The 229,158-nt window shown below is 71.3% G+C and carries 208 protein-coding genes, 3 tRNA genes, 2 pseudogenes and 1 riboswitch (2 of these 214 cut by a window edge); of the genes and pseudogenes, 114 read left to right on the top strand and 99 right to left on the bottom strand.

The genetic code is table 11. The annotated features are described in order from the left end of the window. A protein-coding gene (locus KZ829_RS07115) for a DUF6493 family protein (protein WP_220143044.1) crosses the window boundary here: on the bottom strand, positions 1-733 show its 5' end (the start). The gene continues 1,952 nt to the left of window position 1, outside the view; only the first 733 of its 2,685 coding nucleotides appear in the window; its start codon is at positions 731-733; its stop codon lies beyond the left edge, outside the window. A gap of 9 nt (positions 734-742) precedes the next feature. Continuing rightward, a complete protein-coding gene (locus KZ829_RS07120) occupies positions 743-3,331 on the bottom strand; it encodes a DUF7825 domain-containing protein (protein ID WP_220143045.1) in 2,589 nt (862 codons plus the stop codon). 64 nt (positions 3,332-3,395) lie between these two features. Between KZ829_RS07120 and KZ829_RS07125 the strand changes: the two genes are divergently transcribed. Further along, the gene (locus KZ829_RS07125; RefSeq protein WP_220143298.1) at positions 3,396-4,268 is read left to right on the top strand and encodes an amidohydrolase family protein; all 873 of its coding nucleotides are present in this window, start codon (positions 3,396-3,398) and stop codon (positions 4,266-4,268) included. Between the two features lie 1,409 nt (positions 4,269-5,677). On the opposite strand, the gene KZ829_RS07130 is transcribed toward KZ829_RS07125, so the two are convergent. From KZ829_RS07130 to KZ829_RS44425, 3 genes are all read right to left on the bottom strand, one after another. Beyond that, positions 5,678-6,745 (bottom strand): hypothetical protein, encoded by a 1,068-nt coding sequence (locus KZ829_RS07130; protein WP_220143046.1) that lies wholly within the window; start codon positions 6,743-6,745, stop codon positions 5,678-5,680. 181 nt (positions 6,746-6,926) lie between these two features. Beyond that, positions 6,927-8,693 (bottom strand): siderophore-interacting protein, encoded by a 1,767-nt coding sequence (locus KZ829_RS07135; protein ID WP_220143047.1) that lies wholly within the window; start codon positions 8,691-8,693, stop codon positions 6,927-6,929. 24 nt (positions 8,694-8,717) lie between these two features. Then, positions 8,718-9,137: a hypothetical protein gene (locus KZ829_RS44425; protein ID WP_308285369.1), complete on the bottom strand. Its 420-nt coding sequence runs from the start codon at positions 9,135-9,137 to the stop codon at positions 8,718-8,720. On the opposite strand from KZ829_RS44425, the gene KZ829_RS07140 reads away from it, so the two are divergent. Continuing rightward, entirely contained in the window at positions 9,136-9,918 is a 783-nt protein-coding gene (locus KZ829_RS07140) for a hypothetical protein (RefSeq protein WP_308285370.1), read from the top strand. The two genes, KZ829_RS44425 and KZ829_RS07140, sit on opposite strands and share 2 nt — an antisense overlap. Here KZ829_RS07140 and KZ829_RS07145 read toward each other — a convergent pair. Continuing rightward, positions 9,911-10,759 (bottom strand): amidohydrolase family protein, encoded by an 849-nt coding sequence (locus KZ829_RS07145; protein WP_220143048.1) that lies wholly within the window; start codon positions 10,757-10,759, stop codon positions 9,911-9,913. The two genes, KZ829_RS07140 and KZ829_RS07145, sit on opposite strands and share 8 nt — an antisense overlap. Positions 10,760-10,808: 49 nt before the next feature. Between KZ829_RS07145 and KZ829_RS07150 the strand changes: the two genes are divergently transcribed. Beyond that, positions 10,809-11,768 (top strand): ABC transporter substrate-binding protein, encoded by a 960-nt coding sequence (locus KZ829_RS07150; protein WP_220143049.1) that lies wholly within the window; start codon positions 10,809-10,811, stop codon positions 11,766-11,768. Positions 11,769-11,783: 15 nt separating this feature from the next. Here KZ829_RS07150 and KZ829_RS07155 read toward each other — a convergent pair whose 3' ends face one another. Then, entirely contained in the window at positions 11,784-12,386 is a 603-nt protein-coding gene (locus KZ829_RS07155; protein ID WP_372453842.1) for a M23 family metallopeptidase, read from the bottom strand. Between the two features lie 148 nt (positions 12,387-12,534). Between KZ829_RS07155 and KZ829_RS07160 the strand changes: the two genes are divergently transcribed. The 5 genes from KZ829_RS07160 (at position 12,535) to KZ829_RS07180 (ending at position 17,683) form a co-directional block, all read left to right on the top strand. Beyond that, on the top strand, positions 12,535-13,539 hold the full coding sequence (locus KZ829_RS07160) for an ABC transporter ATP-binding protein (RefSeq protein ID WP_220143050.1): 1,005 nt from the start codon (positions 12,535-12,537) through the stop codon (positions 13,537-13,539). A gap of 8 nt (positions 13,540-13,547) precedes the next feature. After that, positions 13,548-14,174, top strand: coding sequence for an ABC transporter permease (locus tag KZ829_RS07165; protein ID WP_246635218.1), 627 nt, complete (start codon positions 13,548-13,550; stop codon positions 14,172-14,174). Continuing rightward, positions 14,171-14,830 (top strand): ABC transporter permease, encoded by a 660-nt coding sequence (locus tag KZ829_RS07170; protein ID WP_220143052.1) that lies wholly within the window; start codon positions 14,171-14,173, stop codon positions 14,828-14,830. Before KZ829_RS07165 ends, KZ829_RS07170 begins: the two co-directional genes overlap by 4 nt. Beyond that, on the top strand, positions 14,831-15,736 hold the full coding sequence (locus KZ829_RS07175) for an ABC transporter substrate-binding protein (RefSeq protein ID WP_220143053.1): 906 nt from the start codon (positions 14,831-14,833) through the stop codon (positions 15,734-15,736). A gap of 174 nt (positions 15,737-15,910) precedes the next feature. Next, on the top strand, positions 15,911-17,683 hold the full coding sequence (locus tag KZ829_RS07180; protein WP_308285371.1) for a carbohydrate-binding module family 20 domain-containing protein: 1,773 nt from the start codon (positions 15,911-15,913) through the stop codon (positions 17,681-17,683). A 33-nt stretch (positions 17,684-17,716) separates the two neighbouring features. On the opposite strand, the gene KZ829_RS07185 is transcribed toward KZ829_RS07180, so the two are convergent. The 9 genes from KZ829_RS07185 to KZ829_RS07225 form a co-directional block, all read right to left on the bottom strand. Further along, a complete protein-coding gene (locus KZ829_RS07185) occupies positions 17,717-18,325 on the bottom strand; it encodes a suppressor of fused domain protein (protein ID WP_220143054.1) in 609 nt (202 codons plus the stop codon). A gap of 94 nt (positions 18,326-18,419) precedes the next feature. Then, positions 18,420-19,100, bottom strand: a complete 681-nt coding sequence (locus tag KZ829_RS07190) for a class F sortase (protein ID WP_220143055.1) — start codon at positions 19,098-19,100, stop codon at positions 18,420-18,422. Next, entirely contained in the window at positions 19,097-19,891 is a 795-nt protein-coding gene (locus KZ829_RS07195; protein WP_220143056.1) for a GVDTG sorting domain-containing protein, read from the bottom strand. The genes KZ829_RS07190 and KZ829_RS07195 overlap by 4 nt, the downstream gene beginning before the upstream one ends. Further along, positions 19,888-21,309, bottom strand: coding sequence for a serine/threonine-protein kinase (locus KZ829_RS07200; protein WP_220143057.1), 1,422 nt, complete (start codon positions 21,307-21,309; stop codon positions 19,888-19,890). Before KZ829_RS07200 ends, KZ829_RS07195 begins: the two co-directional genes overlap by 4 nt. A gap of 64 nt (positions 21,310-21,373) precedes the next feature. Continuing rightward, positions 21,374-22,108 carry an anti-sigma factor gene (locus KZ829_RS07205; RefSeq protein ID WP_220143058.1) on the bottom strand — a complete coding sequence of 245 codons (735 nt, stop codon included), beginning with the start codon at positions 22,106-22,108 and terminating at the stop codon, positions 21,374-21,376. Beyond that, positions 22,105-22,719 carry a sigma-70 family RNA polymerase sigma factor gene (locus tag KZ829_RS07210; RefSeq protein ID WP_220143059.1) on the bottom strand — a complete coding sequence of 205 codons (615 nt, stop codon included), beginning with the start codon at positions 22,717-22,719 and terminating at the stop codon, positions 22,105-22,107. The genes KZ829_RS07205 and KZ829_RS07210 overlap by 4 nt, the downstream gene beginning before the upstream one ends. A 754-nt stretch (positions 22,720-23,473) precedes the next feature. Further along, entirely contained in the window at positions 23,474-24,109 is a 636-nt protein-coding gene (locus KZ829_RS07215) for a hypothetical protein (protein WP_220143060.1), read from the bottom strand. Between the two features lie 293 nt (positions 24,110-24,402). Beyond that, positions 24,403-24,684, bottom strand: a complete 282-nt coding sequence (locus KZ829_RS07220) for a hypothetical protein (protein WP_308285372.1) — start codon at positions 24,682-24,684, stop codon at positions 24,403-24,405. Positions 24,685-24,689: 5 nt separating this feature from the next. After that, a complete protein-coding gene (locus KZ829_RS07225; RefSeq protein WP_246635221.1) occupies positions 24,690-25,130 on the bottom strand; it encodes a carboxymuconolactone decarboxylase family protein in 441 nt (146 codons plus the stop codon). 96 nt (positions 25,131-25,226) lie between these two features. On the opposite strand from KZ829_RS07225, the gene KZ829_RS07230 reads away from it, so the two are divergent. Then, entirely contained in the window at positions 25,227-27,971 is a 2,745-nt protein-coding gene (locus KZ829_RS07230) for an AfsR/SARP family transcriptional regulator (protein WP_220143061.1), read from the top strand. On the opposite strand, the gene KZ829_RS07235 is transcribed toward KZ829_RS07230, so the two are convergent. Beyond that, complete coding sequence (locus KZ829_RS07235) at positions 27,854-28,777, bottom strand: LysR family transcriptional regulator (protein WP_183218830.1); 924 nt, start codon at positions 28,775-28,777, stop codon at positions 27,854-27,856. The two genes, KZ829_RS07230 and KZ829_RS07235, sit on opposite strands and share 118 nt — an antisense overlap. Positions 28,778-28,860: 83 nt before the next feature. On the opposite strand from KZ829_RS07235, the gene KZ829_RS07240 reads away from it, so the two are divergent. The 18 genes from KZ829_RS07240 (at position 28,861) to KZ829_RS42750 (ending at position 46,145) form a co-directional block, all read left to right on the top strand. Further along, positions 28,861-29,709 (top strand): EamA family transporter, encoded by an 849-nt coding sequence (locus KZ829_RS07240; protein WP_220143062.1) that lies wholly within the window; start codon positions 28,861-28,863, stop codon positions 29,707-29,709. A 60-nt stretch (positions 29,710-29,769) separates the two neighbouring features. Further along, positions 29,770-29,967: a hypothetical protein gene (locus tag KZ829_RS42740; RefSeq protein WP_246635222.1), complete on the top strand. Its 198-nt coding sequence runs from the start codon at positions 29,770-29,772 to the stop codon at positions 29,965-29,967. Between the two features lie 8 nt (positions 29,968-29,975). After that, a complete protein-coding gene (locus KZ829_RS07245) occupies positions 29,976-30,380 on the top strand; it encodes a GNAT family N-acetyltransferase (protein ID WP_246635223.1) in 405 nt (134 codons plus the stop codon). Then, entirely contained in the window at positions 30,377-31,147 is a 771-nt protein-coding gene (locus KZ829_RS07250; RefSeq protein WP_220143063.1) for an aminotransferase class IV, read from the top strand. The genes KZ829_RS07245 and KZ829_RS07250 overlap by 4 nt, the downstream gene beginning before the upstream one ends. Before the next feature lie 1,010 nt (positions 31,148-32,157). Continuing rightward, entirely contained in the window at positions 32,158-32,889 is a 732-nt protein-coding gene (locus tag KZ829_RS07255; RefSeq protein ID WP_220143064.1) for a DUF7873 family protein, read from the top strand. Positions 32,890-33,447: 558 nt separating this feature from the next. Continuing rightward, positions 33,448-34,191, top strand: a complete 744-nt coding sequence (locus tag KZ829_RS07260) for a GntR family transcriptional regulator (protein WP_220143065.1) — start codon at positions 33,448-33,450, stop codon at positions 34,189-34,191. Between the two features lie 16 nt (positions 34,192-34,207). Then, entirely contained in the window at positions 34,208-34,435 is a 228-nt protein-coding gene (locus tag KZ829_RS43860; protein ID WP_220143066.1) for a 4Fe-4S dicluster domain-containing protein, read from the top strand. Next, positions 34,432-35,781: an aliphatic sulfonate ABC transporter substrate-binding protein gene (locus KZ829_RS07270; protein WP_220143067.1), complete on the top strand. Its 1,350-nt coding sequence runs from the start codon at positions 34,432-34,434 to the stop codon at positions 35,779-35,781. Before KZ829_RS43860 ends, KZ829_RS07270 begins: the two co-directional genes overlap by 4 nt. Beyond that, on the top strand, positions 35,778-36,602 hold the full coding sequence (locus KZ829_RS07275; RefSeq protein WP_220143068.1) for an ABC transporter permease: 825 nt from the start codon (positions 35,778-35,780) through the stop codon (positions 36,600-36,602). Before KZ829_RS07270 ends, KZ829_RS07275 begins: the two co-directional genes overlap by 4 nt. Continuing rightward, positions 36,599-37,327 (top strand): ABC transporter ATP-binding protein, encoded by a 729-nt coding sequence (locus tag KZ829_RS07280; protein ID WP_220143069.1) that lies wholly within the window; start codon positions 36,599-36,601, stop codon positions 37,325-37,327. Before KZ829_RS07275 ends, KZ829_RS07280 begins: the two co-directional genes overlap by 4 nt. Continuing rightward, a complete protein-coding gene (locus KZ829_RS07285; RefSeq protein ID WP_220143070.1) occupies positions 37,324-40,002 on the top strand; it encodes a fumarate reductase/succinate dehydrogenase flavoprotein subunit in 2,679 nt (892 codons plus the stop codon). Before KZ829_RS07280 ends, KZ829_RS07285 begins: the two co-directional genes overlap by 4 nt. A 9-nt stretch (positions 40,003-40,011) precedes the next feature. Then, entirely contained in the window at positions 40,012-40,677 is a 666-nt protein-coding gene (locus KZ829_RS07290; protein WP_220143071.1) for a M23 family metallopeptidase, read from the top strand. Positions 40,678-40,798: 121 nt separating this feature from the next. Beyond that, positions 40,799-41,938 (top strand): NAD(P)/FAD-dependent oxidoreductase, encoded by a 1,140-nt coding sequence (locus KZ829_RS07295; RefSeq protein ID WP_220143072.1) that lies wholly within the window; start codon positions 40,799-40,801, stop codon positions 41,936-41,938. A gap of 8 nt (positions 41,939-41,946) precedes the next feature. Next, the gene (locus KZ829_RS07300) at positions 41,947-42,828 is read left to right on the top strand and encodes an RNA polymerase sigma-70 factor (protein ID WP_220143073.1); all 882 of its coding nucleotides are present in this window, start codon (positions 41,947-41,949) and stop codon (positions 42,826-42,828) included. A gap of 43 nt (positions 42,829-42,871) precedes the next feature. Further along, the gene (locus KZ829_RS07305) at positions 42,872-43,246 is read left to right on the top strand and encodes a PH domain-containing protein (RefSeq protein ID WP_183218816.1); all 375 of its coding nucleotides are present in this window, start codon (positions 42,872-42,874) and stop codon (positions 43,244-43,246) included. A gap of 43 nt (positions 43,247-43,289) precedes the next feature. Then, the gene (locus KZ829_RS07310; RefSeq protein WP_220143074.1) at positions 43,290-44,060 is read left to right on the top strand and encodes a hypothetical protein; all 771 of its coding nucleotides are present in this window, start codon (positions 43,290-43,292) and stop codon (positions 44,058-44,060) included. A gap of 82 nt (positions 44,061-44,142) precedes the next feature. Then, complete coding sequence (locus KZ829_RS07315) at positions 44,143-45,336, top strand: extracellular catalytic domain type 1 short-chain-length polyhydroxyalkanoate depolymerase (protein ID WP_220143075.1); 1,194 nt, start codon at positions 44,143-44,145, stop codon at positions 45,334-45,336. Positions 45,337-45,347: 11 nt separating this feature from the next. Continuing rightward, positions 45,348-46,145, top strand: a complete 798-nt coding sequence (locus tag KZ829_RS42750; RefSeq protein WP_246635224.1) for a poly(ethylene terephthalate) hydrolase family protein — start codon at positions 45,348-45,350, stop codon at positions 46,143-46,145. 56 nt (positions 46,146-46,201) lie between these two features. On the opposite strand, the gene KZ829_RS07325 is transcribed toward KZ829_RS42750, so the two are convergent. From KZ829_RS07325 to manD, 7 genes are all read right to left on the bottom strand, one after another. Continuing rightward, on the bottom strand, positions 46,202-48,478 hold the full coding sequence (locus tag KZ829_RS07325; RefSeq protein WP_220143076.1) for a caspase family protein: 2,277 nt from the start codon (positions 48,476-48,478) through the stop codon (positions 46,202-46,204). Beyond that, complete coding sequence (locus tag KZ829_RS07330; protein ID WP_220143077.1) at positions 48,475-49,722, bottom strand: CHAT domain-containing protein; 1,248 nt, start codon at positions 49,720-49,722, stop codon at positions 48,475-48,477. The genes KZ829_RS07325 and KZ829_RS07330 overlap by 4 nt, the downstream gene beginning before the upstream one ends. Continuing rightward, positions 49,719-51,521 (bottom strand): hypothetical protein, encoded by a 1,803-nt coding sequence (locus KZ829_RS07335; protein WP_220143078.1) that lies wholly within the window; start codon positions 51,519-51,521, stop codon positions 49,719-49,721. The genes KZ829_RS07330 and KZ829_RS07335 overlap by 4 nt, the downstream gene beginning before the upstream one ends. A 1-nt stretch (position 51,522) precedes the next feature. Next, positions 51,523-52,485, bottom strand: coding sequence for an AAA family ATPase (locus tag KZ829_RS07340; RefSeq protein WP_220143079.1), 963 nt, complete (start codon positions 52,483-52,485; stop codon positions 51,523-51,525). Then, complete coding sequence (locus KZ829_RS07345; RefSeq protein WP_220143080.1) at positions 52,482-53,414, bottom strand: hypothetical protein; 933 nt, start codon at positions 53,412-53,414, stop codon at positions 52,482-52,484. Before KZ829_RS07345 ends, KZ829_RS07340 begins: the two co-directional genes overlap by 4 nt. Further along, a complete protein-coding gene (locus tag KZ829_RS07350; protein ID WP_220143081.1) occupies positions 53,411-53,740 on the bottom strand; it encodes a hypothetical protein in 330 nt (109 codons plus the stop codon). The genes KZ829_RS07345 and KZ829_RS07350 overlap by 4 nt, the downstream gene beginning before the upstream one ends. 109 nt (positions 53,741-53,849) lie before the next feature. Further along, on the bottom strand, positions 53,850-55,058 hold the full coding sequence (manD, locus tag KZ829_RS07355; RefSeq protein ID WP_220143082.1) for a D-mannonate dehydratase ManD: 1,209 nt from the start codon (positions 55,056-55,058) through the stop codon (positions 53,850-53,852). Between the two features lie 110 nt (positions 55,059-55,168). On the opposite strand from manD, the gene KZ829_RS07360 reads away from it, so the two are divergent. After that, a complete protein-coding gene (locus KZ829_RS07360; protein WP_308285373.1) occupies positions 55,169-55,654 on the top strand; it encodes a SigE family RNA polymerase sigma factor in 486 nt (161 codons plus the stop codon). Positions 55,655-55,656: 2 nt separating this feature from the next. Further along, positions 55,657-56,853, top strand: coding sequence for a hypothetical protein (locus KZ829_RS07365; RefSeq protein ID WP_220143084.1), 1,197 nt, complete (start codon positions 55,657-55,659; stop codon positions 56,851-56,853). 1 nt (position 56,854) lies between these two features. Here the strand turns inward: KZ829_RS07365 and KZ829_RS07370 are convergent, their stop codons facing one another. Then, positions 56,855-57,871 (bottom strand): 2-dehydropantoate 2-reductase, encoded by a 1,017-nt coding sequence (locus tag KZ829_RS07370; protein ID WP_220143085.1) that lies wholly within the window; start codon positions 57,869-57,871, stop codon positions 56,855-56,857. Between the two features lie 224 nt (positions 57,872-58,095). On the opposite strand from KZ829_RS07370, the gene KZ829_RS07375 reads away from it, so the two are divergent. The 5 genes and pseudogenes from KZ829_RS07375 (at position 58,096) to KZ829_RS07390 (ending at position 62,346) form a co-directional block, all read left to right on the top strand. Then, positions 58,096-58,593, top strand: a complete 498-nt coding sequence (locus KZ829_RS07375; RefSeq protein ID WP_246635225.1) for a hypothetical protein — start codon at positions 58,096-58,098, stop codon at positions 58,591-58,593. Between the two features lie 400 nt (positions 58,594-58,993). Next, positions 58,994-59,653 (top strand): annotated as a pseudogene (locus KZ829_RS44830) (CoA transferase); the annotation flags it as partial. Positions 59,654-59,720: 67 nt separating this feature from the next. Continuing rightward, positions 59,721-60,110 (top strand): CoA transferase, encoded by a 390-nt coding sequence (locus tag KZ829_RS44835; RefSeq protein ID WP_372453845.1) that lies wholly within the window; start codon positions 59,721-59,723, stop codon positions 60,108-60,110. Positions 60,111-60,271: 161 nt separating this feature from the next. Then, complete coding sequence (locus KZ829_RS07385) at positions 60,272-60,874, top strand: TetR/AcrR family transcriptional regulator (protein ID WP_220143088.1); 603 nt, start codon at positions 60,272-60,274, stop codon at positions 60,872-60,874. A gap of 230 nt (positions 60,875-61,104) precedes the next feature. Beyond that, a complete protein-coding gene (locus tag KZ829_RS07390; protein ID WP_220143089.1) occupies positions 61,105-62,346 on the top strand; it encodes a gluzincin family metallopeptidase in 1,242 nt (413 codons plus the stop codon). A 161-nt stretch (positions 62,347-62,507) separates the two neighbouring features. Here the strand turns inward: KZ829_RS07390 and KZ829_RS07395 are convergent, their stop codons facing one another. Together KZ829_RS07395 and KZ829_RS07400 are read right to left on the bottom strand one after the other, a co-directional pair. Then, a complete protein-coding gene (locus KZ829_RS07395; protein ID WP_220143090.1) occupies positions 62,508-63,326 on the bottom strand; it encodes a MerR family transcriptional regulator in 819 nt (272 codons plus the stop codon). Positions 63,327-63,375: 49 nt separating this feature from the next. Next, on the bottom strand, positions 63,376-63,870 hold the full coding sequence (locus tag KZ829_RS07400) for a GNAT family N-acetyltransferase (RefSeq protein WP_220143091.1): 495 nt from the start codon (positions 63,868-63,870) through the stop codon (positions 63,376-63,378). A 236-nt stretch (positions 63,871-64,106) separates the two neighbouring features. Further along, a riboswitch (cyclic di-AMP (ydaO/yuaA leader) is annotated at positions 64,107-64,280 on the top strand. Positions 64,281-64,320: 40 nt separating this feature from the next. Here KZ829_RS07400 and KZ829_RS43865 point away from each other — a divergent pair. The 3 genes from KZ829_RS43865 (at position 64,321) to KZ829_RS07415 (ending at position 66,382) form a co-directional block, all read left to right on the top strand. Further along, the gene (locus KZ829_RS43865; RefSeq protein ID WP_308285374.1) at positions 64,321-64,830 is read left to right on the top strand and encodes a transglycosylase family protein; all 510 of its coding nucleotides are present in this window, start codon (positions 64,321-64,323) and stop codon (positions 64,828-64,830) included. Positions 64,831-64,892: 62 nt separating this feature from the next. After that, positions 64,893-65,210 (top strand): DUF8820 family protein, encoded by a 318-nt coding sequence (locus tag KZ829_RS07410; RefSeq protein ID WP_204294635.1) that lies wholly within the window; start codon positions 64,893-64,895, stop codon positions 65,208-65,210. 11 nt (positions 65,211-65,221) lie between these two features. Next, entirely contained in the window at positions 65,222-66,382 is a 1,161-nt protein-coding gene (locus KZ829_RS07415; protein ID WP_220143093.1) for a DUF6745 domain-containing protein, read from the top strand. A 593-nt stretch (positions 66,383-66,975) separates the two neighbouring features. On the opposite strand, the gene alaS is transcribed toward KZ829_RS07415, so the two are convergent. The 7 genes from alaS to KZ829_RS07450 all read right to left on the bottom strand — a co-directional run bounded on the left by alaS (position 66,976) and on the right by KZ829_RS07450 (position 75,540). Next, entirely contained in the window at positions 66,976-69,642 is a 2,667-nt protein-coding gene (gene alaS, locus KZ829_RS07420) for an alanine--tRNA ligase (protein ID WP_220143094.1), read from the bottom strand. Positions 69,643-69,971: 329 nt separating this feature from the next. Next, positions 69,972-70,511, bottom strand: a complete 540-nt coding sequence (locus KZ829_RS44840) for an HAD hydrolase-like protein (protein ID WP_372453843.1) — start codon at positions 70,509-70,511, stop codon at positions 69,972-69,974. Positions 70,512-70,593: 82 nt separating this feature from the next. Then, positions 70,594-71,451 (bottom strand): STM4011 family radical SAM protein, encoded by an 858-nt coding sequence (locus KZ829_RS07430; protein ID WP_220143096.1) that lies wholly within the window; start codon positions 71,449-71,451, stop codon positions 70,594-70,596. Next, on the bottom strand, positions 71,448-72,752 hold the full coding sequence (locus KZ829_RS07435; protein WP_220143097.1) for an STM4012 family radical SAM protein: 1,305 nt from the start codon (positions 72,750-72,752) through the stop codon (positions 71,448-71,450). The genes KZ829_RS07430 and KZ829_RS07435 overlap by 4 nt, the downstream gene beginning before the upstream one ends. Beyond that, the gene (locus KZ829_RS07440) at positions 72,749-73,546 is read right to left on the bottom strand and encodes an STM4013/SEN3800 family hydrolase (RefSeq protein WP_220143098.1); all 798 of its coding nucleotides are present in this window, start codon (positions 73,544-73,546) and stop codon (positions 72,749-72,751) included. The genes KZ829_RS07435 and KZ829_RS07440 overlap by 4 nt, the downstream gene beginning before the upstream one ends. Beyond that, the gene (locus KZ829_RS07445) at positions 73,534-74,619 is read right to left on the bottom strand and encodes an STM4014 family protein (RefSeq protein WP_220143099.1); all 1,086 of its coding nucleotides are present in this window, start codon (positions 74,617-74,619) and stop codon (positions 73,534-73,536) included. Before KZ829_RS07445 ends, KZ829_RS07440 begins: the two co-directional genes overlap by 13 nt. Beyond that, entirely contained in the window at positions 74,620-75,540 is a 921-nt protein-coding gene (locus KZ829_RS07450; RefSeq protein ID WP_220143100.1) for an STM4015 family protein, read from the bottom strand. It lies immediately after the preceding gene. Between the two features lie 131 nt (positions 75,541-75,671). Between KZ829_RS07450 and KZ829_RS07455 the strand changes: the two genes are divergently transcribed. Further along, complete coding sequence (locus tag KZ829_RS07455; protein ID WP_372453844.1) at positions 75,672-77,615, top strand: cellulase family glycosylhydrolase; 1,944 nt, start codon at positions 75,672-75,674, stop codon at positions 77,613-77,615. A 216-nt stretch (positions 77,616-77,831) separates the two neighbouring features. On the opposite strand, the gene KZ829_RS07460 is transcribed toward KZ829_RS07455, so the two are convergent. Beyond that, the gene (locus tag KZ829_RS07460) at positions 77,832-78,866 is read right to left on the bottom strand and encodes a hypothetical protein (protein WP_220143102.1); all 1,035 of its coding nucleotides are present in this window, start codon (positions 78,864-78,866) and stop codon (positions 77,832-77,834) included. A 58-nt stretch (positions 78,867-78,924) separates the two neighbouring features. Here KZ829_RS07460 and KZ829_RS43870 point away from each other — a divergent pair, with 58 nt between their 5' ends. Then, positions 78,925-81,999, top strand: a complete 3,075-nt coding sequence (locus KZ829_RS43870; RefSeq protein WP_220143103.1) for an NACHT domain-containing protein — start codon at positions 78,925-78,927, stop codon at positions 81,997-81,999. Here the strand turns inward: KZ829_RS43870 and KZ829_RS07470 are convergent. After that, positions 81,990-82,961 carry a helix-turn-helix transcriptional regulator gene (locus KZ829_RS07470; RefSeq protein ID WP_220143104.1) on the bottom strand — a complete coding sequence of 324 codons (972 nt, stop codon included), beginning with the start codon at positions 82,959-82,961 and terminating at the stop codon, positions 81,990-81,992. The two genes, KZ829_RS43870 and KZ829_RS07470, sit on opposite strands and share 10 nt — an antisense overlap. Positions 82,962-83,041: 80 nt before the next feature. Between KZ829_RS07470 and KZ829_RS07475 the strand changes: the two genes are divergently transcribed. Beyond that, positions 83,042-83,404 (top strand): VOC family protein, encoded by a 363-nt coding sequence (locus KZ829_RS07475; protein WP_220143105.1) that lies wholly within the window; start codon positions 83,042-83,044, stop codon positions 83,402-83,404. Here KZ829_RS07475 and KZ829_RS07480 read toward each other — a convergent pair. Next, positions 83,396-86,557 carry a penicillin acylase family protein gene (locus tag KZ829_RS07480; RefSeq protein WP_220143106.1) on the bottom strand — a complete coding sequence of 1,054 codons (3,162 nt, stop codon included), beginning with the start codon at positions 86,555-86,557 and terminating at the stop codon, positions 83,396-83,398. The two genes, KZ829_RS07475 and KZ829_RS07480, sit on opposite strands and share 9 nt — an antisense overlap. A 118-nt stretch (positions 86,558-86,675) precedes the next feature. On the opposite strand from KZ829_RS07480, the gene KZ829_RS43875 reads away from it, so the two are divergent. Together KZ829_RS43875 and KZ829_RS07490 are read left to right on the top strand one after the other, a co-directional pair. Beyond that, on the top strand, positions 86,676-87,377 hold the full coding sequence (locus KZ829_RS43875; protein WP_220143107.1) for an arsenate reductase/protein-tyrosine-phosphatase family protein: 702 nt from the start codon (positions 86,676-86,678) through the stop codon (positions 87,375-87,377). Further along, a complete protein-coding gene (locus tag KZ829_RS07490) occupies positions 87,374-87,751 on the top strand; it encodes a VOC family protein (protein ID WP_220143108.1) in 378 nt (125 codons plus the stop codon). Before KZ829_RS43875 ends, KZ829_RS07490 begins: the two co-directional genes overlap by 4 nt. A gap of 72 nt (positions 87,752-87,823) precedes the next feature. Here KZ829_RS07490 and KZ829_RS07495 read toward each other — a convergent pair whose 3' ends face one another. Beyond that, entirely contained in the window at positions 87,824-88,297 is a 474-nt protein-coding gene (locus tag KZ829_RS07495; protein ID WP_220143109.1) for a carboxymuconolactone decarboxylase family protein, read from the bottom strand. Positions 88,298-88,421: 124 nt separating this feature from the next. Then, positions 88,422-88,721 carry a hypothetical protein gene (locus KZ829_RS07500; RefSeq protein WP_220143110.1) on the bottom strand — a complete coding sequence of 100 codons (300 nt, stop codon included), beginning with the start codon at positions 88,719-88,721 and terminating at the stop codon, positions 88,422-88,424. A 76-nt stretch (positions 88,722-88,797) separates the two neighbouring features. Here KZ829_RS07500 and KZ829_RS07505 point away from each other — a divergent pair, with 76 nt between their 5' ends. Continuing rightward, complete coding sequence (locus KZ829_RS07505) at positions 88,798-89,331, top strand: DUF6817 domain-containing protein (RefSeq protein ID WP_220143111.1); 534 nt, start codon at positions 88,798-88,800, stop codon at positions 89,329-89,331. Positions 89,332-90,158: 827 nt separating this feature from the next. Here the strand turns inward: KZ829_RS07505 and KZ829_RS07510 are convergent. Beyond that, on the bottom strand, positions 90,159-91,406 hold the full coding sequence (locus KZ829_RS07510; protein WP_220143112.1) for a polyamine ABC transporter substrate-binding protein: 1,248 nt from the start codon (positions 91,404-91,406) through the stop codon (positions 90,159-90,161). Between the two features lie 193 nt (positions 91,407-91,599). On the opposite strand from KZ829_RS07510, the gene KZ829_RS07515 reads away from it, so the two are divergent. Genes KZ829_RS07515 through KZ829_RS07530 form a run of 4 tightly spaced genes read left to right on the top strand, consistent with a single transcriptional unit; the run spans position 91,600 to position 95,696 of the window. Further along, a complete protein-coding gene (locus KZ829_RS07515; RefSeq protein WP_220143113.1) occupies positions 91,600-92,097 on the top strand; it encodes a DUF6069 family protein in 498 nt (165 codons plus the stop codon). Between the two features lie 34 nt (positions 92,098-92,131). After that, entirely contained in the window at positions 92,132-94,828 is a 2,697-nt protein-coding gene (locus tag KZ829_RS07520; RefSeq protein WP_246635226.1) for a cation-translocating P-type ATPase, read from the top strand. After that, positions 94,828-95,265, top strand: a complete 438-nt coding sequence (locus KZ829_RS07525; RefSeq protein WP_220143115.1) for a hypothetical protein — start codon at positions 94,828-94,830, stop codon at positions 95,263-95,265. Before KZ829_RS07520 ends, KZ829_RS07525 begins: the two co-directional genes overlap by 1 nt. Further along, on the top strand, positions 95,262-95,696 hold the full coding sequence (locus KZ829_RS07530; RefSeq protein WP_220143116.1) for an RDD family protein: 435 nt from the start codon (positions 95,262-95,264) through the stop codon (positions 95,694-95,696). Before KZ829_RS07525 ends, KZ829_RS07530 begins: the two co-directional genes overlap by 4 nt. A gap of 70 nt (positions 95,697-95,766) precedes the next feature. Here the strand turns inward: KZ829_RS07530 and KZ829_RS07535 are convergent, their stop codons facing one another. Both KZ829_RS07535 and KZ829_RS07540 read right to left on the bottom strand, forming a co-directional pair. After that, positions 95,767-96,051 (bottom strand): SHOCT domain-containing protein, encoded by a 285-nt coding sequence (locus KZ829_RS07535; protein WP_220143117.1) that lies wholly within the window; start codon positions 96,049-96,051, stop codon positions 95,767-95,769. 5 nt (positions 96,052-96,056) lie between these two features. Then, the gene (locus KZ829_RS07540; RefSeq protein WP_220143118.1) at positions 96,057-96,515 is read right to left on the bottom strand and encodes a DUF6325 family protein; all 459 of its coding nucleotides are present in this window, start codon (positions 96,513-96,515) and stop codon (positions 96,057-96,059) included. 248 nt (positions 96,516-96,763) lie between these two features. On the opposite strand from KZ829_RS07540, the gene KZ829_RS07545 reads away from it, so the two are divergent. Further along, positions 96,764-98,212 carry a hypothetical protein gene (locus KZ829_RS07545; RefSeq protein ID WP_246635227.1) on the top strand — a complete coding sequence of 483 codons (1,449 nt, stop codon included), beginning with the start codon at positions 96,764-96,766 and terminating at the stop codon, positions 98,210-98,212. A 31-nt stretch (positions 98,213-98,243) separates the two neighbouring features. On the opposite strand, the gene KZ829_RS07550 is transcribed toward KZ829_RS07545, so the two are convergent. Genes KZ829_RS07550 through KZ829_RS07570 form a run of 5 tightly spaced genes read right to left on the bottom strand, consistent with a single transcriptional unit; the run spans position 98,244 to position 102,067 of the window. Beyond that, positions 98,244-99,647, bottom strand: a complete 1,404-nt coding sequence (locus KZ829_RS07550; RefSeq protein ID WP_220143119.1) for a DUF2252 domain-containing protein — start codon at positions 99,645-99,647, stop codon at positions 98,244-98,246. Then, a complete protein-coding gene (locus KZ829_RS07555) occupies positions 99,631-100,125 on the bottom strand; it encodes a DUF1269 domain-containing protein (RefSeq protein ID WP_188125794.1) in 495 nt (164 codons plus the stop codon). The genes KZ829_RS07550 and KZ829_RS07555 overlap by 17 nt, the downstream gene beginning before the upstream one ends. A gap of 21 nt (positions 100,126-100,146) precedes the next feature. Next, a complete protein-coding gene (locus tag KZ829_RS07560; RefSeq protein WP_220143120.1) occupies positions 100,147-101,289 on the bottom strand; it encodes an AI-2E family transporter in 1,143 nt (380 codons plus the stop codon). A gap of 51 nt (positions 101,290-101,340) precedes the next feature. Next, complete coding sequence (locus KZ829_RS07565) at positions 101,341-101,778, bottom strand: DUF7144 family membrane protein (RefSeq protein WP_220143121.1); 438 nt, start codon at positions 101,776-101,778, stop codon at positions 101,341-101,343. 43 nt (positions 101,779-101,821) lie between these two features. Then, positions 101,822-102,067, bottom strand: a complete 246-nt coding sequence (locus KZ829_RS07570) for a DUF8691 family protein (RefSeq protein WP_229794761.1) — start codon at positions 102,065-102,067, stop codon at positions 101,822-101,824. 181 nt (positions 102,068-102,248) lie between these two features. On the opposite strand from KZ829_RS07570, the gene KZ829_RS07575 reads away from it, so the two are divergent. From KZ829_RS07575 to KZ829_RS07595, 5 genes are all read left to right on the top strand, one after another. Further along, positions 102,249-102,743: a DUF1269 domain-containing protein gene (locus KZ829_RS07575; protein WP_204294575.1), complete on the top strand. Its 495-nt coding sequence runs from the start codon at positions 102,249-102,251 to the stop codon at positions 102,741-102,743. A 78-nt stretch (positions 102,744-102,821) separates the two neighbouring features. Further along, positions 102,822-104,510 (top strand): SulP family inorganic anion transporter, encoded by a 1,689-nt coding sequence (locus tag KZ829_RS07580; protein WP_246635228.1) that lies wholly within the window; start codon positions 102,822-102,824, stop codon positions 104,508-104,510. Between the two features lie 30 nt (positions 104,511-104,540). Then, entirely contained in the window at positions 104,541-107,213 is a 2,673-nt protein-coding gene (locus KZ829_RS07585; protein WP_220143123.1) for an MGH1-like glycoside hydrolase domain-containing protein, read from the top strand. Continuing rightward, positions 107,210-108,676, top strand: coding sequence for an alpha-amylase family protein (locus KZ829_RS07590; protein ID WP_220143124.1), 1,467 nt, complete (start codon positions 107,210-107,212; stop codon positions 108,674-108,676). Before KZ829_RS07585 ends, KZ829_RS07590 begins: the two co-directional genes overlap by 4 nt. A 110-nt stretch (positions 108,677-108,786) precedes the next feature. Next, on the top strand, positions 108,787-111,435 hold the full coding sequence (locus KZ829_RS07595; protein WP_308285375.1) for a winged helix-turn-helix domain-containing protein: 2,649 nt from the start codon (positions 108,787-108,789) through the stop codon (positions 111,433-111,435). Positions 111,436-111,441: 6 nt separating this feature from the next. On the opposite strand, the gene KZ829_RS07600 is transcribed toward KZ829_RS07595, so the two are convergent. Next, complete coding sequence (locus KZ829_RS07600; RefSeq protein WP_220143125.1) at positions 111,442-111,903, bottom strand: DUF7144 family membrane protein; 462 nt, start codon at positions 111,901-111,903, stop codon at positions 111,442-111,444. 351 nt (positions 111,904-112,254) lie between these two features. Between KZ829_RS07600 and KZ829_RS07605 the strand changes: the two genes are divergently transcribed. Together KZ829_RS07605 and KZ829_RS07610 are read left to right on the top strand one after the other, a co-directional pair. Then, positions 112,255-114,879, top strand: a complete 2,625-nt coding sequence (locus KZ829_RS07605) for a winged helix-turn-helix domain-containing protein (RefSeq protein ID WP_246635229.1) — start codon at positions 112,255-112,257, stop codon at positions 114,877-114,879. Positions 114,880-114,936: 57 nt separating this feature from the next. Next, positions 114,937-115,506: an HdeD family acid-resistance protein gene (locus KZ829_RS07610; protein WP_220143126.1), complete on the top strand. Its 570-nt coding sequence runs from the start codon at positions 114,937-114,939 to the stop codon at positions 115,504-115,506. An 81-nt stretch (positions 115,507-115,587) separates the two neighbouring features. Here KZ829_RS07610 and KZ829_RS07615 read toward each other — a convergent pair. Then, positions 115,588-116,421: pseudogene (locus KZ829_RS07615) on the bottom strand (YhjD/YihY/BrkB family envelope integrity protein); the annotation flags it as partial. Between the two features lie 48 nt (positions 116,422-116,469). Here KZ829_RS07615 and KZ829_RS07620 point away from each other — a divergent pair. The 4 genes from KZ829_RS07620 to KZ829_RS07635 all read left to right on the top strand — a co-directional run bounded on the left by KZ829_RS07620 (position 116,470) and on the right by KZ829_RS07635 (position 121,408). Continuing rightward, positions 116,470-118,416: a phage holin family protein gene (locus KZ829_RS07620; RefSeq protein WP_220143127.1), complete on the top strand. Its 1,947-nt coding sequence runs from the start codon at positions 116,470-116,472 to the stop codon at positions 118,414-118,416. 57 nt (positions 118,417-118,473) lie between these two features. Next, the gene (locus KZ829_RS07625; RefSeq protein ID WP_220143128.1) at positions 118,474-119,310 is read left to right on the top strand and encodes a class II glutamine amidotransferase; all 837 of its coding nucleotides are present in this window, start codon (positions 118,474-118,476) and stop codon (positions 119,308-119,310) included. Between the two features lie 110 nt (positions 119,311-119,420). Continuing rightward, positions 119,421-120,641 (top strand): arginine deiminase, encoded by a 1,221-nt coding sequence (locus KZ829_RS07630; RefSeq protein ID WP_220143129.1) that lies wholly within the window; start codon positions 119,421-119,423, stop codon positions 120,639-120,641. An 8-nt stretch (positions 120,642-120,649) separates the two neighbouring features. Beyond that, the gene (locus KZ829_RS07635; RefSeq protein ID WP_308285376.1) at positions 120,650-121,408 is read left to right on the top strand and encodes a metallophosphoesterase family protein; all 759 of its coding nucleotides are present in this window, start codon (positions 120,650-120,652) and stop codon (positions 121,406-121,408) included. Here KZ829_RS07635 and KZ829_RS07640 read toward each other — a convergent pair. Next, positions 121,383-121,877: a hypothetical protein gene (locus KZ829_RS07640; RefSeq protein ID WP_220143131.1), complete on the bottom strand. Its 495-nt coding sequence runs from the start codon at positions 121,875-121,877 to the stop codon at positions 121,383-121,385. The two genes, KZ829_RS07635 and KZ829_RS07640, sit on opposite strands and share 26 nt — an antisense overlap. Positions 121,878-121,985: 108 nt before the next feature. On the opposite strand from KZ829_RS07640, the gene KZ829_RS07645 reads away from it, so the two are divergent. Then, entirely contained in the window at positions 121,986-122,555 is a 570-nt protein-coding gene (locus tag KZ829_RS07645; protein WP_220143132.1) for an Rv1733c family protein, read from the top strand. A gap of 57 nt (positions 122,556-122,612) precedes the next feature. Next, complete coding sequence (locus tag KZ829_RS07650) at positions 122,613-124,016, top strand: MFS transporter (protein WP_220143133.1); 1,404 nt, start codon at positions 122,613-122,615, stop codon at positions 124,014-124,016. On the opposite strand, the gene KZ829_RS07655 is transcribed toward KZ829_RS07650, so the two are convergent. The 3 genes from KZ829_RS07655 to KZ829_RS07665 are packed head-to-tail and all read right to left on the bottom strand — an operon-like array spanning position 124,001 to position 125,835. Then, positions 124,001-124,909 carry a YihY/virulence factor BrkB family protein gene (locus tag KZ829_RS07655; protein WP_220143134.1) on the bottom strand — a complete coding sequence of 303 codons (909 nt, stop codon included), beginning with the start codon at positions 124,907-124,909 and terminating at the stop codon, positions 124,001-124,003. The genes KZ829_RS07650 and KZ829_RS07655 overlap by 16 nt on opposite strands. Position 124,910: 1 nt before the next feature. After that, the gene (locus KZ829_RS07660) at positions 124,911-125,336 is read right to left on the bottom strand and encodes a DUF2333 family protein (RefSeq protein WP_220143135.1); all 426 of its coding nucleotides are present in this window, start codon (positions 125,334-125,336) and stop codon (positions 124,911-124,913) included. A gap of 1 nt (position 125,337) precedes the next feature. Next, positions 125,338-125,835, bottom strand: a complete 498-nt coding sequence (locus tag KZ829_RS07665; protein ID WP_220143136.1) for a DUF1269 domain-containing protein — start codon at positions 125,833-125,835, stop codon at positions 125,338-125,340. Between the two features lie 166 nt (positions 125,836-126,001). On the opposite strand from KZ829_RS07665, the gene KZ829_RS07670 reads away from it, so the two are divergent. Then, positions 126,002-126,547, top strand: coding sequence for a hypothetical protein (locus KZ829_RS07670; protein ID WP_220143137.1), 546 nt, complete (start codon positions 126,002-126,004; stop codon positions 126,545-126,547). On the opposite strand, the gene KZ829_RS07675 is transcribed toward KZ829_RS07670, so the two are convergent. Next, entirely contained in the window at positions 126,541-127,863 is a 1,323-nt protein-coding gene (locus KZ829_RS07675) for a diacylglycerol/lipid kinase family protein (protein ID WP_220143138.1), read from the bottom strand. The two genes, KZ829_RS07670 and KZ829_RS07675, sit on opposite strands and share 7 nt — an antisense overlap. Positions 127,864-128,018: 155 nt before the next feature. Between KZ829_RS07675 and KZ829_RS07680 the strand changes: the two genes are divergently transcribed. From KZ829_RS07680 to KZ829_RS07695, 4 genes are all read left to right on the top strand, one after another. After that, positions 128,019-128,882: a M48 family metallopeptidase gene (locus tag KZ829_RS07680; protein WP_308285377.1), complete on the top strand. Its 864-nt coding sequence runs from the start codon at positions 128,019-128,021 to the stop codon at positions 128,880-128,882. An 83-nt stretch (positions 128,883-128,965) separates the two neighbouring features. Next, positions 128,966-129,196 (top strand): DUF8691 family protein, encoded by a 231-nt coding sequence (locus tag KZ829_RS07685; protein ID WP_188125772.1) that lies wholly within the window; start codon positions 128,966-128,968, stop codon positions 129,194-129,196. Further along, entirely contained in the window at positions 129,193-129,867 is a 675-nt protein-coding gene (locus tag KZ829_RS07690; protein WP_220143140.1) for a potassium channel family protein, read from the top strand. The genes KZ829_RS07685 and KZ829_RS07690 overlap by 4 nt, the downstream gene beginning before the upstream one ends. A gap of 11 nt (positions 129,868-129,878) precedes the next feature. Further along, positions 129,879-130,400, top strand: coding sequence for an HdeD family acid-resistance protein (locus KZ829_RS07695; protein WP_220143141.1), 522 nt, complete (start codon positions 129,879-129,881; stop codon positions 130,398-130,400). A 52-nt stretch (positions 130,401-130,452) separates the two neighbouring features. On the opposite strand, the gene KZ829_RS07700 is transcribed toward KZ829_RS07695, so the two are convergent. The 4 genes from KZ829_RS07700 to KZ829_RS07715 form a co-directional block, all read right to left on the bottom strand. Next, on the bottom strand, positions 130,453-131,784 hold the full coding sequence (locus KZ829_RS07700; RefSeq protein WP_308285378.1) for a dipeptidase: 1,332 nt from the start codon (positions 131,782-131,784) through the stop codon (positions 130,453-130,455). Continuing rightward, on the bottom strand, positions 131,781-132,197 hold the full coding sequence (locus tag KZ829_RS07705) for a hypothetical protein (protein WP_220143142.1): 417 nt from the start codon (positions 132,195-132,197) through the stop codon (positions 131,781-131,783). The genes KZ829_RS07700 and KZ829_RS07705 overlap by 4 nt, the downstream gene beginning before the upstream one ends. 100 nt (positions 132,198-132,297) lie before the next feature. After that, positions 132,298-133,737 carry a glutamate/gamma-aminobutyrate antiporter GadC gene (gene gadC, locus KZ829_RS07710; protein ID WP_220143309.1) on the bottom strand — a complete coding sequence of 480 codons (1,440 nt, stop codon included), beginning with the start codon at positions 133,735-133,737 and terminating at the stop codon, positions 132,298-132,300. A gap of 119 nt (positions 133,738-133,856) precedes the next feature. Then, on the bottom strand, positions 133,857-135,119 hold the full coding sequence (locus KZ829_RS07715; protein WP_220143143.1) for a threonine/serine exporter family protein: 1,263 nt from the start codon (positions 135,117-135,119) through the stop codon (positions 133,857-133,859). 137 nt (positions 135,120-135,256) lie between these two features. Here KZ829_RS07715 and KZ829_RS07720 point away from each other — a divergent pair, with 137 nt between their 5' ends. Genes KZ829_RS07720 through KZ829_RS07730 form a run of 3 tightly spaced genes read left to right on the top strand, consistent with a single transcriptional unit; the run spans position 135,257 to position 138,892 of the window. Further along, the gene (locus KZ829_RS07720; protein WP_220143144.1) at positions 135,257-136,780 is read left to right on the top strand and encodes an MFS transporter; all 1,524 of its coding nucleotides are present in this window, start codon (positions 135,257-135,259) and stop codon (positions 136,778-136,780) included. Beyond that, the gene (locus tag KZ829_RS07725; RefSeq protein WP_220143145.1) at positions 136,777-137,895 is read left to right on the top strand and encodes an aminopeptidase P family protein; all 1,119 of its coding nucleotides are present in this window, start codon (positions 136,777-136,779) and stop codon (positions 137,893-137,895) included. The genes KZ829_RS07720 and KZ829_RS07725 overlap by 4 nt, the downstream gene beginning before the upstream one ends. A 28-nt stretch (positions 137,896-137,923) precedes the next feature. Then, positions 137,924-138,892 (top strand): superantigen-like protein SSL4, encoded by a 969-nt coding sequence (locus KZ829_RS07730; protein WP_220143146.1) that lies wholly within the window; start codon positions 137,924-137,926, stop codon positions 138,890-138,892. Positions 138,893-138,960: 68 nt separating this feature from the next. On the opposite strand, the gene KZ829_RS07735 is transcribed toward KZ829_RS07730, so the two are convergent. Together KZ829_RS07735 and KZ829_RS07740 are read right to left on the bottom strand one after the other, a co-directional pair. Continuing rightward, positions 138,961-140,553: a xylulokinase gene (locus KZ829_RS07735; protein ID WP_220143147.1), complete on the bottom strand. Its 1,593-nt coding sequence runs from the start codon at positions 140,551-140,553 to the stop codon at positions 138,961-138,963. Continuing rightward, positions 140,554-142,773 carry an aminotransferase class III-fold pyridoxal phosphate-dependent enzyme gene (locus tag KZ829_RS07740; RefSeq protein ID WP_220143148.1) on the bottom strand — a complete coding sequence of 740 codons (2,220 nt, stop codon included), beginning with the start codon at positions 142,771-142,773 and terminating at the stop codon, positions 140,554-140,556. Positions 142,774-142,899: 126 nt separating this feature from the next. On the opposite strand from KZ829_RS07740, the gene KZ829_RS07745 reads away from it, so the two are divergent. The 4 genes from KZ829_RS07745 to KZ829_RS07760 all read left to right on the top strand — a co-directional run bounded on the left by KZ829_RS07745 (position 142,900) and on the right by KZ829_RS07760 (position 147,806). Further along, a complete protein-coding gene (locus KZ829_RS07745; protein ID WP_220143149.1) occupies positions 142,900-144,048 on the top strand; it encodes a PucR family transcriptional regulator in 1,149 nt (382 codons plus the stop codon). Positions 144,049-144,133: 85 nt separating this feature from the next. Continuing rightward, positions 144,134-144,772 carry a TetR family transcriptional regulator gene (locus KZ829_RS07750; RefSeq protein ID WP_220143150.1) on the top strand — a complete coding sequence of 213 codons (639 nt, stop codon included), beginning with the start codon at positions 144,134-144,136 and terminating at the stop codon, positions 144,770-144,772. Beyond that, positions 144,769-146,196 carry a patatin-like phospholipase family protein gene (locus KZ829_RS07755; protein ID WP_220143151.1) on the top strand — a complete coding sequence of 476 codons (1,428 nt, stop codon included), beginning with the start codon at positions 144,769-144,771 and terminating at the stop codon, positions 146,194-146,196. The genes KZ829_RS07750 and KZ829_RS07755 overlap by 4 nt, the downstream gene beginning before the upstream one ends. After that, positions 146,193-147,806, top strand: coding sequence for an acyl-CoA dehydrogenase family protein (locus KZ829_RS07760; RefSeq protein WP_220143152.1), 1,614 nt, complete (start codon positions 146,193-146,195; stop codon positions 147,804-147,806). Before KZ829_RS07755 ends, KZ829_RS07760 begins: the two co-directional genes overlap by 4 nt. A 5-nt stretch (positions 147,807-147,811) precedes the next feature. Here the strand turns inward: KZ829_RS07760 and KZ829_RS07765 are convergent, their stop codons facing one another. The 8 genes from KZ829_RS07765 to KZ829_RS07800 form a co-directional block, all read right to left on the bottom strand. Further along, positions 147,812-148,456, bottom strand: coding sequence for a DUF6390 family protein (locus tag KZ829_RS07765; protein ID WP_220143153.1), 645 nt, complete (start codon positions 148,454-148,456; stop codon positions 147,812-147,814). Between the two features lie 5 nt (positions 148,457-148,461). After that, positions 148,462-149,511: a hydrogenase expression/formation protein HypE gene (gene hypE / locus KZ829_RS07770; protein WP_220143154.1), complete on the bottom strand. Its 1,050-nt coding sequence runs from the start codon at positions 149,509-149,511 to the stop codon at positions 148,462-148,464. After that, positions 149,508-150,599 (bottom strand): hydrogenase formation protein HypD, encoded by a 1,092-nt coding sequence (gene hypD / locus KZ829_RS07775; protein ID WP_220143155.1) that lies wholly within the window; start codon positions 150,597-150,599, stop codon positions 149,508-149,510. Before hypD ends, hypE begins: the two co-directional genes overlap by 4 nt. Further along, entirely contained in the window at positions 150,586-150,837 is a 252-nt protein-coding gene (locus KZ829_RS07780; protein ID WP_183218725.1) for a HypC/HybG/HupF family hydrogenase formation chaperone, read from the bottom strand. Before KZ829_RS07780 ends, hypD begins: the two co-directional genes overlap by 14 nt. Beyond that, on the bottom strand, positions 150,837-153,317 hold the full coding sequence (gene hypF / locus KZ829_RS07785; RefSeq protein WP_220143156.1) for a carbamoyltransferase HypF: 2,481 nt from the start codon (positions 153,315-153,317) through the stop codon (positions 150,837-150,839). Before hypF ends, KZ829_RS07780 begins: the two co-directional genes overlap by 1 nt. A gap of 5 nt (positions 153,318-153,322) precedes the next feature. After that, on the bottom strand, positions 153,323-153,832 hold the full coding sequence (locus KZ829_RS07790; RefSeq protein ID WP_220143157.1) for a hydrogenase maturation protease: 510 nt from the start codon (positions 153,830-153,832) through the stop codon (positions 153,323-153,325). Next, complete coding sequence (locus KZ829_RS07795; RefSeq protein WP_220143158.1) at positions 153,829-155,028, bottom strand: hypothetical protein; 1,200 nt, start codon at positions 155,026-155,028, stop codon at positions 153,829-153,831. Before KZ829_RS07795 ends, KZ829_RS07790 begins: the two co-directional genes overlap by 4 nt. Before the next feature lie 73 nt (positions 155,029-155,101). Further along, positions 155,102-156,871 (bottom strand): nickel-dependent hydrogenase large subunit, encoded by a 1,770-nt coding sequence (locus tag KZ829_RS07800; protein WP_220143159.1) that lies wholly within the window; start codon positions 156,869-156,871, stop codon positions 155,102-155,104. A 121-nt stretch (positions 156,872-156,992) separates the two neighbouring features. Between KZ829_RS07800 and KZ829_RS07805 the strand changes: the two genes are divergently transcribed. Continuing rightward, on the top strand, positions 156,993-157,322 hold the full coding sequence (locus KZ829_RS07805; protein WP_220143160.1) for a hydrogenase maturation nickel metallochaperone HypA: 330 nt from the start codon (positions 156,993-156,995) through the stop codon (positions 157,320-157,322). A 2-nt stretch (positions 157,323-157,324) separates the two neighbouring features. Continuing rightward, positions 157,325-157,981, top strand: coding sequence for a hydrogenase nickel incorporation protein HypB (hypB, locus tag KZ829_RS07810; protein WP_220143161.1), 657 nt, complete (start codon positions 157,325-157,327; stop codon positions 157,979-157,981). Position 157,982: 1 nt separating this feature from the next. Here hypB and KZ829_RS07815 read toward each other — a convergent pair whose 3' ends face one another. Together KZ829_RS07815 and KZ829_RS07820 are read right to left on the bottom strand one after the other, a co-directional pair. Beyond that, positions 157,983-158,582, bottom strand: coding sequence for a hypothetical protein (locus KZ829_RS07815; RefSeq protein WP_220143162.1), 600 nt, complete (start codon positions 158,580-158,582; stop codon positions 157,983-157,985). A 202-nt stretch (positions 158,583-158,784) separates the two neighbouring features. Next, on the bottom strand, positions 158,785-159,708 hold the full coding sequence (locus KZ829_RS07820) for an NADH-quinone oxidoreductase subunit B family protein (RefSeq protein ID WP_220143163.1): 924 nt from the start codon (positions 159,706-159,708) through the stop codon (positions 158,785-158,787). 77 nt (positions 159,709-159,785) lie between these two features. On the opposite strand from KZ829_RS07820, the gene KZ829_RS44430 reads away from it, so the two are divergent. Continuing rightward, positions 159,786-160,301: a helix-turn-helix transcriptional regulator gene (locus tag KZ829_RS44430; RefSeq protein ID WP_220143164.1), complete on the top strand. Its 516-nt coding sequence runs from the start codon at positions 159,786-159,788 to the stop codon at positions 160,299-160,301. Here the strand turns inward: KZ829_RS44430 and KZ829_RS07830 are convergent. Beyond that, positions 160,262-160,927, bottom strand: a complete 666-nt coding sequence (locus KZ829_RS07830; RefSeq protein ID WP_220143165.1) for a DUF4386 domain-containing protein — start codon at positions 160,925-160,927, stop codon at positions 160,262-160,264. The genes KZ829_RS44430 and KZ829_RS07830 overlap by 40 nt on opposite strands. Positions 160,928-160,977: 50 nt before the next feature. Between KZ829_RS07830 and KZ829_RS07835 the strand changes: the two genes are divergently transcribed. The 5 genes from KZ829_RS07835 (at position 160,978) to KZ829_RS07855 (ending at position 166,371) form a co-directional block, all read left to right on the top strand. Beyond that, a complete protein-coding gene (locus tag KZ829_RS07835) occupies positions 160,978-161,610 on the top strand; it encodes a TetR/AcrR family transcriptional regulator C-terminal domain-containing protein (protein WP_308285379.1) in 633 nt (210 codons plus the stop codon). A 46-nt stretch (positions 161,611-161,656) separates the two neighbouring features. Continuing rightward, positions 161,657-161,729, top strand: a tRNA-OTHER gene (locus KZ829_RS07840). 32 nt (positions 161,730-161,761) lie between these two features. After that, on the top strand, positions 161,762-162,856 hold the full coding sequence (locus tag KZ829_RS07845) for a leucine-rich repeat domain-containing protein (protein ID WP_220143166.1): 1,095 nt from the start codon (positions 161,762-161,764) through the stop codon (positions 162,854-162,856). A gap of 111 nt (positions 162,857-162,967) precedes the next feature. Then, the gene (locus KZ829_RS07850) at positions 162,968-164,620 is read left to right on the top strand and encodes an ankyrin repeat domain-containing protein (RefSeq protein ID WP_220143167.1); all 1,653 of its coding nucleotides are present in this window, start codon (positions 162,968-162,970) and stop codon (positions 164,618-164,620) included. Beyond that, positions 164,617-166,371 (top strand): ankyrin repeat domain-containing protein, encoded by a 1,755-nt coding sequence (locus tag KZ829_RS07855; protein ID WP_220143168.1) that lies wholly within the window; start codon positions 164,617-164,619, stop codon positions 166,369-166,371. Before KZ829_RS07850 ends, KZ829_RS07855 begins: the two co-directional genes overlap by 4 nt. 200 nt (positions 166,372-166,571) lie before the next feature. Here KZ829_RS07855 and KZ829_RS07860 read toward each other — a convergent pair whose 3' ends face one another. Then, positions 166,572-167,210 carry a GAP family protein gene (locus tag KZ829_RS07860; protein WP_220143169.1) on the bottom strand — a complete coding sequence of 213 codons (639 nt, stop codon included), beginning with the start codon at positions 167,208-167,210 and terminating at the stop codon, positions 166,572-166,574. Between the two features lie 168 nt (positions 167,211-167,378). Between KZ829_RS07860 and KZ829_RS07865 the strand changes: the two genes are divergently transcribed. The 9 genes from KZ829_RS07865 (at position 167,379) to KZ829_RS07905 (ending at position 178,961) form a co-directional block, all read left to right on the top strand. Then, a tRNA-Val gene (locus tag KZ829_RS07865) sits at positions 167,379-167,454 on the top strand. An 81-nt stretch (positions 167,455-167,535) separates the two neighbouring features. Further along, the gene (locus KZ829_RS07870; RefSeq protein ID WP_220143170.1) at positions 167,536-168,915 is read left to right on the top strand and encodes an ankyrin repeat domain-containing protein; all 1,380 of its coding nucleotides are present in this window, start codon (positions 167,536-167,538) and stop codon (positions 168,913-168,915) included. Between the two features lie 62 nt (positions 168,916-168,977). Continuing rightward, positions 168,978-169,052 (top strand) — tRNA-OTHER (locus KZ829_RS07875). Between the two features lie 68 nt (positions 169,053-169,120). Next, entirely contained in the window at positions 169,121-170,635 is a 1,515-nt protein-coding gene (locus tag KZ829_RS07880; protein ID WP_220143171.1) for an ankyrin repeat domain-containing protein, read from the top strand. Next, positions 170,632-171,810 carry an AAA family ATPase gene (locus tag KZ829_RS07885; protein WP_220143172.1) on the top strand — a complete coding sequence of 393 codons (1,179 nt, stop codon included), beginning with the start codon at positions 170,632-170,634 and terminating at the stop codon, positions 171,808-171,810. Before KZ829_RS07880 ends, KZ829_RS07885 begins: the two co-directional genes overlap by 4 nt. Next, positions 171,800-173,098 (top strand): vWA domain-containing protein, encoded by a 1,299-nt coding sequence (locus tag KZ829_RS07890; protein ID WP_308285380.1) that lies wholly within the window; start codon positions 171,800-171,802, stop codon positions 173,096-173,098. Before KZ829_RS07885 ends, KZ829_RS07890 begins: the two co-directional genes overlap by 11 nt. Before the next feature lie 169 nt (positions 173,099-173,267). After that, positions 173,268-177,035: a hypothetical protein gene (locus KZ829_RS07895; RefSeq protein WP_220143173.1), complete on the top strand. Its 3,768-nt coding sequence runs from the start codon at positions 173,268-173,270 to the stop codon at positions 177,033-177,035. A 22-nt stretch (positions 177,036-177,057) separates the two neighbouring features. Continuing rightward, positions 177,058-178,059 (top strand): nitronate monooxygenase, encoded by a 1,002-nt coding sequence (locus KZ829_RS07900; protein WP_220143174.1) that lies wholly within the window; start codon positions 177,058-177,060, stop codon positions 178,057-178,059. Between the two features lie 86 nt (positions 178,060-178,145). After that, a complete protein-coding gene (locus KZ829_RS07905) occupies positions 178,146-178,961 on the top strand; it encodes an oxygenase MpaB family protein (RefSeq protein WP_220143175.1) in 816 nt (271 codons plus the stop codon). A 217-nt stretch (positions 178,962-179,178) separates the two neighbouring features. Here the strand turns inward: KZ829_RS07905 and KZ829_RS07910 are convergent, their stop codons facing one another. Beyond that, a complete protein-coding gene (locus tag KZ829_RS07910; protein WP_220143176.1) occupies positions 179,179-179,493 on the bottom strand; it encodes a hypothetical protein in 315 nt (104 codons plus the stop codon). Between the two features lie 257 nt (positions 179,494-179,750). On the opposite strand from KZ829_RS07910, the gene KZ829_RS07915 reads away from it, so the two are divergent. Next, positions 179,751-180,134, top strand: a complete 384-nt coding sequence (locus KZ829_RS07915) for a hypothetical protein (RefSeq protein ID WP_220143177.1) — start codon at positions 179,751-179,753, stop codon at positions 180,132-180,134. A gap of 231 nt (positions 180,135-180,365) precedes the next feature. Here KZ829_RS07915 and KZ829_RS07920 read toward each other — a convergent pair whose 3' ends face one another. The 4 genes from KZ829_RS07920 to KZ829_RS07935 form a co-directional block, all read right to left on the bottom strand. Beyond that, a complete protein-coding gene (locus tag KZ829_RS07920) occupies positions 180,366-181,148 on the bottom strand; it encodes a hypothetical protein (protein ID WP_220143178.1) in 783 nt (260 codons plus the stop codon). Between the two features lie 320 nt (positions 181,149-181,468). Continuing rightward, positions 181,469-182,053, bottom strand: coding sequence for a hypothetical protein (locus KZ829_RS07925; RefSeq protein ID WP_220143179.1), 585 nt, complete (start codon positions 182,051-182,053; stop codon positions 181,469-181,471). A 269-nt stretch (positions 182,054-182,322) separates the two neighbouring features. Beyond that, a complete protein-coding gene (locus KZ829_RS07930) occupies positions 182,323-182,550 on the bottom strand; it encodes a hypothetical protein (protein WP_220143180.1) in 228 nt (75 codons plus the stop codon). 761 nt (positions 182,551-183,311) lie between these two features. Further along, on the bottom strand, positions 183,312-183,674 hold the full coding sequence (locus KZ829_RS07935) for a hypothetical protein (RefSeq protein WP_220143181.1): 363 nt from the start codon (positions 183,672-183,674) through the stop codon (positions 183,312-183,314). 417 nt (positions 183,675-184,091) lie between these two features. On the opposite strand from KZ829_RS07935, the gene KZ829_RS07940 reads away from it, so the two are divergent. Further along, a complete protein-coding gene (locus KZ829_RS07940; protein ID WP_220143182.1) occupies positions 184,092-184,340 on the top strand; it encodes a transposase in 249 nt (82 codons plus the stop codon). 58 nt (positions 184,341-184,398) lie between these two features. Here the strand turns inward: KZ829_RS07940 and KZ829_RS07945 are convergent, their stop codons facing one another. Beyond that, the gene (locus KZ829_RS07945; protein WP_220143183.1) at positions 184,399-185,046 is read right to left on the bottom strand and encodes a hypothetical protein; all 648 of its coding nucleotides are present in this window, start codon (positions 185,044-185,046) and stop codon (positions 184,399-184,401) included. Between the two features lie 409 nt (positions 185,047-185,455). On the opposite strand from KZ829_RS07945, the gene KZ829_RS07950 reads away from it, so the two are divergent. Beyond that, positions 185,456-185,896 carry a hypothetical protein gene (locus KZ829_RS07950; RefSeq protein WP_220143184.1) on the top strand — a complete coding sequence of 147 codons (441 nt, stop codon included), beginning with the start codon at positions 185,456-185,458 and terminating at the stop codon, positions 185,894-185,896. 32 nt (positions 185,897-185,928) lie between these two features. Here KZ829_RS07950 and KZ829_RS07955 read toward each other — a convergent pair whose 3' ends face one another. From KZ829_RS07955 to KZ829_RS07965, 3 genes are all read right to left on the bottom strand, one after another. Continuing rightward, positions 185,929-186,219, bottom strand: coding sequence for a hypothetical protein (locus tag KZ829_RS07955; RefSeq protein ID WP_220143185.1), 291 nt, complete (start codon positions 186,217-186,219; stop codon positions 185,929-185,931). Between the two features lie 385 nt (positions 186,220-186,604). Continuing rightward, entirely contained in the window at positions 186,605-187,159 is a 555-nt protein-coding gene (locus tag KZ829_RS07960; protein ID WP_220143186.1) for a hypothetical protein, read from the bottom strand. Between the two features lie 163 nt (positions 187,160-187,322). Continuing rightward, the gene (locus KZ829_RS07965; RefSeq protein WP_220143187.1) at positions 187,323-189,077 is read right to left on the bottom strand and encodes a M20/M25/M40 family metallo-hydrolase; all 1,755 of its coding nucleotides are present in this window, start codon (positions 189,075-189,077) and stop codon (positions 187,323-187,325) included. A 180-nt stretch (positions 189,078-189,257) separates the two neighbouring features. On the opposite strand from KZ829_RS07965, the gene KZ829_RS07970 reads away from it, so the two are divergent. The 9 genes from KZ829_RS07970 to KZ829_RS44435 all read left to right on the top strand — a co-directional run bounded on the left by KZ829_RS07970 (position 189,258) and on the right by KZ829_RS44435 (position 199,031). Beyond that, entirely contained in the window at positions 189,258-189,803 is a 546-nt protein-coding gene (locus KZ829_RS07970; RefSeq protein ID WP_220143188.1) for a PadR family transcriptional regulator, read from the top strand. Positions 189,804-189,814: 11 nt separating this feature from the next. Then, on the top strand, positions 189,815-191,524 hold the full coding sequence (locus KZ829_RS07975) for an acyl-CoA dehydrogenase family protein (RefSeq protein ID WP_220143189.1): 1,710 nt from the start codon (positions 189,815-189,817) through the stop codon (positions 191,522-191,524). Positions 191,525-191,657: 133 nt separating this feature from the next. Further along, complete coding sequence (locus KZ829_RS07980; RefSeq protein ID WP_220143190.1) at positions 191,658-192,623, top strand: TauD/TfdA family dioxygenase; 966 nt, start codon at positions 191,658-191,660, stop codon at positions 192,621-192,623. Next, positions 192,620-193,717 carry an alpha-hydroxy acid oxidase gene (locus tag KZ829_RS07985; RefSeq protein WP_220143191.1) on the top strand — a complete coding sequence of 366 codons (1,098 nt, stop codon included), beginning with the start codon at positions 192,620-192,622 and terminating at the stop codon, positions 193,715-193,717. Before KZ829_RS07980 ends, KZ829_RS07985 begins: the two co-directional genes overlap by 4 nt. A gap of 131 nt (positions 193,718-193,848) precedes the next feature. Continuing rightward, positions 193,849-195,051: a cytochrome P450 gene (locus KZ829_RS43885; protein WP_220143192.1), complete on the top strand. Its 1,203-nt coding sequence runs from the start codon at positions 193,849-193,851 to the stop codon at positions 195,049-195,051. Between the two features lie 13 nt (positions 195,052-195,064). Further along, entirely contained in the window at positions 195,065-195,907 is an 843-nt protein-coding gene (locus KZ829_RS07995; RefSeq protein ID WP_220143193.1) for an alpha/beta fold hydrolase, read from the top strand. Then, the gene (locus KZ829_RS08000; RefSeq protein ID WP_220143194.1) at positions 195,904-197,217 is read left to right on the top strand and encodes an ATP-grasp domain-containing protein; all 1,314 of its coding nucleotides are present in this window, start codon (positions 195,904-195,906) and stop codon (positions 197,215-197,217) included. Before KZ829_RS07995 ends, KZ829_RS08000 begins: the two co-directional genes overlap by 4 nt. Then, the gene (locus KZ829_RS08005; RefSeq protein WP_220143195.1) at positions 197,214-198,434 is read left to right on the top strand and encodes an MFS transporter; all 1,221 of its coding nucleotides are present in this window, start codon (positions 197,214-197,216) and stop codon (positions 198,432-198,434) included. The genes KZ829_RS08000 and KZ829_RS08005 overlap by 4 nt, the downstream gene beginning before the upstream one ends. A gap of 9 nt (positions 198,435-198,443) precedes the next feature. Beyond that, a complete protein-coding gene (locus KZ829_RS44435) occupies positions 198,444-199,031 on the top strand; it encodes a TetR/AcrR family transcriptional regulator (RefSeq protein WP_220143196.1) in 588 nt (195 codons plus the stop codon). Here KZ829_RS44435 and KZ829_RS42790 read toward each other — a convergent pair. Both KZ829_RS42790 and KZ829_RS08020 read right to left on the bottom strand, forming a co-directional pair. Next, on the bottom strand, positions 199,020-199,454 hold the full coding sequence (locus tag KZ829_RS42790; RefSeq protein ID WP_308285381.1) for a sensor histidine kinase: 435 nt from the start codon (positions 199,452-199,454) through the stop codon (positions 199,020-199,022). The two genes, KZ829_RS44435 and KZ829_RS42790, sit on opposite strands and share 12 nt — an antisense overlap. Positions 199,455-199,853: 399 nt before the next feature. Beyond that, on the bottom strand, positions 199,854-200,591 hold the full coding sequence (locus KZ829_RS08020; RefSeq protein ID WP_308285382.1) for a YwiC-like family protein: 738 nt from the start codon (positions 200,589-200,591) through the stop codon (positions 199,854-199,856). Positions 200,592-200,848: 257 nt separating this feature from the next. On the opposite strand from KZ829_RS08020, the gene epsC reads away from it, so the two are divergent. Together epsC and cysK are read left to right on the top strand one after the other, a co-directional pair. Continuing rightward, positions 200,849-201,394 (top strand): serine O-acetyltransferase EpsC, encoded by a 546-nt coding sequence (gene epsC, locus KZ829_RS08025; protein ID WP_246635230.1) that lies wholly within the window; start codon positions 200,849-200,851, stop codon positions 201,392-201,394. Continuing rightward, the gene (cysK, locus tag KZ829_RS08030; protein ID WP_220143198.1) at positions 201,391-202,311 is read left to right on the top strand and encodes a cysteine synthase A; all 921 of its coding nucleotides are present in this window, start codon (positions 201,391-201,393) and stop codon (positions 202,309-202,311) included. Before epsC ends, cysK begins: the two co-directional genes overlap by 4 nt. A gap of 53 nt (positions 202,312-202,364) precedes the next feature. On the opposite strand, the gene KZ829_RS08035 is transcribed toward cysK, so the two are convergent. After that, complete coding sequence (locus KZ829_RS08035; protein WP_220143199.1) at positions 202,365-202,847, bottom strand: hypothetical protein; 483 nt, start codon at positions 202,845-202,847, stop codon at positions 202,365-202,367. Positions 202,848-203,050: 203 nt separating this feature from the next. Here KZ829_RS08035 and KZ829_RS08040 point away from each other — a divergent pair, with 203 nt between their 5' ends. Next, a complete protein-coding gene (locus tag KZ829_RS08040) occupies positions 203,051-205,351 on the top strand; it encodes a putative bifunctional diguanylate cyclase/phosphodiesterase (protein ID WP_220143200.1) in 2,301 nt (766 codons plus the stop codon). Positions 205,352-205,616: 265 nt separating this feature from the next. Continuing rightward, entirely contained in the window at positions 205,617-206,435 is an 819-nt protein-coding gene (locus KZ829_RS08045) for a hypothetical protein (RefSeq protein WP_220143201.1), read from the top strand. An 80-nt stretch (positions 206,436-206,515) separates the two neighbouring features. On the opposite strand, the gene sigJ is transcribed toward KZ829_RS08045, so the two are convergent. From sigJ to KZ829_RS08075, 6 genes are read right to left on the bottom strand one after another with little or no spacing between them, the layout of a single operon-like run. Continuing rightward, positions 206,516-207,352 (bottom strand): RNA polymerase sigma factor SigJ, encoded by an 837-nt coding sequence (sigJ, locus tag KZ829_RS08050; protein WP_220143202.1) that lies wholly within the window; start codon positions 207,350-207,352, stop codon positions 206,516-206,518. Further along, a complete protein-coding gene (locus tag KZ829_RS08055; RefSeq protein ID WP_220143203.1) occupies positions 207,349-208,131 on the bottom strand; it encodes an alpha/beta fold hydrolase in 783 nt (260 codons plus the stop codon). The genes sigJ and KZ829_RS08055 overlap by 4 nt, the downstream gene beginning before the upstream one ends. 37 nt (positions 208,132-208,168) lie before the next feature. Then, positions 208,169-208,723, bottom strand: a complete 555-nt coding sequence (locus tag KZ829_RS08060) for a TetR/AcrR family transcriptional regulator (RefSeq protein WP_229794748.1) — start codon at positions 208,721-208,723, stop codon at positions 208,169-208,171. Further along, positions 208,720-209,046: a DMT family transporter gene (locus KZ829_RS08065; protein WP_220143204.1), complete on the bottom strand. Its 327-nt coding sequence runs from the start codon at positions 209,044-209,046 to the stop codon at positions 208,720-208,722. The genes KZ829_RS08060 and KZ829_RS08065 overlap by 4 nt, the downstream gene beginning before the upstream one ends. A gap of 57 nt (positions 209,047-209,103) precedes the next feature. Then, positions 209,104-209,559, bottom strand: coding sequence for a hypothetical protein (locus KZ829_RS08070; protein ID WP_220143205.1), 456 nt, complete (start codon positions 209,557-209,559; stop codon positions 209,104-209,106). Positions 209,560-209,609: 50 nt separating this feature from the next. After that, positions 209,610-210,113: a hypothetical protein gene (locus tag KZ829_RS08075; protein ID WP_220143206.1), complete on the bottom strand. Its 504-nt coding sequence runs from the start codon at positions 210,111-210,113 to the stop codon at positions 209,610-209,612. Between the two features lie 39 nt (positions 210,114-210,152). On the opposite strand from KZ829_RS08075, the gene KZ829_RS08080 reads away from it, so the two are divergent. Then, positions 210,153-211,313, top strand: a complete 1,161-nt coding sequence (locus KZ829_RS08080) for an MFS transporter (protein WP_220143207.1) — start codon at positions 210,153-210,155, stop codon at positions 211,311-211,313. On the opposite strand, the gene KZ829_RS08085 is transcribed toward KZ829_RS08080, so the two are convergent. Continuing rightward, entirely contained in the window at positions 211,285-212,538 is a 1,254-nt protein-coding gene (locus KZ829_RS08085; protein WP_220143208.1) for an alpha-hydroxy-acid oxidizing protein, read from the bottom strand. The two genes, KZ829_RS08080 and KZ829_RS08085, sit on opposite strands and share 29 nt — an antisense overlap. 71 nt (positions 212,539-212,609) lie before the next feature. On the opposite strand from KZ829_RS08085, the gene KZ829_RS08090 reads away from it, so the two are divergent. From KZ829_RS08090 to KZ829_RS08100, 3 genes are read left to right on the top strand one after another with little or no spacing between them, the layout of a single operon-like run. Next, a complete protein-coding gene (locus KZ829_RS08090) occupies positions 212,610-213,197 on the top strand; it encodes a TetR/AcrR family transcriptional regulator (RefSeq protein WP_220143209.1) in 588 nt (195 codons plus the stop codon). Between the two features lie 38 nt (positions 213,198-213,235). Further along, the gene (locus tag KZ829_RS08095; protein ID WP_220143210.1) at positions 213,236-214,108 is read left to right on the top strand and encodes an ATP-binding cassette domain-containing protein; all 873 of its coding nucleotides are present in this window, start codon (positions 213,236-213,238) and stop codon (positions 214,106-214,108) included. Beyond that, positions 214,105-214,707, top strand: coding sequence for a hypothetical protein (locus KZ829_RS08100; RefSeq protein WP_220143211.1), 603 nt, complete (start codon positions 214,105-214,107; stop codon positions 214,705-214,707). Before KZ829_RS08095 ends, KZ829_RS08100 begins: the two co-directional genes overlap by 4 nt. Before the next feature lie 728 nt (positions 214,708-215,435). Here the strand turns inward: KZ829_RS08100 and KZ829_RS08105 are convergent. The 8 genes from KZ829_RS08105 to KZ829_RS08140 form a co-directional block, all read right to left on the bottom strand. Next, complete coding sequence (locus KZ829_RS08105; RefSeq protein ID WP_220143212.1) at positions 215,436-215,711, bottom strand: hypothetical protein; 276 nt, start codon at positions 215,709-215,711, stop codon at positions 215,436-215,438. Positions 215,712-215,952: 241 nt separating this feature from the next. Then, complete coding sequence (locus tag KZ829_RS08110) at positions 215,953-216,798, bottom strand: helix-turn-helix domain-containing protein (RefSeq protein ID WP_308285383.1); 846 nt, start codon at positions 216,796-216,798, stop codon at positions 215,953-215,955. 27 nt (positions 216,799-216,825) lie between these two features. Next, complete coding sequence (locus KZ829_RS08115) at positions 216,826-217,338, bottom strand: DUF6879 family protein (protein WP_308285384.1); 513 nt, start codon at positions 217,336-217,338, stop codon at positions 216,826-216,828. After that, positions 217,313-217,438, bottom strand: a complete 126-nt coding sequence (locus KZ829_RS43900; RefSeq protein ID WP_281428052.1) for a hypothetical protein — start codon at positions 217,436-217,438, stop codon at positions 217,313-217,315. Before KZ829_RS43900 ends, KZ829_RS08115 begins: the two co-directional genes overlap by 26 nt. 528 nt (positions 217,439-217,966) lie before the next feature. Beyond that, positions 217,967-220,285, bottom strand: a complete 2,319-nt coding sequence (locus KZ829_RS08125) for a hypothetical protein (RefSeq protein ID WP_220143214.1) — start codon at positions 220,283-220,285, stop codon at positions 217,967-217,969. Between the two features lie 569 nt (positions 220,286-220,854). Further along, complete coding sequence (locus KZ829_RS08130; RefSeq protein ID WP_220143215.1) at positions 220,855-221,226, bottom strand: CU044_2847 family protein; 372 nt, start codon at positions 221,224-221,226, stop codon at positions 220,855-220,857. 188 nt (positions 221,227-221,414) lie between these two features. Continuing rightward, on the bottom strand, positions 221,415-222,008 hold the full coding sequence (locus KZ829_RS08135) for a GNAT family N-acetyltransferase (RefSeq protein ID WP_220143216.1): 594 nt from the start codon (positions 222,006-222,008) through the stop codon (positions 221,415-221,417). A gap of 41 nt (positions 222,009-222,049) precedes the next feature. Beyond that, positions 222,050-223,000, bottom strand: coding sequence for a LacI family DNA-binding transcriptional regulator (locus KZ829_RS08140; RefSeq protein WP_220143217.1), 951 nt, complete (start codon positions 222,998-223,000; stop codon positions 222,050-222,052). Between the two features lie 150 nt (positions 223,001-223,150). Here KZ829_RS08140 and KZ829_RS08145 point away from each other — a divergent pair, with 150 nt between their 5' ends. The 4 genes in view from KZ829_RS08145 to narI are tightly spaced (at most 3 nt apart) and all read left to right on the top strand, a layout consistent with a single transcriptional unit that may run on beyond the window. Further along, positions 223,151-226,774: a nitrate reductase subunit alpha gene (locus KZ829_RS08145; RefSeq protein WP_220143218.1), complete on the top strand. Its 3,624-nt coding sequence runs from the start codon at positions 223,151-223,153 to the stop codon at positions 226,772-226,774. Next, positions 226,774-228,270: a nitrate reductase subunit beta gene (narH, locus tag KZ829_RS08150; RefSeq protein WP_220143219.1), complete on the top strand. Its 1,497-nt coding sequence runs from the start codon at positions 226,774-226,776 to the stop codon at positions 228,268-228,270. The genes KZ829_RS08145 and narH overlap by 1 nt, the downstream gene beginning before the upstream one ends. A 3-nt stretch (positions 228,271-228,273) precedes the next feature. Beyond that, entirely contained in the window at positions 228,274-228,885 is a 612-nt protein-coding gene (narJ, locus tag KZ829_RS08155) for a nitrate reductase molybdenum cofactor assembly chaperone (RefSeq protein ID WP_220143220.1), read from the top strand. Continuing rightward, positions 228,882-229,158 carry the 5' portion of a respiratory nitrate reductase subunit gamma gene (gene narI, locus KZ829_RS08160; protein WP_220143221.1) on the top strand. Its footprint extends 527 nt past the window's final position, so the window shows 277 of its 804 coding nt (coding positions 1-277); the start codon lies at positions 228,882-228,884; its stop codon lies beyond the right edge, outside the window. The genes narJ and narI overlap by 4 nt, the downstream gene beginning before the upstream one ends.

Consider the following 229,158-nt stretch of genomic DNA (forward strand, 5'->3'; position numbering starts at 1 on the left):
GGTCGACGGTGGCGGCGAGGATGGTCGCGCGGTCCAGGCGCCCCTCGGCCACCAGCATGGCGAGCGCGACGGAGAAGCGCGGCGTGGTGCTCCACTGCCCGTCGTCCCAGTGGCCGCCGGTCAGCGCGCTGCCGAGGCCGTCGATCTCGAACACGGCGGGCAGCAGGTGGTCGAGGAACGGGCTGTCGCGGAACGCGTCGGCCAGCCCCCGTAGCCGGCCGGTGCTCTGGTGCACGTGGTCGAGCCAGCCGCGGACGAACCCCTCGGTGCGCGGGGCCAGCTCCGGCGTCGCGGCGAGCATCGGGGAGACGAACTCCCAGTCCCGGGTCCAGACCTCCTTGGCCGGCAGCTTCTCGGCGAGCCGCAGCCCGAGGTCGGCCATCCACGGGATGTCGCGGGCCTCCACGATGCTCCGGAACCGGTCGGCCGGGATGCTGCCCCAGCCGTCGCGCATGTCGCGCCGGGCGAGCAGGGCGGCGGCCCGCGCGGCGGACGGCATGCTGCCGATCACGGCCAGCGCGTAACCGGCGGCCGGGTCGTTGCCCTGCTGCCCCCACCAGGCCTCGCCGCGGGTCTTCCTGATGCCCGCCTCGAGCTCGGCGGCGAACGCGGCCCGCTCCGGCTCGCTCAGCGCGATGACGCGGCGGGTGATCGTCACGTGATCCGCCCGCCGCGTCAGCGTGTCGAGAGCCTCCCAGGTGAGGCGGTCGGTGGGGGTGATGTCCTGAGGCATGGGCAGACCTTAGATCTCGGGTACGACAGTTTTCGTGGCGGAGGCGAGCGTCCTCGCGAGCCGGGTCGCCTCGGTGACCAGGCGGGTCCGGCCGCCGCGCGCCGCCACCGCCGTGACCTCAGGGATCTCTCCGGTGGCGTGGACGGCCGCCGCGACGGACTCGGCCGTCAGCAGCAGATCGGGGGCGCCCGCCCCGGGCGTGGCCGCGGCGAGCACGGCCGGCACCAGCTCGCGGAGGGCGGCCCAGACGCCGGGCGCCGCACCGGCCCGAGCGGCCTCGGCGAGACCGTCGGCGACCCGCTTCAGGACGATGAGCTCGGCCCGGTGCAGGGCGGCCAGCTCCCGCCCGACCAGCGTCCCGTCGAGGACGCCCCGGGCGGCCAGGTCGAGGAACGCGTCCACGGCGGACACCCGGCTCCCGGGGCGGGCGGCGGTCAGGCCCAACGCCAGGCAGAGCGCCATGGCCGGCCCGAACGGCCCGTCGCACGCCGCCAGGGCGGGCAGGATGCCGACGTGGCCGAAGGCGCCCCGGCTCTCGGCCGACTCGATGATCCGTGGCTGCACATGGGCCGCGGCCAGCTCCCGGTGACTCGGGAAGACGAGCGGCCACGGGTCCAGCGAATAGCCGCCGTTGTAGGTGTACGCCCGGGCCGCCGCCTCCGTGCGTGGCTGGCCGAGCAGACCCTCCGGGACGGTCAGCGTGTGCTCGATCGGGGCGAACGCCACGGTCCGCCGGGCCGGATGGCGGGAACACTCGCAGTAGTGGCCATCGATGTGCGGGCAGCTCAGCCTGCCGACGGCGACCGCGACCACCTCCGGGTCGGGCAGCCCGCCACCGGCCAGGAACCCGGCGAGGGCGCGCCCGGCGTCCGAGGTGAGCCGGTCGGCCGCCGCCCGCACCTCCGGGCCGATCTCGCGCGGCAACCGCAGCAGCGCCTGGGACAGGTCCCACGCCCCCGGCTCCCAGCCCTCCCCGAGCAGCCGCACCACCCGGGCCGGGTCGACGTGACCGTCCACCGTGGCCGGGGTCGCGAGCAGCGCGGGCGGTGGGCTCCCGGCGCACACCTGCCAGGTCAGCTCGATCAGCCGCTCGAACAGCATCCACATCGGCGCCGGGGCCCGCCTCATCTCCCTCGACGGGCTCCACGTGAACCACTGGTTGATGGCGACGGCCCGCAGCAGGTTGACCAGCGGACGGTTGCCGTGGCTCGGCAGCAGCGGCGCCAGCGCGTCGGCGAGGGCCGGCCGGTCGCTCGCGGTGAACCGCACGAGAGCGTCCAGGACCAGCTCCAGCCGGACCGGGTCCGGCGCCACCTCGTCCAGCAGGTACCGCACCTCGGCGGCCAGCTCCGGAACGGACGGGATCGGCGGCGGCACCGGCGCGGCCGCGGTCACCGGTGGCAGCTCGACCGGAACGAGATCGGCCGGGTCGCCGGCTCCGAGCAGCTCCTCGGCCTGACGGCGCAGGTCGCCCTGGAAATTGGCGACCGCGGCGGCCAGGGACTCACGCCCGGCGGCCCCGAAGACCGGCAGGTGCGTGGCGGCCGCCCGCAGCACCTGCTCGGCCAGGTCGACGGCCGGGTTGCCGAGCCCGGTGAGCAGCGCCTCGAACAGCAGCGGATCGGCCTTGCGGGCCAGCGCCGCGGCGAGCCAGTCGAGCTGGGCGCGGACCAGCTTCTTCTCCTTGCGCAGCAGGACCGTGAACGCCGCCTCGGCCACCGTGTCGATCTCGATGAGCCCGGCGTCGTCGGCCCGGCGCAGGCCTCGCAGCGCCAGGTCGGCCACCGTGGACTCCGGGCCGGACAGCATGGCCAGGCACTCCGCCCGGTGGGCCGCGAACTCCCCGGCGGTCGGGTCGAGCAGCCGGTGCAGCACCACGATGCGGCGGATCGCACCCGGCCGGTCACCGGCGACCAGACGCTGGACGCAACCGTCCAGCAGGGACCGCCGGTCGATGACGCCGTCGGCGGCGAGCCGGGCCAGCGCCTTGACCCACTCCTCGTCCAGCTCCTGCCCGATCCGGGCGACGCCGAAGACGTGCGGCAGCATCTCGGTGGTGAGCGGGTCCGCGCGCAGCAGATCGGCCAGATCCTTGCGGTAACGCTCGGCGCCGACCTGGCCCATCCAGCCGCGGACCGTCGCCTCGGTGGCCGGTGGGGACAGCTCGGCCTCGGCGAGCAGCCGGCTGATCATGCCCCACTGGAGGTCGGCCTGGGGCGGTCGCAGCTTGTCGGCCAGCGGCCGGGCGATCGCGGCCGGCGACGGGCGGCCGGGCGCGCGCAGCACCCGCACCAGCGCGTCGAGCGCGGCCGGGGTGGGCGCCGTGTCGAACCGGCCGGACCGCAGGAAGGACACGATGTCGGCGGCCCGGGGCAGGCAGCCGGCGCCGGCGATCCGCAGCGCCGCCTGCCGCGCTGCCCGCCAGGCGACCCTCTGCTTCCAGGGGGTGCCGGCCTCCTCCGCCCAGTGCAGCTCGATGCCCTTGACCGGGGCGGCCAGTGCCCGCCGGGCCGGCTCGTCGACACTCAGAAGAGCGGTCGCGACCTGGTCGAACTCACCGGCCCGGATCAACGGCTCCAACTGCCCGAAACTCACCATGCCGGAGAACCTAGCGGCACCCTCCGACAAAAACCGTCCCGCGATCAATAGGGTGGACCCGGTGATGCCCAGCGACTGCCACCAGCACCTGTGGCCCCCGGCGTTCATCGACGCGCTGCGCCGGCGCGACACCTTCCCCTACCTGCGCGAGTGGACGCTGTACCTGGCGGGCGAGGACCCGTACGAGGTCGATCCGGCCGCCCACGACGTCGGCCTGCGCCGGGCCCGGGAGATCGCCGAGGGCACCGGCCGGGTCCTGGTCTCACTGTCCAGCCCACTCGGCATCGAACACAGTCCCGGCCACGACCTGATCGACGTCTGGCACGAGAGCGCCCTCGAACTGCCCGATCCGTTCCACGTGTGGGCCGCCGCCGCGGTCACCGAGCCCGACCCGTCCGGGCTGGCCCGTCTGCTGCGTGTGGACCGTGTCGCCGGCCTGCAACTGCCGGCCACCGCGCTGGGCGACCCGGCCGCCATCGCGCACGTGTCGCCGCTGCTCACCGAGCTGGAACGGGCCGGCAAGCCGCTTCTCGTCCACCCCGGTCCGGCGCCGGCCGGCGAGTCCGGCATGCCCGGCTGGTGGCCGGCCCTGGTGCCCTACGTCGCCCAGATGCACCGGTCCTGGATGGCCTGGCATCTCGCCGGCCGGGAGCGTCATCCCGGTTTGCGGATCGGGTTCGTCGCGCTGGCCGGGCTCGCCCCGCTGCACCACGAACGTCTCACCGCCCGTGGCGGCGCCTTCTCCGTCGACCCGTTCGTCTTCTACGAGACGTCCTCCTACCAGGCGGGCGCGATCACGGCCCTGAGCCGGGTGGTCGGCGAGGGCGCCATCGTGCACGGCTCCGACCGTCCCTACGCGCAACCCCTCGACCAGGCCGTCTTCCCGCCCGCTCTGTTCACCACGAACGCCCGGCGATTCCTCACCGGACAACCCTGATCCGGTACGCGTGGCCTCGTCCCGCCTCATCAGGGCCGTTCCGTCCGGTCGGCGCGAGCTCGGTGCCCGCTCCGGCCTGTGCCGCGCCCGCCGGGCTCAGATCGGTGGCCGGGCGGGCCGGGCGGATCGTGGTTTGCTCCAGTGCCGCCGGTCACGGCTCACCTTCCGCTCACGCTGGGCGGGTGGTCCCGGTTTTGCCGGCCAGGCACCCGAATTGCCCACTCCCGGCCGTCACGCCGGTCGCGCCGGGTGGGTGGTGGCGGTGGTGCTTGCCAGGCGTGCGGGGTGGTGTTCCCGGCCGTCACGCCGGTCGCGCCATGGAGTACCCGTCGGGAGTCACTCACCGTGACCATGGCGATGATTGGGTGGAGGTGCGTGGTATTTCGGTGGTGCTCTGGAGTCTCTTTCTCGGTTGTCGCCCGGCGTCGATGTCACGTCGCCTGTTCGCCTGTTCGCCTGTTCGCCTGTTCGCCTGTTCGCGTGTTTCCCGCCTTCGCCGCGAGACTCGGCCGGTCACCGCCGGCCGTTCGGTCCATCCGCCAACATAGATGTAGATCTTGGGCAATCGTCGCCGAACGGCGCGATCTTGCGCGATCGTGGCCGTCCGGATGTATCCGATCACCCAAGGTCTTCCAGGGAAGATAGATCATGGGTGATGATCTGCCGCCGGACGACAATCAGGAATCAAGATCGGCCCGCAGCTACCATCGACCAAGATCGCCGACGAGCCGGGATGACGCCACCGCCATCCGAATGCGGGACTTGACATCGCGGCAACCCACAACCGATAAACAGCTCTCCGGCTACCTCGATCTACCACAAAGGCCGGTGAACGGGGTCCTTCGCTCACGCGGAGTTCCGGCCGGTCGGGTTTTGGAATGAGCGCGCGCGAAAGCCGTCGAACGGGCGGCCGTCACGGCGACAGGCGGGGTGGCCGTGTGCGGCCGCCGGCCTGGCAGGACCCACGGATGACGATTGCCGTGACCGGCGCAACGGCCGCAAGCGGGCAACCCGGGTGCCTGGCAAGCACGACCGCAACCACCCGCCCCGAGCGGCCGGCGCAACGGCCAAGAGCGGGCAACCCGGTGCCTGGCAAGCACGACCGCAACCACCCGCCCAGCGTGACCCGGTCCACCGAGGGCGAGAGCCGGCCCCCGGCCGTGACCGGCGGCAGGCAGGGGTGGTAGCGACTGGAACCGGCCTGCACGGCCACCGATCTACGCCCGGCGGGGGCGGCACAGGCGGGAGCGGGCAGCAAGCGTGCGCCGACCGGACGGGACGGGACAGATGAGGCGGGACGGGGTCGCGCGTACCGGAAAAGAGCCGGAAGCGAAACGCGGACCTCGACCACAGAGGTTCCGGACCCGATTGTGCGGACCCGCGAGGCGCTGCCCGTGCCGCGCCCACGGTCAATCCTCGAAGACCTCCATGAACCCGATCCCGGCCTCGGCGTCGACGTCGAGGCCGGGCCGGTCGTCCAGGTCCCCGGAGCGGACCGTTTCCCCGGCGCTGACCCCGCCCGAGCTGTGCCCGTACAGGGTGATGTCGCCGGCGCCCGCGCCGACCGCCACCCGTACCGGCACCCGCTCTGCCGTCCGGATCCGCCAGGTGTGCACGCCGCCCGACATCCGCACCGGCAGCGTCGCGGACAGCCGGCCCACTTCGACGTCGATGGTCTGTGCCCCGCCCCGCAGGTCGATCCGCCCGACCGTGCCGGTGCCCATGTCGAACGACGCCGTGTGCACGCCCGCGCCCATCCGCAGGTCCCACACGATCCGGTCGCTGAGCCGTACGTCCACCCGCCCCGACCCGCCGGACCCGTCCGATGTGGCCTCCACCCGCAGCACCCCGTCGTGGAACGACGTGTCGAGGTCGAGCCCGGAGTCCGACGGCGTCGTCACCCGGAAGTTCTGGCCGTCGTCCAGCGACACGGTCCGCACGGACAGTTCGGTGACCCCGCTGGCCAGCTCGAACCGTGCCTCCCGCACCCGTTCGGGCGGCTTCGGCGCGACCGGCGCCGTGGTGGCGGGCTTCGTCGGTGTGGGTGACGGCGCGGCCGGGGCGCTGGTGGCGGCGCTCGGGGCGGCCGGTTCCGGCGGGGCGACGCTGACCGGATCGGTGGGAGCCGCCGCGGCCGGCAGGGTCTGCTGCCGGCCTTTGTCGGTCAGCGGCCGGGTCAGCAGCACAGTGCCGCCGGCGAAGACGAGCGCCAGCAGGCCGACCAGGATCACCGGCCGCCGTCCGGCCCACCGCCGTCCGTGGTCGCCGGTGGTGGGCGGCCCGCCGGGGAGCCGTGGCGGCCGCGGTGTGCCGGCCGGTCGCGGATGCCCGGCCCGGCCGGCCCCGAGGTCGATGCGGCGTATCGCGTCCGGCCAGTAGTCCGAGATGTTCGGCAGGCGGACGCGGCTCAGGTCCGGTTCGGCCGGCTCGTCGGCGACGGGTTCGGCGTGACCGGCCACGTATCCGGCGATCCGCAACGTCGATGGACGCCCCCGCCCGTCGACAGCCTTTTCACCAGAGCCTCTCCGCTCCACAACGCGACTCCCCACGCCTGTCAGGGTCTGCCCGGCCGGTCACGCGGGGCTACGGCGTGGTCGACGGACAGACCCTGGATGATTCTCTGTGGAGGTTACGGCTACCGAACGTGCCCGGTTCAATTCACGCGGGTGTGAGATGCCACATTCGATGTGACCAGCCGATGTCGCCGGCCGTGACGGTCCGCAGACCGGCCGTTTCGAGGAGCGCGGTGACCTGCTCCGCGGTCCGCCGCCCGGTGCCGAACGCCGCCCGCAGCCGCAGGTCGTTCTCGATCTCCTCGACGTCGGTGTCGCCGTCCGGGCGGACGTCCTCGACCACCACGACGTCGGTCCCGGCCGGCAGCGCGCGGGCGAACTCGGCGAGCAGGTGGGCCGCGTCCGCGTCGGTCAGCCAGTCCAGGAAGTGCACCAGCAGATGGGTGGCGCCGTCGCGGACCACGACGGCCCCGGACGTGGGCACGAGCTCGACGTGGCCGGTGTGCTCCTTGTCGAGGATCCGGTCGCGGACCATGGTGAGCGCCGACGGCAGCGCGGACAGGCTCAGCCCGACGCCGGGGTGGGCGCGGGCGATCGCGTTGACGGCGGCCCCGGCCCCGTGCCCGGTGGCGGCGACCGCGCCCGCCCCGGCCCAGTCGTACGCCGACATGATCAGCGGCGCGATCCACAGTGCCAGGTCCTCGACCACGCCGCGGGCCTGCCCGCCCAGCCGCTCGTCGGTCTCGAAGACGAGGCGCAGCGACTCCGGCGCCCCGGCTGTGGCGAGTTTGAGCACGCCCAGGTCGAGGATCGCCTCGGCGTTCTCCAGGTGGTAGTCGTCGGCGTCCTCGGCGAGCTCCTCACCCAGCGCGGTGAGCACGTGCCGGCCGTCCGCGTCCACCGCGACCACGTCGAGGGCGGCCAGGTAGCGCAGGAGCGACTCGACGGCGCCGGGGTCGGCGCCGGTGCGCGCGGCGATCGCGGCCGCCGTGCCGTCCCCGGCGTCGACGGCGTCGATCACCCCGAGTGTGACGGCGACCCGGATGGCGAGGCCGGGCACGATCTCGGCGAGCTCGTGCAGCCGGTCGTGGGCGTCGTCCTCCGGCTGCTCCTCGATCGTCTCGTCGAGCGGCGCCTCGATGGAGGAGCGCTTCCAGTAGCCGGTGATCTCCACCTGCGAGGCCGGCAGCTCCCGCTCCACCCGCAGGTAGCGGCGCAGCGGCCGGACGGCGCCCGCCTCGCCGGCCACCCAGGCGAACACGACACCGTCCGGCCACGGCAGGGCCCGGACCGCCTCGTCCAGGGTGGGGGACCCGCCGGACAGCCAGGTGATCTCGGCGTCGGCGGCGGTCGGCAGCTCCTGGCGGCGGCTGTCGTCGGCGATCTCGATGAAGACGTGCGCGCGGGTGCCGGCCGGCATCTCGTGCAGCCAGCGGCGCAGCGCGGGAAGGGCGGTCTCGTCGCCGGCGGCCACGATGACGTCGGCGCCGGCCGGGTGGCTCAGCGACATCTTCGGGCCGGCCAGCCACACCGTGTCGCCGGGCTTCGCGTGCTCGGCCCAGGTCGCGGCCGGGCCACTGCCGTGCCGTACGAAATCGAAGTCGACCCCGTCCGTGGTGATCCCGTGCGGGGTGTAGTCCTTGGCGATGGGCCGCTCGCCGGCCGGCCAGTCCAGGCTGGCGATCTCCTGCCGGGGCAGGACCGGCCGGTCGGCGCCGGGCGCCGCGAAGAAGAACTTGACGTGGTCGTCGAAGCCCTCCGACGCCCATGCGGGAAGGTCCAGCCCGTTGGCGTGGAACGCGCCGAGTTGCGGGCCCCCGACGGTGATCCGGCGGGTTCCGGCGTTCACGTCGACCACCCGGAGGACGGTCAGCTCGCGCAGGACGATCGGGAACGTGACTCTGGTACGCATACTTCGGCTGGACACGGTAGGAGACTACGTGGCGGGCGGGAGGCCGTAGCATCTGCCGATGCGTTTGGGACGGATCATCCTTGCCGTGTGCGCCGCGGGTTCGCTGGCCGCCTGCCACAGCTCCGGCCCGCCACCGGTGGCGGCCTCCGCGGCGAGCGCCACAACCGGTCCGGTGGCCTCGCCGTCGGCTGCGGCGGCCCCGTCCGCGTCAAATCCGGTGCCCCCGAAGCCGAGTGCCAGCCCGAAGAACTTGCCGAAACCCGGCAACCCCGGTGGGAAGGCGACGGTCCCGGCCACCGCGCGGGCCGTCGACACCAGCCGGCCGGACCGGACGATCGGCGACGGCACCCCGGCGAGCTGCACCTCGGCCGCCGTGGTGAAGGCCGTCGCCGCCGGTGGCCTGATCACCTTCGACTGCGGCCCGCAGCCGGTCACGATCACCATGACCGGCACCGCGAAGGTGCGTAACGCCAAGGCCCGGGTGGTGCTCGACGGCGGCGGCCGGGTCACCCTGAGCGGTGGTGGCAAGCGCCGCATCCTGTACATGAACGTCTGTGACACGAGCCTCGGGCAGAGTCCGGCGAGCGGCCACTGCCACCTGAAGGCCACCCCGAAGCTGACCGTGCAGAACATCGTCCTCAAGAACGGCAACAGCACCGATCCGACCGACGAGACCGGCGGTGGGGGAGCGATCTTCGCCAACGGCGGCCAGCTCAAGGTGATCAACTCGCGGTTCACCGGCAACCGCTGCCACGGCACCGGCCCGGACCTCGGTGGCGCGGCGATCCGGGTGCGCCTGTCCGGGCAGACGGCGTACGTGGTGGGCAGCACCTTCACCGGCGGGGTCTGCTCCAACGGTGGCGCGCTGAGCAGCATCCAGGTCTCGTGGACGATCCTGAACAGCCACTTCTCCGGCAACTCGGCGATCGGCAACGGCGCGAACCCGGCCCGAGACGGCACCCCGGGCGGCGGCAGCGGCGGCGCGATCTACAACGACGGCAACACGTACCAGTTGAGGATCGACGGCACGGTGATCGAGAACAACAGGGCGAAGGAGGGTGGCGGGGCCATCTTCTACGTGAGCAACGACCGCACCGGCACCCTGTCGATCCGTGACTCGCGGCTGCGGCGCAACGTGAGTTCCGGGTTCGAGAGCGACGGGCTGCCCGGCATCTTCCACCTGGGGTCGGGGCAGCCGTCGCTGACCGGGTCGAAGCTCAGTTGACCAGCCGGTAGACGCGGGCCGCGGTGCCGCCGAGGATCTCGGCCCGCTGCGGTTCGGTCATCGGCGGCAGCGCCTCGCGCAGCGCGTCCAGCACGTCGCGGTAACCGGCCCGCAGCAGGCACACCGGCCAGTCCGAGCCGAACATCAGGCGATCCGGCCCGAACAGGTCGACGGCCGCCGCCACGAACGGGCTCAGCGCCGCCGCCGTCCACCCCGGGCCGGCCTCGGTGACCAGGCCGGACAGTTTGGCGGTCACGTTCGGGCAGCCGGCCAGTTCGGTGATCGGGCCCAGCCAGGCGCGCAGACCGGTGTCGCCCTCGTCGATCCGGGGCTTGCCGAGATGATCAAGGACGAAAATCAGCTCGGGTACGGCGTACGCCGCTCTAGCCGCGGCCGGAAGCTGCTCGGAGCGGATGATGAGGTCGAAGCTCAGCCCCGCGGCCGCGACAGCGGCCAGACCGTGCCGCACCTCCGGCCGGTCCAGATAGTCCGGGTCGGCCTCGCCCTGCACCTGCGCGCGCACCCCGGCGAGCAGCTCCCCGCCGGGCAGCCGCCGGTATGCGGCCAGGGTCGCCGCGACGTCCGGGGCGCCGATGTCGATCCAGGCCACCACGCGCGCGATCACCGGTGTGGTGGCCGCGTAGCCGAGGAACTCGGCCACCTCGTCGGGGTGGCAGCGGCCGCCCTCGACCAGCACGGTGGCGCCGACCCCGGCCGCGGCCGTCTCGGCGGTCAGGTCGGCCGGCAGGTAGGGGCGGCGCAGCCGGTCCAGTCCGGGTTCGTCCAGCCATCGGTAGCCGCGTTCGGGCTGCCACAGGTGGTGATGCGCGTCGATGATCATCGGACTCCAATGAATTGACGTCAGCAAATGAATACCCTACGTTGCGGGAATGCGACGACCCCGGCTCCTCGCGCTGTTCACCGCCACGGTCCTGCTCACCGCGGCCTGCGGCGACCCGGAGAACGAGAAGGGCCCCGCCGAAGCCGGCCCGGACAAGGTCGACGTCGGGGTGATCGCGATCCTCGACGTCGCCCCCATCTACCTGGGCAGGGACAAGGGATTCTTCACGGACAAGGGCATCGAGCTCAGCCTGACCACCGCGCAGGGCGGCGCCGCGATCGTGCCGGCCGTCCTCAGCGGCGAGTACCAGTTCGGGTTCAGCAACACCGTCTCGCTGCTGCTCGGCGCGGACCGGGGGCTGCCGGTCAAGGCGGTGGTCAACGGGGTCAACTCCACCGGCGTGGACGGTCAGGACTTCGCCGGGCTGTTCGTGAAGGCGGACAGCCCGATCAGGTCGCCCAAGGACCTCGCCGGCCGCACGGTCGCCGCCAACACCCTGAAGAACATCGTCGACACGACCGTACGATCGTCGGTCGCCGCGGACGGCGGCGACGCCTCGCAGGTCAAGTTCACCGAGCTCGCCTTCCCCGACCAGGTGCCGGCCCTGCAGGAGGGCCGGGTCGACGCGATCTTCGTGGTCGAGCCGTTCCAGCAGTCGGCCGTCGCGGCCGGCGCCCGCAAGATCGCCTCCAGTTACGTGGACGCCGCCCCCGACCTCACCGTCGCCATGTACTTCACCTCGCAGCAGCTGATCGCGAACGACCCGGACCTGGTGTCCCGGTTCACCGCCGCGATGAAGCAGTCGCTGGAGTACGCCGACGCCCACCCCGACGAGGTCCGGGACGTCCTCGGCAGCTACACGAAGATCGCGCCCGAGGTCCGGGCGAAGCTGGTCCTGCCGAAGTGGCCCGCCGAGGTCAACCGCGCCTCGGTGGAGACCCTCGCCGACCGGGCCGTCAGTGACGGCACCCTGCCGAAGAAGCCGGACCTGGCCGCACTGCTCCCGTGACGTCCGCCGGCCGGGTCACCCGCAGTTGCGGCTGGTTCGCTCCACCGAGTACTCCCGGTTGTCGCTGGTGATGCCGGACGGGGCGCCGTCGAAGTGGCTCTCCACCTTCGCCCCGGCCCGCAACTGCTCGTAGTGCAGGTGCGGCGCCCCGGACTTGCCGGTGCTGCCGACCGACCCGATCCGCTGGCCGGTCGTCACCCGGTCGCCGGGTTCGACCGTGGGCGGTTCGAGCAGGTGCAGGTAGACCGTCTCCCAGCGGCCGCCGTGGTCGATCTTCACCCAGTAGCCGGCGCCGGTGCCGTGCGGTCCCTTCGGGTTGTCCGGCGTACGCGAACCGAGGGTGCCGTTGAGCCCCGCCTCGGTGACCGTGCCGCCGAAGGAGGCCAGCACCGGCCGCCCCCACGCCTGCCCGCTGGTGGGGAAGAAGTCGATGTCGAAGTCGTCGTGCCCCGGGTAGGTGCCGAGCACCCACGTCTCCTCGCAGGTCACCGGCAGCTGGAACGCGGGCCGGGGCCCGGGTGGCCGCAGCCTCGGCAGCACGATGACGCCGGTCACCACGATCACCGCGGCCAGGCCGATGCCGAGCATCCAGGCGGTACGGTTCGGTCGGCCGGTCACCGACCGATCTTCGCAGACCACATCCACTGTGATCTCCGCCGCACAGCGAGCGCGGCGAAGGTCTGGAAAGGTCGGGGGTGACCGTTGACACCCTATTCACTACCAACGGAGTATGAATAGGGTCGCTTGAAGATCAACCAGGAGTGCCATGATCACATTCGAGGACGTCGTGAAGGTCTACCCCGGCGGGAGCACCGCCGTGGACCACCTCAGCCTCGAGCTGCCCACCGGTAAGCTGACCGCGCTGGTCGGCCCGTCGGGGTGCGGCAAGACCACGTCTCTCCGGATGATCAACCGCATGGTCACCCCCACCTCCGGCCGGATCCTGATCGACGGCGAGGACGTCGCGGAGCGTGACGAGGCGGCGCTGCGGCGCGGCATCGGCTACGTCATCCAGCACGCCGGGCTCTTCCCGCACCGCACCGTTCTGGACAACGTCGCCACCGTCCCGGTGCTGCTCGGCAAGACCCGCCGGGAGGCCCGCGCCGCCGCACTGGAACTGCTCGAACGGGTCGGGCTCAGCGCCGACTTCGCCAAGCGCTACCCGGCGCAGCTCTCCGGCGGCCAGCAGCAGCGCGTCGGTGTGGCCCGCGCGCTCGCCGCCGACCCTCCGATCATGCTGATGGACGAGCCGTTCAGTGCCGTCGACCCGGTGGTCCGCGAGCAGCTGCACCGCGAGTTCCTCCGCCTCCAGGAGGACCTGGGCAAGACCATCGCCCTCGTCACCCACGACATCGACGAGGCGATCAAGCTCGGTGACCGGGTCGCCGTGTTCCGGCAGGGTGGCCGTCTCGCCCAGGTCGGCACGCCCCGGGAGCTGCTGGCGGCGCCGGCCGACGACTTCGTGGCCGAGTTCGTCGGCCGCGACCGCGGACTGCGCGGCCTCTCCTTCGACAGCGCGGCCGGGCTGCCGGTCCGGCCGGTCGACGGCCTGCTCCTGGACGACGTGGGCCGCCCGGTCGGCTGGCCCGGAGACGACGGCCCACGCGACACCGGCGGCACCTTCACCAAGGACGACTCGCTGCGCGTCGTCGCCGACCTGGCGATCCGCTCCCCGGTCGGCATCGCGGTCCGGGTCGGCCCGGACGGCGCCGCCGACGGCCTGGTCAGCCACCACGACCTCGCCGACTACCTGGCCGGCCGGCGCTCATGATCGAGTACTTGCGGAACAACGCCGACACCGTCTGGCTGGCCCTCCAGGAGCACGTCTGGCTGGCTCTGCTGCCGGTGCTGTTCGGGTTCGTCATCGCACTGCCGATCGGTTACCTGGGCGTTCGCTTCCCCGTCCTCTACCACCCGCTGATCAACACCTGCGGCGTGCTCTACTCGATCCCGTCGCTGGCGCTGTTCGTCTTCCTGCCGGTCGTCCTCGGCACCAAGGTGCTGTCCCCGGTCAACGTCGTCGTGGCGCTCACCGTCTACACGGTCGCGCTGCTCGCGCGGACCGTGGCGGACGGCCTGCGCTCGGTCGACCCGGTCGTCGTGCAGGCGGCCACCGCGATGGGCTACCGCCGGGTGCGGCGCCTCACCGGGGTCGAGCTGCCGATGGCGCTGCCGGTCATCCTGGCCGGGCTGCGGGTCGCCACGGTGTCGAACATCAGCCTGGTCAGCGTCGGCGCCCTGATCGGCATCGGCGGGCTCGGCCAGCTGTTCACCCGCGGCTTCCAGCTGTTCTACATCGAGCCGATCCTGGTCGGCATCGTCCTGTCGGTGCTGCTCGCCGGGCTCGCCGACCTGATCATCGTGCTCGTGCAACGGGCCGTCACCCCGTGGACGCGTGCCCTGTGAACCTCTCCTACCTGCTCGACCCCGCGCACTGGGAACTCGGCGCTCCGTACAGCATCCCGACGCTGATCCTGGCCCACCTCGGCTACACGGTGCTCGCCCTGCTGATCGGCACGGTCGTGGCGCTTCCGGTCGGCCTCTACATCGGCCACACCGGCCGCGGCTCGTTCCTGGCCATCAACGCCGGCAACGCGGGCCGCTCGCTGCCCACCCTCGGCCTGCTGATGCTGCTGGTCACCCTGCTCGGGCTCGGCCTGCTGCCGGTGCTGATCGCGCTCACCGTGCTGGTCATCCCACCGATCCTGACCTCCACGTACGCCGGGATGCGCAGCCTCGACCACCGGGTCGTCGACGCGGCCCGCGGCATGGGCATGCGGTCCTGGCAGGTGCTCACCCGGGTCGAGCTGCCGATGGCGCTGCCGGTGCTGATGGGCGGCTTCCGCAGCGCCGCGCTCCAGGTCGTCGCCACCGCCACGGTGGCCGCCGCGGTGGGCCTGAGCGGGCTGGGCCGGTTGCTGATCGACGGCCTGGCCGTCAACGACTACTCCCGGGTGCTGGCCGGCGCCATCGTCGTCGCCGTCCTCGCCGTACTCGTGGATCTCCTCCTGGCGCTGGTTCAGCGCTGGATCGTCTCACCCGGATTGAAAGGCACCCACTAAATGAAGCGCATTGCCGCTGCTCTTGCCCTCACGCTCAGTCTCACCGCCTGCGGCGCCAACAGTGATCCGCTCGCCGAGGAGACCAAGGCGGGCTCCTCGGCGGTCACCGTCGGCTCGGCCAACTTCGCCGAGTCCGAGCTGCTCGGCGAGATCTACTCGCAGGCCCTGGAGGCCAAGGGCGTCACGGTCACCCGCAAGTTCAACATCGGCGCCCGTGAGGCCTACCTCAAGGCGCTCCAGGACGGTTCGATCTCGCTGCTGCCGGAGTACAACGGCGCCCTGCTCGCCGCCCTCACCCCGGGCGGCGCCCCGGAGGGTGTCAGCAGCTCGGAGGACGTGCTGGCGGCCCTCAAGAAGGTGCTGCCGGCCGGCACCGAGGTGCTGGAGCAGTCGGCCGCCCAGGACAAGGACACCCTGACGGTCACCGCGGAGACCGCCACCAAGAACAACCTCAAGACGATCGAGGACCTGAAGGCCGTCGCCGGTCAGCTCGTGGTCGGCGCCGGCCCGGAGTTCGCCGAGCGGCACCAGGGCCTCAAGGGCCTCGAGACGGTGTACGGCCTGAAGTTCAAGGAGTTCAAGCCGCTCGACGCCGGCGGCCCGCTGACCGTCACCGCGCTCAAGGACGGCGACATCGACGTGGCGAACATCTTCTCCACCGACTCGTCGATCGTCACCAACAAGTTCGTCGTGCTGGAGGACCCGAAGAACCTCTACCTGGCGCAGAACGTCCTCCCGCTGATCCGCACCGAGGCGAACAACGCGACCGTCAGCGGTGCGCTCAACGCGGTGTCGGCGAAGCTGACCACCGAGAACCTCACCTCGTACCTGGCTCAGGTTCAGGTGGACAAGAAGGACATCAAGGCGGTGGCCAAGGCGTTCCTGACCGAGAACGGTCTCGCCTGACACACTCCGTGAAGAACGCCGCCCGGTAACGGGCGGCGTTCTTCCTGTTTCCGGCACATGTCTTGACGAGTGAACTCGCCGGTATCTATGTTTGCCGCAAAGATTTGCAGAAAGTTTCAAGCCTGTTGCAGTAAGGACTTGCATACCCGTCCCGACCATCCCCAGGAGCCCGATGTGGACACTCCCCGCAGGCGGCGACGCCTGACCCGCATCCTCGCCGCCACCACCCTCGTCCTCGGCATTGGCGGCTTCGGCGTCGCGCAGATCTCCACCGGCGGCGACGCCTTCGCCGCCCCGCCCGGGCAGAAGGACGTCACCGCGGTCATGTTCGAGTGGTCCTTCGCCTCGATCGCCCGCGAGTGCACCAACACCCTGGGCCGGCTCGGCTACGGATACGTGCAGGTCTCCCCGCCGATGGAGCACATCCAGGGCAGCCAGTGGTGGACGTCCTACCAGCCGGTGTCCTACCGGATCGCCGGGCGCCTCGGTGACCGTGCCGCCTTCGCGAACATGGTGAACACCTGCCACGCGGCCGGTGTGAAGGTCATCGCCGACACCGTCATCAACCACATGTCCGCGGGCTCCGGCACCGGCACCGGCGGCAGCTCGTACACCAAGTACAACTACCCCGGGATCTACTCCGACGCCGACTTCCACTCCTGCCGCACCGCGATCAGCGACTACACCAACCGCGGCAACGTCCAGGATTGTGAACTGGTCAACCTTTCCGACCTGAACACCGGCAGCGACTACGTCCGCGGCAAGATCGCCGGCTACATGAACGACCTGGCCTCGCTCGGCGTCGACGGCTTCCGGATCGACGCGGCCAAGCACATGTCCGCGGCTGATCTGGCCGGCATCAGGTCGAAGCTCACCAACACCGGCGCCTACTGGAAGCAGGAGGTCATCTTCGGCTCCGGCGAGGCCGTCCAGCCGACCGAGTACACCGGCAACGGCGACGTGCAGGAGTTCCGGTTCGCCCGCGACCTCAAGCGGGTGTTCCTCAACGAGAACCTCGCCTACCTGTCCAACTTCGGTACGGCGTGGGGCTACCTGCCCAGCGACCGGGCGTCCGTGTTCGTCGACAACCACGACACCGAGCGCGTCGGCGACACCCTCAACTACAAGAACGGGTCGGCGTACACGCTCGCCCAGGTCTTCACGCTGGCCTGGCCGTACGGCGCCCCCGACATCAACTCCGGCTACGAGTTCAGCAACCACGACGCCGGCCCGCCGAACAACGGCGCCGTGAACGCCTGCTACAGCGACGGCTGGAAGTGCCAGCACGCCTGGCGCCAGATCGGCAACATGGTCGGCTTCCGCAACGCGGTCCGCGGCACGGCGGTCACCAACTGGTGGTCCAACGGCGCCGACCAGATCGCTTTCGGGCGAGGCAACAAGGGCTACGTGGCGATCAACCACGAGGGCAGCAGCCTGACCCGCACCTTCCAGACCTCGCTGCCGGCCGGCACCTACTGCGACGTCCAGCACGGCGACCCGACCGGCAACGGCGGCTGCACCGGCACCACGTACACGGTCAGCTCCTCCGGCCAGTTCACCGCCACGATCGCCGCCGGTGACGCGGTCGCCCTCTACGCCGGCGCCAGCGGGGTCACCCCGACCACCTCCGCCACGCCCACGCCGACCAGCACCGCCGCCGCCGGCGCGACCTTCGGTGTCACCGCGACCACCACCCTCGGCCAGAACATCTTCGTGGTCGGCAACCAGTCCGCCCTCGGCAACTGGGCGCCGGCCGGCGCGGTGGCCCTGTCGGCCGCGACCTACCCGATCTGGCGCGGCACGGTCTCGCTACCGGCCGGCACCAGCTTCGAGTACAAGTACCTCCGCAAGAACACCGACGGCAGTGTCACCTGGGAGTCCGGCGCCAACCGCACCGCGACCGTCCCGGCCAGCGGTCAGGTCACCCTCAGCGACACCTGGCGCTGACGCCACTCACCCCCAGCGACCCGGTCACCCTGCTCAGCACCCAGGGTGACCGGGTTTCTCCGGTACGGACGTGCAGGCGCGCAGCGGGTCGGTGGGCACGACCCCCGCCGCCTCGAAACGGTCCTCCAGCGCCTCCAGCCCGTCCCGGAGCGCCAGCTCCTTCTCTGCCCGGGTGATCGGGAGCAGCCACAGCACCCGCGCCTGCCCGCCCGGAACGGCGCACTCCTCCAGCCGCGGCCCCCACGGATAGGGCAGGCTGACCAGCAGGTGATCACACGCCGACCCGGGCAGCCAGCCCCGCCCGATCCCGACGGTGTGCCCGTGGCCGAGCCGGTAGCCGCCACCGCTGGCCTGGTAGTAGGCGACCATGGTCAGCAGTTCGACATGCGGTTCGTCATCGGCTTCCGGCGCGTGCAGCAGGAACTCGAGCGCGTGCCCGTCCCGCTGGGTGGCGTCCCACAGCCCCACCGTGGCGTAGATCCGCCCACCCTGCGACGGCGTCCAGCTCAGGATGCGCAGCCCCGGCACCAGCTCGCGAACCGGCCCCGGCGCGGGCCCCAGCACCGCGATCGGGCTCCCCGTGAAGAGCCCCGCGTAGTGCTCCCTGACCGACCGTGCCGCCGGCGAAAGATCATGATCCACCCAGCCAGTGTGCCAGCACCTCATCGTGTCCGGCCGGCCGTGAGCGCTGTCTCGAAGCGTCTGAGACAACTCCCAGAGCCAGCCGCTGCTGGACTCACCCCAGGACGTTCCGCAGGCGGGCGTAGGCGACCACGTTGTCGACGTAGTGGCCGGTGCGCCGGTCGAAGTCGCCGCCGCAGGTGATCAGCCGCAGTCCGGCGTGGTCGATCGGGCCGTACACCTCGCCGGACGGGAAACGGCTCTTGGGATAGGTGGCGACACGGGTCACCGCGAAGACCGCCGTGCGCCCGTCCCGGCGCGTGATCCGGACCTCGTCGCCGGGCCGCAGGGTGGACAGCTCGGCGAAGGTTCCGGAGACGCCACGGTAGTCGACGTGCCCGGCCAGGACCGCGGGGCCGAGCGATCCGGGTGCCGGCGCCCCGGTGAACCAGCCGACCGTCGTCGCGCCGGTGGGCACCTCCATGGTGCCGTCCGTCCGCAGGCCGAGCCCCACGACCGGCGCCGACACGTCCAGCGCCGGAATCGCCACCCGCTCCGGCGGAGACGCAGGCAACAGGTTCCCGCTGGTCAGCGCCTCGGCCCCGGCCGGGCCGGGCGGCGTCACCGGGTTCCGGGAAGGCGTCTCGCCCGTGGGCTCGGCCAGGTCGGCCGGCGTCACCGCGCCCGCCGGGTTCGGAGGCGGCGTGCCGCCCGCGCGCCCGGCCACGACCACGGCCGTCCCGCCGACGGCCAGGACCGCGGCGGCTGTCAGCAGCGCCGGCCACCGGCGTCTCATCGCCGGGAGCGGGGGAGGACGAGGGAACGCCGCCGGGTGAACAGCAGCAGCGCGACCGCCGCGACCAGGGCGAAGCCGCCGGGGAGCGACCACGGCGCCGGGCCGGGGCGGGTGCTGCCGTCGCCGGTCTCGACACCGCCCACCGGGACCGAGCCGGCCGCCGCGCCGGTCACCATGCCACAGGTGGCCGGGTTGGTCGCCTCCTGCGGGATGCCGCTCAGACCCGACGAGCGGGCCATCGTCGACTCGCCGAGCGCGCCCACGTCGTACGTCCCGTTGCCGTTGGTGTCGATGCCGTGCTGGACCACGTGCAGGTCCTTGAGATGTTCGACGGTGCCGGGCGGCAGGTCGGCGGCCGGGATGACGCGGTCGTAGACGACCACACCGGCGGCGGACGCCCGGGGCATCCGGTCGACGGCCAGGCCGTCGGCCCGGGACACGTCGCCCCGGGTGGTGAGAGAGACGAAGATGTCGCCGTAGGACGGCATGCCCTCCTCGGTGCTCACGTACCCGTCGCCATCGGTGTCGGCGGACTCCGGCGGACAGTGGAAGTCCATGCCGTCGGTGGATCCGTGCAGGTGCTGGGCGTGCGGCGCGGACGGCACCAGCCCGGTGGACCGGATCCGCACCCGCAGGTCCCCGCCGGGCAGCGCGGTCAGCACGGCCGTCCCGCGCGCGCCGGACCGGTTGAGCTCGGTGAGTTCGACGTGCACGCTCTCGTCGGCCAGCGCCGGCGACGGGGTCACCGCGAGAGCGACGGCCACGAACGGTACGACCCACAGCAGTCTCATGACATCCCCTCGAAGAATTCGACCATCCGCCTCTGCTGGCCTGTCGTCGCCGCCCAGTCGGGGTCGGCGACCGTCCACCGCAGCAGGTACGACCGGGAGCCGGCCGCGACCAGCACCCGCCGCTCGTGGCGGACCGTCTGCGAGTCCGGCCGCCACGTGTACTCCCAATCCGCCCCGCCGTCTTTCAGCAGCAGGACGCCCATGCTGATCCGCTGATAGCCGGGCAGGGCGCCCCGGGCCAGCGACGCCTTCTCCCGGCCCTGCCAGTAGGCGAGCGGCTGCCGGGTGACGACCGGTGACACGTTCACCCGCAACGCCCGCCGCCCGCCGGGATCGCTGAAGCACACCTCGTTGCCGTCCATCGAACGCCGCCACCCGGGCGGCACCGCCAGCGCGAACCCGGACGGCTCCCGCGTCCACACCCACCCGTCCGGCAGCCCGGCCGGAACCCGGTCGCCGGCGGCCGTGACCGGTTGCGGAGTGGTGCCGCCGCAGGCGTCCTGTGCATAGGACATGAGCGCGGTGAAAGAAGAGGGCGCCGGTGCCGGTGCCGGCACTGACCGGTGCGGGGCCAGCACCACCCCGGCGGCTCCGGCCAGCGGCAGCAGGAGAAGGGCGACGGCGACCCGGCGACGCCGGGACCTCGGGCGCAGCACGGCCCGCAGCCGTGTCTCCACCTCGTCGGTCGTGGGGCGGTCCGCCGGATCCTTCGCCAGCAGGGCCAGCAGGAGCCCGGCCAGGGGACCGGACCGTACCGGCCGGTGCGGCGGATCGCTCAGCAGCGCCCGCAACGCCGTCCCGCCGTCGTCCCGGGCGAACGGCGCCCGCCCCTCGACCGCCGAGTACAGGGTGGCGCCGAGCGACCACAGGTCCCCGGGAACGCCCGCCTCCCGCTCCAGCAGCCGCTCCGGCGCGATGTAGCTGGGCGAGCCGAGCCGCGGATCCGGGCCGTCGTCGCCGCCACTGTCCAGCAAGGCCAGACCGAAGTCGGTCAGCACCACCCGGCCGTCCGCGGCGAGCAGCACGTTGTCCGGTTTCACGTCCCGGTGCAGCACCCCGGCGGCGTGCGCGGCCCGCAGCGCGGTCAGCATGCCGAGGCCGATCCGGGCCGCCTCGCGGGGCGCCAGCGGGCCGTCGTCGCGGACCACCTGGTGCAGCGAGCGGGACGGCACGTACTCCATGACGATCCAGGAGGGGCCCACGTCGTACACCTTGACGACGCCCGGATGGTCGAGTCGCGCCGCGGCCCGAGCCTCCCGCACCGCCTGCGCGGCGAGCCGCGGGCTGGACGGCGTCACGATCTCCTTGACCGCGACCGTACGCCGCAGCAGCGTGTCCTCGGCCCGCCACACCCGGCCCATGCCGCCCGTGCCGATCAACTCCAGCAGCCGGTACCGGCCGTCCAGGTCCCCGTCCATCTCCCCACCCCGATTCCTCGGCTGGAAGGGGTTCGGACCGCCGGAGCCGGCGGATGGGCGGGAATCAGGTCAGGTTCACGACCGCGTCCAGCGGTGTGGTCGGTGTCGCCGAGCCGGGCGCCGGCTCCACGGTGACGCCCACATCGGACGCCCCGGGCATGCCGTCGACCACCTGCACCGCCGTGGACTGGCCCTCGCCGAGAGCGCCCGCCGACGCGGGTGCGCCGCCCCGGATCGTCCACAGCTGGTAGACCTTCCCCGGATCGGGGGCGCCGTCGGCGGCCAGCATGATCACTCCGGCGTTCCGTAGTTGCGAGCTGGCCACCGTGACCCGGCCGCCGCTGTTCAGCCGTTCGGCGTGCACCTGGACGTCCGGGGCGGACAGGATCGACCGGACCCGGGCCTCCCGCTGCTCGGCGAGAGCGGCGACCTGGCGCGCGTCCCGTACCCGCTGATCCTGAATGGCGTAGACGGCCGCGCCCACCCCGGCCGCCGCGACCACGACGGCGGCCGCGGCCACCAGCCGCAACCGGCCCGGCGACCGGCGCCGCACCGGGGGAGACGCCGGAGGCGCGAGCTGGCGGGTGCCGGCGATCTCGGCCAGCACGTTCTCCCGCAGCCGGGGCGGCGGCGCCGACCATGCCCCGTCGGCCAACCGGGCGGCGACCTCCCGCAGTTCGTCGGTCTCCATCCGGCAGACCTCGCACTCCCGAAGATGCCGGTCGAAGGCGGCCCGCTCGATGTCGTCGACCGCGTCCAGCACATAGGCCCCGAGCAGGGCGTGCACGTCAGGGCTCATGCCGCCGCCCCCGCGGAGAGGCAGTCGCGAAGGCGGATCAGGCCGTCGCGCATCCGGCTCTTCACCGTCGGCAACGGCACCCGCAGCAGCTCGGACACCTGCGGATACGAATGTCCCTGGTAGAACGCGAGGGTGACGGCCTCCCGCTGCACCTCGGTCAGCACGTCCAGACAGTGCCGCACCTGCTGGCGTTCCAGCCGTCCGGTGACCTCGTCGGACACCTCGTCATAGGGCGTGCCGATCGACGCCACACCGACCTTCACCGTCCGCTCGGCCGCCGCCTGCTCGGCACGCACCCGGTCGACTGCCCGCCGGTGCGCGATCGTGAACACCCACGAGGTCGCCGACCCACGCTCCGGATCGAACCGGGACGCCGTCCGCCACACCTCGACCAGCACCTCCTGCGCGACCTCCTCGGCCTGCGCCGGATCCCGCAACACCCGTCGGACCAGCCCGTAGACACGCGGCGCCACCAGGTCGTACAGCCTGCCGAACGCCTTCTCGTCGCCTCGCGCCACCGCCGCCAGCAACACCTCGGCGCCGGGCGCCGTCCCCGGTCCGGGCACCGGAGTCAGATACTCCGGCCGCCCGCCGATGTCGCGCTTCGCCATGTCTCTCCGCTTCTCGCAGACCGACTCTTCCCAAGCCATTCGCAGCGGTCACCCTCACGGATGGGTGAGATCCTCCCCGATTTTGTACGCTCACCGCCGCGACCTCCGTGCCATACCGGCCCGCGACGCGACCTCACGCGCCACTGCCCGATCACCCCGGGCGCGGCGAACACGAGCCCCGCCGAGCGGGTCGCCTCCGGCCGTGGCCCACAGCATCTCGGGTGGGTGAGACCGGCTGCCGGCATGCGCGGGTCAGCCCGGTGTCGACCCCGTCATATGGCCTCGAGGTCACTCATCGTGACTGGCGCGGTGAGGGTGTGGTGGATCCGGGTTGTGCCCGAGTCTTCCTCTTGGACGTTTGCGGTTCCAGGTCAAGCGCCCGGTCGGGCGAACCGCCAAATGGGGGCGCCGTCCGCCGTGCTACGCGGAAATGGGCCTTTCGCCGGAAACAGGCGCCCGTTTCGCCCGCTTTGCATGCCGACGTTGTGCGATCTTGAACGATTTGTCACCCGAGCCGGTGGTAAATCGACCAAGATCGCTCTGGGCGACGCCTCCTGCTGGCGAGGGTGGGGTGGATCGCCGGGAGCGGTGGCAGCAGCGGGCGGGCGCCGCGAGACCGTGCAGGACGGCCGTGAGCCGCCCGCTCGGCGGTCGGCTGCACGGGCCCGGTTCGCCTTCTCCGGCGCCCACCAGGTCGCCTGGTCCTCGATCGGGACGTCGATGGTCGAGGCGCGGAAGAACGGCGCGATGACGGTCAGTACCAGTCGTCGGATCTCCAGGAGGGGGCGGCCTCGGTGGCCAGGCGGTTCCACTCGGGTGTGCCGCCGCGCAGGGGCCGGCCCTCGGTGTGGCCGTCCTCGGCGGGCGCGAGGACCAGTGTCACCGGCGACAGGGCCTCCGCTCGGGCGGCGGCCAGGCGACTGTGGCCGTCGAGAAGGAGGCAACCGTCCAGGTTGCTCGCCCACCACAACAGCAGCGGGGGCAGCAGACCGTCGCGGGCCAGTTTGCGGTAGGCCTTCACCCGGCCGTCCTCAGCAGACGGCAGCGGGCGCAGCGGGACCACGCCGTTCCAGCCGTCGCCCCAGTCGAGTTCGGCGCTGGGCCAGTCCAGCACCAGGTCTGTGGTCAGGCTGTAGCCCGGCAGGTTGCGGATGCCGGGAAGGCGGGGCCAACCGGCGCTGAACCGGTGGGCCCAGGAAACGGCCGTGGTGATGCGGCGGGCCTCGTCGGCCCGGACCGGCGTCACCGGGGAGCGGAACCCACCGGTTCGGTGCAGCCGGACGCCGTACCGGTCCGGATGCCTCCGGGCGAGCAGGACCGGCTGCCCCTGCTGGCGCAGGAGCATGCGGTCGGCGCCCGCCAACTCCCACCACACACCCGGCACACTCACGCCGGAGATCCTGCCGCATCCGGGGCGAGGGCGGCGACCGGGTTCGGGGCGGGGGTGGTGGTCGGGTTCGGGTGCCATGGGGTGAGTGAGGGTGACCACCGATCTGAGCCCGGCGCGGGCCTCGCGGGCCGGACCCGGCAGATGGTCGCCGTCTGCCCCGGGCGGTACGCCATTCCCGTACGAGGAAAGGGAAAGGACGAGGCGCCCGGGGCCGTGAGCCCGCGATCAGCGTGGGGTGCGGCGAATGATCGGGTTTCGGGTGTTCCTGGTCCGCCGCATTGCGGTGGAACGGCTCATCGCTGATCCACCACCAGGCCGTTGTTCGCGGTCGCGTCGCTGGTCAGGGCCATGGTGAGCGGCGCCTCGGGGAAGGTGCCGATGGCGGCCAGCGCGGCGTTCAGCTCATGCTCGCCGGACCAGTGCCACGTGTCGGTGTAGGTGCCGTCGTCGAGCCGGACCAGCACCGTCGCGGTGAGGCCGGGGTGGGTCTCGCGCACCGTGCCGATCAGCGACGCCCGCCGGGCCAGGAACTCCTCCAGGTCGGCCGGGTCCACCGAGTACCGGTGCGAGCGCACCGCCGTCACCATGAACCGGCCTGCTGACGGATCGGGGCGTTGAGCCGGTTGAACAGGTTCGTCGTGGCGATCGTCAGCAGGATCGCGGCCAGCTGCGGCTCGCTGAAATGGGCGGCGGCCGCGTCCCACACGTCGTCCGGCACGGCGGCCGGCCGGTCGGTGACCGCCTCGGCCAGCGCGAGCGCGGCGCGTTCCGGCTCCGAGTAGTACGGGGTCTCCCGCCACGCCGCGACCACGCCGATCCGTTCGCCGGTCTCGCCGGCCTTGGTCAGGTTCTTCACGCCGGCGTCGACGCAGAAGCCGCACCCGTTGATCTGGCTGACCCGCAGGTGCACCAACTCCAGCAGTTCCTCCGGCACACCCTGGGTGCGGGTGGCCGCCATCAGGCTCTGGATCGGCTGCATCGCGGCGGGGACGAGCACGGCCGGGTTCTTCATGCGCTGCATGGGTCTCTCCTCTTTCGTTCTGCTTCGCTTCCGTGAGACAGAGGTTGTCGGACCCCGTTGATAGATTCGCGATGCATCGACGATGGGAGGCACATCGTGGGGGGCCTTCGCTTCGCACTGCTGGGGCCCGTGCTGGTCACGGACGGCGGCGAGCCACTGCCCGGCCTCGCCCCACGGCACCGCGCCGTCCTCGCCCATCTGCTGCTCCACGCGGGGACGGTGATCCCGATGGAGCGGCTCATCGAGGCGGTGTGGGGCCTCGACCAGCCCGAGACGGCGCGGTCGCAGATCCACGCGGCGATCACCGCGCTGCGCCGGGCCATGGGCGGGGCCGAGGTGCTGCTGACCCGCCCGGGCGGCTATCTGGCCGATCCCGCGCCCGGCAGCCTGGACGTGCGGGAGTTCAGCGATCTGGTGGCCGAGGGCCGGCTGCGGGAGGCGCTCGGCCTGTGGCGGGGCGAGGCGCTCGCCGACGTGCACGCGCACTACGCGCCCGCCGCCCGCGCGCTGCTGGCCGACCGGCGGCTCGCCGCGATCGAGCAGTTGATGGAGGCGGAGCTGACCGCGGGGCGGCATGCCGCCGTGCTGGACGAGCTGGCCGGGCTCGTGGCGGCGCACCCGCTGCGGGAGCGGCTGGCCGGGCAGCTGGTCACGGCACTGCACCGGTCCGGGCGGCAGGCCGACGCGCTGGCCGCCGCCCGGGCGTACCGGGAGGGGCTGGCCGAGGAGCAGGGCCTCGACCCGGGGGCCGGCTTCCTGGCGGTGGAGCAGAGCGCCCTGGCGGCGTCCCGGTCCAGCTTCCTGCCCTACGACGTGCCCGACTTCACCGGCCGCGACGGCGAGCTGGACCGGATCGTCACCGATCCGCGCGGCGGCATCGTCACCGTCGACGGGATGGCCGGGGTCGGCAAGACCACCCTGGCGATCCGGGCCGCCCACCGGCTGGCCGGCCGCTTCCCGGGCGGGCAGCTGTTCGCCGACATGAGCGGGCACACCGCCTCGGCGGTGCTGGAGGTCCTGCTGCGCCAGCTGGGCCTCACCGAGATCCCGCCCACCGAGGCCGGGCGCTGTGCACTGTGGCGGGCCGAGCTGGCGGCCCGCCGGGTCCTGGTGGTGCTCGACAACGCGACCGACGGTGGTCACGTCCGGCCGCTGCTGCCCGGCAGCTCGGAGAGCCTGCTGCTGATCACCAGCCGGCGCCGGCTGGTCGACATCGACGGCGCCCGCGCCCTGTCCATGGAGGTGCTGCCGCCCGGCGACGCGCTCGCCCTGTTCGCCGGCATCGTGGGGGAGCGGGCCGCCGCCGAGCCCACGGCGGTCACCGAGGTGCTCGGCCTGTGCGGGCATCTGCCGCTGGCCATCCGGCTGGCCGCCGCCCGGCTCCAGCACCGCCCCCGGTGGAGCGTGTCCTATCTGGCGGGCCGCCTGCGGCTGGCCGACCTGGCCACCCCGGAGCGCAGCGTGGCGGCCGCCTTCACGGTGTCCTACGAGCAGCTCGACCCGGCCGAGCAGCGCATGTTCCGGCTGCTCGGGCCGGCCCCGGTGCGTGACGTCGAGCCGCACGCCGCGGCCGCCCTCGCCGGCCTTCCGGTGCCCGAGGCGGAGGACCTGCTGGAGAGCCTGCTCGACGCGAACCTGCTGATCCAGCGCGAGCCCGGCCGCTACACCATGCACGACCTGCTGCGCGAGCACGCCCGATCGTTCCCGGAGGAGGACGGGGCGGTGATGCGGCTGCTCGTGCACTACCTGCACCGGTCCCGGTCGGCGGTCCGCCAGATGTTCCCGGCCAACGTCGGCGACCGGCCCGGGCTGCCACCCGAGCTGACCCCGGTCGAGCCGATCCGCGATCCCGCCGAGGCTCTCCGGTGGCTGGACGCCGAACGCGGCAACATCATCGCCACCGCCGCCCACGTGCCCCGCATCTGTGTGGGGCACCTGGCGCACGCGCTCCGGCCGTACCTGGACCGCCAGGCCCACCACGACGACGCCGTCACCCTGCACGGCATCGCCCTGGAGCGCAGCCGCGCCAACGGCGACCCGGACGTGTCCGGCCGCGCGCTCGCCGACCTCGCCTGGACCCACTGGCGGCGCGGCGACTACGAGCGGGCCCTCGACTGTGCCGGGCAGGCGCTCGCCGTCGCCGAGGACGACCCGTTCCCCCGGTCGATGGCCCTGCACACGCTCGGCGACGTGGCCTGGCGCCGCCGCGACACAGCGACCGCCGAGCGGCACCTCAAACAGGCCCTCGACCTGGCCCGGATCGCCGGGGACCGGGCCCGGGAAGGGTTCGTCCTCGGCGACCTCGGCATGGTCCTGGACCAGCCGGGCCGCCACGAGGAGGCCCGCCGCCACCTGGATCTGGCTCTCGCCCTGCACCGGCGCGACGGCAACCCGCTCGGTGAGGCGCGGGTGCTCAACCAGATCGGCGCTCTGCTGCGCCATCAGGGCCGCCCCGCCGAGGCGGTGGACCGGCACCGGGAGGCGGGCCGGATCTACCGGGCCATGGGCAACCGCACCGACGAGGCCGCGGCGTTCAACGGTCTCGGGGAGGCGGCGCTGGCCTGCGGCGACCCGGAGCAGGCGATCGAGCAGCACACCGCGGCCGTGGCCCGCGGCGACCGGCCGGAGCGGGCCCGTGCCCATCACGGCCTCGCCCGGGCCCTGCTCGGTCTCGGACGGGCCGGCGACGCGGCGCCGCACGTCGACGAGGCGGTGCGTCTCTATCAGGAGCTGGGCGTGCCCGAGGCGGAGGAGGCCCGATCGCTCATGCCCGATTCGAGCAGGCGGAGCAGCAGGGCCAGTGGGGGCCAGCCGGTGCGGCCGGTGCGGACCACCGCGTAACAGCGCAGGATCGGGGCCGGGTCGCGCAGTGGCAGCAGGCGCACGCCGGGGCGGGTCGGGCCGGCGACCGGGAGCAGCCCCACGCCGAGGCCCGCCACCACCAGGTCCTGCAACAGCTCCAGGCTGTCCGAGCGGTGGGTGATCAGCGGGTCGAAGCCGGCCATCGACGCGATCGTGCGGACCACCTGCTCGTCGGCGACGCCCCGGGAGTTGACGATCCAGTCGTGGTCGCGGTAGCGGGCGAACACGGTGGGAGCGTCGGCGTCCGCGTGCGGGTCGGCGGCCGGGACGCCGAGGGCCCACTCCGCCGACCACAGTGGGCGTGACACCACGGTCCGGTCCGGGGCGGCGGGGGCCAGGTTGAAGTCGTAGGTGAGGGCCAGGTCCAGGTCGTCGGCGGCGATCATGGCGAGGGCCTCGTCGGTCTCGTGTTCGTGGATGCGTACGCGTACCCGGGGGTGATCGTCGGCGAGCCGGGCCACGACGGGCAGCAGCGATCGCCGGATGGCCGTGCCGAAACCGGCGGCGCGCAGCGTCCCGGCGGGTTCCGCGGCCGGGTCCAGGTCGAGCCGGGCCGCCTCCAGCGCGGCCAGGATGGTGACCGCGTGCTCGGCGAGCCGCCGCCCGGCCGGGGTGAGCCGGACCCGCCGCCCGTCCGGCTCGATCAGCGGCGTCCCGGCCTCCCGGGCCAGCGCCGCGATCTGCTGCGACACGGTCGACGTGGTGGTGTGCGTCTCCTCGGCGACGGCACGCATCGACCCGAGCCGGGACAGCATCAGCAGAGTCTCCAGGCGGCGCACGTCCATACCCCGATTGTTAAGCGACAGCGAACGGTATGTCCAGCATCGTCACGTGGACGCGAACGGTGTGGATCGCATCTACTGGCGGCATGACGCTCACCGCCGTACGCCCGCGCACCGGCACCCGCACCGGGGCGGCCCTCGCCGTCACCGCCATGACGTGCGTGCAACTGGGCCTGGCCGTCTCGGTGGGCCTCATCGACGACATCGGCGTGGCCGGCGCGGCGTGGATCCGGCTCGCGTGGGCCGGTGTGCTGCTGTTCCTGCTGATCCGGCCGCGCCTGACCGACCTGACCCGGCGGGCCCTGTGGTCGGCGGTCGCCCTCGGCGTGGTCACCGGGACGATGACGATGCTGTTCATGGCGGCGGTCGCCCGGCTGCCGCTGGGCACCGCGAGCGCCCTGGAGTTCCTCGGCCCGCTCGGGGTGGCCGTGGTCCGCGGGCGGCGGCCACTGTGGCCGGTCCTCGCCGGGGCCGGGGTGCTGCTGCTGACCGAGCCGTGGCACGGCGGCGCCGACCCGGTGGGGGTCGCGTTCGCGCTGGGCGCGGCGGTGTGCTGGGCCGCCTACATCCTGCTCACCCAGCATGTCGGCGACGAGGGTGCGGGGCTGAGTGGACTGGCCGTCTCGATGCCGGTCGCCGGTCTGGTCGCCACCGTGGTCGCCGGCCCGCAGGTGATCGGCCGGGTCACCGTCGACGTCCTGGTGGCCGGGTTGTTCCTGGCCGTGCTGCTGCCGGTGGTGCCGTTCGTGCTGGAGTTCCTGGCGCTGCGCCGGCTCACCACCGCCGCCTTCGGCACCCTGATGAGCCTGGAACCGGCCATCGCCGTGCTGGTGGGCCTGATTCTGCTGCACCAGGTTCCGGGGTGGACGGCGGTCGCCGGCATCGGCCTCGTGGTCGCCGCCGGGATCGGTGCGGAACGCTCGGGCGCCCGCTAATGCGTTGCGGACCGGCCGGGACCGCGGCTACAACTGGCCGCCGGACCGGATGGAGAAACCTTGACCCTGGAAATCCGCCCGCTCACCGGCCCCGGTGAGCTGGACCTCTTCGACTCCTTCGACCACGCCCTCAACGAGGAGATCCACGGCGATCCGAGCGCCGGCCGCCGCCATCCCGAGTGGCTGTGGGTGGCCGTCCGCGACGGCCGGGTCACCGCCCGCGCCGCCTTCGGGAGCCGCACGACGCCGACGAGCTGATCGGGCTCATGGAACGCGTGCTCGACGGCACACTCGACGCGCACAGCCGGGCCGAACTGACCCGGACGAGTCCCCGCGAGTGCGCCGCGCAGCAGTACCACGAGGAGCTGGCGCGCTATCCGAGCCCACGGGAGTGGTGGCGGGTCGCGACCCTTCCCGGCGGGGATCCGGTCGGGTTCGTGATCCCGGCCCACAACGGGTACAACCCGATCATCGCGTACATCGGGGTGCTGCCGGAGCACCGCGGCCGCGGCCACATCGACGACCTGCTGGCCGAGGGGACCCGCCTGCTCGCCGGGCAGGACGTGCCCCGGATCCGGGCGTCCACCGACCTCGGCAACGCGCCGATGGCGGCCGCCTTCGCCCGCGCCGGTCACGCCGTCCTCGAACACCAGGTAGAAATGACCTGGTGACGTATGTGGAGATCAACGGTGCGGCGCCGGACGTCGAGACGCTGCACCGTGCCGCCACCCGGATCCTCGGGCACTTCACCACCATGCAGGTCCGCGACGGCGCGGTGGCCGGTCTCGACCTGCACCTGCGGCGTTTGCGGGAGGGCTCGGCCGAGCTGTTCCCGGGCGCCGACCCGGCCGGCGACGACACGATCCGGGCGCTGATCGTCCAGGCGCTGCGCGGCGAGCCGGACGCCACGGTCCGCGTCACCATGCTCGCCGCCGCCGAGGTCATGGTCTCGGTCCTCGAACCCGGCGCGGACACGCCACCGCCGCCGCTGCGCGCCCGCACCATCGTCTACGAACGCGAACTGCCCCATCTCAAGCACCGCGCCACCCTCGGCCTGTTCCACCATGCCGCCGAGGCGCGGCGGGCCGGCTTCGACGACGTCGTCTTCACCGGCCGCGACGGCCTGCTCCGGGAGGGCTCCGTCTGGAACCTCGTGTTCTCCGACGGCGAGCGGGTGATCTGGCCCGACGCCCCGATGCTGGCCGGCGTCACCATGCTGCTGCTGCGCCGTGAACTCGCGGTGGTCGGCGTCCCGCAGACGGTCCGCGCGGTGACGGCCGCCGATCTGCCGCTCATGACCGGCGCGGCCGCCACCAACTCCCGTCACCCGGCCCAGCCGATCGCCGCCATCGACGACGTCCTCTTCCCGGACACCCCCGCCCTGACGTCGGCGCTCCAGGAGGCTTGGCGCCGGGTCCCCTGGCAAAAGATCCTTTGATTCGGTACGCGTGACGCCGTCCCGTCATTTTCAGGGCGGCTCCGCCCCGCCGCGCGAACTTCCTGCCACTCCAGCCCGTGCCGCGCCCGCCGGGCTCAGATCGGTGCCCGGGCAGGCCGGGCGGGTTGCCACTCCCGCAGATGCCGCCGCCTCTGCTTTCGGTCACGCCGGCCAGGCTCCCGGGTTGCCTGCTTGCGGCTGTTGCGCCGGTCGGGCTGGGTGGGTGGTTGCGGTTTGCTTTCCGGGCACGGGCTTGCCCGCTCGCGGCCGTTGCGCCGGTCGCCCGGGGCGGGTGGACGGGCTTTCACGTGGGTGGGCGCGCACGGCGGCGGTGTCGTGGTCGCCTGCATGGCCTGTCGCCGCGATGGCCGCCCACGTGGCGGCTTTCGTGTGCGCCCGCCTCCGAAACCCCGACCGGCGGAACTCCGCGTGAGCGGAGAACTCGGTTCACCGGCTCTTGTGGAAGATTGAGGTAGCTGGAGAGTTTATTCGTCGGTTGTCGCCGGGGTGGATGTCAAGTCGCCTGTTCGCGTGGTTCCCGCCTACGCCGCGAGGTTCGGCCGGTCACCGTCGGCCGCGCGAGTCATCCGCAGGCATCTATGTAGATCTTGGGTGATCGTCATCGAACGCGCGATCTTGCGCCATGGTGGCCATCCGGATGTATCCGATCACCCAAGGTCTTCCAGCGGAAATAGATCATGGGCGATGATTGACCGCCGGGCAACAACCAGGAACCAAAATCGGCCCGACAGCCACCATCGTCCAAGATCGTGACGGCCGGGAGCAGTGCCCCCGGGTGCCTGACAAGCACAAACCGCAACCACCCACCCGGAGCGGCCGGCGGCACATGCGGGGGTGTCCAACCGATCTACGCCCGGCGCGGGCGGCACGGGCCGGAGTGGGCAGTCAGGTCGCTGTCTGCCCGGGGCAGCGCGCGTAGCCCGTACCGGAAATGGGTTTGGGGGTTGGCGGGGTGGTGTTAGCGTTCGGGCCGCTGAAAGGGGACATCGGTGCCGAAGCTGAATCAGATCATCGCCGTCGAGAAGGGCGTCAAGAGCAAGGCGTTCGCCGACCTGAGCGAGGCGCATCACGCCGTGCAGAAGACGGCGCCGCTCGCCGGCATCTCCCGGACCTACCAGCCGAAGGACGAGGAGGGTGAGCAGCTGCCCGCCGAGTCGACGCGGGTGCAGATCAAGGCGGAGGAGATCCTCCGTGACGTGTCCCGCACCCTCACCCGGCTGTTCGACGTCACCGCCACCAAGGACTGGACGAACTGTGTGGCCCGCGCCGACGTGGTCGTCGACGGCCGCACCATCGCCGCCCAGGTGCCGGTGACCTACCTGCTCTTCCTCGAGAAGCAGCTCGTCGACCTGCACACGTTCGTGAAGAAGCTGCCGGTTCTCGACGCCGCCGAGTCCTGGGTGCGCGACGACTCCACGGACAGCTGGCGGACCGATCCGGTGCGCACCAACCGCACCAAGAAGGTGCCGCGTAACCACGTGAAGGCGGAGGCCACCGAGAAGCACCCGGCCCAGGTCGAGGTGTACTACGAGGATGTCACCGTCGGCTACTGGACCACCGTGAAGTTCTCCGGGGCGCTGCCGGCGAAGCGGGTCAACGAGATCCTCGACCGGGTGCTGTCGTTGCAGACCGCGGTGAAGTTCGCGCGCGAGGAGGCCAACAACACCGAGGCCGTCGACCAGCGGGTCGGCGCCGCGGTCTTCGACTTCCTGTTCGGGTGATGACCCGTCACAGACCCCCGTGGGAGCGCGGGGTGCGCCCGAATTCCGGGCGCGAAGCTGACAGCTGAGGCTGAAGCTGAACCACCCGGTGACAGTGCGGGTTCGAGTCCCGCCCCCCGCATTCCACGCGGGGGTAGCCCAACTGGCAGAGGCAGCCGGGATGAGACTCAGATTCTCGCTCCAATGTCAGCATTCACCACTGATCGCCAGATCGAACGAGCAGGACAGAGACACCGGATGCCGGTTCAATTCCGGCCCGCCCCGCTTTCGGGGGGCGGTAGTTTAAAGGCAAAACCCGGATGTCATCAGAGTGATCCTCGCTCTTAAACGTGCTGGCGTGCGCAACTCAGTGGTAAGCGGAAGCCCGGGGGCTGGCCATGCCTCCGGGCTTCACCATGTGCGCGTCTCAGGATCCGGTCCTACTTTCCGGCGCAACCATCGCCCCACTGAACGAAACCGCAGCTCAGCGAGGACGGCAAGACCGGCGCAAGTGGCGCAGCCGCCCACTGCTTCCAGTTCTCCTATGAAATTTATAGGTTTAGACCGGAGGTGAGCGGGATGGGACAACCGGTACTGGCCGAGACGCGGCGCCGGCGCGCGGATCACGCGCGGCAGATCGCCGACGTGCTGCGGCACCAGGTGCTCGGCGGGGTGTTCCGGGTGCTGCCCGGCGAGGCGCAGCTCTGCCACGACTTCGAGGCGTCCCGCAACACCGTCCGGGAGGCGCTCGGGCTGCTGGCCGCGGAGGGTCTGGTCGCGCGCCAGCCCGGCGTCGGCACCCTGGTCGTCACCGCCAAGTACGCCCACGGCCTGCACCGCCTGGCCGGGCTCGCCGAGACCCTGCACGAGCACGGCGAGATCACCAACGAGGTGCGTACGGTCGCGCTGGTCCGCCCGCCCGCCGTGGTCGCGCGCCGGCTCCGGATCCCGGACGGCGAGCAGGTCGTCTACCTGGAGCGGGTCCGCAGCCTGGACGGCATCCCGGTCTCGCTGGATCTCACCTATCTGCCGCAGGACATCGGTGTCCCGCTGCTCGCCGAGGATCTGGCCGGGCGGGACGTGTTCGTGCTCATCGAGGAGTTGACCGGGCAGAGTCTGGGCACCGCCGACATCAGCATCGAGGCGGTCAACGCCGACCCGCACAGCGCCGACCTGATCGGTGTCGCCGACCGGGCCGCGCTGCTCATGATCGAACGGGTCACCCATCTGGCCGACGGCCGCCCGGTGGATCTGGAGTGGATCCGGTTCCGTGGCGACCGGCTGACCCTGGTGACCCGGCTGAGCCGTATCAGCAGTTTCTGAATCGCAGGAGAATCCCATGGCGCTGGTCAATCAACGGGTCGATGTGCCCGTAGTCATCGATAGAAGTCTATGTATTGACGAGTGCACGCTCTGCGTCGACATGTGCCCGCTGGACTCGCTGGCCATCGACCCGGAGACCAGCAAGGCGTACATGCACGTGGACGAGTGCTGGTACTGCGGCCCGTGCGCGGCCCGCTGCCCGACCGGCGCGGTGACCGTCAACATGCCGGTGCTGATCCGATGAGGGCCCGGCTCGCGTTCCCGCTCACGGCGCTGCTGGCGCTCGCCGGCTGCACGGTGGCCGGGCAGGCCGCCGACGCCGGCGCCGAACAGGTCGTCGTCGGCTACCAGTCCAAGACCATCAACACGGTCACCGCCGGCACCCTGCTGCGCGCCCAGGGCTTCCTGGAGAAGCGGCTCGGCGACGGCTACCAGGTCGTCTGGCAGGACTACGACACCGGCGCCCCGATCACCGCCCAGATGATGGCCGGGAAGATCGACATCGGCTCGATGGGCGACTACCCGCTGCTCATCAACGGCGCCCGCGGCCAGCAGTCGGAGCAGACCCGGACGAAGATGATCGCGGTCACCGGCTACAACCAGCGCGGCGCTCTCAACACCGTGGTGGTGGCCAACGACTCCGGGATCGATTCTCTGAAAGCCCTGAAGGGGAAGGTCGTCTCCACCAGCGTCGGCTCGGCCGCCCACGGCCTGCTCGTCCAGGCCCTGCGCAAGGAGGGGCTGAGGGACACCGACGTCAAGGTGGAGAACCAGCAGCCACCGATCGGCGCCTCCGCCCTGCAATCGGGCAACGTCGACGCGCTGTCCCAGTTCGTCGCCTGGCCCGGCCTGCTCGTGCACCGCGGCGAGGCCACCGTCCTCTACGACGGCGGCGCGCTCGGCGTGCCCACCCTGCACGGGACCGTCGTCCGCGAGTCCTGGGCCGACGAGAACCCGGACGTCGTGAAGGCCTTCCTCGCCGCCCAGCGGGACGCCACCGAGTTCCTCTGGCAGCACCCCCTGGAAGCCGCCGAGATCGTCGCGAAGGCCACCGGGCTGCCGGCCGAGGTGGTCTACCTCTACAACGGCGCGAACGGCATCGCCACCTTCGACCTGCCGATCAAACCCGACCTGCGGGCCGCCCTCGACCAGGACGTGCCGTTCCTCAAGTCGATCGGGGTGCTCCAGGACATCGACCTGGACGCGTTCGTCGACGACAGCCTGGTCCCGGCCGGCGGCACCCCCGGAGCCGTGCTGAGTGGCAAGGACGAGATCTGCGGAACCGAGGTCGCGGACCGGGCGCTCGCCGGTGAGCTGTGGCTCGACGGGGCGACGGCCACGCACGCCTCGGCCGACCCGACCTGCCTGCTGAAAGCGGTGAAGGCCGCGACGACGGCCGGTAAGAAGATCCGGGCCGCGTACGTGCCGGACGCCGGCACCGGCACCCGCTGGTTCGCCGACAAGAGCACGTGGGTACGCGACGGCGACCGCTTCCTGCCGTTCGTCACCGGGGCCGCGGCCCTGGCCTACAACACCGCCCACCCGGGGTCGCGCGTCCTCGCGTACGAGAAAGCCGTGACCGAGGCATGACCACCACCCTCGCCGCGCCGTCCCGGGAAGCCCGCGCCGGGACCGGGCCGAAGCGGCAGCGAGGCCGCCGGGTGAACCGCTGGCTGATCCGCGCCGGCTCGCTGCTGACCGCCCTGCTGGTGTGGCAGTGGCTGACCGTCACCGACGTCACCCTGTGGATCCGCTTCGACCGGCTGCCCACGCCGGTCGAGGTGGCCGGGCAGCTCGGCCTGCTGCTGCGGGACCCGCTGTACTACCTGGACATCGCGCAGAGCCTGGTCCGGATCCTCACCGGGTTCGCCCTGGCCGCGGTCGCCGGGATCGCCGCCGGTATCGCGGTGGCCCGCTCCCGGCTGCTGTCCGACCTGCTGCAACCGCTGTTCGAGGTGGTCCGGCCGGTCCCGGCGATCGCCCTGGTGCCGGTCGCGATCCTGCTGTTCCCGGAGAACGAGCAGGGCATCGTGTTCATCACCTTCACCGCGGCGTTCTTCCCGATCCTGGTGAGCACCCGGCACGCGGTCCGCGCGCTGCCGACGGTGTGGGAGGACGCGGTCCGCACGATGGGCGGCGGGCGCTGGCGGGTGCTGCTCAGCGTGGTGCTGCCCGGGGCCCTGCCGGGCGTGTTCGGTGGCCTGTCGGTCGGCATGGGCGTGGCCTGGATCTGCGTCATCTCCGCCGAGATGATCTCCGGTGACTACGGCGTCGGGTACCGCACCTGGCACGCCTACACGATCGTCGACTACCCGGCCGTGCTGGTCGGGATGATCACCATCGGGGTGCTCGGTTTCGCCACCGCGGGCGCCGTCGAACTGCTCGGCCGCCGGGTGGTGGGGGACCGGTGAGCCTCGCCTTCCACATCAACGGCGTCAGCCTCGGGCACGGCGACGAGACCGTGGTGCGCGACCTCGACCTCGACATCCGCCCCGGCGAGGTGCTGGTCGTGGTCGGCGCCTCCGGCTGTGGCAAGTCCACCCTGCTGCGCAGCCTGGCCGGCCTGCTCCCGGTCCGCGGCGGCGCCCTGCTCGCCGACGGCGCCCCGATCACCGGCCCGTCCCCGGACCGGGCGCTGGTCTTCCAGGACGACGCCCTGCTCCCGTGGCGCAGCGCCCGCCGCAACGTGGAGCTGCCGCTGGCCATCCGCCGGGTGTCGCGCGGCGAACGCCGCCGGCTGGCCGACCACTGGCTCGCCCAGGTCGGGCTCGCCGGCCACGGCGACCGGCGGCCCGGCAAACTGTCCGGCGGCATGCGCCAGCGGGTGCAGCTGGCCCGCACGCTGGCCGGCGAACCGAAGGCGATCCTGATGGACGAGCCGTTCGGGGCGCTGGACGCGCAGACCCGCGCCGCCATGCAGCGGCTGCTCGTCGACGTGCTGCGGACCACCCCGGCCACCGTCGTCTTCATCACCCACGACGTCGACGAGGCGCTCTACCTCGGCGACCGGGTCGCGGTCCTCGGCCCGGAGGGCGTGCGCACCCTGATCGACGTCCCCGAACCCCGTGATCCGGCGACCCGCGGCACCCCCGTGGTCCGCGCGGCCCGCGAGGAGATCCTGAGGAGCCTCACGTGACCCGCCATCTCACCACCGACGTGCTGGTCATCGGCGGCGGCACGGCCGGCACCATGGCCGCGCTGTCCGCCGCGGCCGCCGGCGCGAACGTCCTGCTCCTGGAGAAGGCGCACGTGCGGCACTCCGGGGCGCTGGCCATGGGCATGGACGGCGTCAACAACGCGGTCATCCCCGGCAAGGCCACCCCCGAGGACTACGTCCGCGAGATCACCCGCGCCAACGACGGCATCGTCAACCAGCGCACCGTCCACCAGACCGCGGTCCGCGGCCACGCCATGGTGCAGCGGCTGGAGAAGTACGGCGTCAAGTTCGAGAAGGACGAGTACGGCGAGTACGCGGTCCGCCAGGTGCACCGCTCCGGCCGGTACGTGCTGCCGATGCCGGAGGGCCGCGACATCAAGAAGGTCCTCTACCGGGTGCTGCGCAGCCGCCACAACCGGGAGAGGATCCAGATCGAGAACCGGGTGATGCCGGTCCGGGTCCTCACCCACGAGGGCCGGGCGGTCGGCGCGGCCGGTTTCGACACCCGCAGCGGCGAGTTCGTCACCGTGGCCGCGAACGCCGTCATCCTGGCCACCGGCGCGTGCGGGCGGCTCGGCTTGCCGGCCAGCGGCTACCTCTACGGCACCTACGAGAACCCGACCAACGCGGGCGACGGGTACGCCATGGCCTACCACGCCGGGGCGGAACTGTCCGGGATCGAATGCTTCCAGATCAACCCGCTGATCAAGGACTACAACGGGCCGGCCTGCGCCTATGTGGCCAATCCGTTCGGCGGCTACCAGGTCAACAACCGGGGCGAACGGTTCGTCGACTGCGATTACTGGTCCGGGCAGATGATGTCCGAGGTGGCCCGGGAACTCGACTCCGACCGCGGGCCGATCTATCTGAAACTGAGCCATCTGCCGGACGAGACGATCGCCACCGTGGAGGGCATTCTGCACTCCACCGAACGGCCGTCGCGGGGCACCTTCCATGCCGGGCGCGGGCACGACTACCGCACCCACGACATCGAGATGCACATCTCCGAGATCGGGCTGTGCGGCGGCCATTCCGCGTCCGGTGTGTGGGTCGACGAGAACGGGGCGACCACGGTTCCGGGCCTCTATGCGGCCGGCGATCTGGCGTGTGTGCCGCACAACTACATGATCGGCGCGTTCGTCTACGGTGATCTGGCCGGGACGCACGCGGCCGGTATCGACAAAAGCGACATGTCAGAACTGCCGCAGGATCAGATAGCGGCGGCCCGGGAGCTGATCTACCGGCCGCTGGAGCACCCCGACGGGCCCCCGCAGCAGCAGGTCGAATACAAGCTGCGCCGCTTCGTCAACGACTATGTGGCACCGCCGAAATCGGCCGCCAAACTCGAGATCGCGGTCGAGACGTTCCACCGGATGACCGGCGAGATCGCCGAGATCGGCGGCCGCACCCCGCACGAGCTCATGCGCTGCGTGGAGGTGAGTTTCATCCGCGACTGCGCCGAGATGGCCGCCCGCGCCTCCCTCGTGCGCACCGAGAGCCGCTGGGGTCTCTACCACGACCGCGCCGACCATCCGTCCCGTGACGACGACGAATGGCTCTACCACCTCAATCTGCGCCGCAACGCCGCCGGTGAGATGGAATTCGTCAAACGGCCGGTCGCCGAATACCTCTTCCCGGTCGACGGATTCCGGCCCCCGTCCGGCGCCCCCGAAACCCCCGTCGCCGAGCCCAGGAGATTCGGCGCCGCCGCACTTCACAAAACCATTGATCGTACGGGTGAGAGCACCTCGACCGCGGCGGCCGCGCGCATCGTGGCCGTCCTGGCGCTCGCCGAACAGGAACCCCCGCTGACCGCTTTCGCCCAGTACCTCGCCGACGCCGACGCGGGCGTACGCCGTACCGCCGTCGCGACGCTCACCGAGGTCGCCCCGCCCGGCGTGGCCGACGCCCTGGTCGGCGCCCTCGCCGACCCCGACCGCACGGTGCGCGCCGCCGCGGTGACCGGCCTGCGGGAACTCGCCGACGTCCTGCCCGCCACCGAGGACCTGGCCGAGCGGCTGCGGGCCGGCTACGCGAGCACCGACACCGCGGTCCGCGAGATCGTGATCGAGCTGCTGCGGATCATCGGCCTGGGCGGCTCCGCCGACTTCCGGGCCGCCGCCGAGGACGTCGACGTGACGGTCCGTCTCCAGGCCGTCCGCGGTCTGGTCCGCCGCGACGACGTCGGCGGTCTCGCCGCGGCCGCCCTCGACCCGGCCCGCGAGGTGCGGGTTGCCGCCGCGCACGGCCTCGGCACGGTCGGTGACCCGGCCGCCGCCGGCACCCTGCACCGGCTCACCGGCGACGACGACGTGCTGGTCCGGGCCGCCGCGCTGGCCGCGGCCGCCGGCATCGGCTGCCCGCCGCCGCTCGCCGCCACCGCGGTAGCCGCGCTCGGCGACCCGGCGTGGCAGGTGCGTGAGGGCGCCGCCAAGGCCCTGGCCGCCGCCGAGCCGGACGTCGCCGCCCCGGCCCTGTCCGGTGCCGCCGGCGACGGCAACCTCGACGTCCGCAAGGCCGCCGTCCGCTCGCTGGCGGCCTGGCCGCACCGCGACGACGTGGCAGCGGCCCTGCGTGCGGCCGCCGACGACCCGGACGCCGACGTCCGCGCCTGGGCCCGGCGAGGGGCTGCCACCGCCGTAACCGGCCGCTAGGGTGTCGCGATGCGCAATTTAACCTGGCTGGCGGGATTGACCGCGGCCGCTGTGGGCCTCTCCGGCTGCGGCGTCCCCGGCTCGAACCCGGCGGAGCCCGCCGCGGAGGCCGCGCCAGCGGCCGCCGTGGCGCCCGTCGAGGTCGAGTTGGCCGCGGCCGCCGCCACCTACAAGTACGTCTTCCCGGTACGGGCGAAGAACGCCTCGTACCACAAGACCCACTCCGGCTACCCGGCAACGGACATCTTCGCCGCCTGTGGCAAGCCGTTCGTCGCCACCACCGGTGGCGTCGTCCTCGAGGTGAGCCGGGTCGACAAGTACAAGAAGGGCGTGCCGGACGGGCCGTACAACGGCGGCAAGTTCGTCTCCATCCTCGGCGACGACGGCGTCCGGTACTACGGCTCGCACCTGAGCAAGGTGACCGCCGGCATCAAGAAGGGTGTCCGGGTCAAGGCCGGGCAGTCACTGGGCAAGGTCGGCAAGACCGGCAACTCCAGCGGCGTCTGCCACGTGCACTACGGCATCTCGCCGGCGTGCAAGAAGACCGGCGACTGGAAGGTCCGCCGCGGCGTCGTCTGGCCCGCGTCGTACCTCACCTCGTGGCGCAAGGGCGGGCGGAAGAGCCCGGTCAAGGCGGTCGCCACCTGGAACAGGAAGAACAACTGCAAGGCCTGACCTCCAGGCGTGACGCCTCACCCCGGTGAACGCCCGGGGTGAGGCGCCTCACAACTGTCACACTCCCCGGCCGGCCGGTGTCTCGTGCCCGAACCGCCCGAACGAGCCTCAGGGAGTTCCGATGAACGTTGTAGTGATCGGCGGCGGCTACGCCGGAGTCATGGCCGCCAACCGTCTCACCCGCAGTGACGACGTGACCGTCACGCTGATCAACCCGCGCTCGGTCTTCGTCGAACGGCTCCGCCTGCACCAGCTGGTCCGCGGCAACCACGAGGCGGTCGTCGACTACCGGGACGTGCTCGCCGACCGGGTCCGGCTGCGTACCGCCACCGTCGACCGGATCGACGCCCCCACCCGCACCCTCACCCTGACCGACGGCGCGACCGTCGGCTACGACTACCTGATCTACGCGGTCGGCAGCGGCAGCCCGCGGGCGCCCGAGCACACCCACCCGATCGCCACCCTCGAGGACGCGCGCCGGCTGCGGCCGCTCGTGGACGCCGCCTCCGCCGTGACGGTCGTCGGCGCCGGGCCGACCGGACTCGAGACCGCCGCCGAACTCGCCGAGGCCGGGCACACGGTGACCCTGGTGTGCGGGGACGTCCTCAACCCGTATCTGCACACCAACGGCCGCCGCTCGGTCGCCGGGCAGCTGGCCCGGCTCGGGGTGAGCGTGGTCGACGGGCCCGGCGCGACCGTCACCGCCGTCACCCCGGCCACCGTCCGCCTCGCCGACGGCCGGGAACTGCCCAGCCCGCTGACCGTGTGGGCGGCCGGGTTCAGCGTCCCCGACCTCGCCACCCGCAGCGGCCTCACCACCGACGACGCCGGCCGGCTGATCACCGACGAAACCCTGACCAGCGTCGACGACCCGGCCATCGTCGCGGCCGGGGACGCTGCGGCGCCGTCCGGCCGGCCGTACCGGATGGGTTGCCAGTCCGCGGTCCAGCTCGGCCCGCAGGCGGCCGAGACCGTGCTCAGCCGCATCGCCGGAACCACGCCCGCGGACGCCGGGGTCGGGTTCGCCGGCCAGTGCATCAGCCTCGGCCGCCGGGCCGGGATCTTCCAGTTCGCCAGGCGCGACGACCGTGCCCTCCCGCTGTACCTGGGCGGGCGGCCCGGCGCGAAGCTCAAGGAGTTCGTGGTGCTCCACACCGTCAAGCAACTGGCCGACGAGGCGCGCCGCCCCGGCGCACGCGACATGTGGACCCACGACCGCAACCGCGCCCGGGCCGTCACCACCGCCGCCGGTGTCGCATGATGATCGATATGCGCGACGCCACGGACGACTTCGTCACCTACCGCAACCTGCTCTTCACCGTGGCGTACGAGATGCTCGGCTCCGCGGCCGACGCCGAGGACGTGCTCCAGGAGACCTGGCTGCGGTGGGTCGACGTCGACCTCGACCAGGTCCGGGACCGGCGCGCCTACCTGGTCCGGATCACCACCCGGCAGGCCCTCAACCGGCTCCGCACGATGCAGCGGCGCCGCGAGTCGTACGTCGGCTCCTGGCTTCCGGAGCCGCTGCTCACCACCCCCGACGCGTCCGGCGACGTGGAACTCGCCGAGAGCATGTCGATGGCCATGATGCTGGTGCTGGAGACCCTGGCGCCGACCGAACGGGCCGTCTTCGTGCTGCGTGAGGTGTTCGACGTGGGGTACGACGAGATCGCGGAGGCGGTCGGCAAGACCCCGGCCGCGGTCCGCCAGATCGCCCACCGGGCCCGGCAGCACGTCGAGGCCCGCCGCCCCCGGCAGACCGTCTCGGAGAACGAGGTCCGCGCCGCCCTCGACTCGTTCCAGCACGCGCTCGCCGCCGGCGACCTCCAGGGACTGCTCCACGTGCTGGCGCCGGACACCGTCCTGATCGCCGACGGCGGCGGCCTCAAGCAGGCGGCGGCCCGCCCGATCAGCGGCGCCGACAAGGTGGCCCGCTTCATGCTCGGCGGCCTGCGGAAGGCGCGGATCAGCTACACCACGGCGTTCGCCACGGTCAACGGCAGCCCGGCGCTGGCCGTCCACGTCGATGGCGAGTTCGACGGGGTGATGGCCGCGCGGGTCGACCAGGGGCGGATCACCGGCCTCTACTACGTGCGCAACCCGGAGAAGCTCACCCGCCTCACCGACGCCGCCGAGGTGACCTTGCGCTGAAACAACCCGGAGAAAGCGGGCGTGGGCCCGCTACCGTGAGGTCGTGATTGACTTCTCCAGCCCATCGGTGTTCAAGCTCAACCCGTGCGACCCGGCCTCGGTCTACCCGCAGGTGGCGCCGCTGCTCATCCCCGGAGAGCAGCTGATCGCGGCGTTCAAGACGACCCGCGACTTCGTGGTCTTCACCAACAAGCGGCTGATCGCCGCCAACGTGCAGGGCATGACCGGCAAGAAGGTCGACTACACGTCGCTGCCCTACGGCAAGATCCAGGCGTTCTCCATCGAAACGGCCGGCAACTTCGACCGCGATTCCGAGCTGGAGATGTGGTTCAGCGGCCTCGGCAAGGTCCGCCTCGAATTCAAGGCCGACTCCGACATCCGCGCCCTGAGCCAGATGATCGCCGGCTTCGTCCTTTGACCCCTTTTCGTCGGTACGGGGTGAGGCCGCCTACCCTGTCGCCGTGAAGATCACCCTGCTGACCCTCCTGGTCCGATGGCGCGCGGCGGTGCTGCTGGCCGCGCTGCTGGCGGCGGTGGCCGGCGACGTGGCTCTGGCGCGCATCGGCCCCGGTCTCGGCTGGATACTGGGGTTCGGCGGGCTGGGTCTCGTACCCCTTCTGGCGGCGATCGCGGTGCTCCGGTCCCATCACCCGGCGATCCTGGTGGCCCGGCCCGGTGTGCCCGCGTTCGATGTCCCGGTGAGCCCCGGCATGGTCCTCGTCGCCGTGGGCTGGACTCTCCTGGGCGGCCGCAATCTCAGCGGCATGGTTCGCGACCTCATCGCGTACCCGGGCGAGGTCTGGTTCATGGCCGTCTTCGCCCTGCTCTGGGCCGCGATGCTGGGCGCCGTCTGGGTCATGGTGCTGCGCGGGGCCGGGGTACGGCTGCGCCCCGACGGCATCGAGGAGCATCAGTTGTTCGGATCGATCCTCGTGCCGTGGTCCGCTTTCGAGACCCCGCGGGCGGCCCTGCCGCGCGGGGAACAGCAGGTCACCCTCTTCCTGGCTGATCCGGGAGCGGTCCGCAGGCGGGGCCTTCGCTCCCGAAAAGCCGCCACCCTGCCGGCGATCGGCATCGACGCCGAGTTCCTGGCCCGGGCCGTCCACGAGTACGCGAACCGGCCCGACCTGCGCCCGGCCATCGGCTCCCCGGAGGAACTGGCCCGCTTCCTGGCGATCCCGCAGATCGCCCGGCTCAGCGATTCGGACACCCCGGCCGCGGGAAGCCTCTGACCCTCCGTCGACAGGAATCCTGTCGACGACGCAGGTGATTTCGCCGATCCTCTCGCCGGTATTGACGGTCATCGTTTGATTCATGTTGAGACCGTCAAGATGGATCGGCGCGGTGCTCGTCCTGTTCGCCACCGCGGCCGCCGGACTGGCCGGCATCGGCCCGGCGGCGGCCGCGACCGGGTTCAGCGAGGTCACGTCGTTCGGCAGCAACCCCGGCAACCAGCGGATGTTCACCTACGTACCCGCCTCTGCCGGGACCGGCGCCCCGGTCGTGGTGCTCTTCCACGGCTGCGGCGGCCAGGCGCGGGACCTGGACGTCAACACCGGCTGGCGCAAGTACGCCGACCTGTACGGCTTCCACCTGGTCCTGCCCGAACAGAAACCGGAGAACGTCGGCTCCGGCGGCATCGTCCCGCACAAGTGCTTCAGCGCCTGGAACGAGACCGACCGCGCCCACGCCGGCCTCGGCGAGGCCCGCTCGGTGGTGCAGATGGTCGACCACATGGCCACCACCCACGGCGCCGACATGAGCCGGGTGTTCGTCACCGGCTACTCCGGCGGCGGCGCGGCCACCAACGTGATGCTGGCCGCCTACCCCGACCGGTTCAGGGCGGGCGCGGTGTTCTTCGGCATGCCCTACGGCTGCGCGGACACCGAGAGCGCCTACTTCCGTACCGGATCGCTCGGCCCCTGCTCCGGATCGACCTCCACGCTGACCCCGCAGCAGTGGGGCGACAGGGTCCGTAGCTCCTACCCGGGCTACAACGGCACGCGCCCGCCGGTGCAGATCTGGCACGGTGGCGCGGATCCGCTGATCAGCCCGCGCTCACTGGACTACCAGCGGGACCAGTGGACGAACGTGTTCGGCATCAGCCGCACCCCGGCATCCACGACCACACCCGGGTCCGGGATCACGAAGACCGTCTACGGCGGCGGCCGGCTCGAGACGTGGCTCATCGACGACATGGGCCACGAGCAGCCGGTCGACCCGGGCGCCGGCGTCCAGAACTGCGGCGTGAGCGGGGTCGGCCACCCGCGGATCTGCGGGCCCTACCACGCCACGCTCTTCTTCGGGCTCGGCACACCGCCGCCCGCCACCACCTGCTGGACCGCGACCAACGCCGCACACATCGCCGCGGGGCGCGCCCGGACCGTCGGCCTTTCGGCGTACGCGGTGGGCTCCGGTGATCATCTCGGGCTCGCCGCCGGTGCCGGTTCCCGAAGCCTCCAGCAGACCGCCCCCGGTCACTACGTCCGAGTGACCGCCTGCCCCTGAACGGAGTCCCCATGCGCAAGCTGCTGGCGGCCGTGGCCGCGATCGTCACCACGCTGCTTGTCACACCCGTGGCGGCCCAGGCCGCGCCGGGTGGATCCGGCCCCTACCCGGCCGACTACGAGACCACGATCCGCCTCTACTCCCACACCATCTACCGCCCGAACACCCTCCCGGCCGGCCTGATGCCGATTGTGGCCTGGGGCAACGGCGCCTGCCGGGCCGACGGCACCTGGTTCCAGAACATCCTGAAGGAGTTCGCCTCACACGGCTTCCTGGTGATCGCGAACGGCCGTCCCGGCGGCACCGGCAGCACCGACGCGGACATGCTGATCGAGGCCATCGACTGGGCCGTCGCGGAGAACTCCCGGGTCGGCAGCAAATACCGTGGCCGCCTGGACACCGGCAGGATCGCGGTGATGGGCCAGTCGTGCGGCGGGCTGGAGGCCCTGGAGGCGAGCGCCGACGCCCGGGTCGACACCACCGTGTTCTGGAACAGCGGCCTGCTCAGCGACCTGGAGAACTACCGCCTGTCGCGGCTGCACGGGCCGGTCGCCTACATCACCGGCGGGCCGGACGACATCGCCTACCCGAACGCGGTCGACGACTACGGCCGCCTGCCGTCCGGGCTGCCGGCCTTCATGGCCCATCTGCCGGTCGGTCACTACGGCACGTTCTCCCAGACCAACGGCGGAGAGTACGGCCGAGTCGGCGCCGCCTGGCTGAAGTGGCAACTCAAGGGCGACCAGACGGCCCGCTCGGTGCTCACCGGACTGTCCTCCCCGTGGACGGTGACCCGTAAGAACCTCTGACCGATCGCTCCAGGCTGCCGGCGTCCTCCCCCGTCCCCCCGGGGCGCCGGCAGCCGTCACTCGTCGACCACCGCGATGGGGATCATCGTCGTCCACCAGTCGACGGCCTCCTCGTCCGTGGACGGGTCCGATGGCGGCGGGCCGGGCGCGAGGGCAGGGGCGGAACGCGCGTTGTAGAGCGGCCGCAGCGGCGCTGCGGAGATGTCACCATCGAGTGCGGGTAACGCGAACGGCTCGACGCTGAACTCCCTCTGGCAGACGATCAGCCGGAGCCACATCCGCTGGGCGTCTCTGGACCAGCGCCGCCGGTCACTCACCGGGACCGGAACCGGGATCGGGCGTCCGTCCATGGCGGCCGCCAGCCCGTAGGGGCCGATGAAGTCCCCGGGGAAGAGCCGCACGTCCACCCCGAATTCCGTGGTGAGACCGAGTAGGGCGCAGTAGAGATGCTCGTCGCGGGTGTTTCGCAGCCGAACGAAGAGGGCCGGCGGTTGTCGGATCCCCGCTGTTCGCTGGGCATGCAGCCGGATCAGCCCGTCGCGGTCCGGCCGCAGGGATGTGCTGTCGGCGGGCGCCCACGCCTGACCGGGCCGAGACGGGACGACCTCGATCCGGACCGCCTCTCTCAAGCTGCTGGACGGGTTGTCGAGCAGGTAGGTGCTTCGCCACCGGGCGACGTGGTCCAGCGCGTCGGCGATGATCCGGGGCTTCCTCCCATCGATCTTGATGGCGAAGGTCATACGTTCCAGCGCCGCCCTCATGAGGATGCGGGCGGAGTCGCTCTGTACGACGACGTCGAGATCCGGGATCTCGCCGGAGGTCGCCTCGCGAACATACGGTGACGGATCGGAGAAGCGAGAGTCCTCTGTGTCGATCCCCGCCACCGTCTCGACGGCGAATGTGGTGGGGTGGGCGAGCATCGTGCTGAGGACGACCGGGTATTCGATGCCGGGATCGGGCTCCCAGCCATCCGGCTCGACGAGGCTGTCCACCATGCGCACGTCCACCACCTCCGCCTCCCTCGGTGGGGTGGTGTTCACGACCGCGACTCGGGTGCCGGTCACCACCGGAGCGCCGTGACACTCGCCGATGTTGATCTGCCATCCGTCCCTGCCCCGGTACATCACGATCGGGCTCGCGGGCGGTTTGGTCGCGCCACCCAGAAATGGCTGGTCGACTGCCGGGTCGGTGGGCGGATAGAGGGCGGGAGTCTGGTACTCCACCATGTTCGCGACGTCACGGCGGGCGGCGGTGATCAGTTCCCGGTAGGTCGCGGCCGGGCCCAGCCGCCTGATCGCCCGGACCAGCGCCCAGGAGAAGACACCATGGAACTGGCCGTCCATCGCGATCTCCATCGCGCTCTCGTGCGAGCGACAGGCGCTCAGCAACACGTGGGATCCCGCGTCTCGCCCGGACTCGGAGGGAGGGACCCGGCGATGGGGTTGCCCCGGCTCGGACGGCGGCTCCGCCCGCGCGTTCGGCTTGAGGGCGCCGTGGCACGCGTCCACCACGACGGCCACGTGGGTGCCGTTGTCGGTGATCCGGCCGATGAGGTCGGACAGTTCCGGGGCCGTGATCTCCGACCGGTCTTCGCCGGGACCATGGCAGATGAGTGTCTGGATCTTGCCGGTGGGATAGAGGTGCCATTGATCGGAGGGCGCCTCGATGGCCGAGCCGTTGCCGCTGAACCAGAACAGGACACTGTCGTCCGGTCCCGTCTCCTCCGCCAGCGCCCGCAACCGTGTGACGATCGCGTCCCGCGTGGCCGCGGCGTCCAGCAGCATGTGGATTCCCGGCAGGGGTGTCAGCATCGACTGCAACAACCGGTGAACCATCTCGATGTCGTTCACCGCCCCTCCGATCGACCGACGTCCCGGTCCCGCGTCGTTGATGCCCACCAGCAGGGCGGTGACCGTGCCCGTGCGGGGCGGTTCGGCGGCGGTGCCCGGGACGTCGTCGTACTTGTCGGCCTTCTCCGCCTCCCCGCGGGACACCGGCAGTTCGACCGTACGAAAGGGAATGCCGCCGGAAGTGAGGAAGGTCAGCCGCAGCGGCCTCGGATCCGTGCGCAGCTCCGCCACGTGCAGGACGAACCGGATCGGCCCGTAGGTTCCGCCGAACCGGTGCAGGACCAGCAGATCCGAACCCACCGACTCGACCTTGCCCCACGGCTCCCCGTCCAGCAGGCACCCGATGGTCTGCTCCTCCGCCGGGTAGGGCCACTCCTGCCCGTCCTCGACGGTCAGGTCCACGATCACCTGGTAGCGGGTGTTCGGCCGGACCTTACGCGGCCACCGCACGACGGGCTGGAGGCGAATCGGTGCGTCATTCATCGCGGACCGCCGCTTTCGGGAAGTGCCAGTCGCAGGGTGGTGTCCGGGTGGCCGAAGTAGACGTACCCGAAGCTTTGAAAGAAGTCGTCGTAATCGGCGTCCTCGCGCGTGTCCGGAATGCGCCGGGCCACCTTCGCGGCCGCCCTACGTCGCCGCCGCAGCAGGATCTCCGCGATCCGCTGCTCGCGATCGTACGAATCAAGCAGCTCGTAGGCGAAATCGTGCGAGTAGTCGATGCTGATCGGCCCGAGGGTGGCGATGACGCTGTACGCCCCACGCCGTAGGAACAGTTCCGCGAAGCTCTGCGTGGCGACGAACGAGTTGGGCCCCGCCGGTTTCGGGGTCCCGGAGTCGCACGCGTTCAGCAGCACCACGGCCGGGGAACGTTCGAGCAGGGGCATGCCGTAGTCGATCTCGTAGGTGCCGATGTTCTCACCGCCCAGGCAGAAGTCGCCGTCGTTCGCCTCGTAGGCGCCGTGACATCGCAGCATGACGAGCCCGACATGCCGGGTCTTGTCGCTGAGTTCGGTCAGCAGCGCGATCACGTTCCCGACCGGAGCGGACCGGTATGGCTGGAGCAGTTCGGAGAGCGCGGAACCGGTGCGCTCGGCGATGTCCGGTGTCTCCAGGGCCAGCACCCCACCGGTGCACGTGCCGGTCCGGGCGGCGAACCGTGCCCACCGGCTGAAGTCGAGGATGGTGGGCCAGCGCATCACCTCGATCTCGGCGCCGAGCCACCGCTGGCTGCGATCCGAGTAGTGCAACTCCCACGGGATCTGGAAGTCGGTAAGATCCAGGACGACGAGGCGGACCGGTGCGTCGTCGGCTTCCCCTGGGGAGGCCACGAGCCGTTCCAGCCAGTCGGTCACCCGCAGCTTGTCGCGCCACCACATGGCCAGCCGCTGGTAGGACTTCTTCCAGGCCTGGCCGCGCATCACATCGGCGACGGTCTCGTCCGGGCGGGTGTAGAAGTGGATCTCGCTGTTCCGGGTCTGGTCGGGTTCGCCGTCGAAATACCAGGTCAGCTTGAAGAACGAGTGGCCGTCACGGTGGTCCGACGTGACGCAGAGCAGGGCGGTCCGCTCGGGGATCCGGTCCAGGACGTGGGCCGCCTCGGCCGGGAACTGGACCGGTTCACCGTCCGGCGCGGTGGCGTCGCGGAGGTCGGTCTCGACCCGGGCCGCGGTCGTCAACGGAGCCGAGTCGGCGTTCAGCCGGGCGCGCATCGGAACCGGCCGGGTCATCGGGGGCTCGCCGGCGTCGGGATCATCACTGTGCCACCCATGGCGTCCGCCACCGCCCACGGCAGATCCGGGTAGGCGGCGACGTCCGGCGCCAGCACCACCGATCGGACACCCCGGATGGTACGGAGGCGGTCCGCCACGGTGATCGTGTCCTCGACGCCGCGCCGGGCGACCGGGCCGCCGGCCGGTTCGCCGAGGCTCATGTGCAAGGGAACGTTGCCTCGACCGTCGGTGACGACGAGGACGAGCGCGTCGTCGACCGGCGACCGGGTGCGCCGGGCGAGCCGTTGCGCCTCCGCCGCCGCCAGGTCCATGGCGTGCGCCAGTGGGCTGGCCTGTTGGCCCGGCTCCCGGTTCAGGGAGGCCGCCACTCTCGGGTCGGCGATGTCCCGGACCCGGTAGCGGGTGGCCTGGAGCGGATCCGGCGCGTCGCGGTGGCCGAACTCGACGACCGAGACCGCCGCCCGCTGCCGGAGGGCCCACCGCAGGAAGGGCGCCATGGCCGCGTCTGCGTCCCAGGTCCGCAGGCAGCTGTGGTCGAGCACGAGAATCAGGGCGCTCGCCGGTTCCGGGTGTCGCCGGTGCCGGCGCAGGTCACCGGCCCGCAGGTGGAGCCGGCCTGGCTCGCCGTCGCGTAACGGCCGGAACCGTAACGCGGCCAGCAGGGTGGGGACGATCGCCAGGTCGTCGAGACCGCGGGTGGGCTCGCTGCCGAGGACCGCTCCGGCGGCGCCGCGCCGGCGCGCACGCGACGACGGGGGAAACCGGAGCGGCTCCGGTGACGGGAGTGCCTCCGGGTCGTCCTCGGGATACCGGATCAGGTTCGGCTCGGCGTACAGGTCGGCCGGGTCGAGGGCGTGGTCGGGTGCCGGAACCACCTGGCGGTCGATCAGCGTGGCCGGGTTCGCGGCCACGCCAGCGGGATCGGCCGGCCGCTCCGGCGCCTCCGCGGTCTCGTGGCGCCGGTCCGGATCGGGAGTGTCCTTCGGGGACGGTTCCGTCGTCGCGGGCGTCACCGCGGTGATGCCCATCAGGTCGGCGGCCTGTTCGACGTCGTCCGCGGCGACCTCGTCCCGGCCGCTGAGAAGGGCCAGTGCCCGGCTCATCCGGCCGAGCGTGAGCGTGCGGCGTTCACCCGGCCCGGTACGCCCGAGGGCGACGACCTGGTCGAGTGCCCCGGCGCTGAACGGGATCGGCCGCCGCGCCGGTATCGGGCCCACCGGGCCGAGCAGTTCCCCGATCTCCTCCGTGAGCCTTTGGGAATCGTCGGCGGCGAGCCGGATCTCCGCCTCGACGAGCAGTTCGTTGAGGCTGGCGCCGTCGCAGCGGACCGGGAACCGGTCGAGCAGATGAGCGGAGAGCGACGCGGCGTCGGCCCGGTCGCAGACGGCGAGCCAGCACGCCCGCGGCGACCAGGTGTCCGAGGTGCCATGCCGCTCGGCCACCGCCACCTCCGAGCCGATGAGGGACACCGCGGCACGCTGCACGGCCAGCGAGGCGTGCGCGAGGTCGGGTACCACGATCACCGGAGTGGGCCGGTCGTTGTTCCTGGCCAGCAGGCCGGGGCGGACCTGTACGGCGCCGTCGGCGAACCGGAGCCCGAGCCACAGGTCGTCGTCGGTGTGCCAGGGTCCGAGCGATACAGGCCGCCGGGTGTCGTCGCCGACGGCGTCGAGGAGCCACGACGCGAGGGGGCGCAGCAGCATCGGGTCCAGATCGAGGAAGAGCACGCCCCCGATCCGGTGGTCGATCGCCATGCAGCGCAGCACTTCGAGCGCCGCCGGGGTGGAGTCGGTCATCTCAGTCCGCCGCGACTTTTCCCAGCGCCTCGTCGACCCGGCCGTCGTCGCCCGGCGTCCAGGGCCTCAGCGTCCCGGATTCGAGCAGCGGCCGCCGGTGCGCCAGCGCGAGCGGGGCCACCCTGCGCAGGTGACCCAGCTCGATCGACTGTGCGCCCAGCAGCGCGGCCCGTGCCCGGGCGGAGCGGATGAGCACCAGGTCGCCGCGGTGGCCGACGAGGTTGAAGGCGCCGGCGAGCCGGGCGCACGCGTTCGCGATGGTCTCGGTGATCGGCAGGCGGGAGCGGTGTGCCCGGGCGGCCGCCAGCCGGGCCCGGGTGGCGGCGTCCTTCTGCCGTGCCTTTGCCAGCCACTCGGAGTTCGGGTTGTCCTGTTCGTCCTCGAACCGGAGCACGGTCTCCACGATCTTGCGGCGGCTCTCGTCGTCGTCCTCGCTGGCCACCGCTACTGCCAGGCCGAACCGGTCGAGCAGTTGCGGCCGGAGCCCGCCCTCCTCCGGGTTCATGGTGCCGACCAGCGTGAAGCGGACGGGCAGGGGCACCCGGTCGATGTTGTCCCGCTGCACCACGAGCACCCCGGTGGAGGCCGCGTCGAGCAGGATGTTGACCAGGTGATCGTCGAGCAGGTTCACCTCGTCGACGTAGAGCATGCGCCCTGCCGACTCGCTGGCCTGTTCCATCAGCCCGGGCTGCCACTTCTCCTTGTTCAGTAGCAGCGCCTCCACGTTGAGGCCGCCGATCAGCCGGTCCTCGGTGGCCCCGATCGGGAGGGTGACCGGCAGCACCCCGAAAGCCATCATGCCGAAGGCGCGGATCGTGGTCGACTTGGCCGTGCCGCGCTCCCCGGAGGCGAGGACGCCGATGCCCGGATCGACGTAGGAGAGCTCCAGGGCCAGCCGCAGTTGCCGTTGGCCCACCAACTGCGAGTACGGCAGGATCGCGATGTCCGGTACGGGGACGGTCATCGGTTGCCACCTCCGGTGACGTAGCCGGCGGTGGGTGGCACTCCTTGGCGCCACAGATCGCACAGCTCTTGGTTGATCTTCAACTCGGCGGCCCGGTCGGCGGGCGCCGCGAGGTGCAGGGCGTCCAGCAGGTCGAATCGGTGCAGGTCGAACGCCAGCTCGACGGCCTCGCCGTAGGCGACCGCGGCGTGCACGGCCGCCCGGTAGGCGATGACCGATACGGTCAGCGGCACGAAGCCGAGCAGCCACCACCAGTGCGTCGCCTGGCTGAGCAGGGCGAACGTGGCGATCGCCGCGATGCCGGTGGACGCGGCGAGCCGGGCGGTGCTGTCCATGGTGTCCCGCCGGTCGTCGACGACCCCGCGCACGCTCTGGCCGAGGACCGCGTACAGCCGGGGCCACGCCACCACGGCGTCCAGGCCGTACGCCCGTCCCGCGTTGTCCTGCATGGCGGCCAGCGCGTTGCCGAGCGCGGTCGGCCGGACGAGGTGCTCCCGGGTGGGGAAGCGGCGGCGGAGCCGGGTGGCGGCCTGCCCGGCGGCCTGAACTGCCTGGTCGCCGGGTGTGCCGGTCGGGGGCGCCGCGGCCTCCGTCAACGTCCGCATCCGCGCGAGCTGGCGGCGGCGCAACAGTCCGGATCCGAGCGACGCAGCCCACCCGCCTTCCAGGACCCCGACGAGCGCCGACTGGAAGGGGTGCAGCACCAGCGCGAGGAGCACCACGACGACGATGATCAGCAGGGCCTCGGCGATCTCCAGGTTGGCGGCAGTCTCCCAGGCCGCCTTGAAGCTGATCCGTTCCCCGGGGGCGCCGGCCCACACCAGGATCAGCAGGAAGAGCAGGACCGCGTAGGTGGGGAAGTAGTACACCCGGAAGAAGCGGCTGCCCTGGAGACCGGCCGGCATCTCGGCGAGCGCGTCGAGGCTCATCGCAGCACCCGCATCCGGGCGCCCGTGCAGCAGGTGGGCGCGGTGCGCTCGTCGTAGTACATGGTGTGAGCGCTGTTCCCGCAGGATCCGCAGGTGAGGGTCAGCACCCGGTACTGGTTGGACTCGCCGGGCTGGGTGGCGCGGTCGCCGTCGCCGGCGCCCGGTTCGCCGCCGGCCTTGCCGAGATCCTTGAACACCCGGGCGCGGCTCGTGACGCCGACACGGACGCCGCCGACCCGCAGTTCGATGTGCGTGGACCCCGGATGCTCGTCGTACCTCTTGCGCAGGTCACGGCGAACCTCCGGGATGGACCTGCCGGCTGGCACGTCGTGAACGAGGTCAGCGTGGTCCACGGACGGATCCAGCAGAGGCTGGAATTTGAGTCGCAGCCTCTGCTGCTCCGTGTCGTCCATACCGATGTCTGACGGACCGGATTCACCAGCTGTGCATGGTGCCGTCCTCGAGGCGATTCACCGGCAACGACGCGGCACGGTACGGGTACCGCGCGGCCAGTTCCTCGTCGATGTCGACGCCGAGGCCCGGCTCCTCGGACGGGTGCAGGTAGCCGCCCTCGAAACGGTAGCCGTGCGGGAAGACGGCGTCGGTGGCCTCGGTGTGGCGCATGTACTCCTGGAGGCCGAAGTTGGGGATGGCCAGGTCGAGGTGCAGGGCGGCGGCCATGCAGACGGGGGAGAGGTCGGTCGCGCCGTGCGAGCCGCTGCGTACGTGATAGAGGTTCGCCAGGTCGAAGATGCGCCGCAGGTGGGTGATGCCACCGGCGTGCACCACCGTCGTACGGATGTAGTCGATGAGCTGCTCGGTGATCAGCTGCTGACAGTCCCAGATGGAGCTGAACACCTCGCCCACCGCGATCGGGGTGGTGGTGTGCTGCCGGATCAGGCGGAAGCCCTCCTGGAGCTCGGCCGGGACCGGGTCCTCCATCCAGGTGAGGTGGTAGGGCTCCAGGCTCTTACCGAGCCGGGCCGCCTCGATCGGGGTGAGCCGGTGGTGGACGTCGTGCAGCAGCTGGAGGGTCGGCCCGAACTCCTCGCGGACCCGGGCGAACACCTGCGGGACGTGGTCGAGATAGTGGGCGGTGGACCAGACGTTCTCGGTGGGGACGGCGGCGTCGGCGGGCTCGTAGAACATCCGGTCCTTGCTGACGCCGTAGGTGCTCTCCAGCCCGGGGATGCCGGTCTGCACCCGCACGGCCCGGTAGCCGAGCTTCACATAATCCGAGATCTCGGAGAGGACGGCATCGACGGAGTCGGCGTTCGCGTGTCCGTAGACGGTCACCCCGTCACGTGAGCGGCCGCCCAGGAGCTGATAGACCGGCAGGCCCGCGACCTTGCCCTTGATGTCCCACAGGGCGGTGTCCACGGCCGCGATCGCCGTCATCGTCACCGGACCGCGCCGCCAGTAGGCGCCCTTGTACAGGTACTGCCAGATGTCCTCGATCCGCGCCGGATCCCGCCCGATCAACTGCGGCACCACGTGCTCGGTGAGATAGGCGGCGACGGCCAGTTCCCGCCCGTTCAGCGTCGCGTCCCCGACCCCGTACACCCCCTCGTCGGTGACGATCTTCAAGGTGACGAAGTTGCGGTCGGGGCAGGTCACGACGACCCGGGCCTCGGCGATCTTCACTCGGGATCCTCCTTGACGAACGATGTCGATGGGTCCGGCTCGATGAAGTCTGTCAGTGCGGGTTTCCCCGGCCGCCCAACCATCCAGGGGTGCCCATGCGTTGGACAGGTGTGGACAGAGAATTCGCCGCCTTCGTCGAGGCACGCCAGCACCGGCTGCTGCGCTCGGCGTACCTCGTCTGCGGCGACCACCACCTCGCCCAGGACCTGTTGCAGGGCGCCCTCGTCAAACTCGCCCTGCGGTGGAGCCGCGTCCGCGACGGCGACCCCGAGGCGTTCCTGCGCACGGTCATCTACCGCGACGCCGTCTCCTGGTGGCGCCGGCGCCGGCGCGAGGACCTCAGCGACGACCCGCCGGAGCGCTCCGACAGCGGTGAGGACGTGCCGAACCGGCTGCTCTTCGCGGCGGCGCTGCGCAGGCTGCCGCCCCGCCAGCGGGCCGTGCTGGTGCTGCGGTACTTCGACGACCTCACCGAGGCACGGACCGCGGAGATCCTCGGCGTCACGGTCGGAACGGTGAAGAGCCAGGCCAGCGCGGGCCTGCGGAAACTGCGGGATCTCGCGCCGGAACTCGGCGAGATGGTCGGGAGGGGCTGACGATGGGAACGAACCGGCTCACGGAACTTCTCGAGGAGACCGCGGCCGAGGTGCCGGCGCCGGCGTTCGCCGCGACCGCCTGGGCCACCGCCCGCCGGGTCCGCCGGCGCCGGCAGCTGATCGCCGGGGTCGCCGCCTTCGCCACCGTGGTCGCGGTGAGCGTGCCGCTGCGCACCGGAGGCGGCGAACCCGCCCCGCCCGGCGTGACGCCGTCGGCGATCACCGTGGCCGCCGGCGTTGACGTTCTGCCGGCCGACCTGCCCCGACGCGCCGTCCCGCCCCTCCCGGCGACGCTGACCATCCCGGCCGACGCGCCGAGACTGTCCGAGCATCCCGTCGAGCGGGCGGCCGCGATCGTCCAGAAGACCGAACCCGACGCGGACGTCGACCCGGACCTGCACGTGCTCGACCGCGCCGGTGGGTGGACCCGGATCGACGTGGGAGACCTGGCGCCCACCCGCGACGAGGGCGGCAATCAGGCGTACGCGCTGCGCTCCACCGCCCTCTCCCCGGACGGCCGTCGAGTCGCCGTCCCCCAGCGGCAGGCCCTGGTCATCATCGACCTGACCACCGCGAAGGTCTACCGCGTCGCGGTGCCCGGCTACAACGAGCAGGTCATGTGGTGGGGCGAAGAGATCGTCTTGGTCGGGGCGGGCGGCCCCGGCGTGGTCCGGGTCGACTGGCGGGCCGGCACGGCCACCCCCGAGCCGGCCGGGATCTCCGCCTGGAACAGCGCCGGCGCCCGGGAGGCGGGCTCCGGAGCGCTCACCGAACTGGTCGTGATCGACGGCCGGCGGATGGCTCGCGGCTGGGTGCTGGGGGATCCGAAGCCCGCGTGGGAGTCGCCGATCGACGAGAGCGGCCTGCCCGGCGGCTACCGGATCAGCGAGTGGTACGGCCCGGCCCTGCCCGACGGCGCCGGCCGGGTGGCGGCCGCCGCCTGGGGCAGCCGTCCCGGCGCCGAGGGCTCCGAGATGGTCACCGTGGTGAACGGGCGCAGCGGCGTGGTGGAGCGGATCCTCGACCTCGGCTTCGGGCGCGGCAAGATGTGCTGCACGACGCTCGACTGGGTCGGCGACCACGTGCTGCTGGTGAAGACCGACCGGGAGGGCCTGATCACCTGGGACACGCGTACCGGGGTGGTCACCCAGGTCACCGCCGGCCCGATCGAGGCCCTCCTGTCGGTCCGCCTGCCCTGACCTACTTGTGGTTCACCCCGTGCATCAGCGCCAGGATCGCCCGGTTCAGCGGCACCGGCACCCCGTGCTGCTCGCCGAGCCGGACAACCGCGCCGGTGATCAGCTCGTGCTCGGTGGCCCGGCCGGCCAGCCGGTCGTACAGCATCGACGTGCCGTCGTCCTCGGCGAACCCGTCGTAGATCTCCATCGTGTGCTCGATGTCGGCGTCGGAGAGCCGGGCCCCGGCCGCCCGGCCCACCGCGATCGCCTCGTCGAGCAGCGCCCGGGTCAGCTCCCGGACCGCCGGCTCGTGCTGGATGACCGACATCCGCTTCATGGTCAGCGAGGTCACCGGGTTCGCCCCGACGTTGGTCAGCAGCTTGCGCCACGCCGCCGTGGAGAAGTCGGCGACCCGCTCGACGTGCAGCCACGACCCGTCCAGCAGCGCCGTGAACCGGTCCGCCGGATCGGTCCGCGACAGCTCCGTGACCGCCGCGGCCGGGCCCTCGCCGAAGGTCCCCCGCGCCGTGCTCGCGGCTGTCCGGGGCGCGTCCTCGCTGAAGGTCGCCCGCGCCGTGCTCGCGGCGGTGCCGGGCGCGCCCGGCACCGTGATCCGGGCGCCCATCCGGTGCAGCACGTGACCCGGGCCGAGCGACTCCGCCGCCACGTAGACCAGCGCCGGCAGCACCCGTGCGCCGCGCGGCACCAGCGGTTCGATCCGCTCGGCGTGGTCGACGCCGTTCTGGAGCACCACCACGGTCGTGTTCGGCCCCACCAGCGGCCCGAACCAGGCGGCCGCGCCCGTCGCGTCCTGCGCCTTGGTGGCCAGCAGCACCCAGTCCACCTCGGTCGCCTCGCTCGGGTCGACCAGCACCGGGACGTCCAGCTCACGAACGCTGTCGGCGCGCTCGATGACCAGCCGCTCCGGGCGGCGCCGGGCGCAGACGACGACGTCGTGCCCGGCGTCGACCGCCGCGGCGGCGACCACCGTGCCGACCGCTCCGGCGCCGATGACCGCGACCCGAGTCCTCGTGGACATGAACCAGCCTCCCGAATAACTGAGAATGTTTTCTCAGTTCCCATCTTGCGGGAGAAGTTTTTCGGCTCCGTTACGTCTGGACGGAAACGGTCGTCCGTCACACCCCTCGTGTCGTACGGCACACGAACCAACATCCGGAATCACCCCCGCAACCCGCGCGCGGTAGCCTGGCGAAGTTGAGCGGAGGGCAGATGGACACGTTCGGGATTGAGCCCACTGATGACATGGGTGCGGCTCCGTCGGTGGCACGGTTGCTGCTGGAGCTTCGCGGCCGCACGAGGGTCGACGTCCGCCCATCGGGTCGCTCACTCCAGGTCCGCCCGAAGGACTCGAACGTCATCGCGGTGCACATCCACCCCGGCGGCATCGACCTGGCCCTCGACCAGGACCGGGCCAACGAGGTGGCGCTCTCCATCGAGGGCGCCTATGTGCGCGACGACGAGCCGGTCACGCAGGTCTCCGTCGAGGCGTATCTGATCGACGCCAACTACGACGCCCTCCTCGACGCCGCCGTCGAGGCCGTCGAGCAGCGCGCCGCCGGGAAGCCGGTGAAGGCCGCCGCCGCTGCCCCGCGCGCCCGCGCCACCTCCACCGGCACCCGGGCCCCGGCGAAGCCGAAGGCCGCCGCGAAGCCGGCGCCCCGCCCGGAGCCGCCCCGCTGCCCCAAGTGCCGGCAGTACGAGCTGCTCGCCAGCGGCGAGTGCCCATCCGGCTACTGCTGACCCGCCGGCCGCAACACGCGGCCAGCCGCCGAATCCGCCGCCGGCCTCCGAACCCGGCACGCCGCCGGCCTCCCGGCATGATGTCCGGGTGAACCTGCTGCCCGGAGTACTCGCCGCGCTCGACCTCTCCGCGCCCGAGGCTCTCCGCGGCCCGGCGGCGCTCGACCATCCCGCGCTCGAGGCTCCTCGCGCACCGGCGGCGCTGGACGGCCGGAGCAGTGGCTCCGCGCTTCCGTCGCTGCGCTTGACCGGCGGGCCGGCGTTCGCGTCGCCGCTCGCGGTCGGTGACTGCGCGGTCGCCTCGGTGGCCGCATGCCTCGTCGCCGCCGCCGAACTCGCGCACGCCCGCACCGGCCGCCGCCCCGCCATCTCCCTGGACACCGCGCACGTGGCCGCCGCCATGCGCAGCGAGATCCACCTGCGCGACCCGGCCGGCAACGGCATCGACGGCTTCGCACCCCTGTCCCGCCTGTGGCCGGCCGCGGACGGCTGGGTGCGCACCCACGCCAACTACCCGTGGCACCGCGCCGCGCTGCTGACCGCACTCGGCGTCACGGACGATCCCGGCCCGGCGATCGCCGCGCTCCCGGCCACCGAGGTCGAACACCGTGTCTACGCCGCCGGCGGCCTCGCGGTCGCCGCCCGCACCCCGGAGCAGTGGCGTGCCGCATGCCCACCGGACTCACCACTGATCACCCTCACGCCCACCACGTACGCACCCGCCCTGCCTGCATCGACGGGCCCACTGCCCGCCTCCGGCCTACGGATCCTGGATCTGACCAGGGTGATCGCCGGACCGGCCGGCACCAGAATGCTCGCCGCGCTCGGCGCCCACGTCCTGCGGGTGGACGACCCGAACCGCCCGGAACTCCCGCTGCACGCCCTCGACGGCGTCATCGGCAAGGCCAGCACCGAGATCGACGCCACCACCGCTGAGGGCCTGCGCACCCTGGATCGCCTGATCGGCGAGGCCGACGTGGTGGTCACCGGCTACCGCCCGGGCGCGCTGCGCAGCTTCGGCCTGGCCCCGGACCAGATCGCCGAACGCCATCCCGGCACCATCGTCGCCACCCCTCTCCGCCTGGGGAACCACCGGCCCATGGGCCGACCGCCGCGGCTTCGACAGCCTGGTCCAGATCGCCACCGGAATCGGCTGGGCGGTCAGCCCCGACGGCATCCGCCCCGGCACGCTCCCGTGCCAGCTGCTCGACCACGCCACCGGCTACCTGCTCGCCGCCGGCATCCTCACCGCCCTGGCCCGCCGGGCCCGCGGCGGACCCGCCACCCACGTCTCCGTCTCTCTCACCCGCACCGCGACCTGGCTGCTGGATCAACCCCGCAGAACCCCTTATCCCGGTACGGACGGCGCGCACCCGAACATCGACGACTATCGCGTCCCGCTGGGCGACGGCTGGACCGGCATCAGCCCACCGGGCCTCCTGGACGGCCACCCCCTGCACTGGCCCCACCTGCTACCCCGCTACGGCCAGTCCTCGCCCACGTTTCCGTCGGATTGAACAGGCGGGAACGGACAGATCGGGTGGCCCGCCACTCACGCCCGGACGGGCGCGGCACGGTCTCGCGTGGCAGGTGCTCGCGTGGCTCGGCGGGACGGGGCCGGTGCTTTCGTGGCGGGTGTGGCCGTACCCCCGATGGTCTGGGTCTTTAGGATTTCGGCATGTCGGCGGTGGGATCTCGGGAGCGGCCACGCCGTGGCGACGCGCGATTGCGGCGTGCCGCGCTGCTGGCCGCGGTGGGGGAGTTGCTGGCCGAGCGTGGGCCGGGGTTCTCGCTGGCGGAGGCGGCCGGGCTGGCCGGGGTGTCGACGGCGACCGCATATCGGAACTTCGCCGATCCGGGCAGTGCGATCGACGCGTTCTTCGCGGAGCTGGTAGGGGATCTGCTGGAAGCGTTCGACCGGTTGCCCGGTGGCGGGGATCCGCTGGCGGACGTGCGCGCGGTCTGCCGGGAGTGGGTCGAGCAGGCGTCGCGGTGGGGTGCCGCGGCTGTGCACATCCGGTCTCCGCGGGGTGTGCTGGCGCGCCGTGGCGAGGAGGACCCGTTCGTCGGCGGGCTGTATGAGCGGCTTGCTCGGCTCGTCGAGGCGGCGATCGCGTCGGGGGCGGTGCCGCGGCAGGACGTGCGGTTCGCGGTGCTGATGTGGGTGACGATCTTCGATGAGCGGGTGGTCGTGGACCTGACCCGGACGCTCGAATGGAGCGCGGACGAGGCGGCGGAGCATCTCACCGGAGCGCTTCTGAGGGTGCTGGGGCGATCCTGAAGGGGTGTTCTCTCGTCTTTTGGATGGTTCTTGGACAGGTACGTTGACTTACGCTCGACTGAGGAATCCGCTGTAGGTCCTCGGAAATTCAACGGCGGCCGGAGGCTCTCATGTCTTTGGAACTGGATCGCAGGCTCGCGGATGTCGGCACCCGATTCCGGATCTTTCCTCAACCCCGATTTTTGATGAAGGCGGACGGATCGGGGCCGCTCTTCGCGGAGCCCGAGCTGGTGACTGTCTCGATCGAGCCGGCCGCCATGCGGCCCGGACCGGGCGACGACCGGATGTTCGTGGTTGACGCGATCGGCAAACTGCCCTACAACAACTTCTTCCGGCCCCCGTTCCGCGGGACCAAGCGGGACCCGATCCAGCCGGACAGCGAAGGTCATTTCGATCACCTCGATCCGGCCACCCGGGAATTCTCGGCGGCCACCATGTACGCGACCGTTCGCCGGGTCCTCGACATCTGGGAGGACTACTTCGGGCGGACCATTCACTGGCATTTCGAGTCCGATTTCGATCGACTGGAACTGATCCCGTTGATCGAGTGGAACAATGCGCAGTCCGGGTACGGGTTCCTCGAATTCGGCTTCGGCCGGTCGGCGAACGGGACGATCGACCACACCCGGCCGTACTGTGAGAACTTCGACGTGCTGGCCCACGAACTGGGGCACAGCATCATCTTCGCCGAGGTCGGCGCGCCGGCCAGCAGGCAGGACGAGGGCATCGACTACGGCGGCATGCACGAGTCGGCCGGCGACCTGGTGGCGATCGTGTCGTCGCTGCACTTCCACTCGGTCGTCGACCATCTGCTCGAGTCGACGCGGGGCAACCTGCTCACCATCAACGGCCTGGACCGGGTGGGGGAGCTGTCCGACAGCCGGGAGATCCGGGTCGCGTTCAACGCCATGCGGATGTCCGACGTGGGCGACGAGCCGCACGACCGGTCGTTGCCGCTCACCGGGGCGATCTTCGACACCATGGTCGAGGTCTTCCAGCACGACCTGGTCGCCAAGAAGCTGATCACCGACGACCTGCGGATCCGGTCGACGAACCTGCCCGGCACGGTCCAGGACCTCGACGAGATCCAGGCCGAGTTCGCGGCCGCCTACACCGGCAGCGAGGAAGCCTTCAAGGAGTCGCTGCTGCGGGCCCGCGACTATCTGGGCAGGCTGCTCGCGGTCACCTGGAGCGCCATCTCGCCCGACTTCCTGACCTATCACGGCATCCTGCGGGCCATCCTCCAGGCCGACCGGGAGATCACCGGCGGCGAGAACGCGCAGATCATCCGGGAGTGCTTCGCCTGGCGGGAGATCGCCCCGGTCCCGACCTCGATGCTGCTGCGGCCGCACACGCTGGCATCGTGCGGTCTCCAGTCGAACGACAGCGCTTCCGCTGCGGCGTCGCACCGCGACCGCCTGCTCCCTGACCCGCGCCCCAACGGCTCCGCGACGACCTCCGCTCATCTCTGACCTCCGTCCCTCTGCGCGGGTGCCCGCAAGCGCGTCGTCAATCCCACGGCGCGCTCGCGGGCACTCGCCCGCCGTCTGTTTGTGTCTGCGGTCTGTCGGCGTGGGGCGTGGACCCGGGGCCGAGCGGATGCGCGAGCGACCCGGGTGCGCACAGGTGTCGATCAGAGGCGATCGATGGGGAACTGGACCTCGGTGAGCAACTCCTCCGGGGCGACCGTCTGTGGGTCGTTGAGGTAGACCTCGCACGGCGGCCCGGCCGGCTTCCGGCCGTGAGCCTCGATCCACGTGAAGGCCTCGTGATAGGCGGGGGAGATCTCCGCATGCGGTCCCTGGTGCACGATGACCGCCGCCGGCCCGCCCGGGACCTCGCGGAAGACCACCGGACCCTCCGCGAACGCGATCCCCACCGGGACCGGGATGCAGATCTCGATGTCGCCCGAGACCCGCTCGTCGATGACGTTGTGGTAGATCACGAACGGGGCCCCGCTGGGCGAGGCGCCGGCCGTGCCGATCGCGCTGACCAGCGTGCTGAACCCACGGGCCATGTCGGCCCCGATCGTGGGGAGGATCGTGTGCAGGCGCAGGGCCGCCACCGGCCGGGAACCGATCTGTCTGGTCGTCACCTGGTAGGGCATGGCATATCCTCCTCGATCGATGAGCTGTTCGAGGAACCGCAGCATCCGCTCCTGCTCGGCGAGCCGGGACCGTAGCCGTTCGCGATGATCCTGCAGTCGCTTGGAAACGATCTCCGGATCGTCGGACGACAGCACGTCGCGGATGTCACCGATCGGCATGTCGGTCTGGCGCAGCACCCGGATCGCCTCGGCCTGCCTGGCCTGCGACCGCCGGTAGTAGCGGTAGCCGGACGACGGATCCACCCGGGCTGGGATGAGCAGGCCCTGCTCGTCGTAGAAGCGCAGCGCCTTGATCGACAGCCGGCTCATCCGGGAGAAGTGCCCGATCGGGATCATGTCGTCCATGTGGTTCCTCCGTTCCTCACCGAGGATCGAGTCTCCCCTGAGGGGAGAGTCAAGCGCCGCGGTACTCGCGGACGACGTCGTCGCCGTCGCGGCCGGTCTCGGCGAAACCCGCTCTGGCGGCGACCGTTGCCGACGCCACGTTGGCCGGGTCGTGCCGGATCGCCACCCGCTCGATACCGGGCAGGGTGAGGGCGACCCGGGTGAGAACCCGCACGGCGGCCGTCATGTGGCCACGGCCGGCATACGGCGTACGTATCCAGTAGCCGATCTCCAGGACGGCCGGCCCCATCCGGGTCATCAGGCCGATCGAGCCGATCAGCTCACCGACCGCCGTGAAGATCGCGTAGTTGAAGTTGTCGCCGTCGAAGTTACGCCCGATGAAGTCCCGGGCCTGGCCGACGCCGTAGTCGTCGGTCGCGAACGGCAGCCACGGGCTCAGCTCGGGCAGTGACTCCTGGACGGCGGCCGCGAGTTCGGCGGCCCACTCGGGTTCCCAGCGCTTGAGGACCAGGTCACCGGCGTTGATCATCTCGGGTGGTTCCATGAGCGGACATTGTGCCCGGAGCGGGCGCCGGTTCGACGCGCAGGCCGGTGACGAGGTCCTGATGAGGCACGAAAAGCCGCTCTAAACAGGAATAACCCCTGTGCCGGGTATTTCTGGGCGAAAGCAAGATCAAATCGGGCGAATACTGAGAAGAACGTCACTATCCCCGGCGTGAGGCTTGGTATTCATCCATCGACCGTGGATACCGTCGGGCCGTCCCGCGTACGGCGGGCACTGTGGACGGACCGCCGAATCCTGCCGCCGCCCACGGACACGAATCGACGGCAGGAGCGGGGGACCCACTTTTTCCGGCGCGCCGCGCGCGCCTCGGGGTGAAGCCGTGCGTGAAACGGCCGGGCCACTCTGCCCGAACCCGACAGCTCACCTCGCAGGCGTGGAGGATCATCCATGTCTCGGATCGGTAGACGAACGCGCCTTGCCCTCGGTCTGGTGACCGCCGGGGTGACCGGAGCCGGCCTCCTGCTCGGCCCGGCGGCCCCGGCTCAGGCCGCGGCCCGCCAGGTCAACTGGGATGTCATCGCCAAGTGCGAGTCCGGCGGACGCTGGCACATCAACACCGGGAACGGCTACTACGGCGGCCTGCAGTTCAGCCGCAGCACGTGGAAGGCGAACGGCGGCGCCAGATACGCGCCGACCGCCAACAGGGCCAGCAAGGCCGAGCAGATCGCGATCGCCGAGAAGCTCTACAAGAAGCGTGGGCTCAGCCCATGGCCGACCTGCGGAAAGAAGCCCGGCGTCTACAAGAGGACGTCCAGCGGGAAGAAGCCCGCCGCGAAGAAGCCGAGCGGCAAGACCTATGTGGTCCGCTCCGGCGACACACTCGCCTCGATCGCGCGCAAATTCAAGATCAAAGGCGGTTGGCGTACGCTCTACGCGCACAACAAGGACCGCATCTCCAACCCCGGCCTGATCTTCGTGGGGCAGCGGATCCGTCTCTGAAAAGTGTCGTACCCCCTCGGTAGCGTCCCGCGTGACAGAGAAAGTGCTGCCGGGGAGGCCGGATGTTCCGTCAGGGCGATGTGCTGATCATCCCGGTGCCGCAGGCCGATGTCCCGGCCTGCGCACCGGTCCCACGCGATCGGCGAGGGCGGATGGTGCTGGCCCGAGGTGAGGCCACCGGCCACGCGCACGTGGTCGGTGGCCCGGGTCTGCAACTGCTCGCCGACCTCGACGATCCGGAGCGGATGTTCCTCGAGGTGCCGGCGCACGGCCGGGTCACCCACGAGGAGCACGGTCCGATCCCGCTGCCCGCCGGGCACTACCGGGTGGTGCGCCAGCGGGAGTACATTCCTGGCGCCTTCCGGCCGGTCGCGGACTGAGGGGGCGGGCTGTGCGACTGACACACACACAGGAGTCGATGGCCGCGGCGATCGAGGACCAGTGGCTGGCCGCGGCGATGGAGACCGGCCCCGCCGACCGCGCGGCCGCGGAGGAGGGCGTCCGGGAGGCGTACCGTCTCGCCGGCACCGAGCCACCCGAGCGGATCTACTGGTTCGGTTCGCCCCGCGCGGCCGCGGCCGCCGCGGCGTTGCTCTCTGGGGCGGTCGAGCCGATCCCGGGCGCCGATCCGGGCGGGGCGGTCCCGGAGTGGTTCGCTGAGGCTCAGGCCGAGCTGCGCCTCCAGGGCTGGGCGCCGGGGGAGCGCGCGGGCCGGTCGATGCGCGGCCTGGTGCGGACGGCGCCGTGGGCGGCCGCCCGGAAAGCCGCTCTCCTCGCGCTCGGCGCCGACGGCTGGGCTCAGCTGAGCGCCGCGGCCGGGCGCCGGTCCTGGCCCCTGGTGATGGACATGGTCGCGGGGCGTCTGCGGTCCCGGATCGGTGAGGACCTGGCCGCCGAACTGCCCGGCGCCGGGCCGGCGGTGCTCGACGCCGTCTACGGGCAGCACGACGGGGCGTGGTTGAGCACGTTCGAGGCGGCGGCACGGGTGTGCCCCGAGGCAGGCCTGATGACGGGCCTTGCCGGGCTCGCCCGGGTGGCCCGGCACAGCGGCTGGTGGTGGGCGTTCGAACGGGTCGCCGTGCTTTCCGAGCGCCCCGTCATCCTGGCCCGGGACAACGTCGGGCGGCTGCACCGCGGTGAGGGCCCGGCCATGGAGTTCACCGACGGATACGGATTGTGGGCCTGGCGCGGCATGCCGATCCCGTCCGGCCTGGCGGCCGAACTGCCGTCCCTGACCGTCGACCGGGTCCGCCGGGAGACGAACGCCGAGATCCGCCGCGTGATGCTGGAGCACTTCGGCTACGAGCGCTACCTGAGCGAGGCCGGCGCCAGGCGGATCGGCTCCGACGAGACCGGCACACTGTGGCGGCTCGACCTGCCCGGCGACGAGCCACTGGTGATGGTCGAGGTGATCAATTCAACCCCGGAGCCGGACGGCACAAGCCGCGTCTACTGGCTGCGGGTGCCACCCGAGACCCGCACTGCCCGCGAGGGCGTGGCGTGGACGTTCGGCCTGACCGAAGAGGAATACCAACCCCTGATCCAGACCTGACCCCACAGCCACGGTGTCCCGCCGCGGCCCGGCCGCCCGACGGCTTACCCCCCGAGGGCATCAGGGCCTGTCCGGTGCGGCGTGGCCCATGCGGCTGCGTGGCTCCGCCGGTAATTCGGTCGCCCGGCCTGCGCCCACTGGCCAGTAACTGTTCGGCCGCTTACGGACCGCGCGGCTGACGCGGAGGCCGGGAAGAAGGGCGCCCACGGTCGTGGCCAGTCGGCTCCGTTCCGGCAACGAGCCGAGCCGGATCTTCGCCGCGCTCCAGGTGAGGCACGCGAGCAATGAGCCGTTCCGCGCAAGGGCCTGACTACTGACAACTCCCACTGATCGATAACAGCTATGGCCGCATGTCAACTCGCATCAGTTGATGTGAATTGCGAGTTGTGGGAAGCCCTTGGTCGTCTCCTGAGATGCGGCGTCTGACGCCTCACAGCCATGGGTCAAAGTCGCAGATGGCCGGATCGTCAAAGTGGGCGAGTCGGGCATTGAGCATCGGCGAAGAGCACGGTTTGGCTCGTCGGCGAAGGGTTCTGGCCAATGGGTGCACTGGCCAGAACCCTTCGATCCCGAGGGCAGTGAGAGCTTCGCGCCTACCGGCCGGTGGAAGCAGCAAGGGCGGCCTCGGCCTGAGCCAGGGCCGTCTTCAATGCTGTGTTGTTGCGTCCTCCGGCGCTGGCGATCGGACCCGTGCCGCCGGCACCTCCGCCGATGGTGGTGGCTGCCTCGATGAGGAGTTGGCGGGCTTGGACTCCACGATCCAGCAGCGGGCGGTTGATCGCTGCCACCAGAAGTGCTTTGCCGTCGTTGATGGTGGCGAGGACGGCGCCCGCAGGGGTGGCTTGTGGCAGGAGGTCGACGACGGTGGTGGCAAGCGTGCGAAGCTCGGCAGCCGCCATGTCGCTGACCTGCGCGGTCACGAGCGTTCCGTTGCCGAGGTCACGACGTTGTCCGGCCAGTTCGGCGGCGACGGTATCCAGTTCCCGGCGACGGTATTCGGCCAGGGTCTTCTCGGCGTCGGCGAGCGCGCCCAGTCTCTTGCTGAGCGTGGCGATCAGGTCGTCGGGTCGGCTCCCGAGCAGCTGGGTGACCTCGTCGAGGAGGCGGTGTTCGTGATCGGCTCGCTGGAGGGCGTCGCGGCCGGTGAGGGCTTCGATGCGGCGGAGGCCGGCGCCGATGGACGATTCGCCGAGGATGCGCACTGGCCCGGCTTGAGCAGCGTGGGTGACGTGAGTGCCTCCGCAGAGTTCGCGGGAGGCGTCGCCGATGTCGACGATCCGGACGAGGTCGCCGTAGGTGTCGCCGAAGAAGGCGATGGCTCCGGCTTCCTCGGCTTCGGCGCGGGTGGCATGCCATACCCGTACGACGGGATCTGCGAGTAGATAGTCGTTGATCATGGCGCCGATGGTTTGGAGGCGATCCGGGTCGACGGGTGCGAAGTGGGCGAAGTCGAACCGCAGCCGGTCGGGGGCGACGAGGGAGCCCTGCTGACGGGCGTGGTCGCCGAGGTTGCGGCGCAGCATGGCGTGCAGGACGTGGGTGGCTGAGTGGGATCGGGCGATCGCGGCGCGCCGGCCCGCGTCCACGACGGCATGGGCAAGCTGACCGGGGCGGGCCTGGCCGGTGGTGACTCGGCCGGTGAGGACGTAGAAGCCGTCGAGGCCGTACGTGGTGTCCGTGACCTCGATGGTGCCGTCGTCGGTGGTCAGGGTTCCGGTGTCGCCGATCTGTCCGCCTCGTTCGGCGTAGAACGGGCTGCGGCTGATGATGACCTCGACCTGCTGGCCCTCGTCCGCCGCCGAGAGTGATTCGCCGTCCGCGAGCAGCGCGAGGAGTTCGGTGTCGGCGGTGGTGCCGGTGTAGCCGACGAAGTCGGTGCGGCCGTGCTGGGCGAGGATCGCACGGTAGGCGTCTTGGCGGCGCATCGCGGCGGCGGTCTGGGCCTTGCCGCTCTTCTTCGCCCGGCATCGTTGTTCGTTCAGGAGTGTGGCGTAGCGGTCCTCGTCGACGGTGAGGCCGGCGGCCTGGGCCGCTTCGAGGGTGAGTTCGATCGGGAAGCCGTACGTGTCGTGCAGTTCGAACGCCGTCTCTCCGGCGAGTCGGGTGCCGCCGCTGGTGCGGGTGCGCGTGATGGCGGCGTCGAGTAGACGGGTGCCCTGGCGAAGGGTCACGCCGAAGGTTTCCTCCTCCCGGCTGACCACGGCGGTGATCAACTCGCGTTGGTTGCGCAGGTCGGGCCAGTCGGTGCCGAGGTTGTCGATGACGCTGCCGACGACTTCGGCCAGGACGGGCCGGTCGATGCCGAGGGAACGCGCATGGCGGATCGCCCGGCGCATCAGGCGGCGCAGTACGTAGCCGCGGCCTTCGTTGGAGGGAAGGACGCCGTCGGCGATCAGGAACGCGGTGGAGCGGGCGTGTTCGGTGACGACCTGGAAGGAGACCGATTCGTCGCTGCCGTTGCGACCGGGAAAACGGCGTCCGGCCAGGCGTTCGACCGTCGCCAGGGTGGGAGCGAGCAGGTCGGTCTCGCAGACGGTGTCCACGCCTTGCAGGATCGCGGCGATGCGGTCGAGGCCGAGGCCGGTGTCGATGCTCTTGTTGGGCAGTTCGCCGAGGATCGGGAAGTCTCCCTTGCCGCCGCCGGCGCTTTCGCCGCGCAGGCTCTGCATGAAGACGAGGTTCCAGATCTCCAGGTACCGCTCGCCGTTGGCCTCCGGGCCGCCGGCCGGACCGAACGCGGGCCCGCGGTCGTAGCAGACCTCCGAGCACGGTCCGCACGGCCCGGGTACGCCCATGGACCAGAAGTTGTCGTCCATGCCGAGGCGCTGGATCCGTTCGGCGGGGACACCGACCTGCCGCCAGAGTTCGATGGCTTCGTCGTCGTCCTGGTAGACGGTGATCCACAGCTTCTCGGGATCGAGGCGGTAGTGCTCGGTGAGCAGTTCCCAGGCGTACCGGATGGCGTCGGCTTTGAAGTAGTCGCCGAAGGAGAAGTTGCCGAGCATCTCGAAGAACGTGGCGTGGCGGGTGGTCCGGCCGACGTTGTCGATGTCGGAGGTTCGGGCGCATTTCTGCACGCTCGTGGCGCGCGGGTACGGCGGCGGTACCTCGCCGAGGAAGTACGGCTTGAACTGGTTCATACCCGCGTTGGCCAGAAGCAGGGTCGGGTCGTCCGGGACGAGCGAACTGGACGGTACGCGGGTATGGCCGCGGCTGGTGAAGTAGTCGAAGTAGATCTTGCGGATGTCGGCGGAACGCATGGCAGAGCCTCACAGGTGATGAGGTGGCGAACGCACCTGGCGCCCCACACCACCGACGACCACGCGCATGCGTGGATGGGTGGTGTGGAGTCCTCGCCGGTGTCCGTCCAGGCGGTTCGCACAGGAAAACAGCGGTGGGAAGCGGGTGTCTGGTCACGCCGAGCCGGGCCGAGGGGGTCAGGCGAGGACGCGGTCCTCGTTCCCCAGCTCAGCGCGGCTAGCTCGCCGCCCCACCATTCCCATGCCTGTGCCCTGCTTCCGTTCTACGGTGATGCCGCCGCTCACGGGCTGCTGCCGGAGCGCACGGTCACACCTGTCGCGCTGGAATCCTAGCCTACAGTGACAGACCGCTCGCCCAGGACCAGGCCGACGACGTCAGCGGGCTCGGCGAACAGCCCGTCCGCGCCCGCAGCGGCCAATGCAGCCGCGTCTTGGTAGCCCCAGGCCGCACCGTAGACGGGTACACCTGCCGCTCTTCCGGCCCGTATGTCTGAGGCGGTGTCCCCGATGAAGCACGCCTGGTCCGGCGGGATGTGCAGCCGGTCGAGTGCGAGCCGGAGCGGATCCGACTCGACCGGCATCGAGGCCACCTCTTCGCCGTCCGCGGTTGTGCGCAGGTAGGTCGCGCATCGCCACGGGGCGACCGCTTCGGTCAGGAACGTTTCGATGCGATCCGATGTCGGCCACACGGTGGGCCGTACCGCCAACGGCAGGTCGGCGGACCGGTGTTCGCCACCGGCCCGGGATCGGTAGCCGTTGGCCTGTGTGGACGGGTCGGCGGTGCACCGGGACGGGTCGCACCAGGCAGGATGTCGCTGGTCTGGGGCCGTTTTGGCGGTGGGTGCGAAATCTTGGCGGTTTTCGCTCATTGACTACCGTCAGTGGCCAGGCCGCTTGTGCGGAACGGCTCCACCTCCGCTGGAGGCGATCAATGCGTAGCGGGAGTTGCTGTCAGGGGAGGGGCCAGACCGCGGGGATGCGTTCGAGGAGGCCTTCGGTGTAGACGTCGCGGAGGCGCAGTGGCTTGAGGTGCACGTAGCCGATGTGGCAGTCGCACAGGGCGTTGGTGCACGGGCGCGGTCGGAGGGCCGCGCGCCACGTACCGTCGTAGAGGTTGCCGATGGGCTCCGGGATGAAGTGGCATCGGCGGACGGTGCCGTCACCGAGCACCGAGATGGCGGTCTCGCCGGCATGACACGGCAGGCCGAGTGACGCGTGCGGGCGGACGCTGTCGCCGAAGCGGGGATCCAGCGCGGTCCAGCGCCGCTCCTCCTCGGAGGTGTAGACGTGGCCGTCGGCCGCGTTCACCCACAGGTAGACCGTGGACGGCAGGGCCGAGCGCAGCGCGACGGCCTCGTCGTAGTGGCCGGGGAGGCCGACGACGCCGACCGAGTAGCGGATGCCGAGCCGGTCGAGTTCCCGGCAGCGGGCCAGGAACCGTTCGCGGGTCACCTCGCCCGGATGGTAGGTGGTCCACAGTGCGGCGACCCCGGGGTGCGCCGCGGCCAGCCAGCCGGTGCGGGCGGCCAGGTTCGTCTGGATCGCGACCCGGGCGACGTGTGGCAGGTGGGAGAGGCGCACGACGGCGTCCCGGTACCAGGACCGGGTGAGCCCCTCGCCCCACGGCGTGAACAGCACCGACAGCCGCCGGTCGGTGGTCGCCTCCACCCAGCCGGTGAACCGCTCCAGGGCGGCCCGGTCGGCGCGCAACACCTCGGGCGGGTCGACGCGCTTGGCGAACGGGCAGTACGGGCAGTCGTAGTTGCAGCTCGCCAGCGGCCCACGGTAGAGCACGTAGAGGTCGGTCATCGTGGAACGTAGGTTCCCATCGCTTCCCGGACGCCGGCCGACACCAGCCACGGTCCGATGGCGTCGGACCAGGCCAGACCTTCGTCGGTGAGCCGGGTGCGGGCCGGGTTCAGCCAGCCCCGGTCCACCAGGCCGTCCAGTTGCGGGAAGTCGCCGGTGTGCGTCGTGCCGAACCGGGAAAGGTAGGCCGCGGCGTCCACCCCCTCGGCCCGCAGCAGTGACTTGAGCAGCCAGCGGCGCCGCTGTTCGACGGCGTCCAGACGGAAGCCGATCTCGGCGTACCGGAGATCGGTCTGTGGTCTGGAAAGGTAGTCGTCGATGACCGCGCGGACCTCGGAGACGGCGACCGCGTAGTCGAACGAGTAGTGCAGCTCCGTCGTGTAGGAGCGCGCCCCGCAGCCCAGCCCGATCATGCCGTCGTCCTGGCAGCAGTAGTCGGGGCCGTCCGGGACGGGCGCGCCGGCCCGGCGGAACTGGCGCATCGAATGCCGTACGTAGCCGGCGCCGGTCAGCACCTCGACCGCCTGCCGGTACAGCTCCCGGCGCTGGCGGTCCCAGTCGGCGCGGGCGTGGGCGCGCCGGCCCAGTCCGGTCAGCGGGCGCACGTAGAGCGGGTACAGGTACAGCTCCTCGGGCCGCCAGCGCAGCGCCTCGTCGAGCGAATGCTGCCAGGTGGCCGCGGTCTGCCCGTCGATGCCGTAGATCAGGTCGATGTTGAGCACCGGGATCCGCGCCTCCCGGATCGCCGTCAGCGCGGCCCGCACCTCGGCGAGGCGCTGTGGCCGGCCGGCGGCGCGGGCCTCGGTGTCGAGGAAGCTCTGCACGCCGATGCTGATCCGGGTCGTGCCGTGTTCGGCGAGGACGGCGAGGCGGTCGGGGGTCGCGGTGGCGGGGGACGTCTCCACCGACAGCGGGACCGCGATCGTGCCGAAGGCGTCGCCGACGATGCCGAACAGTTCAGACAGTTCCGGGGCGGTCAGATAGGTGGGGGTGCCGCCGCCGATCGCCAGCCGGGAGAACACGGCGCCGGGGGAGAGGCTGTCGCGGACCGCGGCCGCCTGCCGGCGAAGCTGCGTCAGGTAGGCGGTGACCTGCTCGTCCGGCGGGTTGGCGCGGGTGAACAGGTTGCAGAAGCCGCAGCGCATCTCGCAGAACGGCAGGTGCACGTACCCGAACAGGGAGTCCTGCCGCTCGCCCGACCACACGTCGCTCAACAACGGCCGCGGGTCGAGTTTTCGGTACGCGGTCTTGTGCGGGTACGCGTACAGATACCCCTGATACGGCGAATCGTCGAGGCTCACGTTGGCTCCAGGATGAAGTCGGCGTACGGCACCGTCCACACCGTCTCGTGCGCGACCCGGTGACCGACGTGACCGTCCTCGCCGTAGAGCGTGCCGTGATCCGAGCAGATGATCACCAAGCATGGTCGCTCACGCCCGCTGACCAGCGCGAACAGCCGGTCGAGGCGACCGTCCACATACTCCAGGGCGGCCGCGTGGGTCTCCACCGAGTCGGTGCCGGCGCCCTGGACGTAGTGCTTGTTCGGCTGGTGCATCGCGGCGACGTTGAGAAAGGTGAACAGCGGCCGGCCGGCGGGCAGCCCCGCGATGATCGACTCCAGGCGGTCCAGTTGCGCGCCGACACAGTCCGGTGCGGTCACCCCGAAAGCCTTCTCCCAGTGCGACTCGGCGAACAAACCGGGCAGCACCCGGCCCAGCGGCGCCGCCGGATTGAAGAACCCCACCCCACCCAAACAGACCGTGTGATACCCGGCAGCGGCCAGCCCGGCCGGCAGATCCGCCGCGTCGAACACGAACGTCCCCGGCCCACTCGTCTCACTCCCGCCGAACCGGGCCGCGAACAGCCGCTCATGCTGTCCCGGCGTCGCCGGTGTCGGCAGGAACCCCGCGAAGAAGGCGTGATGCGCCGCATAGGTGAAACTCGCCGGACTGTGCCGCCGCTCCCACACGCCGCCGGGCAGCACCTTCGCCAATTGCGGGGTCCGCCCGCCGGCCAGGCACCGCTGCGCCACATCGAACCGCAGCGTGTCCAACGTGACGAACAACAGATCATGACTGCCGATCAGTTCACGCACGCGACGCCCGCCCAGCCGTCGAGGAGGGCGGCGACCTGCGCGTCATACGTGTCCTGGCCGCCCGCGAGCACACCGGGCAGCAGGTCGCCGAACGCGTTCACCTCGGCCACCGCATGATCACGCCAACCCACCCGGAACATCAGATCGACACCGACATGCAGGGTACGGGGAAAGCACGCCGCCACCCGCACGCACGTCTCCATGGCGGCCGCCCAGGACCGTTCACCGGCGGCGGCCCGCACCGCCCCGACATCGCCGCGGGCGTTGCCGAGGTGCAGGTTCGTCATCGGCGACCGGCTCGTCCGCACCACCACGTGCCGTGGCCGGCCGGCGATCACCACGACTCGCAGGTCGAGCACCCGGTCACCGAGGGACGCCTTGGGGAACCACTGCTCGACGTGCAGCCCGTCCGGCGCCAGCAGGTCGACGATCGTACGGATGGAGGATTCGTCGTCATAACGGCGTACCCCCAGATTGTTGAAGAGGGACCCACCGCTCAGCTCGACCGAGGTGACGGCCGTGACCCGCCGCCCGGCCGCGGCGAAGGCGATCACCCCGGAGGCGGAGGAGCCGTGGGCGGGTTTCACGAAGACCCGCCCCCACCCGGCCGCCCGCATCGCGTCACGCAGCGCCTTGTAACCGGATCCCGGCGCGGACGCGGAGAGCGCGGGCGGCACCGGGATCCCCGCGGCCGACAGCAGCGCATGGCAGCGGCGCTTGTCCGTCATGGTCAGGATGTCCGCGGGATCGCTGAGCGGCAGCCCGCCACCGTCGGCGACACGGGCGAGGGCCAGCCCCAGCCCGGTGAAGGCCGCGCCCATGCCCAGGATCTCGCCGTGCCGGGCCGTCGTGGCCGGGCGGCCCGAGCCGAGGGCACGGAGCAGGCGGTCCACCTCGGCGTCCTCTCCCGGCGAGTCGATCCGGACCAGCGTGCCGGAGCCGGGGACGCTCCCGGAGAGCAGCACCTCGCGCCACGGATGGACCGTCGGCGCCGGCAGCCCGGCCCGGCGCGCGGCGGCGGTGAACAGCGCGACCCGGCGGTTCGACGGGTTGCCGACGAGGGCGAGCGGCATCTACTCCGCCACCGCGGTATACCGGCCCCAGCGCTCCTCCTTCTGCGGGTCGGAGACGTCGACCGTCACGCCGGGCAGATCGTCGACGACCCGCTGGGACATCTCCGGCGACATGAAGTGGTGGTGCAGCGACAGCGACTCCAGGTGGGTGAGCGGCTGCCCGGCCAGCAGGCTCGCGGCGCCCGCGTCACCGAGGACGCCGAGGGACAGGTCGAGGCTGGTGAGCCGGGAGACGATCGGCGCGGCGGCGACCGCGGCGGCCAGCTCCTCGGCGATTTCCGCGTTGCGCAGGCCCAGGTGGGTGAGCGCGGGCAGGGATCGGCCGGCCAGGATCGGCTCCAGATCGTCGGCGCGGGCGTCGCCGCCGTAGTTGGCCACGCCCAGCCACAGCTCCAGGTGGGTGAGGTGGGGCAGGTTGCTGGCGCCGATCGCCCGGATCACGGTGGCGGGCAGGCCACCGGACTGGAAGACCAGCTCACGCAGCCCCTCGTGCCGCACCGGGGTCAACTCCAGACCGTCGGAGCCGCGCACCCACAGCCGCTCCAGCGACGGGAACGCGGTGAGCAGCGGGGTGATGTCACTGTGGTGGATCCACGAGATCTCGCACTGCTCATAGCTCATCTCGCCGAGGAACAGCGCGCGCAGCCCGGTGAGCCGGGCGACGTTGTCGATCAGCACCCGCATCGGGAAGGCCGTGTCGTAGGCGGACCCCCACTCCCCGATGATCAGCGCGGTGGGGCCGGTTGGGCCGCTGCGCGCCAGCATCCGCTCGAAGGCCGCGGCGAAATCCTCTTCGGAGCCCTCGAAATCGTCCAGCTCGAGCCGCCACGCCACCGCGGCCGGGTCGACCGGATCGGGCCCGTCCTCGGACTGCACGACGGGGAGGTCCGCGAACGTCGTCAGGAATTCGTGGATGGTCACGGCGCAGACCGTAGCAGCGACCACCGACACTTTCCGGAACCGGTTACCTCTTGAACGCGGCGACAATGAGATTGAATACTGTGGATGGGAGCGCTCCCAGACCCGTAACCCCATCCCCTTGGAGTGATCGAGTGACCGCGAAACCACACCGCGGGCGCCGGTTCGCCGCCGCCCTGCTCGGCGCCGCGCTGGCGCTGACCGGCGGCGCAGCCGCCCCGCACCTCGCCTCGGCCGCGCCCCCGGCCGAGGACTGGCTGCACGTATCCGGCAACAAGATCGTCGACGCGGCCGGCAATCCTGTCTGGCTGACCGGAACCAACTGGTTCGGCTTCAACGCCTCCGAGCGGGTATTCCACGGCCTGTGGTCGGCCAACGTCACCCAGATCACCAAGTCGATGGCCGACCGCGGCATCAACCTGGTCCGCGTCCCGATCTCCACCCAGCTGCTGCTGGAGTGGAAGAACGGGCAGGCCGCCGCGCCGAACGTGAACACCTACGCCAACCCGGAGCTCACCGGCATGGACAGCCTGGAGATCTTCGAGTTCTGGCTGGACCTGTGCGAGAAGTACGGCATCAAGGTCCTGCTCGACGTGCACTCCGCCGAGGCCGACAACTCCGGTCACATCCACCCGGTCTGGTACAAGGGCGCGATCACCCCGGAGCTGTACTACCAGGCCTGGGAGTGGGCGGCCACCCGTTGGAGGACCAACGACACGGTCGTCGCCTTCGACCTGAAGAACGAGCCGCACGGCACCCCGAACGACACCACGCGCGCCAAGTGGGACGCGACCACCGACGTCGACAACTGGAAGAACACCGCCGAGACGGCCGCCAAGCGGATCCTCGCGATCAACCCGAACGTGCTGATCCTGGTCGAGGGCAACGAGGTCTACCCGCGCGAGGGCGAGACCTGGAGTTCCCCGAACACCGACCCCGACCTGTCGCCGAACTACTACTACAACTGGTGGGGCGGCAACCTCCGCGGCGTCAAGGAACACCCGATCAATCTCGGTCAGAACCAGGATCAGCTCGTCTACTCACCACACGACTACGGGCCGCTGGTCTACAACCAGCCGTGGTTCGACAAGCCGTTCGACAAGGCCAGCCTCACCAACGACGTGTGGCGGCCCAACTGGTTCTACCTGCACGAGAACGGCACCGCGCCGCTGCTGATCGGCGAGTGGGGCGGCCGCCTCGGCCAGGACGCGCGCCAGGACAAGTGGATGACCGCGCTGCGTGACCTGATCGCCGAAAACAAGCTGCACCAGACGTTCTGGGTGCTCAACCCCAACTCCGGCGACACCGGCGGGCTGCTGCTCGACGACTGGAAGACCTGGGACGAGCAGAAATACGCCCTGCTCAAGCCGGCGCTGTGGCAGCACGACGGCCGGTTCGTGAGCCTCGACCACCAGGTCCCGCTCGGCGGCGACGGCAGCACCACGGGGATCAGTCTCGGACAGCGCTACGGTGACGGCGGCGAGGACGGCGACACCACCGCGCCGACCGCCCCCGGACAGCCGACCGCCGGCACGATCACCGCGAACAGCGTCGCCCTGACCTGGACGGCGTCCACCGACAACGTCGGCGTGACCTCCTACGACGTGCTGCGCAACGGGACCGTCGTGGCCACCGTCTCGGGCACCTCGTACACCGCCACCGGACTGAGCGCGAACACCGCGTACACGTTCAGCGTCAAGGCCCGCGACGCGGCCGGAAACATCTCCGCAGCCTCGGCCGGCCGCAGCGTCACCACCGGAACCGGTGGCGGAAACGGCGGTGACCAGGGCTGCTCGGCCACGTTCAAGACCATCGGCTCGTGGACCGGCGGCTTCCAGACCGAGGTCACGGTCAAGAACACCGGCACCACCGCCGGCACCGCGTGGACCGTGAACTGGACCTTCCCGTCCGGCACCACGGTCGCGTCCCTCTGGAACGGCGTGCTCGGCACACCCGCGGTCACCGTCCGCAACGCCGCCCACAACGGCGCGCTGTCACCCTCCGCAAGCACCACGTTCGGCTTCGTCGGCAGCGGCCCCGCCGCCTCTCCGGCCGGCCTGAGCTGCACTCTCACCTGACGATCGGTCACCCTCGGCGGCTCCTCTCACGCTTCATTCCTTCTTGTACGGGTGAGGCGAGCCGCCGTGGGAAGACCGCGATCATCTGCCGGGCCGGGCCCGGCGGCGCGCCCGCCGGGCTGAGCTGCCCACTCACGCTCTCTCCGACCCCGCCCCGCCGGTCCGGGCGTGCCGCAACTCTGCCCGCGAAACGCCGGACCTCGGCCACAAAGGTGCCTAGTTCCACCCCGTGGCGGTGGAGGCGACCTTGTGGCAGTCCTCGCAGAGGTAGAGGCTGCGGAAACCGTCACCGTGTTCGCGGATGTAGGTCTCCACGGTGAGGGCGTGGAACATCAGGCGCTTGCAGGAGGGGCAGGACGGGTTCGGGTACAGGCCGATGGGTGGGCCGCCCGCGGTGCCGACCACGCCGGGTGAGGAGTGGATGTTGCCGTTGCTGTAGATCAGGTCGGGGCCGTAGGGGCGCAGCAGCACCCGGCCGGCACCGAAGCCGGGGTCGTCGTCCGCGTAGTCCTCGTCCGGGTCGTCGTCGCCGGACTCGAACCGCACCTCCTCGCCGAAGTAGCGGCCGTCGGCGCCGATGTCGGCGAACACCGTCCATAGGCAGGCTGACGCGGGCGCGACCAGATGGGCCCGCTCGGCCGGGAAGGGTGGCAGCCCGGGGATCTCGCCGAGCCGGAACGACGCGTAGTGCCAGACCACCGGGGTGGTGGCCGGGTCGCGCACGATCCGCTCGACCGGCAGGCCGACCGGATTGTCGGCGCCGGGGAAGTCACCCGGCTCCAGCACCACGACGCGGCGCTGAGGGGTGAACCTGTACTCCGCGGGGCCGGTGGGTGGCACCCAGATCCCGGAATCCTCGAAATCCTGCCGGTCTGCGCCCGCGCGCACCAGGTCGGCGATCACGACCCGGGCCGCGCCGGTGCCGATCGCGGCGAGCGCCCACATGTCGTAGCCGGACCAGCGGTCACGCAGCCGCCCGGCGAGCGTCTCCACGCAACGGTCGGAGGCGCCGGCGAGCAGCACGCACGCGTCGTCGTAGACCACCTCCCAGTACGGCAGATGGTTGCCGACGATCACCGTCTCCTGGAACGGGCGGAACCAGTCCGGCCTCGTGCCGGCCAGGTAGGAGAAGTGGTCACCGAGCCAGGCCGGCTCCCGGTCCCGCCGCTCCAGATGCCCGACGAGAGTGGCCACGTCGTCAGGACTCTCCAGGGGCATCGGGTCCCCACCGTGCACTGGCTTGATCGGCATACGCGGGACGCTATCAACGGGGTACGACGAAACCGGCCCGCGCATCGATACTCAAATGGTGAGACCGTCGCCGATCGCCGCCCTGCTGGCCGGGATCGCGCTCGCGCTCGGCGGGAACATGGCCACGAACACGGTGAACCCGCCGGACAGCTGGTGGTGGTGGCCGTGGGCGGTGTGGTCGGCCGTCGCAACGCTGGCCGCGGCCGTCGTGTGGATCGAACGGGCCCGCCACCGCGCCGGACCCGGCCCGGACCTGGACCGGGTGGTCGCCGACCTGCTCGCCCCGATCGAGAACGCGTGGGCCGGCGAGGCGGTCCGCCGTGAGGTGACCCGCCCGGCCCCGGTGCTGGTCCGCTGGTCGTCGACGGGCCGCCCGGCGGCGGGACGGCAGGCGGTCCTCGGAACGGCCGCGGCCGGTGACTGGCGTGAGTTCCCGCTGACCGGGCACACCGACGAGCTGAACACCGAGATCGCCGCCGCGTTCCGGGCGCTGCCCCGCCGACAGTTGGTGGTGCTCGGCGAACCGGGCGCCGGCAAGAGCGTCTTCGCCCTGCTGCTCACCCTGGGCCTGCTCCGCACCCGCGCCGACGGCGAGCCGCTCCCGCTGCTGGTGCCGATCAGCGACTGGGATCCGGCCGGGCCGCTCGACGGTCTCCTCGCCCGCCGGCTCGCCGAGGATCATCGACCGGTGCTGAGCCGGTACGGCGACCCGCTCACGGTGGCCCGCCGCCTGGTCGAGCAGAACCGGGTCCTGCCGCTGCTGGACGGCCTGGACGAGCTGCCCGGCTCGGCGATCGGCCCGGCTCTGCGGGCACTCGACGACCACGCGTCGGCGGGCCGCCCCCTGGTCCTGACCTCCCGCATCGGCGAGTACGAGCGCGCCGGCCACGTCCTGACCACCGCGGCGGTGGTCGAGTTGGAGGCCGTCGATGTGGACGCCGCGGTGGCCTACCTCTCCTACCCCGAGTCCGGGCGGCCCCGATGGGAGCCGGTCTTCACCCACCTGCGCGCCGCCGATGACGGGGATCCGCTGGTGCGGACGCTGTCCACACCGCTGATGGTGTCGATGGCCCGAACCGCCTACCAGGAGCCGGGCGGCGACCCGGCCGAGCTGCTGACCCTCGGCACCCGGCCGGAGATCGCCGGGCGCCTGATGGACGCGTTCCTGGCGGCCGCCTACCCGGGTGCACGGCAACGGCGCTGGCTGGGCTGCCTGGCCTATCACCTGTACGCCGCGGGCACCCGGGACGTGCGCCGGCGGCAGCTTGATCCGGGGTTGCTCACCGTCCGGCCCGAGCGTGTGCGGACGGAGACGACGATCGCGGTGGCCGCGACCGTCGGGACGGTCGGCGGCGTGCTCGCCGCGGCCGCCGGATTCTCCGTTACGGCCGCCGTGGCCGGGGCGGTCCTGGCCTTCCTTTGTGGTGCGTTCGGATGGCTGCGGGTGATCTTTTCGGGCCGGCACGAGGGTATGGCCCGGCTTCGTAGGCCGCTCGGGGTTTCGCTCGTCTACGGCCTCGGCGGTGGCTATCTCATCGGGCTCATCACGGCATACACCGCCGCCGCCCTGCTGGCCGGTCTCGTGGCCACGACGCTCGCGTTCGTCTGGATGACCGTGCGGGGGCCGGCGACGCCGCGCGAGGACGGGCCGGCGGTGGCGGCGGTCGGGCATGCCCTGGCGACCGGCTCGGTGTTCGCCGCCACGGCAGTGGCGACGGGCACACCGCCGGTGCCGGTCGGAGTGACGGCGGCGTTGCTCTACGGCTCGACCGCTGCCTTTGCCGCCGGTGGCTGGACCTGGGCGCGCTGGCGGCTGGCCCACGTCCGCCTCGCGGTGCAGGGCTGGTTGCCGTGGCGCCTGGAGCACTTCCTGGCCGAGGCCTACCGGAACGGGGTCCTGCGCCGCTCCGGCGCGATCCACCAGTTCCGGCACGTGCTGCTCCAGGAGCACCTGTCGGGCCCGGTGCACCTGGGTGTTCTCCGGGCGCGGGCCGCCGCCGGCGACGTGGCGGCGGCCCGGACGCTGGCCGAATCACTGGCCGGCCGCGGCGATCCGGAGGGAGCGATCGGCGTCCTTCGTGGCATCGCCGACCGGGACGCCGCCGCCGCTGACCGGCTGGTCGACCTGCTGGTGCTGGGCGAGCGCACCGGCGAACTGCGCGCCCGGGCGGAGGCGGGTGACGCGAATGCCGGCCACTGGCTGCTCGTCGTGCTGCTCCGGCAGGGCGGTGTGGACGAGGTGCGGGCGCGTGCCGACGCCGGTGACCGGGCCGCCGCCGGGGCGCTCGCCCTGTTCCTGGCGGAGCAGGGCGATCTCGGCGCGTTGCGGGCCCGCTCGGACGGTGGCGACCCGATCGCGAGCCGGCACCTGGCCGATGCCCTGGCCCGTGCCGGCGAGGTGGACGAGGCTCTTCGCATCCTGCGGGGCCTCGCCCCGAGTGACAGGCATGCGGCGCGGCGCGCGGCCGCCCTGCTTTTCGACATGGGCGCGGATGACGAGGCGCTGGAGCTGTTGCGGCCCCTGCTCGACGGTGCCGGCGATGTGCTCGCCTCGTTGCAGTGGGCGCCCGTGCTCGCACAGCAGCAGCGTGTCGACGACTTGCGGGCGTTGGTGGACGCCGGTGACCTGAGAGCTGGGCCGTGGCTCGCCAAGGTGCTCTGTGAGCAGGGACGCCTGGGCGAACTGCGCCGGCGCGCCGACGCGGACGAGGTGGGAGCGGCCAGATGGCTGGCCGAACTGCTGGCCCGGCAGGGCCGGGTGGACGAGCTGCGGGCGCGGTCGGCGCTCGGCGACGTGCAGGCCACCCTGAGGCTCGCGGGTCTGCTGGCGGAGCGGGGGCGGGCCGGGGAGGCGATCGACCTGCTACGGCCCTGGGCCTCCGGGCATGACACGGAGCCCGCTGGACGGCTGGCCGACCTGTTGGCCGAGCGGGGCGACATCGAGGAGGCGATCGGTCTGCTCCGCCCACGAGCGGACCGCGGTGATCTCAGCGTCGCCCGACGGCTGGCCGGCCTGTACGCCCGGCGCGGCGACGTGGATCAGGCGATCCGTTACCTGCGCCCGCTGGCGGACGCGGGCGACGGCGAGGCGGCCGCGAGACTCGCCGAGCTGCGGCGCACCGATCAGCCGTAGAGGCGGGTCATGGCGGCGGCGCTGCCACGCATCATGTCCCGCAGCTCGGCCGGTTCGAGGACCTCGACGTCGGCGCCCAGGCGGAGGAACTCGGCGTGGGCGTGCCGGACCGACTCGATGGGCAGGGTGATCGTGGTCCAACCGTCCGGGTCGGGCGAGCCCAGGCCCGAGGACACGTCGCGGGCCATGGCGCGGGTCATCAGATACGGGATGCGTTCCAGGCCGGCGGGGGAGAACCGGACCGTGGCGACGCCGCGGTGCAGGCGGCGCTCGAAGTCGACGGCCCATTCCGCCCACGTCGTAGCGAGGTCGAAGCCCTCCGGCCGCTCGAACGTCTCGTCGAGGACGGTCAGGTCGAGGATCGTCGCCACCCGGTACGTGCGCGCCGACCCGTCCACCCGGGCCACGAAATACCAGACCCCGGCCTTGAGCACGATGCCGAGCGGGTCGATCAGCCGGTCCACCTCGTGCGGGGCCCGATGACGGCGGTAACGCATCCGGGCCCGCCGCCGGTTCCACACCGCCCCGGCCAGCGCCGTCAGGTGCGGGTGGGTCTCGGTCTCCCGGAACCAGCCGGCCGCGTCGAGGTGGAACCGGTCGCGGATCTCGTCGACGTGCCGGGCGAGCCGGGCCGGCAGGGACGCCCGCAGTTTCAGCTCGGCGGTGGTCAGGACCGCGCCCAGGCCGAGTTCGGCGGCGGCCTCCGGCACCCCGGCCAGCAGGATGGCGCCGGCCTCCTGCGGGGTGAGCCCGGTGAGCCGGGTCCGGTACCCGTCGACCAGCTGGTAGCCGCCGTTGGCCCCCAGCTCGGCGTAGACCGGCACCCCGGCCGCGCCGAGCGCCTCGATGTCGCGGTAGACGGTCCGCACCGACACGTCCAGCTCCTCGGCGAGTTGCTGCGCGGTGAGCCGGCCTCGGTCCTGGAGGAGCAGGACGAGGGACAGCAACCGGCTGGCGCGCATGCCGGAAGCCTGCCACAGATGACTGACACAGGATGTCAGTCATGGCTGGCAGGGTGGGAACCGACGAAAGGAGCACCATCATGGCCCTCGCCAAGTACGTCGGCTTCTCCCTGGACTGCGACGACCCGGCCGCCCTGGCCGGCTTCTACAGCACGCTGCTCGGCATGGAGGTCGCCTTCTCCTCCGACGAGTTCGTCTACCTGGGCGAGCCCGGCAACGGCCTCGGCTTCGTCAAGGTCGACAAGTACGTGCCACCGACCTGGCCGGACTCCGACGTGCCGAAGCAGTCGCACCTGGAGCTGGGCGTCGACGACCTGGAGTCCGGCGAGGCGGCGATCCTCGAACTGGGCGCCACCAAGCCGGACTTCCAGCCGCAGCCGGATCGCTGGCGGGTGCTGCTCGACCCGGCCGGCCACCCGTTCTGCATCTCGGCCTCAGTGTGAGTACACCTCCAGCTCGTAGATCGACAGTCCGTACTGGGTCGCCCGCGTGATGCCGGTCAGGCGGACGTAGCGGGCGGTGGCCGGGGTCAGCGCGACGTTGTCGGCGCCGCCGTTGCCTCCGGCCACGGCACCGGTCTGGGTCCAGGTGCTGCCATCGTTCGATGTCTCTATGCGGTACGCGGACGCGTACGCCGACTCCCAGAAGATCTGCACGCGCCCCACCGGAAGTGACGCACCCAGATCGACCCTGATCCATTGGCTGTCGGACCAGGAACTGGCCCAGCGGGTCGACGGGTTTCCGTCGACCGCGTTGGCCGCCGCATTTCCGGACTGGACGCTCGACGCGGTGACCGCCTTCCCGGCCGCCCGGTTGGTGATGACGTCACCGCGTTTCGCCGGGAACGAGACGACCTGCTGGTAGGTGGGCCGGTTCTGCCAGGCGATCAGGTTGTGCGTGATGCCGCCGAGCGGGGACTGCAGGATCGCGTCCGCGCACCACTGGTTGCCGGCCGCGCAGTGCTCGTCGGCCGGGTAGGTGGTGGCGGCCGGCTCGGCGATCGCCGCGGAGAGGCTGGTCAGCAGGGCGGTGCGGCAGGCGCTGACGGTGCCGCCGCCGCAGTACCTCGTGGACCAGTTCGGCACGCTGTCGCCGAGGACGGCGCGCAGATCCTTGTCGACCCAGCCCCACCAGCCGTACTGGAAGGAACTGCCCTTGTGGCCCTGGGCAGCGTTGGCCGAATGCGGCAGGTCGGAGACCGGCCCGGTCTGCTTCCCGGACGGCGACTCGTTGATCTGGAGCGTGTCGACCAGCGCGTCGAACAGCCCGGTGCCCAGACCGCTGGAGAACTGCGCCTGGACCAGCTTCGGCCACCAGGCGTCGAAGATCCGGATGGCGTCCGCGTCGGTGTAGGCCTTGCTGCCCGAGGCGGTCTCCTTCCGCAGCGCGCCGTTCGTCAGCCAGGCGCGCAGCTTGGCGATCGCGGCCGCCTGGGTGCTGTCGGTGACGGTGGCGGTGTCGATCACCCGCAGGATGTCGGGCAGCACCGAGGAACCGCGCAGGTCGGTGAGCCCGGCCTTCTCCACCACCTTGAGCAGTGACGCCCGGTCGTACTTCGTCCCGGCCGCGACGCCGGCCCTGAGCGGCGCGTCGAGCAGGTCGCCGCGGTGCACCGCGCCGAAGCTGAAGTTGCCGTCGGCCGCCGAGTAGCCGGCCGCCTGCTTGTTGTTCCAGCTCACGAAGTAGTCCTGGTTGACCGCCTGGACGTGGGCGCTCGCCGGCCGGAAACCGGTCCACTCGTTCGCGGCGTCACCCCAGGTGGGCAGGTTCGGATCGGCCGTGGCGGGGCGGACCGGCTCGGTGCCGGAGGTGAACATCGCGGTGTCCGACGAGTTGACGTAGAACCAGTTGAACGCGAAGGCGATGGTCGACGCCGCGTTCGTGAACGCGGCCGGCGTACCCATCTGGGCCGGCTCGTTGAACATCTGGAAGCCGATCGCCGAGTCCGCCTCGTGCCCGTAGGTGGACCGCAGACTGGTGAACGCCACCGGTGTCCCGCCGACCGTGCCGCGCCAGGTGACCAGGCCGTACCTCGTGCGCAGCATGGTCAGCCGGTACGACCCGGCCGGGGTGGAGTCGGCGGTCGTCGGCGCCCACGAGTTCGTCCGGCTCAGCGTCTCCATGGCGGTGCAGGCGCCGTGGTAGAGGTAGTGCGACGACGCCGTGGTGGGCGCGCTGCCGTCCGGGTTGCACAGCCGGATCGCGTACGTGTCGGTGATGTCCTGCACCGACGAGGTGGCCGACCAGGCGTAGTCCGGGCCGCGGCCCAGCAGCGTGTAGAGGTTGAGGCCGCTGAACGCGACACCCCGGCTGCTGATCCCCGGCCCCTTCAGTTCCTGCAACATGAGCAGTTGCGGGGCGAAGTAGCCGGTCTGCGGGCCGAAGACGGCGACCGGGTGCCCGGTGGCCGAGTGCGCGGCGCTGACCACGGCGGCGTTCGACATGCCCCGGTGTGCGCTGTCGACGGTGAGCGTGCCCAGTGACCCGGCGATCGCGCTCTCCCCGGTCACGCCGGTGGCGGCGGATCCGGTGCGGTCGTAGATCAGCGGCTCGGGTGTGGCGCCGGCGTCCGGCATGGCCACCCCGGCCGCGTTCGGGTCACCCGAGGAGTACGGGAACGACTGTCCCGCGTGCAGGGTGAGCACCGCCTCCGGGTCGTTCTGCGACCGGAACTGCTGCCACACCTGGTCGCCGACGGTGTTGCCGTACTTCGCCCGGGCCGCTACCCGGACCAGCGCGGACTGCATCTCGGTGCCGCCGCCCCCGCCGAACAGCCCGCCGATCACCCCGGCGACCGCGATCAGGTCGGTCATCACGAAGTCCTCGGGACCGCCGGCGTTGGTGATCGAGTCGAGGTGGCCGGTGAGGACGTACTCGCCGGGGCAGTCCCGGGCCGCCATGCAGTCGTCGATGTACTTGTTGACGCCGGCCAGGTACTGCCCGACGTCGTCGTACAGCTGGGCTCCGCGCGTGCCGGAGTTGCGCAGCGCGGTGAGCTGCGCCTGGAGGTCGGCCTCGGTGTAGGGGGAGTTGCGCCAGACGCTCTGCTCCAGGTCGCGGTTCCCGGCGGCGCCGCCCGCGAAGCCGGTCAGGCTGCCCCGCGCCACGTGGCGCATCAGGTCCATCAGGAACAGGCGGTCCTGTGCGCCGGCGTACCCGGCGCCGAACATCGTCCCGGCCCTGGTGGTGCCGGTGACGTGCGGGATGCCGAGGGCCCTGTCGCGGACGATCGTGACGTCCGAGCGCGGCGTGACCGTGCTGGCCACCTGGGCGGCCGGGACGCCGTAGGAGGCGTCGTTGAAGAACGTGCCGATCTGCTGCGGGGTCAGGCCGGTGTAGCCGTAGGTGAGGTTGGCGTAGGGGGCGAGCTGGTTCGCGGCGTTCGCCGGCATGGTGCCGAACGCCTGGTGGGCCAGGATCGTGGCGAGGTCGGCGTCCCCGTTCTGCCCGGGCGGCAGGATGTCGGAGCACTCACCCAGGCAGTAGTCGTCGGCGACGAAAGCGGCAGTGGCCGGCTGTGGGCCGGTCACGGCGGCCACCGCCGCGGAGGAGATGAGGAGGGCGGCGAGGATCAGGGGAGTAGAGCGTCGGCGCATGGGGGTTCCCTTCGGGTACGCCGTGGACGCGAAACTTTCTCGGGATATTAAGACATAGACGAATGTGAACGCCAGGTTTCGATGGATGGATCAAACCGGTTTGATGTAACGTGCGGTCATGGACGTACCCGCGTTCCCGCGCCTCGCCGGGCACCCGCTGCGCTGGCGGCTGCTCACCGAGCTGGCCGGCGGCGACCTGCGGGTCCGGGAGCTGGTCGCCCGGGTCGGCCAACCGCAGAACCTGGTCTCCTACCATCTGCGGCTGCTGCGCGACGGCGGCCTGGTCACCACCACCCGCAGCGCCCACGACGCCCGGGACACCTACTACCACCTGGACCTGTCCCGCTGTGCCACCGAACTCACCGCCACGGCGTCCGCCCTGCACCCGGCGCTGACCACGGCCGCCCCCGACCTGGTCGCCGGGCCCGCGTCGGTGCTCTTCGTGTGCACCGGCAACAGCGCCCGGTCACCGATCGCCGAGGCCCTGCTGCGTCACCGCACGTCCGGCGCGGTGACCGTCCTGAGCGCCGGAGTCCGGCCGAGAACGCGGGTTCATCCGCACACCGCCCGGGTGCTGCGCGAGATCTTCGGCATCGACGACACGCCGGCGGAGACCCGTCATCTCAACACGCTCACCGGGCGCCGCTTCGACCACGTCATCACCCTCTGCGACCGGGCCCGGGAGAACTGCCCCGATTTCGGAGGCCGCGCGCGGCACTGGAGCCTGCCCGACCCGGGGGATGACTACGCGGCCTTCACCCGGACCGCCGCGGAGATCGACACCCGCGTACACCACCTTCTGAAGGAGCAGCTCCGATGACCGCTTCCGATCAGTACGCCACGGTCCGCTACCTGGTCGACGACGTGCCTGCCGCGCTCGACTTCTACACCACCCACCTCGGATTCGAGGTGCTCACCGACCGCGCCCCGGCCTTCGCCGACGTCGCCCGGGGCCCGTTGCGCCTGCTGCTCTCCGGCCCGGCCAGCTCCGGCGCCCGGGCCACCCCGGAGGGCTCCGCCGACCCCGGCCGCAACCGCATCCACCTGGTCTTCGAGGACCTGGACGCGGAGATCTCCCGCCTCGGTGAGGCCGGCCTGAGTTTCGTGGGCGACCCGGTCTCCGGCCCCGGCGGCCGCCAGATCCTGCTGCGTGACCCGGCCGGCAACCTGGTCGAGCTCTTCCAGCCCGTCTGAAGAACCCGGCTGGCTGTCAGGGCTGTTCGAAACGGTTTCAAACAGCCCCACAGCCAGCCGATGGTGTGGTTGTCACGGGTGCATGCCGGGCTCGTACCAGCCGGCCGGCTGCTGCACGATGACGTTGAACCGGTTGAACGCGTTGATCGTCGCGATCGTCGCGATCAACGCGACCAACTGGTCCTCGTCGTAGTGCTTGCGGGCGTTCTCCCACACCTCGTCGGAGACCCCACCGGCCGCGTCGGCGATCCGGGTGCCCTCCTCGGCCAGCTCCAGCGCGGCCCGCTCGGCGTCGGTGAACACCGTCGCCTCCCGCCAGGCCGCCACCAGGTGCAGGCGCTGCGCGGTCTCCCCGGCGTGCGCGGCGTCCTTGCTGTGCATGTCGACGCAGAACGCGCAGCCGTTGATCTGGCTGACCCGCAGCAGCACCAGCTCCCGGGTCGCGGCCGGCAGGCCCGCGTCCTTGACCGCCAGGCCGGCCGCCGTGAAGTGCTTGATGATCCGGCCGGCCACCGGGTTGCTGAGCAGATCCAGACGAGCTTCCATTGTCGGCTCCTTCGCCGTCGCGTTGGGACGACCTCCAGACACCCGGACTTCCGGATCTGTGACAGCCGGGGTCGGCTCGGGCGCGTCGGCTGGGCGCCGGCGACGATCATGCCGTTACGCAGGGTCAGATCGTCGGCGTCACGCAGCCGGAGTCCTTGCCGGTGAAAGCGGGTCCCGGCCACCACACGACATCGCGGCCGTCACGCACCGTGGCCTGGGCGGTCAGCTTTTCGGCGTGAACGGTGACGCCTGTCACGTCCGGGCCGACCGCGCCGTCGGTGATCGACGCGCCCCGGAGATCGGCGATCGCCCCCCGGGAATGAAGCCGTTCGAACACGGTCAGGCCCAGGGTCTCCTGCTCGGTGCCGCCTCCGGAAATCGGCCGCCTGCCCCCCGGCGCCACCCGTGCCGCAGCCGCGTCCAAGGCTCCCATAGTGTGATTATCGGCTTACTTCGTGCTCATGGCGCATTGAGGACCATCCTTACTAGGGTGCTTCTCCATGCAGACCGAAGCAGAGGTACGGGCATGGCTGCGCTCACACGGGACGGAGACGGTGCGGCATCCGGGCGGGACACTGTACGCCCACCTGTGCCGGGTCCAGGAACGGCTGGGCGCGCTCGGGCACACGACGGCCACGCAGTCCGCCGGCCTGACCCACGCGGTGTACGGCACCGACGGCTTCGACCTGGCCCTGCTCTTCTGGGGCGAACGTGAGGCGCTGCGCGATCTGATCGGCCCCGCCGCCGAGGAGCTCGTCTATCTGTACGGGTCGTGCGACCGCGACCGGACGTGGCCTGACCTGGCTGCCAACCGGACGGTGGCGGACCGCTTCACCGGCGAGGTCACCCGTCTCAACGAGGACCAGGTCACCCCGTTCGTCGACCTCACGATCGTCAACGAGCTGGACGTCATGGAACAGGACCCGTCGCTGCTCACGGCGAACCGTGCCTACTTCACCGGCCTCTTCACCGCCTGGGAGCCGGTCACCTCACCCGCCGTCGCCACCGAGGCCCACCGCCTCCTCAACGCCTGAAGATCTTTTCCGGTACGCGTGTCCTCGTCCCGCCTTGTCAGGGCCGTCCCGTCCGGTCGGCGCGCGCCTACTGCCTGCTCCGGCCTGTGCCGCGCCCGCCGGGCTGAGATCGGTGCCCGGGCAGGCCGGGCCGACCGCCACGTCCTGATCTGCCGCCGGTCACGGCCGCATCGCCGCCCTGCTCTCGGTCGCGCTGGGCGGGTGGCCGCGGTTTGCCGGCCAGGTACGGGGGTTGCCCGCTCGTGGCCGTAGCGCCGGTCGCCCGGTGCGGGTGGGCGCGCTTTCGCGAGGGTGGGTGGGCGCGCACGGTGGCGGTGTCGTGGTCGCCTACGTGGCCTGTCGCCGCGATGGCCGCCCACGTGGCGGCTTTCGTGTGCGCCCACCTTCGAAGGCCCGGTCGGCCGGAACTCCGCGTCGTCGGACGGCGCGATCTTGGGCGATCGTAGCCGTCCGCGGGTATCCGATAACCCAAGGTTTTCCAGGAAAGATAGATCACGGACGATGATCCGCCGCCGGACGGCAATCAGGAATCAAGATCGCCCCGAAAGCCGCCATTGCCCAAGATCGCCGGCGAGTCGGGGTGACGACCCTGGCGAGACCGGCGTGACGGCCGCGAGCAACGCCCCGGGCGCCTGGCGATCACCATCGCGACCACCCACCCGGAGCGAGTGGCAGCACACGCGGGGGTGTCCAACCGATCTGAGCCCGGCGGGCGCGGCACAGGCCGGAGTGGGCAGTAGGCGCGCGCCGACCGGACGGAACGGTCCTGATGAGACGGGCACGAGGACACGCGTACCACAAAGGAGTGAAACGCGGACCTGGTGGGGTCAGCTCAGGACGATGGGGTCGAAGATCTTGGCGAAGGTCTGCTGTTCCTCGGCCGTGTTGAAGCCGGCGTAGTAGTGCAGGCGGGCGTAGTCGGCGTCGCTCGGGAAGACCAGGGAGCTGTTCGCGACCGCCTCCAGGTAGGTGCGGTCGTCGCCGGACCCGGTGGCGGCGTCCTTGCGGATCCGCTCCTGGGCGGCCGGGACCGGGCAGACGTAGTTGATGTACCCGGCCAGGGACGCCGCGTTCTCCACCTCGTAGAAGAAGTCGATCAGCATGAGGGCGTCGACCGGGTTGGCGGCGGTCACCGGGATCGCGAGGTTGTCGGTCCAGATGGTTCCGCCCTCGTCCGGGATGACGAACTTCAAGTTCGTGCCGTCGGAGATGTTCTTCTGGAAGATGTCCCCGGACCAGGCCTGCGAGATCCAGATCTCGCCCTTGCCGAGGGCGTCGAGGTAGTCCTGCTCGTAGTAGTTGCGGACGATGCCGGCGTCCTTCTGCTGGCGGAGCTTGGCGGCGGCCTTGCGCCAGTCGGCCTCGGTGGACCGTCCGGGGGTGATGCCGGCCGCCAGCATGCCGAAGTTGGCCAGCTCGGTGATGTCGGACATCATGCCGACCTTGCCCCTGTATCGGGGGTTCCACAGGTCGTCGAGGCTGGTGATCGGGCCGTCGACCTTGTCCGGGTCGTAGGCGATGCCGGTGATCCCGGAGGCCCACGGCACGCTGAACACGTTGGCCGGGTCGAACGACTCCTCGGTGTACTTCGCGGCGGCGTTCGCGGTGAAGCTCGGCAGGCGGGTGTGGTCGAGCGGGGCCAGGAAGCCGGCTGAGCGGAAACGGCCGAACTGGATGCCGTTGGTGATCACCATCAGGTCGTAGCCGATCGGCTTCCCGGCCGAGAGCTGTGGCTGCACCTTGGCGAACCAGGGGCCCATCTCCTGGATGACCTCTTCGTAGTTCACCGTGATGCCGGTCCGCCTGGTGAACTTCGTCAGTTCCGGCTTCGACGGGTCCATGTAGAGGGGCCAGTTGGCGAAGTCGACCGTGCCGTTCTGCTTGCGGCCCTCCCAGAAGGTGCCGAGCGCGGAGCCGGAGGCCGCCTCGGGCCGGGTCTGGCCGGGGACACCGCACGCGGCCAGCGCCCCGCCGAGCGCGGACAGGCCACCGATCCGGAGAGCGTCGCGGCGGCCGAGGCGTTGCTGGGTGATGCCGCGGCGCAGGGACGGGTCGGCGGTGGTGCGGTGGAACATCGGACTCCTCGTGCCGGCGGCGGCCCGGTTCGGGCCTGACCAGCAACGCTACGTCGGCGACCGGCCGGTAACCATGTGATGAATTCGGCCGATCAGTTGATCTTGACGGGACGTTCATCCATGCCGGATGAGGTGCCGGGAAGTCACCGTGGCGACGCTCGGGACGGTAGCCCGCATCCTTGAGGAGGACTACATGACCGGCTATAACGCGCCGACCGACCCCCGTCCGAGTCCCACCGTGAACGCTGGAAAACTGTGGGCCGGCGGCGCGGCCACCGCGGCCGTGGCGGCCCTCATCGCGATCGCCGGCGTCCTGCTCGGCCGCGGCCTGTTCAACGTCGACGTGCTCGCCCCGAAAGGCCAGGGTGTCTGGGGCGACGCCTCCACCGGCTGGTACGCCCTGGGCGCCGCGCTGGCCGCGCTCGCCGCGACCGGCCTGATCCATGTGCTGATCATCACCACGCCCCGGCCGATGCGGTTCTTCGGCTGGGTCATGGCCCTGGCCACCGTGGTGGCGATGCTCGCGCCGTTCGTCACCGAGGAGTCGCTCGGCTCCCGGGTGTTCACGGCCGGGCTCAACTTCATTCTCGGTGTCGCGATCGGCTCACTGGTCGCGGGCACCGCCAAGACCGCGATCGTGCCGGTGCCCGCCCATCCGGCGCCCCGGCCCTACCCCCGTCCGTACCGCTGAGGATCTTCACCCCGGAGGGATGACTATGGCGACCATGACGTCTCCACCGGACGCGGGTGAGGAGCCCGCGTTCCACGTGCTGTCGGTTCCGGAGGCCCTCGCGGCCGAGAAGGTCGACGGACAGCGCGGCCTGAGCGCCGAGGAGGTGGTAATTCGGCGCGAGAGGTACGGACCGAACCGTTTCGCCGAGGCGAAGAAGGAGCCGTGGTGGCGCGCCTTCCTCCGGCAGTACGCGGACCCGATGCAACTGGTGCTGCTCGCCGCCGGTATCGGCAGCCTCTACCCGCTCAAGCAGTGGGGCACCGGCATCATGCTGATCGCCCTGACGCTGCTGAACGCGGCGCTCGGCCTGCAGCAGGAGGGCAAGGCGGCGGCCGCCATCGACGCCCTGCAGAAAATGATGATCATCAAGGCCAAGGTGCGCCGGGACGGCGCGCTGGCCGAGGTGCCGGCCGAGGAGCTGGTCCCGGGCGACGTGGTGGTGATGGAGGCCGGCGACGTGGTGCCGGCCGACGGGCGACTGTTGCGCGCGGCCACGCTGGAGATCGACGAGTCGGCGCTGACCGGTGAGAGCCTGCCGGTGGCCAAGGACGTGGACGCGGTCAAGTCGGCCGACACCCCGCTGGGCGACCGGTCCGACATGGCCTACATGAACACCAACGTCACCCGCGGCACGGGCGAACTGCTGGTCACCGCGACCGGCATGGTCACCGAGGTGGGCCGGATCTCCGGCATGCTGCAGACCGAGAAGGACGCGGAGACGCCGCTCACCCGGCAGCTCAGCAAGCTCACCAACCAGATCCTGGTGATCGCCGGCTTCGCCCTGGTGGCCTCGGTGCTCATCAACCTGGCCCGGGGCAACGAGTTCACCGTGGTGTTCACCGCGGCGGTGGCGTTCGCCGTGTCGGCCATCCCGACCGGTCTGCCCGCCGTGGTCACCACGATCCTGTCGCTCGGCACGCAGTTGCTGGCCAAGTCCAACGCGATCGTGAAGCGGCTGCGCTCGACCGAGACGCTCGGCTCCACCTCGGCGATCAACTCCGACAAGACCGGCACGCTGACGCTCAACCAGATGACCGCGATCGAGATGGCCATCCCGGGGCACCGCTACACCGTCTCCGGCGGCGGCTACTCGATCGACGGCGTGATCAAGCGGGTGGCCGGCGAGGGGGACGTCGATCTCGAGGAGTACCTGCTGCCGATGGTGCTGGCCTCGGACGCGGTGGTCACCGACGGCAACCTGATCGGCGACCCGACCGAGGGCGCGCTGGTGGTGCTCGCCGAGAAGGGCGGCATCGACTCGGCGACCACCCGGGAACGGTACCCGCGGGTGGCCGAGCTGCCGTTCGACGCGGCGTACAAGATGATGGCGACCTTCCACCGGATGACCGGCCCGGACGGCGCCGAGGTGATCCGCTGCTTCGTCAAGGGCGCGCCGGACCAGGTGCTGGCCCGCTCAACCGTGGCCGACGAGATGGGCGTGAAATATCTGGCCGAGAACACCCGCCTGGGCCGGCAGGGGCTGCGGGTGCTGGCCACCGCCCGCCGCGACTTCGACCCGGCGACCTTCGACCCGGGCGCCGACCTGCTCACCCTGCTCGACGGGCTGACCCCGCTGTCGCTGATCGGCATCGTCGACCCGCCCCGCCCGCAGGCTCAGGCCGCGATCGCCCAGGCGCACTCGGCCGGCATCGAGGTCCGCATGATCACCGGCGACCACGCGGTCACCGCCGCGGCCATCGCCGGCAAGCTGGGCATCCGCGGCCGGGCGATCACCGGCGCCGAGTTCGGAGCGATGAGCGACGAGGAGGTGGACCGGGAGATCGACGGGATCGGCGTGATCGCCCGGGTCACCCCGGAGCACAAGGTACGGCTCGTCGAGGTGCTCAAGCGCAAGGGCCACATCGTCGCGATGACCGGCGACGGCGTGAACGACGCGCCGGCGCTGAAGAAGGCGGACATCGGCATCGCGATGGGGATCACCGGCACCGAGGTCAGCAAAGAGGCCGCCGCCATGATCCTCACCGACGACGACTTCGCCACCATCGTGAAGGCCGTCGAGCTGGGCCGGGCCCTCTACGCCAACCTGAAGAAGTACATCTTCTTCCAGATCGGCGTACTGATCGGCATGGTGGTCACCTTCCTGGCGGCCAGCATCGGCAACATCGCCGCGGGTGTGCCGTTCCTGCCGTTGCAGAGCCTCTGGCTGAACTTCACCACGCAGGTGTTCCAGGCCGTGGGGCTCGGCTACGGCAAGGCCGAGGCCGACATCATGCAGCGCAAGCCGCGCAAGTCCGACGAGCCGCTGCTGAGCCGCAGCTCGCTGGGCTGGCTCAGCTTCATCGGCCTGGTGATGGGCGTGGTCACCCTCGCGGTGATCTGGTGGGCCGACGACAGGTACGGCCTGGACCCGGGCCGCACCATGGGCCTGACCGCCTTCTCGATCGCCAACCTGGCGTTCTCCCTCACCGCGCGCAGTGAGCTCCGGTCGGTGTTCAGCCTGGAGACCTTCGACGACCGGCGGTTCCTGATCACCACCGGGATGTCGGCGGCCGCCATCCTGCTGGGCACCGAGCTGGGCCTGTTCCAGAAGATCCTGCACACCACCAGCCTGGACCTGGGTCAGTGGCTGATCTGCCTGGTGGCCGGCTCGATCGTGATCCTGCCTACCGAGATCCGTAAGGCGGTCTTCCGGCGGCGGGCCGCGAGACACACCGCCGCGGTGGCGTGATGGGCATGCCGGGGCTGTTGCAACTGGGCGACGTGGCGATCGGCGCGGCCATCCGCACCGGGGAACGGGCCGGCGAGACACTGACCCGGCTCCGGGACCAGGCCCGGGCGCGGATCAAGGAGGCCCGGCTCGACGATCTCACCGATCTCGCCGAGCTCGGCGCCTCCGAACGCAACCGGGTGATCGAGAACGCCATCACCGCGCTGGCCACCTCGCGGATCGTCGACCGGGTCGTGGAGATCCAGCTGGCCCGGGTGCTGGAGCTGCTGGAACGGGAGCCGGACCGGATCCGGGCCCTGATGCGGGGGCAGCGCGACAGCATGGTCGGCGACGTGGTGGGCCGCGTGCGGGCGGGCGCGGCGGCCGGTGACGCCGTCGTGGACCGGATCACTCTGCGGATGACAGGTCGCGGTCAGCTCATCGATCCGACGACATGAGCGAGTACGCCGGGCTGGTGAGCCGGTTCCTGGCGTACACGGTGGACGCGGTCGTGGTGGCCGTGTTCACGGGTGGGGCGACGCTCGTCTTCGGGGTGGTCGCCGCCATCGTCGGTTCCGGGGCGTGGGAGCTGGCCCGGCTGGTCGTGACCTCCTACCTGGTGCTGCTGCCCGCGGCGCTGGCGCTCTACTGCGCCGTCTTCTGGATGCTGGCCGGCCGGACACCAGGAATGGCGTTCCTCGGCCTGCGCGTGGTGCGTGCCGACGGGCGTACGCCGGGCTGGATCGCCTCGTTCCTCCGTGGCCTGATGCTGGCGTACTTCCCGATCGGGGCGCTGTGGCTGCTGATCGACCGGCGGCGGCAGGCCCTGCACGACAAGGTCGCCCGCACCTCGGTGGTGCGGGCGACCCCGGAGCCGACGGCACAATGAACATGGGACGCGCCGGCCACCGTGGCTCGAAGCCTCACGGTGACCGGCGCGGGCCTGTCCGGGCCGGTGGTCAGCGACCCAGGATGCGGGCCTTCTGCTCCTGGAACTCCTGCTCGGTGAGCACCCCCTGAGCCTTCAGCTCGCCCAGCCGCTGGAGCTGTTCGAGCTGGGCCGAGGTGTCGTCCACCGGCGGAGGCGGCGGCGGAGGTGCCGACTCGTAGTACTGCGGCTGCTGGGGAGGAGGCGCCTGTTGGGCCCACCGGCCCGCCTGCCTCCGGGAGACCCGGTTGGACACCGCGGTCGCCGTGCCGGCGACCACCGCGGTCCGTGCCATGCCACGCAACAGTCCGGGCATCGCGATCACCTTCCCTGGAGGGAGGCCGCCACGGCCTCCTCGGTCTCGTCGAGGGCCGCCATCAGCGCCTGCACCGGGATCCGCCCGCCCGCCACCAGATGCGCCCCGTTACGGCGCAGGGTGGTGGCCAGCGGCGCCGCCCACAGGTTCTCGTACACCAGGATCACCGCGGCCGATCCCTCCTCCAGGACGCCGGCGATGTCGTGCAGGTCGTCGCCGCCGAGCATGCCGGACGCGGCGCCCTGGAAGACGCCGAAGCCGCTCAGGTCGATCTCCTTGTGTTCGAAGGCGGTCACGCCGCCGCCGTGCTCCTTGCGGACGAAGAGGATGTCCAGCACCCGGATGATCTGCCGGTCCACCAGGTCCATCAGCAGCGGCAGCGCCGTCCCGTTCAGGCTCCCCTCGGGGAACTCGACGCACAGGTAGTCGACCGGGCCCATCTCGCCCAGTTCCGTTCCGCTCATGTCAGCCTCCCGCTCATCGCTTCCCCCAGCTCGTTCGCGCCCGATGTCATCGTGTTCAGCGTGCTGGGCCGCGGACCGGGCCACGTCATCCGCCGAGGGTGAACTCCGGAGGGCACCGGAACCGCCGGTACGCCGTGGGGAGGGGTTCATCCACGCCGGATGAGGTGCCTTCAGGGGCGCGCGAGGAACCGTCGGCAGGGGCCGGTAGAACGCCGGCCGTCGATTTTCCGGCCGGCGAGGAGCAGACCATGACCATTCCGCCGAGCGAAGCACCACCGACCGCTTCCCCGGACGGTACCGGCCCGGAGGACGAGCGTGTGGAGGAAACGGCGCGGGTGGACGTACCCGGCTCCGAGGAGATCGAGCGGCTCCGGGCGGAAGTGACCGCTCTGCGCGCCCAGCTCGAAGGGGAGCGGCGCCGAAGGCCGTCGCGCGGTGGCGCGATCCGCCGGGGCGTGGCCGCCGTGCTCGCCGCCGTGGCCGCCTTCGCGCTGGTGACCAGCGTCGTCGGGCTGTGGGGGGCGACGACCACGCTGAACACCGACCGGTGGGTGGCCACCGTCGCGCCGCTGCCGCAGGACCCGAAGGTGAACGCGGCCGTCGCCGAGTACTCCACCACCGAGGTCTTCCGCCTGCTCGACGTGGAACAGCGGCTGCGCACCGTGCTGCCCGAACAGGCCGCGTTCGTGGCCGGGCCGCTCACCGCGCAGATCCGCGAGCAGGTCCGCAAGACGGTGCAGAACGTGCTGGGCAGCGACCGTTTCCAGGTGATCTGGGTGGAGCTGAACCGGCAGTTGCACCAGCGGGTGATCGACGTCCTCGAGGGGGAGAGCAGTGTCGTCACGGCCCGGGAGAACGGTATCCAGATCGACCTGCTGCCCCTGATCAACCAGGTGCTGCGGCAGCTCAGCGACCAGCTGCCGACCCTCTTCGGCAAACAGATCACGCTGCCCGACCTGAGCAGTGGCGCCATCCCGGAGAATCTGCGGCTGCGGGTCGAGGAGGCGCTCGGGGTGACGTTGCCGGCCGACTTCGCCACGTACACCATCGACGGCGCCGGGCACCTGTGGGAGGTCCAGCAGGCCGTCGCCTCGGCGAAACGGTATCTGGCGCTGTTCGTGGCCGGGACGATCCTGCTGCTGCTGGCCGCGTTCGTGGTGTCGCCGGGGCGCCGCCGGACAGCGGTGCAGTTCGGGCTCTGGCTGGTGGTCGCGGCCGTGACGGTCACCGCGGTGCTGCGCGTGGTGCGCCGGGAGATCATCGAGACGGTGCCGGCCGGGGTCTACCGCGACGGGGTGGACGCGGCCATGACCACGGTGCTCGGCCTGCTCCGGGAGCGGGGCACGCAGCTCATCGTGATCGGTACGGCGATCGCGCTGCTGGCGTACCTCGCCGGTCCGGGCCGGTTCGCGGTGTGGGCGCGCCACTGGGTGGCGCGGTGGACGGCGGCCGGCTGGCGGCGGGCCCGGGCCGGTTCGGTGGTGGTCGCGGCCCGGGGACCCGGCTTCATCGCCCGGAATCTCGACGCGGTACGGGTGGGTGGGCTCGTCGTGGCGATCCTGCTGGCCCTGGTGCTGTCCTCGTGGACGTCGCTGCTGGTGATCGTGGTGCTGCTGGCGGCGTACGAGGTGGCGGTCACGCTGATCGCGCGCCGGCACGCCCAGGTGGAACCGACGCCGCCGCCGGCCCTCGGCTGAGGACGGGCGGCGGCTGTTCGCAACGTACGGCTCAGACGTCCGTGACGGCCTCCAGCCGGCCGTCACGGACCGCCGCGGTGAAGGCCGCGTGGTCGGCCTCGACCTGGTCGGCGTACGACTCGGCGTACGCCACCAGGGCCTTGTCGAACCGGTCGCGGGAACCCAGGTACGCCGCGATCGCGATCCGGTCCCCGCCGCACGCGTGCGCCCGGGCCAGGGTCCAGGAGCACAGACCCCCGTACGCCTTCAGTGTCCGGGTGTCCATCTCCTGGACCGTGGCGCCGCCCTTCCAGTCGCGCAGCTGGCGTACGTAGAAGTCGCGGGTCCGGCCGTCGAACCCCTCGACCCGGTGCCAGCCCAGGAAGATGTCGCTGGCCGCCTGCATGATCCGCTGACCGGCCACCACCCGGCGGCCCTCGTTGCCGAGGTCCGTCCCGCCGGGCCGCGGCACCAGCCCGCGCAGCACCGACGGCCCGGCCTCCTTGACCTGCAACAGCAGCGGGTCGTCCGGGTCCCGGCCGGTCAGCAGCACGATCCAGCAGCGGGTGCCGACGCTGCCGACACCGACCACCTTGCGGGCCATGTCGACGAACTGGAACGCGTCGAACAGCCGCCGCCGGTCGTCGGCGAGGCTGTCGCGGTACCCGGCCATCAGGTCGATGATCTGCGCCTCGAGCTGCTTGCGGGTCACGTCCGGCACCAGGTCCCCGACCGGTACCAGCAGCGGCGGGTCGGCGACGATCCGCCGGCGCCCGTCCACCTCGACGGTCAGTTTCCGGTACGCCTGGAGGCTGGTCCGGGTGCGTGCCTTCGCCCCGGCCCGGGCCAGCCGTTCCTGGCGGGTGCGGGTGAGCTGGTCGCCGAGCTGCTCGCGCAACTCGTCGAGGTCGGCCCGGGCGTACCAGAGGTCCAGCGTTCGCATGGCCGCGAAGCGGGTCATCGCCTCCCGGTAGGAGCGCACCGACGCCTCCACGATCGCGGCGCGGTCCCGGCGTTTGAACCCGTTCTCCCGGCCGGCCAGCGCGAGGCTGGTGGCCAGGCGTTTGACGTCCCATTCGAACGGGCCCGGATGCGTCTCGTCGAAGTCGTTGAGGTCGAAGACGAGACGCCGTTCCGGGGAGGCGTAGAGGCCGAAGTTGAAGATGTGCGCGTCCCCGCAGAGCTGGGTGTCCAGCTCGGTCGAGGGTGCGGCGGCCAGGTCCCGGGCCATCAGCTCCGCGGTGCCGCGGTAGAAGGCCAGCGGGGACGCCATCATCCGCCCGTGCCGGATCGGCAGCAGCTCCGCGAGCCGGTCGCCCTCCTGGCCGGTGAGCACGCCGACCGGGTCCGGCCGGCCGGCGGCCGGTTCGTATGCGGCGTGCGCGGCGGGCGGGACGCGCTTGCGCGCCTCCCGCCCGGTCTCCGCGCGCGACGCCGGGTCAGGGCGTCGCGCCACCGAACGCCTCCAGGAGGATGTCCCGCTCGCCCTCCGTCAGGTTGGTGGCGATCAGCTGCTTGTGCAGGCCGTGGAATCGTTCGCCGAGCCGGTCCAGGTTGCCCTGGTCGGTCACCAGGAACAGCGCCGAGGTGCCCTCGGTGATCTCGGCCCGGATGGTCTCCAGCTGCTGGCGGTCGATGCCGGTGCCCTCGGTGGCCTTGACCAGGGCGCCGATGCCCGCGCCGACCGCCGCGCCGGCGACCGGGACGAGGAAGAGGCCGCCGATCACGATTCCCCAGAAGGCGCCCCAGCCGGTGTACCGGTGGCCGCTCTCGTGCTCGTGGTGGGTCTCCGGGGCGGCCGCGCCCTGCGGCCAGCTGACCACCGCGTAGTCGATGATCTTGACGAGGCCCTCGTCGCGGGCGTGCCGGAGGATGCCGGCGGCCTGTTCCGCACGCTGCGGGTCGTCGAACTTCCATACCGTGAACGTGGTCATGGGGGTTCTCCTCCTCGGGGGTCAGGGACGGGGCCGTCCCGAACGGGTCCGTTTCTCGCCGGGGGGTCCGCCGGCGAGCAGGTCGTTGATCCAGCGGGTCGACGGGTCGATGTCCACCAGCAGGCCCTTGGCGAGCAGGGTCAGCGGGATGGCCAGCAGTGCGCCGAGCGCGCCCAGCACCCAGGCCCAGAAGATCAGCGACAGGAACGAGACGGTGGCGGAGAGGCCGACCGCGTCGCCCACGATCTTGGGCTGGATGATCGACTGGATGATGAAGTTGACCACGCAGTAGAGCGCGATCACGGCCAGCATCAGGTCGGGGCCGCCCTGGAGCAGGCCGAGCAGGGCCGGTGGCACCAACCCGATGATGAAACCGATGTTCGGGATGTAGTTGGTGATGAACGACAGCAGGCCCCACAGCAGCGGCAGCGGGATGCCGAGCCACCACAGCAGCGCCACGTCGAACACCGCCACGATCAGCCCGAACACCGTGCACACCAGCAGGTAGCGCCGGGTGCCCTGGGCGAACGAGCGCAGTGCCCCGACCACCTGCGGGCGTTCCGCGACGGTGCCCCGCAGCCGGGCCGGGAATTCCACCGCGTCGATGCACATGAACAGCAGCACGGCCAGCAGGAAGATCGAGTCGGACAGGATCGAGGCCAGACCGCCGAAGAGGGATCCGACCAGGTCCAGCACGGTGCCGGCGTCGGCGCCGGAGACCGCGGACCGCACCTGCTCGACCTCGATGCCGAACGAGCTGAGAGTCTGGACCAGGTCCTCGCGGATGCCCGCGAACTGGGCCTGGTACTGCGGAAGCAGGTCGATCAGCTGGGACACCGAGACCAGCAGCGCCCCGCCGAGTGCGAACAGTCCCACGTAGACGGTCAGCACGGTGACGGTCATGGCCACCCAGGACGGTGCGCGGTGGCGGCGCATCCACTCGGTGAGCGGGCTGACCGTCACCGCGAGCATGAGTGCCAGGAAGACCGGTCCGACGAGGTCCGACACGCCGCGCAGGCCGGCCACCACCACCACGAGACAGGCGGTGCCGAGCAGAACGATCACCCCGCGCGGTAGGCCCGCCTGGCCGCCTCGGCCGTTGTAGTGGTCACGCGCGGCGAGCCGCGGCAAGAGCCGCGGCTGCCGGGCGACCAGGCGGGTCATGGTCCGCTCCGGCCGGGACCGCCTCCTCGATCGGTCCCGGCCGGGCGAACGTCAGTACTTGATCTCACGACCGTGCGCGGTCAGGGCGTAGATCACCAGAACGTCGATGGCGATCACGATGCTGGACCACACCGGGTAGGCCGGGAGGAACGCCAGGTTGGCCAGCGCGCTGAGCACGGCGATGATGACGCCGACCACGCGAGCCCACATCTGGCCCGCGAGGAGGCCGAGCCCGGTGCCGACCGCGATCAGGCCGATCACGATGTGCGTCCAGCCGTAGGCGGTGAAGTTCACCGGCACGACAAGGCCGTTCGAGGTGGTCAGAAAGAAGTCTTCACGGAACAGGGCGACCACCCCTTCGATCGCCTGAAATGCGCCGAGCATCAGCAGCATGACGCCGGCGAAGACCACCATCCCCACCCAGCCGGTAGGCTGGCGCCGCCCGGCGGCCGCGTAGTTCTCCGCCTGTCGCGGCTCTGTGTTGGTCATGGTTATTCTCCCTCGTCAACGGGGTTGTCCGGTTGTGGTCCGATCATGTGGCGGGACCGGTGGCCGCCACGCCATCCGTGGCGGATGAAACCCCGGTCAGACGGCGGAGGCAGACGACCTCCACGCCGGACCGGTCCAGACGGGTGAGCAGCTTCTCCAGGTCGGCGTCCGAGAGCCTGCCGCGGATCGTGCTCTGTCGTGGGAGGGTGCGCCAGCGCAGGTCGCCCAGCGCCATGCGTAGCAGGGGGCCGAGGAAACCCCGGACCCGGATCTCGTATCGCTCCTGCATGGCCTGCCCCCTCCGCCGGTGACTGTCGGTAGCAGTCACCTTTCACGACGTGACCCCGGCTGACTTCATCCGCTCGGAATGAGGAATGCCGACGGGCTCCGTGGCTGACTGATCGGGACGCCGCAGTGCCCCGTTGCGGCGGCACGACAGTGACAGCACATGGGTACGGAAGGAGAGGACCATGGCGATTCTGATAGCCATCGGTTATTCCGACGAGACCACGGCGACGGCGGCGTCGCTGGAGGCGAATCGGCTGGCCAAGGATTTGATCATCCAGCCGGACGCGATCGCGACGATCATCCGCGACAAGGAGGGCAAGTTCCACGTCACCACGAACCACCACGCCGTGGCGGGCGGGACCACGTGGGGCATGTTCTGGGGTCTGCTCTTCGGGATGCTGTTCTTCATCCCGGTGCTCGGCATGGCGGTCGGCGCCGGCCTCGGCGCCCTCACCGGCAAGCTGACCAAGGGCGCCATCAACAAGGAGTTCCAGGAGCGCATCCGCGAGGAGCTGCAGCCGGGCACGTCGGCGCTGTTCCTGGTGGTCGAGGCGGTCACGCCGGACAAGGCGGTGGAGGCGCTCAGCAAGTTCGGTGGCACGGTGCTCAAGTCGTCGCTGTCGAAGGAGACCGAGGCCGAGCTCCAGGACGCCCTGCACGGTGGCGAGCAGCAGTAAGGTTTCCCGACCCGGACGCCGCCCGAGATCGGGTGGCGTCCGTCGTATATGAGGACGAGAGGACGGAGAGGACCCGAGATGGCGATCGGCGACTGGGCGCCGGGAGTGAGAGCCGCCGCCGGGTACAAACCGGCCTGGCTGCCGAAGGACCTGGTGGCCGGGATCGTGCTGACCACCCTGCTCGTGCCGCAGGGCATGGCGTACGCCGAGCTGGCCGGCCTGCCGCCGATCACCGGGTTGTACACCTCGATCCTGTGCCTGCTGGCGTACGCGGTCTTCGGGCCGTCGAAGATCCTGGTCCTCGGCCCGGACTCGTCTCTCGGCCCGATGATCGCCGCGGTGGTCCTGCCGCTGATCGTCGCGGACGGCGACCCGGCCAAGGCGGTGGCCCTGGCCTCGGTGCTCGCCCTGCTGGTCGGGGTGATGATGACGGTGGCAGCGGTCGCGAAACTCGGATTCGTGGCCGACCTGCTGTCGCATCCCACCCAGATCGGATACATCAACGGCCTGGCCCTGACCATCCTGATCGGGCAGCTGCCGAAGCTGTTCGGGTTCTCGGTCGACGCCGACGGGCTGATCGACGAGGCGGTGGGCTTCGTACGCGGTGTCGCCGCCGGGGAGACGCTGCCGGTGGCGCTGGTCATCGGCGCCGGCGGCCTGGCCGTCATGCTGCTGCTGCAACGCTTCCTGCCGAAGGTCCCCGGCATTCTGGTCGCGGTCCTCGGCGCCACCGTGGCGACGTCGGTGTTCGGGCTGGCCGACCACGGCGTCGACGTGGTCGGGCCGCTGCCGCGGGGCTTCCCGCCGCTGACCATCCCGCACATCGACTGGTCGGATCTGGGCATCCTGGCGGCCGGCGCGCTCGGCATCACCCTGGTGTCGGTCACCGACACCATCTCCACGGCGTCCGCCTTCGCCGCCCGTACCGGGCAGGAGGTGCGCGGCAACCAGGAGATGGCCGGCATCGGGGCGGCCAACCTGGCGGCCGGACTGTTCCAGGGCTTCCCGGTCAGCACCAGCGGCTCACGGACCGCGGTGGCCTTCCAGTCCGGCGCCCGTAGCCAGTTGACCGGCGTGGTCGGCGCGGCGGCCATCACGCTGCTGCTGGTCCTCGCGCCGGGGCTGCTGCGGAACCTGCCGCAGCCGATGCTGGCGGCCGTGGTGATCGCCGCCTCGCTGTCGCTGGCCGACCTGGGCGGGATGCGGCGGCTGTGGCGGCAGCGGCGGGTGGAGTTCAGCCTGGCGCTGGCCGCGTTCCTGGGCGTGGCGCTGCTGGGTGTGCTGCCCGGCATCGCGGTCGCGGTCGCGCTGTCGGTGCTCAACGTCTTCCGGCGGCTGTGGTGGCCGTACTCGACCGAGCTGGGCCGCCCGGACGGGGTGGCCGGCTACCACGACGTGCGCTCCTACCCGGACGGCGTGCGGTTCCCGGGGCTGGTGCTGTTCCGCTTCGACGCGCCGCTGATCTTCGCGAACGCCCGCGCGTTCCGCGAGGAGATCCGGCACCTGTCGCACGCCGAGCCGGCGCCGCAGTGGATCGTGGTGGCGGCCGAGCCGATCACCGACATCGACACCACCGCGGCCGACATGCTCGAGGACCTCGACGAGGAGCTCAACGCACGCGGGATCTCGCTGGTGTTCGCCGAGATGAAGGACCCGGTGCGGACCAAGATCGACCGGTACAAGCTGACCCGCACCATCGACCCGGAGCACTTCTACCCGACGATCGAGGACGCGGTGGCCGCTTTTCACTCCCGGCGGGGGAAGTGACCGAGGCCCCTCGGGGCCGAGCCTGGCGGTATGGCCATCAACGAGACGGGCGCCGAGCTGCGGCGCCTCCACGACGCCGACACCCACGCCGTGCCGTGGCGGAAGTGGGGACCGTACCTCAGCGAGCGGCAGTGGGGCACGGTCCGCGAGGACTACAGCCCGGGCGGTGACGCCTGGGGGTATCTCAGTCACGACGCCGCGCGGTCCCGGGCGTACCGGTGGGGCGAGGACGGCATCGCCGGGTTCTGCGACGACGGGCAGTCGCTCTGCCTGGCCGTCGCGCTGTGGAACGGCCGGGACCCGATCCTCAAGGAGCGGTTCTTCGGCCTGACCAACTCCGAGGGCAACCACGGCGAGGACGTCAAGGAGTACTGGTTCTACGTCGACGCCACCCCCACCCACTCCTACCAGCGGATGGTCTACAAATACCCGCAGGAGCCGTTCCCGTACGAGGATCTGATCGTCACCAACCGCGACCGCGGGCGGCGCGACTACGAGTACGAGCTGCTGGACACCGGGATCTTCGCGGAGGACCGGTACTTCGACGTCGTCGTGGAGTACGCCAAGGACGGCCCGGAGGACGTCCTCGGCCGGATCACCGTGCACAACCGGGGCCCGGAGCCCGCGCCGCTGCGCGTGCTGCCCACCCTGTGGTTCCGCAACACCTGGTCGTGGGACCGGCCGGAGCCGAAACCGGCGCTGCGGGCCGTCGACGGCGGCGTCGAGGCGGTCCACCACAAACTCGGCGCCCGCCGGTTCGAGGTGCTCGGCGACCACCCGCTGCTGTTCACCGAGAACGAGACCACCGGCACCGGCCGCTACGGCAAGGACGCCTTCCACCGGTACGTGGTGGACGGCGACACCGGCGCGGTGAACCCGGACGGCACCGGCACGAAGGTGGCCGCCGACGTGGACGCCGAGGTGCCGGCCGGCGGTTCGGTCACCGTCCGGTTCCGGCTGTCCGACCGGCCGTCCGCCGGCGACGTGACGGCCTTCGACGAACTGGTGGACCGGCGCCGGGCCGAGGCCGACGAGTTCTACGACGTGCTGCTCGACCCGCGGCTCGGCGAGGACGAGCGGCAGGTGGCCCGGCAGGCGCTGGCCGGCATGCTGTGGAGCAAGCAGTACTTCGGCTACGACGTGGAGCGCTGGCTCGCCGAGCACGGCCGCGACCCGCTGGACGCCAGGGGGACCCGCAACGGCGACTGGTTCCACATGATCTGCCACGACGTCATCTCGATGCCGGACAAGTGGGAGTACCCCTGGTTCGCGGCGTGGGACCTGGCGTTCCAGTCGATCGCGCTGGCGGTGGTCGACCGGTCCTTCGCCAAGGACCAGCTCGATCTGCTGCTCAGCCGCCGCTACCTGCATCCCAACGGCCAGATCCCGGCGTACGAGTGGAACTTCAGCGACGTGAACCCGCCGGTGCACGCCTGGGCAACCTACCTGGTCTACGAGCTGGACAAGGCCCGCAACGGCCGGGGCGACCACGACTGGCTGGAGGCGATCTTCCACAAGCTCGCGCGGAACTTCACCTGGTGGGTGAACCAGAAGGACCACGACGGCAACAACGTCTTCCAGGGCGGCTTCCTCGGGCTGGACAACATCGGCGTGTTCGACCGCAGCGCCCCGCTGCCCACCGGCGGCTACCTGGACCAGGCCGACGGCACCGCGTGGATGGCCCTCTACTGCCAGAGCATGCTGTCGATCGCGCTGGAGCTGTCCCAGCGGGACCCGGTCTACCTGGAGCAGGCGCAGCAGTACTTCGAGCATTTCGCCTGGATCGCGGTGGCGGTCAACCGCGAGCACGGCAGCGCGGCCATGTGGGACGAGGAGGACGGCTTCTTCTACGACCTGCTTCGGCTGCCCGACGGCGGCGCCCAGCGGCTGCGGGTGCGCTCGCTGGTCGGCCTGCTCCCGCTGGCCGCCGCGACCGTGTACTCCAGCGGCACCACCGCCCGCTACCCGCAGCTCATCGAGGGCATCCAGGACTTCCTGGACCGGCACCCCAGTGTCACCTCGGTGCTGAGCCGGGGCCGGATGCAGGGCCGGCACGGCGAGCACCTGCTGGCGCTCTTCGACGAGCAGCGGCTGCGGCGGATCCTGACCCGGCTGCTCGACGAGGAGGAGTTCCTCAGCCCGTACGGGATCCGGTCGCTGTCGAAGCACCACGCCGAGCACCCGTTCGAGTTCCGGGTCGGTGACCAGACGTTCGGGGTGTCGTACCAGCCGGCGGAGTCGGACAGCGGCATGTTCGGCGGCAACTCCAACTGGCGCGGGCCGATCTGGTTCCCGGCCAACATCCTGATGGTCCGGGCGCTGATGAATCTGTACGTCGGCTACGGCGACGAGTTCACCGTCGAGTGCCCGACCGGCTCCGGGGTGAAGATGACGCTGTTCGAGGTGGCGCGGGAGATCTCCGGTCGGTTGACCAGGATTTTCCTGCCCGGCCCGGACGGCCGCCGGCCCTGCTACGGTGGCCAGGAGGTCTTCACCACGGAGCACTGGAAGACCCTGATCACCTTCGCTGAGTACTTCCACGGCGACAACGGGGCCGGCCTGGGAGCCACCCATCAGACCGGCTGGACCGGTCTGGTGGCCGTGTTCCCGAACGTCTTCGCCGGCCTGTCCGGCCCGGACCTGCTCCTCGAGGGCATGGCCGGGGTGCTGCGGCGGGCCCAGGTGGAGGAGGAGGACCGTTGAGCAGGTGGCCGGACACTCCGGTGATCTACGAGATCGGCACCTGGCCGTGGCTGACCGGGTTGAGCCGGCGCTACGGCCGCCCGGTCACGCTCGCCGACGTGCCCGGCGAGGTGTGGGACGAGATCGCGGTGCCCGGGGTCGACGCGGTGTGGCTGATGGGCGTCTGGGAGCGCAGTCCCGCCGGTCTGGCCCTGGCTCAGCACAACGAGGATCTGCAACGGTCGTTCCGGGAGGCGCTGCCCGACCTGGCGCCGGAGGACGTGGTCGGCTCGCCGTACTGCGTGCGCCGCTACCGCACCGACGGGCGGCTGGGCGGGCCGGCCGGGCTCGCGGCGGCCCGGGCGGCTCTGCGTGGGCGGGGAGTCCGGCTGATCCTCGACTACGTGCCCAACCACGTGGCGCCCGACCACCCGGCGGTCTCGCTGAATCCGGAGTGGTTCGTCCGGGGCTCGGACGAGGACCTGGCCGCCGACCCGCGGGGCTGGTTCAGCGCGGGCGAGCAGGTGCTGGCGCACGGCCGGGACCCGTTCTTCCCGCCGTGGCCGGACGTGGCCCAGCTCAACGCGTTCGACCCGGGGCTGCGGGACGCCACGGCGATGGTGCTGGGCGACATCGGCGACCAGTGCGACGGGATCCGCTGCGACATGGCGATGTTGTTCACCAACGAGGTGTTCGCCCGTACCTGGGGGAGGTGGGTGGGGCCGGCGCCGGAGGAGGAGTTCTGGCCGGAGGTCTTCGCCCGGGTCCGCGCCCGGCATCCGGGCCTCGTGCTGATCGCCGAGGCGTACTGGGACATGGAGTGGACCCTGCAACAGCAGGGTTTCGACTTCTGTTACGACAAGCGGCTCTACGACCGGCTGGCACACGAGGACGCCGGGTCGCTGCGCAAGCATCTGGCGGCGGGCCGCGACTTCCAGGACGGCCTGGTGCGGTTCCTGGAGAACCACGACGAGCCGCGGGCCGCCGCGACGCTGCCGGGCGGGCGGGGCCGGGCCGCGGCCGTGGCGATCGCCACCCTGCCGGGCGCCACGCTCTGGCACGACGGCCAGTTCGACGGGCGGCGCACCCGGCTGCCGGTCTTCCTGGCCCGGTTCCCGGACGAGCCGGACGACCCGGAGTCGCGCGACTTCCACCGGCGGCTGCTGTCGGCCGCCGACACGGTCCGCGGGGGCGACTGGCACACCGTGGAGGCGCGGGGCTGGCCGGACAACCCGTCCCACCACGACCTGCTGGCCTGGTCGTGGCGCGACGGGGAGCGGCGGCACCTCGTCGTGATCAACTTCGGGGGCCGGCCGGCCCAGGGGCGGGTGGAGGCGCCGTGGCCGGACCTCGCCGGACGGTCCTGGGAGCTGGCCGATCTCCTGGACGGCCGGGTGTTCACGAGGGACGGTGACGAACTGGCCGAATCCGGGCTGTATGTGGATCTTCTTCCGTGGGATTTTCATCTGCTTACGTTCCGTTAATGACGTCGACACTGAGGGTCACGGGATTATCCGATCCGAACGATGTGCTGAGCGGGTGAGCGAGAAAGTCTGAACGAGAGATCAAACGGGGTGGCTCTTGGAGGTAGCACGTGTCGATAGAACTGATCGTGGATCCACCCAGGACATATGGATCGGACCAGGCCAGCGCGTTGCTCGCCTCCAAGTTCGTGGTCCCGGCCGCGCCACCGTTCATGGTGTCCCGGCCGGGGCTCCTCGACCGGGTCACCGAGGGGGTCGCGGGCCCGGTCACCCTGGTGACCGGCGTGGCCGGCAGCGGAAAGACCCAGCTGCTGGCCGCCTGGGCGCGCGCCCAGGCCGGTGATCGGCCGGTCGCCTGGATCACTCTCGAAGAGGGTGACGAGCAGGCGTCGACCTTCTGGACGTACGTCGCCGAGGGGCTGCGCCGGAGCGGGGTGCAGGTGCCCTCGATCGCCGACGGCGCCGTCACCCGCGCCGTCCTGGGCCGCCTGGCCGCGGCCGTCGCGGACCACCCCACCGACATCGTCCTGATCCTGGACGGCGCCTCCCAGCTGCCCGGGCCGGAGTGGGCGTCCGGGCTGGAGTTCCTGCTGAGCCATGTGGACAATCTGCGGGTCGTCCTCACCGGACGCTGGGACCCGCCGCTACCGCTCTACCGGTACCGCCTCGCCGGTGAGCTGCACGAGCTGCGTACCGCCGATCTCGCCTTCACCTCGGCCGAGGCCACCACCCTGCTCCGGCTGCACGGCGTCGACCTGGGCGCGGACGACACGGCGGTGCTGCTCGAGCACACCGAGGGCTGGGCCGCCGGGATCCGGCTCTGCGCCTGCGCCATGCAGGGCAGCGCCGACCCGGGCCGGCTCGTGCAGACCATCTCGGGGGACGAGTCCACGATCGCCGAGTACTTCATCGGCGAGGTGCTGCGGATCCAGCCTCCGCAGGTGCGGCGTTTCCTGCTGGAGACCAGTGTGCTGGACGCCTTCACCCCGGACCTGGCCGGCGCGGTCACCGAGCGGCCCGACGCCGCCCGGCTGCTGGCCACGCTCACCCGGGAGAACGCCTTCATCCAGCCGGTCGGGGCGGGCGCCGAGGTGTACCGCTACCACCGCCTCTTCGCCGAGCTGCTGCGCGCCCAGCTGGCCTGGACCGAGCCGGAGGAGGTGGCGGTGCTGCACCGGCGGGCCGCCGCCTGGCTGGTCGCGCACGGGCAGCTGGCCGAGGCGGTCGGGCACGCCGCCCAGGCCGGGGACTGGGCCGGCGCGGCCACCATGGTGATCGAGGACTTCGCCCTCGGCGCGCTGGTCATCGAGGGCGGTGGCGGCCGGCTGGGCGCGCTGTTCGCGGGCATGCCCGCACACCTCGAAGAACCCGAGACGCTGATGATCCGGGCCGCCATGGCGCACGGCGACGGCGACCACGCGCGGGCCGCCGAGCAGTTCACCCACGCGAGCAAGCTGCTCAGCGTGCGGGGCGCCGACGGCGGCGCCGGCCTGACCGCCTCCTGCTTCCTGATGCGGCTGCTGCTGCTCGCCGACGGGGCCGACCCGGAGCAGGTCGCCCATCTGGCGCCGGTCGCCCGCACCTTCCTGTCGGTGGCGCCCGCCGACCGGCTGGCCCGGCACCCCGAGTTGCGGATGCTGCTGCTCGCCGCCGAGGGCCTGGCCCGCAGCGGCAGCGGCGACGTCGACGAGGCGGCCACGGTGCTGGCCGAGGCGGCCGCCGTGACCGCGGCCGGCGCCGAGCCGGTGCGGATCTCCTCCCTGGAGAACCTGGCGCTGATCGAGGCACACCGCGGCCGGCTGGCCCGGGCCGAGGCGAGCGCCCGCCAGGCGATCGAGCTGGCCACCCGGCGTGGGCTCGGCAAGGACCGCTGGCCGGCCGCCGCCGAGGTGGCGCTGGCCTGGGTGGCGCTGGAGCGCTACGACATCGAGACCGCCGACCGCCGGCTGCGGGCCGCGCAGCACCTCTGCGCCAACGGCACGACCGGGCCCGGCCCGGCCGCGTACGCTCTGGTCCGGGCCCGCCGGCTACAGACCCGTGGGGAGCTGCGGCAGGCGTCCAACGTGCTGGCCGCGGCCCGCGAGGGTGTCTCCGGGACGCCGCGCTGGCTGAGCCGGGAGATCGCCGTGAACCTGTCCCGCCTGCTGATCGCGGGCGGCCGGGTGAACGAGGCGAGTGGCCTGCTCGACGGCTGGACCGACTCGCCCGCCGCGGACGTGGCGGTGGCCCGGGCCGCGCTGCTGCTGGCCCAGGGGCAGGCGGGGGCGGCGCACGAGGTGGCCCGGACGGTCGCCGACGCGGCCGGGGTCCCCGCGCCGGTCGCGCTGGACGCGTGGCTGCTGCTGGCCATGCTGGCGGACGGCCAGGACGACACCGTGGGAGCGCGCGAGGCGTTGCGGCGGGCGCTGCGGGTGGCCGGGCCGGAATCGTACCGGCGGCCGGTGCACCAGGTGTGGAGCGAACTGCGGCGGCTGCTGCGCGACGACGACCGGCTGATCGTGCAGTACCGGGCGCTGAGTCCGGGCGCGGCCACCGCCGACGGCCCGGTCACCGACCCGGTCGTGGTGGAGCAGCTCAGCAAGCGGGAGCTGGACGTGCTGCGCGGCATGGCCGAGATGCTGCCGACCGAGGAGATCGCCGCCTCGATGTACGTCTCGGTCAACACGGTGAAGACCCACGTTCGCAGCATCCTGCGGAAACTCTCCGCGTCCCGGCGTAACGAAGCGGTACGCCGGGCGCGCGCCCTGCGGTTGATCTGAACGGGTCTACTCGTGCCGGGCGCGGCGGACCTCGCCGCCGTGCGCGCAGAGGGCATAGATGACCAGCACCTGCATGCAGATCAGGATGCCGGACCAGAACGGCGCGGCGGCCAGGAAGAGGAAGTGGACCATCGCGCCGAAGGCGGTGAAGGCCACGCCGACGACGCGCGCCCACGTCTGCCCGAGCAGGACGCCGACCCCGGCCGCCCCACTGACCAGACCGAAGAACAGATGCGTCCAGCCCCACATCACCGGGTTCGGCTCGATCAGCATGCCCTCCGCGTTCACCAGGTACGCCTCGCCGTGCAGCAGCGCCGTGAAGCCCTCCATGACCTGGAAGACACCCAGCGCGAGCAGCATGACCCCGGCGAACACCACCAGCCCGATCCAGGTGTCGGCTTCCGGCGCGGGCGATTCCCTGGTCGGCGCCTCCCTGCGTACCGGATCGCCGCGGTGATCAAGTGTCATCGTCGAGTCCCTCCTGTGAATCCGGATGGTGTTCCGGAAGCTCAGAGTGCTTGCCGGTGGCGGTCTCGCGCCTCGCACGCGGCGGATGAGATCCGCAGCGCACGTGCAACTTGCACGCTGCGGAAACGGCTTTCTTCCGCTCCTGGCGCGAATACGCATGGTTGCCCGATGTGTACGCCGTGTGTTTCGGTAGGCCCCGGACAGCTGGGACCCACCTGATTCGTTCCCGGCCGCTGAGCGCGTGTGGGGGCCCGCGCTCGATCGGCGGGAATCCGATGGCCGGGTCAGTTCGGGGACGACCGCTTCGCGAGCGGTCCGGTTCACCGTGCGTTCCGAGCGACTGGGGGCGATATGCGAGATCAGGCCACTACCCGTTCGACCGTTCCGATAGCGGTAAACCACAACCTTCCGCCCCGCCTGCCCACCGGCCTGGTCTGGCGGGGACGTCTCGTCGAGGCCCTGGACGTGGGGGTCCGCCGGGCCGTCACCCTGATCTGCGCCGGGCCCGGCTGGGGCAAGACCGTGCTCACCGCCACCTGGGCGACCGCCCGTTCTCTCTCCGGGCCGGTCGCGTGGCTCACCCTCGACGAGCGGCACGACGACCCGTACGCCTTCTGGGCCGATCTCAACCGGTCGCTGGCCACCGCCGGGGTGACCGTCACCGGCGACGGCGACGGCGACGGCGACGGCGACGGCGACGGCACCGGGGCCGACCCGCGCCGGGCCTTCGCCGAGGCGGTGACCGCGGCCGAGGTGCCGGTCGTCGTGGTGCTCGACGACCTGCACGAGGTCGCCGACCCCCGGGTGCTCACCAGCCTGGCCGGACTACTCGGCGCCACCCCCAAGCGGTTGCGCTTCGTGTTGCTCAGCCGTCGCGAGCCGGACCTGAGCCTGCACCGGCTGCGGATGAGCGGCGACCTCACCGAGATCCGCGCCGCCGAGCTCGGCTTCGGTCTGGAGGAGGCCACCGAGCTGCTCGCCCTGCTCGGCCGGGCGCTGCCGCCGGAGCGGCTCGCGGAGCTGGTGCGCCGCGCCGAGGGCTGGGGCGCCGGCCTGCGGCTGGCCGCCGGCACCGCGAACGGCGGCGAGGACGCGGTGGGGGAGTACCTGAGCCGGGAGGTGCTGGACGCACAGCCCGCCGAGGTCCGGACCTTCCTGCTGCGGACCAGCGTGCCGGACCGGATCTGCGGCGAGCTGGCGGATGCCCTGACCGGGGGCGCCGGCGGCCATCGCATGCTGGAGAAGCTGGTCCGGGAGAAGCTGTTCCTGGAACCGGCCGGCGGCCGGTGGTTCCGGTACCACCCGATGGTCCGCGCCGCGCTGCGCCACCGGCTCGGCGAGCTGTGGCCGGACGCGCCCGCCCGGCTGCATCGCGCCGTGGCCCGCTGGCACGCCGGCCAGGGTGACGCGCTGACCTCGCTCACCCACGCGGCGGCCGCCGAGGACTGGAATCTGCTGGCCGCCCTGGTCGTCGAGCGCGGCGTGCCGCTCTACACCTCGGCGGACCGTCCCCAGTTCCTGGAACTGCTCGGCCGCATCCCGCCGGCCCTGCTGCCGACCAGCCCGGAGATGGCGGTCTGCGCGGTCGTCCTGTCGTTCGCCCGGGGCGAGCTGGCGGCCGTGGCCCGCCGGATGGCGCACGCCCGCGCGCTGATCGCCCAGCGGCCGGCGTCGCCGCTGCGGGCGGAGACCGAGACGGCGCTCGCCGTGCTGGAGACCGGCGCCGTCATCCGATGGCACGGCGACATGCCGCGCCTGGCCAGCGCCTCCACCGCCCTGCTCGCTCAGCTGTCCCGGCTGACCTGGGAGCAGGCGCCGTCGCTGTCGCAGTACCGGGCCGCGGCGCTGAACAACAAGGGCGCCGCCTGGCTGTGGACCGGCCGTCTCGACCACGCCGACCGGTACCTGTGGGCGGCGGCCACCGCGGCCCGGACCGCCGGCACGCCGTACATCGAGGTCAACGCGTTCGCCATGCTGGCCTGCCTGGCGTTCCTGCAGGGTTCACCGGGCGAGGCCGAGGAGCACGCCGAGACGGCGATCGCGCTGGCCCGCCGTATCGACGCGGAGCACCGGTCCACGGTCGCGCCGGCCTACCTGGCCCGGGCGCTGATCGAGGCGGAGCGGGGCCGGGAGCCGGAGGCCGAGGAGGCGCTGCGGCAGGGACTGCACGCCCTCGGTGAGGTCCCGGAGGCCGCCATTTCGGTGCTGGCCGGACTGGTCCGGGTCCGCCTCACGCTGGACCGGGGCGAGGCGGCCGGCGCCCGTACCCTGCTCGCGCAGATCCGCGCCGAGGCCGGGCCGCCGATGGTGGCGCCCTTCGCGGACCGGCTGATCGCCCTGGCCGGGGCGGAGATCCGGCTCGCGCTCGGCGACGCCGCCGGCGTCCTGATCCGGTACGCCGGACAGTCCGACCTGATCGCCGCCGAACAGGTCTGCCTGGCCCGCGCCTACCTCGCCACCGGCAACCTGACCGCCGCCGAACCGCTGCTCGCCCGGGTCCGGGGCGGGGCCGACCGGATCGCCGCGGTCGGCGCCTGGCTGCTGTCCGCCCTCGCCGCCGACACCCAGGGCCGCAGCGCCGTGTCCAGCGAGGCGCTGGCCCGCGCGCTGGCCGCCGCCGAACCGGAGCGGATCCGGCGGCCGTTCCGCCGCTACGACGCGCACCGGGTGCTGGTGCTGGCCGAGCGCCAGCAGTGGCTGACCGAGCTGCGCGGCTCGGCCGGCGACGGCGTCCTCGGCGAGATCACCGGTGAGATCCCGATGCTCGGCGCGGGACAGGCGGCCGGGCCGCTCAGCGAGCGTGAGCTCGACGTCCTGCAATACCTGCCGACCGTGCTCACGGCCGGGGAGATCGCCGTCAACCTGAGCATCTCGGTCAACACGGTGAAGGCGCACATGCGGTCCATCTACCGCAAGCTGGGCGCCGGTCGTCGCCGTGAGGCGGTGGTGCTGGCCCGGCAGGCCGGACTGCTCTGAGAACCCTCATCCGTGTCGGGTGATGCCGTGGCGGCGGCCGTCTCCCACGCTCACCCCATGACCGACGTGGAACAAACCTGGCCCGACCCCATCGTCGAGGTACGCCGGCAGCCGTTCCCCTGGTGGACGCTGCTGATCACCGGCCTGCTCGCGATCGCGCTCGGCCTCACCGTACTCATCTGGCCGGACATCTCCCTGCGGATCATGGTCGCGCTCACCGGCATCTGGCTCTTCTTCGGTGGGCTGGCCCAGATCATCGGCGCCTTCCTGCCGACCGGCGCCGGTGTGGCCCGGAGTGTGCTGTCCGGGATCGTCGGCGTCATCGTGCTGATCGGCGGTCTAGTCTGCCTGCGGAACCTGGTGACCGGCCTGGCCGTCCTCGCGGTCATCTTCGCGACCACCTGGATCCTCAGCGGCCTGGCCCTGCTGATCGGCGCGGCCACCGCGCACGGTCCGATGCGGGCCGCCCTGATCATCGTCGGGGCGCTGTCCATGATCATCGGAATCGTCTTCGTGCTCACGCCGTCGCTGTCGCTCGGCACCCTGGTCCTGCTGACCGGCGCCGGCAGCCTGCTGACCGGTCTGGCCGAGGTCGGACTGGCCCTTTACCTGCGTAAGTCGTCCTGACCAGCGGCCGGCCCGGCCGGTCGCTCGGGTGAAGCGCTCCGCCCCGAGGTCGGCGAGGATTCCGCCGGCCACCGCGGACAGCAGCAGGCAGAACGACAGCACGTACAGCCAGCCGATGTAGGTGAACGCCAGGCCGATCGTGCCGTACCGCTGGGAACTGGACTCCAGCGCGCGGGGCAGGTAGAGGTGCCCGGCGGGCCGGACGGCGAGCATGATCGCGCCGAAGACGACGCCGGTCAGCAGCAGCCGGAGCCGGCCCACCGCCGGGCCGAGCAGGATGCGCGGCAGCAGCGCGGCCAGCGCGACGTCGGCGAGCAGCGTCAGGATCGTGCCCGCGATCACCGGGGTCAGCGCCCGCCCGGCCAGGCCACTGAGGAGGCGTACCACGACCAGGAAGGCGGCCAGAATCAGCACGCTGCCGATCTGCCAGGCGGTGGCCCGCGCGCCGACCCGGCGGCCGGGCACCGCCCAGGTCGCCCGGTACGCGCGAACCAGCGCCCGGGCCAGCCCGGTCGCCGACAGGATCACGATGAGGCTGCCGAACACCCCGAACGCGTTGCTGCGGCTGCCGGCGAGCGCCTCGTCGATCAGGCGGGTGCTGGATGCCGGCAGCCGTACCAGGGATTCGAGGTGATCCCGGGCCTGGCCGCCGAACAACGCGCCTAACATGATCAGCAATGGGAAGATCGACGTGAAGGCCTGCGCGGCCAGCGTCATCGACCGGTCGAAGATCTGCACCCGGACCAGCTCGCCGGCGGTGCGCAGCAGCACGACAGCGGTCTGATGGCCGAGCAGCAGTGCCGCACGGGGCCGCAGCCGGTCCGGCACGGCGGCGAGAATCCGTCCGGGAGTGAAGGCGCGGTCGGGCTCTGTCACCCGCTCATGGTCGGGGCGCGGGCGGCCGGTCAGCCTCATCCGGTACGGATGGGGCCGCCCCCATGAGCCACGCCGACACTGACACCCATGGTGCGCGTGTTGGTGACCATACTGCTCGGCACGGCGGTGGTCGGTGTCGTGATCGGGGTCCTGCCCGGGATCTCGGCCGACAACGGCCTCGCCGTCCTGACCGCCGCGATCCTGGTCGGTCTGCTCGGCGCCGCCCTGCGCCCGGCGCTGGTCCGTGTGCTGTCCGCGATCGGGTGGCCGGGCGTGGTGCTCGGCTGGCTCGTGGCCCAGTCGCTGCTGGTCTACCTGGCCCTGTGGCTCACCCCGGGCGTGCACGTGGACGGGTTCTGGCCCGCCTTCTGGGCCTCCTGGCTCGGCGCGGTCCTGATGAGCATCGGGCTCTGGGTGATCACCGCGGGCCAGCCGGGGGTGGCCACCCAGCACCTGCTGCGGGTGAACCGGCACTTCCGGCGCAGTGTGCCGCCGACCGAGACCCCGGGCGTCCTGTTCATCCAGATCGACGGGCTGTCCGCCCCGCTGGCCCGGTGGGCGATCCACGCCGGGAACCTGCCCACGCTGGGCCGGTGGCTGAGCACCGGCAGCCACACGCTGACCGAATGGCACGCCCAGCTTCCGGCGACCACGCCGGCCAGCCAGGCGGGGCTGCTGCACGGCGCGAGCGATCAGGTTCCGGCCTTCCGCTGGTACGAGAAGACCACCGGCCGCCTCGTGGTGACCAACCAGCCGGCCGACAGCGCCATGGTCGAGTCCCGCTGCTCGGACGGTCGCGGGCTGCTGGCCGAGGGCGGGGTCAGCGTCAGCAACGTCTTCTCCGGCGACGCCCCGACCTCGCTGCTCACCATGAGCACGGTCCCGGCCAAGCAGAACGGCCCGGCCCGTTACCTGAGCGCGTACCTGCTCGACCCGTTCGGTCTGACCCGGTCGCTGGTGCTGACCGTCGGTGAGATCGTCAAGGAGCTGCACCAGGCCCGGCGGCAACGGGTGCGCCAGGTGATCCCGCGGATGCGCCGGGACTGGCGGTACGTGCTGCTGCGCGGCGCCACCAACGTGCTGCTGCGGCACCTGAATCTGGCCGTCCTCGCCGAGCAGATGATGCGCGGCGCCCCGGTGGTGTTCTGCGACTTCGTCGACTACGACGAGATCGCCCACCACGCCGGCCCGGCCCGGCCGGAGTCACTGGCCGCGCTGGAGGGCATCGACGGGGTGCTCGCCACCCTGGAGGAGGTGGCGGCGGCCGCGCCCCGGCCGTACCACCTGGTGGTGCTCTCCGATCACGGGCAGAGCCAGGGCGCCACCTTCGAGCAGCGTTACGGCGTCCGCCTGGAGGAGCTGATCAGACGGCTGACCGCGGTGGGCGGGGTGGCAGTCCCGGAGGAGAACGAGCAGAAGGGCCGGGCCAAGGTGCTGCGGGCCGGGCTGAGCCGCGACACCCCACGGTACGACGAGGTTCCCGGGCGGCCGGCCGGTGAGGAGATCGTGGTCGCGGCGGGCGGCAACCTGGCGCTGGTCTACTTCGCCCGGGTGCCCGGCCGGGTTCCGCTCGAGGAGATCGAGGAACGCTATCCCGCGCTGCTGGCCGGGCTCACCGGTCATCCCGGGATCGGCTGGGTGATGGTCCGTTCCCGCGCCGACGGGCCGATCGTGCTGGGCCGGGCCGGCCGGCGACGGCTCGCCGACGACCACGTCGAGGGGCTGGACCCGCTGCTCGGGTTCGGCCCGCGGGCCGCCGACGACCTGCGCCGCCACGACGGCCTCGCGAACACCGGCGACCTGCTGATCAACAGTCTGTTCGACCCGGTGTCGCAGGAGGTCGCCGCGTTCGAGGAGCTGATCGGCTGTCACGGCGGGATGGGCGGGGCGCAGAGCCGGCCGATGCTCATCCACCCGCGGACCCTGACCGTCCCGGCCGAACTGGCCGGCGCCGACGCCGTGCACCGGGTGCTGGTCGGCTGGCTGGAGCAGGTCGGCTGCCGGAAGTCGGCGGACCTCATCCGCGAGGGGTGAGCCCGGCACCCGGGCGGTACGGCCAGGATGGCCGCCACCGACCCTGGAGGACTTGTCATGTGCCGTTGGCTGGCCTACTCCGGTACGCCCATCCGACTCGAAGACCTGCTCTACCGGCCCCGCTACTCGCTGATCGACCAGAGTCAGCATTCGCGCGAGGGGGTGGAGACCACCAACGGCGACGGTGTGGGCGTCGGCTGGTACCCGGTGGACGCCGTCGGCGAGCCGGCGCTGTTCCGGGCGGTCGGCCCGGCGTGGAGCGACGTCAACCTGCGGGAACTCGCTCACGCCACCAGCTCGCCGCTGTTCCTGGCGCACATCCGGGCCAGCACCGGCACCCCGGTGCAGCAGAGCAACTGCCACCCGTTCCGGTTCCAGAACTGGCTGTGGGTGCACAACGGGTCGATCCGGGAGTTCGCCCGGCTCAAACGGGACCTGGTGCTCGCCGTCGACCCCGAGCTGTACCCGTGGATGGCCGGCTCCACCGACTCCGAGGTGATGTTCCACCTGGCCATCACGTACGGGCTGCGGGACCGCCCGGTCGCCGCCGTGGAGCGGATGGCCGGGCTGATCGAGTCGGTGGCCCACCGGCACGGGGTGCCGGACCCGCTCCAGATGACCGTCGGCACCACCGACGGCGACCGGATCTGGACCTTCCGGTACTCCAGCGAGGGCCGCAGTCGCTCGCTCTACTACAGCACCGACATGACCGCGCTGCGGGCGCTGCACCCGGAGGTCGCGACCCTGCGCGGGCTGTCCGAGGAGACCCGGCTGATCGTCTCCGAGCCGCTCGGCGAGATGGAGGGCGCCTGGCAGCCGGTGCCCGAGTCCAGCTACGGCATCATCCAGAAGGGGCAGGACGAACTGGGACGTTTCGAGCCCGCCGGACCGTGACCCGCGAGGCGTACATTCGATGTTCATCCGGCCGGAGTGATGCCCCGACCAGCCGGTTTGCCAGAGGCTTCCGGCACGGCTGTCCGAACCGTAGATCCCGGGGGTAGCACATGTCCTTCCACGTCGGCTCCGAGATCGGCCGATTACGGCAGGTGATCCTCCACCGCCCCGGTGTCGAGCTCGGCCGGCTGCGCCCCGGCGACACCGACCTGCTGCGCGGGGACATCCGGTGGGCCCGGCGGGCACGGGAGGAGCACGACGCCTTCGCCGCGACGCTGCGCGGCCACGGTGTCCGGGTGCACTATCTCGGCAGCCTGCTCACCGACGTGCTGGCCATCCCCCGGGCGCGCTCCTGGATCCTCGACCGGGTCATCACCGGCGACACCGCCGGGCCGACGCTGGCCGGCCCCCTGCGGCGGCTGGCCGAGCAGGCCGACAGCGACCGCCTGGCCGACTACCTGATCGGCGGGGTGCTCAAGAGCGAGCTGGCCGGGTTCACCGTGAACAGCCTCCGCTGGGAGCTGATGAACGCCGACGACTTCGTGCTCGACCCGCTGCCCGGCCACCTGTTCCAGCGGGACAACTCGGCCTGGATCCACGACGGGGTCAGCATCAACCCGATGGCCTCGCCGGCCCGGCTGCGCGAGACGGTGCACTGCGCCGCCGTCTACCGCTTCCACCCGATGTTCGCCCTCGCCGACATCACCGTCTGGTACGGCGGCGACGACCGCCCGCACCAGCCGGCCACCGTGGAGGGCGGCGACATCCACGTGCTCGGCCGCGGCACCGTGATGGCCGGGGTGGGCGAGCGGTCCACCGCGATGGGCGTGGAGAACCTGGCCCGCGGACTGTTCGCCGGCGGCACGGCGACCCGGGTGATCGCCGTCGAGCTGCCGCGCTCGTCTGGCGTCGAGCACCTCGACACGCTCATGACGATGGTCAACCGCGACACCTTCGTGATGTACCCCTACCTGGACGGGCCGCTGCGGTCGTGGACGGTGGAGCCCGGTGAGGGACCGGACGGGCTGCGGGTGGACCGCAACGCCGACCTGTTCACCACCCTCGCCGAGACCCTCGGCATCGACAAGCCGTACGTGCTGGAGACCGGCGGGGAGCTGCGGGCCGCGCAGCGGGAGCAGTGGGACGACGGCAGCGACTTCCTGGTCCTGGAGCCCGGGGTGATCGTCGGCTACGAGCGCAACGTCACCACCAACACCTACCTGCGCCGCCAGGGGATCGAAGTGATCACCGTGGCCGGCGGCGAACTCGGCCGGGGCCGGTCCGGGCCCCGCTGCCTGGCCTGCCCGATCGAACGGGACGCCGTCCGATGAGGCCGCCGGTGATCATCGCGCACCTGTCCGATCTGCATCTCGGGGCGCACGACCCGGTCGCGGTGGCGAGTATCGCGGCCGACGTGGAGGCGGTGCGGCCGGCCCTCACGGTGGTCACCGGGGACCTCACCATGCGGGCCCGGGAGCGGGAGTTCCGGAAGGTACGTGAGCTGCTCGACCGGCTGCCCGGACCGGTGCTGGCGGTCACCGGCAACCACGACGTGCCGTTGGCCGACTGGCGGCGTGTGCTCACGCCGTACGATCGCTGGAAGAGCTGGATCGACGGGGACCTGGAACCGGTCCGGAAGGTCCCCGGAATCACCGCCCTGGGCCTGCAGTCGATGCCGCGGTGGCGGTGGAAGAACGGGCGGGTCACCTCCCGCCAGGCCGGTGAGGTGGTCCGCGTCCTGGGCGCGGCGCCCCAGGGCGACGTGCGGGTGCTCGCGCTGCACCACCCGCCGCTGGCCACCGGGACCGCCGCCCTGCTCGGCCGGCGCCATCTGCTGGCCGCGGCCCGCGCGGCCCGTGTCGACCTGGTGCTCGCCGGCCACACCCACGTCCCGGACGTCCGGGTGCTCGGCCACCAGGTCTTCGTGGTGGCCGGGACCACGACCAGCCACCGGGTCCGCGGATCGTCCTGCTCGTGGAGCATGATCAGCGCGGATCGCGGCGAGATCGTGGTCCGGGAGCGCAATCTCGGCCCGGACGGCTGGCATGTCGGCCGGGTGGTGCACGTGCGGGTCAGTGCAGGAGTGTCTTCAGGATGACGAGGACGGCGCCGAACGAACCGGCGACCAGTGCGGCGGCCACCCGTTCCATCGGCTTCAGCCGGCCGTTCGAGCCCATCAGCCAGCCGGAGATGCAGAGCAGCACGGTGGTGCAGAGCAGTCCCGCCAGCACGGCGGTGGAGAGCTCCGCGCCGCCCAGGCGAACCGCGATCAGCACGATCAGCGGCATGCCGCTCGCGGTGATCATCTCCCAGCCGGTGGTCAGCTGCCGGCGTACCGTGTGCCAGGGGGGCCGCTGTCCCTCGTGGATGCGCTCGGCCACGATGCGTGCGAATCGCTCCGCAAGCCAGTAGATGGTCAGCGTGACCAGGACGGCGATCTCGACCTGGATGACGGTTTCGGCGTGCGAGGTAACCATCACCGCCGCACTGACGATCAACCCGTAGATACCGGAGGCGGTGGCCTCCTCGTCCTTCTGCCGCATCCGTACCCAGATCGATCTGGTCATGGCCCAAGCGTCGCCGAACCGGGGCGTGCTCATCCTCATCCGGTGCGGGTGAACCGTCCCGGCCCGGTGGCAACGGATGATCGGCCGGAGTGGCAGGGAGGGTGACAGATGTTCGTCCGGAAGAACAACCCCTTGTGGCGGGCCTCGGACCGGGTCGAGGCCGGCATGCTGCTGGGCCTTTTCGTGCTGTTCCTGTTGGGCGGACCGGTGCTGGCCTGGTGGGCGGCCGGCGGCGCCTACGAGTCCGCGGCCGCCGAGGCGATGCGTGACCGGCGCAACGCCTTCCAGGTGTCGGCCGAGCTGGTCACCGTGCCGCCGTCGCTGAGCGGGGACGCGGCCGGAACCGCGGTGCCCACCCCCGGCACGGCCCGCGCGCGGTGGACCGCGCCGGACGGCGGCCGCCACGCCGGCGAGATCGGGGTGGCGCCCACGCAGCGGGTCGGTGACAAGGTGACGATCTGGGTGACCCGTAGTGGTCAGCAGCGTGAGGCGCCGTCCGACCACAATCCGGTCGCCAAGGCCGGCCTGGTCGCGGTGGTGATGATCGTCCTGGCCGCGGCGGCGCTGAACGGGATGCGCAAGATCGGCCAGATCCTGCTGAACCGGCACCGGGCCCGGGCCTGGCAGCAGGAGTGGCTCGAGGTCGGTCCCCGCTGGAGCCGCGACCTGCGTTCCTAGTTTCCTCATGCGTTCGGGAGGATGCCTGTTCGGTCGCGGTCGAGCAGGCTCGGTCCCATGACCCCAGAGAAGTCCAGGGCCGCGCGGTTCCCGGCCGGGTTGCGAAAGGCGCTGATCGCCTTCGCGCTGGCGCAGTTCATCTGCTCCTTCGCCGGCTCCAACATGAACGTGATGATCAGCGACATCAGCCGTGACCTGGGCACCGACGTCCACGGCGTGCAGCTGGCCATCACCCTGTTCCTGCTGGTGATGGCCGCACTGATGATCCCCGGCGGCAAGCTCACCGACGTCTTCGGCCGCAAATGGTGTCTCATCCTGGGGCTGCTGCTGTTCGGCGCCGGAGCGCTGATCAGCTCGCTCGCGCCCAGCCTGCCGGTACTGATCATCGGCTACTCGGTGTTCGAGGGCGTCGGCACGGCGCTGCTGATCCCACCGGTCTACATCCTCACCACCCTGCTCTTCCAGGGCGTCAGCGCCCGGGCCCGCGCCTTCGGCGCGATCAGCGCGATGGGTGGTGTCGGCGCCGTCGCCGGCCCGCTCATCGGCGGTTTCATCGCGTACGCCGTGAGCTGGCGCGCCGCGTTCGTGGCCCAGGCCGCGGTCGTCCTGGTGATCGTCCTGCTCAGCCGCCGGGCCGTCGAGGACCCGCTGCCCGCCGACCGGTCCCGGCCCTTCGACGTGGGCGGCGCGGTGCTCTCCGCGGCCGGCCTGATCCTGATCGTGCTCGGCATCCTCGCCACCGACGACGACATCCGCCTGTGCATCGCCCTGCTGGCCGCCGGCGCGCTCGTGCTGACCTGGTTCTTCGTCGCCGTCCGGCGGCGGGAGCGGTCCGGCCGGGAACCGCTGCTGAGCCTGCGGCTGTTCCGCAACCGGGCCTCCAACCTCGGCCTGATCACCCAGAACACGCAGTGGCTCATGGTGATGGGCACGTCGTTCGTGGTGTCGACCTACCTCCAGGTGGTCCGCGGCTTCAACGCCATCGAGACCGGCGGGGTGTTCACCGCCACCACGGCCGGTGTGCTGATCTCCTCGCTGGGTGCCGAGCCGATGGCCAAGCGCCGCCCGCAGCGCACCCTGATCATGGCGGGTTTCGTGGTCACCATCGCCGGCATCGCACTGCTGCTCACGCTGGGCCGCTCGTCCGGCTCGGTGTGGGCCATGGTGCCCGGCCTGTTCGTGATCGGTCTCGGCCTGGGCGGGATGCTCACCCCGTCGGTCAACGTGGTCCAGTCGAGCTTCGGCGAGGACCTCCAGGGTGAGATCTCCGGGCTGTCCCGCAGCGTCTCCAACCTGGGCTCGTCGCTGGGCGCGGCACTGACCGGCACCATCCTGGTGGCCGGGGTGGACGGCGCGGCGCCGGGGCGGGCGTACGTGTGGGCGATGACGGCGGTCGCCGGCGCCGGGCTGATCGGCCTGGTGGCGGCGTTCTTTCTGCCCAGGACTCAGCCGAGCTCGTAGTCGATCCGGGCGGCCGGCAGCCGCTCCTGCTCGCGGGCCAGCAGGGTCATGGCCCGGGCGTCCGCCTCGGTCGGCCGGGCCGGATCCAGGGCCCGCGGCCAGAGGCGGGCGTGCCGGACCGCGGCCACCTCGGCGGCGATCACCAGTGCGTTGCTGAGCAGGTAGAGCACGGTGAAGACGCCGGCCGCGCCGGCGAAGGCTCCGTAGATCCGGCCGGCCCGCTGGACCAGGCCGGGCAGCACCGCGGCCGCGACGGCCAGCGCGGTGGTCACCGCCACCGCGCCGATCGCAGCGGCCGGCCACACGGAACGCAGGGGCGCCCGGCGCATCAGCAGCAGCCGGGTCAGCACGATCAGGGTGAGGAAGACGACGGCGGCCTCGCCGGCGAGCTCGGGCACGGCGCCGGCCGAGGCGACGTTCAGGGCGCCGGCGGCCACCGCGCCGATCAGGATGACGATCAGGCCGGCCACCGCGCGCAGGTAGCGGGAGACGACGCCGGCGCGCCGCCGGATCGGGACGGCCGCCAGGTGGTTCAGCGTCTCGTACGCGGAGAGCACCACCCCGAGCCCGGAGAACACCAGCCCGGCCGCGCCGGCGATCAGGGCGGTACGCGACGTGGACAGGTCCGCCATCGACGTCTCGATGCCCGGCTGGAGTCCCGGCGGCACGATCGCCGCCACCAGCTCCTGGCGCAGTTCGGGCCGGGAGGCCAGCACCCGCGACACCACGGCCACTCCCAGCAGCAGGATGGGGAAGAGGCTGAGGAAGCCGTAGTACGTGATGAGCGCGGCCTCCCGGAGACCGAAGTCGTCCAGGTACTTGCAGATCACCGCGTGGCAGAAGCCCAGGACGGGCCGGCGCCGCTGGAGGTCGTCGAGGCGGCGCAGGAGCACGTCAACAGGTGTTCTTCAGCGAGTCGGCGAGCGCCCGGGCGGTGTCCCGGACCCCGTCGACCGCCTGGCGTACGGCGCCGAGGTTCGCCAGGTCGGGGTTGTCCCGTGCCGTGTCCACGCTGGCGGACAGGACGTCGACGGCCGCCCGCAGCTGGTCGGCCTGCTGGCTGAACTGCGCCTTCGCGTCGACGGCGAGCTGGGTGAGCTGTTGGATGAGCTCGGAGACGTACGGGCGCAGCGCGGTCAGCCCGTTCTCCGAGACGTTGGCCTGTTTGATGTGGGTCACGGTGTTCTGGGCGGCCGCGAAGCTGTCGCAGACCGCCGGTTCGGCCGAGGCGCCCGTGGCCCCGCCGCCGGCGCAACCAGCGCCGGCGGCGAGGACACAGAGGGCCGTCGCGAACGTGACGAGCCCCGATGTTCTGTGCATGTCAGGCGGAACGCTCGGTGCCGTGCAGGGCGTCCTGGAGCTCGGCCTCGGCCTCCTTGGACAGCGACGACTTGAGCACGGTGCCGCCGAACTGGGACAGCGCCTGGATCGCCTTGTCCGGGGTGACCTTCTCGACGACCAGGAACAGCGCCGAGGTGCCCGGCTGGAGGAGATCCCGGACCTGCTGCTGGAACTCCTTGTTGATCGCGTTCTTGCCGAGCTTGCCGGTCAGCGCGCCCAGACCGGCGCCGACCGCCATGCCCAGCACCGGGATGAAGAACAGCAGCCCGAAGAAGAAGCCCCAGAACATGCCCCAGGTGGTGCCGGCCGCCACCTCGTGATGGCTGGTCGTGACGTGGAACTTGCCCTCCTTGTCGCGGATGATCGCGGCGATCGCGTCAGGCTGGATGATCAGGTCCTTGGCCAGGCGGTGTGCCTCCAGCGACGCGGCGGTCGCGGTGGTTTCGTCGTCGTAGCCGATGGCGACGAGGGTTGCCATGTCGTTGTTTCCCTTCCTCGATGCTCAGGTCTGGCCCCAGTGGACCCGGTGCGGGCCGGTCGCGTCCTCACCCGTACCGGATGAGGCGGCCCCGGACCGCCCGGCCGGAGTATCGAAATCGGGCGTGACCACGCCTGAAAGGTCGAGTGGAGGAGCGGAAGAAACGATGTCCATCGGACCTGTCCAGCTGATCGTGCTGGGCTTCAGACACCCGAACTTCCACGGCGAGATCATCGCCGAGCTGGAACGGCTCCGGCAGAGCGACACCATCCGCGTGATCGACGCGCTCGCGGTCCACAAGGACGCCGACGGCGAGGTGGAGGTGGAGCACCTCAGCAATCTCACCCGGGAGGAGGCGATCGAGCTGGGCAGCAAGGTCGGCGCCCTGATCGGCCTCGGCCTCGACGGTGAGGAGGGTCTGATCGCCGGCGCCGAGCGGGGCGCCGAGGCGGTCATCGACGGGGTGGCGGTCCTCGACGAACCGCGGGCCTGGGACGTGCTCGGCGACATCCCGAACGACAGCGCCGCGGCGCTGCTGCTGATCGAGCACCACTGGGCGGTGCCGCTGCGTGACGCCATCGCCCGGGCCGGCGGCTTCCGGCTGTCCGACGGGTTCATCAGCCCGCTGGATCTGGTCGGGATCGGCCTGATGGCCGCCGAGGAGGCCAAGGTCCTGCACGACCTCGAGACGGCCGCGTCCGCCGACTACTGATCAGGGGAGTGGCGCGGGGTCTGATCGCGGCGGCCGGCCCAGGCCAGCCGCCGCAGTCGTGTCCAGTCCATCTCGGGCAGCATCGGCGGGACCCCGGGCCGGCGGCGGGGCACCCGGACGCGCAGCGCGGTCGGCCGGATCTCGCAGACCACCGGCGTGGGCATCAGGATCGACTCGCCGTCGACGCCGACCGGCACCTCGGGCGCGGCCGCCTCCACCACCGCCGTGGTGCTCGTCCGGATCAGCACCGACCGGGACCGGCCGCGGCCGCCGACGAGCCGGGCCGCGTCGGCCGTGCCGCGTACGGTGACCGCCAGGACGCCGAGGGCGCCCTGGTCGAGCCGGGGGCGGTGGCCCAGCCCGGCGATGTCGGCGGTGGCGTAGGGGTTGTTGCTGACCAGCACCGCCTGCGGCCCGGTGACCGTCACCCCGTCGACGCGCAGCTCCAGTTGCGGGCCGTTCTGCCCGGCCAGCGTCGCCGGCAGCAGGTCCAGGGTGGTGCCGACCTTGTCGTCGCGGTAGGCGGGACTCTGCACCACGGTGGCGTAGGCCCCGAACGAGGCGTTGTTGACGAACGTCCGGTCGCCGATGCGGCCCAGGTCGATGTGTACCTCCACCCCGTCGGTGAGCGCGTCCAGGCAGGTCGACGGGTCCTCCCGGTCCAGGCCCAGATCCAGCGCGAAGTGGTTGCGGGTGCCCGCCGAGATCACCAGGAACGGCACGCCGTGCTCGGCCGCGATTCCGGCGACCAGCGCCTGGGTGCCGTCGCCGCCGGCGACGCCGAGCAGGTCCGCGCCGTCGCGCAGCGCCTGCCGGGCCAGTTCCGCGACGTCCGCGTTCGGTTCATCGATGACATGCACTCGCGCGCCGAGCTCGCGGGCCCGTTCGGCCAGGCGGAACCGCCCCACCTTCCCGCCACCCGAGCGAGGATTCATGATCAGGTACGGGTGACGCGGCGCCGGTGTCTCGAACTCCTCCGGACCGTCACCCGGCTCGGCCAGCGCCCGCCGCCCGGCCGCGACCGCCGCCGCCCACAGCGCACCGAACAGGATCACCACCCAGAGCAGCCGCTGCTGGGCGTAGAAGACGGTGACGGTGAGCGGGGCCAGCACCACCACCACGCCGGCCAGCCACCGCTGCACGCCGCGATGGGTGAGGAACCACCAGGCCGCGGACAGGCCGACGGCGCTGCCGAGGACGGCGGCCAGGAGCAGGTTGAAGCTGGCGCGCAGGCCGGCGACGGCGAGCACCAGGACCACGGCCGCCGTGGCGGCGCAGAAGGCGAGCCGAGCGAGATTGCGCCGGGTCGATGACATGGCGGAACTCCCTTCGCGTACAGGTGTGTTCCGAAGCGTCGTCGTGGCGCGGTCGCCGGTCCTCATTCCGGCGGGATGAGGCGGGGCGTGTCAGCGCGGTGGATCGTCACCGGTCATCCGGGATGAACAGCAGGACACAGGACAGGAGGACCTCAGTGTCGACGTCATCACGGCAGGGCGCCGTACCCCCCAGGCTCCGGCATCCCGCCGAGCTGCCGTTCTACGTCTTCATGGTGGTGCTGAACATCATCATCATCTGGGCCATCGTGCAGGCGGCGATCACGCTGCCGTTTCTACCCGAACGACTCCAGGACAGCGGCTGGGCGGTGACCATCCGATCCGCCTTCATCGGACTGCTGCTCCTCGTGCCGGCGCTCGTCGTGATCCGTGAGACGCAGCGGGCGTCGATCCGCGGCACCGCGGTCCAGCTCTCGCCCAAACAATACGGCAGCCTTTACGAGACTATGGACGATTTCGCCCGGAAGCTCGGATTGCGCCGCCGGCCGCAGCTGTTCCTGGCCAACGGCAACGGCACCCTGAACGCCTTCGCCGCCCAGGCCACCGGTCACGACTACGTGGTGCTCGCCAACGAACTGTTCGTGAACCTGTACGAGAGCAACCGGGACGGGCTGCGGTTCATCCTCGGCCACGAGCTGGGCCACATCCGGCTGCACCACGTCGGCCTCTGGTACCAGCTGTCGGTCGCCTACTCGGAACGCATCCCGGTGCTCGGCCCGACGCTGTCGCGGCTGCGGGAGTACTCGTGCGACCGGCACGGCGCCCACCTGTGCCCGTCCGGCGCGTCCGGACTGGTGCTGCTCGCCTCCGGCCGGCACACCGAGCACACCACCGACCTGGACGAGCTGGTCCGTCAGGGGCAGTCGCTGCGCGGTTTCTGGGTCGAGCTGGCCCAGCTGCCGATGTCGCACCCGTTCACGGTGCGGCGGCTCGAGCGGTTGTTCAAGCTCGGACTTTTCCATGCCCGGGTGCGCGGATCCGAGTCGGAGACCGCCGCTTGACCGTGACCGTCATCCGTGAGGAATGACGCGCCCGGCCGAGCGCATCGACAGGCTGGTCCGGAGGGGATGGAAAAGGAGGGACGATGCCTGAGCCGACTTATCAGGTCAGGGTTTCCGGGGTGATTCCCGATGAACTTCTTACAGAGCTGCAGGATCTGACGGTGAGCGTGGAACCGCCCGAGACGGTCCTGCACGGTTCGCTGCCGGATCAGTCCGCCGTGGTGGGGCTGATCTCCCGGATCCACGGTCTCGGGCTGCGCCTGATCGAGGTGCGGCGGTTGCCGGCGTCCGAGGAGCCGGAACGGCCAATATGATCGAGCTCCGGCCACGGACCGGCTACGGGCTGGTGCTGATCCTGATCATCAGCACCTACGTGATGGCGCTGCTGGTCCGGGACCGCTGGCAGTTGGCCTTGCTGCTGCTCGTGCAGACCATCACGGTGTGGCAGGCGCTGCGGGTCTCCAGGGCCCGCAGCGGCATGCGGTACGCCGCGGCCGGAGTGTTCCTGCTGGCTCTGGTCGCGGCGCTGCTCAATCTGGGGCTGTCGCATGACTCACCGCTGATCGGCTGGACGTTCCTGGCGGCCAGCGCCCTCTATCTGCTGGCCCCGTTCGCCATCGTGCGGCATCTCAGCACCCAGCGCGGTGTCGACCAGCAGACCCTGTTGGGGGCGCTGGCCGCCTATCTGCTGATCGGGATGGCGTTCGGGTTCGCGTACCAGTGCCTGGGCGTGATCCAGCCGGGGCCGTTGTTCGGTGACAACGGCGACCCGGGCATGTCCGACGCGCTGTTCTTCAGCTTCGTGACCATGACCACCACCGGATACGGCGATCTGGTCCCAGTCGCCGATCCGGCCCGCACGATCGCCGTCGTGGAGGCGCTGACCGGCTCGTTGTTCCTGGTCACCGCAGTGGCCAAGGTGGTCGAGAACTGGCGGCCCCGTAACTGGGACAGCGGCGACGACAGCCGTGACCGGAACGAGTGAGGAGGACCCTGATGAGCTACTGGCTACGGCTGATCGCCGGCATCGTGGTGGCGGTGATCGGCGTGGTCGCGTTCGCCTGGCCGGAGGCCACCCTGCGGGTGGCCGCCTTCCTGTTCGGGCTGAACCTGCTGGTGATGGGGGTGTCCCGGACGGTCCTGGCGATCATCTCCCGGGAGACCCCGGCGCTGCAACGGATCCTGGCCGGCGCCTTCGGCGTGCTGGTCACCCTGGTCGGTGTGCTCTGCGTGCAGAACCCCACCGACTCGCTGAGCCTGCTGCTGCTGATCGTCGCGATCGGCTGGATCCTGGACGGCCTCGGCGAGATCGTGGTGGCGTTCGGCCGGCACGAGCCGGGCGTCGGCTGGCGGATCGCGCTCGGCGTGTTCGTGCTGCTCGCCGCGATCGCCATCCTGGTCTGGCCCGGCCTGGGTCTGGCCACCTTCCTGCTGATCGGCGCGACCACCCTGGTCTTCGCCGGCATCTGCCTGGTCGTCGGCGCGATCGCGGGGCTGCGCTCCCGGGCCGCGGCCTGAGAACGCACAGCGGGCCGGGTGCGCGTCGCACCCGGCCCGCTGCTTTGCTCGTCTACTTGCGATAACCGCTCAGGAACAGCGCCTCGGCGTGGGCCAGCCGGGCGATCTCACCCGGGTCGACGCTCTCGTTCGGGGCGTGGATCAGGGCGAGCGGCTCCTCCACCCCCATCAGGACGATCTCGGCCTCCGGGTAGGTCTCGGCGAACACGTTGCACAGCGGGATCGACCCGCCCTGCCCCAGGTACGCCATCTCCCGGCCGTACGCCTCCCGCATCGCCGCGGCCAGCGCCCGGTAGGCCGGGCCGCCGGACCGGGCCTCGAACGGCTGCCCGAGCGCCTCCCGCTCGACCGTCACCCGAACCCCCCACGGCGCGGCCGCCTGCAGGTGCGCGACGAGCGCGTCCTGCGCCTTGACGGCGTCCGTGCCGGGTGGCACCCGCAGGTTGAGCCGGGCCCGGGCGTGCGACTGGATGGCCGCCGCCGAGCCCACCACGGGCGGGCAGTCGATACCGAGCACGGTGACCGCCGGCCGGGCCCAGACCATGTCCGAGACCGTGCCGTCGCCGAGCAGCGACGCGCCCTCGACCAGCCCGGCGTCCGAGCGGAACTGCTCCGCCGGGTACGGCGCCCCGCTCCACGTCTGGCCGTTGTCCAGCCCGGTGACCGTGGTGTTGCCGTCGGCGTCGCGCAACGTGGCCAGGATGTGGACGAGCGCCGCGAGCGCGTCCGGGGCGGGGCCGCCGAACATGCCCGAGTGCAGCTCCCCGGCCAGCGCCTCCACGCTCACCACCACGTTCGCCAGGCCGCGCAGCGTCACCGTGGCGGCCGGCACCCCGACCGCCGCGTTGCCGGTGTCGCAGACCAGGATGGCGTCGGCGCGCAGCAGCTCCGGATTGCGGACCACGAAGTCCTCCAGGCCGCCGGTGCCCTGCTCCTCGGAACCCTCGACGATCAGTTTCAGGTTGACCCCGATGTCGTCGCCGAGCGCCCGCAGCGCGGTCAGGTGCATGACGATGTTGCCCTTGCAGTCGGCGGCGCCCCGGCCGTACCAGCGGCCGCCGGACTCGGTCAGCTCGAACGGCGGGGTGTGCCAGGCCGCCTCGTCCAGCGGGGGCTGCACGTCGTAGTGGGCGTACAGCAGGACCGTCGGCGCGTCCGGGTCGGCGGCCGGGCGTACCCCGAAGACCGCTCTGCTGCCGTCGCTGGTCTCGTGCAGGCCGAGGCCGGTGAAGCCGGCCTCGGCGAAGCGGTCGACCACCCAGTTCGCCGCGCGCAGGCACTCCTCCGGCGGGTACTGGCGTGGATCGGCCACCGACGGGATGGCGACCAGCTCCCCGAGGTCGGTGCGGGCCCGCCCCATCAGGGAATCGATCTTCTCCCTCACGTGTCCACCTCCGCGAGCTTGAGGTCGTCGACGATCTCCTGGAACTCCTCCAGGTGGTCGGGGCAGTAGACCTTCATGATGATCAACTGGCCCTGGAGGACGTTGTTGCCGGCGATCACCGGTCGCTGTCCCGGGCCGGCCGCGCCGTTGGTGAGCTGGCCGTAGAGGATCCCGCGGCGCAGCGCGTCACCCGGGTCGAGGCAGACCGCGCCGCCGTCGTCGCCGAGCACCTGGACGATCTGGCCGGTGGCCGGCGCCCGCAGCCCGGCCGCGGTGAGCTCGGCGACCAGCTGGTCCGCCTTCTCCTGGGCCGCCGCGGTCTGCTTGGCGCCGCTGTGGCTGAGCACGCCGATCCCGGCCATCACCACGAGCACCCCGATGGAGATCCAGGCGACCACCCTGGTGTCCCGCATCATGCGTGGAACTCCCGCCGCCGGTAACGGTTGATCAGCCCGAACCCGGCCAGGACGACGAGCACCACGACGGAGACGGTCAGCGCCTTGTGTTCCTTGATCATGCGGGGACTTCCTTCCAGGAGGGTTTGCGCAGCCGGTAGAAGAGGAACGGGACGAGCAGGCCGAGGCCGAGCGCACCGCCGGCGACGACGGCCAGGTAGACGCCGACGCTGCCGGAGCCGAACTGCGACGGCGGGACGAAACCGATGAGGAGGGCGGCAAGCGAGGCGGCGAAGCCGACGCCGCAGAGGCCGGTGAGCATCGGGGCGCGGTAGCCGCGGGGGTGCTCCGGGTGGCTGCGGCGCAGGCGGACGGCGGCCACGAACATCAGCAGGTACATGATCAGGTAGACCTGCGTGGTGATCACCGAGAAGATCCAGTACGCGCTGGAGACGTCCGGGATGAACGCGTAGGCCAGCGCGATGACCGTGGTGACCAGACCCTGGGTGACCAGGATGTTCTGCTGCACGCCGTGCTTGTTCAGCCGCTGCAGGAACGGCGGCAGGTAGCCCTCCTGCTTGGAGATCAGCAGCAGGCCCTTGGAGGGGCCGGCCAGCCAGGTGAGCATGCCGCCGAGCGAGGCGGCCACCAGCATGACCCCGAGGATCGGGGTGAGCCACTGCGAGTCGAACGCGGCGAACACCGCGTCGAACGCCTGCATCACACCGGCGGTCAGCGACAGCTGCTCGGCCGGCACGATCCAGCTGATCGCCAGCGCGGGCAGGATGAAGATCAGCAGGACCAGGCCCATGGACAGGAACATGGCCTTCGGGAACTCCCTGCCGGGCTGCTTCAGCGAGCCGACGTGCACCGCGTTCATCTCCATGCCGGAGTACGACAGGAAGTTGTTCACGATCAGCACCAGGCTGGACAGACCGGCCCAGGCCGGGATCAGGTTGTCGGCGGTCATCGGCGCGGCCGACTCGTTGCCCTGGCCGAGGAACGCGATGCCGAGGACGACCAGCAGCGCCCCGGGGATCAGGGTGCCGATGATGAGGCCGCCGCTGGCCAGGCCGGCCACGCCGCCGGTGCCGCGGGACGAGACCCACACGCCGGTCCAGTAGCAGACCATGATGACGATCGCGGTCCAGACGCCGCTGGAGGCCAGGTCCGGATTGATGACGTACGCCAGCGTGCTCGCCACGAACCCGAGCAGGCTCGGGTAGTAGAAGATCGTCATGGCGAACTGGCACCACACCGCCAGGAACCCGGCCGGTTTGTTGATGCCCTCGCTGACCCACTTGTAGACGCCGCCCTCCCAGCCGGAGGCAAGCTCCGCCGAGACCAGCGCGGTCGGCAGCAGGAAGACGATCGCCGGGACGATGTAGAGGAAGATGCTGGCCAGCCCGTAGACGGCCATCGTGGGTGACGGACGCAGGCTGGCCACGGAGCTCGTGGTCATCAGCGCCAGGGCAACCCAGGAGATGTATTGGATGTTGCGGGCCGTCCTCGGCTTCGCACCCTTGTCGCCCACCGGCTCCGTGGCGGGCACGTCCATTGCGCTCAACGCTGCCTCCGATCGAGGGGTTTCCGCGGATCATCGGCCGGAACGGCCGGTCCTCACCTCACCCCTGGGGAACGGTTCGCGGTCATCCCGCACGGGTGAGCCGGGGGCCGTCACGTGCGCTCCTCGCGGAGGTTCCAGGCGCCCAGAGCCCGGGCGAGCCCGCGATAGATCGGATGGCCGCAGAGCACTCCCAGGGCGACGGCCAGCATCGAGCCGAGCGCGCCGACCAGGTCCTCGGCGCCGCGTACCGAGTCCGGGGTCAGGTACTCGGTGATCCCGATCAGGCTCAGCGCGCCCGGGACCAGCAGCCAGAAACCGGGCAGGAACGAGACCAGGGCGGGCGGCCCGGACGGGACCCGTTCCACCAGGTAGGCCACGACGGTCAGCACCACCGCCCCGAGGAAGCCGCTCAGGTAGCCGCCGAACGCAAGGCCGCCGAAGTACTGGGCGATCCAGCCGGAGTAGAGGACCAGGCAGAGCCAGCCGAGCGTCCGGGGCGGGCCGGACAGCACCAGGTAGTTGCCGATCCCGACGACCAGCGCGCCCAGCCACGGCGCCCACGCGCCGATCGAGTTCTGCGGCGCGTTCACCAGGTGCTCGGCGCGGGGCAGCCCGACCAGTTGGGCGGCGCCGATGATCCCGAACGCGAGCAGCAGCAGCTGGAGGATGCCGGCCACCAGGCGGCTCGCCCCGGTCACCATCTCGGCCGCCGACACCTCGACGACCGCCATGGTCAGCATGGCGCCGGGCAGGAAGGTGGCCAGCGGGGCCACCATGGCGCGCAGATCGGCATCCAGCCAGGTGCTTCCGGCGATCATGAAGGTCAGCGACGCCACCACGAACGCAGCCGCCACCGGCATGATCATCTGTAGGCTGGCCCAGCGGGCGCCGATCAGCTTGAAGCCGCCCACCAGCATGCCGAAGAGCACCGCCAGCAGCAGGTCCACCCACGTCGGCTGGAGGATCAGGCAGATCCCGGCGGTCAGCACGGCGTACCCCAGGATCTGCAGGGCCGGCCGGAACCGGGGCCCCATCGTCACGATCTCCTGGATCCGGCGACTGCCCTCGGCCGGCGAGGTCAGGCCCTGCTCGGCCTCGCGCAACACCTCGTAGACGGCCGCGGTCTGGTCCAGGCGGAGCCCGCCACGCAGCGCGCTGGTCGGCTCCAGGGTCGCCGGGCGGCCCGGCTCCAGCGACATGACGACGTACGTCGGCAGCACGCTGAACCGGGCGTGACTCGCGCCGTAGGCCCGGGCCACCCGCAACAGATGCTCCTCGATCTGGTTGACCGCCTCGCCGGCGGCGGTGAGTGCGCTGCCCAGGAAAAGAAGAAACTGCTGCAGTTCCCGGTCGGAGATCGACGAGTCACTCATTCGCAGCAAGGTAGGTGCGGCGCCCTCGCGGTCGCTTCACCGCTGCGGGATGAGATTCATCCGGCGCGAGCGATGCCGGGCAGCGCGCCCGGACGGGAGATTGGCGGCAGACGTGGCACCGATCCGAAGGGACCCCGATGTCCGCGACAGGTCACGAAGCCCCGGCTGCCGACGCCGGCCGGGCGGCGGGCCGCGGAGTCCTGTTCGCCGCCTGCGTCTCGGCGCTGGTGGTGAACGCGAACACCTCCGCCGTCACGATTCTGCTGCCGGCGATCAGCGAGGACGTCGGCGCCCCGATCGACCTGCTCCAGTGGGCAGTCACCGGCTACATGCTGGTCGGCGCCGCCGTCATCGTCACCTCCGGCGCGCTCGGCGACGTGTTCGGCCGCCGCCGGATCTTCCTCGGCGGCCTGGTCCTCTTCGTACTGTCCTGCGCCCTGATCGCACTGTCCAGCGGAGCGGCCGGGGTGATCGGCGGCCGGATGATCCAGGGCGCCGCCGGGTCCACCATCCTGGCGTGCGGGATGAGCCTGCTGTCGGTCGGATCGTCCGGCACCGGGCAGATGAGGGCCATCACCCTGTGGGGCGCGGCGTCGGCCATCGGCGCGGCCGTCGGCCCGCTCGTCGGCGGGGTCCTGGTCGGCACGACCGGATGGCAGGGACTGTTCTGGATCGACGCGGCGATCGCCGCGGCCTGCATCCCGGTCACCCTGGCCGGGGTCGCCGAATCACGGGACCCGGACCGGCCGCGCTCGATCGACGTGCTCGGCACCGTACTGGTCGCGGTCGCTCTGGTGCCGCTGGTGCTGGCGCTCAGCGAGGGCGGCGACTGGGGCTGGATGTCCGCCCCCACCATCGGCTGCCTGGTGCTGTCGGTCCTCGGCGGAGCGGGATTCGTCGCCGCCGAGCGCCGGGCCACCGCCCCGCTCGTCGACCTGCGGCTGCTCCGCAATCGGGTGCTGATCGGGTCGACCATCGCCATCCTGCTCGTGGCCGGCATCATCAACGCGCTGATGTACCTGCTCAGCCTCTACTTCCAGGACCCGGCCGGATTCGGGATGACGGCCCTGGAGGCGGGTCTGGCCACCCTGCCGGCGGCGGCCGCCATGATCGCGGTGACTCCGTTGATCACCCCGCTGGCCGTGCGGATCGGCTCGCGGCAGGCCGTCGCCCTCGGCTTCGCCCTGGCGGTGGCCGGCGCCGGCGTCCTGATCCTGGTGACCGCGGGCTGGAGCTACGCGACCTTCGTGATCCCGCTGATGGTTCTGTCGGTCGGCCTCGGCTTCGCCAACGGGCCGGCCTCGTCGGCCTCCACCTCGGCGGTCTCGGCCGACGAGGTCGGCCAGGCCTCCGGCATCTCCAACATGGCCCGGTACGTCGGCGGCTCGCTCGCGGTGGCGGCCGCCTCCACCGTATTCACCGCGGTGAGCGACTCGCACGCCACCGCCGGGGAATCCGCCGGAGACGCCCTGGCCGCCGGCCTCTCCGGTGCGGCGCTGCTGCTGACGCTGCTGTCGGCGGCCGGTGTCGCGCTCGCCGTCCTGATGGGACGGCACCGCGGTGACCCGGCCGGCGCCGTGCAACTGGCCGCCGCGGCTGCCGCGACCAGCCACACGATCCCGACCCGCCCGGTCGCGACCCCCGGAGGTGCCCCGGCATGACGCCACGACCGTTCACCACGAAGGACTTCACCGCCCGGATGGAACGGGCGGTAGCCCAGGCCGCCGACGCCGGGCTCACCGGCCTGCTGGTCACGCCGGGCCCCGATCTCGTGTACTTCACCGGCTACCGGCCCACCGCCATCACCGAGCGGATCACCATGCTGGTGCTCGACCGTGACCACGAGCCGCGCCTGATCGTCCCCACCCTGGAACGCGCCGACGCCGAGGCGGCCCCGGGTGTGGGCGCGGTGACGATCACCGACTGGCGTGACGGCGCCGACCCGTACGCGGCCGCCGCCCGGCTGCTCGCCGCCGACGGCCGCTACGCCATCTCCGACTCGGCCTGGGCCCTGCACCTGCTGGCCCTGCAACACGAGGTGCCGGCATCGTGGTTCACGTCGATGACCGGAACCCTGCCGATGCTGCGGGCCGTCAAGGACGCCGACGAGATCGAACGGCTGGCCGGAGCCGGGGCGGCCGCCGACGCCGCGTACGAGGAGATCGTCTCGGCCCGGTTCGCCGGCCGGACCGAGCACGCGGTCGGCACCGAACTGGCCGGGCTGCTCCGCGAACACGGCCACAGCCAGGTCGACTTCACCGTCGTCGGGTCCGGCCCGAACGGCGCCGACCCGCACCACGAGATGGGCGACCGGGTGATCGTCGAGGGCGACATGGTGGTCCTGGACTTCGGCGGGCTCAAGGACGGGTACGGCTCGGACACCACCCGTACCGTGCACGTCGGCGAGCCGACCGGTGTGGAACGCGAGATCCACGACGTGGTGCGGCACGCCCAGCAGACCGCCTTCCAGGCCGTCCGTCCCGGTGCGACCTGCGAGGACATCGACCGGGTGGCCCGCACGGTGATCGAGGACGCCGGGTACGGGCCGCGGTTCATCCACCGCACCGGCCACGGCATCGGCCTGACCACCCACGAGCCGCCGTACCTGGTCGAGGGTGAGACGCGGCCGCTCGTACCCGGAATGTGCTTCTCCATCGAGCCGGGGATCTACCTGCCCGGCCGGTTCGGCGTACGGATCGAGGACATCGTCACGGTCACCGAGAACGGTGGCCGCCGCTTCAACAACACCAGCCGCGAGATGCGGATCGTCGCCTGACCGGAAGTCCGAACTGGGGAGTGGACAAATGATGCAACGGGCACACCGGCCGGCCGCCGTGACGGCCGTCCTTCTCTGCCTGCTGGCGACGGCGGCGTGCGGCGGCGAGGGGGAGAACCGGACGTTGCCGTCCACCCTGCCGTCGATCGAGCGGACCGTCGACGAGGAGCCCGCTGATTCGCCGGAACCGACGCGGACCCGTACCGAGAAGCCGGAACCGACCAGGACCACCGAGAAGCCGGAACCGACCGGCGAACCGGAACCGACCAGGACCGGCCAGCAGCCGCAGGAGACTGAGGAGACACCGGAGAAGCCGTCCACCACCAAGGTGGAGGTGACGGTGACCGTGGTGCCGCCCAAGACCACCACGCCGACAACGGAGGCCACCACGCCGACGCCGGCGGCCACCTCGTCGTCGGCTGAGGTAGTGCCGATCGCCGCCGAGGACGACTCCGGTGGCGTCTGGGGCTGGATCCTGCTGTTCCTGCTGTTCGCCGGGCTGGCCGCCGTGCTGCTGATCAGCCGCTCCCGGCGGACGGCGACCTGGGACGCGGAGGCGGGCACCCTGTCCGCCGAGACCCGCATGGTCACCGAGGCGCGGCTGACGCCCGTGCTGGCCTCCGCCGATCCGGTTCAGCGGGCGAACACCTGGCCGCGGGTCCGCGCCGACCTGGCCGCGCTGATCGCCGGCTGGGGCCGGCTGTCCACCCAGCCCTCGGACGCCGCCCGCCAGGCCCGGGCCACCGGGATCGCGGTGCTGCTGCGCGATCTCACGGCGGCCGTCGACGCGGAGAACGAGGCGCTCGCCTCGGGCCGCGACTGGCGCGTCCTGCGGCCGCAGATCGAGGAGATCCTGGACGGCCTGGACGCGGCGATCAACCCGCCCGGCCCGCAGGCCCCGTCGCCCGGTGGCCCGCCGCCCAGCGGTCCGCCGTACGGTGGCCCGCCGCCCAGTGGCCCGCCGTACGGTGGCCCGCCGCCCACCTCCTACCCGTGACCCGTCGCTAACCGGTGACGCTGTTGACCGGAGTGACGGCCCGTGGCGGCGGGCCGTCACTCCGGAGGTCAGCCGGCCGGGCGGTTGAGCCGCTTGTAGACCGGCGCAAGGCGTTTGTGCAGCTCCTGGTAGATGTCGTAGATCTCGCCGTAGCGGGCGTGATCCGGCCCGGGAGTGAAGACGTGATCGTTGCGGCTCAGCGCCGGAATGTCGTCGAACGCGATCATCCCGGCGCCGACCGCGCCGATCCAGCCGGCGCCCCGGGCGTTCACGGTCACCGGGTTGGCGTCCCGGCGGATCTCGTGGCCGAGCACGTCGGCGAAGATCTGGCACCACGAGCCGGAGCGGGCCGCGCCGCCGGTGATGACCATCGACGAGACCGGCGCGCCGAGGAACCGGTCGACGGCCTTGGCCAGCCACCGGGTGTTCAGCGCGACGCCCTCGAAGACGGCCCGCAGCAGGTCGGAGCGGGTGGTGTCGAGGGAGATGTTGAGGAACGCGGCGCGCAGGTTCGGGTCGTCGACCGGTGCGCGTTCCCCGTACAGCCAGGGGGTGTAGAGGACGCCGTTCGCGCCGGCCGGCACCGTCGGGATGATCTTGTCGAAGGCGTCGAAGATGGTGCCCTCGTCGCGGCTCACGTGGCCGGCGCTGACGATCGGGTCGTCGTACTCCACGATCTTGTCGCGCAGCCAGGTGAGGTTGGCGCCGGCGGTCGCCTGGAGCGCGGTCATCAGGTAGCGGTCCGGGATGGCGCACGGGATCGACGCGATGCCGGTGAGCACGTCGGTCTTCTTTCGCGGTACGTGCGCGGCGATCCAGGACGACGTGCCCAGGTAGAGGTGGGGCTCGTTGTCCCGGATGGTGCCCGCCCCGATGGCGGCGGCCGTGTTGTCGATGGCGCCCGCCACGACCCGCACCGATCGGGGGAGGCCGAGGTGATCGGCAGCCAGGGGGGATAGCGTGCCGATCACCTCGGTGCATGCCACGATCGGCGGGAACTTGTCCGCGTCGATCCCGCTGGCGGCGACCAGCGCGGGGGCGTACCGGATGGCGGGGGCCTTCCGGTTGTCGGTGACCCATGAGGTGAGGATCGAGTCGACGGTCGCCACCGTGCGGCCGGTGAGCTTCAGGTTGATCCAGTCGAGGACGTTGAGGAAGGTCTTCGTCCTCGCGTACACATCCGGCATGGCGTCGCGGATCAGCAGCATGTGGGCGGCCGGGTCCTTGCCGGTCACCGACGGCATGCCGCCGGTGAGCCGCAGCCAGCGGGCGATCCGGCGCACCGAGATGCCGTCGACCGCCGGGAACCCGCCGAACTGCCGCCGCAGGTGGGTGGCCCCGCGCATGTCGAGCCAGCTGATGCACCGGGTGAGCGGCTCCCCGGCCGCGTCCACCGCGATGGTGCCCTCGCCCTGCGTCGACGAGCAGATGGTGGTCACCGCGCGCAGATGATCCGGGAAGTCGCGACCCAGGTCGGCGACCACCTCGGCGAGGGCGTCCCACCAGGCGACCGGGTCCTGTTCGGCGCCGCCGCCGGGCAGGACGACCAGCGGGACCGGCCGCTCGGCCCAGCCGGTCACCGTCCCGTCGGCCGCGACGAGCGCGGCCTTCATCCCCGAGGTCCCGAGGTCGATCGCCAGGATCTGCGGCGGGATGGCCACCTACACTCCCTCGACCAGCGCGAAGACCTGGTCGAACCGGGCGAGGGCGTCGTCGATGACCTCGTCGGTGTCGGCCATCGACGTGTACATCCGCGAGCCGGCCAGCGTGATGATGCCGTGGGCGGCGTAGGCGGCGCCCATGTGCTCCATCACCTGCTTGCGGCCCTTGTTCTCCTTGAACAGCTTGACCGGATTGCGCATGTCCAGCATCAGCACGCCGCTGGACTGCAGGTGCACGATCGAGCCCTGGTTGTAGGCCACGTACGGCAGGCCGTACTTGTCGATCAGGCGCTGCAGGCCCCGGGTCAGCCGGTCACCGGCCCTGCCGGCGATCACCGGCGCGTTGGTGCGGGCCATCTCCTGAATGGCGAAGTAGCCGGCCGCGCAGGACAGCGGGTTCGCCGAGAGGGTGCCGCCGACCTGGATGTGGGCGCCGTGCTTGCCGTCCAGCCCGGAGCCGAAGACCGCCATGACGTCGGCCCGGCCGCCGACCCCGCCGGCCATCGGGTAGCCGCCGGAGACGGCCTTGCCGAGGACGGTCAGGTCGGGCGTCACGCCGAAGTAGCCGGCGGCGCCGCCCAGGCCGGTCCGGAAGCCGGTGACCACCTCGTCGAAGATCAGCAGCGCGCCGAACTCGTCGCACAGCTTGCGGACGGCGGCGTTGTAGCCCTTCGGGACCGGGCGGGTGCCGGACTCCGGGCCGAGCGGCTCCACCACGACCGCGGCGGTGCCGCCGCGCAGCCTGTTCTCGATCAGCTTGCGCTTGAGCAGGCCCAGGTCGTGCGGGAACGCCTCCCGGGTGCGGCCGGTGGCGCCCCACGGGATGCCCTTGGCGTTCATCCGGAACGAGCCGGGGACGCGCAGGCCGTAGACCATCGTGTCGGACCAGCCGTGGTAGGCGCCGCCGACCTTGATGACCATCTTCTTCTTGGTGTACGCCCGGGCCGCGCGCACCGCCGCCATGACCGCCTCGGTGCCGGAGCCCAGCGACCGGTACATCTCGATGTGCGGCATGTACTGGTGGATGATGTCGGCGAGCTTCAGCTCGTACTCGTGGAAGAGGCCGGTGACCGGACCGGACTCCCGGATCACCTCGGCCACCCGCTCGTTGACCGGGGCGTAGTTGCTGCCCAGGATGGTCGGGCCGCCGGCCTGGAGGAAGTCGATGTAGACGTTGCCGTCGCGGTCGGTCAGGTAGGCGCCCTCGGCCTTGTCGACCGCCAGCGGGAACGGGTAGTTGAACGCCAGGTTGTGCTGGACGCCGCCGGGGATCCGCTTCTTGGCCCGCTCGGTGATCTCCTTGCTGGCGGTGCACTTGGTCTCGAAGTAGTTCAGCGTGTCGAGCAGGGCGTCGTGGCGCAGCCCGCGCATCGGCTGGGCCACGAGAGCCTTCAGCCGGCGCAGGGTGTCGTCGACGTCGAGGTACTCACTGATCGAGTAGCCGAGGTCCGCGGACGTCTCGTACCGCTCGGGGGCCTCGGTCTCGGCGGACGGCAGCTCCTCGTCCTCCGGCACCCGGACCGGCTCGACCGCCTCGGTGATCTGCGCCGCGATCCGCTTCTCGTCCTTCTTCAGCTTGCTGAAGGCGATCTCCCGGATCGTGTCCGGAATCGTGTAGACCTTGCCGGCCTCCGAGGTGAGCGCCATCAGGTAGGCGATCGACACCTTCTCCAGCAGCGCCATGTTGAACACCGCGCGGTCCGGGTCGGTGCCCAGCGCCACCACGCCGTGGTTGGCGATGATGAACGCGTTGTCGCCGCTGGCCACCTTCTTCTGCACGTTCTTCGCCAGGAAGCCGGTGCCGGAGGGCGCGTAGTCGATGATCGCCACCTCCTTGCCGAGGAAGCGGACCTGCTCGTCGGTGAGCGCGGGGATCGGCTTGCGCAGGAAGGCGAGGGCAGACGCATACGGCTGGTGGGTGTGGACGATCGCATTCACGTCCGGCCGCTCGCGGTAGACGTTGGCGTGCATGCCGCACTCGATCGACGGGACCAGGCCGCCGGCGCCACCGGGGTCGGGCACGTGCTTGCCGTCGAAGTCGACGATGCAGATGTCCTCCACCCGCATCCTGTCGTAGTCGTAGTTGCTCGGCGTCACGGCATAGAGCTGGTGACCCGGGATCCGGACCGAGACGTTGCCCTCGGTCGCCTTGAGATAGCCGCGGTCGAGCATCGTCCGGCACATGTCGACCACGTGCTGGCGGGACAGACGGTGTTTCACAGGCGGGGTCCGATCCGTGCGGGGGAGTTACGGGACCATCGTCGTCCCGAGCCCCGGACGAAGCATCATCGGCGAACCAGCAAGAATCCATCGCTGCTTTAGCACCGGGTGACAAAATCGGTGGCGATGAACACCCCCTGGCAGAACCTGCCCACCGATCTGGCCGTCGCCATGCGGCCGCGCCTGCCCGCCGCCGTCCGGGCCATCGCCACCGCGGTCCGGGAGAGTCCCGGCGCCGGGGCCGGGGAGAAGTTCGAACGCGACGTGCGCACCGCCGTGAAGGTGGCCCTGGACCGGTTCCTCGACCTGGCCGGCACCCGGGAGCCGGCGCTGCCGCCACGGATCCGCGAGGTCTTCGTGGCCCTGGGCGCGGCCGAGGCCCGGGAGAACCGCGGCCCGGAGACCCTGCTCGCCTCCCTGCGGATCGCCTCCCGCCTGCTGCTGCGCACCGCCACCGAGGCGCTCGGCGAGTTGCGGCCGGTCAGCGTCGCCGAGGTGATCGACCTGTCCGACGCCACCAGCGCGTTCATCGACGAGCTGGCCACCGCCTGCACCGACGGTCTGGCCCGCCAGCTGCGCGAACAGGCCGGCGAGGGCGACCGGCGCCGCCGCCAGGTGGCCGACCTGCTGCTCACCGGCGGCAGTTCGCCCGAGGTGGTGCGGGAGGCCGCCGCCGGGATCGGCTGGCCTGGGGTGGACACCGTGGTCCCGGTGCTGCTGCCGCCCGACCAGGCCCGCGACGCCCGGTTCCGGTTCGGCGCGGACGGGGTGGTCGCCGAGCGCGGCCGGGACGCGGTGCTGCTGCTGCGCGCCGGTCCCCGGTCCGAGCGGGCGGCGCTCACCGGGGCGCTGCACGGCCGGGAGGCGGTGGTCGGCCCGGCCCTGCACTGGACCGAGGCGCCGCAGGCGGTCCGGCTCGCCGAGCGGACCGCCGAACTGGTCACGCCCGGCGCCGAGCCGGTCTTCGCCGACGACCACTTCGCGGTCCTGGCGCTGCGCGGGGAGCCGGCCGCGCTGCCGGTGCTGACCGCCCGGCGGCTCGCGCCGCTGGCCGGGCTGCGGGCCGGCCAGCGGGAGGCGTTCCTGGTCACCCTGGAGAGCTGGCTGCGCCACTGGGGTTCGCGTTCGGCGGTCGCGGCCGAGCTGTTCGTGCACCCGCAGACCGTCAGCTACCGCCTCAACCGCCTCCGTGAGCTGCTCGGCGACGACCTGGACGACCCGCGCGCCCGCTTCGAGCTGCTGCTGGTCCTCACCTACCAGTCCCGCCCGGCCTGACCGGGGCCGCTTGCGGCCTTCTTTTGAATCGTGGTTCACTTCTTGCCTTGCATTGAATCCGGATTCATAGCTTGGGGGCCTCCGGATGCCATACCGGCAAACCGCATTGACCAGGAAGAACGCCGAGGACAAGCGGGACGGGTTCCTGCGCGCCGCGCGGGCGCTCGTCGCGGCGGACGGCTTCAAGGCGGCCACCGTCGCCGCGATCGCCGCCCGCTGTCAGGCCAGCGTCGGATCGGTGTACTCGTACTTCGACGGCCGCGACCGGCTGCTCGCCGAGGTGTTCCGCAGCGCCGCCACGCACGAGATCGACCTGGTCCGCCTCGCCGTCTCGGACGCCGGACAGCGGGCCTCGGAGCGGATCGACGAGCTGATCCGGATCTTCTCGACCCGTGCCCTGCACGGCCGGCGGATGGCCTGGGCCCTGCTGTTCGAGCCGGTCAGCCCGGTGGTCGAGGCGGAGCGGCTGGCCTACCGGCGGTCCTACACCGACATCGGCGAGCAGATCATCTCCGACGGGCTGGCCGGTGGCGAGTTCGTCCCGCAGGACCCGCGGCTCGCCTCCTCGGCGGTGATGGGCGCGATCTCCGAGGCCCTGGTCGGCTGGATCCGCCCGGACAGCCCGGAGCCGTCCGACGACACCCAGGCCGCGGTCGTCGACGGGATCCGCTCGTTCTGCTTCCGCGCGCTCGGCGTACCGATGATGTCTGGAGGAATGCGATGAGCCCGACCACCGCCCTGAGGACCGCGCAGCGGGTGCTGGCCGATCAGTCCGTCACCCGGATGCTCGGCACCCGGCTGATCTCCTTCAGCGGAGAGGGCGCCGTCGTCGAGCTCGACATCCGCCCGGAGATCACCAACCATCACGGCGCCGTGCACGGCGGGATCGTGGCGTACGCCGCGGACTGCGCGCTGGCCTTCGCCGGCGGCGCGGCCCTCGGCCCGGACGTGGTCACCTCCGGCCTCACCATCGACTACATAGCCCCGGCACGTGGCCGCACGCTGCGCGCCAACGGCATGGTGATGCGCGCCGAGGGCCGCCGCGCCGCCTGCCGCTGTGAGCTGGTCGCGATCGCCGACGACGGCACCGAGACCCTGGTCGCGGTCGCGCAGGGGACGATCGTGGCCCCGGAGCGGAAGCCGGAGCGGACTGAGGGCACGGCCGCGCAGGCCGAGCGGGCGGCGAAGGCCACCGACAGGGCGAGCGTACGGCTGGGCCGCATCGGCACCCCCACCATCCAGGAGGTGCTCAAGGAGCGGCGCCGCACCGGCGACACCGACGACGGCGCCACGGTGGCCCTGGTCATCGAGGGTGGCGGCATGCGCGGCATCGTCTCCGCCGCGATGGCCGCCGTCATCGAGCAGGAGGGCGTCCTCGAGCACGTCGACATGATCGTCGGCACCTCGGCCGGCGCGGTGAACGCCGCCGCACTGGCCGTCGGCGCCGCCAACGCGATGGCCGAGTCGTACGCCGAGGTCTTCGCGTCGCCCGAGTTCATCGACGTCCGCCGGATCGCCCGCGGCCGCCCGGTGATCGACGGCCTGCGCATCGTCTCGCACGTCGACGACCTGCTGGACATCGGCTCGGCGTCCGGCACCGACTGGGCGGGCCGCCTCGCCATGGTCGCCACCGACGTGGACACCGGCCGCGCCGAGGCGCTGTCCGACTTCGCCGACCGGGACGACCTGGTCAACAGCCTGCACGCGTCCGGGCTGCTGCCGCTGCTCGCCGGTGACCCGGTCCAGTGGCGGGGCCGGCGCTGGCTGGACGGCGGCATCGTCGAGGCGGTGCCGGTGGTCAGCGCCGCCGCCCGGGGCGCCACCCACGCGATCATCCTGGCCACCCGGCCGCCCGGCACCCAGCCCGGTTACGGCGCCGCGGACGTGGTGGTCGAGCGGTACCTGCGGCGGCTCAACCCGGAGCTGGCCGCCGCCTACCGGGGCCGCCCGCACCGCTACCGGGAGACGTTGCAGCAGGTCCGGGACGGGTGGTCGCACGGGCTCAGCACGATCGCGCTGACCCCGCGGCTCAGCGACCCGCTGCCCGGCCGGCTCGAACGCGACCAGGTGGCGCTGCGCGCGGCCCGGACCGCGGCCGCCGACGCCGCCCGCGAACACCTCGCCTTCCTGCTGGAGGAGAAGCCGTGACCCACGACGTCGTGAACCAGGCCCCGCCACGGGCGGATCTGAACGAGTACCTGACCCATCCGGCGCTCACCGAGGCGGTCGGCCGCTACGGCGCCGGCTGGGCCACCGATCACCTGACCGGGGTCGGCGCGCTGGTCGGGCGGGGCGACTTCCAGCGGGACGCGGAACTGGCGAACACGCACCCGCCGGTGTTCTCCAGCCACGACCGGTGGGGGCACCGGGTGGACGCGGTCGACTTCCACCCCGGCTACCACCGGATCATCGGCGCCGCGATCGAGAACGGCGCGCACACCAGCTGCTGGGCCGAGCCGCGACCCGGCGCGCACGTCGCCCGGGCCGCCACGTTCATGCTGTTCGCGCAGATCGAGCCGGGGCACGCCTGCCCGGTGAGCATGACCCACGCGGTGGTGCCGTCGCTGCGGTTCACGCCCGAGCTGGCCGGCGAGTGGCTGCCCCGGGTCTACTCCCGCGACTACGACCCGGAGCTGCGCGCCGGCAAGACGTCGGCGATCTTCGGCATGGCGATGACCGAGAAGCAGGGCGGCTCGGACGTACGGGCGAACAGCACCCGGGCCGTCGACGCGGGCGACGGGACGTGGCGGCTGACCGGGCACAAGTGGTTCTGCTCGGCCCCGCAGTCGGACGCCTTCCTGGTGCTCGCCCAGGCGCCCGGCGGCCTGTCCTGCTTCCTGGTGCCGCGGGTGCTGCCCGGCGGCGACCGCAACGTCTTCCGGATCCAGCGCCTCAAGGACAAGCTCGGCAACCGGTCCAACGCGTCGTCGGAGATCGAGCTGGACGGCACCGTCGGCTGGCTGCTCGGCGAGGAGGGCCGCGGCGTGCGGACCATCATCGAGATGGTCGCCCAGACCCGGCTGGACTGTGTGCTGGGCAGCGCGGCAGGCATGCGGCAGTCGGTCAGCGAGGCGGCCTGGCACGCCCGGCACCGCAGCGCGTTCGGGGCGGTGCTGATCGACCAGCCGGCGATGACCTCGGTGATCGCCGACCTCCAGCTGGAGGCGGAGGCGGCGACCTGGACGGCGATGCGGCTGGCGTCCGCCTACGACAGCGACGACGCCGAATCGGTGGCGTTCCGGCGGCTGGCCACGGCGGTCGGCAAGTACTGGGTGTGCAAGCGCGGGCCGAACCACGCCTACGAGGCGCTCGAATGTCTCGGCGGCAACGGGTACACCGAGGCGTTCCCGCTGGCCCGGCGCTACCGGGAGCAGCCGGTGATGGCCGTCTGGGAGGGCTCCGGCAACGTGATCGCCCTGGACGTGCTGCGTGCGATGGCCCGGGAGCCGGAGTCGGTCGGGGCGGTGGATCGTGAGCTGGCGAGCGCTCTGGGCGTACACCCGGCCTATGACGCGCATGTGGCGGCGACGCGGAAGCTGGTCGCGGAGGTCGCGGCAGATCCGTCGTCGGCGGCCGCGTCGGCGCGGCGGGTGGTGGAGGCGCTCGCGCTGGGGTTGCAGGGTGCCGTGCTGATCCGGGAGGCGCCGGCCGAGATCGCGGACGCCTTCGTGGCCGCCCGTCTCGGCGAGGACCGTTCCCTGGAGTACGGCGCCCTCGCCCCGGGCCTGCCCCTCGCCAAGATCGCCGCCCGCGCCTGACCCGGTCAGAGCCAGCCGCGGAGCTGGGCGCGCAGGCGGGCGTCGTCCGCCTGCGTGACCACGTCGCAGACCCAGTCCCAGTGCAGGGTGACCCGGTCACCGACGGCCAGCTCCGGCAGCAACGACCGCTCCCACCGCGCCTGTTCGCTGCGGAGGCCGCCGACGGCGAGCGTCCCGTCCCGCCACGCCAGGGCGGGCGAGCGGACGACGGCCCGGGAGCCGCGCACGGAGAGGACGGTTCCGGTGCGGATCCGGCAGCGGTCCAGCACCGACACCGCGTGTGAGCTGCCGGTACGGCGCAGCAGCGACAGCCACGGGTAGACCTCGAAGACGTGGAAGCTGTGGTGGGCCATGGCCCGCGACCCGTGGTACTGCCCGGCGAACCGGGAGCGGAGTACCGCGGCCAGCCGGTCGCCGTCCACGAGGTCCAGCAGCGTCCCGCCCAGCCAATAGGCCGCCACCACCCGTTCGTCGAGCGGATCGGCGATGCCCGCCGCCCCGGCGATGAAGCAGAGGTACGCCCACGCGCCCTCGAAGTCGCGGGCCCGCCGTCCCAGCTCGGCGGGCGCCACCCCGTCCGGCCCGCAGTAGCCCAGCTCGTTCGGTGGGAACGCGTAGCGGGCGAACAGGGTGGCCCCGGCATCGCTCATGAGGGTCAGCAGATCCGGGGAAGCTGTTCGCCGATCGGCATCGAGATCACCCGGGTACCGCCCAGCGCGGTCCGCGCCACCACCATCCCGGGATGCCCGGCCACGCACGTCCCGATTCGGCGCGCGCCCGTCCCGTACGGGTGGGCCCGCATCGCCGCCAGCACGTCGCCGGCCTGATCCGGGCGGACGAACGCCACCAGCCGCCCCTCGTTGGCGACCTGCAACGGGTCGAGGCCGAGCAGGTGGCAGGCGTCGGCCACGCCGTCGGGCACCGGCAGGTCCCGTTCGGTCAGCTCCACCCCGACCCGCGCGGTCGCCGCGATCTCGTTGAGCGCCGCGGCCAGCCCGCCCCGGGTCGGATCGCGCAGCACGTGCAGGTCGGCGCCGGTGGCCAGCATGGCGGCGACCAGCCCGTGCAGCGGCGCCGTGTCGCTGGCGACAGTGGTCCCGAACTCCAGGCCCTCCCGGCAGCTGAGCACCGCCACCCCGTGCCGGCCGAGATCCCCGCTGACGAGTACGGCGTCGCCGACCGTGGCCCTGCGCGGCTCGATCTCCACCCCGTCCGCCACGACACCCACCCCGCTGGTGGTCAGATACACCCCGTCGCCGTTGCCGTTGCCGACCACCTTGGTGTCGCCGGTGACCAGCCGAACCCCGGCCGCGGTGGCCGCCGCGCCCATGGCCGCCGTGATCCGGCCGAGGTCGGCGAGCGGCGTGCCCTCCTCCAGGATGAACGCGGCCGACAGGTAGAGCGGCGTTGCCCCGGCCATCGCCAGGTCGTTGACGGTGCCGTTGACGGCCAGGTCGCCGATCGAGCCGCCGGGGAAGAACATCGGCTGGACCACGTACGCGTCGGTGGTGAACGCCAGTCGCGCCCCGCCCGCCTCGACGACCGCGCAGTCCCGGTCGGCGGTGCCGCCGGCGTCGCCGTACCCCGGAATGAGCAGATGCCGGACGAGGTCCGCGGACATCGCGCCCCCGCCGCCGTGCCCGGCGACCACGTTGGGGGTGTCGCGCAACGGCACCGGGCAGGACCAGCCCTCGAAGTCGATCATCCGGTGACCCTCCGGTACGTGTAGTACGCCGCGCAGGCCCCCTCGGACGACACCATGGTCGCGCCGAGCGGCTGCCGCGGTGTGCACACCCGGCCGAACGCCGCGCACTCGTGCGGTTTGATCAGCCCCTGGAGCACCTCCCCGGACCGGCACAGCGCCGACTCGGCGGCATGCACCCCGGTCACGTCGAACCGGTGCTCGGCGTCGAAGTCCCGGTACCGGTCGGTGAGCCGCCAGCCGCTGCCCGGGATCGTGCCGATGCCCCGCCACGCCCGGTCGGTCACCTCGAAGACGTCGGCGAGCATCTCCCGGGCCACCGGGTTCCCGGTCTCGGGGACCGCCCGCGGGTAGGCGTTGAGGGTCTCGTGGCGACCCTGTTCGAGCTGCACGATCGCCTGCCGGATGCCCTCCAGCACGTCGAGCGGCTCGAACCCGGTGACCACGATCGGCACGCCGTACTTCCGTGACAGCGACGGGTACTCGGACGTGCCCATCACGCTGCACACGTGCCCGGCCGCCAGGAACCCCTGCACCCGGCACCGCGGCGACTCCATGATGGCCGAGATGGCGGGTGGCACCAGCACGTGCGACACCAGCAGCGAGAAGTTGCGGATCCCGAGCCGGCGCGCCTGGTGCACGGTGAGCGCGTTGGCCGGTGCGGTCGTCTCGAACCCGATGCCGAAGAACACCACCTCCCGGTCCGGGTTGTCGCGGGCGATGCCGAGCGCGTCCAGCGGCGAGTAGACGACCCGGACGTCGGCGCCCGCGCCGCGCACCTCGAACAGGTCCCGCCCGCTGCCCGGCACCCGCAGCATGTCGCCGAACGAGCAGAAGATCACCCCCGGCCGGGCGGCGATGGCCAGCGCCTTGTCGATCACCGACAGCGGGGTGACGCAGACCGGGCAGCCCGGCCCGTGGATCATCTCGACGCCGTCCGGCAGCAGCTGGTCGATGCCGTGCCGGATGATCGAGTGGGTCTGCCCGCCGCACACCTCCATGAGCGCCCACGGCCGGGTGGTCGCGGCGTGGATCTGCCGCAGCAGGCTGCGGGCCAGGTCCGGGTCGCTGAACTCGTCAAGGTACTTCACCGAACTCCTCTTCCAGGAGACCCAGCCGGGTGAACTCGTCGAGGGTGCGGCGCGCCGACTCCTCGTCGAGCCGTTGGATGGCGAAACCGACGTGCACGATCAGGTATTCGCCGGGTGCCGCGTCCGGCACGTATTGCAGGCACACGTCCTTGCGCACGCCGCCGAAGTCGACCTCGGCCATCGGCGTGCCGTCGACCACGCTCACGCGCACCACCCGCCCGGGCACCGCGAGGCACATCAGCGGGCGCCCGCGACGACCAGCTGACCGAGGGCGATGCCACCGTCGTTCGGCGGCAGCAGCCGGGGCCACAGCACGGTGAAGCCGCGCTCGCGCAGCTCACGGACCGCGCCGGTGAGCACGACCGTGTTCTGGAAGACGCCGCCGCCGAGCGCCGCCACGCCGAGGCCGGTCCGCTCCCGGCACCGCTGCGCCTGGGTGACGATCAGGTCGATCACGGCGGCGTGGAACCGGGCGCCGATCAGGGTGGCCGGCACCCCGGCCAGCACGTCGGACGCGACCGCGCGGATCAGCGGGCCGGGATCGGCGACGCCCGCCTCGCCGATCTTCCAGGGGTACGCCGTCCCGCACGCCTGCCGGCTGAGCCCCTCCAGGACCAGTGCCGCCTCGCCCTCGTACGTCACGTTCTGCCGCACCCCGGCGATCGCCGCCACCGCGTCGAACAGGCGGCCCACACTGGACGTCGGCACACACGCCAGCCCGGTACGCAGCTGATGGGCGAGGATCTCCCGTTCCGCCTCCGGGCAGGCGGCCACCGGCGGCAGCGCCGGATCCCACGGCACCCCGGCCGACCGCAGGTGCGACAGGGCCATCCGGTAGGTACGGCGTATGCTCGCGTCCCCACCGGCCAGCGGTACGTAACCGACGTGCCCGGCCCGCTCGAAGCCGGCATAGCCCGCGATGAGGATCTCGCCACCCCAGATCGCACGATCGGTGCCGTAGCCGGTGCCGTCGAACGCGATCCCGATGACCCGCTCGTCCGCGCCGAGACCGTGTTCGGCCATCACCGCGGCGATGTGCGCGTGATGGTGCTGCACGGTCCGCACCGGGCGGCCGCCCGCGTTGGCCCGCGCCCAGCATCCCGACCGGTAGCCCGGATGCTCGTCGGTGACCAGCGACTCCGGCTCGACCCCGGTGATCTCGCCGAGATGCGCCGCGAGCGTGTGCAGAGTCTCGACCGTGGACAGGTCGTCCATGTCGCCGATGTGCTGGCTCACCCACGCCGACCGTCCGGACGCGACCGCGCACGTGTTCTTCGCGTCGGCGCCGGCCGCCAGCGACGGCCCGACCGGGAACGGCAGCGTCACCGGCATCGGCGCGTAACCGCGGGCCCGCCGCAGGATCACGTCGCCGCGCACCACCGAGTCGTCGCACGGCACCCGGATCTCCCGGTCGTGCCGCAGCCACGCGTCGGCCAGCCCGGCGAGCCGCCGCAGCGCCTCCGCGTCATCGGTCACGATCGGCTCGCCGGCCACGTTTCCCGAGGTCATCACGAGCACGTCCGGACCCGGCGGGTCGTCCGGCAGCCCGAACAGCAGCACGTGCAGCGGCGTGTGGGGCAGCATCACGCCGAGGTCCGGGCTGTCCGGCGCCACCTGGCCGGCGAGCCCGTCGCCGGGCCGGCGCGGGACCAGCACGATCGGGCGGCGGGCTCCGGCGAGCAGGTCACGGTCACGGTCGGTGAAAACCCCGATCTTGTACGCCGTACGCGCGCCCGCCACCATCACGGCGAACGGTTTCCCGCCCCGCCGTTTGCGGCGGCGCAGTTCGGCGACCGTGTCCGCGTCGCGGGCGTCGCACACCAGGTGGTAGCCGCCGAGCCCCTTGACCGCCACGATCCGCCCGGCGGCCAGCAGCGCGCGGGCCTCGGACAGGGCGTCGGCGCCGGTCATCGTCATCGGCCCGAGGATCAGCTCCAGGCGGGGGCCGCAGCCGTGGCAGGCGATCGGCTGGGCGTGGAACCGCCGGTCGGCCGGATCCTCGTACTCGGCCCGGCACCGTTCGCACATCGGGAACCGGGCCATCGTGGTGGCCGCCCGGTCGTACGGCAGCCCCGTGATGATCGTGTAGCGGGGCCCGCAGTTGACGCAACTGATGAACGGGTGCCGGTGGCGCCGCCCGCCCGGATCACGCAGCTCGCCGAGGCAGTCGTCGCAGATCGCCACGTCCGGCGCGGCCAGGGTGCGGGCCGGGCCGGACGTGGACGCCTCGATCCGGAACCCGGCCGTGCCGCGGACCTCCTGCTCCAGCTCCTCGACCGCGGTGATCACGGCGAGCGGTGGGCCCTCGCGCAGCCGCATGCCGTACTCGTGGACCGCGTCCGGGCAGCCCTCCACCTCGACGGCCACCCCGTCGGCGGTGTTCGTCACCGATCCGGCCAGGCCCAGCCGGGTGGCCGTGGTGTACGCGAACGGCCGGAAGCCGACGCCCTGCACCAGCCCGGACACCGCGAACCGGCGGCGGACCGTCCGGGCCTGCCCGGCCAGCTCCAGGCCGCGCAGCGCCTGCCCGGCCCGCTCCGCGTCGATGATCTCCACGGCGAACCCGAGATGGATCAGCACCCAGTCGCCGGGCTCCGGTGGCGTCTCCAGCATGCCGATGTTGACCGGGCGCCGCGCCCCGACCACGTCGACGGTGGCCAGCTGCCCGGCCGCGCCCGCCAGGATCTCCACCACCCGCCCGGGGATCCCGAGACACACCCCGGTCACCCCGCTCCCGGCAGACCCCGGCCGGCTCCCAGCGCTGTCTCAAGGCCGGTGAGACAGCGCTGGGGGCCGGCCAGTAGGGCGTGGACCGTGGCGACGGCCTTGGGGACGGCGGCGGCGACCGGGGCGGAGAGGCCGATGCGCTCGTCGACGGTGACGACCCGGCAACCCACCACGTAGGTGCGGGGCAGGGCGCCGCCGAGCCGGGCCACCGCGGCCAGCACGGCGAGTGGGTCCATGGCGTGGCCGTCGAAGCCGCCCGAGCCGACGTCGGCCGGGTCCACTTCGAGGACCTCGATGGCGCCCGGAACGCCCGGGGGCAGGGCGTCGACGAGGATCAGCGTGTCGTGGCCGTCGACGTCGTGGGCCAGGTGCAGGCCACGGATGCCGTAGTCGGCGGCGCGCACCCCGTCCGGCAGCAGCGGATCGGCGGCCAGCCGCCGCGCCACCTCCGGCCCGAACCCGTCGTCGCCCAGGAACACGTTGCCGATGCCGGCGATCAGGATCACGACACCGGCTCCAGCTCGTCCGGGGCGAAGTACAGGTAGCGGCCGTAGCCGTCGTGCAGGTCGGCGGCCGGGTCGTCGAGCAGGACGACGGCCACGTGGGTGCCGCCGTCGACGTCCGTGATCACCTCGTTGACCAGGGCGATCCGCCCGGCCAGGAACAGGTCCTGTGCGTCGGCGCGGCGGGCCGGGCGCAGCCGGACCAGGGTGCCGTGCGTGATCGTCCCGGCGTCGATGCGGGTGCCGTGCAGGCTGAGCAGCGTGTCGTCGTCGAGTGCGTCGCAGCGGTCGACGATCGCGGCGGCGCGCGGGTCGGTGGCGCGGGCCTCGGCCTTCTCGTGGTCGGTCATGGTTCGCACCCTCATCGTCAGCAGTTCGTCGATCTCACATCCGTCGAACAGGTCGCCGGGACTGCGCCCGGCCAGGCGCGGGTGGTCGTACAGGATGATCGGGGCGCCGAGCAGCAGCCGGGTCTCCCCGGGCGGTCCGGCCAGCACCGGCCAGCAGCGGTCCTGCCGGCAGCGGCGCGCCGCCGGGATCGGCTCGCGCACCGACACGAACTCCGCATCGTGTGCCTGGACCATCAGGTGCGCGGCGATCAGCGAGTGCCGGGTCGCGCTCTCCCTTTCCGGTACGGGCTCCGCGTGCTCGTTCGTGACGGAGACGGTGAGCCGCAGCAGCCCGTCGTCGGCCTGTACCGAGGTGCGGACGAGGGCGGTCAGCGGCCACCGGCGGCGGACCACCCGCCCCACCGGCCGGCCGTCGCCGTCGTGGACCGGTTCGACGTCCTCGCCGCCGGGCACGATGACCGGGAACTCGGCGTCGCCGTGCACCGGCAGGTCCGGCAGGGTGATCTCCCGTTCCACGGCCTCGTCCCAGCTCAGCAGGGTGGTGCCGCCGACCCGGAGGCGTTCGGCCGGTTCGTGGCCGCCGTCGTCGTGCCGCCGCTGCACCTCGCGGGACTGGAGCTGGAGGAACCGCAGGCGGACCGTGACCCAGCCGGCCCCGTCCGGAGTGAGCAGGCACTGCATCGACATCTGCGGCGGTTCGGCGAACGCGGCCGGCGCGGCGTGCGGCGGCCCGAGCACCCCGAACTGCCAGCGGGAGCGGTTCTTGGCGGCCCCCGCCCGGTACGGGTAGAGCAGGTAGCCCTCGTAGAGGACGGTGTCGGCGACCTCCCGCACGCTGTCCAGGCTCATTGCGCCACCTCCGCTGCGCTCCGGCGTCGCAATGAGTTGATGACTGAGCCTGATGATTCGCTCGCAAGCTCGCTCATGACAGGCCCGCCCCGGCGGACTGGGTGGGGGAGTGCAGCACCTCGATCTTCTTTCCGCCGCCCAGGTACATGTGCACGCCGCAGGGCAGGCAGGGGTCGAAGCTGCGGACCGTGCGCATGATGTCGATGCCTTTGAAGTCGTCGCGGCCGTTCTCCTCGAAGATCGGCTGGCCCTGGACGGCGTCCTCGTAGGGTCCGGGGGTGCCGAAGCTGTCGCGGGGGCTGCCGTTCCACGGGGTGGGCGGGTAGGGGTGGTAGTTGGCGATCCGCCCGTCCCGGATGACCATGTGGTGCGACAGGGCGCCGCGGACCGCCTCGGAGAAGCCGCAGCCGATCCCCTCGTCGGGCACCTCGTAGGGCTCCCACGTGCGGGTCCGCCCGGCCCGGATCTCGGCGAGGGCCCGCTCCGCGAAGTGCAGGGCGCAGGCGGCCGCGTACGCCTGGAAGTAGGTTCTGGCCCGGTTGCGTTCCAGGGTGTTGCTCCAGCGGGGGATCCGCCACTCGAACTCGACCGGCCCTTTCAGCGCGGTCCTGGGCAGGCTGATCCGGACACTGTCGCCGGTGGCGCGCACGTAGCCGAAGTCGACGGTGCCGGCCAGCGCGGTGCTCCAGAGCCGGGCCAGCGGGCCGCCGCCGGTGTCGAGGGCGAGGTATTCCTTGCCGTTGAACCAGCGCGGCGACATCACCCAGCTGTACTTCCCGTCCAGGTCGCGTTTCTGCGGGCGCGGGTTGGTGTGCTGGTTCCACGGGTGGCGGCGGTCCACCGGATTGCCCAGGGGGTCGGCCGTCACGAACATCTCCTGGTCCTCCCAGTCGTCGTAATAGGACGAGCCGAGCAGGATCCGGATCCCCAGGTTGATCTTCACGAGGTCGGTGGTGACCAGTTTTCCGTCGACCACGATGCCGGGCGTGACGAACATCCTCCGTCCCCACGCGGCCATGTCGGCGTACCGGAAATCGCAGTGTTCTGGATCTTGAAAGGATCCCCAGCAGGCCAGCAGCACCCGGCGCTCGCCGACGTGCTCGTAGCCGGGCAGCGCCGTGTAGAAGAAGCCGAACAGGTCGTCGTGCATCGGCACGGACCTCTTCATGAACTCGACGTAGCGCATCAGCCGGGTCAGGTAGTCGGTGATCAGCTGGCTGCTGGCCTGCGTGCCGACCCCGCCGGGGAACAGCGTGGACGGATGCGGGTGGCGGCCCTCCATCAGGCAGAACATCTCCCGGGTCAGGCGGCTGACCTGGAGCGCCTCCCGGTAGAACTCGCCGGTGAACGGGTTCAGCGAGCGCATGATGTCGCCGACCGTGCGGAAGCCGTGCTCGCCGGCGTGCGGTGCGGCGGTCCGGTTGGCCAGCTCCAGCACGCCCGGGTTGGTCTCGGCGACCATCCGCTCGCAGTAGTCCACCCCGACCAGGTTCTCCTGAAAGATGTTGTGGTCGAACATGAACTCGGCCGCCTCGCCCAGGTTGACGATCCACTCGGCCAGCGCCGGCGGCTTCACCCCGTAGGCCATGTTCTGCGCGTAGCAGGAGCAGGTGGCGTGGTTGTCGCCGCAGATCCCGCAGATCCGGCTGGTGATGAAGTGCGCGTCGCGGGGGTCCTTGCCCTTCATGAAGACCGAGTAGCCGCGGAAGATCGAGCTGGTCGAGCGGCACTCGGCCACCACCCGCTGTTTGAAGTCGATCTTCGTGTAGATGCCGAGGCTGCCGACGATCCGAGTGATCGGATCCCAGGCCATGTCGACCAGTTCGCCCGGGTCAGAACTCATGTCGCCTCTCGGGTTTCACTTTGGTGTGACGCCGCTAACAGCGTTCTCCCGGCCGTGCAAGACTGTCAATCCGCGCCACCTGACCGGGGTACAGCGTCATCAACGCGGGAGACGAAACGCCATGCACGAGCTGGCGATTGCCGAGAACATCATCGACACGGTCTGCACACGCGCCGCCGGACGGCCGGTGCGGCGGGTCACCGTCCGGATCGGAGCGCTCACCGCGGTCCTGCCGGATGCCATGCGGCTCTGCTGGGACCTGGCCGCCACCGGCACCGCCGCGCACGGCGCCGCCCTCGACCTCGACCTGCGCCCGGCCGTGGTGTTCTGCCGCGCCTGCCGCACCGATCAGCGGCTGCCCGACATGATCCCGCTGTGCCCGTGCGGCAGCGCCGACGTCACCGTCACCACCGGCCGGGAGCTGCACATCGTGTCGATGGAGGTGGCCTGAGAATGTGCTTCGACGACGGGCCGGTCGTCACGGTCACCCTCGAGGAGCGGGTGCTGGCCCGCAACGACGACCTGGCGCGGGCCAACCGGGAACTGCTGACCGCCCGCGGGATCCGGGCGATCAACCTGATGAGCTCACCGGGCTCGGGCAAGACCACCCTGCTGGAGCGGACCGTACGGGAGCTGCGGCGCCCGGTCGCGGTGATCGAGGGCGACCAGCGGACCCCGCTCGACGCCGAGCGGATCCGTGCGGCCGGCGCCCCGGTGGTGCAGGTCAACACCGGGGCCGGCTGTCACCTGGACGCCGCGATGACCCGGCGTGCGCTGCACGACCTCGACCCGCCGCCCGGCTCGCTGCTGTTCGTGGAGAACGTCGGCAACCTGATCTGCCCGTCGCTGTTCGACCTCGGTGAGCACGCGCGCGTGGTGATCGTGTCGGTCACCGAGGGGGCGGACAAGCCGCTCAAGTACCCCTACATGTTCGCGGTGGCCGACCTGGTCGTCATCAACAAGACCGACCTGCTGCCGTACGTCGACTTCGACGTGGGCGCCTGCCGCCGGCACATCGCCGCCGTCAATCCGGGCGCGACGATCCTGACGGTCTCCGCCACCCGAGGCGAGCGCCTACCGGACTGGTATGCGTGGGTGCGGGCGGCGTAGATCACATTTCCACGTACCGATGCAACGCTTCCCGACGGTGCCAGACCGGCAGCAGGCCGGCGCCGAACGGCGTGTGCCGGACCCGCAGGACCCGGTCGGCGTGCAGCCGGCCGCTGAGATCGGCCGCGACGGCGTGCAGGTCGGCGGTGTGGGCGACCAGGATCGGCAGCACACCCTCGCGCAGTGAGCCGGCCACTATCGCGGCGTTGCCGCGCAGCCAGTCCTCGCCGTGGTGGGCCGGCAGGACCATCATCCGGCGCCGGGGGAGCAGCCGGGACAGGCCGGTGATCAGGATGTCGGCGTCGGCCCAGCCGACCACCACCAGCAGCAGCCGCCGCCCCTCGGCGAGACCGGCGAGCCCGTCCAGCACCCAGGCCGCGTCACCGGCGGACAGCACCACCACGGTGACCGGTTCGTCGTGCTCCTGCGCGTCCCACCAGGTGCTCTCCGGCTCGCGGTAGACCGGCTTCCGGAACTGGCCGGGAACGGCACACGACGACGGCCGCCTCGGTGAGCGCCGGTCGAGCACGTGGACACCGGCCCACCGGCCGGAATTGTGTGCCGCCAGGGCCCGGTGCGCGGAGATTCGTCGCCAGAACACTGTGTCGCTCCTAGGGGGATCCGTGAGACGCCGGACTACGGCGTGGTCCTGACGCTGCCCGAGCCCGGCGCCACGCGGCCAGACCCAAGGCTGTCCACCCACCTCTGACCGGCCCACCGGGTCGTGTTCTCCCTGCTCACAGCCTTGACCGGACAGTTCTGTCCGGGGGTTGTCACGGCGCTTGCGTCTTTCGGGTGACCGGTCATTCGCCCGCGACCCGCAGCGTGTAGCCCCGCAGCGTCTGCTCCAGCGGGACGAACACCGGCGCCGGCGGGTCCTCGGCGAACGGCCGGAACTTGTCCGGGAACCCGGGCATCGTGCAGCCGATGCAGATGCCGCCCACGTTGGGGCAGCCGCCCACCCCGTTGATCCAGCCCCGCTTCGCCACGTTGCACCGCACCACCTGGCCCCAGCAGCCGACCTTCACGAGGCACGACGGAGAGCCCTGCCCGGCCGCGAAGTCGCTCTGGTCGTAGAAGGAGGCCCGGTCGCAGCCCGAGTGCACGGTCGACTCGAACAGCCGGAGAGGCCGCAGCTCCTCGTCCAGCTCCAGGGGCGGGCCGTCGCCGGCCACGTGCGTCACCAGGTGCATGAGCGTCTCGGTGAGGTTGTCCGGCAGGGTGGGGCAGCCGGGCACGCACACCACCGGCACCCCGTCCTTGGAGCGCCAGTTCCACCCCAGGTGGTCCGGGACACCCATCGCCCCGGTCGGGTTCCCGGCCATGCCGTGGATCCCGCCGTACGACGAGCAGGTGCCCGCCGCCAGGATCGCGGACGCCCGCGGGGCCAGCCGGTCGAGCCAGTCGGCCGCGGTGATCGGCTGCCCGGTCCGCGGATCGTTGCCGAACCCCGACCAGTATCCGGCCGTCTTGTTCCCCTCGTCCGGGATCGACCCCTCGACCACCAGGACGAACGGCTCCAGGTCCCCGCGGGCCGCCCGGTGGAACCACTCCATGAACGGCGGCCCGTTCTGGAAGTCCAGGTACGGCCAGTGCAACTCGATCGGCGGCACTCCGGGCAGCGCGCCCAGGACCAGATCCTCGATGCTCGGCTGGGTGGCCGCGGTGATCGCCACCGACTCGCCGTCGCAACTGAGCCCGCCGTTCATCCAGAGGACGTGCAGCATCGGTTCAGCGTAGGGGCGGAACCACCGGATCCGTTGTCACTCGTTCGGGTATCGCGGGTTTCCGTACCATCAGTTCCGTGCCGTCCCCGGATGTCGAGATCCTCCCGCTCACCGTGGTCGCGCAGGCGTTCCCGGCCCGCCCGTCGGCGCTGCCCGACGTCCGGGCCTTCCTGCGGCGGCAGCTCACCGGTACGCCGGTGTCCGACGAGGACGTGCGCAACCTCTGCGAACGCGTCGCCGACGTGCTGCTCGAAGCCGCCGGGGTGAGCCCCGCCATCCAGGTGTCGCTGCGGATCTTCCCGTCCGGCGCCGAGATCGACGTGCTCAGCTCGTCGGCCGCGCCGTCCGCCCCCACCGTGACGAAGGCGCCGCGGCCGCCCGCCCACGGGGCCCGGGTGGCCGTGCCGGCGCCGGCGTCGTTCGCCGCCTGGTTCGCGGCGCGGCTGCGGGCCGAGGGGCTGACGCTGGAGGCGGCGGCCCGGCGCCTCGAGGTGTCCACCAAGACGGTCAGCCGCTGGGTGTCCGGCGCCACCGAGCCGCGGCTGCGCGACTTTCACCGGATCAGGTTGGCCTTCGGGGAACCGCCGCTCTGACGCTGTTCCTCGCTCTGCCCCTGCCTGGTGCCGATGATCAGCAGGTAGCCGATGATCCAGAACTCGCCGATCGAGGCCGGGACGGTCAGCAGGTCGGCGGCCGCGGCGGCGTCCGGGGCCACCGCCTTGACCAGGGCGCTGAGCACGTAGCCGGCGCCGCCGGCGATCAGCACCCAGCCCAGCGCGCGGGGCATCCAGCCGGTGTTCAGCACGGCCGTGCCCATCGGGACCAGCCAGAGCCCGAAGAAGATCGCACCGGCCCACCAGAGGTTCGAGCTGATCAGGAAGAGGGTCTTGGTGGTCGCCGGGCCGGTCGTGGCCGCGGCGCCCAGCATCGCCGCGCTGATCAGGATCACGACCGCGTTGGCCAGGCCGAACGCCGCGACGCCGGCCGCGCTCACCGGGTCGGCGGTGCGGAAGAGCCGGTAGATCCAGGCCGCTGTGAGCGCCTGGCTGAGCACGATGAGCAGTTCGAAGAGGACCACGAGGTGGGTCAGCGTCGGGTGGCCGGCGACGGCCGCCCCGTCGTCGAGGCGGGGGCGGAGCAGCAGGAATCCGATCATTCCGCTGATGGCCAGGCCGAGGTAGAGGGCTCCGGTGGTCCGGGCGGTGCGCTGCGAGGGCATGATTCTTCCCTTACGTCGTAAGGCTGGTCTTACTGTGTAAGGTAGCCGCCGTGCGCAAGGAACCACTCAGCCGCGAACGCGTACTCGCGGCCGCCGTCACGATCGCCGACACCGACGGGCTCGCCGCGGTGACGATGCGCCGGATCGGGGCCGACCTCGGCGTCGAGGCCATGTCGCTCTACCACCATCTGCGCGGCAAGGACGCCCTCCTGGACGGCGTCGCCGAAACCCTGGTCGCCGAGGTGCTCGACGCGGTCGGCCGAGCCGGCGGCGCGGACTGGCGGGCCCGGCTGCGCGGCCGGTTCCTCGCCGCGCGGGAGGTGATGCTGCGCCACCCGTGGGGGCCGGGGCTGCTCAACTCGCGACAGTCGGTGCCGTTCGGTGTGTACACCTACTACGACGCCATCCTCGGCACACTCGTCGAGGGCGGATTCACGTACCGGCTGGCGCACCGGGCGCTGCACGCCTTCGGGAGCATGCCGCTCGGCTTCGTCCAGGAGGTGTTCAACGCCCAGGCCGGCGCCGACGACGACCTGAGCGCGGTCGCCGACGTCCTGCCGCACCTGACCGCCATGGTCGCCGGCGAGACGCACGAGGCCGAACTCGGCTGGTGCGACAGCCGGGTCGAGTTCGAGTTCACTCTGGACCTTGTGCTCGACGGCCTGGAACGCCTGCGCGCCTGAGCCCTGCTCGGAAATGTCGGTGGGGTCGCGTATGCTCCGGCGCGGCGAAGTTGTAGCGCAGAGGTCGTCGCGCCTTGGCATCGAGCAGGAGGACGCCGGTTCGAATCCGGCCGGCTTCGCCGCCTGACCACCACCGCGGGGAGGCGTCGGCATGATCATTCGATGCCCGGCCATCAACGACCCGGATCGCGGCCTGGCCGATCCGGGCGACTTCGACGGCATCCTGGGCCGCCTCGCCGCACCCGAGCCGATCGCCGAGCCCGAGGAGTTCGCCCGCGGCCTGCTCCGCCCCGACGGCCGCGTCGACCTGTGCAAACAGGGCCTCGGCCCGGAGCAGGCGGCCCGCGTCACCACCGTCGCGGCCGCCTCCCCACACCGCACCCACCTGCTGCTCGGCACCAACGGGCTCGGCGCCGACGGCGCCCGCGCGGTCGCCGGAGCGCTCGCCCCCGGCCACCGGATCAGCACCCTCTACCTCGGCTGCAACCGGATCGACGCGGACGGCGCCGGCGCCCTCGCCGACCAGCTCGCCGCCGACGGCACGGTCCGCGCCCTCTGGCTCAAACGCAACCCGATCGGCGACCAGGGGGTGGCGCGGCTCGCGGCCGCACTCTCCGAGAACACCACCTTGCGTACGCTCGACCTGGTCAACACCGGCCTGACCGCCGCCGGTCTGGAACCGCTCGCCGACGCCCTCGCCGCCCGGCCGCCCGGCATGCAGCGCCTCTTCCTCGGCGGCAACGGCCTCGGCCCCGACGCGGTCGGCGTCCTCACCAGACTCGTCCGCGAGGGCGGCGTCCGCGAGCTGTTCCTCGCCGTCAACCACCTCGGCGATTCCGGCGCCGCCGCCCTGGCGGAAAACCTGTCGGGGTCCGCGATGACCCTCGGCCTGGGTGGCAACGGCATCACCGACATCGCCCCGCTCGCCGCGCACCTGCGCGCGTGGACCGCCCTCGACCTGGCCCGGCCACCGTCCGAGCGTGCCCTCGGCGGCCGCGCCAACGAGGTCGGCGACACCGGCGCGGCCCTGCTCGCCGAGGCCCTGCCCGGCAGCGCCCTGAAACGGCTCGACGTGCGGTTCACCGGCGTCACCGGCCGCGGCGCCCGGCTCCTGCTCGCCGCCGGCGCCCACCTCGACCACCTGGGCCTCAACGGCGGCGTCCCCCGGCGCATGCGACGGCAGGCCCCGAAGACCACCACCCCACCACACGAGGACATCAACGCGATCGTGAGCGTCTACCGGTGACCGAGCAGCCACGTCAAAGCGCGTCCCGCCGCGCCCACCGCGCTCCGGTGACCCGATGAGCGGGCCGTCCGGCTCGTTTCCGGGCCGGCCGCGCGCGGCGGAGGCGGCGCGATGAGCGGCACCCTGACCGAGTGGGCGCGGATCCGCCGCTACGCCCTACCGGAGTGGATGATCGCCGAGTCCACCGAGGCGCGTGAGCGCGGCGACTGGCGGGCCGCCTGTGCGGCCGCCCGGATCGACGTCGACCTCGACGACGAGGGCGCCGAGCTGGCCCGCCATCTCGCACCCGACCTGCTGCGCTGGCATCTGCCCCGGGCACTCGGGGGCTATACGACGTTCGCGCCCCAGCGACAGTACGTCCTGGTTCCGAACGGTCCGGTCGATCAGGACACGCTCACCCTGGTGGTCGACTCGCCGGTGTCGCTGATCGGATCGCAGCGGCTCACCCTGAAGGCGGTGCGCGGCGCCCACCTCGGGCAGGAGAGCTACCTTCCGCTGCCCACCTACCTCTGGGACGCCCGCCACGCCGGTGAGTTGCGGTTCGCGCTGGGCGGCTCGGCGGAGCGGATGCCCGGGTTCACCTCGGCCGGCGAGCCGTTGCCCGATGCCGAGTTCGGCACGTGGGACGACGCGCCGGCGCTGGCCGAGCGGGTGCGGCTGGCGCCCACCCTGGCCGCGGCGTTCACCACGGCCGGGCTCCTGGTCACCGACGCGGATGGGAACGGCTGGGCGCGCCAGGAAGACCTTACGGGCGTCGATCCGCTGCGGGTGGCGTTCGACGCCCGGCAGCTCACCGCGAAGTACGGGCAGGCCACCTGGGCGCTGTGGGCCGACTTCCGGTGGTACCTGCGGGTCGAGGTCGACGACGATCGGATCCGGGTCGCCTGGAAGAAGTCCGACCGCGGCTGGTCCGACCCGATGCGGCACGCCCCGCGCCTGCACCGCGACCTGACCCGGTATTCGCCCGACCTCGACCTGGTGCGGGCGGGCCGGCTCACGCCCGCCGACCTGCATCCGCTCGTGCGGGCCGCGCTGTTCCCCGCCCACTCCTCCACGACCGCCTCCGGCACGCCGCCTCGTTCCCCGGCCCCGCCGGCCGCTTCGTCCGCACTCTCGCCCGCCGCTTCATGGGGCGAATCGTCTCGCTCGCCGGCGGAGGCGGAGATCATCCGGGTGCGCTGCCAGGGGGAGTGGCATCGGGTCGGCCTGGCCGGCGGCCGGTTCGAGCTGCCCGCGCACAGTGCGGAGGAGCGGCAGCGGGAACGCGCCATGCGCGCCTTCGGTGGCGCGGTGACCGGCTGTTTCGCGGCCGAGCAGGCCTGGCGCGGCACCGGCGGCCGCCTCCCGAAACGGATCCGCGCCCACCGCAAGGACCTGTGGCTGCGCATGATCCACGGCGGGACCCGGGTCGTCCTGGAACTGCTCGACGCCGGTATGGACCCGCACCTGCGGGACAGCCGTGGCCGCACCCTGATGCACCGGGTCCGCTCCTTCGACCACGCCCGTCTGCTGCCCCGGCTGGTCGCCGAAGGGCTCGACGTCAACGCCAAGGACCTGGAGGGCAGCACACCGCTCTACCTCGCGGTGGTGCACCGGTGGCCGGCCGGCCTGATCCGGGCACTGGTGGACGCGGGCGCCGACCCGCACCTGCCCAACCAGGACGACATGTCGGTGATCGACTACGCCGACGACGTGCTGCACTACTTCGAGGACCTTCCACCCGAGTTCGTGGCCGCCGTCGAGTACGTCCGCAAGAAAGCGTGACCGACCTTCCACAGTGGCGACGGATCCGGGCGTACGGCGTACCGGAGAGAATGATCGAGGAATGCGCCGCGGCACGGGCGAAAGGCGACTGGCAGGCCGCGTGCCTGGCCGGTGAGATCGACGTCGTCCCCGGCCCGGAGCGCCTTCCGGAGGAGCTGCTCGCCGGGTTCGCGCCCGATCTGGTGCGCTGGCACCTGCCACGGGCGCTCGGCGGGCACACCACGCTGGCCACCGGCATCGAGTACGTGCTGGCCCCGGACGGTCCGGTCGGCCCCGACACCGTCGTGCTCCGGCTGACCGCGCCCGCGTCGGTGCTCGGGTCGCAGCGGTTGCGGCTCGGCGCCGCCCGGATGGGTGACCTCGACGAGCCCAGGGTCGTGCGGCTCGCGCCCTGGCAGTGGGACGCCCGGCAGGCCGGTGAGCTGCGGGCCGCGGTCGGCGGTGACGAGCGGCGGGTTCCGCGGTTCGGGCCGGACGGGGACCGGCTTCCACGGGCCGAGCTGGGGCTTCGCACCGACCGGCCGGGGCAGGCCGAACGGGTCCTGCTGGACCGTGGCACCCCCACGGCGTGGGACGCGGCCGGGATCGTCGTGGACGGCGACTTCACGGATCCCTACTTCGGCCGGGCGGTCGACAGGCTCCGGCGCACGGCCGCGGCCATCGATCCGCTGCGGCTGCGCATCGAGGTACGGCGGCTCGCCGAACAGTTCGGGAAGCCGTCGTGGGCGTTGTGGTACGACAGGTCGCGGGCGTTGCGGATCGACGTCGACGGGAACGCTGTCCGGGCCACCGCGGTCGAGGCGAACTGGTGGGAGCAATCGGCGCCGATCCGCCTGCTGCCGCGCCTGCATCCCGCGCTGCTGCGCTCGCCGGTCGACCTCGACCTGGTCTGGAATGGACTGCTCACACCGTTTCAACTGCACCCACTCGTACGATCAGCGTTGTTCCCGGCGACCGGGGCCGCTCCCTTCCCCTGGCCCACCTCGCCGGGGGCCGCTTCGCTCACCTCGTCCCTCTTGTCGCCGCGGCGCGATTCCTCCTCGTCCGCCCCGCTGGGAGCCGGTTCGCTGCTATTGCCGCGGGGCGGAGCGGCGTCCCACTCCTCTGTCTCACGGGTGGAAGCGGCCCGGGTGCGGTGCGGCGGGCGGTGGCATGTGGTGGAAAGCCGGGACGGGCGTCTCCGTCTGCTCGCCCATGACGACGCCGAGCGGCGGCGGGAGCGGGCCATGCGGGCCTTCGGCGGGGTGGTGACCGGGTGTTTCGCCGTCGAACGGGCGTGGACCGGCGATGCTGGGCGGCTGCCGCGACGGCTGCACGCCGTACGCGATGATCTTTGGCTTCGGATGGTGCACGGCGGTAGCCGGGTGGTCTTCGAACTGCTCGACGCCGGGATGGACCCCGGCCTGCGCGACGGGCGGGGCCGTGGCCTGATGCATCTGCTCCGGTCCTTCGATCATGAGCGTCTGCTGCCGCGTCTGCTGGCGGCGGGGGCCGACGTCGACGCCCTCGACCGGGAGGGCAACACGCCGCTCGCCACCGGTGTCGCCCTGGGCTGGCCGCTCGACCTGATCAAGGCGCTGGTCGCGGCCGGGGCGAATCCCGGTTGCCGGGCGTACAACTACAAGGACCTCACCCTTCTCGAAGCCGTCGACTTCCAGGATCAGATGCGGTCCGAACCCCGGCCCGCGGAGGCGCTCGCCGTGATCTCCTTCCTCAGGAGAAACGTAGGATCGCCCGTGGCGGAGTCGTAGAGCAGGGGTCGTCGCGCTCCTGGGTCGATTGATCAAACAACGTGCTCGCCGCCGGACAGGCGGAGAGCCGAAACGACCGTGGAGCGCGGGTAAGACCGGGACTCGTCCCGGCACCGCGCAGTGAAGCGGTAACCCACCCGGACGCCGCGCGGTCCACGCGCAGCGTGGAGGGAATCTCCGTCCTTTGGGCGGAGAGGATGTCATTTGAGCAGATCGGACACCACGATCGTCACGAAGATCAGGATGACTGCCTCGCTCACCAGCCACGAGTGCTCGTTGGCCCAGTCCCGGACCTTTGGCAGCACCGTCACCGCGCGCTGACCGAGCACGAGCAGGATGATCAGCGGCAACGCCAGCAACAGCAGCGTCACAGCCAGGAACGGCAGCAGGTGCCACCAGGGTTTGTCGTGGCCGGCGAGGCTTCCGGTGACCGCCACCATGGTGGCCTCGTCGCTGGGCATGGCGATGAACAGCAGAAAACCCAAGCCGAAGGCGAAGCGGGGGCTGGCCGCCTGCAACGTGTTCATCCACTTCGGCGGCCGGCTCCGCTTGCGGCGGACGAAGATGATCACCATCAGCGCCAGCAGCACGGCCAGCACCACCCAATCGATCAGGTGACGAGTGCCGTCATGCTTGCCCTGGCCGCCTCCCGCACCTCGCACGACGTGAAAGGCGAAGTGCCAGACGGTCAGCCCGATCAGCCCGGCGAGCCCGGCCCCACCCAGGTAGGCGAGCGAGCTGCGCCTCGCCTCCTGGCTGGAGGCGAGGAAGATGGCGGTGATGATCTGCGGGCCGGCGATCATCACCACCGCGAGCAACAGCACGCTCAGCCAATTCACGGCTTCCCTCCTTCGGGCTCATCCTTCCCAAGCGGAGCCCGTCCCGGACGTCGTTTGCCCGATCAGGTCCCGTGGCCACGTTCGTGCCCCGGGCGAAGGCCGTCACGTGCCCGGCGCCCGGGCCGCCCGCCAAAAGTGTCGGTGGGCCGCCGTATGCTCCGTCGCGGCGGAGTCGTAGCGCAGAGGTCGTCGCGCCTGGAAGACATTTAGGAGGACGCCGGTTCGAATCCGGTCGGCTCCGCCACCTCAGCAACGACACGGGGGTCGACCGATTTCTGCTCTGGGAGACTGGCGGCTCGTCCGTCGCTATGCGGTCCCCGACTGGATGATCGCCGAGTGCACGAAGGCCCGGGAGCGCGGCGACTGGCGGGCCGCCTGCGCCGCGGCCCGGATCGATGTCACGTTCACCGACGCCGGCCCGGTCGCCGGCCTGCTCGCCGGGTTCGCGCCCGACCTGCTCCGCTGGCATCTGCCACGGTCGTCCAGCGGAAACGCCGCACTGGCCCCCAGGATGCGGTTCGTCCTGGCCCCCGACCGGCCGATCACACCCGACACCTGGGTCCTCGTGGTGCGCTCGCCCCGGTGGGTGACCGGGACCCAGCGGCTCACCCTCGAAGCGGCGCGTGCCGGGGATCTGGAGGAGGGGCCGGTCTTCCCGCTTCCGCCCCACCTGTGGGACGCCCGCCGATCCGCCGAGCCGCGTGCGGCGGGTGGAGCCGCGAGGCCGCGCGGGGCCGGGGCGATCGACCTGTGGGCCTCGGCCGGGTGGTTGATCGACCAGGCAGACGCCCGATCCTGGCCGCGGGCCGGCCGGGCCGTCCTGGACGAGGCTGACCCCTGGGTGGCCGCGCGCACGCTGCGGTGGATCGCCGAACTGTTCCGGGGCTGGTCGTTTCCGGTGTGGGCGGACGGTCACCAGCGGCCGTCGCGGTGCGTCCGGCTCGAGGTGGCGGGGGAGCGGAACGGGATCACCCGTTCACTGCTGGACCCACCCCAGCCGGGGATGACGCCGGCGCGACCATGTCTGCATCCGGCTCTGCTGCGGCAGCCGGTGGAGATCGGCCTGGTCACGCGGGGGCTGATCCCGGTTCGGGACGTGCATCCGCTGGTCCGGGCGGCGCTGTTCCCGGATGCTCCGGTGGATTCCGCACCGCCTCGGCGGTGCGCCCACGACGTACGGGTCAGGGTTCGCTGTGGTGGGGAGTGGCACTGGGTCGGCCTTCGCGGCAACGATCTCGACCTGCTGGAGCACACCGACGCCGACCGGCTGCGGGAGCAGGCGCTCCGCGCCTTCGGCGGGTCGCTCGCCGGATGTTTCCGGGCCGAATCCGCATGGTACGGAGGTGAGGGCGCCGTGCCACGCGGCCTTCTCGAGCACCGGCGCGACCTGTGGCGGCGGATGGAGCACGGCGGCAGCCGGGTGGTGCTCGACATGCTCGACGCGGGGCTCGACCCGCACATCCGCGACGGTCAGGGACGGACCCTGCTGCACCGGATCCACCTGTTCGACCACGGGGAGTTGCTGCCCCGGCTGCTCGCCGAAGGCCTCGACATCAACGCCGTCAGCCGGCGGGGCTGGACGCCGATGTGCGAGGCGCTGGTCCACTCCGCTCCGGCTGAGCTGCTCCAGGCGCTGAACGCGGCCGGCGCGTACCCTCAGCTCTCGTTGACCGACCCGGCCGAGTGGGCCGCCTCGCCCGCCTGACGCCGGGGCCGGATCGCGGACCGGCGGAAATGTCGTAGGGCTCGCGTATGCTCCGGCGCGGCGAGGTCGTAGCGCAGAGGTCGTCGCGCCCGGCATCAACCGGGAGGACGCCGGTTCGACTCCGGTCGGCCTCGCCACCTGGGGTTTTGCGGCACGGGGGAGGAACCGGCGTGATCGGGACGAGTCATCGGGTGGGGGCGTTCCGGTGAGCCTGCACCGTGACCGGCTCGAGCTGTCCGATGGGGAGCGCATCCGGCGGTATGCGGTTCCCAGCTGGATGATCGCCGAGTGCACCGCGGCCCGGGAGCGTGGCGACTGGCGTGCGGCGTGCGAGGCGGCCCTGATCGACGTCACCTTCGACGATCCCGGGCCGGTCGCCGGTCTGCTCGCCGGGTTCGCGCCCGACCTGCTGCGATGGCATCTCCCTCGGGCCATGGGCGGCACCGTCCATCTGGTCGGCTGGCGGAGCTACCTGCTGGCCGGCGACGGGCCGGTCAGGCCGGACACCACGGTCCTGATGGTCCGGACGCCCGAGACCTCGAACGGGGCGAACCGTCTGACGCTCGACGCGGTGCGGGCCGGCGACATCGAGGGGCGTTCGATCTGCCCGCTCCCGCCGTACCTCTGGGATGCCCGCCGGGCCGGCGAGCTGCCGCACACCGGGGCCGCCGGTCCCGCTGACGGCGACGCGGCCCTGGCCGAGGCCTGGACCGCGGCCGGCTGGGAGCTCGACGAGGACGGCTTCCGTGCCTGGCGCCGGTGGCACCTCTCGCTGCTGCGCAGCCTGGATCCGGTGCTGGCCGCCCGCGAGCTGCGCCGGATCTCGGCACAGTTCGGCCGCCGGTCGTGGGTGTTGCAGGAGCGCTGGGGGGTCAGCGAGCTGTGCCTGCTGGCGTCCGGTGACCGGATCCGGGTCACCGTCCCGGCGAGCCGGCCGGCGGAGACGAACGGGGCCGAGCTGCGGTTGCTGCCCGACATGCTCCGCCCGCCGATCGACCGGGCGCTGATCGAGGCCGGCCGCCTGGACCCTGCCGACCTGCATCCGCTGGTTCGCGACGTGCTGGCACCCGGGGTGACGGGAGATCCCGACCCGTCGTTCGTGCCCGCCGGGCTTCTCGACGAGCGGGTGTTCCGGGTCCGCTGCCGCGGTGTCTGGCACTGGGTTTCGGTCCGCGCCGGCCGGCTCGAGCTGCCCGAGCACAGCGACGACGAGCGGCAGCGTGAGCTGTCCCTCCAGGCGTTCGGCGGGGAGATCGGCGGCTGCTTCAAAGCCGACCTGGGCTGGCGCGGCCGGGCCAGGTGGCTGCCGAGAGCCCTGCGTGAGCACCGCCGCGACCTGTGGCTGCGGCTGGAGTCGGGCGGCCCGCGTGTGGTGACCGCACTGCTCGACGCCGGGCTCGAGCCGCGGCTGTGCGACGGCGGCGGCCGGACCCTGGTGCACCTGCTCGGCGCGTTCGGGGATCCCGCGGTGCTGCCCCGGCTCCTGGCCGCCGGCCTCGACGTGGACGCCCGCGACCGGGAGGGCATCACGCCGCTGTTCGAGGCGCTGACCCGGCGGTGGCCGATCGAGCTGATCATCGCTCTGGTCGACGCCGGCGCCGACCCGCGCCTGCCGGTGCAGGGCGTTTCGCCGTTGAAGTACCTCAAGACGCTCACGAACCGGGACATGACTCCCGGCCTCACCGCCGCGCTGGCCTACCTCAGGGGGAAGAAAGCATGACGACCGGGCTCGACGCCGCCGACGAGCTGCTGCGCCAGATCAGGGTCACCCGGACCGAGCCGGTCACCGACCACCGGGCCGCCGCGCTGGCCCTGTGCGTCGCCGCGAACCTTCCGGTGCTGCTCTGGGGCGAGCCGGGCATCGGCAAGTCGGCGACCCTCGCCCAGCTCGCCGAAGGCCTGGACGCGCCGATGGAGACGGTCATCGCCAGCGTGCACGAGCCGTCCGACTTCGCCGGTCTGCCCATCGTCGGCGACGATCCGGCCGTTCAGGGTGTGCCGATGGCGCCGCCCGACTGGGCGGTCCGGCTCGCCCGCCACGGGCGCGGCCTGCTCTTCTTCGACGAGCTGTCGTCGGCGCCGCCGGCCGTGCAGGCCGCCCTGCTCCGGGTGGTGCTGGAGCGCCGGGTCGGCAGTCTGGTCCTCCCCGACGAGGTGCGGATCGTGGCCGCCGCGAACCCGCCGTCCAGCGCCGCCGACGGCTGGCATCTCAGCCCGCCGCTGGCCAACCGGTTCGTCCACCTGCACTGGGCGCACGATCCGCGGGTCGTCGCCCGGGGTCTGACCGGTGTGTGGCCGCGGATCGACGTACCGGCCGTGTCGCTGGACCGGGCGCCCAGCGCGCTGGCCCGGGCCCGCGGTGTGATCGCCGGCTTCCTGACCGCCCGCCCCGGTCTCACCCACCACCTGCCCACCGACGCCGAGGCGCGCGGCGGCGCCTGGCCGTCCCCGCGGACCTGGGGCATGGCCCTGCGCCTGCTGGTCTTCCATTTCTGTGCCGGCACCGGGCGGGAGGCGCTGGCCACCGCGATCATCGGCGCGGTCGGTGACGGTCCCGGCCTGGAGCTGACCACCTACCTCGACGAGCTGGATCTGCCCGACCCCGAGCGGGTCCTCGCCAACCCGGCCGCGTTCGCGCTGCCCGACCGCGGTGACCGCCAGCTGGCGTTCCTGACCGCGGTCGTGGCCGCCATCGAGGCCTCGGTGACCCGGGACCGCTGGGAGGCGGGCTGGACCGTGCTCGCGAAGGCCGTCGATGCCGGGGTCCCGGACGTGGCCGCCCGGGCCGCCTTCGACCTGGCCCGCATGCGTGATCCGAAGTGGCCGGTCCCGTCGTCGATCGACGCCTTCCTGGATGTCCTCACCGCTTCCGGGATGCTGACCGGTGGCGCCTGACCCGAACCCCGTCGCTCCGGCGCTCGACGAGTCGGGAGTGGTGGCGCCCGTCCAGGACGCCGTCGCCTCGGCCCACACCGACTCGGAAGCGGCGGCACCGGCGCGGGAGGCGGCCCGGCGGCTGGACCGGACGAAGCTGCTGGCCGCGCGGCTCAAAGCGGCAGGCAGCCAGCCCTATCTGGCGTCCGCCCTCTACAGCCTGACCGTGGTGCCGAGCCTCGGCGTCCCCACGATGGGCGTGGACAGGCACTGGCGCTGCTATGTGAATCCCGGGTTCGTCGAGGCCACGCCGGTCCACGAGCTCGCCGCCGTCTGGGTGCACGAGGTCGCCCACCTGCTGCGGGACCATCACGCGCGGGCCGCGCTGCTCGTTCCCGAGTACCGGCATGATCATCAGCGGGTCAACATCGCCCAGGACTGCGAGATCAACGACGATCTGTCGTCGCTGCCGTCGGGCGCCATGCGGCCGGAGATGTTCGGCCTTCCCGAGGGGCAGCTGTTCGAGCAGTATGTGCCCGGGATCCCGGCGGGTCATCGGCACCACGAGTGCGGCTCCGGAGCGCACGGCCGCCCGCAGCCGTGGGAGTTGTCGGACGCCGCCCGGGTCAGCCCGGTCGAGGCGGCCGCGATCCGCCGGCAGACCGCGCAGGAGCTGCGGGCTCAGGCCAAGGCCCGGGGCCGGATCCCGGCGGGGTGGCGTCGCTGGGCGGACGAGATCCTGGAACCCACCGTCGACTGGCGGCGGGCTCTCACCGGCGCCGTCCGGGAGGCCGCGTCCTGGGCTTCCGGGGCGGTCGACTACACCTATCAGCGCCCGTCCCGGCGTGGGGCGGCCGTTCCCCGCGTGGTGCTGCCCAGCCTGCGCCGTCCGATGCCGCGGGTGGCGGTGGTCGTCGACACCTCCGGTTCGATGGGCGACGACGAACTCCGTGCGGTGCTCGGTGAGGTCGCCGGGGTGCTGCGGGCGGTCGGCATCGGCCGCAACCGGGTCGCCGTGCTGGCCTGTGACGCCGACGTGCACGCGGTGCGCCGGGCCGCCACGGTCGGTGACGTCGTCCTGGCGGGCGGCGGCGGCACCGACATGCGGGTCGGCATCGAACAGGCGCTGAAGGGGCCGGAACTTCCACACATCGTCATCGTCCTGACCGACGGCTACACCCCGTGGCCGGATGCCCAGCCCGGCCAGGTCCGGGTCATCGCCGGAGTGATCGGCGAATGCGGCGACGACCCGCCATCCTGGATCGAGACGATCCGCATCCCGCTGGAGGCCGCCACCCCCGGGCGATGACCGGCGCCCGCTGTTGGCCGTGGGTAGCGCTTCTGCTGACAGCCCGGACGTGGTTCGGATCTGACCTCGGAAGCCTTCGCGGGGCCGCACCTGCCCGGAGCCCGGCGAGCGTCGCTGTACCGCTTGCGATGGATACCGGTGCCCGCCGCCCCGCCGCTACCGTGGCCCGGTGCCACCGACGGAGCCACGACGGCGCCTCGCGCAGGTCGCCGGCGGTGTCGCCGTCGCGGCCTGCCTCGCCGTCCTCCTGGCCCGGCACGAGGGCGCGCTGTCCACGGCGGATCAGCTGGCGAGCGTCGGCAGCCTGATCGTCGCCTTGGTCCTCGGCGTGCTCGGCCTGCGGCGCGGCGCACCCACCACCCCGGACCCGGCGGACGATGCCGCGGACCGGCTGGCCGATCGGGTGCGCAGGCAGTGGCGGCACGAGATCGGCGTACGCCGTCTGGAGCAACCGCGAGCGCTGCGCCTCACCTGGACCCCCGCGACGCCGGCCGTGGCCGGCGTGCCGGCGCCACGTGCCGGAAGCCTGGACCGGGACGCCCCGGCCGCGTACCGCCTGGTGGAGCTGGTCCGCGAGACCCGCCCCGGCCAGCTGGTGGTGCTGGGCGCGCCCGGCTCCGGCAAGTCGAGCCTGATGACACTGTTCACGGTCGCCGCCGTCGACCTGGCCGAACCGGGCGACCCGATTCCGGTGCTGCTGGCCCTGCCCGCCTGGGACACCCGTGAGCCGTTGGACGACTGGATCGCCCGCCGGGTCGCCGGGGACTATCCGGGCACGCCACCGGACCTGGTGGCGGAGGGTCGTGTCCTGCCGATCCTGGACGGTCTCGACGAGCTTCCGGATCCGGCTCTCGCCTTCGACGAGCTGAACCGGATCGCGGCTAGCCTGCCCGGCCTGGTCCTGACCTGCCGCGACGCCGAGTACGAGCGGGCGGTCACGGCCCGGGGCCCGCTCGGCAGGGCGGCGGTGGTCCGGATCGCGCCGGTCCCGCCGGACGACGCGATCGCCTTTCTCACCGACAGCGACGTCCACGGCAGCACGCGCTGGCTTCCGGTCGCGGAACGCCTGCGCGACGATCCCGGCGGCGCTCTGGCCGTCACTCTCACCAACCCGCTGATGATCTCCCTGGCCCGGGCGGTCTACCGGGCGCCGGCCACCGACCCGTCGGAGCTGCTGCGGATGGCCGGAGACACCGTGGACACCCATCTGCTCGGCGAGTTCCTGCGTACCGCGTACCCGGCGGAGCGTGACCGCCGCAGGCTCGCCCTGCTCGCCGCCGGACCACAGTTGCGCTGGTGGATGCTGGCCTCGCTGGTCCGTCCGGCGGTCCTCACCGGGGTCGTCGCGATACCGCCGACCGGGCTGGGCGCGGCCGTGGGGGCGGGCTTCGCGGCCCTGACCGGCTACCGGTTCGGGCCGGCCATCGGGTACGCGACGATCACCGGCCTGGCCCTGGGCGTCCTCGCGGGGCTGCGCGCCGCCCGTACCGTCCGCGGGGGTGAACCGTCCGGTGGTCTCGCGGTCCTGGCCGCCGCGCTGCGCGACGGCCTGGCCGCAGGCACGGTCTTCGCGGTCGGCGGGTCGGTGGCGCTGGCCGTCACCGGCGCGTCCCCGACCGAGCTGCTCGGTTCGCTGGGCCTGCTCGGCGTGGTCGGCGGCACCATGTTCGGAATCGTCAGCAACGGTCTGGCGGCGGGCCGGCGGATCGTCCCGTACCGGTTCGGCCGCCGGGCCGTCACCCTGCCGCGGCGGATCGCGCACGGCTGCGTGACGGCGTCCGCTTTCAGCCTTCCGGCGGCCGCCGTGATCGCGATCCTCGACGCCGTCGAACGCTGGGAGCCGGGGCATGGCTGGCTTCCGCTCGTGCCGCGGGTGCTGGCCAGGACCCTGACCACCGGCCTGGGCGGCGCTCTCGCGATCGGTGTGCCGATCGGTGTCGGCCGTTGGCTGAGCGTCCCCGACGTGACCGATCCGGATCAGGCGGTCGCCGCCACGTTCCGTTCGTCGCTGCGCAGCGAACGGGAGACGCTGCTGATGACCACGCTCGGCGCGGGCTTCGCTGTGGGCGCGGTGACGGCCGCCGTGGTCGCCCTGTTCGGCGGCAGTCCCGCCATCGCGGCCGTGCTGGCGGGACTGCCGGTGACGGTGCTGGCGGCCTTCGGCTCGGGCGCCCCGTGGGTCGCCTACACGGCGGCCCGTTCGTGGCTGGCCGCGCGCGGTCGCCTGCCGTGGCGCCTGACCCGTTTCCTCGAGGACGCGCACCGCCGCCAGGTCCTGCGCCAGGACGGCCCGGCCTACCGGTTCCGGCACGAGAGGCTGCGGTCGTATCTCTCCGGCGATCCGCCGCCGGCGTCCGCCATGTCACCACCTTCACCGGTACGCCGGAGCACCACCACGGTGACCGCCCTGGCCGCGGTGGCGCTGCTGCTGGTGACCGGTGCGACGGTCGTCCCCGGGGCGGCGCGGACCCTGGCGGCGAAGGTCGCGGACGCCGCCTGCCGGGTGTCCGTCCAGGTGGCGGTGGCCGAGTCCGCCGCCGCCACGGTCGCCGAGGCGGCGCAGCGGTTCAACCGGTCGGAGAACGCGGTGTGCGACCGGATCCTGGTGCGCGACGCAGGCCCCGATCCGCTGGCCGGGCCCCCGGACGGTGCGGACGTGTGGATCCCCGAGTCGTACGCCGCCATCCGGTCCGCCCCGCCCGGGGTCACGATCAGGTACCCGCTTCTGGGCGAGGGCGGGCTGGTCATGGCCTTCCCCGAACGCGCGAGGCCTCATCTGGACGGGGCCGGATGGCCGAAGATCGCCGGGTACCTGAGCGACCCCGGCCGCTGGCGGCGCGACACCGGCGGCCGTCTCGGCCCGCTACGGCTGATCCTGCCGGACCCGGGACGCTCGGCGGCCGGGCTCTCCGTGCTGACCGGCCTGGCCGCCGGGGCCGCCGGGGTGCAGGAGCTGTCCGCACGCGACTCCGGGGACGCCGCGAACTGGACCCGGGTCGCGGACATGCTCGCGAACGTGGCCGACGTCGAGCAGCACGGGCCCGCGCCGCTGTGCGAGCAGGAGCGGGACGACGGCGTCACCGTGGTGATCACCGAACCCCGGCTGGTCCGGGCCGTCAACGAGGGGTGGTGCGGCTGGCTGCCGGCCCGGCGCTGGCACACGACCGCGCTGGTGTCCAACGGCATCGAGGCCGACCTGCCGTTCATCACGCTCGCCTCGGTGGGGGCCGGCCAGGAGGATCTCGCGAGCGCGTTCTACGACTTCCTGCGGCCCGTGTTCGCCAACCCGAACCCGGACCGGCTCCTGCCGGACGTCCGGGACATGGTCCTGGTGGCGGTGGCCGCCCAATGGCCCCTGGTGCGCCCGCCGGTGACCGCCGTCCTGGTGGTGGACGCGTCGGGGTCGATGACGGGCCGGATGGACCGCGTCCGGCGGACCTCACGTCCCGGGATGGCGGCGCTCGGTACGGGCGACCGTCTCGGTCTGTGGTCCTTCTCCGGCGGGCGGCGCCCACCCGATCCCGGATACCGGCAACTCGTCGCCACCGAACCGGCGCGCGACGTGTATCCGCTGGTCGGCGCCACGATCGACCGGATCGCGCCGGGCGGTGACTCGCCGGCCGGGACGGCGGTCGCCGGCGTGCACCGCTGGATCCGGGAGACGATGCCCCGGACCCGGCACGTGAATCTCGTCGTGGTGTCCGACGGCGCCGGGGACCGCCCGTACACCGCGGCGGCGGTCACCGACGAACTGGTGAACCGGGACGGTCCACCGGTGGAGACCATCCTGATCGAGTTGAAGGACGAGCCGGGGTCCGGCGACCCGTACACCGTGACGCCACCGCGTCCCGGCTACCGGGGTGCGATGACCACGTTCACGGTGAGCGCCGACGATGCCGCGGCGGAAGCCTTCCGGCAGGCGTTCACCTGGTATTGAGCAGGCGTAATAGGGTCGGCGGATGCGTGCACCGATCCCGTCCCTGCTGGTCGCCCCGATGGCCGGCGGCCCGTCCACCCCCGCTCTGGTGATCGCCGCCGGGCGGGCCGGCGCCCTCGGTCTGCTGGCCGCGGGCTACAAGACCCCGGAGGCGGTGGAGGACGAGCTGCGCGCGGTGCGGTCCGCGGGGACCGGGTACGGGCTGAACATCTTCGTCCCGTCGCGCCCGCCGTCCGACGTCGCCGCACTGGAGCGCTACCGTCGACTGCTCCAGGCCGAGGCCGACCGGTACGGGGTGGACCTGCCCCCGCTGCGCCTGCGCGACGACGACCACTTCGACGCCAAGGTGGACCTCGCCACCGCGTACGCGCCTCCACTGGTCAGCTTCACGTTCGGCGTACCGGATCGGAATGTGGTGGCCGCGTTGCAGGCCGCCGGAAGCCTCGTCGCGGTGACCGTGACGTCCGCGGCGGAAGCCGCACCGGCCCTGGCCGTGGCCCCCGACCTGCTGATCGCCCAGGCCGGTACGGCGGGCGGCCACGCCTCCACGACCGCACCGGCCACCTACCGGGGCGCCACGACGGCCCCGGAGATCCTGGCCGCGATCCGGTCGGTGACGGATGTGCCGGTGATCGTGGCCGGCGGCACCGGATCCGCGTCGGACGTGCGCGGGCTGCTGTCCGCTGGCGCGGCCGCGGTCCAGGCGGGCACCGTGTTCCTGCTGGCCGAGGAGGCCGGCACCCGGCCGGCGCAGCGCGCCGCCATGCTCTCCGCGGGCGCCCACGAGACCGTGGTGACCCGGGCGTTCACCGGCCAGCCGGCGCGGGCGCTGCGCAACCGGTTCACCGACGAGTACTCGGCCGTCGCCCCGATCGGCTATCCGGCCGTACACCATCTGACCGCGCCGATCCGGGCGGCGGCCGCCGATCAGGGCGACGCCGGGGCGCTCAACCTGTGGGCCGGTACCGGCTTCGCGGCGGCCCGCCCGGCGCCGACTGCGGACATCATCCAGGAGCTAAGTTAACCGACATGGCGGTTGCTGTAGACGAATAATCGCGCCATAAGCTCGGCACTCTTCACAGCAAGTTAATCATGGTTTACCGTCTCGACATGGACGACGGTCTCTTCGACGACGCCGCTGTCATTCGGCGGGTGGCCCGGGAGGGGCTCCTGCTCGCCGGTGGCGGCCGCGCCACACTCCTGCAGATCGCACACCCGGGCGTCGCCGCGGGCGTGTACGACCACAGCAACTTCGCCGAACGCCCCCTCGACCGGCTGCGCACCACGATGAGCTACATCTTCGGCGTGCTCTTCGGCACCGTCGACGAGGGCCGGGCCATCAGCCGCGCCGTGGCCGGGATGCACCGCAGGGTGACCGGCCCCGGCTACCACGCCGACGACCCCGACCTCCAGGTCTGGGTCAACGCCACCCTCTACGACACCGCGATCCTGCTCTACCAGCGGATCTTCGGGCCGCTCGGCCCGGCCGAACTGGACGAGTGCTACCGCCAGTACGCGGTGCTCGCCACCTCGATCGGCTGCCCCGAGGACGCCTGGCCCACCGACCGCGCCACCTTCGACGCGTACTGGCACCGCACCGTCACCACGCTCCAGGTCAGCGACCAGGCCCGGGAGATCGCGGCCGCGCTCATGAAACCGAGGAACATCCCGGCCCTGCTGCGCCCCGCGAAGCCGCTCAACCGCCTGGTCACCATCGGGCTGCTCCCGGAACCGATCCGGGCCGGATTCGGCTACACCTGGTCACCCGGGAGGCAGCGGACCCTCGACGCGTTCCTCGCCACCACCAAGGTCGTCTACCCACGCCTGCCCATGCGGCTGCGCGACGTGGTGAAGGACTACTACCTCAACGACCTGCGGCGACGGCTGGCCCGGCGGCGCAACCCCCTGACCGCCGACGGCCGATAGGACAGCGAGAACGAACGCGGACGAAGGGCGTACCTCCCGGGGCCGGGCCTGCTGACTGCTGCTCCCCTCCCTGGCCGTCCTCGGCGGTCTCACCGTCGGCATCGCCGAGGGGCGCCGGCCGCCTCGTTCGGGGTCTCCGGCCAGTACATCAAAGTCCGCGCGGGCAGCGTCGAGCGCACCGACGTGGACACCGTCCAGAGCGTCGACGCGAGAGTGCCTAAACCAGCACAGCGATAAACCCGATCGCCGCTGTACCGCCGCAGGGGATCGCAATCAGCCCAAATACCCATCCGGATAGAACACCCATCGCGAGGTTCGGCGAGGTCGGTCGAAGACCAAAGCCAAGCGCCATGCAGACGACGAACAGCACAAGTTCGAGTGTTCCGGTCAGCCAGGCCACCATGAACACCGAGTCGGGTACGAGGTAGAAGACGGTATACAGAAAAGGAGCGGCGGCGACAACATGGCCGGTTACGGCAGCAGCTATTCCTGCGGCGGCCTGGTTGCTTGATCCCGATTGATCAGCGGTCACAGCGGTAAGAATGTCCGTGGCCTTGTCGGCGGTCCAGCTGGCCCAACAGGTTTTCACGAAACTTCCCGACGCTGCTCACACGATCTCCACACGCGCTGGCTGGGCGGTCCCCTCTAGAGTAAAAGTGCCGCAGCAGCGGACCGGCGCGCTGGCCGGCATGTTGATCTGCCGAGTTGAGTGCGTCAGGCGGCAGCGCCTACCGGTAGCGTGCGATAGATTGGCGACCCCCTCGGCGGCGCTGTACCGGAGTTGAGATAATGGAACCGTCTTTGCATGCAGTCTGGAATCATTCCATTGATGTATGGCTCGATGATTCCTTTGAAACTGCCTCTCAGGGCACCAAGATGCTTGCAGGAATTCAGCACCTTCACAACAATGTAATCCCCGAAGGATTGGCGTGGGCTGTCGAAACGTTCGAGGAGGTCACGTTTCGGCGAGCTGCCGAAGGGCTCAGGTATTTCGGCTTTCGAGACCTCGATCCGTTCTTCACGGATCTGCTTGTAAACCGTAACGATCTAGAGTATCTCAATTCGAGGGAGGATGAATATTTCGAACTCTTCCCCGAGGACGCGGTACTTGAACGGGCTATCCTTGCGCGGCTGTCCGAGTTTCCCGACGAGTTCGATGACGGCGAGCCTTGACAGGCCGGTACAGGGCTCGGCCGGGCAGGTTCGCGCCCAGATATACCGCGAGGCAGCCGTTGCTTTCCGGTGCTGGATCCCTCGTACGCCGGGCGCAGCCACGTCAAGCTCAAACGGGACGGTGTTCGTGGCGGCCGCATCGGGTAACGGCTCTGGCCACAAATGGGCTGGACGAGTTGAGAGTGATCGTGTGCTGCGAGCGGATCGTGATAGCCGCCGAACTGGAAGAAATCAGGCGGCTGGCGAAGGATTCCAGATCTCATCCAGGATCTCGGCGACCAAGTCGGGATGAGCGTCGTCGTCGGTCGTGAGCCGGTCGAGCAGCGAGCGCGCGATGGCCGGGTGCCGATCGTGCCAGGCCAAAGCCTCACGGTAAAGCTCCATGCGGTTGGCCGCCGCCATTGACTCCGCGACGCCGAGCCGCATCAGCACGTTGAGAGCGCTTGCGAAGCCACCCGCCGAGTCGCGCATCTCGGCGCCCGCCTCTTTCAGTCCCGCGGCGACGAGCGGGTCGAGCACGTGCTGCAGGATGTCGGCCTCGAAGTCGCAGGTGAAGTGCGCCTCCTGGCGAAGCCGCCCGATCGGGTCGCGCAGCATCCGGACCCGCGCGTCTCCGTCGCTGTCCATGCGCAGGAGCCACGACAGGTCGACCGGCGGCGGCTCGTCGGGCGAGCCCAGCGACAGCGAGACGTCGATCCGCCCCGCGCGGCGAACCCGGTCGACCCGGATCAGGTCGAGCATGCCGAGCCATCCACCGGCGGCCGACTCCGACCTCCATCGCAGGCACATGTCCCGCCACGCCTCGACGTTGTGGGTGTCGTCGCCGCCGAAGAGCCGGGACACCCGGATGTCGTCCGCGCACAACGCCAGGAGCAGCAGGTTCGCCGAATAGACCGACAGGGACCGGTGACGCGGGAGATAGTCGCCGAACGCGCGCGGCGGCCGGGGTGACATGGCCGGCCGGAAGAGGCGGACCAGCAGATCGGTCCACTCCGTGCGCATCGCGGACGGCATCGCGGAGACGATGCCGCGGAGGAAGTCGACCGTCTGGCGGCGGCCCGCCAGTGGCGCGAACGACAGCAGGGCGTGCAGCAGATCGTCGTCGGCCGCCTCGCCGGGCGGAAGGCCGACGCCTGTTCCAGCGCGATCAGGTGGCGCACCACGCCGTGGATCAGCCGGGCGACCAGGAATTCGCCGAACGTGGCATGCAGGAACTCGTAGGTTTCCAGGGCGATGCCGTCCGCGGGTGGCGCGTGCCCGGTGCACGAAGAAGAACGAGCCCAGCGTCAGCGAGTCGTGCTGGTGTCCGACTTGTGCAGCTCGGGAGTACCGCGTCAGAAGATCGGGTCTCCGGCGATCAGCCGGGCCCGGAGGTTGGCGGCGATCGAGATCTCTTCCCGCAGGTCGGGGTCGAGGCCGTCGCGTACCTGCGGCACCAGGTCGGCGACCGTGCGTGGCGAGCCGCCCTTCCGTAGCACGAACTCCCGCCGGGCCCGGTCGTACAGCGCGACCACCGGCCCGCGCACGTGCGCCAGCAAGGCGTCCGGGCCGGTCGGCGACTCGGCCTGGTGGCCGGCCACTTCGAACAGCCCTTCGGTCACCCCGCCGAACAGCCACTCGTCGACCTCCACCACCCCGTCGACGACCAGTACGGCGTCGCCGAGGACCAGCCGGCGGGCCCGGAGAGCGCCGCGCACCACGTAGATGGCGTGCACGTCGGTGCCGAGGTCGAGGGTGCCGGCGACGGTCAGGCCGCCGCCGAACACGGCCGTCTCGAGTTCGTCGCGCTCCTCGCAGCGGGCCTCCGCGTCGAACTCGTCGACGGTGACCGGCGCTTCGTGCAGCTCGACCCCGTCGGTGTGCCCGGAGAACCAGGAGTTGCCGGTCAGTTCGTCTGCCTGTGGCGCGGAAATCTTCATCGCAGGGGAGCCTAGGGCCACGCGTCGGCGGCGGCCAAGGCGTGTTCCTGCGCCCGGGCGAACGTGCCGTTCCCGGCCACGATGATCCGCGCGACAGAACCTGGACGTGACCGTGCCGGTGGCTCCAGCCACCGATGTGCCGACACTGACGGAGTGTTCACAGGAACGGCTCATCCTCGTCGTCCGGTATGGGGTCGACAAGGGCGAGTACGCGTTCAAGCACGCCCTCAGGCGCTCGATCAGCGCCGGCAGGCGTACCTGTGGGCGATCTACAACGTCGACCAGGCCGCCGAAGCCGACATCGCGGACCGGCGCAGACGCCTGGGCGGACGCCGCCGGCGGCGCAGTGGCGGTAGCTGCTCCACACCGGTGTCGTCGGCGACACCGGGTTCCAGGGCGTGCTGCGCGGCCAGGGCCGCCTGGACCCGGACGCGGGCTCCTCCCTCGAAGCGCTGCGCACCCCATGACTCGCTTGAGCTGCTGAAACGCGCAGGCATACTATCGAACATGCGTTCGATTTGGCCACGCGGTGGGGTTGGCGGAGGTGGTCGATATGGTGTCTCGCGGAACTCCTTGGCGGTCGACCAGGATCCGGGACCTTTCCAGCTGGAAGGTCCTCGAGCTGGTCGAGGACCGGAAAGGAGAAGAACCGTGACGGACGGCCCTCAGGGAAATCGTCGGTGGTGGCAGAACCCGGCGGCGGTGGCGGCGTTGATCAGCGCCCTCGCCGCTCTGCTGACCGCCATCGCGACACTCGCAGGTGTTCTGAAGGGGAGCGGCCCCTCCTAGCCGGACAGCTAGAACGGGGCCGCACGTGGTAGGTGGTCCGCCCTCATCGTTTGCCGCGTCGGGGGCGGGCCTTCTACGTGTCGAGCGGGCGATCACCCGCTCGATCTTGATCCTCGACGGATACCTAGCCTAGACGCCGGCAACGTCGTGCTCTTGCCCGCGAGACTAACCGAGTCTTTCAGAAAGTGTCTGCGTCTCCGCACGGGTGGGTAGGGCGTCGATCGCGGCCGGTAGCCGTCGACAGCGGTCTGCGGGCCGGGCAGATCCCGGCCCGGGAACGGTTCGGGGGCCGCCGGCTCCTTTCTGCAACGGGCGGCGACACGGCCGGGCCGAGGGTGAGAGAAACCGTGAAGGACATGATGAAGAAGACGACCGGCATGCCGGACTGGTTCTGGCATGCACCCGGACCGCTGAGTAAGGCTCACTGGCCCTGACTCGAACGCCTGGCGTCAACCTACGCGGCTCGTGCTCACCGGGATCGCCGTGAGCGGGACTGCTCGGAACGTGCCTGCCCGGATCGACGGGGGCGCGCCGGCGGGTCGGATGGGGCATCAACGGCGCCGGGACTGGAGAACACCACCGGAGCAACGGCTGGACGCACGTCCTCCGGCGGCGGCCAGGGCGACGCCACCATCGCGGCTGCGCTGACGGGCGCCGACGGCGATGCCAGGTCCAGGATCTGCTGAGCCTGGCCGGCGTCGATACCACGACCGGGGTCGATGCGCACGCCCGCCGCATCGGCCAGGTCCTCGATGTCGTGGCTGGTCACGGTGTTGGGGCCGAGATCGGTGAGTCGCCGGGCGAACTCTTGCACACTGATCATGCGTTGCATTCCTCTACAGCTGGTAACACGACAGAGCCGAAAGCCGGTGGTTCGCGTCGGGGTCTGTTCAAGATTAGGCAGCGCTCAGGCCCCGTGTGCGTTGGAGCTGACGGCCAAACAGCGACGAAGCCGATCAACACCGCTGCGGCTGCTGGACGGATCCCGCCGAACGACTCGCACCGGGACCGCCTGTCGAACCATCGCCGCCCCGCCACCGGACGGCCATGCCCCCGATGGCGGCCAGCGACTGGATACCCGGGAGCTGTGCCAGTGAATCTACCGGCCAGCCGGACCAGCCCGCAAAGGCGGGTGACCCCGACGGATAAGCCGCTCCCATCCGCAACCGCGTCCGGGCCGCGGCCGCAGTCTTGGCAATCCTCGCCGAATCCGGGCGCAGCCTCGCCGACCTGAGACAGGCTGGCATCGATGAATGGCTCGCCGGCCGGCTGTTGCCCGGCGCCGATCGTGCTGCTCTGGGACGGGCTGCCCGCGCATAAGTCGACCAGGATACTCGGCCTGATCGCCGTCCGGCCCTGGCTGCGCGTCTACCGGCTGCCCGGCTGCGCGCCCGAGCTCAACTCGGTCGAGAGCATGTGGTCCAGCCTCAATCGCGGCATGGCCAACCTCGCCCATGAATTCCTCGACACCAGCGGACTGGCACCACCCGGACCCTGACCCCAAAGCTCAGTAGAATTCGCAAACAGGTTCGTCGAAGTCCCCCTGGCTCCCCCGCCTATCGTCCGGTGCCCTTCTGGTGGATGCGGCTGAGCGTCTCCTGCCACACATCCGGCCCGGCCTGATCCGCTTTCTTGGTCGTGAAATAGTCGCCGTGCCGGATGACGGTCCAGGCGAGAACCACCAGGCAGGTCAGTGACAGGGTCAGGAGGAGGCCCTGAGCGATGTCTTCCGTCCACGAATACCAGTCGGGGTAGAGCAGCGCGTCAATCTCGGGAATGCGCGCGGCGAATCTATCGCTGGCCAGCTCGTCGAAATAGGCCGGGAATCCGGTCAGGGCGCCGCCGTCGGCGCCGACGGAGAACAATCCCCACAGGGCCAGAGTCGAGGTGGTGACCAGAATCGTGGTGCGAGCCCAACGACGGCCGCGCAGAACAAGCGACACGAGAACACCACATGCCACGCCGACCGCACCCATCACGAGCAGCTCGATCGCACCGCCGTGACCGCGCAGCATCAGTGGCGGCGTCGGCCCGTCCTGATCGACGATGTCAGCGAAGATCGCCGTCAGCTTCTCCGGCGCGGAAGTGCCCCACCATCGCAGTTCCACCACCGCGACGATGACGAGAAACAGGCCGGTCACCGCCAGCACGCCCAGCAGAATCGACGACAGCCGGACCAGCCGCGGGGCACCCGTGATTTCCATGATCGAAATCATAGGGTCCCGCTGAACCTCAGCCTTTGGAGCAGCTGTGGCCGCCACCGCACGGGCTCCACCGGGCACCCTGCCGCAGCGGCTACCGCGAGTGCGGCACCGAGCCGAGCCGTGCGGTGGTCACCGAGCAATCGATAGAACACCGCACGCCGCTTTGTAAGGGCGCGATCGAACGCGATGCACTCTGGGGCCGCCGGACCGAACCGGCAGGAACGGTGAGCTGTCCACCGTTGACGCGATCTACCGACGCACGGTCTTCACGCTTGCAACATGGTCGTTCCCGCAGGTCAGCGCAATGATCATTGAGGCCGGGTGCGCCGGCGGCCCGCGGCCCGTGATCAGCGCGGCCACCTGACCCCGCGGCCGTCCGCCTCCCCGGTGGCGGGTAGGTTCGGGACCGATGAGCTCCCTTGACGAAGTGGCGAAGCGCGACGCATGGCGCTGCTGGGTGTGTGACGAGCAGGTCGACGCCGGCATGTCGGTGAACGATCCGCGGGGCCCCAGCGTCGATGCCCGGACCGCCGACCGGAAAGCCAAACTGGCCGAGCGGCTCGCCCACCGGGCCTGCAACTCCCGCAAAGGCGCGGTCAAGATCGTCATCGCCTGGCCGGACCGGCTCAACGTGATCGAGCCCGCCCCGCTGCTCACCGTCGCCGAGCGCCTGGAACGCAAGGGCGGCCGGGAACTGGTGGCCCGCTGTCCGAGCCGCAAGGACGCCCAGGAGGCGGCGGACTGGCTGGCCGACCGCTTCACCCGCCTCGTGCCCGGCCTCCCGGTGACCACGACCGTCGAACCGGGCGGCGGCCAGTTCCTCGTCGCCCTTTCCGCCGGCCGCCGCTGAACCCGTCCCCGCGCTCGTCGCGGGGCAGAGGCTCAGGCGACCCGCGGAGTCGGGGCCGTCGGGAGTGCCGGCATGGAGACGTCGCCGGTCCGATCCGGCGCTGGCGACAGCGACGGCGACGGGACCTCGGCAGTCGCGGGAGCGACCTGTGCCAGCAGCGCGGTGAGGTGGCCCACTTCGTCGGCGGCCAGCTGGAACGAGCCGCGGCACATGGCGCCCGCCCACAACGACACCACGACCACCTGACGGTTCTCGTGGTAGCTGACGCGCATCGTCCGGCCGTCGCCGCGTACGTCGGTGAAAACGTCACCGACTGTCGGCATCGGATACACCTCACCCATGTCCGCAGTCTCTCCCACGGACGCCCGGTTTGGAAAGATCGCGGAACCGTACGATCCGCGCATGGAACTGACGGAGTTCGAGGCGCTCGCGGAACCCTTCTGCCGGGAGGCGGCCGCAGAACAGGCCCGGTAACGGGTCCAGCCTCATCGAGGGCCTGACCGTCACCGCGGACGAGATCGCGGCCGTCGAACGCGCGATGGCGGTGACCCTGCCGGACAGGTACAGGGCCTTCATGACCCGGCCCGGCGCGGGCTGTTTCGGTTTCGTGAACGGTACGACGATCTCCGGACCGTCAACGACCGGGAGTTCCGCGACTGACCAGGCAGCGGGTCAGGACCGGCTGACGAGGTGCGGGACTCGGCGGGCTCAGCCTCCGGAGGAGGTGCCGCCGCCGGTGGTCGTGGAGCCCCCGCTGGAGCGGCCGAGGACGTTGGTCTTCACCGTGCCGTTGGACACCGCGCCCGTGGCGGGCAGCTTGAACGCCCGCCGGCTCGCCCGGTCACCGGCCGGGAAGTAGTCGCCGCCGTCGAGGTAGGTGCCGACCGGGTAGCCGCGCGAGTACGTGCGGGAGTACCAGATGAAGTAGAGGCCGCTGTCCTCCTCGGCGCAGGACTCCTCCTCGACGACCATGCCCTCCTCGTCGGCGCAGTAGAACACCTCCTGGTCCATCGGCTCGTCGGTGGGCGCGGTCGTGACCGTCTTGGTCGCCGGCTTGACCGGAGCCGTCGTGGGTGCCGTGGTCACCGGCGGCTCGAAATCCTCCGCCTCGGCAGCGGTGTCGTAGGTGTAACCGGAGGTGTCCGCCGACTCCCACTCGTCCTCCGGCGAGGAGCTGTCGCAGGCCGCGGCGCCGCCGGCCGCCAGCGACAGGAACGTGGCCGTCAGCACGACCTGACGGGAGCTGATGCGCCGACTTCTCACCGAGCGGACTCGTTGATCAATTTCATGGCTGCAGGCTAGCTGACCAGCGCCAATCCGTGCGATCCCGCCGGGGCCGACTGTCCAGCCCTCGGCACCCGGCCGGTTGCCGAGGAGCCGGGCGATGCCGTAGGGCGGCCTGCCTCACGGCATCGTCCGGTTGCTGTCAGCTGACGGTGAGCGCGGTGTCGTCGATGACGAACGACGTCTTCAGCGAGGAGTCCTCGACCCCGGTGAAGGTGAGGGTGACGGTCTGCCCGGCGAAAGCGGCCAGGTTGTACGAGCGCAGGGTGTACGCGCTGGCGTTGAGGTTGGAGAACACCTGCAACGTGGTGGTGCCGGCCTTCACGGTCAGTTTGTCGTACTGGGTGGTGGTGGTCGTCTCCGCTGTGATGATCTTCAGGTGGAACGACAGCGTGTAGGTGCCGCAGCCGGTGGGAAGGGTCACCGACTGGGACAGGGTTTCGGTGTTCGTCGAGCCGTTGCCGTTGAGCCACGCGTCACGGGTGCCGGTTCGCGGTGCTCCGTCACCGGTGTTCGCGCCGATGACTCCGGTGGAAGCGGTCCACGGTGTCGTCGCTGTTTCGAAGCCGGGGTTGCCGAGCTTCTGGCCGGCGCCGGTGCACCCACCGGTTCCGTTGATCGTCAGCGTGTACGAAGCGCTGTGGGTCGCCGAGCCCGCTCCCGTCACCGTGATGGTGTACGAACCGGCGGCGGCGGCCGTGGTGGTCGCGACGGTCATGGTCGATGATCCACCGGAGGTGACCGACGCCGGGCTGAAGCTCACCGAGACACCGGCCGGAGCACCGGAACTCGTCAGCGCGACGGTCTGCGCGTTGCCGGAGGTGGTGGCGGTGTTCACGGTGGCCGTGGCTGAGGAGCCGGGGTTCACCGAGCCCGCGTTCGGGCTGAGCGACACCGAGAAGTCGTTGGCCGTCGAGGTGCCCGTGGTGAGGGTCCACAGGGCGTACAGCTCGGCGTTGGCCCAGCGGCCCAGCGAGGTGGTGTTGATGTTCGACGGGTAGGTGTCGCAGGCCTTGTGGTAGCAGGGGTCGTAGGCCTTCCCGGCGGTGCCGCCCCACTTGGTCACCTGGGCGCTGGTCTTCGTGTAGCCGGCCCCGGTGGAGTTGATCGACGAGGGGATGCCGGCGTTGCGGAACGAGCCGTCGTCGCTGCAGCACTCGGTCGACGTCTCGGTGGGTACGTTGATCGAGGTGAAGTACTCGCGCAGCTTCACGGCGATGGCGTCGGTGCCGGTCACGAAGTAGCCGCCGTTGGTGGAGGCGATCATGTCGAAGGTGCCGTACGCCTTGATCGCGCTCTTCTGGGCCGTGGTCAGCGAGTTGACGTAGAACTTGGAGCCGATCAGTCCCTGTTCCTCACCGGCCCACCAGCCGAACCGGAGGTGTTTGGTCATGGTCGGGTTGTTCGCGGCCAGTTGGAGCGCGGCTTCGAGGAGTGTGGCCGTGCCGGAGCCGTCGTCGTTGATGCCCGGGCCGGCCGACACGCCGTCGGAGTGGGCTCCGAACATGTAGGTGTTGCCGGTGTCGCCGCCCGGCCAGTCGGCGATGATGTTCTTCGCGGAGCCGTTGCAGGTGGTGCAGGTCTGCACGGTGACGGTGAAACCGGCCGCCTGCAGCTTCTGCTGCAGATATGTCGTCGTCGCGGTGTGCCCCGCCGTGCCGGTGGCCCGGTTGCCGCCGTTGTTGGTGGCGAAGGTCTGCAGTTGCTGCAGGTGGGCGTTGACATTGGCGACGTTGACGGTCGGCGGGGCTGCCAGCAGGGCAGCGCTGGTCGCCGGCACGGATGAGCCGGACGATCGCACGCCGGTCGAAGCCGGCGCCGGCAGGGCGCTGAGCGCCACCGTCGCCGCGACGAAAACAGCTAGGGCAGGTCCTGCCGTCACCGTTCTGAGTCTCATGAGGGGGCTCCTAGGGTCGAGGCCGATTCACGGCCGGCCCGTAGGAGAACAGGAATATTCCACCAGGCACAAGATATCGAAACGCTTATATCTCGGTAGATCTCACAAGGTCGGGCCGGGGATCTTCTCGGCCCGAAGGGGCCGCTTGCTATGAAACGAGTTGCATAGCAAGATGCGGGCATGGCGCTGGAACACGCGATCCTGGTCTCCCTGCTCGAGCGGCCCGGGTCCGGATATGAGCTGGCCGGGCGGTTCGAGCGTTCGATCGGCCGGTTCTGGACCGCGACGCACCAGCAGATCTACCGCGTGCTGAGGCGGATGGAGTCGGACGGCTGGGTGGTGGCCGAGGAGATCGGCCAGGACGGCCGGCCCGACAAGCGCAGCTTCTCGGTCACCGGCCTCGGCCGGCGGACGCTCGCCGAGTGGCTGCGGGCGCCGGTGCAGCCGGAGGCGGTGCGGCACGAACTGGCCGTGAAGATCCGGGGCGCCGCGTTCACCGACGCGGCCGGGCGGGCCGAGCTGCTCGCCGAGGTGACGCGGTACCGGGCCGAGCACGAGTCGCTGCTCGCGACGTACCTGAATGGCGAAAAGCGGGATTTTCCGGATCCGGACGCGTTGGATGTCGGGCAGCGGCTCCAGCACGTGGTCCTGCGCGGCGGTATCGCCTACGAGCGGATGCTGCTCGACTGGCTCGACGACGTCCTCCACACGCTCCGAGCACTCTGAAAGGAACCCCTGTGCTCCTCAACCCCAACACCTACGATCCCGCGCACCTCGACGACGAGAGCCGCCGGCTGCTGCGCGCGCTGGTCGCCTTCTTCGAGGAACGCGGCAAGAAAACGCTGGTCAAGAGCTACATCGACCGGAGCTGGTACGACGACTTCCTGGAGTTCTCGGCACGTGAGGGCCTGTTCGCGACGTTCCTGACCCCGTCCGCCGACGCGGCCGGCGACCCGGGCAAGCGCTGGGACACCGCCCGCAACGCCGCGCTCAGCGAGGTCCTCGGCTTCTACGGGCTCGACTACTGGTACACGTGGCAGGTGACCGTTCTCGGTCTCGGCCCGGTGTGGCAGAGCTCCAACGAGGTCCAGCGGAAGCGGGCCGCCGAGCTGCTCGACGAGGGTCACGTGATGGCGTTCGCGCTGTCCGAGCGCAGCCACGGCGCCGACATCTACGCCACCGACATGATCCTCACGCCGACCGGTGACGGAGGCTTCACGGCGAGCGGCGCCAAGTACTACATCGGCAACGGCAACGTGGCCGGGCTGGTGTCGGTCTTCGGCCGCCGCTCCGACGTCGAGGGCCCGGACGGGTACGTGTTCTTCGCCGCCGACAGCCGGCACGAGAACTACCACCTGATCAAGAACGTCGTGAACAAGCAGATGTACGTGAGCACGTTCGAGCTCAAGGACTACCCGGTCCGTGAAGAGGACGTGCTGCACACCGGCAAGGCCGCCTTCGACGCCGCGCTGAACACCGTCAACGTCGGCAAGTTCAACCTGTGCACGGCCGCCATCGGCATCTGCGAGCACGCCATGTACGAGGCGGTCACCCACGCCCACCGGCGGATGCTGTACGGCCGGCCGGTCACCGCGTTCCCGCACGTGCGCCGTGAGCTCGCCGACGCGTACGCCCGCCTGGTCGCCATGAAGCTGTTCAGCGACCGCGCCGTCGACTACTTCCGCAGCGCAGGCCCGGACGACCGCCGTTATCTGCTGTTCAACCCGATGACGAAGATGAAGGTCACCACCGAGGGCGAGAAGGTCATCGACCTGATGTGGGACGTCATCGCGGCCAAGGGCTTCGAGGCGGACACCTACTTCGACAAGGCCGCCATGGACATCCGCGGCCTGCCGAAACTCGAGGGCACGGTGCACGTCAACCTGGCGCTGATCCTCAAGTTCATGCCGAACTACCTGTTCAACGCGGCCACCTACGAGCCCGTCGCGACGCGGCACGACCCGGCCGACGACGAGTTCCTGTTCCGGCAGGGCCCGGCGCGCGGGCTCGGCGCCATCCGCTTCCACGACTGGCGGACCGCGTACGACGCCGCCGCCACGATCCCGAACGTCGCCCGGTTCCGGGAGCAGGCAGACGGGTTCTGCGCGCTGCTGCGTGAGCACGCCCCGAGCGAGGAGCAGCAGAAGGACCTGGACTTCCTGCTCGCGGTCGGCCACCTGTTCGCGCTGATCGTCTACGGACAGCTGATTCTGGAGCAGGCCGGTCCGGCCGGGGTGGACGAGACCCTGCTGGACGAGATCTTCTCGATCCTGGTCCGGGACTTCTCGGCCTACGCCACCGAGCTGCACGGCAAGGCCGCCACCACCGAGGCGCAGGCCGCCTGGGCGCTGGCCCACGTCCGCCGGCCGGTCGCCGACGACAAGCGCGACGCCGCGGTCTGGGACCAGGTCCTCGCCCTGGTGGGCGCCTACGAGATGCGCCCCTGACAAGAATCCGGAACGACGGATAGGGGTTCCGATCAAGAACCCCTATCCGTGTCGTCCGATATTGCCCCGCCATTCCTCGAATCCGTAACGTTCTCGGCAACGGGAAAACGGAAATGCGAGGGAGGTGGAGGGCGTGACCGCATCGCCGAGCGGTGTGCTGACGGAATCGATCTCCGTTTCCGAGGCCGCGGAAATGGCCCGGCGGGCACGGGAACAGGTCGTCGGCCGCGTTTCCGGGAACCCCGACCGCCGGGACACCGACGAGTATTTCCGGCTCGCCGCGCTGAACGACACGCTTTTGCCGGAGCGGGTCCGTGACGCGCTGGACCGGTTGCGGGACGGCGCCGCCGACGCGGTCGTCGTCCACGGCCTGCCGGCCGACGAGCCCGCGGCACCCGTGCTGGGCTGGACCTGGCTGGGCATGGTGACCCGGCGGCTCGGCCACGAGTACGGGTACCGGGCGGAGAAGGACGGCGACCTCGTCCACGACGTCCGGCCCCGTCCGGAGGGCGCGGCGACCCAGTCGAACGCATCCTCGGCGGTGGACCTGTCGCTGCACACCGAGGTGGCGTTCCACGACATCCGCCCGGATTTCGTGGTCCTGTACGGGGTCCGCAGTCCGGAGCCGCGGCCGGCCACGCGCCTCGTCCGGATCGCCGACGCCATTCGGGAATGCCGTCCGGAGACTGTTCGCGAATTGCGCGAGCAGCGTTTCCGGATTGCCGCCCCGGAAAGTTTCTCGCAGGCCAGCATCATCGACGACGTCGTCCCGATCGGTGGCTCCTACGATTGGCCGACGATTCGGTGGCACAGCTCCATCGTCGCGGAGAATCCGCATCGCCGGGCCGCGGTCACCGATTTCCTGGAGTCCGCGGAAAGCGTCGCGCATCAGGTGCGGCTCGGCCCCGGCAGCCTGGTGGCCTTCTCCAACAGCCGCTGCCTGCACGGCCGGGACTCGTTCGCGGCCCGCTACGACGCCCGCGACCGCTGGCTGCTGCGCACCTACGTGCTGCGCGACGTGACCCGGCTGATGTCGCGTTACGGGCTCGAACCCGACACCGCCGGGATCCGCACGCTGGCCGAGGCGGTCGCCTCATGATCACCGACCGCCTGCTGAACCTCGACGACTTCGAGCGCGCCGCCCGGACCGCCCTCGACGACGCACGCTGGGCCTACCTGGCCGGCGGCGCGGGCCGCGACGACGGCGTCCGCCACAACGAGGCCGCACTGCGCCGCTGGAAACTGCGGCCGCGCCCGCTCAACGGGGTGGCCGACCCGGACACCGGCGCCGACGTGCTGGGCTTCCCGTCCACACTGCCGGTGCTGCTGGCGCCGACCAGCCCGCTGCGGCTGTTCCACCCGGAGGCCGAACTGCCGGTCTCCCGGGCCGCGAACCGGGCCGGGGTGCTGCCGATCGTCAGCAACGACAGCCATCACAGCCTCACCGACATCGCCGAGCAGGGGCCGTTCTGGTTCCAGTTGTACTGCTACGGAAGCCGGGACGACGTCACCCGTACGATCCGGCTCGCCGAGTCCCTGGACGCCCGCGCCCTGGTCGTCACCGTCGACAACAGCCATCCGTCGCGGCGGCTCGCCATGCTGCGGGCCGGGTTCGCCACCCCGCCGGAGGTGCGGTTCGGCATCCACCGGGAGAGCGGCTTCTCCGACGGCTGGGTGCCACCCGACACCCGGCTGCCGCGCTGGCCGCTCACCTGGGAGCAGCTCGACTTCATCCAGGAGCGGACCGGGCTGCCGGTGGTCGTCAAAGGGGTCCTGCACCCGGCCGACGCCGCCGAGCTGGTGGCCCGCGGGGTGTCCGCGGTCATCGTGTCCAACCACGGTGGCCGGCAGCTCGACGACACGGTCGCGGCGATCGACACGCTGCCCGCGATCGTCGCCGCCGCGGCCGGGCGGATACCCGTACTGATGGACGGCGGCATCCGCAGCGGCGCCGATGTGATCAAGGCGCTCGCGCTGGGCGCCACGGCCGTGTGCATCGGCCGCCCGTACGTCTGGGGCCTGGCGGCCGACGGCGAGGACGGCGTGTTCCGCGTGATCGACGTGCTCCGGCAGGAACTCCTGGACGTGGCGAGGCAGCTCGGTGTGAGCAGCCTGCGCGACGTCCCCACAGACCTGGTGGTCCGTACCGCCACGGAAATCACTGTCGACGAAGAGTGGAGGTGTTCTGCATGATCCAGCGAATCAAGGCGCGCTTCGCGCGTAAGGCCCTCGCGGGCGCGTACCCCTGGCACTGATCGATGACGGGGGCCGGAACCACCCGAACGGTTCCGGCCCCCTCGTAACACCCGGAAGGGAGGTGGCCGGTGAGCGTCGCACCGCCGGTGCAGGCCGGCCTGTCCCGCGCCGACCTGCTGGAGGACTACGACCGGGACCGCGCCGGTTTCGTGCTGCGCGCCGCCCGCCGCTACGGGCCGGTGGTCGAGCTCAGCCCCGGAACCGTATTGATCAGCGACGGCGAGATCGCCCACGACGTGCTGCGCCGCACCAACCGCGACTTCCTGATGGACCGCGACCGCGCCTGGCGCCCCACCGACAGCCGCCGCGGCGAGGACGCCCTCGACAGCTGGATGCACGCCCGCCGCACCATGCTGTCGGCCCTCTCCGGCGGCCTGGTCGAAGAACACCTCCGCTGGTACGACGGTGAGCTCACCACCCTCATGGACACCTGGGCGACCGCCGGCCGCACCGACCGCCCGATGCCGCCGCTCGTGCACCTGAGCACCGACGCGTTCCTGCGCCTCTGCGTCGGCCCCGGCACCGCCCGGCACACCCGCGACGGCCTCTCCGCCCTGGTCGCGGACCTGCTCGGCGCCCTCAACCCGATCGTCCGCTCGTCGTTCGAACTGCCCTGGTTCCTCGACCGGTTCACCGCCCGCCGCCGGCGCGCCAACCGGGCCCAGCACCGATTGGACACGGCCCTGCGGGCGCTGGTGAACCGGCCACCGGACGGCGGCCTGATCGCGATCCTGCGCGACGCCGGCGTGCCCACCGACCCGCTGGTCCGCATCCTGGTGTCGGCCACCATCGCCTCCCGCCTGGTGCCGGCCGCCGCCAGCGCCTGGCTGCTGCACGCCCTGGCCGTCCACGCGCCCACCGGCGAGCCGTCGCACATCGTCGACGAGGTGCTGCGACTGCGCCCGCCGACCTGGCTCATGCACCGCGCCACCCACGCCGAACAGGTCAGCGGCCCGTGGCGGTTCCCGGCCGGCGCGGCCCTGATGATCAGCCCGTACGCGATCCACCGCGACGAGCGCCACTTCCCCGATCCGGAACAGTTCCGCCCGCAGCGCTGGGCGGGCGCACGGCTGCCGGCCGGCGCGTACCTGCCGTTCGGCGGCGGACCACGCTGGTGCGTCGGCACCCACCTGGCGAAGGCGCAGCTCACCACCGCCGTGGAGGTGTTCCGGCGGTTCCGGCTGGAGGATGTGTCAGGTCGGGTGACCGCCGACACCGACTCCACGATGTACCCGCGTGGCCTGGCGCTCAGCGTCGCCCGCACCGACTGAGGAAGGACAGCACATGCGAGTTCGGGCCGGAGACGTACGCCTGCACGTGACCACGCTGGGCGACGAATACTCCGACGGGCAGCGGCGGCCCGACATCATCGCCGTCCACGGTGGCCCCGGCATCGACGGCGGCATGCTGCGCCTGACCATGCGGCCGGCCGTCGACTACGCCCACGTCATCGTCCCCGACCTGCGCGGGCACGGCCGCAGCGACCGCGGCGAACCGGCCGACTGGAACCTCGACGTGTGGGCCGACGACCTGGCCGCGCTCATCGACACCCTCGGACTGCCGAACCCGTACCTGCTCGGCACCTCGTTCGGTGGTTTCGTGGTGCAGCGGTTCCTGTCCCGCCACCCGGAAACCCTCGCCGGCGCCATTCTGATCGGCACCGGCGCCCGGCAGGCCAGCCACGACGAGATCGTCGAACGGCACCGGGTCCTCGGCGGCGACCGGGCCGCCGACGTGATGCGCCGCTCGCTCACCGACCACTCGCCGGAAGCGGAACGCGAATGGGCCGAGGTGTGCGGGCCGCTCGCCATCCGCCGCGCCCCGGACGACGACTACCAGCGGGCGGTCCGCAACCGGATCAGCACGCCCGAGATCAACGCCGGGTTCATCTCCCAGCTGTCCGGCCTGGACCTGCGGCCCGACCTGGCCGCCGCCCGCCGACCGGTGATGGTGCTGGTCGGCGAGTACGACCCGCTCATCCCGTACGAGGTGGCCGCCGAGACCGTCGACAGCCTGCCCGCCGGGACCGGCGAGCTGCACGTCGTGCCGGGCGCCAGCCACCAGGCCATCTGGGACGCACCCGACGCCACCCACGCGCTGATCCGCAAATTCACGGAGGGGTCATGACCGGCTTCGTCGCGCCGACCGCCGAACGGTTCCGGGACGCCACCGCCGAGCTGCGGGAACTGTCCGCCCCGTACGCGAAGGAGCGGTTGATCTTCCAACCGCCGATCGAGAGCGCCGAGCGGGTGCGCCGCCTCGAACAGGCCTGCCAGACCGTCTTCGAAGGACTCGACGCGGTGCTGCGCGACATCTGCGACGGCGACGTGCTCCGGATGGCCGGACTGTGCCGCGCCACCCCGCCCGAGCTGCGGTTCCTCACCCGTCAGCCGCACCAGAACTGGTCCACGGTGGCCCGCCCGGACGTCATCTCCTCGGGCGGCCGCACCGTCGTCATCGAGATCAACGGCGACTCGCCGGCCGGCCTGTTCGGCCTGCACGACATCATCACCCGCGCGCAGACCGCGTTCCTGCCGCCGGAGGCGAGCCTGGCCCGGCCCGCCGTGGCCATGCACGGCCTGCTCTCCGGGCTCACCAAGAGCTTCGGCGAGTTCGACGGCATGGTGGCCATCTGCTACTGGCGGCACGAGCAGGCCGCCGGGCCGGTCGACTGGCAGTACGAGCTGTTCGCCCGCGAACTGCGCCGGCACGGCATTCCGTCGGTGCACTGCGCGCTGGAGGACCTGGAGCTCTCCGACGACGGCGTGCGGCACGAGGGACGCGAGGTCAGCGTCATCTACCGCTACTTCGAGTCGCCGGAACCGGGCGCCGACGACGAGTTCGCCGTCCTCGACACGCTGTTCCGGATCGCCGACAGCGGGAAGGTCGGCCTGTTCACCGGCTACCGGGCCGAGGTGCTGGCGTCCAAGGCGGCGCTCGCGGTGCTCTCCGCCGCGACCGGGATCGCGCCGTCGCTGCGGGCCCGGCTGGCCGAGCACGTGCCGTGGACGCGGATCATCGAACCCCGCCGGACCATCTACGACGGCCGGGAGGTGGACCTGCTGCCGTGGGCCGAACGGGAGAAGGACCGGCTCATCGTGAAACCGGTCCGCGGCCACGCCGGCAAGGGCGTCACCGTCGGCCGCGAGGTGTCACCCGAGGTGTGGGCCGAGGTCCTCGCCACCGGAGTGCGTGGTGGGGCGGGCGATCACCCGTACATCGTGCAGGAGCTGTTCGAACCGGATCCGCTGCCGGTCGCGTTCACCGACGAGCACGCCACCGTCACCAGCACCGTCACCCCGTCGGTCAACGGCGTGTTCATCGTGGAGAACACGGCGGTGGCGGTGCTGCGCCGCTACGCCGTCAACAACACCGGCACGATCAACATCAACCCCTTCTCCGGGTACGCTCCCTCGCCCGTCTGGATCGCATCATGAGGTGGCGGCCGTCCACCTACCTGTTCGCCTCCGGTGCGGCGTCCAGCCTCGGCGACGGCATCCGCTACGCGGCCATGCCCCTGCTGGCCGTGCACGTGACGAGGAATCCGGTGAGCGTCGCCGCCGTCGCGGCCGCCCTCTCCGCGGCGCACCTGCTGTTCGGGTTCCACGTCGGCGCCGTGGTGGACCGGTTCGACCGGGTGCGGCTGCTGCGCCGGACCCAGCTGATCCGGCTGGCGCTCATGCTCGTGCTGGTCGCCGCGGTCGCCGTCGACCAGGCCACCCTGCCGCTGCTGCTGGTCGCGGCGTTCCTGCTGGGCACCGCCGAACTCGCGGCGGACACCGCGGTGCAGGCGCTCACCCCGGTCGTGGTCCAGGACGCCGGGCTGGAGAAGCTCAACGCCGGGCTGACCGCCTCCCAGTCGGTCGGCGAGGACTTCGCCGGCCCCGCCGTCGGTGGCGTCCTGTTCGCGTGGAACCCGCTCGCCCCGTTCGTGGCGATCGCCGGCACGCTAGCCGCCAGCTGGGGTTTCCTGACCCGGCTGCGGGTGCCCGGCCGGGTCGCCCGGCCCGCGGTGCGGCAGTCGCTGACCGCCGAGGCCCGGGAAGGGCTCACCTACCTGCTGCGGGAGCCGACCCTGCGCACCCAGGCGGTGTGGGCGGCCGCCATGAACCTCGGGGTGGCCGCCGCCAACGCCACCCTGGTCCTCTACGTGGTCGAGAAGCTGCACCTCAGCGGCGGCACCTACGGCCTGCTGCTGACCTGCGCGGGCGTCGGCGGGCTGGCCGGAGCGGCCGCGGTGGCGCACACCGTCCGGCTGCTGGGCCGGGTCCCCACGATGATCGCCGCGAGCCTGGTGGCCGGGCTGGCGACGGCCGGTATCGCGCTCACCGGCTCGGTGTGGCTGATCGGCGCCTTCCAGTTCCTCGCCGGGTTCTGCGGGGTGTCCTTCTCGATCGTCGGCCGTTCGCTGCGGCAGAGCATCACCCCGGACGCCCTGATGGGCCGGGTCACCAGCATCTACCGGCTGATCGGCTTCGGCTCGCTGCCGCTGGGCGCGATCGGTGGCGGCGCGATCGCCCACCAGTTGGGCCTGGGCGTGCCGTTCCTGCTGGCCGGCGCCGTCATGGTCGGCAGCACCCTCACCCTGGGCCTGCTCACCCGCCGCGCCCACACCACCCGCCCGGAACCGGTCCGGCAGGTGTCGGCCCTTTAAGGTTTCAGGGTGCCCCGCGTCTCCGAAGCCCACCTCGCCGCCCGCCGTCAGCAGATCCTCGACGCCGCGGCCCGGTGTTTCGTGCGCAACGGGTTCCACCAGACGTCCATGCAGGATGTGATCAAGGAGGCCGATCTCTCGGTCGGGGCCTTCTACCGCTACTTCAAGAGCAAGAACGAGCTGATCACGGCCATCGCGGGGCAGAAGATCTCGCAGGCCACCGGGCTGCTCGACGAGCTGCTCGCGATCGACCCGGTGCCGCCGATCCCGGAGATCCTGGAACGCCTGCTGGAGCTGGTCGACGCCGCGGCCGACGACGACGGCACGGTTCGGATCGCCGTGCAGGTGTGGGGCGAGGCGGTGCACGATCCCGAGGTCGGCGCGCTGGTCGCGGAGATCTACGGGCGGGTCCGGGAGCGGGCCGTGCTGATCGCCGAGCGGGCCCGGGCGGCCGGGCAGCTGCCGCCGGACGCCGACGTCACCGGGGCCGGCGCGGCGTTCTTCGGGCTGGTGCAGGGCTACATCCTGCAGAAGGTGCTGCTCGGCGGCACCGACCGGCGCACCTATGTGTCCGGCGTGCGGACACTACTGTCCTAGTGCGGCAGCCGCCGTGGGGACGGCTGCGTGGCCGTTCGGCAGCGTGAAGGTGAAGCAGGTGCCGCCCGCGGGATCGTCGGTGGCGGTGATGGTGCCGCCGTGCCTTTCCACGATGCGCCGGCAGATCGCGAGCCCCAGCCCGGTGCCCTGATAGCCGCCACTGACATGCGCCCGGTGGAAGTTGCCGAAGATCGCCTCGTGCTGGCCCTCGGGGATGCCGATGCCGTTGTCGACGATGCGTACGGTGACCATCGTCTCGTCCTGCACCGCGGTGATCCGCAGAGCGGGGACCACCCCCGGTGCCGTGTATTTGATGGCGTTCCCGACCAGGTTGTCGATCAGCTGCCGGACCAGCACCGGGTCCGCCTGGACCGCGGGCAGCTCGCCGATGGCGAAGCGCGGCTCCGGTCGACCGGATGCCACCGCCGCGTCCGTGCGGGCGAGGGCGATAGATCTTGGGTAATGATCGACCGCCGGATGGCAAACAGGAATCAAGATTGGCCCGACAGCCACAGTCGCCCAAGATCGCTGGCGAGTCGGGGTGATGCCGCAGCCGCAACCACCCGCCCGGCGCAACCGGCGTGACGGCCGGGGCACTGCCCCGGTGGCCTGGCAAGCACCACCGCAACCACCCGCCCGGCGCGAGCGGCAGCACATGCGGGGGTATCCAACCGATCTCAGCCCGGCGGGCGCGGCGCAGGCCGGAGTAGGGCAGCAAGATCGCGCCGAGCGGACGGGGCGGCCCTGATATGGCGGGGGCGAGGACACGCGTACAAGAAGAAGGAGCTGGAAGCGAAACGCGGACCGAGACCACATTAGGTTCTATGGAGCCACAGCTGCCAGCACCAGCACGCTCGCGCCGATCTCCACGAACCCGACCTGCTTCGGTGTCAGCGACCGGCCGGGCAGCACCCACGCGCGGACCAGCAGGAGCGCGAAGACCAGCGCGGCCGGGATGCTGATCACGGCCGCCGCGGCGAGCGCGGCCAGGTGATATCCGGCAGAGGCCGTCCGGTACGTGTCGTTGCCGCGCTCGCGGATCATCGTCTTCACGTAGAGGACCGTGCCGGTGAGGTAGAGCAGCACGAGCACGAACGCGGCCCACGTGTCGGCGGGGCGGCCGCTGGCGATCACCGTGACGACTCCGATGATGAGGCAGCTCTGCGCGACCGAGGCCAGATCGTTGAGCAGGGCCCGTTCCCGGCGGCGCCAGGCATACCAGGCGTTGGCCGCCAGCAGGACGGCGTAGACCGGCGCGAACCACAGCAGCCGCGGCTCGGCGGCCAGCACGATCACGCCGGCCGGGACCGCGACCAGCCCGTACAGCCGGAACTGGGGCAGGTAGCGGCCGGGGCGGCGCGACTTGACCGCCAGGAACACGTAGTACGACAGCAGGTAGCCGGCCAGCCAGGCGATCAGCAGCGGCACGTCCGGCCAGCGGAACCCGGCGACGAGCAGCCCGGCCAGGTAGGGCAGCAGCAGCATCGCCCACGCGCCGTGCTGGGGCGGCAGGAACTGCCGGATCGTGCGGCGGGCCGGGCGCGTCGAGGTGCTGCTCACGGCGTCGACGCTAGGCGCCGTAAGGCTCTTCGCCCAGGGTCGAAGGTCACCCTCGCCGCTACCTTCGGCTCTGCCGGCGGGCTCGGGCGATCGGCTAGCCTTGCCGCCATGAGTGAGCGGGAGGCCCAGCGGCGGATGGCCGGATACCGGTTCGCCGTGCCGATGGCGGGCCCGCACGTGCGCCGGGCCTTCGACGAGCGCTGTCCCTGCCGCTGACGCGCAACGCCCGCCACTCACGCTCCGACCGAGGATCCCCCTTGCTGGAAGACATCCGCGCCTACTGCCGGCGCGATCCCGCCCTGTACGGTGTCCGCGTCGCCGAGGTGTTCCTCTACCCGGGTCTGTGGGCGCTCTGGGGCCACCGTGTGGCGCATCTGCTGCACCGCGCCCGTATCCCGTTCCTGCCGCGCCTGCTGTCGCAGGTGATGCGTTTCGTCACCGGTATCGAGATCCATCCGGGTGCGGTCGTCGGGCGGCGGTTGTTCATCGACCACGGCGCCGGTGTCGTGGTCGGCGAGACCGCCCGGATCGGTGACGACGTGACCATGTACCACCAGGTCACCCTCGGTGGGCGTGGCTGGCGGCGGGACGCCAAGGGCAGCCGTCGTCACCCGGAGGTGGGGGATCGGGTGACTCTGGGGGTGGGCGCCACGGTGCTCGGCCCCGTCCGGATCGGGGAGGACGCCGAGATCGGCGCCATGGCCCTGATCGTCTCCGACGTTCCCGCCGGCGCCCGGATGCGGGCCCCGGCCGCAGAAATCGTCCCCGACTCTTTCCCACAGAACGCAGGAGCGAGGAAATGATCTACAACGACGTCACCGAGTTGATCGGCCGGACCCCGATGGTGCGGCTGACCCGTTTCGAGCCGGGACTGCCGGCGAAGCTGATCGCCAAGCTCGAGTCCGCCAACCCCGGTGGCAGCGTCAAGGACCGGATCGCCCTCGCCATGGTCGAGGCCGCCGAGGCCACCGAGGAGCTGCGCCCCGGCTCCGCCATCGTGGAGGCGACCAGCGGCAACACCGGTATCGGGCTGGCTCTGGTGGCGGCCGCCCGCGGCTACCGGCTGACCCTCACCATGCCGGACAGCATGAGCGCGGAACGGCGGGCGCTGCTCGTGGCGTACGGTGCGAAGCTGGTTCTCACCCCGGCGGCCGAGGGCATGAAGGGCGCGGTGGCCAAGGCGCTGGAGATCGCCGAGGAGCAGCGGGCCTGGCTGCCGATGCAGTTCGACAATCCGGCGAACCCGGACATGCACCGGCGTACCACGGCCCTGGAGATCTGGAACGACACCGACGGCCAGGTGGACCTGTTCGTCGGCGGTGTCGGCACCGGCGGCACCCTCACCGGCGTCGGCCAGGTGCTCAAGGAGAAGCGGCCCGAGCTGCGCGTCTACGCGGTCGAGCCGACGGAGTCGCCGGTGCTGTCCGGCGGCCGGTCGGGTCCGCACGGCATCCAGGGCATCGGCGCCGGGTTCGTGCCCGAGGTGCTGGACCCGACCATCTACGACGAGGTGGTCAAGGTCGACGTGGAACAGGCCCGGGAGGCCGGGCGTCAGCTGGCCCGGACCGAGGGCATCCTGGCCGGCGTCTCCAGCGGCGCGGCCCTGCACGCGGCGCGCGAGCTGGCCTGGCGGGCGGAGAACGTGGGCAAGACGATCGTGGTCGTGCTGCCGGACACCGGTGAGCGTTACCTGAGCACCCCGCTGTTCTCGAACCCCTGAGACGCCGATGTCCCGGCGTGCGCAGGCACGCCGGGACATCGTCAGCGGACGGATCAGAGGTTGGTCTTGACGCCGACGGCCTTGCAGGCGGCGTTGAACTCCTTGGCGGCCTTCGCGGACTCCGGGGTGTCCGCGGCGTTGACCGGGTCGTCGGCCTTGGCGGCCTTCGCGGCCTCGGCGGCGTTGGTCTTGAGGGCGGTGGCGACGGCGGTGTCCGAGCCCTCGGCCGCCTTCTCCAGGTTGGCGGCGAAGTCGCTCAGCATCAGCGCGGCGTCCTTCTTCGGGACGTCGCCGCCGGTGGTGCTCATGATGGTGAGCAGCGCCTTCTTGAACGACTCGGCCGCCTTGTTGGCGTCCTCGCAGATCACCTTGTCGGCGGGGGCGGCCGCGGCGGGCGCGGCGGCCTCAGCCTCGGGCAGGGCCGAGGTGGCGGCCGGCTTGGCCGGCTCGGCGGTGGTGGTGGCGGCCTTGTCGTCGCCGCAAGCGGCCAGGCCCATCATCGAAACGCCGGCAAGTACGGCGGTGGCAATTCGCACAGCAATCACATAGGCAAGTTAGTCGATCAGTTGTACGAAGATCAACTGTTATTTCGTATTTTCTGTGGAAGTCAGAGCGAGCCGCGGTGGCCGGCGGCGAGCCTGATCGACATCAGGGCCACGGTGACGATCATGTCGAACCGGCGCAAGCCCGGGGCCGGACGGCTCAGGAGATCGGCCCGGATGCCGAAACGACAACCGAGATGAGCGGATCGGACCGGGCACTGCGCGTACCCCTGATCGTGGGTCTGACCACGATCGTGGCCGTGCTCGCCTGGCTCGCCGTGCGTGACGCCGATAATCGCGTCTGGGGAAACCTGGGCGGCACCGTCGTGCTCTCCGCGGCCGCTTTCGCCTGCTGGCGGGTGAGCCGCCTGGCCGCCCCGACACCCCCGGTACGCGGATTCTGGGCACTCTGGGCGCTCACCGCGGCCAGCCTGGTGCTCAGCACTGTCGCCAACATGCTCCACGGCGGCGTCGGCACCCCCGGCATGCCGCTCTACGAGGCGATCCCCACGCTGATCGGCCTCGGCCTGGCGATGCTGGCGTTCCGGCACGTCCCGCTGGCCCCACGGACCCGGCTGGACTGGGCCCGGCTGCTGCTCGACGGCATCGCGGTGGCCGTCGCCGGCACGGTGTTCTTCACCTACGTGGTGCTGGACGCCGTTCCCGACGGCACCTCGGCCGGCACCCTGATCACGGCCGCCGCGGTCGGCGTCGGCTGCCTGCTGGCGCTGGTGGTGTTCGGCAAGGCGGCGGTCAGCCCGGAGGGCCGTGTCGACCCGGTGGCGCTGGCCGTTCTGACCATCGGGCCGCTGGCCGGCCTGGTCGCCGTGATGCTGATCCTGGGCGGCACCGAGACCGGCATGCTACTGCTGTCGGTGCTCGGCTACCCGCTGGTCGGGTTGGGCATCTGCGTGGCCGCCTACCGGCAGAGCCTGGTCCTGGACGTGCAGCCGCCGAAACGGCCGCGCTGGTCGATCGGCGGCCCGCTCCAGTTCGTCGCGGTCACCGGCACCGCCGTGCTGGTCATCGTCGTCTCCGCCCGCGACCTGGACATGCGCGGCCGCGCCGTGATCATCGGGGCGGTGCTGATCGCCGCCATCATGGTCGCCCGCCAGCTGCTCAGCCTGCGGGAGAACAGGCTCGCGCTGCGTGGTGTCCGCCACCAGCAGAGCGAACTGGAACGCCTGGCGCTCAGCGACCACCTGACCGGCCTGCCGAACCGCACCGGGTTCACCCTGGCCCTGACGGACCGCCTGGCCGGTGGGCGGCCCGCCACCGTGCTGCTGATCGACATCGACGACTTCAAGATGGTCAACGACACGCTCGGGCCGGCCGCCGCCGACCAGCTGCTGGCCCGGCTCGCCGAACGGCTCCGGCGCTGCGCCGACGGCGACCGCGGGTTCGTGGCCCGGCTCGGCGGCGACGAGTTCGCGGTGCTCCTGCCGTCCGGCGACCCGGCCGGGATCGAGGCCGCCGCCACCCGCTTCCAGCACGCCGTCGGACGGCCGCTGCCGGTCGAGGCACAGCGGTTCCTGCTGCACGCCAGCATCGGCGTGGTGGTCGCCGAACCGGGCGAGACCGCCGACGAGGTGCTGCGCAACGCCGACATCGCGATGTACGTGGCCAAGGACGCCGGCAAGGCGTCCTGGGTGCGGTTCGAGCCGCGGATGCGGCAGGACATGACCGGCCACGCCCGGCTCGCCGGCGAGCTGCACGACGCCATCCAGGGCGGCCAGCTGCGGCTTCTCTACCAGCCGGTGTACGACCTGGCCACCGGCCGGATGCACGGCGCCGAGGCGCTGGTCCGCTGGCAGCACCCGGAACGCGGCTTCGTCTCGCCCGCCGACTTCATCCCGGTCGCCGAGCGCTCCGGCCTGATCGTGCCGCTGGGCACCTGGGTGCTGCGCGAGGCCTGCACGCAGCTGGCCCGCTGGCGGGACTCCTTGAAGGATGGAGCGGTCGAGGCGATCAACGTCAACGTGGCGGTCCGCCAGCTGCGCGAGGCCGGCTTCGTCGACGAGGTCGCCGCCGTGCTCAGCGACACCGGGCTCACCCCGCACAACCTGATCATCGAGGTCACCGAGTCGTCGGTGGCCGACGGACCACAGGTCACCGAGACGCTGCACGACCTGCACGAGATGGGGGTGCGGCTGGCCCTCGACGACTTCGGCACCGGCCAGTCGTCGCTGAGCCTGCTGCGCGCTTTCCCGGTCGACGTGCTGAAACTGGACAAGTCGTTCGTCGATGGGATCGCCGACGGCGCCGACCGGGGCCGGCTCGCGGTCGCCGCGGCGGTCGCCCAGCTGGCCGAACACCTCGATCTCAAGGCGGTCGCCGAGGGCATCGAGAGCCAGGCCCAGCTGGAGCGGCTGCGGGACATGGGCTACCGCTACGGCCAGGGCTATCTCATGGCCAAACCCCTGCCTGCGGACGAGTGCGCCGCCCTGATGACCGCAGCGCCCCTCGCCGTCGCCGCCACCGGTGGCCGCCATCCATGACCGCTGGAGCCCATTCGCGCGGCGCCCCCGCGGCACGGGTGTCGGCGCCGAGTCGAGATGTCCGGCTTGGCGGTCGAGGTTGACGACGTGCTCGAGTTCGCGGATCGCCTGGTCGAGGTCCCCAGGGCCCCGGCACGCCTGCGTAGGCCCGCGCCACCCGTCCGCGTGACCGTGTTTCGGCGGCGGCTCGCCGTCCGTTCGAACATCATCGATGTCTGATATCGTCGGTGTCCCAATCCGTCCATAGGGGATCCACGGGGGATCGATGTTGAGGACGCGAGTGTTGTCCGGCCTCGCCGTGTCGGCGATGGTCGTCGGACTGTTGGTGCCGGCGACGGCCGCCTCGGCCGCGACGCCGCTGCGGGCGAACATCACCTGTGATGCCGCGACCGGCGCGATCACCACCTCGGCTTCCGGCTCGCTGTTCGTACCGGGCCCGGCCAAGCAGGTGACCGTCGAATTCCAGCGCCGCACCGGCGTACGGGTGACGGCCACCGCCAGGTCGGTCCTGGCGCCGCTGGCGCAGCCCTTCAGGGTGACCACCACGTCCACGAGTTCGGGCGACGTCAGCGCGGCCGGTTACACCGGCACCTTCGATCCGGTGACCGCCCTCTTCTATCGCGAGCAGCTGACCGTGACGTTCAAGGACGCGGCGACCGGTGCCACCCTGACCACCCGGGAGGCCACCTGCGACCACGACCAGCGGACCAGCGTCACGCTCACCTGCGACCCGGCGGCCGGTACCGTGACCGCCGTCGTCGACGGCGTCAACGGCACCGTAGGCGATTCGTCGGGCGGAGGATCGGCGTCACGGGTCTCCTATCACATCGCGACGATCAAGCAGCAGGCGCCGAACGTGCCCACCTACCGCAACGAGATACTCGGCGGCGGGTGGGACATCGAGCATCGGGTGATCAGAGCCGCCGATGGCACCTGGAGCGACACGGGATACGTGCACACGATCTCCGGCAATCCGTATCGCTACTCCGAGGAGATCACGGTCGGCGTCTTCGACTTGTACGGCATCCGCGTCGGCACCGCCACCGGCGCGTGCACCCTGTTCGACGGCTCCCAGACCTCCTGATCCCCGGCGCCGGCCGGTGAGTGGCGCGCTGATCCGGCGGGCCGTTCAAGATCGGCGTGGGACGGCGTACCGGAAAGGGTTCATCCCTGAAGGCCGACCAACTTCTCCGGGGCGCGGATCAGGTCGATCCGCCGGATCCGGTCGCCGGCGACCGTGAAGGCGATCACCGTGTCGAGCCGGCCGTCACGGTGGGCGGCCATCCCGAGCAGGCCGTTCACGGTGACCGGGGTGAGGGGTTCGGCCTTTGCGGCCAGTGCCAGCAGGAATCGGGCGGCCCGGTCGGCGCCGTGTACCGGCCGGCGCGCGGTCTTGGGGCGGCCGCCGCCGTCGCTGGTCACCACGGCGTCCGGGTCGAGCATGGCGACCAGGTCGCCGAGGCCGCCGCCGGCGGCGGCAGCGAGGAAGCGTTCCACCACGCGGCGGTGCCGTTCCGGGTCCGTGCCATGGCGAGGGGTACGGGCACGCACGTGCCGCCGCGCCCGGACCGCGAGCTGACGAACCGCCGCGGGAGTACGCCCCACCACTGTGGCCACCTCGTCGAAGGTCAGCCCGAACAGGTCGTGCAGCACCCATGCGGTGCGCTCCGGCGGGGTCAGCGACTCCAGCACCACCAGCAGCGCGTAGCCGACCTGGTCGTCGAGGGTGATCCGGTCAGCCGGGTCCGCGGTCACCACCGGTTCCGGCAGCCACGGCCCGGGGTAGGTCTCCCGCCGCATCCGGGCGGACCGCAGCACGTCGGTCGCGGCCCGGGCCACCGTCACCACGGCCCACGCCTCGACGTCGTGCACCGGTCCGGCGCGGGCCAGCCGGAACCAGCACTCGGACACCACGTCCTCGGCCTCGGCGACCGAACCGAGGATGGCGTAGGCAACCCGGACCAGGCGGGGGCGGGCCGCGGTCCAGGCGTCGGCGGTCATCGCCGGGCGCCGGTCGTGTCCAGGATCGCCGCGACGACCAGGCTGGGGGTGTCGTCCATCGGTACGTGACCGGCGCCGGGCAGGTCGGCCCGGCGGGTGTGTGCCGGCAACTCGCCGGTGTGCCGGGACTGTCCGGCCAGCAGCAGCCGGTCCTGCATGCCGAAGGCCAGCGTGACCGGCATGGTCAGCGGCTCGGTGGCCCGGTAGCGGATCCGCCGGGTGGCCCGCAGTGTGGACCGGAAGCCGGGGCCGCGGCCCAGGTCGGCGATGCCCCGCCGGGCGACCTGAGGGCTGATCCGGCCGGGGCTCGCGTGGAACTGCCACAGCAGCAGGCGGCGGCCCCACGCCGATCCGGCCAGGGCGGTCAGTGGGCGGTGGGCGTACCGGCAGCCGGCCCAGGTGAGCAGCAGGCTGACCGTGCAGTAGGCCGGGGTGCGCCGCCGCCACAGGCCGGCCGGGGACATCAGGGTGATCGAGGCGACCGGGCGCAGCGCGGCGAGTTCCAGGGCGACCCAGCCGCCGAGCGAGTGCCCGGCGACGTGCGGAGTGTCGATGCCGTGCCGGTCGAGCACGAGGGCCACCGCCTCGGCCAGTCGTCGGGGGGTCGGCGCGACACCGGGCGGCAGCGGTGGCGTGTCGCCGCATCCCGGCAGGTCGACGGCGTGGACGGTGTGGGTGGCGGCGAGCCGGTCCAGCACCGGCGTCCAGGCGGCCCGGGTGGAGCCCAGACCGTGCAGCAGGACCAGTGGTGGCCCTTCACCGATCGAGAAGAGTCTCATGTGGGAAGGACGATGTGGATCCCGTGGAATGTGACAGCTATGCGGCCAGTCTGCGGATGGCCGAGGTGAGGCGGGGCGCGTCCAGCTCGCGGCCGGTGACCAGCGCCTCCAGGATGAAACCGTCGAGCAGGGCGCAGATGTTGCGGGACGCCTCGGCGCCGAAGGTGGCCGCCACGATCTCCGGAAGGCCCTCCATCCAGGCTTCGGCGAGTGGCCGCAGGGCGGTGTCCCGGGCGGCGGCCACGCACAGCTCGTACTCGATGCGGACCTGGCGCCGGTCGGCGAGATACTCCCGGACCAGGTCGGTGAGGGTCTGCGCGATGTCGGTCGCGTCGCGCAGCCGCTCGTCCCAGGCGAGCAGGTCGGACCGCAGGCCGTCGAGGGCGTGCCGCAGCCCGGCCGCGATCAGATCGTCCAGGGTCGGGTAGTAGTAGGTGGTCGCGCCGAGCGGGAGCCCGGCGCGGGCCGCGACGGCCCGGTGCGTGGTCCGGCCGACGCCGTTCTCCGCGATGACCTCCATGCTGGCGGCGGCGAGAGCGGCCCGGCGGGCCTCGGGGTCACGGGCCCGCTGCGGGCGGCGCGGCGCGGTCAATGGGCCCCGCTGCCGTTGAGGTTGAGCATGACGACTCCGGCGATGATGAGAGCGATGCCCGCCACTTTAACGGTGGTGAGCGGCTCGCCCAGGAAGACCGCGCCGATGGCGACGATCGCGGCCGTGCCGACCGCCGACCAGATGGCGTAGGCGACACCGACTTCGATGCCCTTGACGGCTTGGGCGAGCAGGACGAAGGAGATGACGTATCCGGCGAGGACGGCCAGTGTCGGCCAGAGCCGGGTGAATCCGTCGGTCGCCTTCATGAGGCTGGTGGCGATGAGTTCGGCGGCGATGGCGCCGCCCAGGAGGACGTAGTGCACGGTGAGCCCTCGATCCACTCTTGTACGAACGTACAAGTACGATCGTACAAGAAGGGCTCATTGCAGTGCCATGGCCAGAAAACCCGTTCCGATGGCGGCGCACAGGACGCCCAGGCCGATCACCAGCAGGGTGACCTGCCAGGCCTGATAGGCGCCGAGCAGCGCCCCGCGCAGCGTCTCGCCCATGAACGCCGTCTGCCGCAGCCGGCCCAGCTTCTCGTCGCCGGCGTTGCGCTGCGCCTCGGCGGTCACCTCGGCGTAGGTGCGGCCGCCCGTCGCCGACCGGACGTGCTCGCCGATCATCTCGGAGTAGGCGCGGGCCTCGGCGCCGGTGCGCACGGGCCGTCCGGCGTACCCGGTGAGCGCGGCCGGCAGGCCGTCGGCGGGGAAGCGGATGCGCTGGTGTTCAAGCTCGCGGGTCACCTGGCGACGGCCCAGGAGTCCCTGGAGGACCAGGATCGCGGCCGCGCCGATGAGGGTCAGTCCGACCAGGCTGAGGAGTGTCTGAACCATACCGTCGAGCGTTCTCGGCGGTATCCCCGGCGGTCAGGGGCGGATGGCCTCTATCCGCCGGGCCGACTGCACGGGGTCCCGATGGACACCTCGGCCGTGGCATCCCGTCCGACCCGGATCGGTACGCAGTCCGGCTCGATCACGTAGACGCCGCCCGCGAAGACCGACCACGCGCCGTCACCCCACCCGGGCGGGCAGCCGGTGACCGTCTGCGACATGGCCGGCTCCTGTTGCCCCCAGCCGATCCGCGCGCGGTCGCTCCACTCCGGGGGAAGGCTCAGCTCGGTGGTCGTGCCGGCCCGCACCAGCAGGCCGAACTTGGCGAACAACCGGGCCGGCCCCTCCTGCCCGGACTCGCTGGGCTCGTGAACCTCGTCCTCGTCGGGCAGCGCGATGTCGCCGCCGACCACGCGGTAACCCGTGGGCGGTTCGGCCACGTGGTCGATCACCGCCGGGCAGGGCGTGGCCGGCTCCGGGTCCGGCTGCGGCTCCGGTGTCCGGGCGGCACATCCGGTCAACAGCAGCAGCGAAGCCAGTGATCGAATGATCGACATACGACGATTCTGTCAGGGGGTGCCTCTACTGTGCTGACCATGGATCTCGTGCGCCGTGGCCGGATCGCCACCTCCCTCGTCTTTCTGCTGTTCGGGGTGGCTCTCGGGGTGTGGACCGCGCGGATCCCGGCGGTCAAGGAGAGGCTCGGGCTGACCGACGGCCGGCTCAGCATCGCGCTGCTGGCCTTCGCGGCGGGCTGCATCGCCGGCATGGCGCTGATCGGCCGGCTCACCGACCGGTTCGGCAGTTCCCGGGTGCTCGTGCCGGCCGCGATCCTGGAGGGCCTGCTGCTGATCCCACCCGGGTTCGCGGGCGGCCTGGTGACCCTGTCGATCGCGCTGTTCGCGTTCGGCGCCGGGCACGGCACGCTCAACATCGCGATGAACGCGAATGCCGCCGAGGTCGAGCGCGCCATGGAGCGGCCGGTGATGACGTCGTTCCACGCCGTCTACAGCATCGGCGGGTTCACCGGCGCGCTGCTCGGCGGCCTCTTCGCCCACCTCGGCATCGGTGTGGGCGCCACCCTGCTGGCGGTCGGCCTCGTGGTGCTGGCCGGGGCGGCGTGGTCGGCCCGCTGGGTGCTGCCGTCCACCCCGGCGCCCGCGACCCGGGTGGAGGAGAGGAGCCGCGACCCGTGGCTGCTGTTCTTCGGTGCGGTGGTGCTGTGCACCCTGGTCGGCGAGGGCGCGGCGGCCGACTGGAGCGCCGTCTACCTGCGCGACGAGCTGGGCAGTGCGGAGGCGTTCGCGGCCTACGGCTACGCCGCCTTCGCGATCATGATGACCGTCGGCCGGGTCTTCGGGGACCGGCTGGCCGCCCGGTTCGGGCCGGTCGTCCTGGTTCGGGCCAGCGGGGTGATCGCCGCGGCCGGGCTGGGCGCGGGGCTGCTGGCCGGGAGCCCGCTGGCCGGGGTGGCCGGGTTCGGCCTGCTCGGGCTGGGCCTGTCCTGTGTGGCGCCGCAGTTCTTCTCGGCCGCCGCCGCCATCGATCCGGCGCGGGCCGGGCGCGCCCTGTCGACCGTGGTGAGCATCGGCTACGTCGGCTTCCTGATCGGCCCGATCGTCATCGGCGCGGCGGCCAGCGTGGTCGGCCTGACCGCCGCGCTGTGGATCCCGGTGACGCTGGCCGCGTTCGTGGCGGCCAGCGCCGGGACGATCCGGAGGTCCGGGGTCACGCTTCGACCAGGCAGTCCCGGGTGATCGACGCGATGTCCGGGATGCCGGCCAGTGCCATCGTCAGCTCGAGTTCGGCGATCACGTTGCGGATCACGTCCTCGACACCGCTCTGGCCGGCGAGCGCGAGCCCGTACATGTAGGGGCGGCCCAGCAGCACCGCGTTCGCGCCCAGCGCCAGCGCCGTGAAGACGTCGGCGCCGGTGCGGATGCCGCTGTCCAGCAGCAGCGTCGGCGACGGTCCGAGCGCCGCCCGGATGGTGACCAGCGCGTCCAGCGAGGCGACCGCGTTGTCGATCTGCCGGCCGCCGTGGTTCGACACGACGATCGCGTCCACGCCCGCGTCGAAGGCACGCCGCGCGTCGTCCGGGTGCAGGATGCCCTTGAGCACGATCGGCAGCCGGGTCCGGCCCCGCAGCGTGGCCAGATGTTCCCAGCTCAGGCCGGGGTTGGAGTAGATGTCGAGGAACGTTTCGACCGCCGCCCGCGGCGCCGGTGACCGCAGGTTGCTCCAGAACGCGCCGGGGTGGTTGCGGGTCATCGCGAGCAGGGTGCGGATCGCGCCGAGCGTCACCTCCGCGGCCGGTTGCGGGGGCCGCCCGGCGACGATCTCCCGGAACCGGGGGTCCGAGGTGTACTGCGCGATGCCCTGACCGCGGCTGAACGGCAGCGAGCCCAGGTTCAGGTCCTGCGGCCGCCATCCCAGGACGGTGGTGTCGAGGGTGACGACCAGCGCCGCCGCCCCGGCCGCCTCGGCCCGCGCGATCAGGCTGTCCACGAGCTGCTCGTCCTTGCTCCAGTAGAGCTGGAACCAGCGGGACGCGTCACCCATCGCGGCGGCGCAGTCCTCCATCGGGTTGCAGCCCTGGTTGGAGAAGACGTAGGCGGTGCCGGTGGCGGCCGCCGCCCGGGCGATCCTCAGGTCGCTGTCGGCGCCCATCAGCGCGCCGGCGCCGACCGGGGCGAGCAGCACCGGCGTGTCGTGCCGGCCGCCGGGCAACTCCACCGACAGATCCCGCTCGACATGGCCGGACAGCATCCGCGGCACGATGGCCCAGCGTTCGAAGGCGGCCCGGTTGCGCCGCATGGTCCGGCCCTCACCGGCGCCGCCCGCCACGTACGCCCACGCTTTGGCGCTGCTGGCCCGCTCGGCGCGGCGTTCCAGTTCGGCGAAGTCGGCCGGTACGGCCGGCCGCCGCCCGAGGGCGCCCTGGCGGTAGATGGTGCTCAGGCGGGACAGTCCGGCGCCCATGGGTTCCTCCTCGACGAGTCTGCCCGGGAGGTTAAAGCAAGTCACGTGACTTGAAAAGATAGGATCCCGGTATGGCATCCCGCGCCGAGCGCCGCGAGCAGGCCGTCGGGGCGCTCCTCGACGCGACCCTGGAAAGCCTGGCCACGGTCGGGTTCGCGGCCACCACCACGCGCGGCGTCGCCCACCTCGCCGGGGTCAGCCAGGGCCTGCAACAGCACTACTTCCCGACCAAGACGGCACTGATCGACGGGGCCATCAACCGGCTCGCCACCCGGCTGCTCGACGAGGCGTCCCGCCCGGTCGAGGGCGCCACCGAACGGCAGCGTGCCGAGCTGCTGCTGCGCCGGATGTGGGACAGCTACTCGTCGCCGGTGCTGGCCGTGGTGGCCGAGTTGCTGGTGCTGGCCCGGACTCATCCCGGCACCGCCGCCATGACCGCCTCGACGCTCACCGCCGTCACCCACCGGATCGTCGGGGTCGCGGAGCAGGCCCTGCCCGGCTACGCTCGCACCCCCGGCTTCCGGGAGGCGCTGCTGCTCGCGCTGGCCGCCATCCGCGACACCACGACGATCGCGCGGATCCCCGGCACGGAGGGGGCTCTGCCCACCCTGGACGACATCGTCGACGCCTTCCTGAGAGCAGTCGTTACTAATTCGTGACGCTAGGTGACTTGACACGGGGCTTAATAATCTTCGCGATGATCGAAACCCGTGAGTTGACGAAGACCTACGGCCGGGTGGACGCCGTCCGCGACGTGACGTTCACCGCCGCCCCGGGCCGGGTGACCGGCCTGCTCGGGCTCAACGGCTCCGGCAAGAGCACCACGCTGCGGATGCTGCTCGGCCTCACCCGGCCCACCCGCGGCCAGGCCCTGATCAACGGCAGCCGCTACCGGGACCTGAAGAACCCGCTGCGGCAGGTCGGCGCCGTCCTCGAACAGGGACTGAGCCACCCCGGCCAGACCGGCTACGCCCACATGATGACCCAGGCGAAACTGAGCGGCGCCTCCCGGGAACGGGTGATGGCGCTGCTCGACTACGTCGGCCTCGAGGACGCGGGCGGTAAACGCTCCGGCGAGTACTCGCTCGGCATGCGCCAGCGCCTCTCCGTGGCGACCGCCCTGCTCGGCGAACCGTCGGTGCTGATCCTCGACGAACCCGCCAACGGCCTCGACCCGCCCGGCATGGCCTGGCTGCGCGGGCTGCTGCGCGACCACGCCTACGCCGGCGGCACCGTGCTCATCTCCAGCCACCTGCTCAGCGAACTGGAACTGCTCGTCGACGACGTGGTCATCATCGGCGAGGGCCGGATGCTGCGCGCCGGCCCCCTCGACGAACTGCGCGCCGGCACCCAGCTGCGCGTCCGCGGCGGCGACCACGAACGGCTCGCCACGGCGTACGAGCAGGCCGGCGCCACGGTCACCACCGACGGGCACGCCCTCTACGTGGCCGCCCTCAGCCCCGAACAGGCCGGCGACATCGCCCTCGAACACCGGATCCCGATCTACGAACTCGTCGCCGAGACCCAGCACCTCGAAGACGTCTTCCTGAGCGTGGCGGAGGCCCGATGATCGCCGTACTGCGCAGCGAGCTCTACCGCACCGCCACCGTCCGCGCCTCGGTGCTAGCCCTGATCGGCCTCGGCATCGTGGCCGCCTGCGCCGGCTACCTGAGCGACGAGTTCTGGGCCCTGATGGCCGGCATCGGCACCTTCGGCATCGCCGTCATGGTCACCTGCCAGCACTACCAGCACCGCACCGCCATGCTGCTCTTCCTGGGCGAACCCAACCGCCTCAAGATCCTGGCCGCACAGTCCATGGTGGCGATGATCCTCGGCGTCGTCCTGGTCGCGGTCAGCGGCATCGCGGTCGTCGCCTCCGGCGAGTCCGACCGCTACCTGCACACCCTGCTGGTCTCCCCACTGCTGGCGGTCTTCGGCGTGGCCAACGCGACAGTCGTCCGCAGACCGCTGTGGCTCATCGCCGGCTGGCTGGGCTGGCTGCTCTTCGTCGAAGGCATCATCTACCAGCTCGAAGGCGACATGATCTTCAGCGCCTTCCTGGCCGCCGCCAGCGGCTCCACCCGCGGCCTGCTCTGGGTCTCCATCTGGACGGCCGCCTCGCTGCCGATCGCCGCCTGGTCCATCCGCCGAGACCTCTCCGGCGACTGACCCGCCTGGTCACGGTGGGCGCCGCCGCTCACCCACCGTGACCATTCTTTCCGGTACGCGCGACGCCGCCCTCAACCGCACGGCGCCCGCTCCGCCAGTTCCCCGCGATCACCTGCCGAGTCCGGGCCGCAGCGCGCCCGCCGGGCCGATCCGGTGGTCCGGCCTGACTCGCCACGCCGCGGGGCCGGCGACCACCGACTGGGGTGATGTGGAGGTAGTGGCTGCCTACTTGAACCCGCCATCGGTGCCTGCAAATCTCACCACTGCCGCACCAACTCGTCTTGCCCGGCATCGTCCAGGAGCGGAAGGTCGCTATCCAGAGTCGCCGAGCCCCAGTCCCATCAGGTATTCGATTGCCGCAGCTTCCGGACTCGCGGCACCCTGCCCTGCCTTGGTCGTCTAGCGGAGCGTCCAACCCACCGGCACAGCGATCGAGCCACCGCAGCAACGGCATGGGTGCGAGCACGAACAAGGCCCAAAGCCAGCCGTCTGATTCCGAAGAACGACGAAGCTCTTCGCCGCAGGTGGAGAGCCTCATCATTCAACGATTCGCTATGCCGGTTTGGCCTCCTCGCATCGTGAGGCGCGGATCCAGGCGCTCGATTTGTGCACCCATCCGAAACAGCTTGTCACAATTGTCTCGCCACAGCGACAGGTTGCGTTGCGCCGACTTCCGGAAGGGAATCGCAGTGGAGGAATGGCCTGCTGTAACTGAATATCACCGGTCATCAGCACCGCCGACCTTGAGCCCAACCCACGATGCGCTCGAAAAGTTCGGCAGGCTGATTCAGATAGCCGAGATGTTCTCGTGCTTCCTGGTAGGTCGACATCAGGAACAGGATTAGCAGCGAAGGGAAGTGGCGGTACTCCTCGAACAATGCCACCTTGGCCGGAGCGCACGGCCAAGCCGCACCACATACACGACAGTCCCAACTTGGGCGCATCGCCATATGTTCGGGTTCCTGGACGATTTCAGGCCAAACCGGCACGGGTTCAGCCGTCATGCTCTGACTCCGCTAACCGTCGTCATACCGTGTTCGGGGCATTCCAGGCTCCGGCCGCAGCTCCCGCAACAAAGCTTGACCCTGGCAGCCATCAAGCCACCGATGAACCCCAGCAGGAGAGCCGCTACGGCAGCCAGGATTACAGCCATGGATCACCTCCACGAAAAGGATTCTGGCATCTGACGGCAACACTAAAATCCTTGGGTGATCCACCTCAACGAACGTGCACGGACTTGCACGTCTATTGGAGAGCGTCGACGGCCGATGTGATCAATACACGAGCGTCTGCGCCGTAGACAGCGAGGTCGGTCAGTTCGGCGAAGGTTCGGGCGTACATGCCGACCTCGTGCGGTTGAGTGATGGTGAGGAACGCGGACACCAGCTCCACATTCACCTGGGTATCGTCGAAGATCCAGAAATCCTCGACCGGCCATAGCGCGGTGCGGTCCGCATCGAGCGGGATGACACCAATGCTGATGTTTGGCAGCGTCGCTAGGAGCAAGATATGGCCAAGCTGGCCGGCCATCGTGGCGGAGCCTCCGATCCGGTGCCGAAGGGCGCTTTCCTCCACGATCATCGCGAAGCGCCGTGATCCGTTATACAAGACACGCTGCTTGTCAACCCGCACGCGGACAGCCTCGTCTAGGTCGTCGGGGAGGTCCCGCCGGTCCCGAATCGATTTCAACAGGGCCTCGATGTACCCGGGCGTCTGGAGCGGTCCCGGAATCAGCCACGACGAATAGGCCCGGAAATGCCGTGTCCGTTCCCATAACGGGATGACTGACTCCTGAGCACGCCGCAGGCCTGACCGTTCCATACGCCGCCACTCGACGTAGGCACCATCAATGTTGCGAGCCGTGGCGATCAGGTCCGCTATCTGGTCCTCAGCACCACAATGGATCGCGTACGCACGTAGATCGCCGTCCGACGGCCCGGTACGGCCGTTCTCGATTCGGCTGCACTTGCTCTCGTGCCAGCTTGCCCGAAAGGCCAACTCACGCGCGGTTAGACCGGATTCCATCCGAATCTCCCGCAGGCGCTTGCCCAACGCCTCTCGAGCCTGCTGAACACTGGACGACGTCGTCACGCTGAACTACTCGCGTCGGTGCCGTCGTCAGGCCGGCCGGTACTCCTCATGAGGGACAGCACGTGCCCATACCGCAGCGAACGCAGATGTACACAGCTCCACCACTCTCGGATCGGTAACCAACTCCTCGCCGGTCATCGTGCCGTCTCCCGCGAAGTGGTTGAACAGCACCGAAGCGTCATCGAAGATCCAGAAGTCGTTGCCCGGCAGCGCCAAGTCAGAGGCAAGGCGGCGAGGGAGCCACCGGACCGACTCACCCGCTTTGATGTTGTGCCCGTCGGTCAACTCGTACTCGTAGCGCACGTACACAGAGATCGGCTCGGAGACGATGCGAGCACGGTGGACCTGCACGCCCTGGGCGACCGACGCGGACACCAAGTCGGTCCACCAGGACCAGCGCTGCGCCGGATCGAATTTGTTACCCGTGGTCCACTCGTGGAAGCTCTCATCCAGCCCGTAAGCGTCCCGCATCTCCAGGTGGTAGGCACTGCGTCGAGCCGAGCGGAACAACTCCTCAAACGTTGGCTCCGCCGTCGCCACCGTCCACCTCCGGGAAGAACCGCATCATGCGTCTCGGGAACTCGATCACCGTCTCGTGAGCCGGGATGCTCATCTGCGCCAGGCGGTCAGCATCCGTCACACGCCATCCTTGCAGGATGTAGTTTCCCGACTCCTCGTCCAGGTAGACCGTGGGAGAGCCATTGTTAGGGCTCTGCGGATCCTTACCAAGCCGTCGCAACGCCATCGTGCCCTCCAAGACCTCAGGTAACGATCGATATGACTGAGCTTGCGCGGTTCGGCCCTCACCTACCAGTGACTTGCACGAACTTCTACTCCAGACGCAGACCCGGACTCGGCGCGGGCGTAGGGGTCATGACACCCCCTGTACCCGCAACCGCACCTTCTCTCGGTCACCGACGCCTACCCCTGCATCGTGGTCTGCACCGTCTACAGAAACCGGGTGAACGCGGCCGAACCTGGCGGGACTTTGAGCGGCGCGAGTCCCGCCGGTGACCTCCGCGAGCCCGGCGCTGATCAGCCCATCGGAGCACCGACAATTTCAACTTAAGTCGCTTCCCGATAAGGACTGCGATAGAGGTTCCGGGTGCTCTCCGCCGGTGGTGGACATGCTTTCCTGAGTGCCCGATCGGTCGCTCATGCGTTGTTTCTAGGACTTTCTCAAGGCGCGGGCCCCAGCCGCCGCGATCGTTGTCGTAAGCACCCAACCGCTAACCGTTAGTCCCGCCGCCACCACCTTATCCGCCCCCACGGGATCCCACGCCTTATCGTGCCCTAGGTCGATAATTGGGATCAACAAGTCAAGCGCATAGATCCAAGGATCCCACGTAGGGTGCTCGTCGACTTTAATCGCACAGACGGCGAGTTCTGTCATGCCAGGGTTCGCGCAATGCCCGGTACCAAACCGGAACCAGAGAGCCGCGGAAACCCAAAATGCCAGGAAGAAAGCCAATGCGCGAGCCGGAGCATATCCGTATCCGATGACAACATTTTGGATCCAACCCCAGGCCTTCATTAAAGGGCCACCGGAATTGTGCGAAATTCGCGCGTACTCCCATCTGGTTAGAGATGCACTGTCGTCTTGTCCGCTTGCCATTAAGCATTTAGCAAGCTGCTCGAATGGCTGCCCCGAAGGCCCTTTTCCTCCGAGTGCCATAATGGCCAGACGTTCTTTTACGGGGAGTTCGGTGTCAAGAAAGGTATATGTCATGCCTTCGATGCTGTTGGGATTGGTTCGCGACCAACTAGTCCTCCCGTCGACTAGCGTCTCAACATCAGCCGAATCGAGCAAAACGCCGCCCGCAGGGGTTTGCCGAAACCTGATGTCCAACAGATTAGCTTGGAGGTCACGCGCGTCGAAAGATACATCATTTTCGCTAGAAAGCAGAGATCCTCCAAGATACGCTCCCCTGCGAACCACGCTAGCTGCAAGAGTGAGCGTCTGACCAATTTCCGCATCGCGAAGATCTAGCTCGCCGCCGATTGTGGCTCCCACGCATCGAATTGAGAGACCTCTCCATTCGCCACTTCGCCGACCATCGAGCTGCACACCCCGCGACGCTTTTTCAGCCGGAACGCCTCGGAGCTTCGCGTCAGCGAATCGCACATCTCCTGAAATATTCGCGGCCACCATGTCGACCATTCCATCAACGTCTGCGCGGTTGAGTATCGCATCCCCTTGCAGGTTCAATCCCGACATGTCAAGGGCCTTCCGCTTCGGATGAGCCACCGAAGCTTCACTGATATCAATCTGTGAGTCAACAACTGCATCGGCGAAAGAAACGCCTCCAGCGACAACTAGGTCCTTACTTCCAATTACTCCGCCAGCGATGTGTGAGCGCGAGAAATCGAGAGCCATGCTCCCGCTTGCGGTTATATTGGCCTCGTTGAGCGCGAGCACGCCAGAAACGTCAGCGCTGGTAAATCTAACGCGCCCTTCAATGTGACTCTTGATCGCATTGATATCATTTCCAACCTTAATCTCGTTGGCTTTGAGGGCAACACCGCCATGAAGTCTAATATGCGCCGAGTATAGATTCAACGTGCAGGAAAGCTGAGCTCCGTGCAAATCTACGCCACCGTCAGCAAAAAAGCCGCCGTTCAGGAGCAGCGCGCCGTCAACAGATAGATGGTCCGCCGAGAAGGCCGTTTTCCCTTTGTTTAAAATTGACGACCGGGCTAGATTGAACTGGCATCCGATCCATGCATGATGAGCTCGCAAGACTCCCTCAAAGGTCGAGTCCATGCCCAGGAATCCTAGACCAATGCGGCCGTGGTCGATGTTCAAGCAATAAGACTTCGGGGACTTCAACATCGACCCATTAAGCTGCAAAGAACCAGAAATTTTGACTCCCACCAGGTCGACGGACCCATCGCACCTGAAATCGTTCGCCAATAGCGATCCCTGCACCTCCATTTGGCGAGCACTGATCGCAACTTGTTGTCGAGCTGATATTTTGGTGCCCATAAGGGTCAGGTCACCTGCAATTCTGGCAGTTTCAAGATTGACGCTGCCAGTGACAATTGAAGTGCTCAACCAAACAGGTCCATTGCAGATCAAGCGTGACGCGGAGAGTCCAGGCATCGAGCAATGTTGAAACCCAACGAAGTCGGCGGTCGCATCATTCAAGAACGGAGCATCAGTAAAGTGGCAGTTGCGAAAGCTGAAGGCCGCCACTTCGCCGCATCCAAGGTCGAGCTTTCCGGCGATTTTAGCGCCACTTAAGAGAAGTCTCCTTGGGTGTCCAGTGGCTTGCCCTGGTCCATGTAGCAAAAGAGATGCCAAAACTTCCGATCGAATGATTTCGGACGGCTTCCACGCTCGCTCACCATCAGAGCCGTGAGCGGAGGGTGGAACTCCTCCAAGATCCAACTCTTCGCCAAGAAGAAACGACCTATAGAGCCGCTTCTCCGACTCCGTCCAGCCGTCGATAAGATCATGGAAGTCGACTTCTTGACCAATAGACATCTGCCCTCCGGCCGTGGTGAATCAAGCATCGCGGTTAGATCGTCGTTGACGACAACACAGTAGATGCGGCCTCACAGCGTGACAGCGCGTCGGGCCACAGGTAGGCCTCGTCGACACCGAGCTTCGCAGCGACCGCGTACCGATGCCGGCGGTAGGCGTCCGGCCTGTGATCCATCGTTCGACGCTCTTGGGATAGATCTTCAAGGCTGCGGCGAGATCGGCCGAGGTGATTCTCTGTTTCGGGGAGCGAGGTGCGCGGGTGATAGTTCGACATCGTCATCTCAGGCTTGGACGTCCAGCAAGGTGCTCATTTTAGGGCATACGTCTCGCACACGTTCTTCGCGCCGGTGTACTGCGACGTCGACGAGGCCGGGCCGTACGTCGCGGCCGACGAACTGTCGGGCCTGGTGTCGCCGCTGGTCATCGAGGCGAGAATCGGAAGCGGCGGCACCGATGGTGCCGCCGCTTCGGCAAACTCTCCGCTGCCGCGGGTTCAAGTAGGCCCCTCTCTCATGGACCGGGCGCCGCTTGGCGGGTTTCCGAGGTTCGGCCCGGGCGGCCGTCAACGCTCAGCCGTCCTCGTCCTCGTCCTCGACCGTCGGCAGGGGAGTGACGGCGGCCTCGGTGGGGGACTTCCCGGACCAGGTCAGAGCCACCTTGACGGTGGCCTTGCCGCCCGCCTCGGCCAGCATGCTGGTGATCTTGCCGGTTTTCACGGCCAGCTCCAGGCCGAACTCGATCTGCACCTGATCCGGCACCAGGTCGTCGATGGCGGCGCGCAGGCTGTGCGAGACGCCCCGGATGGTGTTGCGGAACTCGTCCACATCGACCTGGAGCACCTTGTTGACCGATGACACGTCGGACGGCCCGGAGCCTGCGTTCTCGAGCCGGGCCCAGACGATCTCGCCGGTCGGCAACTGGATCTGGACGGGTCTGCTCATGAGGCCGGCCTCGCAGTGATCACAATGGAACGGTCGGACCACGCTATCGTGCGCGCGCGAGCGTTGGGAAGCCATGCAGTCGCGCCGGTGGGCGCGCTACGGCCCGGCCCGGCAGATGCTCGCGCGGAGCGGGCGGAACGGCCGTCGTTGCGGTTGTGGGCGCTCCGCCCCGTACCGATGAAGGGGTTTCAGATCTTGAGGCCGAGATAGGTGAGCGGGCCGGGATCGGGGACCGGGAGCACCGCGAAGCCGAGCCGGTCGTAGAAGCCGCGCGCCTTCACGTTGGCGGTCACCATGCCGACGTGGACACCGGGCGCGTCGACCGTGCCGATGAAGGTTTCGATGAGACGGCGGCCGAGCCCGCGGCCCTGATAGGGCGGCAGCAGGTCGATGTGCAGGTGGGCGGGAAAGCCGTCGAGGCCGGCCACCAGCATCCGTTCCGGGTGGTGATGCAGCCAGTGCATGTCCTGTTCGGGGGTGCGCGGCGGGGGCGGAGGCACCGGGTAGCGGTCGCCGAGCAGCGGAATCCACTCGTCCCGGTAACGCTCCGCGAACCGGGCGGTGTCCGGCGTGCCGACCACGTAGCCGACCGCCTCCCCGCCGTCGTCGGCGACGAAGGCCAGGTGCGGTTCCAGGTGGGCGTAGGGCGCGGCGAACAGGTCGCCCATCAGCTCGTCGGTCGTGTAGTGGCCGCGGGCGTCGCCGCCGGCGTCGGCGGTGCGGACACAGATGTCGTAGAGGGCACGGCGGTCGCCGGGCCGGTAGGGGCGGATCTCTGGCACGCCGCCGACGCTAGCCGGTGGAAACGCTTTCACCGCAAGTCTCAGGCGGTGGCCCGCAGGACGGGGTGGCTGGGGAAGAGACGTTGCGGCGCGGGGGCGCCGAGAGCCGCGCGGGCCGCGGCCTGAGCGATCGGCTCGACCGGGTGGGTGGCGGTCGACAAGCCGGGGTACGCGGACACGAGCGGAATGTCGTCGAACCCGGTGACCGCGATGTCCTGCGGCACCCGGATCCCGGCCGCGGCCAGCCCCAGCAGCACCCCGAGGGCGGTGGCGTCGCTGACCGTGGCGATCGCGTCGGTGTCCGGCCAGCGGCGCAGCACCGTGACGGCGGCGGCCCGGCCCCGTTCGGCCGTGAAGTCCCCGGCCACCACCCGCGACGGCAGCCCGGCGGCCCGGGTCAGCTCGGTGTAGGCGCGCAGCGGCGCCCCGGACGCGGCCAGCCACCGTGGACCGCTGACCAGGGCGATCCGCCGCCTTCCGGTGTCGTGCAGGTGGCGCAGCAGGGCGCCGATCCCGGCCGCGCTGTCCACGTCCGTACCGCCCGCGCCGATGGCCGCGGTCCGGCCGCGCAACCCGGTCGGCAGGTGTTCGAGCAGGTCCCGGTCGTGGCCGGCGAGCACCACGGCGGCGACGCTGCGGTCGGCGGCGATCGTCTCCAGGGCGGCGGTCGCGGCCAGCGGCAGCCGGCGCAGGGTGACACCGAGCCCGTCCGGGTCGACGGCGGCGGCCATCGCGGCGGCGGCCCGGGTGACGTACGGGTCGTGCAGGATGCCGGCCCGGCGGTCGCGGACGGCGAACAGGATGCGGGTGCCGGCGCCGCGGGCCAGGCGGCGGGCCACCGGGTGTGGCACGTACCCGAGTTCGGTGGCGGCCCGGCGCACCGCGTCCCGGCTGGCCGTGGAGGCGGGGCCGCGGCCGGACAGCACCCGGGAGGCGGTCGCGGCCGAGACCCCGGCGCGGCGGGCCACCGCGGCGAGATCAGGGCTTGTCATGTCGCCATTGAATACGTGGGACCCGGGTCCCGCGAGTCCGGGACCTTGGTCCCGGCCGTTGCGGGACCGGTGGCTCAGGTCAATCAGGCTTTGCTCGGAAAGGCTGAGGGTGTGCCGGGCGACCGCCGGGCAGAACCACCACGAAGGACGATGACCGTGTCACTGGACCCCGGGACCGGCCCACTTCTGGGCGCGCGCCGCTTTCTGACCCGAGAGACGATCGGTGACCACGGGCGCACGTTGCACCAGGTCGACGGCAACGAGTGGGACTCGTTCTACCGCGACCGGTGGCGTTACGACAAGGTGGTGCGTTCCACCCACGGCGTCAACTGCACCGGGTCCTGCTCGTGGAACGTGTTCGTCAAGGACGGGCTGATCACCTGGGAGCACCAGGCCACCGACTATCCGACGACGGGACCGGACGCGCCCGACTACGAGCCGCGCGGCTGCCCTCGTGGGGCCTCCTTCTCCTGGTACGAGTACTCGCCGTCGCGGGTGCGTCACCCGTACCTCCGTGGTGTTCTGGCCGAGATGTTCCGGGAGGCGCGGCAGCGGCTGGGTGACCCGGTGGCCGCGTGGGCCGAGATCGTGGAGACGCCGCTGAAGGCGATGGCCTACAAGGGGCAGCGGGGGCGCGGCGGTTTCGTGCGGGCGTCCTGGGACGAGGCGATCGAGCTGATGGCGGCCGCGCACGTCTACACGGTGAAGACGTTCGGGCCGGACCGGGTGGTCGGGTTCTCGCCGATCCCGGCCATGTCGATGGCGTCGTTCGCGGCCGGCACCCGCTACCACGCGCTGCTCGGCGGCACCCTGCTGAGCTTCTACGACTGGTACGCCGACCTGCCGATCGCCTCGCCGCAGATCTGGGGCGACCAGACCGACGTGCCGGAGGCCGGCGACTGGTGGAACGCCACCTACCTGATGATGTGGGGTTCCAACATTCCGGTGACCCGTACGCCGGACGCGCACTTCCTGGCCGAGGCCCGCTACAAGGGCACCAAGGTCGTGGCGGTGTCGCCGGACTACGCCGACAACGTGAAGTTCGCCGACGACTGGCTGGCACCGCACCCGGGCACCGACGGCGCGCTGGCCATGGCGATGGGCCACGTGGTCCTGACCGAGTTCTTCCGCGACCGGCAGGTGGACTACTTCACCGACTACGCCCGTAGTTTCACCGACCTGCCGTTCCTGGTGACGATCGTGGACGGTAAGGCGGACCGTTTCCTGACCGCCGCGGACCTGGGCCACACCGAGGGCGAGCACAAGACGGTGCTGGTCGACTCGAACACCGGTGAGCTGGTCGTCCCGAACGGCTCGCTGGGCTTCCGGTACGCCGAGCCGGGCCGCTGGAACCTCGACCTCGGTGACGTCGTCCCCTCCCTGGGACTGGTGTCCGACGACGCCGCCGAGGTCGAACTGGCCCGCTTCGACATCGGCGACACCGAGGGCGGGTCCACGATCCGCCGCGGCGTCCCGGTCCGGCGGGTCGGGGAGCACCTGGTCACCACCGTGTTCGACCTGGTCATGGCCCAGTACGGGGTCCGCCGCGGCGACCTGCCGGGCGAGTGGCCGACCGGCTACGACGACGCCGACAGCCCGAACACGCCGGCCTGGCAGGAGAAGATCACCGGGGTTCCGGCCCGGCTCGCGATCAAGATCGGCCGGGAGTTCGCCCGCAACGCCGAGCGCAGCCGCGGCCGGTCGATGATCGTCCTCGGGGCCGGCGCGAACCAGTGGTTCCACTCCGACATGACGTACCGAGCGTTCATCTCGCTGGTCACGCTCACCGGCTGCCAGGGTGTGAACGGCGGCGGCTGGGCGCACTACGTCGGGCAGGAGAAGGCCCGCCCGGTCACCGGCCAGCAGCACATGAGCTTCGCCTTCGACTGGCAGCGGCCGATGCGGCACCAGGCGTCGACCCCGTTCTGGTATCTGCACACCGACCAGTGGCGCTACGAGCGGGTCCCGGCCGACGAGCTGGCGTCCCCGCTGGGCACCGGGCGGTTCGCGGGGATGGCGTTCGCCGACACGGTGGCCGCCGCGCAGCGGATGGGCTGGAGCCCGGGGCACCCGTTCTTCAACCGGAACCCGCTCGACATCGCTGCCTCCGCCATGGAGAAGGGCGTCGGCGTCCAGGACTACGTGATCGAGGAACTCCAGGCCGGAAGGCTGAAGACGGTCGCGGAGGACCCGGACGACCCGGCCAACTTCCCCCGCTGCCTCACCCTGTGGCGGGCCAACCTGCTCGGCTCGTCCGGCAAGGGCAACGAGTACTTCATGCGCCACCTGCTCGGTGTCTCCTCTCTGGAGACCGCGACCGAATGCGACCCGGAGAACCGGCCCCGCGACGTGATGTGGCGTGACGAGGCCCCGGTCGGCAAGCTCGACCTGCTCACCGCGATCGACTTCCGGATGACCAACACCGGCCTGCACGCCGACGTGGTCCTGCCGGCCGCCACCTGGTACGAGAAGCACGACATCTCGACCACCGACATGCACCCGTTCGTGCACGCGTTCAGCCCGGCCGTCGAGCCGCCCGCCGACGCGCACACCGACTACGACACGTTCCTCGCCCTGGCCGACAAGGTCAGCGAGCTGGCTGTCGTTCATCTCGGCACCCGCACCGACGTGCTCGCGGCACCGTTGCAGCACGACACCCCGGACGAGCTGGCGATGCCCAGCGGCCGGGTCCGTGACTGGAAGTTCGGCGAGTGCGACCCGGTCCCCGGAAAGACCATGCCGAAGCTCATCGAGATCGAGCGCGACTACACGCTCATCGGTAAGAAGATGCGTACGGTCGGCCCGCTCATGGAGAAGCTCGGCACCACCACCAAGGCGATCACGGTCGACGTGAAGCCGGAGGTCGACTACCTGAAGCACCAGAACGGGGTGATCGACGGGCGGCCCTCGCTGGCCACCGCCGACCGGATGTGCGAGGCGATCCTCGCCTTCTCCGGCACCACCAACGGCCGGGTCGCGCACGCCGGCTTCCAGGAGCTGGAGAAGCGCACCGGCCAGCGGTTCACCGACCTGATCGAGGGCCACGAGAACGACCGGGTCACCTACTCCGAGACCCAGGAGGCGCCGCAGCCGGTCTTCACCAGCCCGGAGTGGTCCGGCTCGGAGAAGGGCGGCCGCCGCTACTCGCCGTTCACCATCAACGTCGAGCGGCTCAAGCCGTGGCACACCATCACCGGCCGCCAGCACTTCTTCGTCGAACACGACTGGGTCGCCGAGCTGGGCGAGCAACTGCCCGCCTTCCGGCCGCCGCTGAACATGGCCCGCCACTTCGGCAAGCCCGGCGACGCCGTCGACGGGGGAGTGACCGTCCGGTTCCTGACCCCGCACGCCAAGTGGTCGATCCACTCGATGTACCACGACAACGAGCTGATGCTCGCCCTGTCCCGCGGCGGCCCGGTCATCTGGATGAGCGTCCAGGACGCCGCCAAGATCGGGGTACGCGACAACGAGTGGATCGAGGCCCACAACCGCAACGGCCTGGTGGTGGCCCGTGCCGTGGTCAGCCACCGGATGCCCGAGGGCACCGTCTTCCAGTACCACTCGCCGGAGCGCACGGTGAACGTTCCCAAGGCCGAGAAGTCGAAGCGGCGCGGCGGCTACCACAACTCGATGACCCGGCTGCTGGTCAAGCCCACCCACCTGGCCGGCGGGCACGCCCAGCTCACCTACGCCTTCAACTACTACGGCCCGATCGGCAGCCAGCGCGACGAGATCACCGTGATCCGCCGCCGCACGCAGGAGGTGGAGTACTGATGCGCATCAGAGCGCAGGTCGCCATGGTGATGAACCTGGACAAGTGCATCGGCTGCCACACCTGCTCGGTCACGTGCAAGCAGACGTGGACCAACCGGGAGGGCACCGAGTACGTCTGGTTCAACAACGTCGAGACCAAGCCGGGCATCGGCTACCCCAAGCACTACGAGGACCAGGAACGTTGGAAGGGCGGCTGGAAACTCGACGGCAAGGGCCGTCTGGTGCTCCGCTCCGGCGGCCGTCTCGCCCGCTTGGGAAAGATCTTCGCCAACCCGGACCTGCCGACCATCGACGACTACTACGAGCCGGCCACCTTCGACAAGGACATCCTGGTCAGCGCGCCGGGCGGGCTCACCGACACCCCGGTCAAGAAGCCCTACTCCAAACTGACCGGCGAGCCCATGTCGATCGAGTGGGGTGCCAACTGGGAGGACTCGCTCGGCGGCGGCACCATGGACCAGGACCCGAACCTGCGCGGCCTGGCCGACAAGGTCAAGTTCGAGTTCGAGAAGACCTTCATGTTCCACCTGCCGCGGATCTGCGAGCACTGCCTCAACCCGGCGTGCGTGTCGGCCTGTCCGTCCGGCGCCATGTACAAGCGCGAGGAGGACGGCATCGTCCTGGTCGACCAGGACCGCTGCCGCGGCTGGCGGATGTGCGTGTCGGCGTGCCCGTACAAGAAGGTCTACGTCAACCATGCCACCGGCAAGGCCGAGAAGTGCACCTTCTGCTTCCCGCGCATCGAGGCCGGTCAGCCCACCATCTGCTCGGAGACCTGCGTCGGCCGCCTCCGCTACCTCGGCATTCTGTGGTACGACGAGGATGCCGTCCTCGCCGCGGCGACCGTGCCCGAGGAGGAGCTGCTGGACGCCCAGCGCGGCGTCTTCCTCGACCCCTTCGACCCGGCCGTGCAGCAGGCCGCCCGCGAAGCCGGCCACCCGGAGGAGTGGATCGAGGCGGCCATGGCCTCCCCGGTCTGGAAGCTGATCAGCGAGTACCGGATCGCCCTGCCGCTGCACCCGGAATACCGCACCCTGCCGATGGTCTGGTACGTGCCGCCGCTGTCGCCGGTGCTGGACGCGGCGGGCGCCGCCGGCCGCGACGACACCGACGCCGACGACATCTTCCACACCATCGAGGACCTGCGGATCCCCGTCGAATACCTGGCGTCGCTGTTCACCGCCGGCGACACCGCGGTGGCCGGGGGAGTGCTGATGAAACTGGCCGCCATGCGCGCCTACATGCGGGCCCGCACCCTCGACGGCACCGTCGCGGACGAACTGCTGGACGGCATCGGCATGACCGCCGACCAGGTCGAGGCCATGTACCGGCTGCTCGCCATCGCCAAATACGACGAGCGGTACGTCATCCCAGCCGCCCACGCCAAGACCGCGGCCGCGCTGGAGGACCTCGGCGGCTGCTCCCTCGACGGCGAGGGCGGCCCCGGCATGGGCGGCGGCCCGGTGCCGGTCATCCTCAGCACGCGGAGGCCCTGACCCATGGACCGCTCACGGATCTTCCAGCTCACGTCACTGCTGCTCACCTACCCCGACGACGAACTGCTCGCGGCCGGCGACGAACTGCGCGCCGCCGCGGCCGGTGTCGACGGCCTGGAGAGCTTCGTCGACTGGCTGCTCACCACGAGCCCGATCGAGGTGCAGCGGCACTACGTGCAGACCTTCGACCTGCGCCGCCGCTCCGGGCTCTACCTGACCTACTACCTGCACGGCGACACCCGCAAGCGGGGCATGGCACTGCTCATGCTCAAACAGCGCTACCGGGCGCACGGGCTTCGGCTCGCCGACGGGGAACTGCCCGACCTGCTGCCGATCGTGCTCGAATTCGCGGCCACCGCCGGGCCTGGCGACGGCGAGGCCCCGCTGCGCCAGCACCGCCAGGGCATCGAACTGCTGCGGGCCGCACTGCACGAGACGCGTACGCCGTACGCCATGGTCCTTGATGTCGTCGGTGAGCTGTTGCCGCAGCTCACCGACGCGGACCGGGAAGCCCTCACCGCCCTGGCCTTCGACGGCCCGCCGGTCGAGACGGTCGGTCTCGACGCGGTGGGCATGGGCCCCAACCTCGCTCCCTACGCGGAGGTGTGCAAGTGAGCACCCTTGTCTGGATCGTCGTCCCCTACGTGTGCATCGGCATGTTCATCGGCGGGCACATCTGGCGGTGGCGGCACGACCAGTTCGGCTGGACCACCCACACCAGCCAGATCCTCGAGAACCGGCTGCTGCGGCTCGGCTCGCCGCTGTTCCACCTGGGCGCCTTCGGGGTGATCGGCGGCCACGCGATGGGCCTGCTCGTCCCGGCCTCGCTCACCCGGGCTGTCGGCGTCTCCGAGCACACCTACCACCTGGTGTCCGTCACCGGCGGCG

The sequence above is a fragment of the Actinoplanes hulinensis genome (genome assembly GCF_019429605.1).
Lineage (GTDB): Bacteria > Actinomycetota > Actinomycetes > Mycobacteriales > Micromonosporaceae > Actinoplanes > Actinoplanes campanulatus.

Bases quoted from the DNA above. Each gene is read 5' to 3' on its own strand.
- KZ829_RS07955 (WP_220143185.1), bottom strand. From the start codon at position 186,219: ATGCCGACAGTCGGTGACGTTTTCACCGACGTACGCGGCGACGGCCGG.
- KZ829_RS07160 (WP_220143050.1), top strand. From the start codon at position 12,535: ATGATCACATTCGAGGACGTCGTGAAGGTCTACCCCGGCGGGAGCACC.
- KZ829_RS07780 (WP_183218725.1), bottom strand. From the start codon at position 150,837: ATGTGCCTCGCGGTGCCCGGGCGGGTGGTGCGCGTGAGCGTGGTCGAC.
- KZ829_RS07490 (WP_220143108.1), top strand. From the start codon at position 87,374: ATGACCGCTTCCGATCAGTACGCCACGGTCCGCTACCTGGTCGACGAC.
- KZ829_RS08080 (WP_220143207.1), top strand. From the start codon at position 210,153: ATGGATCTCGTGCGCCGTGGCCGGATCGCCACCTCCCTCGTCTTTCTG.
- KZ829_RS07660 (WP_220143135.1), bottom strand. From the start codon at position 125,336: ATGCACAGAACATCGGGGCTCGTCACGTTCGCGACGGCCCTCTGTGTC.
- KZ829_RS07630 (WP_220143129.1), top strand. From the start codon at position 119,421: ATGTCCTTCCACGTCGGCTCCGAGATCGGCCGATTACGGCAGGTGATC.
- KZ829_RS07580 (WP_246635228.1), top strand. From the start codon at position 102,822: ATGGCGATCGGCGACTGGGCGCCGGGAGTGAGAGCCGCCGCCGGGTAC.
- KZ829_RS07565 (WP_220143121.1), bottom strand. From the start codon at position 101,778: ATGACCAACACAGAGCCGCGACAGGCGGAGAACTACGCGGCCGCCGGG.
- KZ829_RS08040 (WP_220143200.1), top strand. From the start codon at position 203,051: ATGAGCGGATCGGACCGGGCACTGCGCGTACCCCTGATCGTGGGTCTG.
- KZ829_RS07445 (WP_220143099.1), bottom strand. From the start codon at position 74,619: ATGCCGCTCGCCCTCGTCGGCAACCCGTCGAACCGCCGGGTCGCGCTG.
- sigJ (WP_220143202.1), bottom strand. From the start codon at position 207,352: ATGACCGCCGACGCCTGGACCGCGGCCCGCCCCCGCCTGGTCCGGGTT.
- KZ829_RS08055 (WP_220143203.1), bottom strand. From the start codon at position 208,131: ATGAGACTCTTCTCGATCGGTGAAGGGCCACCACTGGTCCTGCTGCAC.
- KZ829_RS07270 (WP_220143067.1), top strand. From the start codon at position 34,432: ATGAGGGCCCGGCTCGCGTTCCCGCTCACGGCGCTGCTGGCGCTCGCC.
- KZ829_RS08070 (WP_220143205.1), bottom strand. From the start codon at position 209,559: ATGGTTCAGACACTCCTCAGCCTGGTCGGACTGACCCTCATCGGCGCG.
- KZ829_RS08000 (WP_220143194.1), top strand. From the start codon at position 195,904: ATGACCGGCTTCGTCGCGCCGACCGCCGAACGGTTCCGGGACGCCACC.
- KZ829_RS08140 (WP_220143217.1), bottom strand. From the start codon at position 223,000: ATGACAAGCCCTGATCTCGCCGCGGTGGCCCGCCGCGCCGGGGTCTCG.
- gadC (WP_220143309.1), bottom strand. From the start codon at position 133,737: ATGGACGTGCCCGCCACGGAGCCGGTGGGCGACAAGGGTGCGAAGCCG.
- KZ829_RS07985 (WP_220143191.1), top strand. From the start codon at position 192,620: ATGATCACCGACCGCCTGCTGAACCTCGACGACTTCGAGCGCGCCGCC.
- KZ829_RS07545 (WP_246635227.1), top strand. From the start codon at position 96,764: ATGACCATTCCGCCGAGCGAAGCACCACCGACCGCTTCCCCGGACGGT.
- KZ829_RS07150 (WP_220143049.1), top strand. From the start codon at position 10,809: ATGCGACGACCCCGGCTCCTCGCGCTGTTCACCGCCACGGTCCTGCTC.
- KZ829_RS07940 (WP_220143182.1), top strand. From the start codon at position 184,092: ATGAATGGCTCGCCGGCCGGCTGTTGCCCGGCGCCGATCGTGCTGCTC.
- KZ829_RS07345 (WP_220143080.1), bottom strand. From the start codon at position 53,414: ATGAGCCTCGACGCGCTCGCCGAGATGCCGGCCGGTCTCCAGGGCAGC.
- KZ829_RS07885 (WP_220143172.1), top strand. From the start codon at position 170,632: ATGACGACCGGGCTCGACGCCGCCGACGAGCTGCTGCGCCAGATCAGG.
- KZ829_RS07925 (WP_220143179.1), bottom strand. From the start codon at position 182,053: ATGAAGATTTCCGCGCCACAGGCAGACGAACTGACCGGCAACTCCTGG.
- KZ829_RS07720 (WP_220143144.1), top strand. From the start codon at position 135,257: ATGTCCGCGACAGGTCACGAAGCCCCGGCTGCCGACGCCGGCCGGGCG.
- KZ829_RS07195 (WP_220143056.1), bottom strand. From the start codon at position 19,891: ATGAGACTGCTGTGGGTCGTACCGTTCGTGGCCGTCGCTCTCGCGGTG.
- KZ829_RS07325 (WP_220143076.1), bottom strand. From the start codon at position 48,478: ATGAATGACGCACCGATTCGCCTCCAGCCCGTCGTGCGGTGGCCGCGT.
- KZ829_RS08105 (WP_220143212.1), bottom strand. From the start codon at position 215,711: ATGACGGCTGAACCCGTGCCGGTTTGGCCTGAAATCGTCCAGGAACCC.
- KZ829_RS07495 (WP_220143109.1), bottom strand. From the start codon at position 88,297: ATGGAAGCTCGTCTGGATCTGCTCAGCAACCCGGTGGCCGGCCGGATC.
- KZ829_RS43875 (WP_220143107.1), top strand. From the start codon at position 86,676: ATGGACGTACCCGCGTTCCCGCGCCTCGCCGGGCACCCGCTGCGCTGG.
- KZ829_RS07235 (WP_183218830.1), bottom strand. From the start codon at position 28,777: ATGGACGTGCGCCGCCTGGAGACTCTGCTGATGCTGTCCCGGCTCGGG.
- KZ829_RS07830 (WP_220143165.1), bottom strand. From the start codon at position 160,927: ATGCCCTCGCAGCGCACCGCCCGGACCACCGGAGCCCTCTACCTCGGC.
- KZ829_RS07245 (WP_246635223.1), top strand. From the start codon at position 29,976: ATGGAACGCGTGCTCGACGGCACACTCGACGCGCACAGCCGGGCCGAA.
- KZ829_RS07535 (WP_220143117.1), bottom strand. From the start codon at position 96,051: ATGCCCGGACTGTTGCGTGGCATGGCACGGACCGCGGTGGTCGCCGGC.
- KZ829_RS07430 (WP_220143096.1), bottom strand. From the start codon at position 71,451: ATGACCGACCTCTACGTGCTCTACCGTGGGCCGCTGGCGAGCTGCAAC.
- KZ829_RS43860 (WP_220143066.1), top strand. From the start codon at position 34,208: ATGGCGCTGGTCAATCAACGGGTCGATGTGCCCGTAGTCATCGATAGA.
- KZ829_RS07365 (WP_220143084.1), top strand. From the start codon at position 55,657: ATGGGAACGAACCGGCTCACGGAACTTCTCGAGGAGACCGCGGCCGAG.
- KZ829_RS07290 (WP_220143071.1), top strand. From the start codon at position 40,012: ATGCGCAATTTAACCTGGCTGGCGGGATTGACCGCGGCCGCTGTGGGC.
- KZ829_RS07525 (WP_220143115.1), top strand. From the start codon at position 94,828: ATGGGCATGCCGGGGCTGTTGCAACTGGGCGACGTGGCGATCGGCGCG.
- KZ829_RS07645 (WP_220143132.1), top strand. From the start codon at position 121,986: ATGTTCGTCCGGAAGAACAACCCCTTGTGGCGGGCCTCGGACCGGGTC.
- KZ829_RS07140 (WP_308285370.1), top strand. From the start codon at position 9,136: ATGACCGGCACCGCGAAGGTGCGTAACGCCAAGGCCCGGGTGGTGCTC.
- KZ829_RS08145 (WP_220143218.1), top strand. From the start codon at position 223,151: ATGACCGTGTCACTGGACCCCGGGACCGGCCCACTTCTGGGCGCGCGC.
- KZ829_RS07330 (WP_220143077.1), bottom strand. From the start codon at position 49,722: ATGACCCGGCCGGTTCCGATGCGCGCCCGGCTGAACGCCGACTCGGCT.
- KZ829_RS07965 (WP_220143187.1), bottom strand. From the start codon at position 189,077: ATGAGACTCAGAACGGTGACGGCAGGACCTGCCCTAGCTGTTTTCGTC.
- KZ829_RS08125 (WP_220143214.1), bottom strand. From the start codon at position 220,285: ATGTCTATTGGTCAAGAAGTCGACTTCCATGATCTTATCGACGGCTGG.
- KZ829_RS07260 (WP_220143065.1), top strand. From the start codon at position 33,448: ATGGGACAACCGGTACTGGCCGAGACGCGGCGCCGGCGCGCGGATCAC.
- KZ829_RS07845 (WP_220143166.1), top strand. From the start codon at position 161,762: ATGATCATTCGATGCCCGGCCATCAACGACCCGGATCGCGGCCTGGCC.
- KZ829_RS07335 (WP_220143078.1), bottom strand. From the start codon at position 51,521: ATGACCGACTCCACCCCGGCGGCGCTCGAAGTGCTGCGCTGCATGGCG.
- KZ829_RS07670 (WP_220143137.1), top strand. From the start codon at position 126,002: ATGTCCATCGGACCTGTCCAGCTGATCGTGCTGGGCTTCAGACACCCG.
- alaS (WP_220143094.1), bottom strand. From the start codon at position 69,642: ATGCGTTCCGCCGACATCCGCAAGATCTACTTCGACTACTTCACCAGC.
- KZ829_RS07730 (WP_220143146.1), top strand. From the start codon at position 137,924: ATGATGCAACGGGCACACCGGCCGGCCGCCGTGACGGCCGTCCTTCTC.
- KZ829_RS07905 (WP_220143175.1), top strand. From the start codon at position 178,146: ATGGACGACGGTCTCTTCGACGACGCCGCTGTCATTCGGCGGGTGGCC.
- KZ829_RS07690 (WP_220143140.1), top strand. From the start codon at position 129,193: ATGATCGAGCTCCGGCCACGGACCGGCTACGGGCTGGTGCTGATCCTG.
- KZ829_RS07395 (WP_220143090.1), bottom strand. From the start codon at position 63,326: ATGGACGACATGATCCCGATCGGGCACTTCTCCCGGATGAGCCGGCTG.
- KZ829_RS07950 (WP_220143184.1), top strand. From the start codon at position 185,456: ATGAGCTCCCTTGACGAAGTGGCGAAGCGCGACGCATGGCGCTGCTGG.
- KZ829_RS07750 (WP_220143150.1), top strand. From the start codon at position 144,134: ATGCCATACCGGCAAACCGCATTGACCAGGAAGAACGCCGAGGACAAG.
- KZ829_RS07410 (WP_204294635.1), top strand. From the start codon at position 64,893: ATGTTCCGTCAGGGCGATGTGCTGATCATCCCGGTGCCGCAGGCCGAT.
- KZ829_RS07530 (WP_220143116.1), top strand. From the start codon at position 95,262: ATGAGCGAGTACGCCGGGCTGGTGAGCCGGTTCCTGGCGTACACGGTG.
- KZ829_RS07520 (WP_246635226.1), top strand. From the start codon at position 92,132: ATGACGTCTCCACCGGACGCGGGTGAGGAGCCCGCGTTCCACGTGCTG.
- KZ829_RS07640 (WP_220143131.1), bottom strand. From the start codon at position 121,877: ATGACCAGATCGATCTGGGTACGGATGCGGCAGAAGGACGAGGAGGCC.
- KZ829_RS07745 (WP_220143149.1), top strand. From the start codon at position 142,900: ATGAACACCCCCTGGCAGAACCTGCCCACCGATCTGGCCGTCGCCATG.
- KZ829_RS07480 (WP_220143106.1), bottom strand. From the start codon at position 86,557: ATGCGCCGACGCTCTACTCCCCTGATCCTCGCCGCCCTCCTCATCTCC.
- KZ829_RS07470 (WP_220143104.1), bottom strand. From the start codon at position 82,961: ATGCGCGCCAGCCGGTTGCTGTCCCTCGTCCTGCTCCTCCAGGACCGA.
- KZ829_RS07625 (WP_220143128.1), top strand. From the start codon at position 118,474: ATGTGCCGTTGGCTGGCCTACTCCGGTACGCCCATCCGACTCGAAGAC.
- KZ829_RS07945 (WP_220143183.1), bottom strand. From the start codon at position 185,046: ATGGAAATCACGGGTGCCCCGCGGCTGGTCCGGCTGTCGTCGATTCTG.
- KZ829_RS07935 (WP_220143181.1), bottom strand. From the start codon at position 183,674: ATGCAACGCATGATCAGTGTGCAAGAGTTCGCCCGGCGACTCACCGAT.
- KZ829_RS07805 (WP_220143160.1), top strand. From the start codon at position 156,993: ATGCACGAGCTGGCGATTGCCGAGAACATCATCGACACGGTCTGCACA.
- KZ829_RS07930 (WP_220143180.1), bottom strand. From the start codon at position 182,550: ATGCCTGCGCGTTTCAGCAGCTCAAGCGAGTCATGGGGTGCGCAGCGC.
- KZ829_RS08085 (WP_220143208.1), bottom strand. From the start codon at position 212,538: ATGGGCGCCGGACTGTCCCGCCTGAGCACCATCTACCGCCAGGGCGCC.
- KZ829_RS07765 (WP_220143153.1), bottom strand. From the start codon at position 148,456: ATGAGCGATGCCGGGGCCACCCTGTTCGCCCGCTACGCGTTCCCACCG.
- KZ829_RS07505 (WP_220143111.1), top strand. From the start codon at position 88,798: ATGCAGACCGAAGCAGAGGTACGGGCATGGCTGCGCTCACACGGGACG.
- KZ829_RS08005 (WP_220143195.1), top strand. From the start codon at position 197,214: ATGAGGTGGCGGCCGTCCACCTACCTGTTCGCCTCCGGTGCGGCGTCC.
- KZ829_RS07510 (WP_220143112.1), bottom strand. From the start codon at position 91,406: ATGTTCCACCGCACCACCGCCGACCCGTCCCTGCGCCGCGGCATCACC.
- KZ829_RS08100 (WP_220143211.1), top strand. From the start codon at position 214,105: ATGATCGCCGTACTGCGCAGCGAGCTCTACCGCACCGCCACCGTCCGC.
- KZ829_RS07370 (WP_220143085.1), bottom strand. From the start codon at position 57,871: ATGTCCACGAGGACTCGGGTCGCGGTCATCGGCGCCGGAGCGGTCGGC.
- narH (WP_220143219.1), top strand. From the start codon at position 226,774: ATGCGCATCAGAGCGCAGGTCGCCATGGTGATGAACCTGGACAAGTGC.
- KZ829_RS07800 (WP_220143159.1), bottom strand. From the start codon at position 156,871: ATGAGTTCTGACCCGGGCGAACTGGTCGACATGGCCTGGGATCCGATC.
- KZ829_RS07585 (WP_220143123.1), top strand. From the start codon at position 104,541: ATGGCCATCAACGAGACGGGCGCCGAGCTGCGGCGCCTCCACGACGCC.
- KZ829_RS07915 (WP_220143177.1), top strand. From the start codon at position 179,751: ATGGAACCGTCTTTGCATGCAGTCTGGAATCATTCCATTGATGTATGG.
- hypB (WP_220143161.1), top strand. From the start codon at position 157,325: ATGTGCTTCGACGACGGGCCGGTCGTCACGGTCACCCTCGAGGAGCGG.
- KZ829_RS07200 (WP_220143057.1), bottom strand. From the start codon at position 21,309: ATGGACGGGGACCTGGACGGCCGGTACCGGCTGCTGGAGTTGATCGGC.
- KZ829_RS07295 (WP_220143072.1), top strand. From the start codon at position 40,799: ATGAACGTTGTAGTGATCGGCGGCGGCTACGCCGGAGTCATGGCCGCC.
- KZ829_RS07820 (WP_220143163.1), bottom strand. From the start codon at position 159,708: ATGCTGCACGTCCTCTGGATGAACGGCGGGCTCAGTTGCGACGGCGAG.
- KZ829_RS07665 (WP_220143136.1), bottom strand. From the start codon at position 125,835: ATGGCAACCCTCGTCGCCATCGGCTACGACGACGAAACCACCGCGACC.
- KZ829_RS07210 (WP_220143059.1), bottom strand. From the start codon at position 22,719: ATGGCGAAGCGCGACATCGGCGGGCGGCCGGAGTATCTGACTCCGGTG.
- KZ829_RS07715 (WP_220143143.1), bottom strand. From the start codon at position 135,119: ATGAGTGACTCGTCGATCTCCGACCGGGAACTGCAGCAGTTTCTTCTT.
- KZ829_RS07125 (WP_220143298.1), top strand. From the start codon at position 3,396: ATGCCCAGCGACTGCCACCAGCACCTGTGGCCCCCGGCGTTCATCGAC.
- KZ829_RS07695 (WP_220143141.1), top strand. From the start codon at position 129,879: ATGAGCTACTGGCTACGGCTGATCGCCGGCATCGTGGTGGCGGTGATC.
- KZ829_RS44425 (WP_308285369.1), bottom strand. From the start codon at position 9,137: ATGGTGATCGTGACCGGCTGCGGGCCGCAGTCGAAGGTGATCAGGCCA.
- KZ829_RS07610 (WP_220143126.1), top strand. From the start codon at position 114,937: ATGACCGACGTGGAACAAACCTGGCCCGACCCCATCGTCGAGGTACGC.
- KZ829_RS08075 (WP_220143206.1), bottom strand. From the start codon at position 210,113: ATGTCGATCATTCGATCACTGGCTTCGCTGCTGCTGTTGACCGGATGT.
- KZ829_RS07685 (WP_188125772.1), top strand. From the start codon at position 128,966: ATGCCTGAGCCGACTTATCAGGTCAGGGTTTCCGGGGTGATTCCCGAT.
- KZ829_RS07900 (WP_220143174.1), top strand. From the start codon at position 177,058: ATGCGTGCACCGATCCCGTCCCTGCTGGTCGCCCCGATGGCCGGCGGC.
- KZ829_RS07275 (WP_220143068.1), top strand. From the start codon at position 35,778: ATGACCACCACCCTCGCCGCGCCGTCCCGGGAAGCCCGCGCCGGGACC.
- KZ829_RS07725 (WP_220143145.1), top strand. From the start codon at position 136,777: ATGACGCCACGACCGTTCACCACGAAGGACTTCACCGCCCGGATGGAA.
- KZ829_RS07850 (WP_220143167.1), top strand. From the start codon at position 162,968: ATGAGCGGCACCCTGACCGAGTGGGCGCGGATCCGCCGCTACGCCCTA.
- KZ829_RS07205 (WP_220143058.1), bottom strand. From the start codon at position 22,108: ATGAGCCCTGACGTGCACGCCCTGCTCGGGGCCTATGTGCTGGACGCG.
- KZ829_RS07970 (WP_220143188.1), top strand. From the start codon at position 189,258: ATGGCGCTGGAACACGCGATCCTGGTCTCCCTGCTCGAGCGGCCCGGG.
- KZ829_RS07145 (WP_220143048.1), bottom strand. From the start codon at position 10,759: ATGATCATCGACGCGCATCACCACCTGTGGCAGCCCGAACGCGGCTAC.
- KZ829_RS07515 (WP_220143113.1), top strand. From the start codon at position 91,600: ATGACCGGCTATAACGCGCCGACCGACCCCCGTCCGAGTCCCACCGTG.
- KZ829_RS07475 (WP_220143105.1), top strand. From the start codon at position 83,042: ATGGCCCTCGCCAAGTACGTCGGCTTCTCCCTGGACTGCGACGACCCG.
- KZ829_RS07620 (WP_220143127.1), top strand. From the start codon at position 116,470: ATGGTGCGCGTGTTGGTGACCATACTGCTCGGCACGGCGGTGGTCGGT.
- KZ829_RS08045 (WP_220143201.1), top strand. From the start codon at position 205,617: ATGTTGAGGACGCGAGTGTTGTCCGGCCTCGCCGTGTCGGCGATGGTC.
- KZ829_RS07315 (WP_220143075.1), top strand. From the start codon at position 44,143: ATGTTGAGACCGTCAAGATGGATCGGCGCGGTGCTCGTCCTGTTCGCC.
- KZ829_RS07995 (WP_220143193.1), top strand. From the start codon at position 195,065: ATGCGAGTTCGGGCCGGAGACGTACGCCTGCACGTGACCACGCTGGGC.
- KZ829_RS07120 (WP_220143045.1), bottom strand. From the start codon at position 3,331: ATGGTGAGTTTCGGGCAGTTGGAGCCGTTGATCCGGGCCGGTGAGTTC.
- KZ829_RS08095 (WP_220143210.1), top strand. From the start codon at position 213,236: ATGATCGAAACCCGTGAGTTGACGAAGACCTACGGCCGGGTGGACGCC.
- KZ829_RS07575 (WP_204294575.1), top strand. From the start codon at position 102,249: ATGGCGATTCTGATAGCCATCGGTTATTCCGACGAGACCACGGCGACG.
- KZ829_RS44840 (WP_372453843.1), bottom strand. From the start codon at position 70,511: ATGAGCGAAAACCGCCAAGATTTCGCACCCACCGCCAAAACGGCCCCA.
- KZ829_RS07600 (WP_220143125.1), bottom strand. From the start codon at position 111,903: ATGACACTTGATCACCGCGGCGATCCGGTACGCAGGGAGGCGCCGACC.
- KZ829_RS07190 (WP_220143055.1), bottom strand. From the start codon at position 19,100: ATGAGACGCCGGTGGCCGGCGCTGCTGACAGCCGCCGCGGTCCTGGCC.
- KZ829_RS07400 (WP_220143091.1), bottom strand. From the start codon at position 63,870: ATGGAACCACCCGAGATGATCAACGCCGGTGACCTGGTCCTCAAGCGC.
- KZ829_RS07555 (WP_188125794.1), bottom strand. From the start codon at position 100,125: ATGACCACGTTCACGGTATGGAAGTTCGACGACCCGCAGCGTGCGGAA.
- cysK (WP_220143198.1), top strand. From the start codon at position 201,391: ATGATCTACAACGACGTCACCGAGTTGATCGGCCGGACCCCGATGGTG.
- KZ829_RS07675 (WP_220143138.1), bottom strand. From the start codon at position 127,863: ATGTCATCGACCCGGCGCAATCTCGCTCGGCTCGCCTTCTGCGCCGCC.
- KZ829_RS07340 (WP_220143079.1), bottom strand. From the start codon at position 52,485: ATGACCGTCCCCGTACCGGACATCGCGATCCTGCCGTACTCGCAGTTG.
- KZ829_RS07300 (WP_220143073.1), top strand. From the start codon at position 41,947: ATGCGCGACGCCACGGACGACTTCGTCACCTACCGCAACCTGCTCTTC.
- KZ829_RS07755 (WP_220143151.1), top strand. From the start codon at position 144,769: ATGAGCCCGACCACCGCCCTGAGGACCGCGCAGCGGGTGCTGGCCGAT.
- KZ829_RS08130 (WP_220143215.1), bottom strand. From the start codon at position 221,226: ATGAGCAGACCCGTCCAGATCCAGTTGCCGACCGGCGAGATCGTCTGG.
- KZ829_RS07870 (WP_220143170.1), top strand. From the start codon at position 167,536: ATGATCGCCGAGTGCACGAAGGCCCGGGAGCGCGGCGACTGGCGGGCC.
- KZ829_RS42750 (WP_246635224.1), top strand. From the start codon at position 45,348: ATGCGCAAGCTGCTGGCGGCCGTGGCCGCGATCGTCACCACGCTGCTT.
- KZ829_RS07795 (WP_220143158.1), bottom strand. From the start codon at position 155,028: ATGAGCCTGGACAGCGTGCGGGAGGTCGCCGACACCGTCCTCTACGAG.
- hypE (WP_220143154.1), bottom strand. From the start codon at position 149,511: ATGATCGACTTCGAGGGCTGGTCCTGCCCGGTGCCGTTGCGCGACACC.
- KZ829_RS07135 (WP_220143047.1), bottom strand. From the start codon at position 8,693: ATGCGTACCAGAGTCACGTTCCCGATCGTCCTGCGCGAGCTGACCGTC.
- KZ829_RS07240 (WP_220143062.1), top strand. From the start codon at position 28,861: ATGACGCTCACCGCCGTACGCCCGCGCACCGGCACCCGCACCGGGGCG.
- KZ829_RS07385 (WP_220143088.1), top strand. From the start codon at position 60,272: ATGTCGGCGGTGGGATCTCGGGAGCGGCCACGCCGTGGCGACGCGCGA.
- KZ829_RS07920 (WP_220143178.1), bottom strand. From the start codon at position 181,148: ATGCCGTCCGCGATGCGCACGGAGTGGACCGATCTGCTGGTCCGCCTC.
- KZ829_RS07705 (WP_220143142.1), bottom strand. From the start codon at position 132,197: ATGCGGGACACCAGGGTGGTCGCCTGGATCTCCATCGGGGTGCTCGTG.
- KZ829_RS07560 (WP_220143120.1), bottom strand. From the start codon at position 101,289: ATGACCCGCCTGGTCGCCCGGCAGCCGCGGCTCTTGCCGCGGCTCGCC.
- KZ829_RS08090 (WP_220143209.1), top strand. From the start codon at position 212,610: ATGGCATCCCGCGCCGAGCGCCGCGAGCAGGCCGTCGGGGCGCTCCTC.
- KZ829_RS07175 (WP_220143053.1), top strand. From the start codon at position 14,831: ATGAAGCGCATTGCCGCTGCTCTTGCCCTCACGCTCAGTCTCACCGCC.
- KZ829_RS07375 (WP_246635225.1), top strand. From the start codon at position 58,096: ATGGGTGCGGCTCCGTCGGTGGCACGGTTGCTGCTGGAGCTTCGCGGC.
- KZ829_RS07605 (WP_246635229.1), top strand. From the start codon at position 112,255: ATGCGAGATCAGGCCACTACCCGTTCGACCGTTCCGATAGCGGTAAAC.
- narJ (WP_220143220.1), top strand. From the start codon at position 228,274: ATGGACCGCTCACGGATCTTCCAGCTCACGTCACTGCTGCTCACCTAC.
- KZ829_RS07540 (WP_220143118.1), bottom strand. From the start codon at position 96,515: ATGAGCGGAACGGAACTGGGCGAGATGGGCCCGGTCGACTACCTGTGC.
- KZ829_RS07460 (WP_220143102.1), bottom strand. From the start codon at position 78,866: ATGCCGATCAAGCCAGTGCACGGTGGGGACCCGATGCCCCTGGAGAGT.
- KZ829_RS07650 (WP_220143133.1), top strand. From the start codon at position 122,613: ATGACCCCAGAGAAGTCCAGGGCCGCGCGGTTCCCGGCCGGGTTGCGA.
- KZ829_RS07225 (WP_246635221.1), bottom strand. From the start codon at position 25,130: ATGCAGCGCATGAAGAACCCGGCCGTGCTCGTCCCCGCCGCGATGCAG.
- KZ829_RS07570 (WP_229794761.1), bottom strand. From the start codon at position 102,067: ATGCAGGAGCGATACGAGATCCGGGTCCGGGGTTTCCTCGGCCCCCTG.